Source organism: Shewanella sp. GJ50-10 (assembly GCF_055808815.1).
In genome coordinates this window covers 980,416-1,211,101 of sequence record NZ_JBVVSS010000001.1, presented here as the reverse complement: position 1 = coordinate 1,211,101, position 230,686 = coordinate 980,416, and the positions used below count along the sequence as shown (strand labels likewise).

The window sequence follows — 230,686 nt, the reverse complement described above, 5'->3', positions numbered from 1 at the left end:
AGCTTCAAATCGAGTCATACACGACTCAACTAACACTTCAGCTAAAATGAGTGTTTTAGTCACACCATCTTTAACAAACTCAACCAAACTATAATCAAGTTCAGGGCTTAGGCATAACGCGCGGTTAGCTGGAATAGTCCAAGGCGTCGTTGTCCAAATTACCGCTGAAATTGTTGAGGTATAACCTTCAACACCAAACTTTGCTGCAACAGCTGCTGAATCAACCGCATTAAACGCAACATCAATAGCTGGTGAGGTTTTATCTTCATATTCGACTTCTGCTTCAGCAAGAGCTGAACCACAGTCAGTACACCAATGAACAGGCTTAACACCTTTGTGTAAGTGGCCGCTATCAATCACTTTTGACAGTGAACGAACAATGTTCGCTTCAGTGCTGTAATCCATCGTTAAATATGGGTTATGCCAGTCGCCTAATACGCCTAAACGAATAAAGTCATCACGCTGACCGTCAACTTGCTTCGCGGCATACTTACGGCATTCAGCGCGGAACTCAGCAGCTGAAATCTTCTGGCCTGGCTTGCCAACTTTTTTTCTACCATCAATTCGATAGGTAAACCGTGACAATCCCAACCTGGAACGTATGGCGCATCAAAGCCTGCCATCGTTTTAGATTTGATGATGATGTCTTTTAAAATTTTGTTTACTGAGTGACCGATATGGATATTGCCATTCGCGTACGGAGGGCCATCATGTAAAATGAATGGTTTGCGTCCAATTCGACTATCACGAATCTTTTGGTAAAGTTCGTTTTGAGTCCAACGGTTTAACATTTCTGGCTCACGATTAGCCAGATTACCGCGCATCGGAAAATCTGTTTCCGGCAAATTCAACGTAGATTTATAGTCGGTCATTGATCCTATACCATTAATTGGGCTGATTTATTTCAACCTGCATCATTGCCAAATAAAGCTTTTGCTTCATTTGCATCATTCAAAATTTGTTTTTTCAGTGCATCCAATGATTCAAACGGATGTTCATCACGGATTTTTGCCACTAATTCTACTTCAACACGTTTACTGTATAAGTCACCGTCGAAATCAAATAAGTGCACTTCTAGCTGGCAGACTTGCCCATCAACTGTTGGTCTAAAACCAACATTGGCAACGCCTTCATATATATCACTGTCATCCCAATACATTTTAACTGCAAACACACCGCGAACAGGTGATACCTTACGTTTTAAGGCGATATTTGCAGTAGGAAACCCTATGGTTCTTCCTAGCTTTTGACCGTGAGCAACACGGCCGGTTAACACAAAGGGATGACCTAATAATCTTCTTGCTTGCTCTAAATTACCTAAAGCAAGTTGTTCTCTTACCGCTGTTGAGCTCACTCTTATAGAGCCTAAAATAAAGCTCTGCGTGCTAACAACCGTAAATCCAAACTTTTTACCTGCTGCCACCAACATTTCAAAAGTGCCGGTTCTGTTTTTGCCAAAGCAAAAATCATCACCAACAACTAAATACTTAACGCCGAGTTTTTTAACGAGTAAGTCTTCAATAAACTGCTCAGCAGGTTGATTGGCAAAACGACTGTTAAAATTAACACAGAGCAGACGGTCAATATTAAGTTCATCAAGTAAACTAATTTTATCCCGTAGCAAACTAATTCTTGCTGGCGCATCTTGCTGACGGAAAAGCTCTTGTGGTTGAGGTTCAAACGTCATTACTACAGCAGGTAGCTGAAAATGCTTTGCCTTATTAACTAAGTTATTAAGCACTTGCGCATGACCACGATGCACACCATCAAAGTTACCAATAGTGAGCACGCACCCATGATGCGAAGGTAAAATATTGTGTATACCGCGGATTAGTTCCATTACGCCAATTAACTGCTACTGTAAATCGGCTGATTATATACTAGATAGATTCGATAATCAGCATTCATGATTGACGTTTCATCTTCCAAGGTCTCAGCCCCATTAATACCAAGCTCAATAAATAAACACCAGCGCCTGAGCCGATGAGTTTAAGCAGGGTTAGCACTTTGACCATCATCGACATTTCTAGCCACAATAATTGCGCAGGTAAAGTATAAATAAGCATTACTGCCATTATCGCGGTAGCAAGCACTACCTTTAAGAAAAATACTAATGTTGCACGGCTAAATCGGTACACTCCTGCAATATGAAGCCCTCGATATAATAAAACAGCATTAAGTAAAGCCGACATAGAAGTCGCAATAGCAAGGCCAACATAGCCAAAAGGAATAGCGAAAATAATGTTAAACACCATATTGCTTATCATAGCGATAATGCCGTATTTAACTGGTGTTTTAGTATCCTGACGAGAAAAGTACCCCGGAGCTAAAACTTTGATCATCATAAAGCTAAGTAAACCACAACCGTATGCGACCAAGCTGTATGAAGCCATTTCAACATCTGTAACCGAAAAGGCGCCGCGCATAAAAAGCACCATAAGCATCGGCTGAGCTAGAATAATTAACCCTAACATCGCTGGCGCGCCAAGTAGTAAAATAGCTCTAACGCCCCAATCCATGGTATCGCTAAAACCTGTTCCCTTTGCATCAACATGCTTTTTAGATAATGCCGGTAATATAACCGTCGCAATAGCAATACCAAACAACCCTAATGGGAACTCGAGCAACCTATCTGAGTAATATAGCCAACTTATTGAGCCTGTCATCAAGAATGAGGCAATAAAGGTATCGAATAGTAAGTTAATTTGAGAAACCGACACCCCGAATAATGCAGGTATCATTAGAGTTCTAATTTTTACAACACCAGGATGATTCCAACCCCAAGAAGGTTTAACTAATGCATTTTCACGTAATAAAAATGGCAGCTGAAATAAAAACTGTACTAAACCACCTGTAAATACGCCCCACGCTAATGCCAGTTCAGGTTGTTGCATTGTTGGCGCGAAATAAAGTGCAGCCACGATAATCGTAATGTTTAGAAAAACAGGTGTAAAAGCAGATACAGCAAATTTGCCGCGAGTATTAAGAATCGAACCCGCTAATGCCGTTAAAGTAATAAACCATAGGTAAGGAAAAGTAATTTTGAGCATTAATGATGCAAGCTCAAACTTGCCAGCATCAGGACCATCATTTAGCCAGTCATAAAACCAACCGCCAGCAAATAAAGCAGCAAGAATGGGCGAAGCTATTACGCCTATTAAAGTAACCACACTGACAATACCGCCCAGCGTACCTGCAACTTTAGCGAGTAACTCTCGGGTTTCTTCAGGAGTGTTTTTCTGTTGATATTCAGTGAGCACAGGGACAAACGCCTGTGCGAATGCACCTTCTGCAAATAGCCGACGTAAAAAGTTGGGAATTTTATTGGCAAAAATAAACACATCGGCGCTACTACCCGCGCCCATCAAGTTTGCTATTACCACATCTCTTATCAGGCCTAGTACTCTTGATACCAATGTCATCACACTGACAATTGCACCTGATTTTAATAGCTTTTTACTCAAACACCCCTCCATAGCAGTTTGCTAATGAATTATTAAACGCGGATATATCTCAATTTTTCAATTCTAATGCTGTTTATGCAATACAAGAACTGGTAGAATGCGCCACATCTTACACGAGTTGGGTTGAAGATAACCGAGCAAGGTAGTTTTATTTGTCTTTTTGAGGATATTTCTGCCATATTCATTGACAAAATGAATAAAAGCAGGCATATTCCTCGCCCTCAAAGTATTAATCCCAGTTTTAGGAGTTGCACCTTGGCTAATAGCAAGTCTGCAAAGAAGCGCGCGCTTCAATCTGAAAAACGTCGTCAGCATAATGCTAGTCGTCGTTCAATGTTACGTACATACGTTAAACGTGTTATCGCTGCTATCCAGAGCGGTGACCACAAAGCGGCTACAGAAGCATTCGCAGAAGCACAACCAATTGTTGACCGTATGGCGACTAAAGGCCTTATTCACAAGAATAAAGCTGCTCGTCAAAAGGCACGTCTAAACACAAGAATCAAAGCAATCGCTGCTTAATTTTGTGATTTAGTCTTTAAAAAACCGACCTAGGTCGGTTTTTTTATATCTAAAATTTGCCTCCCCTAGCAAACTCTAACTATCTTCAAACAGCTCACCTAAATTCAGTTTCACGCTCAAACGATTTCATAAAATTTAGCCATAAAAAAACGCCTTAATCATAACTTACATAGTGTAAGCATAATTAAGACGCTTTTAGTATGTCCAACTTTGCCACTAGTGGCAGTATAAGTTGTCCAATACTTTGATTAACTCACGTACTTCTTCACTTTTCAGTGAATAGAAAACAGTTTGGGCTTCTTTACGTGTACAAACGAGATTGTCTTTTCTTAGCCAAGCTAAATGCTGCGATAATGCAGATTGGCTTAGACCTAGTTTTTTGTTCATCTCACCAACGCACATTTCACCTTCATTAAGCAAATGACACAAAATAAACAGACGACGTTCATTTGCTAGTGCTTTCAGCATTACTACAGCATGATCTGCACGCTGTTGCATTAATTCAATATTCATCACGCGCTTGGTTCTCCTCAATCATCTCCTTGGCTAATATAGCCTTCCCTAACAAATAGGGCAGCGACATGAAGCACACTTTTTGGTAGATTGTTTTTAAAAATGAGACTTAGCTAATAAAAATGAAGGAAACTCATGAAAAACTACAATAAGACTCTCTGCGCCGCGATGATTTTTACAGCAATATCAGGTTGTCAACACAATACAAATGATACACAAGTAACAAATACTACTAATTTAGAAAACACTAACAACAATCGAATTAGTCAAACCCTAGCTCAAAAAGCTTTAGCCTCTTCATTAGGTTATGACATTGTGGAGTCATTAACAGTAGAAGTCGGTCCAAGGTTGGCGGGTTCAGAGAAAGATATCATTGCGGTTAACTGGGCAATGAACAAACTAGAATCTTTAGGCTTTGATAAAGTTTATAAAGAATCGGTTCAAGTGCCTGCTTGGTCTCGTGGCAGCGCCAAAGCATCAATTATCGCCCCTTTTGAGCAACCTCTTGTTATCAGTGCCTTAGGTGGTAGTGTCGCGACGCCAACAGATGGCTTACAAGCCCAAGTTGTTCGATTTGATACCCTCGCAGATTTACAAGCTGCAGATCCTGACGCTGTAAAAGGTAAAATTGCTTTTATTGACCATAAAACAGAAAGACACATTAGTGGTAAAGGTTATGGTCAATCTGTAGGTGGACGTTCAAGAGGCGCCGTAGCCGCTGCTGAAAAAGGGGCTGTAGCCGTAGTTATTCGCTCAATTGGAACAGATCATGACCGAATGGCCCATACCGGCATGATGCGTTACAAAGAAGGGGTTGCTAAAATTCCCGCTGCTGCGCTTTCAGCACCAGATGCTGACATGATCAATTCAATGCTAAAGCGTGATGACAACATCACATTATCCTTAAACTTAAGCTCTAAGAATTTAGGTGTTGCCACTTCATATAATGTGATAGCTGAAGTCACCGGAAGCAGCAAACCAGATGAAGTGGTGTTAATTGGTGCTCACCTTGATTCTTGGGATGAAGGAACTGGCGCGATTGATGATGGTGCGGGCGTTGCGATTGTCACAGCTGCCGCCAAACTAATTCAAGACTTGCCACAAAAACCAGCTAGAACAATCAGAGTGGTGTTATATGCAGCAGAAGAAGTCGGACTCGTAGGCGGCAAAGCTTACGTAAAGCAGCATGCGGATGAATTAACCAAGCACTATATCGCTGCAGAATCAGATTTTGGCGCAGGATTAATTTATCAAATAGACTTTAATGTTAACCCTGCAGTGTTCGAACAAGTGAAAGTCGAGCACAGTGCGATGACAATCAATGGGGTTAAGCTTGGTAATAATAAAGCGACTGGCGGCCCTGACGTGTCTATGATGCCTTCATTAGGTGTCCCTGTTGCATCTCTAAGACAAGATGGTACAGATTACTTCGACTATCATCACACCCCAAATGACACGCTAGATAAAATTGATCCAGAAGCGTTAGCGCAAAATGTAGCAGCCTATGCACAATTTGCGTATATCATGGCGCAGTCAGAATTAGACTTACGTCCGCTGGCTAAAAAAGAAGATAAGAAGTAGCATACTCACTTTACTTCGAGCATAAAAAAAGCAGCTAATAAGCTGCTTTTTTATTTGGTTTTTCAAATCCATTCTTTTGAGTAAACAGATTATTCCGCTAGCTTCTTTCTTCACGCAAAAAAACTGGCGCTGCAGGTGTCGATAGTTCTTCACTAAAGTAATAACCATCGGCGTCAAATTGCTGAATGCCCGCTAACGTATTAATATCATTTTCAATTAAGTATCTCGCCATTAGGCCACGGGCTTTTTTAGCATAAAAACTAATGACCTTATATTGGCCATTTTTACAGTCTTTAAAAGCTGGTGTAATTAATGTCGCTTTTAATTGCTTTGGTTTTACTGCTTTGAAGTATTCATTTGAGGCTAAATTCACAATGATGTCGTCAGCTTGCTCGGTAACAGCAGCATTGATTTCATTAGTGATAACCTCGCCCCAAAATGCATAAAGGTTTTTACCTTTAGGATTAGCTAAGCTGGTGCCCATTTCTAAGCGGTATGCTTGCATTAAATCAAGCGGCTTTAACAGCCCATATAGACCAGAAAGAATGCGAAGATGTTGCTGGGCTTTATTAATCTGCAGCTCTGTCATTGAGTCAGCATCAAGTCCAGTGTATACATCCCCTCTAAATGCAAACATGGCTTGCTTGGCATTATCAAGGTTGAAGTTAGGTTGCCATTCGCTAAACCTTGCTGCATTTAAACCTGCAATCTTATCACTGACTTTCATTAATGAAGCAATATCTACTGGTGTAAGTTCGCGACAAACTTCAATCAATTGCTGACTATGATCTAATAAAGTGGGTTGAGTAAATGACGAGGTCTTAGCTGTGGTATCGAAATCTAAGGTTTTTGCTGGAGAAACTAATACTAACATCGTTAACTATCCTATTAAGCCATACAGTATTCAACTTTAATGCTTCCTATGATACTGGGCTGAATAAAAAAACCATGCAATAAATGCATGGTTTTTTAGATTGTACTAATAGAGTTTAGCTTTCACTCATTAAAAGTGGACTCTAGTAATCCTTTTAATCTACTTGTCAGATTCAACTGGCTTATTTTTCCAGATGCCATCTTCAAGCTGTTCAGCAAGCTCAGGGAACTTATCTGTATCAAAAACTGGTTCTTCTCCAGCTTTAACTTGTTGGCGATAATCGTTAATCACTCGAACTGCTAGACCAGATAATAATAGCAACGCAATTACATTAACCAGTGCCATTAAGCCCATAGATACATCAGCTAGATTCCACACGATATTAATTTTCGCAATAGCACCAAACATCACCATACCTAGAACCGCTAGGCGGAATACTGGTAATGCACCTTTCTTATTTCCTGAAAGATACATAACGTTGGTTTCTGCGTAAGAATAGTTAGCAATAATAGAAGTGAAACAGAACAGTAAAATAGCAAAAGCAATGAACGCACCGCCCCAATCACCAACATGAGAAGATAACGCATTAATTGTCATCTCAATACCATCACCACTACCTGCCGCATCGCCAGACAATAAGATAATCGCAGCAGTTGCTGTACAAATTACGATAGTGTCAAAGAAAACACCCATCATTTGCATATAACCTTGTGATGCTGGGTGATTTGGGTTTGGTGAAGCACTCGCTGCAATATTGGCCGCACTACCCATACCCGCTTCGTTTGAGAACAGGCCTCGTGCAATACCTGCTTGCATAGCTTGAGCGATACTGTAAGCAACCGCGCCACCAGCGGCTTCTTGCCAGCCAAATGCACTTTTGATAACTAAGGTAAAGACTGCAGGTAATTGCTCAACATTCATCAAGACAACGACAAATGCAATCGCAATGTAGGCCAGCGCCATGATAGGTACGATAACCTCAGACACTTTAGCAACCTTCTTAAGGCCACCCATAATCACTACGCCACTCAACACAGCGATAGCAATACCCACATAGACTGGATCAAAGCCAAATACTGCCGTCATTGCACCAGTAATAGTGTTAGCTTGAACCGCATTAAATACTAAACCGAAACAGATAATCAGCAAGATTGAGAACAGGATCCCCATCCAACGCTGACCCAAACCTTTTTCCATATAGTAAGAAGGGCCGCCGCGGTATTGACCATCAGAATCTTTCACTTTATAGACTTGCGCTAAAGTGGATTCGATCATTGCAGTTGCCATACCTAATACAGCAATTGCCCACATCCAGAAGACAGCACCTGGGCCTGCCATTCCGATAGCGACAGCAACACCAGCCATGTTACCCGCGCCAACACGCGCAGCCATACTGGTACAGAATACTTGGAAGGAAGATAGACCATGACGGCCAGGACGACGGCTAATTGCTAAAATTTTGATGCCGTGTGTAAAGTGAGCTATTTGAATGAAGCCTAAACGTACAGTAAAAAATAAACCTGCACCAACCAGCCCGTAAACTAACAATTTACCCCAGAGTAAATCGTTCATGAAATTCACAATCGTTTCTAACATTGCCATGCTTTATTTATTCCTTGGAATAACTTTATTTTGCAAAAAGACAGCCTGTATTGAATTATCCCAATGGCTTGTTGCTTCAAACAAAATAAAATTATCGTATTATTTTAATAAAAACACTCAAGCTCTATGCCAACAAACCACTTACGGCTATCTGGTGACATCAAGTTTAGTGAGCGAAAATATTAGTTATTTATTATTTAGGATTTGATCGAGTTAACTTTACTTTTTTTAAGCACGAATGCCTAGCAAACTTTCTCAATTCATTATCTCTGTTTTTTTCGGAGCAAAAAATTAGCATAGATGATCTGAAGCGTCAGGTGATCTTGATCACACTTATCTAATTACCAGCCTTTACCCTCATCTCAAATAACAATCTTATGCCCTTAATCGTAAAAGAATTAACATCAAATCAACCTGCGACCATTTTTTTAATAAAAAGATTTAATAAAAACTTAGACAAAGACCACATTATTGCAACCATTTTAAGAATACAGTGTTCTCATTAAAGGTTAAATAAATTTTACTTTAAACATTGAGGTCAATTATGACGCATGCAAATGAAATCACGTCGCTAAAGAAATTTGTTCGAGCTACAAACTTTCTCGCCACTTCTCAAATCTACCTAAAACAAAATGTATTATTCAAAAGAGATTTGAAACATGAAGATATTAAGCCAAGATTACTTGGTCATTGGGGAACCTGTCCTGGGATAAACTTTGTCTACGCTAACGTCAATCGCCTCATCGTCAAGCATCAAAGAGACTTCATATATCTTGTCGGCCCAGGACATGGCTTTCCAGCTGTGCAAGCAAACCTTTTTGTCGAAGGTTCTTTAAGCCACTTCTATCCAGAAACCATCCCATATAATGAAGCTGGCATTGAGGATATTTGTAAAAAGTTCTCTGCAGCTTACGGTTACCCTTCTCACGCAAACCCAGAAGCGCCTGGTCAAATTCTTGAAGGAGGTGAATTAGGTTATTCACTTTCTGTTGCTTGGGGCGCTGTACTTGATAACCCAAATTTAATTGCGGCTTGTCTTGTTGGTGATGGCGAGTCAGAAACTGGGCCATTAGCAGCTTCATGGTATGCAAACCGTTTAGTGGATCCAGCTACTAATGGTGCAGTACTGCCAATCGTTCACATTAATGGTTACAAAATTTCCGGCCCGACTCGAATGGGACGAATGGATCATGAAGAACTCGATTTAGAGTTCCGTGGGCTTGGCTATCATCCAATTATCGTTGATGATGAACTTGAAGAAGATGTGTTCATTCAAATGTCGAATGCGATGGATTTATCTTACGAGATGATCAACGACATCCAAACTCGAGCTCGCAATGGCGAAGATGTTTGTAAACCTCGCTGGCCTGTCATTTTAATGCGCACAGCAAAAGGTTGGACTGGTACTGCTGAACACGGTGGTAAAAAGCTTGAAGGTAACTGCGAATCACATCAAGTTATCGTTAATAAGTGTGCAACTGATGCAAGTCATCTCACTGCATTAAATACTTGGTTAGCCAGTTATAAATTTGATGAGTTGTGTGAAATCAATGCTGAAGGTCAAATTACCTTTGATAAAGATATCCAATCACTTATTCCGCCTAAGCATTTATGTTGCGGTCGACAACATTTAAGCTATGGCGGTGAAGTGGTTCGCGCTCTTGCTCAGCCTGATCTTAAAAAACTAAGTTATGGCCCTGAAACGCCTCGCGGTACTCGCGGTGTTTCAATGTATAAGATGGGCGAATGGATGCGCGATGCATTTAAATTAAACCGCGATCAACGTAACCTTCGTATTTTCAGTCCAGACGAAACATACTCTAACCAGTTGCAAGCGGTCTTCGAAGAAACTGACCGTGCTTGGCAATGGCCAATAAAGAGTTGGGATCAAGACATGGCTCGTGACGGCCGTGTGATTGAGCTACTCTCAGAAAACTTACTCTTTGGTATGATGCACGGTTACACTGTCACAGGTCGCCATGCAATGTTCCCGACCTACGAAGCTTTCTCTCAAGTCGTTTCATCAATGGCAGACCAATACTGTAAATATGTATACGCAAGCCAAGGGGTTCATTTCCGTAAACCTGTACCTTCTTGTAATGTGGTGCTGTCTTCATTATTAGAGCGTCAAGATCACAATGGCTACTCTCATCAAAACCCTTCTTTCTTAGGGGCAATGCTCGAGAAACACCCTGACATTATCTCTGCGTATTTACCTGCAGACGGCAACACCACTCTTACTTACACTGAACGTGCTTATGAAGACCGTGACAAGTTAAATATTCTCGTTGCAGGTAAAAAAGATTTACCTCAATGGCTATCACTTGATGAGTCTCGTAAGCAAACAGAAGATGGTGTTATGGTTTGGGATTTCGCCTCAGACGAAAACCCAGATGTCGTACTTGCTGGTTGTGGTGATTATGTCACACAAGAGTGTATGGCTTCACTCGTACTGATCCGCGAATTACTACCAAGGGTACGCATTCGATTTGTCAGTGTCACCGAGTTAAACAGTAATGGTCTAGGTAGCCGAGACTTCCAAGCAAAACCATGGATGATGGATGAAATCTTTACTGAAGATAAAGGCGTGGTATTTAACTACCATGGCTACCCTAATACGATTAAGAAACTTGTATTTGACTATAAAGGTAGTCGTCGTTTCAGAATTAAAGGTTATGAAGAAGAAGGTTCAACAACGACACCATTCGATATGGGCGTTCGTAATGGCACTTCACGTTATCATTTAGTGATTGATATGGCATACAAGTTGTTCCAACAAGGTGTCATTGATGAAACTCAACATGTGGCTATCACCACTGATATGCTGCAGCGACTAGTTGAGCATCGTAACTACATCAAAGCAAATGGTGTTGACCCACAAGAAATTGAAAACTGGGTTTGGACTCGATAACTGAAACCATCAATACATTCGATTAAGTAAAAAGCGCCTTAGGGCGCTTTTTTAATGCTTTAAATGCCCCACCAAAAAACAAACAAGCAACCTCAGAATAACCAAAACAACAAAAACTTTTCAATTAATAGCAACATTAATCTTTCTTACTATGGAAAACCATTGAATTTACGACGATAATTATGCTGCTGACAAAAGCATAATAGGAACACCACATAAGCGTCAGCGACACGTGTAACAAACAAATCCTTTACATGTGTTTTGGTGGAGTAAAATAACAATGGACTTATACATGATGAAGAACACATTAAAAGTAGTATTACTCACCTCAATGTTACCTTTTGCAGCTTCGGCTGAACAAGAGCTAACACCGTGGTACGTCGGTGGTGGTTTAGGTGTCAATAACTATGAACCTAACTGCGATCAAAAAACAATGAAAGTGTGCGGTGAAGATGACCCATATGCATGGGATGTTTTCGGTGGTTACTTATTTAATGATTACTTTGGTGTTGAGCTAGGCTACCGAGATTTAGGCCGAGCTGAATGGACTGACTATAGCAACAAACGTAACGATGTCGGCGCTAGAGGCATGACGTTAGGTTTAGCAGCATTTTTACCTATTAGTGAAAAATGGAGTTTCTCAGCTGAAGCTGGTGCAATGAACTACCTTATTTCTAATAAGAAAAACTATAATACTGAATATTATAGTGACAGCGGAATCGCTCCTTACGTTGGTGTTGGCTTTGGTTACAACTTTACCCAAAACCTAAAGCTTCAAGCAAAATATCGTCGTTACGAAAACCTAGATGATGATAAATACAACACACTCGATATGGAAAGTAACTATTGGGGACTTGAACTTAGCTACCGCTTCGGCGTAGATAAGCCAGCACCTGTCGTTGCTCCCGTTGTTGCAGCAGCACCAATCGATTCGGATAATGATGGCGTAACAGATGATTTAGATAAATGCCCTGATACACCTTCGACCCATAAAGTTGATGCACAAGGCTGTACTATATATGAAGACGCACCAATCTCTTCACGCCTAGAAGGCCTATTATTCGATAATGATTCTGCAGTATTAAGACCTGAATCAAAACCACGTATGGACAAAGCTGCGAAGTATTTAAAAGATAACCCACATACATCAGTCGTTATTGAAGGCCATGCTTCTCATGTTGGTAACGCTGATTACAATATGCAATTATCAGAGAAACGTGCTCAAGCCGTTGTAGATGCACTGGTAAATGACTACGGCATTGATGCTACTCGTTTAAAAGCTGTTGGATTTGGTGAAGACCGTCCTATTATTGAAGGTACTTCAGCTGAAGCTAACAAGCAAAACCGTCGTATTGAAGCGGTAGTGAGTGGTGCAGAAAAGCGTCCTGTACTAAAATAAAACACAATAAGCATTAAGCTTATTGGAAATAATAAAAGTCGCTGCTTGCAGCGACTTTTTATTTTAAAACTTTCATTTGAAATTTAACAAACAAAATAAAATAAACCTTACAACCACAGGGTTGTTATCGGTAACATTTTTTTAACAAGTTGAAAAACTTGTTAAATAGCTAATAAATCAGATATTAAATAACAAGTTTTTCCGTTAAAACGCTCTAAAAGACAATTTTTATGTAATTTTTTTACAAAATTTGTTGGAAAATACAGTAAAATCGCTTCTAATAACCGCACTGAACAAAATAACTTTGTTACTTGAGAGGGAAATTTCCATGGCGAACACGTTAGCTCAACTTAAAGCACTAACAACCATTGTTGCAGACACTGGCGACATCGAAGCAATTAAACGTTACCAACCTGAAGATGCAACCACCAACCCTTCTCTGATCCTAAAAGCTGCACAAATTCCAGAGTACGCTCCTCTAATTGATGACGCTATTGCATGGGCAAAAGGCCAATCAAGTGATGTTGCGCAACAAGTTGAAGATGCTGGCGATAAATTAGCGGTCAATATTGGCGTAGAAATCTTAAAAATTGTTCCTGGTCGTATATCAACAGAAGTTGACGCACGTCTTTCGTTTGATAAAGCGGGTTCAATTGAAAAAGCGCACAAGCTTATCAAGCTATATAAAGAAGCTGGCATCGATAAATCGCGCATCCTGATAAAACTCGCTTCTACTTGGGAAGGTATTTGCGCTGCAAAACAACTGGAACAAGAAGGCATTAACTGTAACTTAACCTTGTTATTCAGTTTTGCCCAAGCACGCGCATGTGCTGAAGCTGGTGTTTACCTAATTTCACCGTTCGTTGGTCGTATTTTAGATTGGTATAAAAAAGACACTGGCCAAGATTATACTGCTGAAACTGACCCTGGTGTTGTATCTGTCACTGACATTTATGATTACTACAAGCGTCATGGATATAACACTGTTGTCATGGGTGCAAGCTTCCGTAATATTGGCGAAATCATCGAACTTGCGGGTTGTGACCGTCTTACCATTGGCCCTGCACTACTTGAAGAATTGGCTAACACTGATATTGCTATTACTCAGAAACTTAAGCCTGCTACTTCTGTTGAAGCTGCGCCAACACCGCTAACCGAAGCTCAATTCCGCTGGGAATATAACCAAGACCCTATGGCTGTTGATAAACTTGCTGAAGGTATTCGAAACTTTGCCGTTGACCAAGGAAAATTAGAGGTCATGTTAAACGAGAAACTTGGCTAAACCCAAATTCAATGGAGTGATTTGCATGACACATTTAACTCAGAGTAACACCTGGCAGCAGTTATCTCAAAATGCAGCAGCGTTACCACATATGCGTGAATTATTTGCTCAAAACCCTTCAAGATTTGAGCAGTTAAGTGTTAAAGACTGCGGTTTGTTATTAGATTATTCTAAAAACCGAGTCGATGATGAAACCCTAAGCTTGCTATTTAAGTTAGCAAAAGAAGCTGACTTAACAAACAAGATTGCCGCTATGTTTAACGGCGATATTATTAATAACACTGAAGGGCGTGCAGTGCTGCATACAGCCCTTCGTAGTAAGCCTGAACAAGTCATCATGGCTGAAGGCAATAATATTGTTCCTGAAGTTCAACAAACCCTAACCAAGATGGCTCAGTTTGTAGAATCAGTACAACAAGGCGGTTGGAAAGGCTATACCGGTAAAACCATTACAGACATCGTCAGTATTGGTATTGGCGGTTCTTTCTTAGGTCCTAAGATTGTTTCACAAGCACTTCGCCCATACTGGGTTAAAGGTCTAAATTGTCATTTCGTTGCCAATGTTGATGCTAGCTCTATTTGTGAAAAGTTGAAAAATTTAGACGCAGAAACAACCTTATTTGTGATGTCCTCTAAATCGTTTGGCACACAAGAAACATTAACCAATACCTTAAGTGCAAAAGATTGGTTTTTAGCAAATGGTGGTTCACAAACTGACGTTGCTAAGCATTTCGTTGCAGTGACTTCAAACGTTGCTAAAGCCACTGAATTTGGTATTGATGCTTCTAACATCTTCCCTATGTGGGATTGGGTTGGCGGCCGTTATTCATTATGGTCAGCAATTGGTTTACCTATCGCGCTACTTGTTGGTATGGATAACTTCAAGCAATTGCTTGATGGTGCTCATCAAATGGATAACCATTTTGCCAATACACCGCTAGAGCAAAACATGCCTGTCATTATGGGCATGTTGTCAGTGTTATATGGCAACTTCCATAATGCTCAATCACATGTTGTATTGACTTACGATCATTACCTGCGTGGTTTACCAGCTTACTTCCAACAACTTGATATGGAAAGTAACGGTAAATCAGTCATGTTAGATGGTACTGAGGTCGATTTCAGCACAGGGCCTGTCATTTGGGGCGGTGAAGGCACCAATGGCCAGCATGCTTACCATCAGTTATTGCATCAAGGCACTGCATTAATTCCTGCTGATTTCATTATGCCACTGCAAAGTCACAATCCATTAGGCGAGCATCATAATCAACTTGCATCAAACTGCTTTGGTCAAACTCAAGCATTAATGCAAGGTCGAACGTTTGATGAAGCATTAGCGGAGTTAGCAGATAAAGACTTACCTGATGCTGAAAAAACGCTTATTTCGCAACATAAAGTAATGACAGGTAATAAGCCAAGCAACACGTTATTAATGGATAAACTGACTCCAACCACCTTAGGTTCACTCATTGCTCTTTATGAGCATAGAACCTTCGTTCAGGGCGCTATATGGCAAATAAACTCATTTGACCAATGGGGTGTTGAGTTAGGCAAGGTACTTGGAAACGATGTACTTGATCGGATTGGTGCTGAAAATGCGGCAACTGAGCTAGATTCTTCCAGTAATGCATTAATTAATTTGTATCGACAAGGTCAGATATAAATACTAAAAAAGCCAGCTTAAGCTGGCTTTTTTATTGGTAGTTCAATCCACTCGGTAGCACAAGTCTCTAAATAGTCCAGTTAACCTTCATTAAATTGTCAGCCCGCATTAACAAAAATGAAACATAGCTATTGCACAATAGCGAAGAAATATGATACTTATTTGCATAGAGACATCATAATAACAAGGGAGGTTTACCATGGATCGTTTAGACTATGGTGGTGCGCTAGACCAAGTTGTTGAAAGACCAACTCGCTCAAAAAGCTCAAATAAAAAACGTAAATGGCGGGAGATAGAAGCGTTAAAGGATAAACAGCGTCTGCTCAAAGAACTTCAAGACATCGATACTAGTTTTGATTTTGATTTTGAAACAATGCCTCTTTAGGTATTAATGACTAATTGAATAGTTATTCAAAATTCAAAATAAAAAAAGAGCGCCGCTGGCGCTCTTTTTGTATCTAAAATGTTAAATCACCTTTTATCCACATGTGATATGTGTTCTTTTAACTCTTCAAATATAGTTTCATCATTATCACTAAACAATGGGTCTTCAACTAATTGCTTTTCACATTGAGACTTAATGGTCTGCCAATCTTCAGCTTGAAGCTGTTTAGCAAATAAAGGAAACAACTCGGTCTCTTCATACTCCATATGTTTTTGCTGAATCTCTACATAAGCTTGTAAATCTGTGACTAACTTCTCTCGAGAAATCACCACATCAGATAAAATCAAATTCAAGCTATACATTAAGGCGCCAGAATATTCAGCAAGTCGGCTATGTTCTTCATGTAGCTGGGTATTACAAGGACTTGAAAACTTTTTCACAAAGTAATCGTATGTAATGTCTTCTAAAGGGTGATGGCTATGTTCTGCATAGACTTGCATATACTCTACAACGTCTCTTATCAAGGCAAAATTTACCGCTTCGCCTTCTGACAGCTTAATGTTTTTCTTAGCTAATACATCAAGCAAAATAGCAATGTGCTTATGATCATTCATAAGCCTTTTCAGTATCATCTTATCCATTATCACCATTCCTTCACGTATAAAGATTAAGCAAACATTGAATATATCCAATCTACACTAGTGGTAATAATGATGTTATGACGAAGATCATAAAATTATAAATTGTTAAAAAAGTGATTAAAAACAATAAAAAACAAAATAACAGCAATAAAAAAGCACCCTAAGGTGCTTTCTATACTTACAAACAGAACGACAAATGATTAGGCGAGGATTTTAAATAAATGCGCTTTAAGTTGCTCGAAATCCGCATCAAGTTCTGCCGATAAAACAGGTTTATTCACTACCGCTTCAAGTTCTGCCGGTAGTGGTAAACTGATATTTAATTGAGCATCGACCACATCTTTGAATTTAGCTGGGTGAGCTGTCCCTAAGAATATCCCAGTCTCCCCTTCTTTAAGCTCATCAGATAATGCTTGAGCGGCAATAGCTGCATGAGGCTCAGATTGGTAGCCCAGCTTAAACAACTCGCTCAGCGCCGCTGAAGTTTGTTTTTCAGTTAACGCTAAACCGGTAATTGAAGATAAAGGCCAACTCATTGCTTCGCAAATAGCTTCTACACGTGGCCAATTTGAAGGCTCAGAGACATCCATTGCATTAGACATTGTCGCAACGGTAGCATTGGGAGCCCAATCGCCTGCTGATAAGTAACGCGGTACAGTGTCATTTGAATTAGTCGCTGCAATAAAACGCTTAATCGGTAAACCCATCGCCTTAGCAAATAAGCCCGCAGTTAAATTACCAAAATTACCACTTGGCACTGATACAACAATCTCTTCATCACTATTTTGTTTAGCCTGAGCAACGGCTTCAAAGTAATAACAAATTTGAGCTAACAAACGGCTTATATTAATTGAGTTAGCCGAATTTAAATGCAAACCGTCACGTACGTCACTATCATCAAAAGCTTGTTTTACCAGTGTTTGGCAATCATCAAAATCAGATGTTACGGCAACAGTGTGAATGTTCTTACCTAAAGTAGTGAACATTTTTTCTTGTAATTCGCTGATTTTCCCCTTCGGGTACATCACAACCACTTGAACAGCGTCTAGTCCATAAAAGGCATCTGCAACGGCAGCACCAGTGTCACCAGAGGTCGCGGTTAAAATAGTCAGTTTTTTATCGCCAGCAAGTAAATTAACGCACTGCGCCATAAATCGTGCACCAAAGTCTTTAAAGGCTAATGTCGGGCCATGGAATAACTCTAAACAAGCACGTTTGTCATCAGCTTTAACTAATGGTGCGTCAAAGGTAAACGCATTATCAACGAGCTTATCAACATTTTCTTGGCCTATTTCACTTGCTAGCCAAGCACCTAAAATACGTTTACTACGTTCAGCAAAAGGAAGAGCAAGCAGCTCATCCATATTATCTAACACCGGGATAGACTTAGGAAAAAATAAACCGCGATCTTTACCTAACCCTAACTGCACTGCTTCGCTGAAACTCACCACTTGTGATGGATGCTTTAAATTATATAATTCCATTTTTAACGCCTTAATAAAGTAATTCAGTATTAAACCCGACGAGTACCAGACTCATCCAGCTTACAGACATGGGCAAAACCACCAGCCTGAGATAAATAGTGTTGCTCTAACCATGATTGAGCAGCTTGAGCTGTTTCAAGAGAATCTGTGACCGAAAATAATGTCGGACCGCTACCTGAAATCCCCGTGGTTAACATGCCAAGCTTTTCAAGTTCGCTGCGGGCTTCTGTGTAACCAGGAATTGCGTCAGCGCGATATGGCTCGGCCATCACATCTTTTAGTACCGATATCGCAAGCTCAGCATCTTGTTGATAACTAGCATGCACAAATGCACTTAAATGGCGGGCGAAATCAATCGCCACCGACTTGTCATATTGACTCGGTAACAGCTCACGCATTTTCGCAGTCGACAATGAAATGCCCGGGTAAGCCACAACCCAATACCATTGCTTGAAACTTGGAATGGTTGCGCACACTTGCTTAGGGGTATTTAGCATTAACTGCATACCGCCTAAGTAACATGGCGCGACATTATCAAAATGCACACTACCAGAAATCATTCCCTCGAACTCGCCCATTAGAAGTAATAAAGCTTGTTCATCAAATGGTTGTTCAAAATGTTCGTTGAGCGCGTAAAGCGCGGCGACTACCGAGCTTGCACTCGAACCTAAGCCGCTACCAACAGGTAAGTTTTTCTCTAAACCAATAGCTACACCTTGAGTGCTATTAAGCTTTTCTAGGAAAAATTCAGCACATTGGTACACAATATTTTGCTTACCATCTTCAGGTAATTTATGAGCCCATGGACCTGTTTGAGAATAATGAACGCCGCTATCGGCTGCTTCAATCATCACTCTATCACCTAATAAGCTACCATCAATTGGCGCTAACGCTGCGCCAAGTAAATCGTAACCTACACCGACATTTCCCATTGAGGCTGGTGCATATACCGTTATGCTCATAGCCCTACCTCACGAGTCCAATTAAGTGTTCTTAATACATCAGCAAATGCGCCAGCTGCAGTTACATCAGTACCCGCGCCGTAGCCTCTTAATACAAATGGAATTGGTTGATAGTAACGACTGTAAAACGCTAATGCATTTTCGCCACCTTTAACACTGTATAAAGGGTCACTTGCATCAACTTCAGCAATCCGCACATAACACTTACCAGACTCAATTTGTCCTACATAACGAAGTACTTTACCCTCAGCTTTGGCGGCTTCGACTCGAGCGCTCACTTCAGCATCAAGTTTTGATAAATTAGCCATAAAGGTGTCAATGTCACCAGAGTCATCAAATGAGCTAGGTAAAACTGACTCAACGTTAATGTCTTCAAGCTCTAACTCCATGCCAACTTCACGCGCTAAAATCAGCACTTTACGCGCAACGTCCATTCCACTTAAATCTTCTCGAGGATCCGGTTCTGTAAAGCATTTCTCGCGAGCTATTGATGTTGCAGCAGATAAGCTCATGCCTTCATCTAACATCCCAAAGATATAAGACAGTGAACCCGATAAAATACCATTGAAACGTTGCAGCTTATCACCTGCATAAAGTAACTTTTTTAAGTTATCAATAACCGGAAGACCTGCACCTACGGTTGTTTCATATAAAAACTGACGACGTTGTAAAAGCGCAGTGGTGCGAAGCTGTTGATAATATTGATAATCACGGGTATTAGCTTTCTTATTAGGCGTAACAACGTGAAAGCCTGAGTTCATCGCATCAACATATCGGTCAGAAACCAGTTCACTTGAAGTACAGTCAACCAATACAGGGTTCAACAACTGTTGCTCTTTACCCCACGCGAATAACTCAGCTAAATCATATTGCGTATCACAATCAGCAAGCAATGACTGCCAATTAGACAAATCAACTCCATCACTATTCAGTAGCATTTTGCGTGAATTGGCAACGCCGCATACTCTCATGGTGATATGTTGCTCTTTTAACATTGCTGATTGTTGTTTAATTTGCTCTAACAGCCCTGCACCAACATTACCTGCACCCACTAGAAACACATCTAGATATTGCTGAACATCGAAGAACGCTTGATGGCAGGCACTAATAGCGTGTTTGGTTTTACGCTGCTGAATAACTGTTGAAATAGAACGCTCCGATGAACCTTGTGCAATCGCAACAATATTGACACTCGCTTTAGCTAAAGCGCTGAAGAACTTCGCAGCTGCGCCTTTATGAGTTTTCATGCCATCGCCAATTAACGACACAATAGCTAAGTCTTGTCTTAACTCAATTGGTTCTAGTAGTTCGGATTGGATCTCTAATTCAAATTCAAGTTCAAGTGCTTGCTTAGCTTTTTCTGCTTCGTCAGTATTAACGCAGAAGCTAATACTGTATTCAGATGAACTTTGAGTAATTAACGAGACCGAAATTCCGCTTCTTGAAATAGCTTCCAGCGTGCGACTTGCCATGCCAACCATGCCTTTCATGCCAGGGCCTGAAATATTAAACATGGTTTGATTATCAAGGTTAGAAATTGCTTTGACTTGCAGGCCTGTTTTATCGACTTCATTGGATACTAAAGTACCTGGCGCTGAAGGGTTAAAGCTGTTTTTGATATAACAAGGAATATGGTACTGCGCGATAGGTGCAATTGTTTTAGGGTGCAGCACTTTAGCGCCAAAGTAAGACAGCTCCATCGCTTCTTGATAGCTGAGTTGTTCTAACAGTTTTGCATCTGTCACAACTCGAGGGTCGGTATTATAAACACCATCTACATCTGTCCAAATTTCACAGCTCGATGCATCTAAACAAGCCGCCAATACAGCCGCTGAATAATCAGAACCATTACGTCCTAACGTCACCGTTTTACCTTGCTCATTAGCCGCAGTAAAACCTGGCATGATCCACACTCGCGCTTCATCTAATGCAAGCGCTGTAAATCTAGGCTTACTGACACTGATATCAACGATAGACTCTAACGCTTTACCATGGGCTAGAAATAACTGAGTTGGATCAAACTGGGCAGCAGTTAATGATTTAGCTAACATCACTTGCTCCATTAACGCAGCAGATAAGCGCTCACCAGACACGACAACTTGTGCCTGTACATGATCAGGACATTCATTAAGTAACTTAATACCAGTAAGTTTATCATTCCAATCAACAAGCTGTGCGGCAAGCTTTGCCTCTAATAAACTTTTCTGTTGAGCAGATATTAATTGCTCAGCCGCTTGTTCAAACAAGCCATTAAATACCGTTTCAATATGGTTTATTACTGCAGAATAGTCCTCACCACGCTGGGCCAAATCAACAAGTTCAAGTAAGCCGTTGGTCACTGTTGCTGGGGCAGATAATACTGTGGCAATCGATTCAGATTTTGCTGATTGCTCGATAATGTCCGCAGCCATTAAGAAACGTTGCCAGTTGGCTAACGAGGTCCCACCAAATTTCATTACTTTCATTTTCTACTCCCTTGACTCGCTAGCGCTAAGTTAAAATATAAATCTAAATCTAAAAACATTAATTTAAAGCCTGAAAACAAAAAGCCCGCTTCTTTGTGGGAAGCGGGCTTGTTGTAAAAATTCTTTAGGGTGTACTCAGCCCGCCCCCACAATATTAATTGTGGTGGTTGTAATAATGGTAGCTACAACGTGGAACTGGATTTTCATCATGACACTCGACTAATTTTTATGTGTTTGTTTTGAATTAATAATAGAATTGCTTTTTTACGTGTCTGTTGTCAACCCTTAACTATAGCTTTATTTAAAAGCACATATTCCACATCAATATAAAATAGCCATCAGAGCAAGTAAACATCATATTTTATACAATATATATCCAACAAAAAGGCTATTATGGATGTTTACGTTAACGTAATGCTAAAAAGCCGAGTTAATTAAATCCCATATAAAACATAAACCTAAATAACCACAAGCTTAAATATAAACCACTAACTATAAAATGTCGGGCTTAGGTCTTATAAATACATCTAACCTTAATAAACAAGCTGTTTTATCAATATAAGCTATATTATCCAAGATGAAATTGATTCATCTAACTGAATTTACAAAACATGTGATTGAATAAGCAAAAGCTGATACTGATCATTCCCCCTACTATAAAAAGTATTATCATGCGGCCACATTATGAATTGGAGTCGTTATGAAAATCACAAAACATTCAGCAGTGACTATTCACTACCGTTTAACAGACCAAGATGGCCAACTTATTGAAAGCTCATTTGAAGCAGAGCCAATGGCATACCTTCATGGTACTGAGGGCCTAATTCCAGGCTTAGAAAGTGAACTTGAAGGCAAAGTCATTGGTGATAAGTTTGATGCCAACATACCTACTGAGCAAGCATACGGTGAATACCATGAAGGACTTAAGCAAGAAGTACCTTTAGAAGCATTTGGTGATGTTGAAGATATCGTTCCGGGTATGCGCTTTATCGCTGAAACCGAGATGGGCCAACGTCCAGTTCAAGTAACTGAAGTGAAAGATACTGTTGTCGTCGTTGATGGCAACCATCCATTAGCTGGTCAAGCATTAAACTTCAGTGTTGAAGTAATGGATGTGCGCGAAGCGACAGCTGAAGAAATCGCTCACGGCCATATTCACGCTGCTGGAGGTTGTGGACACGATCATGCTCACGAACATGAGCAATGTGATACTGAAAAACCAGGTTGTGATGGCAATGGCGGCTGTGGCTGTCATTAATTGGCCTGAATAACTAAGCTCATTATGCTTAATTCAATGACTTAGCTATACAGTACTAAACCTAAAGTTTGAATTCAAAAATACGTTAGCCAATATATTGGGTAACGTATTTTTTTTGCGTTATTATTCATATTAGTTGAATAGCATTTACCAAGCTAAATGTGAATAAACTGGCTATAATTAAATTTAGAAACATACTGAACGAGTAAAGCGTTTAGTAACGATAGGGAATTGCTGAGGTTATAGACTTAACCTTAAAATACCTACTCATGATTAATCACAAGCGACGGAGTGCTTATGTTAATTAAACCAATTTATGAAATTTTGCCCCTCACATACATGATTGTGGGAGCAGGAAGTGTTGCACTGCTGAAAGAGCCATACGCCATATTAGCTTCATTATTGGTGTTTTTTTATGGGGCCCATATCTGGAACCAACGCTCTAAAAATCGCAGAACTGACCGTAAACGAAAACGTATTGATGGGATTCTTCCAGACTCAATATATGGGTACCTGCCTTTTATCTACATTATGGCAGCAGGATTGATTTTACGCTTTTTACCAGAAGATTCTGGTGTCGTCATATCAATTTGTCTATTTACCTATGGTTCGTACATTTTATTGCGTAGGATAAGCTATCGTCACCATAAGATCCCGACAGTACAAATAAAAGCCAAGTTTAACTAACAAATTTAAACTCATCGTCTAATTTAACGGGGCTAATAATTAATCCAGTAGTAATTGCTGGATTTTTTGTTTTTGCTCAGGTTGCATGTTCTTTAAGTAATTTGAGCAACGAGTAATCGTCGCTATGCTAACTTGATAATCAGCAGAAATTTGGCGCTGACTCAAATCACCTTCTAATAGCAATTGAAAAACCTTCAACCGACCAGCCACAGCACTGCGTTCTTCTTCTGTCAGTAATAGTTGAAATAAAATGCCTAACTCATCAGAGTTCGGGTAACTCAATACTTTCTCGACAACAGAATCCCAATCAGCTCGCATAACACTCTCTTTTAGTAATGCCTCAACAGTACAAAGTGTACCAATAATTCTTATCTAGCAAAAAGTAAATTTGTAATTTATTTCGACATTAGCTGTTTTCGTCATTTTACTTACAAATAGACACAAACAAGTCTCGCACTCAGTTCAAATTTATGTGTAAAATGTGACTTAAACCACCTGCCATATAATTAGAAAATAAGAGAAAACTTATGAAAAACAAAATTTTTGCAATTGCTGTAAGCGCATTACTTATCCCTACTGTTAATGCACATAACTTTGAAGATGCAAATGATGCCATTGACTATCGTAAATCTGGTTTCAGTCTGATCCGCTACCAGTTTGCTGATATGGGTGCGATGCTAAAAGGCAAAAAGGATTTTGATTTAAACGTATTCCAAACACGTGCTGCAAACCTTGCTGCTCTTTCTAAGATCCCACATGAAGGCTTTATTGACGGTTCTGACAAAGGTGACACTGAAGCTCTTGCAAAAATATGGAGCAATAAAGCTGACTTTGACGAAAAAATGACTACGTTCCAAGAAAATGCAGCTAAATTAAATATTGCGGCGCAAACTGGTGATAAAAAGCAAATTAAACAAGCTTTTGGAAATACAGGCAAGAGTTGTAAAGGTTGCCATGATATGTACAAAAAAGACTAATCATTGTCCCAAGCTTTTGGTGATTCGATAGATGATGTATCACCCAATAAAAAGCCCACTTTAAAGTGGGCTTTTTTACACCTTGATAACGCTGTTCTAGTTAATTGACTAACCGCTAAGCAAAAACAGGACTGTTAATAACTGAAGGTACGGTATTTATCATTAAAGGTACGCTACGATAGGCGCTATTAACCAATAACCAATAACCAAACCAATTAAAGCAACGATCATCATTGCTATCAGTGACGAAGTCATTTTTGGCTCTTTAGCTAGCATTTTGTATTCTTCATCAGTTAACTTTTTATTTCCTGAAATCATCGCCGTCACCAAGTTATTCCCCTTTATTGCATAAAGCAAAATGACCGAAACATGCAAAATAATGCAGCCTAGGATGACATTAAAGTTAACTTTATGAAGCCAAGTAAACCAAGCTCCAAGCTCTGATGAAACCATTGAATACAATGGTCCTTCAGTAAAAATATCATCACTAGAGAATAAGCCACTAAGCAATTGTAAGCTCAACACGGTCAGCATAAATAGCACCATGTAACCGCCTAATGGATTATGACCGACTACAGTTGATGGGTGCTTTCCTGTTAGATAATTCAGTACTTTTTTGGGACCAGCTATGAAATCAGTAAAGCGAGAAGTCTCACTACCAACAATTCCCCATAAAAGTCTCGAAATCACTAACACCATCAGACTATAAGCGCATATTTGATGCCACTCCATTTCTCCACTATCAGCTGTCCACCAAAGTGATACCAACAAGCCAACAGTGAGCCAATGAAATAAACGAGTGGGTATATCCCATACCTTAATTTTTTTTGTTCTATACTCATATTATTCACCGTAAATACTATTAATGTGTAAAAAATCGATAGTGTTTACTCTGATCGATTATAAAGGCACTAAACTTCCTCTGATAGGCTAGAAACGTAAAGAAAGGTAAGTTATGTGCGGTAATTTCGCAGTTTTTAACAAGCTATGTCTTTTACAGCAAAGTTTCGTAAAAAAGTTATTTCACGGCGATATAATCGAAAAGTTTTAGATCAAGATCAAGCAAATTATGAGTTTAAATCTATGTGAGATGTGTAAGCGGGTTTGCATCAAGCCACGAGCGTTAAATTTTTCGATATAAGATTATTCAGACACTAGTAAAGAGGGGCATACAGGAAGGTTAAAATGTATTGGGAGCTTAATCCGGTGTGCAAATTTCAAGCATGATTAACAGAAGTTTATAAACCACATGCCTTGTTATCCATTCCAATATGAGCCTAAAAAAAGAGATTACAAGGATTTTTGGAGACTTTTTTGTCCATTTTGTCTAAGCGATCAAATATGAATCAAACAGACTAAAACACCCATAAAAATGTGATTTAGATCACGATTTTTGTCTGCAAGCTTGGTAATCTGAATTTAAGCAAACAACAGAAGGTTCGAAATATGCTGAAAATCACTAGCAAGCAACTTGAAGTCACTGCACTAATTCTTGAACGCATCGAAGGACAATTTGAAAAACTAGCACGACACGATATTCAACTAATAAACCCGCACGTTATCATTACTCAGGAAAAGCAGAACTTTAAGATCGAGTCTTCTGTAGGCTTGCCAAGTGGAGAACTATTTGCCCAGGCGAAAAACGAGAACCTTTACGCAGCAATTACTGCAATGGGTAAAAAGCTGGAGAAACAGCTAAATCGCCTGACACATAAGCCCCAAGCTCAACGTCACGTTTCGCCAACAGCTGAAACGGATAATGATTTTGAGTATGACTATAAGGAGGAAACCGCAGCTTGACGATTTATTTAACGTTTAACCAAGAGCGCATCCTCGGGTGCGCTTTTTAATGCCTCCAATTTGCCTACTAAGTCTTTATCGTTCTTATAACCTACGCCATACAACAGATTATGAGCAATCTTCAGCATAATTTGATTGACACTTTCCCTTCATCCCTTTAGTTTTAATGTGATGAAAACATTTACCTATAACGATTTTATTTTCTTTTTTATGCAGCCCCCATATTGAGGCGGATTTTTTGTGTAAAAACGAAAATGAAATATAAAGCCTCCCACTTGGGGGGCTTTTTATTATTAATTTTTAAATGCTATCTGTTAAACAGGTATGTCAGCTAAGCAGTCGTCATTGAGGCAAATATGAACAAAGCGCCAGAGTTAAATCAAACCCGCAAACAAATCACCGCCTTAGATAAAGAACTGCTTTCTTTATTGTCTAAACGTCGTAACTTAAGCTTGGATGTTGCTCGCAGCAAAGAAGTTGACGTAAGGCCTATTCGCGATACACAAAGAGAAAAAGAATTACTCGCTAGATTGGTTGAGCAAGGACGTGAGCACGGATTAGATGCGCACTTTGTTATTTCTTTATATCAAAGCATTATTGAAGACTCAGTGTTAAATCAGCAAGCGTATTTACATGGCAGAGCCAACCCAGAAATACAGCAACAACAATCGACTATTGCTTATCTCGGTGCTCGCGGTTCTTATTCCTATTTAGCTGCCAGTCGTTTTTGTCAGCGTCGCCAAGTAGAGATGCTTGACCTAGGTTGCCAAAGCTTCGATGAAATCATTAAATCTGTTGAGCTTGGCCATGCTGACTTAGGCTTTCTGCCAATAGAAAATACCTCTTCAGGTTCAATCAATGAAGTTTACGATGTACTGCAACACACATCATTGTCTATTGTTGGCGAAACCACTATCGAGGTTGGGCATTGCCTATTAACCAAAGATGGCGCGAGTTTGGATAACATTAAAACCGTATTTGCTCATCCGCAGCCTATTAGCCAGTGCAGCCATTGGTTATCACAACACCCTAACCTGACACTGGCATATTGCTCTAGCAGTGCTGAAGCAATGCAAAAAGTTATCGATGCTAATGATAATACTGTTGCGGCTATCGGTAGTGCTGAAGGCGGCGCGCTATACCAGTTAAGCGCTGCTGAAAATGGCTTAGCTAATCAAAAGATTAACCAGAGCCGCTTTATTGTTGTAGCGAGAAAAGCTGTCGCTGTTCCTTCACAATTGCCAGCGAAAACCACCTTAATTATGGCCACAGGGCAAAAACCTGGTGCACTAGTAGAAACCCTTCTCGTACTCAAAGCGCATAACATTAATATGAGTAAACTTGAGTCTCGCCCTATTCCTGGAACCCCTTGGGAAGAGATGTTTTATCTAGATGTTGATGCGAATTTAGCAACAAACGAGCTTCAACAGGCACTGAAAGAATTAGAACGCCTGACACGCTTTATTAAAGTATTAGGTTGTTATCCTTGTGAAACCGTCAAACCTACTCAATTGAACAATAGCCAATTACTCATTGAGCCAATCAGCTCAAAAGAAACGGTAGCGACTCCATCACAAGATGACGATGCGCCAAAGTATTCAAAACTATACCGCCAACAAAAGACTTTAATTGAGATTAACCAATTTAACGTAGGCGGCGATGATTTTGCAGCAATGCAACAACTAACACTGCCGATAGGTACTGAGGTATTTGCCACCAAAATAAAACAGATCAAAGAGTCAGGCTTTCAAGCTGTTTTGTTGCTTAGCCCTGCATCTGCAAACTTAAGTGCATTGGAAATAAAAGACTATTGCCATTTGATTGCTCAAGCCGGACTAACAAGTGCGGTGCAAATTGATTCGGTTAATCATTTTAATGAAACCGTGAAAGTTGCTGACATGGTCTATATCGCGGGCAAAGAGATGTACAACGATGAATTGCTCAATTTAGCTGGCTCAGTAAGTACCCCTGTATTGTTAGAGCGTAATACCATGGCAAGCACTGCCGATTGGTTATCATCAGCGAACAAAATACTGACCCAAGGTAACCAACAGCTTATTTTAGTGGAAGCAGGAATTAGAAGCTTCAGTAACCCTGAGCAGCTTGCTTTAGATCTTGCAGGACTCATTGAAGTAATATCTGAAAGTCATTTACCAGTGCTCGGTAATACAAGTTACGCCGTCGAAGATAAGCTCATTAACCAACAAGCTAATGCAATCAAGCAACTTGGTTCGAGTGGCTTGATTATTAATGAAAAGCAACTGACATGTTCAGAGCAACAAGCTGAGTTATTGCATCAACTTCATCAGTAATTTTTAATATCTCACTAAAACAAAAAACCGAACTGTTAAGTTCGGTTTTTTATGTTTATTGCAGTTCTATTTGCCTATAAAGAAGCACTAGTACGCACTTAATACATACTGACACTGTCGTTTAAACCTAACCAGCCTTTGAAAACCCGATAACTAAACCAGACTAATGCAAATATGAATACCGGTATGCTTAACCACAGCTGTGGTAAAAAGTAGCCAATCATTAATAACGGCACTAATCCAGTGATACTGTTACGTTGCCAGCGCAAATGAGATGACAGCAAAGAGTTAGAAGCAATATTGGTCTGTGAAATATTAATAATTAAACTGAAAAACACAGGTAAGAAAAATAGCGGAAATGCACTCAATAACGCATATAAAAAATGCCCGAGTGATAAATCTTCTGCGGTATACACCTCAGTCTCTGTCATCAGATTTCACTCCTATTACGTTAAAATTAAGGGAGTTACTCAACGTAACTCCCTTATAACAATAATCCTAGATTTGTGATTTCGCAATCTTTTGCGGCGTTAACCTACAAAATTGGCCTAATTGGTCTTCATATCATTCACAGACTGCAACATAGCACGGCTCTCGTGTTGGAATTGTGGTGCAAAGTCACCAAACCACTTAGCCACATCTCTAAACTGCGCCACAAATGCTTCTCTATTACCACTTTTCAGTAAATCCAATGCATCGCGGTAGTTATCGAGATAATCACTAATAGCCACTTGGCTACCTTCTTGCGCAAAGATAATATCGGCATATAACTCAGGATCTTGAGCAAACAATCGACCAACCATGGCAAGCTCTAGTCGATAAATAGGTGAGCTAAATTGTAATAAGCTCTCTATATCAGCTTCTTCTTTGCATAGGTTTACCCCATAAACAAAGCTCGAGAAATGTCGCATGGCTTGTACTAGTTGCATTGCTTTATCATGACGTTCAGCATCTTCATTAACAATGCGGGCGCCCCAAATAGTGATTTGCTCTAAAAACCATTGGTACTTATCTGAATCACGGCCATCACACACAACTACAACTTGTTTAGCTAAACTGCCTACATCAGGGCCAAACATTGGGTGTAAACCCACTACAGGTCCATTATGCGCTTCTAGCATCGCCTTCAGTGGCTCTGATTTGATTGAAGTAAGGTCGGCTAAGATACATTGCTCAGGTAATTGGTTTAACTTGCTACGAATCACCTCACAAGTGACATTAATAGGTACAGTGACGATTACCATACCAGCACCGTCAAATAACTCGTCAGCTCGATGCCAATCGTCTTTATCTAAGCTTTTAACCTGGTATCCTGAAAGCGTCAGCATTTGACTGAATAAACCACCTAGCTGACCTTCACCACCCACAATAACGATGTGGCCAAGGTCAGTTTTAACCTGTTTAAAGCCTACATCTTTTTCATTCAGGTAAGATTCACGCATCAATCGTCTAAGGATGTCCTCAATTAATTGAGGAGAAATATCCATATCACTGGCTTCTTTACGGCGCTTTGCAAGCATCGAGGCTTCACGTTGCGGTGCATAAATTGGCACACCAGCAGCATGTTTTACCGTCCCCACTTGAGCAACGAGGTCGAGACGCTTACGGAGTAAGTTTAGTAGTTGTTGGTCAACGCCATCTATCAAGTCGCGCAAGTTTTCTAAATCTAACGTGGTTTTTTCATTCATAGCTTATATCCATCTATCGCACGACTTACTCATTAGTTAATCAGCAAAGCGATTCGGTAATACGTTTTTTAATAAATCGGCATTTCGTCGTAATAATGACTCTGTTGTTGCCCAATTAATACATGAGTCAGTTACAGATACGCCGTATGCAAGTTCTGGTAAAGGCTTATCAGATGACTGATTACCTTCATTCAAGTGACTTTCTAACATGACACCAATCACTGAACGATTACCGTTATTTATTTGCTGGAATACATCCTCGCAAACTATGGTCTGTCTTGTATAGTCTTTCGATGAATTACCATGACTACAATCAATGATTAATCGAGCATTGAGCTTAGCATTATGTAACTGCTCTTCACATGTTGCGACACTTTCCGCATCATAATTCGGCGTTTTACCACCACGAAGAATCACGTGACCATCTGGATTACCCGCGGTTTGCAGTAATGATACTTGCCCCTGCTGATTTATACCCATGAACCTATGGCTACTCGCTGCAGATTTTAATGCATTAATGGCCACATCAAGTTTGCCGTCTGTGCCATTCTTGAATCCGACAGGCATAGATAAACCCGATGCCATTTCACGATGAGTTTGCGATTCAGTTGTACGTGCACCAATGGCTGACCAAGTCACTAATTCAGACATGTATTGTGGGCTAATTGGATCGAGAGCTTCTGTGGCAACAGGCAACTCTAATTCAGCAAGCCAAATCATCAACTCACGTGCCATTCTTAAGCCTTTTTCTACATCAAATGATTCATTCATATCTGGATCATTGATAAGCCCTTTCCAGCCTACTGTGGTACGTGGTTTTTCGAAGTAGACGCGCATTAAGATATAAAACTCGCCGCTTAACTCATCATGGAGCTTTTTAAGTTTTAAAGCGTACTCTTTAGCGGCATCGATATCATGAATAGAACAAGGACCTGTAACGATTAACACGCGATTGTCGCGCTTATGAACAATATCCGCCACAGTTTGGCGTGCATCTAGAATATACTGATAAGCATGATCAGATAACGGTAACTCTTTTTTTAACTCAGCTGGGGTCACCAGCACTTTTTCAGAACTAATATGGACGTTATTAATCGTATCTTGTTGCATGCTCATTACTCACTTCTTATCGGTTTACCGCTAAATATCACTTTCAAAACATTACGCCCAAATACTAGCGTAACGCTACACCATTACAAACTTGAGCTAACTATGCCTTTTTCAATGAGTCTTAGCAACCCATAAATACAATTTTCTCCAAATAAACAAAAACCCGCCATATAGGCGGGTTGTTGTGCGAACACTGCATCTAATTTTTCAAGCGGGTAACTATTACTTAGTTGCCAACTTTTCACGGATACGTGCAGATTTACCTGAACGCTCACGTAGGTAGTAAAGCTTAGCACGACGAACACGGCCGCGACGCTTAACTTCGATGCTAGCTACTAGTGGGCTGTGAGTTTGGAAACCACGCTCAACACCTTCGCCATTAGAGATTTTACGTACAGTGAATGCAGAGTGAAGACCACGGTTACGCTTAGCGATTACCACACCTTCAAACGCCTGTAGACGCTCTTTTTCACCTTCTTTAACACGTACTTGAACTACTACTGTATCACCAGCACCAAATTCAGGTACGTCAGTTTTCATTTGCTCATCGTTGAGCATTTTAATGATATTGTTCATAACTTACTCCGTTCTAGGATTAACTGAGCTTCGACTAAACAGGCTTGTCCATGTTTGTAACAAACTCTGCTAAAAGAGTCTTTTGTTCGCCAGTCAGAGCTAGATTTTCAAATAATTCTGGTCGTCTCAAAAAGTCCTACCAAGACTTTGTTGCAACCGCCAGAGTCTAATTTTTTCGTGGTCACCGCTTAACAACACTGCTGGTACACCGACACCATCTAAGTTTTCAGGGCGAGTATAGTGTGGACAATCCAATAAGCCATCAGAGAAAGAATCTTGCTCTGCTGACGCTTGCTTACCTAGTACACCAGGTACTAACCTTGCAACTGAATCGATAAGAGTCATTGCTGGTAGTTCTCCGCCCGAAAGCACATAATCACCAATCGACCACTCTTCATCTACTTCAGATTGGATGATACGTTCGTCAACACCTTCGTATCGACCACATACCAATACCAAACTAGATGATTTACTTAACTCACTAACGCCTTGCTGATCCAGCTTGCGTCCTTGAGGTGATAAATAAATCACTTTCGCACCGTCACCTGCCGCAGCTTTCGCTGCATGAATAGCATCGCGTAACGGTTGCACCATCATCAACATACCTGGACCACCACCGTAAGGACGGTCATCAACAGTATTATGTCGATCATTCGTAAAATCACGAGGATTCCACGTTTGCAACTCTAACAGGCCGTTTTTAACGGCTCGACCCGTAACTCCAAAGTCTGTAACAGCACGAAACATCTCAGGAAACAGGGTTACTACCCCTAACCACATATGTTGTACCTCGACTTAAAAGTCTGGATCCCAATCCACTAATATCTGTTTACTTTGCACGTTCACCTCTAGGACGAACTGCTCAGGGACAAAGGGGATCATACGTTCCGCTTTGCCGAATGCATCTTTTACGTTAGCTTTTACAAGAAGTACGTCGTTAGATCCTGTTTCCACGATCTGTTCAACTTCACCCATGTTGTAGCCTTTAGTATTGGTCACAGTACAACCAATCAAGTCTCGCCAGTAGAATTCATCTTCTGATAAGTCTTTAATTTGGTCAGCCTGAATTGCAATCTCACAATTTGTAAGTTGTTGCGCATCCTCACGTGTATCTATACCTTCAAGACAAGCAACAAGTGCTTTACCTTGAAAACGCCACTGAGCGACTTTTACTTCACGCCATTCGCCTTGTTCTTTAATGAACCAAGGTGAATAATCAAAAATACCTTCAACAGAATCGGTATAAGAAGTGATTTTCATCCAACCTTTAATACCATGACTAGAGCCAATTTTGCCTAGTACGATTGGTTGTTGGTTACTACTCATCTATTTATACCTTAACGCTATTAAGCAACAGCTTTACGAGCGTCTTTGATCAATTTCGCTACGCGTTCTGAAGTTGCTGCACCAGTACCAACCCAGTGATCAACACGATCAAGATCTAAACGTAGAGTTTCTTCTTGGCCTTTAGCTAAAGGATTGAAAAAACCAACACGTTCGATGAAACGACCGTCACGAGCATTGCGGCTATCAGCAACAACGATATTGTAAAATGGACGCTTTTTTGCGCCGCCACGAGCTAAACGAATGGTAACCATGCGTTTTATTCCTCTAATGATTTGCTAGTAAGCAAAAATAAAAACTGGGACTCCGTGTTCGCGAAGGGCCCCAGAGAAAGCCGCAAGATTTTACCTGATTTTTCAACTATTGCAACCAAATCCGTTGTTTTAAAAACCAAAGGGACATTAGCCGCATAGTTGAGAATCAGTCTTACGGACTGAAGTTGATAAATTTTTTGAAGTTTTAAAGCGAATTAACGTCCTGGAAATTTCATTCCAGGAGGCATCATTCCACCCATGCTACGCATCATTTTCTTCATGCCACCTTTACCTGACATCTTTTTCATCATTTTTTGCATTTGGGTAAACTGCTTCAATAGACGGTTAACGTCTTGAATTTGAGTCCCCGAACCTAATGCAATACGGCGCTTACGCGAGCCTTTAATAATGTCAGGACGTTGGCGTTCGCCAGGCGTCATTGAGTTGATGATAGCTTCCATTTGATTGGTCATCTTGCCATCTTGAACTTGAGCTAAAGCTTCTGGAGGAAGTTGCCCTACTCCTGGTAGCTTTTCAATCATGCCCATCATGCCGCCCATGTTTTTCATTTGCTGCAGTTGTTCACGAAAATCTTCAAGATCGAATCCACCACCAGATTTCACCTTTGAAGCAAGCTTCATGGCTTTATCTTTATCAACGCCACGTTCAACTTCTTCAATCAGTGACAATACGTCACCCATTCCAAGAATACGTGAAGCGATACGTTCAGGATGGAAAGGCTCTAGCGCGTCAGTTTTTTCACCAACGCCTAAGAACTTAATTGGTTTACCAGTAATGTTGCGTATTGATAACGCAGCACCACCACGAGCATCACCATCAACCTTGGTTAAAATAACCCCGGTTAAAGGTAAGGCTTCGTTAAATGATTTTGCTGTATTAGCCGCATCTTGACCTGTCATTGCATCAACGACAAATAAAGTTTCTACAGGGGTCACTGCCGCATGGAGATCTTTAATCTCATCCATCATGGCTTCGTCAACGTGCAAACGACCAGCGGTATCGACAATAACAACATCAATGAACTTTAATTTCGCGTGTGCAATTGCTGCCGTTGCGATATCAATTGGCTTTTGACTAACATCCGATGGGAAAAACTCGACTTCGACTTCTTCAGCCAAGGTTTCCAATTGCTTAATAGCAGCAGGACGATAAACATCGGCACTCACGACTAAGACAGATTTTTTCTCACGCTCACGTAAGAATTTTGCAAGTTTTGCAACACTGGTGGTTTTACCCGCACCTTGCAAACCTGCCATCATTAATACTGCTGGAGGCTGACTGGCTAAATCTAATGCTTCATTAGCTTCGCCCATCGCTTTTTCAAGTTCATTTTGGACAATCTTAATGAATGCTTGTCCTGGACTTAAACTTTTAGAGACTTCTTGACCGACTGCACGTTCTTTTACGCTGTTTACAAATTGGCGTACAACGGGCAAAGCAACATCTGCCTCAAGTAGTGCCATGCGCACTTCACGTAAGGTTTCTTTAATGTTGTCTTCGGTTAAGCGACCACGACCACTAATATTCTTGAGGGTTCGTGACAGTCTGTCGGTTAGATTCTCAAACATGCTCTGCTGTTTACCTTAAACGATTCGATAATTGGCGCCTATTATACCCAAACTACTTCAAGATGCGAGATTAGCCTGAAGCCTGACTATTGATGTAGGTCATTATTCGTAAATTATTTGGAGTTAAATGGTGGAAACTGTTAAATTTTGAGTCTTGGGTCACTGCCCTAATGGGTAGGGTTCATGTTAATCTAAGATAAATATAGATGTGCTGATTTTATTTTTAAAAACAACCTGCACTCATAACTTGATAGGTTTATTCCAGATGGTCATTTTTTCAGCTTCGGCTATGTTGTTTTATTGCATTGCACTTGTGTTAGTCACAAGTAGATTATTTCATGTAGAAGGTCCAAACCGTAGATTGGTAGCAATTTTTGCATCTATTGCAGTTGTGCTACACGGTATCGCACTTTCGCAAACTATTTTTACAGTAGATGGACAGAATTTTAGTTTAACCAATGTCATATCACTGGTTAACTGGATTATTGCATTCAGCTTTACCATTATCATGCATCGCTTAAAAGTGATTGTCGTGGTCCCTGTGGTTTATGCCTGCTCCGTGATCTCTGTTGCTGTCTTGTGGTTAATTCCACCTCAGTACATTATCCATTTTGATATACACCCAGAGATTCTAGCCCACATTGTACTTTCTCTGATGGCTTACAGTGCATTAATGATTGCCGCACTTTATGCGATTCAATTACTCTTAATTCAAAATAAGCTTAAAAACAAAAAGACCATGATGAGCCCTGGCATGCCACCTTTAATGACAGTTGAAAAACAACTTTATCATTTAGTGACTATCGGCATGATTTTACTGACCCTATCCCTAGCCACTGGTTTCATATTTTTAGAAGATATGTTTGAAGACGGAAAAGGTCATAAAGCTATTTTATCTATCTTAGCTTGGTTAGTTTATGGCGCGATGCTTTGGCAAAACTATGCCATTGGTTGTAGAGTTCGCACTGCTGTTATTTACACATTATCAGGTGCAACATTATTGTCTTTAGCTTATTTTGGCGCTCGAATAGTGACTGAAATCATTTTAAGATAAACGACAAATCTGGCAGGTACCCCCTCCCAGACTTGACACTCATGACGAATGATTGATACTCATCATTCGTCTTTTTTTACTGTAAATTTTACTAAGTCAACTGGAGCCCTTTTTGGACGCCATTTCTACCAGCACACTTCTTCTCTCTCTACTGGTGTTAATCCTGATCTCAGCCTACTTTTCGGGTTCTGAGACAGCAATGATGACGTTAAATCGCTATCGTCTTCGTCACCTTGCTGCTAGCGGCCACAAAGGTGCGCAACGCGCATTAAAAATGCTTGAAAGACCAGACAGATTGATTGGCTTAATCTTGATTGGCAATAACTTAGTCAACATTTTAGCCTCTGCTATTGCCACTATCATTGGTATGCGCTTGTTTGGTGATGTTGGCGTGGCGATAGCTACCGGCGTGCTGACATTAGTGGTGTTAATTTTTGCAGAAGTCACTCCTAAAACCGTTGCAGCCCTCCACCCTGAACGTATTGCTTTCCCATCGAGTTTTTTATTACGTGGATTACTTTCAGTATTATGGCCATTAGTTAAGGTCATTAACCTCATCACATCAGGTTTCTTGCGTCTATTGGGTATTAAAAATATCAGCGTCAATGATGCATTAAGTCAGGAAGAGTTGCGTACTGTAGTCCATGAGGCTGGCGCCCTTATCCCACAACGACATCAGGAAATGCTTCTCTCGATCCTCGACTTAGAAAAGGTCACTGTTGAAGATATCATGATCCCACGTTCAGATATCTATGCAATAAACGTTAATGACGAATTCAAACTGATTAATAAACAAGTTACTCAAAGCCCTCATACCCGCGTATTAGTCTATCGCGATAATATCGATGATGCGGTTGGCTTTATTCATTTACGTGATGCTCTTCGGTTACAGTCAAAGGAAGAGTTTAGTAAATCGTCTCTTCTTCGAGCTGTAAAAGAGTTGTATTTTATTCCCGAAGGCACACCTCTAACGGTTCAACTATCGAACTTTCAACAAAACAAAGAACGCTTTGGCCTAGTAGTTGATGAGTATGGTGATATTCAAGGCTTAGTCACCCTAGAAGATATTCTTGAAGAGATTGTCGGTGACTTTACTACCTCAATGATTACCACAGCCAGTGAAGATATTGATATCCAGCAAGACGGCAGCTTTGTCATTGATGCAACAATTAACATCCGTGATTTGAATAAAGAGATGAAGTGGAACTTTTCAATAGATGGCCCTAAGACGCTAAATGGCTTAATTATTGAATACCTTGAAGATATCCCTGATGCTGGCACAAAGCTAAAAATAGATCATTATGATATTGAAGTGATTGAAGTATCCGACAACATGATCAAGGCCGTTAAAGTTATTCCGGGACTTATCGAAGAACCAGAAGAAGAGACGGATTAACACGAACTGGTCTCTATCTAGTATTAATTATTAACATCAAAAAAGGCGCATCATGCGCCTTTTAATTTGCTAGTAATTTTAAGTTTTACGCTATGCTGCTTGTTTTCTTTTTGCTTCAAGAGCTCTACGTTTATCACGGGCAATCGGGGTTATCTCTGCCTCTAAAGGTTTATTCATACCAAGCATAAAATACAATTCTGCCATCAAGAAAAAAGGGCCAATTAGTAGTTGGTTTAAGTCATCAATAAAAGCGGGTTTAGCTTTCTCATATTTATGACCAATAAACTGAATCACCCAACCAACAAAAAATACCCCTACACCAATAGCCCAAGCACCATTAAGCGTTGCTACCATAGATGATGTAATGAGCACAGGAATAATAAAAATGGTTAACCCCAGCGCTAAACCTTTATGCAAAATGAAGTAATAAATGAGCGTGCCTATGGCAAAAATAGTGGCGATATTAATTTTTACGCCGTCTTCAGCCAATAAGACAAAGTTTACTGGTATCAAATTCAGTAACAAAAATACTGACCAAATGATGAGTGGTACGCCTACAAAGTGTGTTCTGATATTTTTAGGGTTTAAATGCACACTTTTGTAAGTGGCGAGTTGTTCCACGGCGGTTTTCATTGGCTGTCCTTGTTATTTTTATAATGTAACACCCTATTAACTTACCCTATTTCAGTAATCGAGCTCAAGCTCTAGATAAACAACTGTTTGAACAAACTGTTTTAACATAGAATAATAAAATACTGTTTAACTGCTGCATAAATAGGCAAACAAAGCGCAATAAAAAAGGCGCATAAGCGCCTTTTTTATATTCAAGGAGATAAAGAGCAATAGAACTAGGATTCTATAATAACCGTCGACACTGCATAATGCTGTTCGTCTGCGATAGTAAGGTGAGCACAGATTGCACCCAACTCATTCATTCTCGCTAATGCACCATCGGTAAACCTAATCTGCGGGGCACCATAATCATTATTGCTGATATGAATGTGCTGAAACGATACACCACGTCCAATCCCCGTTCCCAGTGCTTTAGCAGCGGCTTCTTTCGCAGAAAAGCGTTTAGCAAGGTAACGATGGGGAACTTTAGAGACTTGATAAATCTCAAGCTCCACAGGCGTTAAAACACGTTTAGCTAACTTATCGCCAAGACGCTCATACTGAGACTCTATACGCGCTATTTCAACAATATCAGTCCCTAAACCAATAATGGCCATTACTCGCCTCTACGACCTTCTAGCATTAGCTGTTTCATATCTTTTACCGCAACAGCTAAACCATCAATGGCGGCTCGTGCAATAACAGCATGACCAATATTAAGTTCATACAACTCAGGAATTGCCGCAATTGGTTTAACGTTATGGTAATGCAAACCGTGACCAGCGTTAACGACTAGCCCTTTACTATGGGCATACTTGGCCATTTCAGTAATGCGCTGTAGTTCTTCAGCTTGCTCTGCATCTGTTTTGGCATCAGCATAACAACCTGTATGAATTTCAATATACGGAGCACCTGAAGCAACTGCGGCATCTATTTGAGTTTTATCAGCATCAATGAATAAAGAAACTTTAATCCCTGCTGCCGCTAATCGGTCGACAGCTTGAGTGATTTTATCGAGCTGACCAGCAACATCTAAACCGCCTTCTGTTGTCAGTTCTTCACGCTTTTCAGGAACAAGACATGCGTAAGCTGGCTTTACATCACAAGCGATTGAAATCATTTCTTCGGTAACTGCAAACTCAAAGTTCATTCTGGTTTTTAATGTTTTAGCGAGTAAATAAACATCGCGATCAACAATGTGTCTGCGGTCTTCACGTAAATGGATAGTAATGCCATCAGCGCCTGCGTGCTCTGCCACTGCAGCTGCATGGACAGGATCTGGATACTCTGTACCACGAGCCTGACGTAAAGTAGCAATATGGTCGATGTTAATTCCTAATAAAATTCCACTCACTGTGGGCTCCTTTATATTTTTTATCGTCTGATGTCAGTTTTGACATCAATACTCAATTGGTTTTTATGAACGCTTTATAAAGAAATCTACTGAGAAACTACTTTATAAAATGTTCATTTGGCATGAAATCTAGGTCAAACTAATGCCATAAGCCTTTACTTGCTATTCACTGTTTTTGTGGGTGAATTTTTAATAAATAACTTTCTACTCAATAATGGCTTCCCACCTAGCAAAGGAGACAATAATAACCTCATTAAGCCTTTAGCTTGCACTAAATTATTTTCAGCAAGCTGTTTCGATTTTAAGTTAATCAGCATCTCACCTGATAATAAATGTCGGCTATTTGTCACGTTTGCCGATGCCTGCTGAGCCACAGGTAAAAAACCTTCATCTGCAATTATCCGATAGCTCATTTCAGCAGTTATATTTTCACCTTGTGTGTCATATTCAAGGGATGGTAAAGCGCCTAATTCATTGAGTAATTCCATTTCAAAGTAACGTAAATGTTGAGAGTCAAACTCACTCGCAAGTGCCATTAAACTGCGATGGTAATGTAAAAACAAACCCTCTGCATGTTGGCCGGCATTAAGCACTCTAACCAGAAGTTCATTGAGGTACATCGCAGAATATAAACTATTAGACTTTAACGGTAATGCAGGCGCGGCAGGCTCAATTTGAGTAATAAATTTAAGTGAGGTATCTGCAGAGTCTGACTTGCTATTGAATTGAAATATCAGCGGCTGGAAAGGCTGAATGATACTTTTGATGTTTTTTTTACCGCTACCCACCCTGACTAAGGCATCAAGGCGACCTACACCATCGACTAACAGATTAACAATCACACTGGATTCTCTGTAAGGACGATGGTGGAGTATATAGCCGCGTAGCATCAGGGCGACGCCTAACGGCTAATGGATAAACACAAGACTGACATATCGTTAGTCTTCGCCATAACCTAAGCTGCGCAGTGCACGTTCATCGTCTGCCCAACCCGATTTAACTTTTACCCACACCTCTAAGAAAACTTTATTATCAAATAAGGTTTCCATATCAAGGCGAGCTTGGGTAGCTATGGTTCTGATACGTTCGCCTTTATTACCAATTACCATGCGCTTTTGGCCTGTACGTTCAACCAAAATCAAGGCATTGATTTGATAAACACCATTATCCATCATTTTAAATTGTTCGATTTCAACGGTAGCATCATAAGGTAGTTCATCACCTAAGAAACGCATGAGCTTTTCGCGCACAATTTCTGAAGCCATAAAACGCTGAGAACGATCAGTCACATAGTCTTCTGGGAAATAAAATTGCCCTTCAGGTAATGACTCTTGGGCTAAATCTAAAATTCGCTGAACGTTAGTGCCTTTAGTTGCTGAAATCGGCAAAATCTCATCGAAGGTAAACTTTTCAGACAACTCAGCGAGATAAGGAAACAGCGCTTCTTTATCTTTAATATTATCGACTTTATTAATGGCTAAAACCGTTTTACGCTTTCCACTGCCTTGCTGCAGTTTGTTAAGCACCATTTCGTCATCTTCAGTCCATGTCATACCGTCAACAACAAACACAACCATAGAAACATCAGCTAATGAACTGGCAGCAGCACGGTTCATTAAACGGTTAATAGCGCGTTTCTCATCAATATGAAGACCTGGTGTATCAATAAAGATGATTTGTTTCGCTTCATCTGTATGAATACCCATTATACGGTGACGTGTGGTCTGCGGCTTTTTAGAAGTAATACTGACTTTTTGCCCAAGTAACTTATTCAATAAAGTCGACTTGCCAACATTAGGGCGGCCGACAATCGCGACCATGCCACAAAAAGTGACTTCGTATTTAGCTTCAGCAGCGGGTGCAGCGCCATTCATCCTTGCCAATAATTCATCCAAGCTTGGCTCTACTGGCGAGCTTTCTGGCAAGTCTGTTTTTTTGGTCATTTATTAATTAGCTCCAATACCTGAGCAGCTGCTAGCTGTTCAGCTTTTCTTCTTGAAGTACTGACACCTGTCACTACTTTATCAATTTCTGAAATTCGACATTCAACCGTGAATGTCTGATTGTGTGCATCACCTTTAACATCAACAACTTGATATTCAGGTAATGGCTTTTTATAACCTTGTAAGTATTCTTGAAGAATCGTCTTCGGATCCTTTTGATTAATACCCGGTTTAATTTCTGCTAAACGTTGCTTATACCAAGTCAGTAGTAAGCCACGGCAAGTCTCAATATCAGCGTCTAGATAAATTGCGCCAATAATCGCTTCAACGGCATCAGCGAGGATCGACTCACGTCTAAACCCGCCACTTTTTAGTTCGCCAGGGCCTAAATAAAGGTAATCACCCAACTTGAACTCTTTCGCTATTACGGTAAGGGTTTCCCCCTTCACTAACGTAGAGCGCATACGACTTAAATCACCTTCCGTTACTTTAGGAAACTGGTGATATAGCGCGTCTGAAATAATGATTGATAGAATCGAATCACCTAAAAACTCAAGACGTTCATTATGCTTTGAGGCTGCGCTTCGGTGCGTTAATGCCTGAGTTAACAAATCAACGTTAGTAAACTCATAACCCAGCGTTCTGCATAAACGAGGTAAATTCTTAATTGGTTCCATTACTTAATTGCACCTACTCTGTCGAAACGAACACCTGTTGGTACCCAAGTTGGTAACCAGCTGCTAGCTGGGCGTTCAAATTCAAAACTAATCCAAATGGCAACGGCTTTACCGACTAAGTTAGCTTCAGGGACAAATCCCCAAAAACGGCTGTCGGTACTATTATCGCGGTTGTCACCAATTGCAAAGTATTCCCCTTCAGGGACAATAAACTCACCGACAGCTGTGCCAGCTTGCTCGTAAAAATGGTTACTAAAATCTGGGCGTGACGGATTTATTAGAATGTCATGTGCTACGTCACCAAGCTGCTCAGTGTAACGAGACAAAGGAATACCTTCCTGTGAAAACTCACCACGATTAACATTACTGAGCTTAATGGCTTTAGCAGGTGGACAATTGGTTCCATCATCACACTTAGGTTCAATTAAAAATTGCTTATTTTGATAAACAATTCGGTCGCCAGGCAAACCAATAACCCTTTTAATATAGTCTATTTGTGGATTTTCTGGGTATTTGAACACGAACACATCACCACGCTCTGGCTCACCCGTTTCAACTAATTTGCTGCGCCAAACCGGGTCACGTAAACCATAACTAAACTTCTCCACTAGGATAAAGTCACCAACAAGCAGTGTTGGTTTCATAGAGCCCGAAGGAATTTGAAAAGGTTCATAAATGAAAGAACGTAAAATCAATACGAAGGCAATCACTGGGAATATTGAATGAGCAAATTCAACCACCACAGGTTCACGAGTGATGACTTCTTTTGCTTCGTCACTCAAATCAGACTGCTTTGCTTCTGCAATTGCAAGCTTTTCACGGCGCTTTGGCGCAAACGCGATAACATCGACTAGCCAAATCAAACCACTCACGAGAGTGACGATAACTAAAATAAGAGAAAAATGGGCTGCCATTGGGTATTAAGCTCCTGCCTTACACTTTAAAATGGATTCAGTGATTTAAACTGCTTAATAATAAGTATCCTGTGTAGGTCATTCAGAATCACTGTCTGTAATGTTACAAAGTATACAAAATCACTTCGTTTGCAAAATTAACTTTTGCTCATAAATTTTTCAAAAAACGTATAAAAATGACTTTTAGGAATAACAACGCCGCAAACAGCGGCGTTATCTTCACTCTTAATAAAAGCCTTAGTAAGGCTTATTGATTAAGAGCTTAGTCATTCAGCTTCAATACGGCTAAGAACGCTTCTTGAGGTACTTCAACATTACCTACCTGCTTCATACGTTTTTTACCGTCTTTTTGTTTCTGTAGTAATTTCTTCTTACGAGAAACATCGCCACCATAACATTTTGCTGTTACGTCTTTACGCATCGCTTTAATATTTGAACGCGCAATAATCTGGCTACCAACTGCTGCTTGTATAGCAATATCAAACATTTGTCTTGGGATAAGCTCTTTCATCTTATCAACAAGTGCTAAACCGCGATGACGGATGTTTGAACGGTGAATAACCATGGCTAAAGCATCGACGCGATCGCCATTAATCAAGATATCTAAGCGAACCATGTCAGCGGCTTCAAAACGAACAAAGTTATACTCTAATGATGCATAACCACGACTGGTAGATTTAAGACGGTCAAAGAAATCCATCACAACTTCTGCCATTGGCAGTTCGTAAGTTACAGAAACTTGATTGCCGTGATAAACCATATTGGTCTGAACGCCACGTTTTTCAACACATAAGGTAATGACGTTGCCTAAGTATTCTTTCGGCACCAACATGTTTGCTTCAACGATAGGCTCACGAATCTCTTCGATATTGTTTATCGCAGGTAGACCTGATGGATTATCGACATACAGAACTTCTCCGCTAGTCATTTCAACTTCGTAAACTACTGTAGGCGCAGTGGTAATCAAATCAAGATTGTATTCACGCTCTAAACGCTCTTGAATGATTTCCATGTGCAGTAAGCCAAGGTAACCAATACGGAAACCAAAACCTAGCGCAGACGATGATTCTGGCTCGAAGAATAATGAAGCATCATTCAAACTCAGTTTGTTCAAAGCATCACGGAAGTTTTCAAATTCATCGGTAGAGATTGGGAAAACACCCGCGTAAACCTGCGGAGTCACCTTTTTAAAACCAGGCAGTGGCTCTTCTGCACCATTCTTAGCGTGTGTGAGCGTATCACCTACAGGCGCACCGTGGATCTCTTTAATACCAGAGATAACAAAGCCAACTTCACCTGCTTTTAAGTCAGGAGTGTCTGTTTGCTTAGGCGTAAAAATACCAACTCGGTCAGCATTGTAGTTCTGACCTGTCGACATCACTTTAAATTTGTCGCCTTTCTTTAGTACGCCATGTTTAATACGAACTAATGACACAACGCCTAAATAACTGTCGAACCAAGAATCAATAATCAATGCTTGCAGTGGAGCGTCAACATCACCTTCTGGCGGCGGTATGTCTGAAACGATGGTTTCTAATACATCCTTAATACCAATACCTGTTTTAGCCGAACAGCGAACGGCATCCATGGCATCAATACCAACAATGTCTTCAATTTCAGCTGCGACGCGATCAGGATCAGCTTGAGGTAAGTCAATCTTGTTTAAGATTGGTACCACGTCAAGGTCCATTTCAAGAGCGGTATAACAGTTAGCAAGTGTTTGTGCTTCCACGCCTTGCCCAGCATCAACAACCAACAATGCACCTTCACAAGCGGCAAGGGAACGAGATACCTCATAAGAGAAATCAACGTGACCAGGTGTGTCAATGAAGTTTAACTGATAAGTTTCGCCATCTTCAGCTTTATAATCGAGTGTAACACTCTGTGCTTTAATGGTAATACCACGCTCACGCTCGATATCCATAGAATCAAGTACTTGAGCGGCCATTTCACGGTCTGATAAACCACCACAAAATTGGATAAGGCGATCTGACAAGGTTGATTTGCCGTGATCGATATGAGCAATAACTGAGAAGTTTCTAATGTGTTTCATTTGGATGAAATGACTACTACTAAAATGATGGAAATAATGGTGCCAAATTGTACCTGAATAAGGGGTTAATACCAATCAGAATCAATAGACCAATGGAAATCAATGTAAAAATAGGCAGTTTTTATGGAAGATTTTAACTTTTTAGCTGCGATGCAAACTCACAGCCTGACCTAAATAAGCTGTTATTACCGGTGTTGAAGACTTTTCTAATTTAGCAGCTTGTCGTTTTCCGGCAAACCAAGCACTAATCCCACCAACACCAGCAAATATCATTGAACTGTAATCAGCATTAACGCTTAATAAATCACCCAGCCATAAGCCAATAGCTGCACCAGCAAATAGCCCAATTAAAGGCACAATATAAACGAGTATCGCAGCTTTAATGATGACACTTTCAGGTAAAGCGAGTTTGAGCAAATCGCCAACTTCACATGGCTTTTCACTCATTAATGAAAACCGCTGATGTTTTACTGAAAAAGCTTTTGCCACAGTGGATGTCCCACAATTATCACTGCTTGAGCAATGATTACAGGCACTTTTAAGCTCAATTTCGACCGTAACCCAACCATCAGGGTTGTAAGCAGTAACAGTAGCAACTTCCTCCAGCATTGATTTACTCAATGCTGGCTGTTGTTCAGGCTGGTGTGAGGAAGATTCCGACATGGTTGAGATTTACTTTAAGATAAGGCTTTTAGCAATTCGATTTAGCGTTTCAGCGGGCACTTTACCCACAGCAACAACTTCTACATTGCCAACTTGTTCAACTATCATAGATAAGCCATTACGAGTAATAAGCTCATCAGGCATTGGGCTATCGCCCATCCGAGCCACATAAACAGAAATATTAACTAGACCATCACTCAGTGCAATGTATTCAACAGATTCATCGCTACCAATTAAACGGTGGTGGTCTTTAACCACCATATGAAAACCTGCAGGCAACCAGCTAAATTCCCAATTCTGACCTTTAATTCGTTCAGCTGGGTTCATGACCGGTGGTAAACCTTGCTTTTCAGCTTCGATTAAAATCTTCGCAGGTTCATTCAGCTCTAATAACTCAATCACCATCATTTGTTCAATGAGTTGTTTGTCTTGATTAATCATGTCATAGCGCAGTGGTAGACGCGTATCCATATCAATCCAAACTTGAGACATAAAGCGATTATCATCAACTGGCATTATACGGATCATTTGTCCTGGACGACCAGCAATACGGCTACGACCACCTAATATAAACTGATATCCCTCTTCTAATGAACTCAAGTCAGTTGCAAAAATGGTAGGCCATACACCTTGAATACGTGGTGCAGTAATACTATATGCGGGTTGGTCATGCTCAATAAAAGTTACTGTGTCTGCAACTCTTACAGCATTTTTAGGCGGGCCATTAAGATACTCTAAAAAAGCGACTTCTTTGTTGTTCACAGTACCATGCAGGTAAACAAGAGGTCGAATATGGTCCGCTTGAAGTTGGATAATAGAGGATTTGTACTGTTTGGTTTGTAGCGCTTGGCTCATACTTTCAAGCCAAGCTTTTGCAGACATTTCTTCTTCGGCAATACTTTCAGTATTACTATTGGCAAAAGTAGGAAATGCCAATACAACAAGGGCTAACAGGATTAGACGCAAGCTAACTCCGAATTAATTATTAACGTTGTTATCAATACCGTCATTGTGCTGCACAACTACACCTGAATTCAACCTTTGTTGTAGCATATGGTCTTGAATATAAGAATTAATTCTACGGCGTTGCTCAACAACATTGTCATTGTTAACGTTAGATTGGTTTTGAACTGCACCGGTTTGCAAGCTAACAGGTGAAGCCGTACCCACTAATGGACGAGTATTTAGCACAGGCAAAGGCGATTCGGCATCTTGCTCTTGACCATAGTTTTGCACACCAACGATAGCAACCATAGCCACAGTAGCAGCAATGGCGTATTGGCCAAATTGCTTAAAGAAAGGCACAACATTATCTTTCTTGGTTTCTGTGGTAGCAGTATTGGCTGCTGCAGTTGCAGTATTGGCTGCTGCAGTTGCAGTATCATGAGTTGATACCGTTTCTGTTTGAGGTGCCATTATCGCTGGCTCTAACTCAATGGCCGCTGCAATATTTGCAGTTAGATCTAAATCAATTGTCTGCGGTAACTCACCACGCATAGCATCACCAATCATATGATAGTTTTGCCACTGCTTATGTGAGCCTTCGTCTGCTGATAGTTCCGCTAACGTTTTAGCATCAACTTCGCCATCAACTGCTGATGAAACCCATTCTTGACCTGATTTAAGCATTTTTCACCTGTGTCAATTAAGACTATTACTGTTCCAGCAAAGGCTGGAGTTTCTTATCGATTGATTCCCTAGCACGGAAGATTCTCGATCTTACCGTTCCAACAGGACAATCCATGATATTGGCAATATCTTCGTAACTCATACCATCAAGTTCACGCAGTGATATTGCTATCTTCAATTCTTCTGGCAGCGTTTCTAAGGTTTCAAAAATCACCTTGTTAATTTCATCTGACAAAACTAAACGTTCTGGAGATGCAAATTCTTTTAACGCATCGCTACCTTCGTAGTATTCAGCTTCTTCTGCATCAACACTGTTTGCCGGTGTTTTTCTGCTTTGAGAAACCAAATGGTTTTTTGCAGTGTTTACTGCAATTCGGTACAACCATGTGTAAAACGCACTTTCACCACGAAAATTAGGTAATGCACGATAAGCTTTAATAAACGCTTCTTGTGCCACATCGGCGATGTCAGCTTGATTTCGAATATAACGTGAGATCAAGCTCATTACTTTATTTTGGTACTTCTGAACTAACAGATTAAATGCGTTTTTATCGCCACGTTGTACACGTTCAACTAACTGTTGATCACTTATTTGTCCACTCATCCGAGCCGACTACTCCTAAATCTATAATACTGATTTCTCAGTCGCTCGAATCATATTCACAATAAAGTAGACTCGCATGCTTTGAAAAAGTTCGATATTGAATGAAAAAAATTTAATTTTTTATAATTAATGGCTAAATATCGCTTAATAGCAATGTCTCAGTACCCAATAAAGCGGTTTTGTTTTACCATTGAGAAACCATATTAAGTCACCCATGATACCTTATGAAACAAGCAGTTGAACACCAATCTGATATTTTGGTTATTGGTAGTGGTGCAGCAGGGTTAACCCTAGCACTCCATCTAGCTGAAAAATCTAAAGTTATTCTTTTATCTAAAGGTCCTTTAGCAGAAGGCTCAACCTATTATGCCCAGGGCGGAATAGCCTCTGTTTTCGATGAATCAGACACTATTGAGTCTCATGTCAGTGATACTCTTATTGCTGGTGCGGGACTTTGTGACAAAGAAGTGGTGACTTATACAGCTGAAAACGCCAAAGCATCAATGAAATGGTTAATTCAATGTGGTGTGGCCTTCGATAAAGAAGAAACTGCAGATGGTGACCAAAGTAGCGCACCTTATCATCTCACTCGTGAAGGTGGCCATAGTCATCGCCGCATTTTGCATTCTGCTGATGCCACAGGCAAAGCTGTGCAAACTACTTTACAAGACCAAGCTCAAGCTCACCCGAACATTCAAGTACTAGAGCGCTATAACGCTATTGATCTCATCACCACTCGTAAACTCAATAGGCCGGGTAACCGAGTCGTTGGCGCTTATGTTTGGAATAGAGATGCCGAGCACGTAGAAACAGTCACCGCAAAGTTTGTTGCAATCGCAACCGGTGGTAGCTCAAAAGTTTATCAATATACTTCTAACCCTGATATTGCCAGCGGTGATGGTATTGCTATGGCTTGGCGTGCGGGGTGCCGTGTCGCTAATATGGAATTTAATCAATTCCACCCAACCTGTTTATACCATGCAGATGCGCGAAATTATCTATTAACAGAAGCATTACGTGGCGAAGGTGCCTACCTTAAGCGCCCTGACGGCACTCGCTTTATGCCAGAGTTTGATGAACGTGCAGAGCTTGCTCCACGTGACATTGTGGCTCGAGCTATCGATTATGAAATGAAACGTTTAGGTGCTGATTGTTTATATCTTGATATCAGCCATAAACCTGCAGAATTCGTGATAAAACATTTTCCAACCATTCATCAACGCTGTCTAGAATTTGGTATTGATATCACTACCGACCCAATCCCAGTTGTTCCTGCAGCTCACTATACTTGTGGTGGCGTGATGACGGACTTACATGGGCAAACTGATATTAATGGCTTATATGCTATTGGTGAAGTGGCTTACACAGGCCTCCACGGGGCAAACCGCCTTGCCAGTAACTCATTATTAGAGTGCCTTGTTTTTGCCCGCGCTGCTGCGCAAGATATCGAAAGTTTACTACCAAAAATCCCAGCCCCTGGGCAAGTTCCTCATTGGGATGAAAGTCAGGTAAGTAATTCCGATGAAGAAGTTGTCATTGCCCATAACTGGCATGAATTAAGGTTATTTATGTGGGATTACGTTGGCATTGTAAGAACCGATAAGCGCTTAGAGCGTGCGCTGCGCCGCTGCGCTATGCTCCAACAAGAAATTCAAGAGTATTACAGTAATTTCCGTGTCAGTAACAACTTATTAGAATTAAGAAACTTAGTTCAAGTTGCTGAGCTTATCATTCGCTGCGCGATGGAGCGTAAAGAAAGTCGAGGCCTACACTATAACGCTGACTATCCAGAACAATTAGACAATCCACAGCCAACGATTTTACAACCAGAAAGATGATACGTTAAAAGGTTAAAGCTAGAAAAGTTAAAATCAAATTAGCTAAATTAAGCGTAGTCAAATCAAGCAACTGATACTGTTTAAACCTGATAATTAGACGGTATCAGTTTTTTAAAGATAAAATTTAGACATTAAGCGATTATTAATTTTTAAGCTTAATCAGCAATCGACAAAGTTGACGATAATCCTTATCGGATAACATATCACTCCATACTATCAGTAACGCCTTTTTCTTCTTATCAGAAGTTAAATCTAACTCAATAAACATCACACACGCAAAAACAGTCACAATGGGCTCACGCCAAAGACAAAACAACTGTTGATTAAGCTTCCCCTCATCAGTATCACTCAAGTAGAAATCATATTGCCAACGTTTAAGCTTAAGTAAATGCCAGCTAAAGAAGGTAACCGTCGTAATTAATATCAGCCAATAAAATATTGTTAACGCGAGGATGTTAACTTGAGGCCACAACAAAAAACTTGTTAAGCACACACAGATAAGTGCGATATGGGAAAGAAATTGATTAAAAGAGGCACTTAAACTGACATGCATAAGTTAAGCGCCTCTTTGAGCTCGATATGACATCAAGCAGATTGAGTATTGAGAAACCCTATTTAGAGTATATAAATTAAGGCTGAGGTCGACCACGAACCGTATTTACCATTTCACGCATCGCGTTATTTGGACACACTTCGTGCCCCATGAACCATGCAAATAGTTCTGGGTCTTCACACGCTAGTAAGTCGATAAAAGTTTGCTTATCAGTATCAGAAAGCGCTTCGTAATGTGCATCTACAAATGGCTGAAAAAGGACATCTAACTCTAGCATTCCTCTACGACAAGCCCAGCGAACTCTGGCAATATTCATTAATTCCAACGCTATTCTCCTAACATCTTCTAAGGATATTTTATCTTTGATGTGAACTACGGTGCTCTACATCTTGTATCTCAGGATCCACACCAGCAAACAAGTCAGTAAAGTCAGTTTCAAGTAACCGTTGCACTGCCGGATGTTGAATCATTCTTTCAGCGAACATGACATGATACTCTTCTTTAATATCGTCAGTTTCACCAATTAAAACCATACCTTGAGAAAGTATATCATGTCGATAAATTGATGGAGCAACAAAAATACCGCGCTTGAATAACCCAAACGCTTTCATCATCGCTGCGTCGTCAAACTCACCTAAAATGCTGACTTCAAGGTTTTTCTCTGCAAACCAACGGTGTAATTGCTGCCCAAGAGAGGTTCGCTTACCCGGTATCAGAAGTTTCTCTTGCTCTAAGCAAGCAGGGAAATCTAATGAAGGTTTAGAGGCCGCAAAAAAGCTAATACCACATTCACCGAGTTTTTTAGATAAAATTTCGGGATATTTAAGCGACTCACCGGCAGAATCAGACAAAATCATGTCTAACTTATGCTCACGCAAGCGTTCAATTAAGTTCTCATGGGTTGATTCATAACAGCTCAAGTGCATAGAGCCATCGTTAGGAATGACTGTTAACAGTACACGACTAGCTAATGCTTTTGATAGCGCCGCAGCAAAACCAACTTCGAATAAAATGGATTCATCTTTTTGATAGGCTAATAAATCTAGCATCTCATAGCTAAGGCTAAACATTTTATCAGTATAACGAAAAACTAATTCGCCAAGTTCGGTTGGTTCAAGTGTTCGGCCGACACGTTTAAATAAACTACCATGAAGGCGTTCTTCTAGCGCACGAATTTGACCGGTAATGGTTTGTGGAGCGAGGCATAAAGCTTCGGCGGCCTTAGCCACCGAACCTTTTTTTCTAACCATCCAAAAATAATATAGATGGTTATAATTTAAATGTTGCATTCATATAAACCAGCTAAGAAAGATGGTTTATTTTAATCGCTGACAGTCCAACAAGCTATCAATTAATATTGATAGTTCATCCAAGTTATTAACGTTTTTCGCTGCAGTTTGCTCTTGAATAGCTAAAACGATTTCATCTTTGTGTGGAGTTCTGTCAGCACAAAAACTGCGGTTAGCCTCTTGATAGCGCTTACCTGCGCGATACTTAAGTGCGCGAGACTCATATCCATCGGCCTCTTCTAGACGATTACCAGATGCATCAGTGTGATACATCAAAGCGCCATCGACTATGCCATCTAAGTAACTCTTACACTCGTTTGACTCAACGTTTGATTGACAAACAGCAAACGAGGTAGCTTGGGCTGGCAACGTCACCGCACCCATTGCTAAGGCTAACATCAACAGTTTTGTTTTCATTTTACGCTCCAGCTTTATTTTGCTTCAGCTTTAGGAAGTACTTTGTTAAGCCATACATAACCAATTACGGCAGCAAGCATCGATCCGACTAGGATACCTAAGCGGGCAAAGTCACCTAATTGTTCTGGAGCAGTTTCAAATGCAAGTGAAGAAATAAACACTGACATAGTGAAACCAATACCACACATAATCGATACTGGAATAATCTGGCTCCAGCTAATACCTGGTGGTAATTCAGCAAGCTTCAGTTTTACAGCAGCAAAGCTGAACAGTAGTACACCTAAAGGCTTACCAAGAAGTAGACCTAAGATAATACCGATAGTTACCGGCTCAGCTAGAGAAGTAATGCTCATTCCTGATAGCGATAAACCAGCATTGGCAAAAGCGAACACAGGTAAGATGAAGAAAGTACTCCACGGGTGCAAGCTATGCTCTAAATGCTCAGATGGTGAAGAACCATCTTTGGCACGTAAAGGAATACAGAAAGCAATGATCACGCCTGCTAATGTGGCATGTACGCCTGATTTCAGTACTGCTACCCAAAGGATTACACCTAATAAACCATAAGGGATCAGTGAACTAACTCCTTTGCGGTTTAGTGCAACCATCAATGAAATTGAAATTGCGGCAACAATTAAGCTCGTCATTGATAAATCAGCACTGTAGAACAGCGCGATAATCACAATTACACCTAAGTCATCCATAATAGCCAGTGCTAATAAGAACACTTTAAGAGCTACCGGCACGCGACTACCAAGTAAAGCCATTACACCCAGCGCAAATGCAATATCAGTCGCAGCAGGAATAGCCCAGCCGACCTGAGTCACAGGATCTGAATAGTTAAATGCTAGATAAAATAGTGCTGGGAATACCATGCCGCCAACTGCAGCAAAAGTTGGCAATGATGCCTTAGCAACACTTGATAGTGCGCCTTCTAATAATTCACGTTTTACTTCTAGACCAATAAGCAAGAAGAAAAGAGCCATCAGTCCATCGTTAATCCATAGTAATAATGGCTTATCGATATCTAATGTGCCTACACGTACTTGGACTTCTGTATCAAGAAAGCCACTGTATAAACCTGCTAATGGCGAATTTGCCATTAACATAGCCAGTGCTACAGAGATCATTAAAATGATACCCCCTGCAGATTCTTGACTTAAGAAATTCTTAATTGCACGTTCCATATTTTACTCCAAAAAAAACAATTAGATTAATACTATCTGAATTTTTCAAACAATCATAATCGTTAGTTTCGCTCTAAAACCTCGGTTTTTCCGATGTATCAATCAAACTCAAGTGAGGCCGATCACGCAAAACAATTAGATTGAGACGTGGATCTATATTTTTGCAGAAGTTTGCACATAAAAGACAAATAAACGCATATTTATTTAATAGAGTAAAAAATAAGCTTCTATGAAATACAATACGATTAACTAATTTATTTAGCGATAAACTAACAATACGCTAGTTTGTTTTTAGTACAAGATTATTTATCTCATTTATAACTAATCTAAATTTCAATCATCAGCTACTGCTATTAAGTATTAAGTGCATAAAAATTAAAGACACTGAATAAGTAATTAAGACATTTTCATCATTCAATTACAAAGTAAAAGATGAGAAACCCACTTGAAATTATCAAGGTAAATCATTTTATAGTTACACTTGAAATAAAAATGTAGTGTGGGCTATTTATGGGAGCTGCTGGAAGGAATTTAGCATTATTTAAAGAGGGATTGGCTTGGTTAGTGTTGTTATAAGCAAAGTAACTAATGAGCTATTTATACATAACTCATTAGTTAATGTTAACTTGTTTCTTTAGTATCGAATTTACAGGTTTATCATTTCAAACTGCAGGATCAAGTTATCTCAATCAGTTAAACTGAGAAAGGATATTTGATAGCTTCATGGTGCTGATAACCCACGACTTCAAAGTCATCCATAGTGACCCAAGTTTCCAAATCTTTAAGACTTTTAATATCTGGATTGATTTTTAATTGCGGAGAAGGAAATGGCTCGCGAGTTAACTGTTCATTCTTCATCAAATCTAATTGATCTTCATAAATATGAGCATTGATAATCTTATGATAAGCCACACCAGGTTTATTACCCGTGATCTGAGCCATCAAAGCAAGGAAGGTATACACTTGAATTTGGTTGAAATTTAGTCCTAGAGGAACATCACAAGAACGCTGATAACTGGTCAAATACAGTGTGTCACCTAATAAAGAAAAATTGTGAGTGTGCATACAAGGGCGTAAGCAACCCATGTCAAATTCACCAGGGTTATAAAAAGTGATGATTTCACCACGGTCATCAACGCCTTTTGATAAGTTATCCACTATTTTTGCAAGTTGATCGACAGTTCCACCCGAAGTTTTCTGCCAACGACGACCTTGAACACCATAAACACGCCCCATATCATCCTCACCTTTGCGGTGCGGGTTAGCTAACCAGCTTTGATTATCATTTGAGTTCATGTCCCAAGTTTTTGTGCCTAACGCACGAAAATCAGCGGCATTATCATATCCTCTGATATAGCCGATTAGCTCTGCAATAGCAGATTTCCAGTAACTTTTACGGGTAGTAATAATAGGGAATTGGTTATTTTCTACGTCATACTGTAAATCAGCATTAATCACGGTTAAACAACGTTTTCCAGTTCGTTCATTTTCAATCCAATGACCGTTATCGACGATGTTCTGACAAAGATCTAAATACTGACGCATTATTCATTCCTATTATTATAAGTTTCAACTCACTAAGACTGCTTTAAAAGAGCTGTTTTAGTCATTGCAAGTCAACATGGTGGCTTCAAGCGCTGGCTAAAGCAGCCATGATACCAAAAAAATATTATACCGATAGAGCCATTTTCAAACCGACAATCATCAGCAGTGCAGCGAATGCCCGTTTTAAAACAGGTGTTGGCCAAGTGCTAGCAGCTTTTACGCCCAATGGCGCCATTAGCATGGAGCTAACAACAATGCCTGCAAGCGCTGGCAGATAAATAAAACCAATTGTGCCATCAGGTAGATCAGTTGCGTTTAATCCTGCAATGATGTAACCAATAGTTCCTGAAATAGCAATCAAGCAGCCTGTCACAGATGAGAAGCCAACAGCTTGTTTCATCTGTAAACCACAATAAGTTAAAAATGGTACCAGTAAAACTCCACCACCAATCCCCATAAGCCCTGCAATAATCGCAATTAGCGTAGAAACTCCCAGTAAAACCACAAAGCTTGGTATTTGCTCATTAACTTTGGGCTTAAAAGGAAATGCCATTTGAATTGCCATTAACACCACAAAGACCGCGAAGGCTTGTTGTAAATCATCTGATGCTATTCTTTCAGAAATGAAACCCGATGCTAACGCACCAATGAGGATCCCTGGCAACATGGGCTTAAATAACTCCCAAGGCACATTCCCTCTTTTGTGATGCGCAGATGCTGACGAAAGTGAAGTAAGAATGATTGAAGCAAGAGAAGTCGCGATAGCAACATGGGTTAATTGCGTAGATTCCACACCAACCCACGGCAATAAATAGATTAATGCAGGAACAATGATTAATCCGCCGCCAATTCCTAAAAGCCCTGCCATAAAGCCAACAAAAGCACCAAGCATTAAGCAAATAGAAAAAACCAGTAAAATATTGTCCACAGTACAACCTTATCCGTGCGTAGATTTACGACCTTAATGCAAGATTGACATTAAATCATGCTCATTGAGGTATTCATTTAATAGGTGGCGAACTTGTTCACCATTTGACAGTGTCAGTGCTTTATCTAACAGGATCTCAAGAGATTGCTTGTCTATCCGCCTCAGCAAATAGTTGATTCGAGCGATGCTACCTTGGTTCATACTCAGTTTTTGGTAACCCATGGCAACTAGCAATAATGCTCCCATCGGCTCTCCTGCCAATTCGCCACAAATACTGGCATCTAACTGGTAGCGATTACAATCAGTAATGGTCCATTTTAACGCTCTCAATACCCCTGGATGAAAACTATCAAACAAAGGACTAACACTAGGATTGTTTCTATCGACAGCCAGTAAATACTGAGTTAAATCGTTACTTCCCACTGACACAAAGTCAACCCGTTTTGCGACATCTTCTAACTGAAATAACAGCGAAGGCACTTCTAACATCACACCAATTTTTGGCTTTGGAATGTTTCGATTTAATTCTTCAATGAGTTCTTTATAAGCTTGGTCTAAATACAAAAGAGTGCGATCAATCTCATCAAGGTTACTCACCATAGGCAGTAAGATTTGTAGCTGAGCAGAGTCCGCATTCGCAGTGAGCATCGCCCTTAGCTGCATTAAGAATAATTCAGGATGATCTAATGATAACCGTATTCCACGCCAGCCTAGAAACGGATTATCTTCATTAATTGGGAAATAAGGTAATGGTTTATCGCCGCCCACATCTAATGTGCGCATAACAACAGGTCTGTCTCGCGCTGCTGATAACACTTGCTTGTAAACATGAACTTGTTCTATTTCACTGGGGAAACGTTGATGCAGCATAAAAGGGATTTCAGTACGATAAAGCCCAATACCATCAGCACCTTCTGCCATATCTGTACTCAAACCACTTAATAATCCAGCGTTAAGATACAACTGAATACGGTGACCATCAATGGTTTGGGCTGGTAACGACAGTTCAGCAGAAAACTGACGTTGCTGTGCCTGACTCTCTGATATTAGCGTGTAATACTCGTGAAGCACAGCGTCTGAAGGATCAACCAACAACTGGCCATTGTTGGCATTTAGCACTAATTTTTTATCATCGATATTCGCAGCTAATACTTGATCAACGCCTACAATTGCAGGAACGCCCAAAGCTCTAGCAAGAATAGCAGCATGGGCATTAACACCGCCTAATTCAGTCACAATACCGGCCAATTTTCCTCTAGAGAATTCAGCTAGTAAAGTTGCATCAACTTCTTTAGCAACTAAAATCACCGGCTTTGCTGGGGCTAAATCTAATTTATCTGGTTCAATAAGTTGCCTAAGAACCTTTTGGCCTAATTCACGTATGTCACTTGCACGCTCTTTAAGGTATGGGTCTTCCATCGCCATGAATTGCTCGATGTAGCGCATCGATACACGACTAACAGCAGATTCGGACAGCCAACCTTGTTCAACTTCTCGTAAGTATTCACCACCTAAACTGGCTTCGTTTAATAGTAATTGTAATGCAGAAAAAATAGACGCAATGTCATCGACTTTTTCACGGTCAAACCGTTGCGATAAAGTGCTAATAACATCACTACACCTTTGCATAGCCGTTCTTAATCGAGCAACCTCTTTATCAATATCTGCACATTGCCGCTCTTCTTGAACTAACGCTATCTCGCCGCCTAAAACAAACCCGTCAGCAATAGCAATGCCTTTAGATGCGCTTGTACCTTTAAAAACCACTTGCTGCTGAACATTACTAATTGCAGCTTTATTTTTTAAGCTACGAACAACGACAGCAAGTTGCGCTGCGAGCGTCATTAAAAATGCTTCTTCGTTTTCACTAAATTGTCTTGGCTGTGGCTGCTGAACCACAATAACGCCCACAACTTGTTTTTGGAAAATGATCGGAACCGCGAGAAAAGCGCGATACTCTTCTTCTTCAACTTCGGGGAAAAACTTAAAACGGGGATGAGATTTAGCATCAGCAAGATTAACTGCTTCTTCCTTTTCAGCAGCTAATCCAACTAAGCCTTCAGACAAAGGCATCTTAACGTTATTTATTGCAGCACTCGCTAGGCCATTTGACGCAGAAAGAACAAGGTGCTGTTGCTCAAGAATATAGATGGAACAGCATTGAGTTTGCATCGCTAACTTTGTTTGCGACACTAACACATTTAATGCTGAGTCAAGGCTGCTTGCTCCTGCAACAGCTTGTGTAATATCCCTGAGCGTGTTTAACACTTTCCATGCCCTCTATATAAGCAAGTTAATTACGGTGGCGACCTCTTTTTCGGCTAGGCTCACGCCCTTGAAATGCCAATGTTGTAAAGGCGAATTCTTTCATTACTTTACGATAAACATCTCGTTTAAATGAAACAACCTGCCTAACAGGATACCAATAACTCACCCAGCGCCAGTCATCAAACTCTGGATGACCGCAAGAGTTTAAATTAATACTGTCATCGCTATCTTTTAGTTGTAATAAGTACCACTTTTGTTTTTGCCCGATACATAAAGGTTTACTTTCCTGTCTGATCAGCCTTTTTGGTAAACGATATCTTAACCATGAACGTGTTGACGTTAAAATTTGCACATTTTCAGGTTTCAGACCCACTTCTTCATACAATTCTCGATACATAGCTTGTTCAGGACTTTCACCATCATCTACGCCACCTTGAGGAAATTGCCATGAATGTTGTCCAAACCGTCTGGCCCACATTACTTGACCATATTTGTTACAGATAATAATGCCCACATTTGCGCGAAAGCCGTCGCTATCAATCACATGGACTCCAATTACACTACAAATTAATGACTAGATTGTTTCACAAAGCTTGCTTACGGGCAAACAAGGATTTACGGTGCTTCCTTGGATAAAACATTGAGATTCACTCTTTTATCAACAGAAGAAAACTCAAGTCATCCACATTATCCACAAAATCTGTGGATATCTCTGTTCGAAACTCTAAAATAACTATTGTCAGCTTAGATAAAACAGCTGAAACCTAATTAAACCTCACTAGCAATAATCATAATTAAAACAATAAAATCATACGATTAACCAATTGAAGCTAAATAAAACAAAACAAAAACCGTTAGCGCGGTCACTTTTTAAACAGTGGTCAATTTAGTGATTTATGGTTTGGTTTAGGTTTTAAGTTATACACAAAAAACAAGAAGATTATTTTAAAAATAATAAAATAAAGCGATTTTTAGCCATTGACGTACTATTTTATATCCGCTAAGCATTACTTTTATAAAGTTATTCATCAAATCTGTGGATAACTATGTGCGAAAGACGAGAGCAAAACGAGAGTAACTTTCCCTAAAGGTAAATATTCTTAACCAATTAAATAAAAAACTGTTAATTTTCATAAAATTAATAAAACTAATTTCGGTGAATAACTCTAACAAAATGTTCTGTATATTTTTCAGCCAACAACAAAAGCTGCGAATAAATAAATAAACAAGTACACTTTCCTCTCCATTATTTATAGATCACAAGACTTTTTATGATGAACAGCCAACCCAACTCCATTGAAGAATTAATGCAAAGAGCCAATGATATGGCTGGAGTCACCTTGGGGGATATTGCAATGGAACATCAAGTTCCGGTTCCGGCTAATCTTAAAAGAGATAAAGGATGGATTGGCCAACTAATAGAAATGGAGTTAGGAGCAACTGCGGGTTCAAAACCTCAACAAGATTTTTTACACTTAGGTGTTGAGCTAAAAACTATTCCTATCGATGCTCACGGACGACCTATTGAAACCACTTACGTAACAGTTGCTCCTTTGACCAATATTCAAGGGTTAACATGGGCTCAAAGTGTGGTATGCCATAAACTAAGCCAGGTTCTTTGGATTCCTATCGAAGGAGACAGAAAAATCCCTGTTAGAGAAAGAAGAATTGGGTCTCCTGTTTTATGGCAACCCAATGCTGCAGAATCGCATGCATTACAACAGGACTGGGAAGAGATAATGGAGTTCATTGCTATAGGTAAAGTTGACAAGGTAACAGCTAGACATGGAGAAGTTTTGCAATTAAGGCCCAAAGCAGCTAATAGTAAAGCCCTAACTGAATCTATTGCTGAAGATGGTTCGATAAAACTGTCTAATCCACGCGGTTTCTATTTAAAGATCAACTTTACCCACCAAATACTAACAAACGCCTTTAACTAGATATACATTTTCGCAACATTCAAATGCGAAATCAAAACTAATTAAAATACCACTATGACAAGTATGGGAATTTTCTATAAACTAGCCTGTCTTCAAATATCAACGGATTAGATATAAACCAGTGAAAGCACGTCGCCAGACGAGAAAATTACTTTTTGCTATCATCGCATGGTGTGCAGCCATGGGAGCATTTGTATTTTTCCGATATTCACAAGCTCCAGAACTGCCTCAATGGGCCATTGGAAAATCAGATCTAGCAACGCTAGCGATTTTTATGGGCTTTGTTTTTGGTTGTTTGCACTGGATGTCTAACCTTATTGCTGATTTTAGTGCTATCAGCCGGCTTCCCTATATATTCTCCGTCATATTCAAAGGTCTATTTTTATTGCTTGGTGCTATGACACTTGCCTATGTCACACAGTTTTTAAATATGTGGGCTATTGAGAATCATCTAGTCACTTTAAGGCAAATGCTTACAGCACACATATTATATAGCCCGTCTTTCCAAGCATTAGTCATTTACTTAGTTGCCGTTAGAGTCGGCCTCGCATTTGTTGAACAAATGGCATTACTCGTTGGCCCTCGTGTTCTACTCAACATTGGTCTAGGTAAATATCATCAACCTCGCTACGAACATAGACTGTTTTTGTTTGTCGATATGGTGTCTTCAACGTCCCATGCTGAAACATTAGGCGATTATCGATTCAGTCGCTTGATCCAAGATAGCTTTAGTATGCTCGCTGACACAGTAACCAATAATGATGCTGAGATTTATCGTTATATGGGAGATGCAGTCTTAATCCATTGGCCTTTGGAAGAAGGAATTAAGGAAGATCGTTGCATGAATATTTATTATGAATTCAGTCAGCAGCTAAATTGGCATCGCCCATATTTTGAAGAACACTATGGCTTTGTTCCTAAATTCAAAGCCGCGGCTCATTGCGGTCAAGTCGTTGCAGCTGTAGTTGGAGTACAAAAGCAAGAAATCAGCTTCTTTAGTGATGTAATTAACACCCTTGCACGGCTACAAGATCAGTGTAACCCCCTTGGCCAACGTATGCTGATATCAGGTGAAGTGGCGCATCGACTTGAAAGACATGATAGTCAATTTGATTTAGCTGACCTTGGCGCTATGAAGTTAAAAGGAAAACAGCACGAAATTGAAGTTTACGGTGTTACGCCTAAAACAGTACCACCACGAGGTTAATTATAAGTTATAGCGCCATGCTAATAGCTATCGCCCTTTTACATAATTACATCTGGGGTAGTGACCTCCCTTCTCAATTATTAGCAACTGTTAGCATCTGATGTTTCCACACTAGCGAAGCTCATCGCCAAGAACTTACAATAAAAAAGCCTCGAAACAATGCTTCAAGGCTTTAAAAGTAATCTAAGTTTTTATAACTCCAACGTTATTCTCACTAACTTAACACTCAGGTGCTGCTTAGTAGTTTGGCTACCTTTTATCGCTCAGAAGTGACTCAAGCATTAAACCTAAGGTTCTAAAAGTACTGATTCTGCTGGTCGTTTGACGCCACACTAAGCCAATATCTCGATAAGGTGCTTCACCCGGTGGGTTCATAATATTGAGTTCAGTATCATTGAGTATACCCGCATCAATCGCCATTTGAGGTAAGAAAGTTGTACCTAACTTACTATCCACCATTTGCACTAACGTATGTAGACTCGTAGCGGCAAAAGGGTTGATTTTAGCACTGTTGCCTAACTGGCAAGCCGTTATTGCATGGCCAGTAATACAATGCTCGCTTTGCAACAAAAAAATACTTTCATCTGGCATTTGTTGATAATCAATCGGGTTTACAATTCCACCAGAAAGCTCTTCATGAACCACCATTTTGAATGGATCAATCCCCACTTTCATACTATGGAAACCGGTCGTATCAACAGGTAAAGCCAGTATAAGTAAGTCTAATTCACCTTTTCCAAGCGAATCCAATAAGCTTTCAGTGGTATCTTCTTTTAACAGCAGGCTCAATTGCGGATAATCAAGTTGGCATTGCTTAACTACTCTACTTAATAGAAATGGCGCAATGGTTGGGATACAGCCAAGACGAATTTCCCCCGTCATAGGTTCACCTTGGTTTTTCACTAACTCCACCAGATCATCTACGTCAGTAAGCAGCTTTCTTGCTCTTTCAACAACTTCCTCACCAATAGCGGTGAACATAAACGATTTATGATCTCGTTCAATAAGCTGATAGCCTAATTGTTCTTCAAGATTCTGTATTCCACTGGATAAGGTGGATTGACTAACAAAACAAGACTTCGCAGCGCGATTAAAGTTTTGTTCTTGGTGCAAGTTGACCAAATAAAACAGGTTTTTAAGACTCGGCAGGTTTTTCATTTAATCGATTACCGTTTTAAGATTTCATTTGAATAATGAATTAAGTAAGCTGAAATAACAATCTCTAGTACATGATCGAAGACTCAAATTAAGCATTAATTAAAAAAAGGCCAAAAAAAGTCCCGTAAGGGACTTTTGATTCAGTTAAAGCGTTTACGCTTTAGCTTCAAGAAATTCTTTCAACTGTTGTAAGTCTGTGCTGGCATGCTTAACAATCTCAGCTAACCAAGAGTTATGCTCAGCTTCCCAACTTGCTTCTTCACCATGTTGTAATAGTTGAGCAAATTGTTGAATACGCTTTAAACCAACAGAACCCGCAGCACCTTTAAACTTGTGTGCTTCTGCGCATAAAGTATCTTTATCATTTACTTCGTTAGCTTTTACTAAGCTACCCACATATTCAGGCATTAACTGCTCGAATAATACGACGCTTTTTAATAACGTACCTGCACCAATAGCACTACAATATTGCTCTAAAGTATTGAGATCTAAGATAGACTCTAGCTGAACTGTGGCCATTGCGGCACCTCTTTCTAATTCATTACTGTAAAATTGGAATTAATAATACTCGCAATAATTGCCTATGCAACAACTCAGGGCTTTTCAAGTCTAAATTTAGAGAAATAACCACAAATAATTAACAAAAAATTAAAATACACCCATATAAAACACTAAGAAACATGCGATATGGCTACTTTTTAAACTGTTATTGCAGGAACATAATGGCCTTGGCCACCATTTTCCGCTAAATTTTTGACAATTGATACTAGTCCGTCCCATCGAAATGCGCACCAGTCAGGTGCCAGTAACATTGGTTTTTTAGCATAAGCAGTTACACGGTGGAACACTATCTCTTTAGGTGTATTCCTAATCAATTCACTAGCATAATGGGCATAATCTTCTTGCGACAACAGATCCATCCCTTTATGTCGCCAAGTTTTTGCCATCACACTGCCTTCTACAATATGTAATGGGTGTAATTTAATCCCATCGACACCAGTTGCAATAACTTGCTTCAGACTATGTAAATAATCATTATAGTTTTCACCTGGTAAGCCTAAAATCAAATGAGCACAGATCTTAATACCTTTATCTCTGGCTCTTTTGACCGTGTCTTGATAAGCAAGGAATTCATGTCCGCGATTGATTCTTTTTAATGTGTCGTTATTCGATGTTTGCAATCCAAGCTCTAGCCATACTTCAATTCCTTTGTCTTGATAACTAACAAGTAGATCGAGTATGTCATCAGGCACGCAATCGGGGCGTGTGCCAATATGGAGTCCAACGATATCAGCATCTTTAATTGCTTCATCGTATTTTTGCTTTAAAACCTGGTATTCATCATAAGTACTTGTGTAAGCCTGAAAGTAAGCTATATATTTAGAGGTAGACGCAGGTGCATTAGCTAATACAGAACGTTGCTTACCTTGCACTAATTGATCTGAAATGCTGGCTTCAGTGCCTTGTTCATAACTAAAAGAAGAAACATTACAAAAAGTACAGCCACCTTTACCTAACGTGCCATCTCTGTTTGGACAAGTAAATTTAGCATCTATTGTGAGCTTTCTGATCCTGCCACCATATTGCTTCTTGCAAACAGCGCCGAATGTATTTACGTAATCATCTAAGCCCACAATGGATCCTCAAATTCAAAAAAGTGGCAGATAATAATCGTCTTGAGCAAATAAAACTTGGTGCTATATCAATAAATCGATAGATAAATTGGTTAATTTATCCACTGCTAATGTTTTAGGTCACAAATATGAACATCCTTGTTTTAAATTGGTTAGCCATGAGTGAATTTATATTCAAATTAACCAAATAGTTAATTAGCACTGTGCTTGAAAATAAATTCACTATTTATAAATCTAAATCAATTAGACTTAAGTGTTAAAGAAAAGTAACAAATCTTTTTGCGAGTTTTTAAAATTCTTTTTATTCATAAGGTTATACGAGACAAAACACAGTTTACGTTAACGTAAAGGCTGTTTTTTTTAACGAATGTAATGACAATAACAATTCATTTTGTTGAGTAATTTAAGTTTGACCTTTATTCATTATCGGGCTAATTTGAGTGGTTCGGGTGCATATCTATGAGAACTTCTCCGCATTATCCGAGTCGTATTAAGTTAGGTTTAGGGAGTTTTTGTATGAGCTTATATCATCCCAGCTTTGAGCGGGACAATTGTGGTTTCGGCTTAATAGCCCAAATGGATGGCGATGCAAGCCATCGCATTGTCCGTACAGCTATTCACGGGTTAGACAGAATGAAACACCGTGGTGGTATTGCATCGGATGGTCGCACAGGTGATGGCTGTGGACTATTAATGTCGATGCCTAAAGATTTTTTTGCAGCCGTTGCAACCGAAAATGATTGGCACTTAAGCCGTAAGTTTGCAGTGGGTATGTTGTTTCTAAGCCAAGATCCAGTCAAAGCAGAAACATCAAAAGCGATTCTAGAAAAAGAACTACAACGTGAAACCTTAAGTGTTGCTGGCTGGAGAAAAGTCCCAGTTAATCCAGACGTACTAGGTGAAATCGGTCGTAAAAGTTTACCGCAAATTTACCAGGTACTTATTAATGCACCTGTAGGTTGGCGCGAGAAAGACTTGGAACGTCGTCTCTATATGGCAAGACGTCGTTTAGAGCAACAAATCGTCGATGACAAAGATTTTTATGTGGCCAGTCTATCGGGTCAGGTCATTGTCTATAAAGGCTTGATGATGCCTGCAGACTTACCTTCTTTTTATACCGATCTCGCAGATATCCGTCTAAAGAGTACAATTTGTCTGTTCCATCAACGTTTTTCTACTAATACATCACCAAAGTGGCCGTTGGCACAACCGTTTAGATTTTTAGCTCATAATGGTGAAATCAATACCATTACGGGTAACCGTCAGTGGGCTCGTGCTCGTGCCTACAAATTTAATTCGCCACTACTACCTGATTTACAACAAGCAGCACCTTTTGTGAATGAAACAGGTTCAGACTCATCATCTTTAGATAACATGCTAGAAATGCTGTTATCAGGTGGTATGGATCTTTACCGTGCTATGCGCTTACTTATTCCACCAGCTTGGCAAAGTAATCCAGAAATGGATGACGAATTAAAAGCATTTTATGATTTTAACTCAATGCACATGGAGCCGTGGGACGGTCCTGCTGGCATTGTAATGAGTAATGGCCGCCACGCTGCCTGTGCTGTCGACCGTAACGGTCTGCGCCCTTCTCGTTACGTTATCACTAAAGATAGAATCTTGACCTTGGCTTCTGAAGTCGGCATTTGGGATTATTCTGCTGATGAAGTCGTTGAAAAAGGCCGTGTCGGTCCTGGTGAACTGCTTGTTTTAGATACCATGAATGGTCGTCTTTATTCATCTTTCGAAATTGATAATGATTTAAAACGTCGTCACCCATATAAAGAGTGGATGTCTAAAAACAGTCGAACTTTGGTTCCTGCCAATAAAATGGAAGCGGCTCAGCAAGGTGCTAGCAACTTTTCTGCTGATGTATTACTTCAGTATCAGAAGCATTTTGGTTACAGCCGAGAAGAACTTGAACAAGTCATCTGGGCTCTTGCAAGTAAAGGCGAAGAAGCGACTGGCTCTATGGGCGACGATACGCCAATGGCTGTATTGTCTAAAAAATCTCGCTCGCTATACGACTATTTCCGTCAAAAGTTTGCTCAAGTCACTAACCCACCAATCGATCCGTTACGTGAAAAACACGTAATGTCATTAACGACTTGTGTAGGACGTGAACAGAATCTATTTTGTGAAACAACCGGTGTTGCTTACCGTGTCATGTTTGAATCTCCAGTTCTGTTATTCAGTGACTTTAATCAATTGCTTGGACTAGATAGCACTTACTATCGTGCCAATACTGTTGATCTAAATTACGACGCACACGAAACCTTACAACAAGCAATTGAACGTATCACTGATGATGCTGAGCGTTTAGCGAGAAGTGGCACAACGTTATTGATTTTATCGGATCGTGCAACTGCAAAAAATGTTCAGGTTATTCCAGCAGCTATGGCTGTAGGAGCGGTACAGCAGCGTCTTGTTGATAAGAGTTTACGTTGTGACACTAACATTATTGTTGAAACAGCATCTGCAAGAGATCCACATCATTTTGCTGTATTGCTTGGATTTGGTGCTACGGCTATTTACCCTTACTTAGCCTACGAATCAATTTCAGCAATGGCGAAGAAAAATCAAATCGAAGATGACAGCATCTTGATGCTTAACTTCCGCCAAGGTATTGAAAAGGGTCTACGTAAGATCATGTCTAAGATGGGCATCAGTACCGTAGGTTCATACCGTTGTAGCCAACAGTTTGAAGCCGTCGGCTTGTCTTCTGATGTAATTGAACTGTGTTTTAAAGGCGTCATTAGTCGTATTGAAGGTGCAGATTTCGATCATCTGGCAGCAGACCAAAAGCGACTACACACAGCGGCTTATCGTGCACATGTGCCTTTACCACAAGGTGGTTTATTAAAGTATGTTGAAGGCGGTGAATATCACAGCTTTAATCCAGATGTCGTCAATACCTTACAGGAAAGTCTTGTTGAGCAAGATTATCCAAAATACAAAAAGTTTGCCGCTTTAGTCGATGACCGTCCGATTGCAACATTGCGTGATTTGATTGGTGTTAAAGGCACGAATCCTGCCATTGATGAGTCAAAGGTAGAAGCAGCAGAAAATCTATTCTCTCGTTTCGATAGTGCAGCTATGAGTATCGGTGCATTAAGCCCAGAAGCTCACGAAGCCTTAGCTGTAGCGATGAACCGTATTGGTGGTCGTTCTAACTCTGGTGAAGGTGGAGAAGACGCAAGCCGCTTTAACAGCGAGCGTAACTCGGCGATTAAGCAGATTGCTTCAGGTCGTTTTGGCGTTACTGCGCATTACCTTGTTAATGCAGATGTATTACAGATTAAAATTGCTCAAGGTGCGAAACCAGGTGAAGGTGGTCAATTACCAGGTCATAAAGTCAGTGTCGAAATTGCAGGTCTTCGTCATGCACGTCCTGGCGTCACACTGATTTCACCACCGCCGCATCACGATATTTACTCTATTGAGGATTTATCGCAGCTGATTTTCGATTTAAAACAGGTTAACCCTAAAGCCTTAGTCTCGGTCAAACTGGTTTCAGAACCAGGTGTCGGCACCATTGCTACCGGTGTAGCAAAAGCCTACGCAGACATGATCACGATTTCTGGTTATGACGGTGGTACTGCTGCAAGTCCTATTACCTCTGTTAAATACGCAGGTTCTCCTTGGGAGCTTGGCCTTGCTGAAGTTCATCAATCATTAGTTGAAAACGGTTTACGTCATAAAATCCGTTTACAAGTGGATGGTGGGTTAAAAACAGGCTTAGATATTGTTAAAGCCGCATTGTTAGGTGCTGAAAGCTTCGGTTTCGGTACTGTGCCTATGATTGCACTTGGTTGTAAATACTTACGTATTTGTCACTTAAACAATTGTGCAACTGGTGTCGCCACTCAAGATAAAAACTTACGTGATAACCATTACCATGGTCTGCCAGAGCGCGTTATTACCTACTTCGAGTTTGTCGCTCAAGAAGTACGTGAATCAATGGCAGCGCTGGGTGTCACTAAGTTTGAAGATTTAGTAGGTCGAACTGATTGGTTATATGCCCTTGAAGGTCAAACGGCTAAACAACTTGGTTTAGATTTTGCGCCAATTCTGTACCAACCAAAAGTAGCAGAAGGCAGTGCAATCACTTGGAAAGAGTTAAACCCACCTTCAGATAAAGGCGAGCTTAACTTACAGATTGTTACCGACACAGCTCAAGCTGTACTAGAAGGTAAACCTTTCAGTAAGCAATACGCTATTAATAACACTAATCGTTCAATTGGTGCTTCGCTATCAGGCTACATTGCCACTAATGTAGGTGTGACTGGTGCTAAAGAACCTATTTCATTGCAATTTAATGGTAGTGCGGGTCAAAGTTTCGGAGTGTGGAATAGCCCCGGCCTTGAAATGAAATTAGTCGGCGATGCAAACGATTACGTCGGCAAAGGGATGTCGGGCGGTCGAATTGTCATTAACCCACCTGTTGGCAGCCCTTTCCAAAGTGAACAAAGTGCCATTATGGGTAATACCTGTTTATATGGTGCAACGGGCGGTCGCGTTTACGCAGCTGGTCAAGCTGGTGAGCGTTTCGCTGTTCGTAACTCTGGCGCGATTGCCGTTGTTGAAGGCGTCGGTGATAACGGTTGTGAATACATGACTGGCGGCATTGTCGTGGTACTGGGTCAAACTGGTGTTAACTTTGGCGCAGGTATGACGGGTGGCTTTGCTTACATCTTCGATAGATTTAATCACTTTAGTCGCCGCGTAAATACAGAGCTTGTTGATACACAAAAGTTAGAATCAAAAATTCAGCAGCAACACCTTAAGGAGCTGATTGAGGCGCATGTTGAAGCCACAGGTAGTGAGCACGCCAAAATGATCTTAAGTGATTTTGAAAACTGGTTAGACTGTTTTGTATTAGTTAAGCCTAAAAATATTGCCGTTGCCGACTTGCTCAAGATAGAGCAAAAAAGCCCGGAATTAGCTGTGAAGGCGGGGTAATTTAGATGAGTAATGATTTTCAATTTATCGAAGTGGATCGTAAGGATCCAACCAAGCATTCCGCAGCTGAGCGCTCAACCCAGTTTATCGAGATCTATCAGCCATTTTCTCAGCCTCAAGTGGCTGAGCAAGCTGACCGTTGCTTAGATTGTGGTAACCCATACTGTGAGTGGAAATGTCCACTGCATAACTATATTCCAAACTGGTTAAAGCTGGCAGAACAGGGGCGTATTCTTGAAGCCGCTGATTTAGTTCACGAAACAAACACCCTACCTGAAATCTGTGGCCGCGTTTGCCCACAAGACAGATTGTGTGAGGGTGCTTGTACCCTTAATGATGACTTTGGAGCTGTCACTATTGGTAATGTTGAAAAATACATTACTGACACCGCAATTAGCCAAGGATGGCGACCAGACATGAGTACCGTTACTCCTCGTAAAGAACGAGTAGCGATTATTGGTGCTGGTCCCGCAGGTTTAGGTTGTGCAGACATTCTCAGCCGTAATGGCGTAAAAGCGGTTGTTTATGACAAGTATCCGCAAATTGGTGGTCTGCTAACTTATGGCATCCCATCTTTTAAACTTGATAAAGATGTCATGCAAACCCGTCGCAATGTACTTGAAGGCATGGGTATTGAATTTAAAATGGGCGTAACTGTCGGTAAAGACATTGCGTTTCAGTCTTTACTTGATGAATACGATGCCGTGTTCTTAGGTATGGGAACATATACAGCAATGAAAGCCCGTCTTCCAGGTGAAGATAGCCAAGGTGTTATTCAAGCATTGCCGTACCTTATTGGTAACACCCATGAGTTAATGGGTAGTCAGTGCCAAGACAATCCGTATTTAAGCCTTGAAGGTAAAGATGTGGTTGTTTTAGGTGGTGGTGATACTGCTATGGATTGTGTTCGCACAGCAGTTAGACAAGGCGCAAAAAGCGTGACTTGTGCTTACCGTCGTGATGAAGCCAATATGCCAGGTTCACGTCGTGAAGTTCAAAATGCGCGTGAAGAAGGCGTTAACTTCTTATTTAACCGTCAACCTGTAGCGATTAAAGAACAAGATGGCGTTGTAACCGGCATTGAATGTGTTGAAACCCAAATGGGTGAAGCAGATGAATCAGGTCGTAAAAAAGCGGAAGTCATTCCTGGTAGCGAACAAGTGCTAGAAGCTGATGCCATTATCATTGCCTTTGGTTTCCAAGCAAGCCCTGCTCCATGGTTTGATGACTTTGGCATTGAAACTAACGAATGGGGTTTAGTCAAAGCCAGTAAGTTTGACGATAATCCATTCCAAACCACTAACCCTAAAGTGTTTGCTGGCGGTGATATGGTGCGCGGTTCTGACTTAGTGGTAACCGCCATTGCTGAAGGTCGTGATGCTGCCCAAGGAATTTTGAATTCATTTGAAGATGCTTAGCATCAAACAAAAATATCCTTAACTAAAAAGCGCATTGAAAAATGCGCTTTTTTTATTGAAAATTTATATCGCTCCCAGTTCTGAATTATCCATCTGTGCTATATTAGCCGCCATCTAAAAGCTAAGTGATCGTTTGCTATCAATCTAGCAATTACTAGATAATTACTTAGCTATCTTATTAATGCCAATATTCAGACTTGGCTAACTAATCAATGAGAATCAGTTTATGAAAATCGCTATTATCGGTGCAATGGAACCAGAAGTTGCTCACCTAATTGAAACCATGAGCAATCCAGTTCATTCAAAAGTTGCCGGCATCGAATTTATTGAAGGCCAGTTATCGGGTCAAGATGTTGTGGTCACTCGCTCAGGCATTGGTAAAGTCGCGGCAAGTATCGCAACCACATTAGTGATCAACAACTTCAAAGTAGATGCGGTTGTTAACACTGGTTCAGCTGGTGGTTTTGTCGATAGTTTGAATATTGGTGATATCGTTATCTCATCTGAAGTACGTCATCACGACGTTGATGTGACTGCTTTTGGTTACGAAATTGGCCAAATGGCCTCACAACCTGCAGCGTTCATTCCTGACACTAAATTAGTTGAAGCAGCCAAAGCGGCAATCTCATCGTTAGGCGAAGCGCAAGTCATTGAAGGGTTAATTGCAACGGGCGACAGCTTCATTTGCGACCCTGAACGTACTAAAGTGATGCTCAACAACTTCCCGACAATGGCGGCTTGTGAAATGGAAGCGGCTGCAATTGCCCAAGTATGCCATCAGTTTGAAGTCCCATTCGTGGTTATTCGTTCGCTTTCAGATAATGCTAACGATGATTCTGCAGTAGACTTTGACTCATATATTGTTAAAGCTGGTCATTACTCAGCATTAATGGTTATAGCATTATTAAAGCAGCTATAATCAAGCTTAAAGCTATAAGTAGCTGCGGAAACTATTAATAATGGGATGGTTTTTTAAAATTGATTGATAGCACCTTTTACGAACAACTGATTCGCATTGATGGCAGCTTATTACAAAGTTGCTTAGTGTTATTTATGGCGTTACTAATTTCACGTGTGGCGCCTATTTCAAGAAAGTATCATCCCATTGTTTGGTTCCATCAGTTAGCTATTCTGCTCAGCCAGAAAGTTAGTCACCCACAACGGGACCCAAAACAACAGCTTACTGCAGGTTTACTGGCAAGTATTTTACTCGTTGTGCCTATCTGGTTTACAACTTATTTTATTCTCTCGCTCGCAGCCTACCCTTGGTTTTTCGATTTTGTTTTACTGTACTTTTGTATCAGCGATGCGGGGTTCAAACCTGTAGCAAAAGATGTAGTTAGCTCGCTTGAACATGGGCAGAAAGAATTAGCAAAATCCTACTTATCACCTTGGCTTACACAACAAACGAGCAGTTTGTCTGAGATAGGCATTTGCAAAGCAACAATCGAGCGTCTGTTAATTTCACCAAGTTATGGCACTGTGGCGACCATTTTATTTTATGGGCTTGGCGGCACGCCACTAGTATTATTGCTTCACTTACTAAAACAACTAGAACATTGCTGGCCAAACTATGTCCCGCAGTATCGCTTTTTTAGTGCGCCGATATATTTTCTCAATCGTTTTATCTATGCGATCCCTATCTGGTTATGGAACTTTACCTTAGTACTTCAAGGTGGGCTTAAAAACATCAACATCCTATTCAAACAACCTTCTCACACGGATGGGATATACGGTTATTCGAGTTTGTTTATTGGTAGTAAGATCTTACAAGTTGAGCTTGGCGGTCCGCAAAAATTTGTCATCAACCATAAAGAACAAAGAGTTGCTATAAATAAGATTAATCCGTCTCGAATGCCTGAAATACTTGATATCAAAAATGCCATCAGCCTAACCTCTTGGGCTGTGACTTTTTGGATATCCTTTACCATCGCTATTCCTATTTTATGGACTGCATTAAGATGGTTACAAGCAATGTAACTTTATTTGCAAAAGAGTTATTATTACCAGCTAAGTGATTTATCCCGTTCCATTTGAGGCAAAGTGTCTTGTTAGATAACATTCAAATATCATTAACTACACCCGGTTTATTATTTCCTGCAATCTCATTATTGTTATTGGCTTACACCAACCGTTTTTTCTCTTTGGCTGCGCTAATAAGAAACTTAAGTGCTTCTGGTAAACCTGTAGATAACGAGCAAATCAAAAACCTAAGGCAGCGCATTAGCATCATCAGACGCATGCAAGAAGCAGGTGTTGTTAGCTTTGCTATTTGCGTTATTAGCATGATATTTATCTACTTAGGCTTCTTTCATACTGGTTCTGTGATATTCGGTGTCAGTTTATTATTTTTACTTTATTCACTCATTTTGTCTGTCATCGAAATTAGAATTTCTGTAGATGCGCTGAATATTCATATTAAAGAGTTAAGCTCACAGCAGCATTGCAAGAAAGTCTTAACGGAGCGAAGTTTGAACAGCGATGAGCGAACCAATGATTAACTTTGAATGGATTTATTTTTTTGATCTCTGTGGTACTGCTGTATTTGCCCTTTCAGGTGCCTTAGCTGCAGGTAAACATCGCATGGATCCATTTGGAGTGATAGTACTTGCATCAGTTACCGCCGTTGGTGGTGGAAGCATACGTGATGCGCTAACGGGCGCGACCCCGGTATTTTGGATTAGCGATGCTAATTACATTATCGTCATCTTAGCCACTGTGTTTGCTTGTTTTATTCTCGTCAGAAAACCACATAAACTACCAAAGCTGACCTTACCCATTGCCGATGCTCTTGGGCTTGCATTATTTACGGTTATTGGCGCAGAAAAAGCACTGATGTTAGGACTATCCGGTATGTCAGCTGTTATTATGGGGCTCATAACTGGTGTGGGTGGTGGTATTATCCGAGATTTACTTTGCCGCCAAGTTCCAATGGTTTTGCGTACCGAGATTTATGCTACAGCATCAATTGTCGGTGGTATCTGCTACACCTTGAGTATTGAAGTTGGAATGGATAGCATTAATGCATTATTCTTTGCTATGTTCAGTACCTTGATTATTCGCCTGAGCGCAATACGCTGGCATCTATCTTTACCCGCGTTTGATTTAAAAAGTAAGAGGCCCTAAGTGCGAATTATTGGTTTGTTATGTGGTATTTTTTGCAGTTTATTGAGTTTAAACAGCAATGCCGCTGTTGGTGATATGCCAAAAGAGCAACAGATGGCAGTGCAATACATGCAAGCATTGACCGATCATGACTATCGCTCTCTCAGACGTTTTTATAACCGTGATAGTGTGTTTTACGATAAAACGGCCAATGTCACCTATAAAGGCGGCAGGCATATTATTGATTTTTTCGAACGCGCTCATGAAGGCGTTTTAGAATATAAGTTTAATATTGAGCATATGTTTAACACTGGCTCATTAGTGGTGATGATTGGTAATTATCACCTTCGCGGCCCAGGTGAACAGTTTGGGAAACCAGGCAAAATTATTGAGATTGCAATCCCTGGTGTTACAACACTTAAGTTTGATATGAATACTGAAAGGATGACTGAGCAAGTCGACTTAATGGACTATCAAACCATGTCTGACCAACTGCAGACTCAATAGGCTGATGACTTGAGCCAGAAACGGAAATAAAAAAACGACTCAATTGAGTCGTTTTTTGTCTGTATATTTTAGCTTTTAGCTAGCATGTAAAGCAAAAAATCTAAGCTTAAATTAAACTAAAGTGATTTTAGCAAACTTACGTTTACCCACTTGAAAAATAGCATTAGTGCCTGCTTCAAACACTTGGCGAGTATCACTAAGCTTTTCGCCATCCATCTTAACTGCGCCTTGCTTAATCATGCGCATGCCGTCAGAAGTTGAACCTACCAAACCCGCAGTTTTAAGTAAGTTAGCAATCGCTAGCCCTTCACCGGCTTCAAACTCCATCTCTTCAATATCATCTGGCATCGCACCTTTTTGGAAACGATTAATGAATTCTTGATGAGCTGCATCAGCTTGCTCTTGGTCGTGGAACCTTGCAATGATTTCTTTTGCTAAAGCAATTTTCACATCACGTGGGTTTTGACCATTGGCAATATCTTCTTTAAATTGGGCAATTTCAGCTAATGGACGGAATGACAGTAGCTCGAAGTAACTCCACATCAAGTCATCTGAAATTGACATGATTTTACCGAACATTTCGTTAGCAGGTTCACTGACACCAATATAGTTATGAGCAGACTTAGACATTTTCTTTACGCCATCTAAACCCACTAATAAAGGCATCATGATAACCGTTTGTGGTTTCTGACCTTCCGCTTTTTGTAGCTCTCGACCCATTAACAAGTTGAACTTTTGGTCGGTTCCGCCTAACTCTACATCCGCTTTCAGTGCAACTGAGTCATAGCCTTGTAGTAAAGGATACATGAACTCATGAATCGCAATCGCTTGCCCTGACGCATAACGCTTTTTAAAGTCATCACGCTCCATCATACGTGCAACGGTTTGCTTAGAACCTAAACGGATCATACCTGCAGCGCCTAATGGCTCTAACCAGCTAGAGTTAAATTCGATACGAGTCTTAGCTGGATCTAAAATTTTGAACACTTGCTCTTTATACGTTTCAGCATTGGCAAGTACGTCTTCACGAGTCAATGGAGGACGAGTACTGTTTTTACCACTTGGATCACCAACCATGCCAGTGAAATCGCCAATCAAGAAAATTACTTCATGGCCTAGCTCTTGAAACGCACGCAGTTTATTTAAAATGACCGTATGGCCTAAATGAATATCTGGAGCGGTTGGATCTGCACCTAGTTTAATTCTTAAAGGACGCCCCTCTTTAAGTTTTTCTAGCAGATCTGACTCGACTAAAATCTCGTCGGTACCACGTTTAATTTCTGCTAACACTTGGTCTAAATCAGCCATTTCGGCACCTACTCCTGAAGCATTGATAAAAAAATAAGAGGCCTATATTACTTGTTAGCCACGGTAATTGAAAGTGTGTACACTAAGGGGATTACAACGAAAAAGAGAAACTGGTACATAGGTCGATGGCAAAGCTAATCACTTTATTTAAATTACTGCCAAAAGTGCATCAAATTGCATTAAGTTTATTAGTTATTTTCACGATGATTATCGTGTTATTCCCCTCTGATGACGCTAAAGCATCCAAACAAACACAAACTGGCACTGTAGATCTTTCTGACCGCATTCAATCGTTGCAAAACAATAATGATGAAGACAGCAACACTCGCTCGGCTAATACACAATCCGAATACTCTGTGCCATTAGCATTTCGCACACCAACACCGCCAAGCCAATCTAGCCAACATGCCAATAAGTCAGTACAACAATCATTAACGCCTTCAAAAGACAGCAGCCCTATTGCGAATTTGGACCCATTAACAACTTCTGACAATACAGTATTGAGCCCAGCTAAAGATGTAGAAAATGCAGTACCTTATCGCGAAGCCGATTTGTTGTCCCATAAAACATATAAAGTGGCCAAGGGAGATACCTTTGGTGGACTGGCGAACAGAGCAGGATTAAGTCCTAGAGATGTTTACCAAATTACCCTGCTGCCAAAATCAAAAAAGAATCTGCTTAAAATTATGCCCGGCGAAGAAATCATCGTCACCAAAGATGGGCAGAATGAAATAACCCAGATCAGTTATCAGATGGACAAGATTTCTACGTTATTGATCAGTAAACATGACGATAAGTTTCAAGAAAAGGTTAACGTTAAAACCATTACCTTAGAAAATAAATTCATAACTGCCAATATCAGTAGCAACTTCTGGAATGCAGCAGCAACAGCTGGTTTATCTGCTAACCATATTATGCAACTGGCTAATATTTTTGGCTGGGACATTGATTTTGCATTAGACATTCGCAAGGATGACAGTTTCTCGCTCATGTTTGAGGAAGAGTTTGTCGACGGACAGTTTATTGGCACAGGTAACATCTTAGCGGCTGAATTTTATAACCAAGGCGAACGTTATACTGCAGTACGTTATACCGATGGCGAATACTACTCGGAATCAGGCAACAGTATGCGAAAAGCTTTTTTACGCTCACCTGTTGATTTCAAATACGTTAGTTCAAGCTTTAACCCCCGCCGCTTACACCCTGTTACAGGGCAAGTAAGAGCCCATAGAGGCGTAGATTATGTTGCTGCTATTGGCACTCCAATTAAAGCTGCTGGCCGAGGGAAAGTCGTTGAAGCGAGCTACAACAAATACAACGGTAATTATGTTTTCATTAAACACAATGACACCTACACCACCAAATACCTGCACTTAAACAAGCGTAAAGTAAAACGAGGCGACACGGTTAAACAAGGTGAAATTATCGGAACTCTTGGTAAAACTGGGCGCGTGACTGGCGCGCATTTACATTATGAGTTCATCGTAAATGGCGTACATCGGAACCCAAGAACCATCAAGCTGCCACAATCGAATCCGATTGATAAAAAAGAAAAGAGCCAATTTACCGCATTGAGTAAACAGCTGATGGCTAAAATTGAGAAAAATAAACAACTACAATACGCCAGTAATTAAGCAATCCCTATTAAGTAACTAGCTATTGAGAAACTGGTATTGATCAGCTGTTATTATGCAGCAGCCCAAGTAGGTATGAGCGTTTCATCAACTCACTCGTACCTTTTCTATTTTGTGTTCAATTTGTTTCTACATTTCGTTAATTTGAGCAACCAACTATGACAGCACTTACAAACAAACATCACTATTTCATCGGTTTAATGTCTGGCACCAGTATGGATGGTATTGACGCTGTTTTGGTAGATTTTGCAGACAATAAAAGTCAGTTAGTTGCCAACCATACCGTTGACATTCCTCAACATATATTGAGCCAATTGCACCGTTTATGTTCCCCTAATACCGATGAAATAAATATCATGGGGCGAATGGATCGCGCTATGGGTTTGTTGTTTGCTCAAGCAGTTAATGAGTTACTAGCTAAAGCGAAGATTGATAAAACTGATATCATCGCCATTGGTAGCCACGGACAAACAATTAGGCATATGCCAAATTTAGAACATGGTTTTACATTACAAATTGGCGATCCTGAAACAATAGCCGTTGAAACAGGGATTAATGTCATTGCTGATTTTCGCAGAAAAGATGTCGCGTTAGGCGGACAAGGGGCGCCATTAGTACCCGCGTTTCACCACGCCATGTTTGCTGAAAACAAAACGCCAAGAGTTATCCTTAATATTGGCGGCATTGCCAATATCACTTACCTGCCTAATAGTTCAGGTTCGCAATCTGACAATGCAGTCCAAAACGGCGATGAGCGAGTCATTGGTTTTGATACTGGCCCAGGTAACACCTTAATGGATGCATTTATTCTGCAAGAGCAACAACTCCCATTTGATGAATCAGGTCAATGGGCGGCTTCTGGCACCACAGACGATGAGTTTTTACAGCATTTATTGTCTCACCCATACTTTGCCATGACATACCCAAAAAGCACGGGGCGTGAACTGTTTAACCAAGCTTGGTTAGAACAGCAAAAGGCCAACTTTTCACATTTAAACCTTGCTGATATTCAATCAACTTTACTTGATCTAACCTGTCATAGCATCGCAAATGACATAAACAGATTATCTGACAAAGGCGATATATTTGTTTGTGGTGGTGGCGCATTTAATAAAACCCTAATGGGGCGCTTAAGCCTATTGCTGCCTAATTGGACTCTCTCGACCACTAGTAATATTGGCATGGATCCCAAATGGGTCGAAGGTATCGCCTTTGCTTGGTTAGCCATGCGTAATCATCATGGTTTAAGCGGTAACTTGCCAGTAGTGACTGGGGCAAGTCGGTTTGCGGTGCTAGGAAGCTTGTACCACGCTTAATGCTTGCACCACGCTTATGGTTTTTACACGATAAACCTTCATCGCTAATCGATGACTACAGTGCTTTAAGGCGGCACTGAGCTAAGGCCCTGTAGTCTATAAACTTCCAAGCTATCCTTTTTTGACGATCCTTACTGCATCGTATTTCCCTATACTCCTTTGCCCTTAACACATCTAAAAGTCATATTAGCATCATTGAATTAATTCATTTTTACTGCTTAACTCTTTTGAGCGGTATTTTTAAACCGTTTCTAAGTAATTTATTTATAAGTGATAGTTGGGAAGACTAATTAGCAGTTAACTTAGACAGTATTCAATTTTAATAAGGACAGTTAAATGAGTATTCAGCAAAAAATGTTAGCAGAGTTTATTGGCACTTTATGGTTGGTGCTCGGAGGTTGTGGTAGTGCCGTCATCGCAGCAGCCTTCCCTGAAGTCGGGATAGGATTACTCGGCGTCGCTTTAGCATTTGGCTTGACCGTACTGACAATGGCTTTCGCAATTGGCCATATTTCAGGTTGCCATTTAAACCCTGCGGTATCTTTTGGTCTTTGGGCTGGTGGACGCTTTCCAACTCGCGAGTTAGCCCCATATATCGTTGCTCAAGTGGCTGGCGGGATTGCTGGTGCAGGCATTTTATTCTTAATTGCCAGTGGTCAAGATGGCTTCAGTCTAGCAGGTGGATTTGCATCAAACGGCTATGCACAGCACTCGCCTGGTGGTTATAGCATGATGTCAGTACTGATATGCGAGGTCGTAATGACCTTATTCTTTTTACTCATTATCCTTGGCGCGACAGATCAACGAGCGCCAGCAGGCTTTGCACCTATTGCAATTGGTTTAGGGCTCACCTTGATTCATCTAATCAGTATTCCGGTATCTAACACCTCGGTAAACCCCGCAAGAAGCACAGGCCCCGCTCTATTCGTCGGGGATTGGGCTATTTCACAATTATGGCTGTTTTGGGTAGCTCCCATTGCAGGTGCGATTCTTGCTGGCATGATTTATCGCTTCTTTGACACCCCATCCGAAGGATAGGTACATTTAAGCACCTTATCATTAGCAAAGAGCACGCAAAGTGCTCTTTTCTTTTTTAAAACTAACAGTCAATGTTATCATGCGGTATTCGCGTGAATAAGCGCCAAATCAGTTCCACTTTGCAATGAGAGTTCACCATGAGCAGCAAACCAAAATCAATTGAAGACCAATTAAACATGACACCTGAAGCGCGTTACGATTACCTTGTTGATCAAGTTAAACAAGAACAAGCAATTTGGAGCCTGCAAGACCAAGATGGTTGTGTGATGCTGACCACTGAAGATGAGGATTGCATCCCGATGTGGCCTTCTGAAGAAGCAGCCAAACTATGGGCTGTCGATGAGTGGAAAGACTGCGAACCTCTTTCAATCCCTTTAAATGAGTTCCAAGAACGTTGGGTGAGTGGCATGTCAGAAGATGACTTATTTGTCGCCGTGTTCCCAGTTCAAGAAGACTTAGGTGTGGTTATCCCACCGTATGAGCTTGATTCTCGCTTAACGCCAAAAAAACAAGCTAAGCATTAAAAGCACTCTACACTGTTTAAATCCCAGACACCTGCAATCAAGATAAAAGTTAAGGCGTTATGACTGATAAAAATTTACCGCAGCAAGATGCTGAAAAGATAAATATTGTCGAAACAGAAAATGAAACAGTTGCTAAACCTAACACCGAAAAAGCAGTATTCCCTAAACGATTAATCGCATTAATGACGGTTTACGTCATTACTTCTGTTAGTGGGTTAATGGCACAACAAGGCGTGTTATTGTGCGCTTTAACTTTAATGATGGTATTAGGTGTAGCCGGTAGACAAAAAGCAGCGCTTTACATGTTACGGGCTTATGGCATCTTACAATTAGGCCTATACAGCATGCTGCCTATTATCATGTATGACCCTGATAATATTGTTGCAGGACCTACCACTGTAGATATTGGCTTTATGCAAATGGTGCTGCCTGATTGGGTTATTTTCAGTGTGTTAATTGCTTTGGCTTTAGTGCAGGTATGGATTAGCTTTAATAAAGCAGTGTTTAAGTGGTTTAAACCTAGAATGAACTTTAATATCATTAGTTGATTAAGTTTAACCCACAAAAAAGCCGTCATAAGACGGCTTTTTTATTGTTAATAATTGCCATTTAGCAAAATATCAACTTAATGTCGCAACTCAATCAATGTATTAGACTGAGAAGCTAGCTCCACAACCACAGGTCGTGGTCGCATTCGGATTCTTAACAAAGAAGCGAGACCCTTCCAGTCCTGAAGTGTAATCCACTTCACCGCCCACAAGATATTGAAGACTCATTGGATCAACAACCAATTGAACACCTTGCTTTTCAATAGTGAAATCACCTTCATTAACTTTTTCGTCGAAAGTAAAACCATATTGGAAACCTGAACAACCACCACCTGTGACGTACACACGAAGTTTTAATTCTGGGTTCTGCTCTTCTTCTAGCAGTCCCTTCACTTTAGTTGCCGCAGCATCGGTAAATTGAATTGGCATTGCTGCATCTGTTTGTTCAGTCATTACTACCTCTAACTTCAGTTTCAGGTCGGAATTATCTATTACCTGACTAATTTGTTCAAGTATTACTCTTAGTTCTTTTTTAGCTTTCTAGTAACTCTGAGATCTCGAACGTTTGCTCAATGCGTCCACCTTTAACACCACGACTGGCACTAACTTGCACTACGGCTTTAATTCTCTGTAAATCAAATCCTTGTGGCAAACTTATTTCAGCATCGAACATTTGAAAGTATCTGAAGCCAAAATTAAACTGCTCAATCTCTAAGTCGCTTAATGAAATTTCCACTTGTTTCTCATTTTGTACTCCTACTAAAACAATGTCGGCGACCCCTTTAACAATGCTTTTTCGTTTTTGCAGTTGGGTTAAAATTAATCGCATTTGGTAACTATCAGGCAATAAACCTTTCGATAGCTCAAGACCATGAATAGCAACACCATCAATCTCTTTCTCTGGTGACACTAGGCTGCGGTAAAATGCTAATTCTTGTTCAAGTGTTTTTTGCTGTTGAATTTGTTTACCAAACATTTGCTTCATGTTGGCATTGGCTTCTTTTTCAATTGAAAGTGCCATATCAAGACGAGAAACTACATGAGATTGTTGCTTAAGTTCAGTCTTAAGTGCGGTTACTTCAGCAGCTTGATGTTCTGGTTCAACGACTTCAGATATGAAAACAGTATGACTTAAAACCCCAACAACAAAACTGATAATAATTAACGCTGATAAATATAACCCCGATGAACGAAGTTTACGTTCTTGAACTTGCAAGCGGTCAAGCATGCGATGATAATTTAGCATTAGGTAACAAGCCCTTAATAAAATACAATGACAACAAATCGCCCAAATATGGATCTTAGGCAATACAGTGCAAATTAAGATAAATAAAGCCGCTATTATTCACACCAAAGCAGCTACACGCAAATATCTTCGTAATGAATTGAGAGATAAACTTTCTCAGTCGAAGATTAGTGTGCAACTTTGTGGTTTAGCGCTGTTATTTGCCATTATTGCCTCAAGCGTCATCATCTTATTCCGGCTATTACTCAGTTGGGCGCAAGTTCACACCATTCCTGAAGCGACCAATTTTGCCAGTGCCGTCAGCGACTGGCGTACTTACTTACCGATTGTCGGCGCTATCTTAATATGGCTGGTGGCAGGCATCGGCTCTAAGCGTTATCGCCGCATGGGAATTGCCTATGTCATGCATCGATTTAAGCTGCATTACGGTAAAGTGCCGTTGCAATCCGCACCCGGTCAGTTCTTTCAAGCATTAATTGCCTTAATCGCAAACTTTTCTGTTGGTAAAGAAGGACCCGCTATTCATCTTGGTGCCGTTAGCGCCAGTTATTTAGCCGAAAAGTTTAAATTACCAGACAATAGCGTGCGAATTATGTGCGCCAGCGGCATCGCAGCAGGTATTGCAGCGATTTTTAACGCGCCGCTTGCAGCAGTCCTTTTTGTGTTTGAAGTTATCGTCCGCGAATACAAAATTCACTACTTTTTCCCGATAATGTTATCGGCCATATGTGGAGCGTTATCGAGCCAATTAGTGTTTGGCAATATTCACGAATATGACTTAATCACAGTAACGCGGATCCCCTTGGATCATTACCCTATTCTTGCCATTGGCGGCATTGTGCTAGGCTGCGCTGCGGCAGGCTTTAATCATTCACTGTTAAAAATGACAGCAATAGGCCAACACTGGCCGCTGATTTATCGACTCATGATAGCTGCGAGCGTCACCACTTTGGTGGGGTTATTTTTACCCCAAGCATTGGGCTCTGGTGATTTAGCGATTCAAGCAACCATTATCGACAGCCCTAGCTTAATGTTCTTGTTAGCATTATTGATCGGTAAAATTATAGCGACCATTGCCGCGATTGGCTTTGGGATTCCTGGTGGCTTAATTGGTCCGCTTTATGGTATTGGCGCATTGATCGGCGCAATATTAGCTTTAGTTAGCGCCATGTTTTTCCCATCAATTGCCCCTTATGTAGGTTTGTATACTGTTATTGGAATGACTGCCATGATGGGCGTCTGTTTAAGTGCGCCGTTGGCTGCACTGGTGGCTCTACTCGAGTTAACCAATGATGCGTCAATAATACTACCTGCGATGTTCGTTACTATTCCGGCTTTCTTGATTGCCTATCAAGGTTTTAATACCAGCTCAGTTTTTTTAAAGCAGCTCGATATTATGGGGCTTGGATACAAGGTGCCTCCCGTCAATCAAGGTCTACAAAAGAAAGGCGTGCGAGCCATCATGGATAAGCGCTTTGTTATCGTCAACGATAATGACGACCTACTGCTGGAGGTAATGAAACGCGCCGAAGGACGACCGGTAATGGTACGCAACTCTGAGTCACAAATCGAAATGCTCAGTATCGAAATGCAATCATTTGAAGACTCAACAACACTATCACGTCAACCAATGGAAGGGTTTCCTGATACAGCCACATTAAATGAGGTTTACGAGTTATTGGCGATTAAGCGACGCGGTGAAGTATATATTTATCGTGGCAATACCAATAATATCGTCGGCGTGATCAGCTGGGCGACATTATGGCAAGAAATACGCTCTGGCCAAGTGTAATTTTCAATGTTTTTCGTACGATAAAAGTTCACTTTTTAGGAATTTAGCATTGTTCTTATTTCGCTAATCAGTGTTATGTCTAAAAAGCGATAAATAATCATTAGCGAGATTTAATATTCATCCACTCTCTGTTAAAATCTCGCCTCAGCCACCCTACATAACCACAGGGTAAATAGCCCTTATTTACTCTCCTAATAATTGGAAATCAGGCTGATGACACAGTTTAGCGGTTCTCACATCCTTTCAGTTAATCAACTGGATCTTGATGCTATTAACACCATTTTTAATGTCGCCGAAGATATGACGCCTTATGCGCTGCGTGAAAAACGTACCAAGGTGCTCGACGGAGCGATTTTAGGTAACCTCTTTTTTGAACCAAGTACACGAACTCGAGTGAGCTTTGGCTGTGCCTTTAATTTACTAGGCGGTAATGTCAGAGAAACTGTCGGTATGGGGTCATCGTCATTATCTAAAGGCGAATCTCTTTATGATACCGCTCGTGTGTTATCGACATATTCAGACGTTATCGCAATGCGTCACCCAGACCCTTTTTCAGTCAAAGAGTTTGCTGAAGGTAGCCGCGTTCCTGTGATCAATGGCGGTGACGGCTCAAACGAGCACCCTACCCAAGCATTGCTGGACTTATTTACTATTCAAAAAGAATTAAGTCATCGCGGACAAGATATTAGCGGCATGCATATCGCAATGGTTGGCGACCTTAAACATGGTCGCACAGTGCATTCGCTATCTCGTTTGTTGTGTATGTATAAAAACATTCAATTCACATTAATCTCACCATCTGACTTAGCAATGCCTGACTATGTGATCAATGACATTGAAAATGCTGGTCATAAGATCACAATAACAGATCAGTTAGAAGGTAATTTACATCAAGCTGATATACTCTATCTGACTCGAATTCAGGAAGAACGGTTCGCTTCACAAGATGAAGCGAATAAGTATCGTGGCAAGTTTAGATTAAATCACAGTATTTATACGCAACATTGCAAATCAAATACGGTGATTATGCATCCGTTGCCGCGTGATTCACGTGCGCAAGCAAATGAATTGGATAATGATTTAAATAGCCACCCAAGTCTTGCCATTTTCAGGCAGGCCGATAATGGCTTACTTATTCGAATGGCACTTTTTGCGTTAACGCTTGGTGTTGAAAACGAGCTACAACAGCATGAGTGCCCTGTTAACTGGTATTCACGAAAAGCTGATAGATAGTCAGCTAACGATTTTTTAGAAGGATTTCACATGACCCGCTCAGAAGCGCTTTTTGAACAAGCAAAACAAACCATTCCTGGTGGCGTAAACTCACCAGTTCGTGCCTTTAACGGTGTAGGTGGTTCACCACTTTTCATCGAAAAAGCAGATGGTGCTTATATTTACGATGCTGATGGCAAAAAATATATCGATTATGTTGGTTCTTGGGGCCCGATGATTTTAGGTCACAATAATCCTCAAATCCGCCAAGCGGTATTAGAAGCGGTTGAAAACGGTTTATCATTTGGTGCGCCAACTGAACTTGAAGTTAAAATGGCTGAGAAAGTCATCGAAATGGTGCCATCAATCGAACAAGTTCGTATGGTAAGTTCAGGTACTGAAGCAACAATGAGTGCAATTCGTTTAGCACGTGGCTTCACTAACCGTGACAAAATCTTGAAGTTTGAAGGTTGTTACCACGGCCATGCTGACTGCTTATTAGTTAAGGCAGGTTCAGGTGCATTAACACTTGGACAACCAAGTTCTCCTGGTATCCCTGAAGACTTTGCTAAGCACACACTGACAGCGGTTTATAACGACCTTGATTCAGTTCGTGCTATGTTCGAGCAACACCCAGAAGCTATCTCTTGTATTATTCTTGAGCCTGTTGCTGGCAACATGAACTGTATCCCACCAGTTGAAGGATTCCTTGAAGGTCTTCGTACAATCTGTGATGAGTTCGGTGCATTGATGATCATCGATGAAGTGATGACTGGTTTCCGCGTTTCTAAGAGCGGTGCACAAGGTCATTACAACGTTAAGCCAGATCTAACGACGTTAGGTAAAGTTATCGGTGGCGGCATGCCAGTGGGCGCTTTCGGTGGTCGTAAAGATGTGATGCAGTTTATTGCTCCTACAGGTCCTGTATACCAAGCGGGTACTTTATCGGGTAACCCAATTGCTATGACTGCCGGTTTAGCGCAAATGGACGCTTTATGTCAGCCAGGCCTTTATGAAGAGCTAAGTGCTAAAACTAAGCGTATCGCTGAAGGCTTCAAAGCTGCTGCTGATAAGCACGGTATCCCATTAAGCATTAACCAAGTTGGCGGCATGTTCGGTTTCTTCTTTACTGAAGACACAAACCCAATCACTAGCTTCGATCAAGTGACTCAGTGCAATATGGATCACTTCCGTAATTTCTATCACTTAATGCTAGATGAAGGTGTTTACTTAGCGCCAAGCGCTTATGAAGCAGGCTTCTTATCAATGGCTCATGGTGAAGAAGAGCTTGAGCTAACGCTTGCTGCTGCTGATAAAGCATTTGCAGCTTTAAAAGCTCTTTAAATTGTTAATGAGTTAACTTTTAAAAGTAACTCTGTGGCAAATTAGAATACGAAAGTTTAAAAGGACTGGTTAACACCAGTCCTTTTTTATTGCTTATTTATAAGCAGACAGCAAAAAGGCGCTCAAAGCGCCTTTTTATATGAAGTTTAATGAATAAATTCAATGTTATTATCTACTCCATATATCTACTAAACCTATTAGCCAAGCCTGTTCACCAAATCAGGACTCTAAACAAGTTCACAAATAATTAGGACTTAAAAGTATTTGATTCGGCGTATTTATATTGCAGGTACTTTAAACTTTGAACCATCGATTTCCAGCACCACATCTCTTGGTCTAATTTCAATAATCTCAAGTTTACCTTTAATCGTATCTCCCTCTTGAAGCTCTTTACCATCAACATTTAACCAACGGTTTTCAGCTGCAGAAGAGTACACATGGGCTTGGATATTAAATTCAGGTACTTGCAACTGCACACTTGCAGGTAGTTGACCGTATGGTGGGATCTCATCTTGCTTCGGTGTCGTCGGGATAGGGTCGAGCTTTTCAGCTGTTACTGGGGCATTGGCTGAATTTTCATATTCAACCTCTTTCAAAGCCGCTTCAAATGCCGCCATTAAATTATTAGAGTTATCAACTACAGGTTTATTTGTAGGCTCTGTTGCCGCTCTCTGGCTTTGTTGCTCGTAATTAACATCGCTGGCTGCCGCGCTGACTTTCATCCTAAGCGCATCAAGATCGGATGGTTTTCTGTAATTGGAATTCGCCCCCAAAATTATCGCTTCATCTCCATATAAAGCTTGTAGTTCTGCAGCAGTTAACTGTCGCTCGCTCGATGATTTGGGCACGGTATTATTTGAACTAGAATTATTTGTTCCAGAAATACCTGAGCCTGTATTACTTGAATCAAAGTCAGAATAGTCATTTACTGAAGCGCTACTTGAACGTGTTTGTTGATTGCCCTCGTTTCCTGACAAGTATCTTGGTTGAGAATAGCTTTGCTCTTTAGGGTGATTATTAGCTGTCACTTCACCACGATTATTATTTAAACGATAATCGTATACGACATCATTGTTTTCTTGCTGCTCAGCTCTTGATACAAACTGAGTTGAACCGTTCACCTGTGATAAAGGTTTCGCAATAGGTAAAGCCACTTTGCTTGCTATGCGAACTTCACTTGAAGGCTCAGTTTTTAGATCTTCAGTGGTGGAGTTTTGATTTGAATTATCAGTCCTTGAATTAGTATTAGCAACTTGAGGTTCAATGGTATTTTTCATTAAAGAGCTTGGAGCAATTAACTTTGATAATCCCCAAGCTGATGCCACGCCCGCAATAATCACCCCAGCTAACACCAGATACTTAAGCCAAGCATGGCTAACCACTTGCTGGTAATTAGCTCTAGGAGTGAGTACAGCATCGGGGAGTTCACCCATTTGCTGCTGCTTTTCTTTGGTCACAGCATCTAACAAAATCGACATTAACTACGACCTGCTTGTTGGCTCAATCTCGGGCCTTGTTGATTGAGGTATAAGTTAATTTGTACCAGCGTTTGATTACCCGCGATACCGTCAGACTTAAGCCCATGTTGACGTTGAAATGCCATTAGTTCTTGCTCTAATTGGTTATCAAATGAATTCAATAATCTTGATGAGCGCTGCTCTATTATCGCTAAACTATTTTCCAACCATTGTATTTGCGACAAGTTAGATGTGCGGCTAATTTCCCTTGGAATATCACCAGCGGTTTTCCAAAGTAATTCAAAGGTGCCGCTAAAGTGGCGATTAAACCAATCTTTATTCACCCACAATTGCTGCTCACTTAACTGCAGTAAAATCTGCTCACCTTCTCTTGCAACCACTACGCCATAAAATTGATTAGCTTGCTGATCTTCAAGATAAACGACCGCTGGATAATTTAGACGCGCAATACTATTCCAATTACCTTGTTGCTGGTGACATAACAAACCTTGCTGTTTCGCCGCCTGACATGCCGTTAAGCCAATAATTGGCTGTTTATCCCATAAAGCAAAAAGTCCGGCGAAAGCATTATCGATACTGCGACTTTGTGCCATCGCCGAGCGAACAACCCCCTGACTTCCATTTGATTGGCTCAGATTGGATTTTTGCTCTGCTTGAACCGGCAATTGACTTTGTTTTGCTTGCTCAGATAGAGAATCTGGAAAGAAAAGGTAAAACGACACACCAAAAGCGACAATTAACGACGCCGCTATAGTTATAGGCCATTTATTATTAGACTCAACGGGGATATCACCTAACACTTCGGCAGCTGCTTGCTTGATCATATGATGATCAATTGGCACTTTTGATTGGCCATAACCAGCCATTAATGCGCGTTCACATAAAAGATTGGTTAATCTTGGAATACCGCCACTGAATTTATGCAGCGCCTTGCAGGCCCTCTTGGTAAACAAAGGTTCAAAACGGCCTGCAACCTGTAGTCTATGTTGAACATACAACTGTATTTCTTCAACCGTAAGCGGCAACAAATGGTAACGAGCAGTGATCCGCTGAGCCAATTGTCTTAATTCTTGGCGCTTGAGTAACTGCTGCAGTTCTGGCTGACCGATTAAAATCACCTGAAGTAATTTCTTAGTATCGGTTTCTAAATTAGTTAATAGTCTTAATTGCTCAAGCACTTCTGGGCGAAGGTGCTGGGCTTCATCAATAATCAGTACCGTATTTCGGTCATTTTGATGGTTGTTCAACAAATACTGACTAATAAGATCGGTAAGCTGCTTAATAGATGGGTCTTCACCGTAAGAAATTTTAAGCTCATCACAAAGCGTGGCAAGTAACTCTTGTTCAGTTAAAGAAGGGTTGAGAATAAAAGCTGTATCGGTATTATCTGGCAATTGTTTTAATAAACAGCGTGATACAGTTGTCTTTCCTGTACCAACCTCACCGGTTAATAATACAAAGCCACCCGTCTCACCTAAACCATAGGTTAAATGAGCTAGTGCTTCTCTGTGACGGTCACTGAGAAATAAATAATGTGGGTTGGGCGCGATTGAAAATGGATTATCATTCAATCCATAAAATGCTTTATACATCTGGCCAAAAATCCTTATTTAAAACTGACGGCTCAAGTTATAGCTTGCTGTGTTGCTTGTCAAAATTTAGCAGCAGAAATGTTACTCGTGCTAAGATTTACATCATTAATTTGTACTGCAGTTAAACAGCTACAATATTGATTGATACTAAAATATAAACTTTATGAGTTAATTTAATCAGGGTAAAGACGTTTATGAAAATCTATTTAGTGGGCGGTGCAGTTCGAGACGCTCTTATATCTTTACCCATAAAAGATAAAGATTATATGGTCGTGGGTGGCTCGGTAGAAGAAATGTTTGATTTGGGTTATAGCCAAGTTGGTAGAGACTTTCCTGTATTTTTACACCCCAAAACACAACAAGAATACGCCCTCGCCCGTACAGAAAGAAAAAGTGGTCAAGGATATGGCGGCTTTAGCTGTGAAGCCAACAAAGAAGTCACCCTAGAACAAGACTTACTCAGACGCGACCTTACCATTAACGCCATGGCCCAAGATGATGAGGGCACTATTTACGATCCTTACAACGGCCAAAAAGATCTTCAACTGCGTTTACTTCGTCATGTGTCAGATGCGTTTGTTGAAGACCCATTAAGAGTATTAAGAGTTGCCCGCTTTGCTGCACGTTTTGCCCATCTTGGCTTTGATATAGCCGATGAAACTATTGAACTAATGAGACAAATAAGTGATTCAGGTGAACTTGATTACTTAACACCTGAACGCGTTTGGCAAGAGCTAGATAAAGCCCTTAACACTGAAAATCCCGAAGTGTTTTTTCAACAATTAAGAAAGTGCGGCGCATTAAAAGTGCTTTTCCCTGAAATTGATGCCCTATTTGGCGTACCACAGCCAGAGAAATGGCACCCTGAAATCGATTCAGGGATCCACACTATGATGGTGCTGCAGTCAGCAAGCCAGCTAACAGATAAAAAAACGATTCGTTTTGCAGCATTAGTTCATGACTTAGGGAAAGCAATCACCCCAAAAGAGTTGTGGCCAAAGCACCATGGTCATGGGCAAAAAGGTTTACCTGTGATTAAAAAACTATGCCAGCGAATTAAAGTCCCTAACGAATACAAAGAGCTTTCTTTACTGTGTAGCGATCAGCATCAAAACATTCATAATGCCCAAGAATTAAGACCTGAAACCATCATAAAAATATTCGATAAAGGCGACTTTTGGCGAAAACCACAACGTTTAGATGATTTACTTATTTGTTGTCATGCCGACATTCGTGGCAGAACAGGGTTTGAAACAGTTGAATACCCACAAAGTGATTATTTAAAACAGTGTTACCAACTCGCCAAAGATATAGATGTGCAGCAAATTATTTCTGAAGGATTTAGAGGTGCTGAAATAAAACAGCAATTATTAAACCGTAGAGTGGAAGCTATCGGCTTATATAAACAATCTATTACTAAAGTTTGAGTATTCAATAATCAATGATCGGATAAGAGTTTGGCATTATTGGGTAGAAATAATACTAATGGATGTTAGAACAGATAAAAGCTCAGACTAAAAAATAAACACCTCTTTGAGGGTTAATTGATAAATTTATGAAGAAATATGCTTCAATCTATTAGATTTACGAAGTTTTTTGTCATATTTATTAGTTTTTGGTATAGCAAAATCTAAAAGCTGTGACATAATTAAAGCGCTGCTGGGCAATATGCTTCAGCAATTTATTACAACCTATAATGAAGGGATTTTCCATGAACAAGAAAGTACTAATGATTGCTGGTGTTGCTATGACTGCTCTTTTAGGTGGCTGTGCAAACACTACTGCTTTAGAAGAAAGTGTTGCAAATCTAGGTAACAAAGTAGATCAACTATCTGCTGAAGTTAGCTCTTTAAAGTCTGATCAAAGCAAACTTGCTGCTGATGTTAAAGATACTAAAGCTGCAGCTATGGACGCTCAAGCTGAAGCGTCACGTGCTAACGACCGTATCGACAACATGGCTTCTTCTTACAAAAAGTAAGAATACATGAAAATTAGCTTATTTAAATAGGTTGATTATTAGGGCTTGATAATAGTAATAACACAAAGTGTTTATTACCATTTCAAGCCTTAATTGTTTCTAGGCTTTATTAAACTCATCTCTATTAAACCTAAATCCTTTAAAGCCAGTCTAAAAGACCAATAGTCTCGCCATTACCTTCGATTCAGAATACTTCGGTTAACACATTTAAACGCAACAGTTTCCAATTCAGCTAACAACACTATTTCACTTTTGCCGTAAGTAACAAATAATCAAATTCCAAACCTGTCACGGGCTTTTGTTTAATGTCATGTTTGAGTTCGTCGTTAATTCGCCAGCCCAGGCTATTCATGTCTAATAATGTCATTGCTTGCTCACCTGTGATATCTGCCGTAAATTTAATCGATGTTGATTCTATTAATTCAATATCTTTCGGTAAATTTAATTGCTGAGGCTTTTCAGATAAGTTGTCATATATTTTTTGTTTTAATTGCCACAAATGTCTTGGTGCAGGAACCAGCATTAATAAAACACCCTCTTCTTTAAGGATCCTTAAACACTCTTTTCCTTTTAATTGCGCATCAAATAGGGTAACCACATCTAGTGATTGATCAGCGAAAGGTAGTTTCTTAAACGGACTCAATAATAAATTTGCAGGTGTATTATCTTTACTCGCGGCAAAAAGCGCATTATTCGCTTCTGAAACGCCCCAATGAGTGATTTCATCATTATCAGAGCTTTGTGCTATTGAACGTAAATAGAAACCATCAGCACAGTGATAGTTAAGGTGGTTCACGTCCTTTTTACCTTTCACAGCCTTATTAAAAACTGCAGACAACTGCTGAATTAAAGGCGCAAAAATACCTGAAGCCATTAAAAAACGTTTTGAACGTAATTGCTCACGGCTCTCACTTGACCCTTTAAACTTTGGTGACGTTACAAACGACCAGTAACCTTGAACGTTTTTATCAAAATGATGTTTATTATCACAGTAATAACCCTTTGATGACTCATGAAAGTGCAGTTTTGCTGCGCAGGTAGGACAAATCAGGATTGAGTTCATAGCGAGCAGAATTCCTTTGGAGTTATTACAGACTTCAGAAATGATAGATTAAACAAAATAAAAAACGGGTGAAATACCCGTTTTTTATTGGTCAGATTAAGCAGATTATTTTACAGGAAAATAAAACCACATAATACAGCACCTAGCATTAAGCGATACAGCACAAATGGCGTCATACCAATTTTACTAATGATTTTCAGGAAGAAGAAAATACAGGTATAAGCGGCGACAAATGATACTGCGATACCAAGTAGAATCTCAGTGTAGTTGAAAGCAACATCGCCCGCTAAAGCATCCTTACTCATCAATATTGCCGCGCCTAAAATCACCGGAATCGACATTAAAAATGAAAAACGAGCTGCAGCATCACGATTCAGCCCTAGCATTAATGCTGCAGTAATGGTGATCCCAGAACGTGACGTTCCTGGGATGATTGCCATTGCTTGGGCAAAACCAATAAGCAAAGCTTTACGCCACCCCGTTTGGTATTCCGTTAATTCATTACGTGCCATTTTATCACCTACCCACAACATTAAGCCGAAGATAACAGTGGTGATTGCAATTACACCAGGCCCACGTAAATATGTTTCGATTAAGTCTTTCGCCATAAAACCAAAAAATACCGCTGGCAATGTCGCTAAAATAATCCACCAAGCTAATTTACTGTCTTGGGTATGCACCCCTTTAAAAATACTGGCGATCCAGGCTGTTAACATCGCCCATATTTCTTTTCTAAAATATATAACTACGGCTAACAACGAACCTATATGTACTGCAACATCAAACGCTAGGCCTTGGTCTTCCCAGCCTAAAATTTGTGAAGGTAAAATTAAATGCGCTGAACTTGAAATGGGTAAAAATTCAGTAAGCCCTTGAATAAGAGCCAGTATAATAACCTGAAGCGTGTCCATGATGTTCCTTTAAAAATGTACTTATGATTTAACTGATGTAGTGAGAGTGAGCTAATTTTTGCTCGCTATCGCGAAACAGGCGTAGTTGACTAAATAATTTACACACTATTTAGAAACTGATTGCGGAAAAGCAAACTCAATCGGCCAGATATTCTGACTCGATTTATCATAGCAATCCCATAGGTTTTGATACGGCTGTTGAGTGATAGGGTGTGCCAGCATAGGGGCAATCTCGGCTAAGGGCCATAATACAAATGCATTATAAAGAATCTCACCACGAGGAAGCTCAATAGGCTGATGACAAACCTCATCATCGTAAAGCAGTAAATCTATATCTAAACTCCGAGGGCTAAACTTCTTCTCGCCTCGGATACGTCCATTTTGTTTTTCAATTCGCTTAAATGTGGCAACAACGTCGGTAATACTCATATCAGTATCCGCCGCAGCAACCATATTTAAGAAATTTGTACCTTGAAAACCAACTGCTTCACTTTCGAACATTCTTGATAGCGTGAGCTTGCCAAAATATTGATGTAAATCCACTAGCCCTGATTGCATATGCTCTACAGGATCAATGTTGGTTCCCAAACTGATATAAATACGTGCCATTAACTAATCCGGTAATATACAGAGTAAATATGAAAAGTTGATTAATTGAAGCATGGAAACTGTCAATTAAATGTGATGATGGACTTTCTGCCCTCATCACGATAGAAAACTGTTCTAAATGTGACCACGTTCAATGACAACGCCAACTGATTTTGCAGTCGGTACCGCTCCTGGCTTCATAACAGCGACCTTAACCCATAAAACATTAAATTCAGACATTAAACATTCAGCAGTCATTTCTGCCACTGTTTCTATGAGTTCTATTGGTTTTTCAGTGATCAGTGCCGTCAGCCTATTTGAAACAGTTTCGTAGCAAAGTGCATGTTGATAATCGTCTGACGCAGCCGCAAGCTTATTATCCCATGCCATATCAAGATCGATAAGTAATGTTTGATGAATTTGCTTTTCCCATTCATAAATACCAATTACTGTTTCTACTTTTAGCTCGCGAATTAGAACTTTGTCCATGTGAACTCCACGCTTTACACGTCTTATCATAAAAATTTCAGCTTAAAGGGCTGAAAATCACATCAAATAGCAGTTATTATAGTTTTAGCCTTTTTCCTGAGCAATTAAAGCAGTAGGATAGCGGCTGCACTTAGCAATATCAGATAGTTTAAAAGTGCTTATTAACCCTGTAATTACAATTAATCTCTTATGAAATTAATGAATGGGCGATAATACCCTAAGACGAGTAAGGAAACCAATTTGAGCGCCGTTACAATCACGATTCTGATGATTATAACCGCCTACTTAGCCGGTTCAATTTCAAGTGCTATTCTTGTATGTAAATTACGAGGATTGCCGGACCCGCGTACTGAAGGCTCAGGAAACCCAGGGGCAACTAATGTGCTTAGGATTGGTGGTGCCAGTTCTGCAGGCTTAGTGTTATTTTTTGACATGCTAAAAGGTGCAGCACCTAGCTACTTCGGTTACCTTTTGGGCCAAGATGCAGTCTCACTAGGCTTAATTGCCATCGCAGCTTGTCTTGGGCATATTTACCCTATTTTCTTTAATTTCCAAGGTGGTAAAGGCGTTGCCACAGCCTTTGGTGCCATGGCGCCTATTGGTGGAGATTTAGCCCTATCATTAATAGCCACTTGGATTGTGTTCGTCTTGCTGACACGTTACTCATCCCTTGCAGCGATTCTGACCGCAATGCTCGCCCCTATTTATACATGGTGGTTAGATGATCGTTTTATCATTCCTGTCGCAATGCTATCCCTGTTAATTGTCATAAGACACAAAGATAATATTAAGCGTTTAAGAATTGGCGAAGAAAGTAAGCTGTCGCGTAAAAAGAAGGCGACTAACGAACAAAGCAGATGAGTTATTGATTGAACTTAGTATCGATACAGTTAACTTTAAGCGTAAACGAAAAAACCTAAGCCATGGCTTAGGTTTTTGTCTTTATATCTATTGTTATACCGCTGCTAATGTGTCTAATGGCCAGCGAGGTTGTCCCTTCACTTCAAGATCTTCTGTTTGACCCGCCTTTAAACGCTGTAAACCAGCGTAAGCAATCATTGCACCATTATCAGTGCAGAACTCACCGCGAGGATAAAACACTTCGCCATTAAGCTGCTGCATCATTTCAGCAAGATTTTCTCTTAACCGACTATTTGCACTCACTCCGCCAGCAACCACTAAACGGTTATAGCCGGTTTGTTTTAATGCTCGTTTGCATTTAATCGCTAGAGTATCCACAACGGCTTCTTCAAACGCACGGGCAATATTAGCGCGAGTTTGTTCATCATCAGGCTCTGCGGCAATGGTGTTTGCGGTAAATGTTTTTAAACCGGAAAAACTAAAATTAAGCCCTGGTTTGTCAGTCATAGGTCGTGGGAACTTATAACCTGCTTCAACACCTTTGGCTGCTAACTTGGCAAGCCTTGGGCCACCAGGGTAATCTAAACCCATTAACTTAGCGGTTTTATCAAAAGCTTCACCAGCCGCATCATCCACCGACTCGCCTAAAACTTCGTATTGGCCAATACCATCAACTTTAACCAACATTGAATGGCCGCCTGATACTAATAATGCTAAGAAAGGGAACTCTGGCGCATCATCTTCAAGCATTGGCGCTAATAAATGTCCTTCCATGTGATGCACCCCAATTGCAGGTTTATCCCATGAGTATGCTAAAGAGCGACCGACACATGCTCCCACTAATAAAGCACCAATTAAGCCAGGGCCTTTGGTAAAAGCAATACCATCAATATCATCAACTGTTGAGTTCGATTCTTTTAATGCTTGCTTAATCAAAGGTACAATTTTTCGAACATGGTCACGAGACGCTAGTTCTGGTACCACGCCGCCATAATCAGCATGTAACTTTACTTGGCTATATAAGGCATGCGACAACAGCCCTTGCTCATCATCAAAAACGGCAATTCCTGTTTCATCACAAGACGTTTCAATACCTAAAACCCGCATAGCTGCAAATATTCCTAAAATTGTAAGGGCGGCAATTCTACCTGTTGAAGCAGTGTTATTCCAGTAAAGCTCACCTATCAACAAAAATATGACAAGCGAATTACACAAACTCAGTTACAAAGGGGGTTTACAAATGCACATATCTCGGTGTAGAATTCCGCACCATTTTATTAAATAGCCTTGGTTAATCTACCTTTAATGGTAGTGCCAAATTAACTACACCTAAGGGGTGATGGCGTATGCCAATTATTAAAGTACGTGAAAACGAACCATTCGACGTAGCTCTTCGTCGTTTCAAGCGCTCTTGTGAAAAAGCAGGTATCTTAGCTGATGTTCGCGCTCGTGAATTCTACGAGAAGCCAACTTCTGCACGTAAGCGCGCAAAAGCTGCCGCTGTTAAGCGTCTAGCTAAGAAGCTTTCTCGCGAAAACGCACGTCGCGTACGTTTATACTAATCTCATTATGAGCCTAGTTGAACAGCTAAAAGACCAGATGAAAGAAGCCATGCGTGCCAAAGATAAGGCACGTTTGGGGACTATTCGTATGGCATTGTCTGCCGTTAAACAGATTGAAGTGGATACCCGCGAAACTCTGACCGATGAACAGACAATAGCCGTTTTAACCAAAATGGTGAAACAACGTCGCGATTCTATTACTCAGTATGAGTCAGCAGGTCGCCCGGAGTTAGCAGCAACTGAAGCAGCAGAGATTCAAGTTATTGAAACTTTCTTGCCTTCTCCTTTAACAGAAGAAGAAGTTGCCGCAATCATTGATGAAGCTATCTCTAAGGTAGGGGCATCAACCATGGCGGATATGGGCAAAGTAATGGGAGCATTAAAATCTAAAGTTCAAGGACGTGCAGATATGGGTGCCATTGGCGGCCAAATTCGTGCTAAATTAAACTAATAGAATTTTAGTGTTGAATAAGCCGTGCATCTTGCGCGGCTTGTTTGTTTTATCTACTTGGTAATGCGAGACCTATAGCATATATGGCGATACCTCGTGACTTTATCAATGAGCTTATAGCTCGCACAGACATTGTTGATCTAATTGATCATCGTGTACCTTTGAAAAAAGCAGGGAAAAATCACTCTGCATGTTGTCCTTTTCATAGCGAAAAATCACCTTCTTTTACTGTCAGTCGAGACAAACAATTTTATCACTGCTTTGGTTGTGGTGCTCATGGCAACGCCATCGATTTCATTATGGAATACGATAGGCTTGAATTCGTTGATGCCATCGAAGAACTCGCAGGTAAATTAGGATTAGATGTACCAAGAGAACAAGGTACAGGTCCTAAAAAAGATCAAGGTTTGAGTCGCGACTTATACCAATTGATGGAAGAAGCTAACCTCTTTTATCAGAGCCAGTTACGTCAACACTCAGACAAACAAAAAGTATTAGATTATCTAGATTTCAGAGGACTTTCGGCCAATGTGGTTGAGCACTTTGGAATAGGTTTTGCGCCTGACGGCTGGGACGGACTGCTCAGTCGTTACCGCCAGAATCAATCAGCACAAGACAAGTTACTCACGGCAGGCATGTTAATTGCCAACGATAACGGCAAACGTTACGACCGCTTTCGCGATCGATTAATGTTCCCTATCCGTGACCGTCGTGGTCGTGTAGTTGGCTTTGGTGGTCGAGTTTTAGGCGATGGAACACCGAAGTACTTGAATTCGCCAGAAACGCCCATATTTCATAAGGGTAATGAGCTTTACGGCCTTTATGAATTGAAGCAAAGACATAGAGACCCTCAACAAGTATTGATTGTTGAAGGCTATATGGATGTAGTTGCACTAGCGCAATTCGACGTTGATTACGCAGTTGCATCGTTAGGTACAGCCACTACAGCTGAACAATTCCAGCTATTAGTACGTAGTGCAAAAGAAGTCATTTGTTGTTATGACGGTGATAAAGCAGGCAAAAAGGCGGCATGGCGTGCATTAGAAACAGCCCTGCCTTTATTAAAGCCTGGTGATGTAGTTAGATTTATGTTTTTACCACAAGGTGAAGATCCAGATACTATGGTTCGCCAAGTTGGTAAAGAAGGTTTTGAAAAGTTAATGCTCGATGCGCTTGATTTACCCGCATTCTTATTTGAGACATTAACCAATCAATACGGTACCGACAAGAGTGCTCTGGCTAAAGAAGCCATGTCGCTTATTGAACGAGTACAAGATACTGTTTTACAGAATTTATTGTTAGAAAATCTTGCGCACAAGATTGGTATGAACAGCGCAGATGATTTAAAAGAAAAAATTAGGTTTTGCCGTAAAACAGCAACAACCTATGAATAAAAAGGGCTTACAAGGCCGCGGAACTCCATTGCGATTAGCTATTGCTTTGTTAGTACAGCGACCCGATTTAGGTTATGGCTTAGGCGCCCAACCTGCATTAGCTCACTTACAAATTGCTGGCATTGATTTGCTAATTGATTTGTTGAATTTAACTCGCGAACAACAGTTTAACAGCGCACAACTACTTGAGATATACCGAGAGCACGAGCAAAAAGGTGCCTTGATTAAATTGGCCCAATGGGACCACCAAGTGGCGGATGAAAACTTAGTTCAAGAGTTTAAACAAACCCTGATCTGGTTGAACAATCAATATATTGAGCAGCGTTATCAGGAATTGAGTCTTAAACAAACTCTAACGAAAGCTGAAAAAATTCAGCTAACGAAGCTGATTTCAATAATGAAAGGCATCGCATAACTGCATTTTTTATTTTAAAAATGTTCAGTTAAGCAATGTCATGGACTAGCGTACTTTAGTTCATACAGCTATAATTGACGATTTGCTTGACACTTATGCTTCGGCAGGTGTCCAGTCGTTATTTCAGTTTCCCCAACTTGGATGATATCTATGGAGCATACTCCGCAGTCGCAACTTAAATTGTTGCTTGCTAAAGGTAAAGAGCAAGGTTACTTAACCTATGCTGAAGTCAATGACCACTTGCCAGCTGACATGGTCGATTCAGATCAGATTGAAGATATTGTCCAGATGATCAATGACATGGGCATCCGCGTTTACGAACAAGCGCCAGATGCCGATGATATCATGATGTCTGAGGACAACACCGATGAAGATGCTGCAGAAGAAGCTGCAGCAGCACTTGCAACGGTAGAGAGTGAATTAGGTCGTACAACTGACCCAGTACGTATGTACATGCGTGAAATGGGTACAGTTGAACTATTGACCCGCGAAGGCGAAATCGTCATCGCAAAACGTATTGAAGAAGGTATTAATACGGTTCAAAGTTCTGTTTCTGAATACCCGCAAGCCATTGCGATGATTCTAGAACAGTTTGATAAGTATGAAGCGGATGAGCTTCGTTTAACTGACATCATTGCAGGTTTCGTTAACCCAGATGACGACGATGTAGCCCCTACAGCTACTCACGTTGGTTCTGAGTTATCTGAAGAAGAACTTGAAGATGAAGATGATGACGGCGACGAGGACGATGAAGAAGAGGAAGGCCCAAAAGGTCCATGTCCTGAAGAAGCTAAAGAGAAATTTACTCAATTACGTGAGACTTATGAAAAAGGTCTGTTAGTTATTGAGAAGAAAGGTCGCGACCATCCTGAAGCTATTGGTGCTTTATTTGTTATCGGCGAACTCTTTAAAGAATTCCGTTTAATTCCAAAACAGTTTGATCGCTTAGTTAAAAGCATGCGCACCATGATGGATCGCGTACGTGTTCAAGAGCGTTTGATTCTTAAATTATGTGTTGAACAAGCTAAAATGCCGAAGAAAAACTTTGTTAAGTTCTTCACTGGTAACGAAACCGATTTAGCTTGGTTCCATGCAGAAAAAGATAGCAACAAGCCTTATGCTGAAGGCTTAAGAATGGTTGAAGAAGACGTGATTCGTTGTAGCACCAAACTTGCTGCAATCGAAGAAGAAACCGGCTTAATCATCCGTGCGATTAAAGACATCAACCGTCGTATGTCAATCGGTGAAGCAAGAGCTCGTCGTGCGAAGAAAGAAATGGTTGAAGCAAACTTACGTCTAGTAATTTCTATTGCTAAAAAATACACCAACCGTGGTTTACAGTTCTTGGATTTGATTCAAGAAGGTAACATCGGTCTGATGAAAGCAGTAGATAAGTTTGAATACCGTCGTGGTTATAAGTTCTCGACTTATGCAACATGGTGGATCCGTCAAGCAATTACTCGTTCTATTGCTGACCAAGCGCGTACTATCCGTATTCCAGTACATATGATTGAAACGATTAACAAACTAAATCGTATTTCACGTCAAATGCTACAGGAAATGGGTCGCGAACCAACACCTGAAGAGTTATCTGAGCGCATGTTAATGCCTGAAGATAAGATCCTTAAAGTGTTGAAAATCGCTAAAGAACCGATTTCAATGGAAACACCAATCGGTGACGATGAAGATTCGCACTTAGGTGACTTTATTGAGGATAATACCTTAGAGCTACCTTTAGACTCAGCTACAAGCGAAAGTTTAAAGAATGCCACTCACGAAGTATTAGCTGGTTTAACAGCTCGTGAAGCTAAAGTATTACGTATGCGTTTCGGTATCGACATGAACACCGACCATACACTTGAAGAAGTTGGTAAGCAGTTTGACGTAACACGTGAACGTATTCGTCAGATTGAAGCAAAAGCGTTACGTAAGTTACGCCACCCTTCTCGCTCTGAAATCTTGAAGTCTTTCTTAGACGAGTAATAGATACTCATGTAAGACTCAGTTTGAAATATCAAACAAAAGCCCGCTAATAGCGGGCTTTTTTATTGTTATAAATCAGCGATATCAACCAAAGATAGTTTATTGATTGCTTAACAGATAACCAAACGATACCAAGAAGTGAATTTCTAGCAAATTCAGTGGTGACAAGTATCAATAAACTTCGTATACTTCCCTCCGCTTTCGATAGTGACGACTATCTTAAGTCGGCCCCTTAGCTCAGTTGGTTAGAGCATACGACTCATAATCGTCAGGTCCCCAGTTCGAGTCTGGGAGGGGCCACCAATTTTGATAAGCCGCTTAAAGAAATTTAAGCGGCTTTTTCATATCTATAAATTGGTTTAATGCTTCAATGTTCAGTTCGACTAAATTAGCTTTGGCGAGTAAAACGATATGACTGGATTTGAACCTCTTCGCCTTTTGATTGAATAAAACTGTCTACTAGAAAAACATCTTTTCCAACAAATCTTAGCTCAAGTCTCATTGTAGAACGCTCATTACCAGAATAGGTAGAGCCGTTTACCCCAACAGGGTAATAGCTATAACGGCCTTGATCATCGACTTCACCGACAAACCTCATATTTTCGTTACCATTAAACTCTGTCATCATCTGATAACCGTCTTCTGGACTAAACGCTAAATCGACTTTGCCACTTAAGGACTGTACTTCTCCATTCATTTGGACATTATCTACACTCAATTGTGTTTTTGTTGTTTTTAATAGTGCACCATTTGCACTCGCTGAGGCTTCGACTCTGTTCCCTTCATCATTTAGCGCCCAAATATTGACTTGCCACTCCCCGCTAAAATGATCAAGTTTGTCCCAAGATTGCGGTGTAGATTTTACAGCCGTTTGAGCATCACTCACTTTACTTTGAGGGAGTCCATTAATATTGATATTTTTATTACCATTTTCATTGCGGTAATCTTCTCTATCATTAGCATAATCAGCACTTGCCCCAGCCAAACCACCTGCAGCACCTCCAATAGCGGCACCTTTTAACGCTAAGCTCGCATCACCTGCAGCAGCGCCCATAGCAAGTCCTAAAATAGCGCCACCCGCAGCTCCTGTTTTTAAGCCGCGATTATTGCCGCTACCATCTTCATTTACTGCGCCACTGTTTGCGCAAGCACTCAGGAATGACACACTTGCCACTAACACTAAAACTTTTGCTGATTTGTTCATGGTTTTACCTCAAAAATGTTGCTGCTTGTTTAATGTTTTTCATTAGAACAAATGCAATATGATTAAATGAGGGCATGATGCGGAAAAAAATTTATCCAATGCCTAGATAAAGAACTCTAGTCGATGATAATTTAATGAGTAGCATTCAAAGGACTAATTCCAAGGGCTATTTCAAAGCGCTTTCTCAAAGAGCTATTTCATTGGGTGATTTTACAAGGCTATTAGCTAATTTAAGGAATACGATGACTGTTCAGAGTTTTAGCGATATTGCAGAATATATTTTGCAGCGACGCAACGAGGCCGGAGATTCACAGGAATCCCTTGCTTTAAAGCTCGCAGAATACGACTCTTTGTTTGAGAATGTCGATGCGCTGACAATCAGTCGGTGGGAACGTGCAAAGATAAGCCCTAATCTTAGAAGACAAGTGGCACTAATAGAGTATTTTAACGATCAACCTCAGCAATTATTGTGCGACGCAGCTTTTGAATTAAAGCAACTTCCTTCTTTAGATAGCTTTAATAAAATGATCGAACAGCAATTCCATTACAACCATGTAATGGGTGCTCACCCTTATATCTCACAAGATACTGTCAGTTTCGATAAGCTCTGCAAGCAAGCTGATGAGGCTGAACAAATGTATGGCTGGATAGCCAATTACCACTCTAACTTGTCCAAAGGTCGCGAGTACTGGACTCAAGATTTTATCAAAGCTTTGGCTGAAATTGATTCAACCGAAGTGTCTTTTTATTTAGTTAATGGAATACTGGCTGGGCATACCTTTATAGTAAAAGTCAGTGAAGATACCTTTGCAAAACTGTCAGATAACTCTCTTAAAGATAGTCAGCTAACACCTGATCACTTAATCGATAAAGATCTACCAGGTTGCCTTTATATGCTTAGTACTTACTTGGGAGGCAAGCACGTAACCGAAGACTTTCTTTCACAATTACTTGTTACATTGGCAAAGACAGAAACCAACATTGCTTTTGGCTACAAGGCTCGCTCAGATATCGGCGTTAAGTTAATGGACTTTTTAAGCGGTGAAGTTGTTTCTTTAGGTGAAATCCTGACTGAAAAAATGCAAGGCGCAAAGTATCAAGGAAAACGCCGTAGCTTTGTTTCCTATAAACTTAATAGACAAGAATTAATTTCAAGTAGCCTATTTCTCAATTTAACTCGTAATTGCGTTTAGGTACAAAGCGTCACAAAGCAATGATTATAAAGAATATTAAGCGTTATTAAGATTAGCAGCAGTTAGTTTAATTTTGATGCTGTTTTTCTTTCAGTGATTGAGCAATCTCTAAATGTGTTTGAGCCGCTGTAATGGCTTTTACAGCACGAGATTTAAACTCACGACGATACAAGGTATATACCACCAGCAAGCTGGCAAAAATCAGTAACAATGGATTCCAAAACCAACACAAAGCTGCCATAGAGAAGTAATAGGATCTAAGGCCGTAATTGTATGAGTGAGCGGCTTGATCGCCCACAGTGGCCATTTGGCGCGAATAAGCAGCTAAATTTTTATCCATCCCAGTTGGATCAATTGGCGCAGCACCTATCATCACATTTAGAAAACCGTACTGGCGCATCGACCAAGTAAACTGGAAAAATGCCAAAACAAAAATACCAGCCAGCAATGCCAGTTTAACCTGAACTAACGCATGGTTTGGCTCTGCGGCAAATGGGATTGAGCTGATCACATCTTCAAGGCGTTCAACTTGCGCGAATAGGGTTAACACACCCGCTAAAACCAGTAAGGTTGTCGAAGCAAAAAAGGCAATGTTGCGTTCTAAGTTTGCTAGCAGCGATGCTTCACCAACTCGAACTTCTTTTTTCATTACTTCAGACATCCAATGGATGCGATGTTGGTGTAAGCAGCGGGCAATACAGTCAGTATTTTTAGCTTTCTTACGGGCAAATATGGTGTAACCCATCCAGCAAGAAAAAAAGCAAGTTAACGCCAAAATATCGAGTAAGGAAAAAAGCATAGTTCTCAATGTATTATTTCAAGTATGGTTAATTATGCATCACATCGCATAAGGCATAAATAGTGATTAAGAAATTAGACGTATTTTCCCACAAATACACATTTCTCAGTCTCTAAATCAAGGGCCTAGATTGATTACTTAAATTGATTATCTAAATCAAGTGTCTAGATTAAGAGACTAAATTAAGGAACTGAATCAAAAGTTTAAACCAAGCACCTAAATCGATAAACAAACGTACTTCATCTCTAAATACTCCTCTAATCCGTGTCTTGAACCTTCACGGCCAATACCAGAGGACTTAATTCCGCCAAATGGTGCAACTTCCGTTGAAATTAAACCTGTGTTCACTCCTACCATGCCAAACTCTAATGCTTCAGACACCCGATAAACCAAGCCGATATCTCTGCCATAAAAATAAGCCGCTAAACCAAAGACAGTATCATTGGCCATTGCTATCACTTGTGCTTCATTATCAAACTCAAAAATAGGCGCTACCGGCCCAAAGGTTTCTTCAGCTGCTAATTTCATTTGCTGATTAGCATTACCAATGATTGTGGGTTCAAAGAAATGATCACCAAGCTCGTGCCTGTTACCGCCTAACAGCACTTCACCACCTAAAGCCACTGCATCTTGAATATGCGAAAGCACTTTATCAACAGCAGCTTGGTTAATTAATGGGCCTATAACGCTATCAGCATCGACACCATTAGCTACTTTTAACTTAGTAACCGCATCAACAAACTTCTCGGTAAATTCCTTAATCACACCTGACTGAACATAAATTCGGTTGGCACACACACAAGTTTGCCCTGCATTTCGATATTTAGCTTGAATAGCACCAATTACGGCCGCATCAATATCGGCATCATTAAAAACAATAAATGGCGCATTGCCACCTAACTCTAAAGACAGCTTTTTGATTGTAGGGGCACATTGCTGCATCAACTTAACTCCAACCGCTGTTGAGCCAGTAAAAGACAGCTTTCTAACCACTTTACTACTGCACAACACCTCACCAATTGACTTAGCCTCACCCGTAATAACATTAAACACACCTGCAGGAATCCCAGCTCTTTGAGCAAGTTCTGCTAATGCTAAAGCAGTAAAAGGTGTATCAGGAGCAGGTTTGACTATCATGGTGCAACCTGCGGCTAAAGCCGGAGCAGCCTTACGAGTTATCATAGCAAATGGGAAATTCCATGGCGTAATTGCAGCAGTAACCCCGATAGCTTGTTTAATTACCGAAATCCGTTTATCAGGCTGGTGCCCTGGAATGGTTTCACCGTAAACGCGTTTTGCCTCTTCAGCAAACCATTCAATAAACGAGGCGCCATATGCCACCTCGCCTTTAGCTTCAGCAAGAGGTTTGCCTTGCTCTAGCGTCATAATCAGCGCTAACTCTTCAGCGTGAGCTTGAATAAGTGAATGCCATTTCATTAATACAGTTTGACGCTCTTTAGCCGTTAGGGCTTGCCAAGGGGCTAATGCAGCTTGGGCTGCTATCACTGCTTGATTCGTTTCTTTAACGCCCATTTGTGGAACCGAGCCAATGATCTCGTTAGTCGCGGGATTAATCACTTGTTCGGTCTTCGCAGAATTGGCATCACACCACTCACCATTGATAAAGGCTTGTTGTCGAAAAATCGATATATCATGTAGTGATGTCATCGCATCTGTCCCTAGTGTTAAATCTACTAACGAATCTATATTGGCTAATAATAAGCTCAGCATTAGCTTAAGTTAAGCCTTTTATATTTGGAGACTATAGATGTTGAACTTTGCTGCCTAGATTTCATTCGAAATAAAAACACGTTACTCAAGGAAGGTGGATTACTGCATTATCATCTAAATAAAAAGTCATCTAATTAAAAGCCATCTAAATAAAAAGTCATCTAAATAAAAAGTCATCTAAATAAAACAGCTATCTGAATAAAAAGTCATCTGCGCAAAATTAGCTGTTAATAACAACCACGAAAAATCTACAACCTCTAACCAACATTGCAGTATTTATCGATAATAAGTCCACCAAGCTCGATTTCAGTTTCGAGATAGAAATAACAAGTGTGAACTGGGTTTGAAAGCTACAAATAAAATTGCATTCTTGAGACAGCAGAGTATCTTAAATATTGAAGAAGTTGTTTTACAGAAGGAATTAAGCATGGTTGAAATGGGTTTTAAAGTATTCTTTGTACTGGTTTTTTTCGTTATCGCCTACAAACTTATTTTTTCAGGGTCTCGAGGGTTAAAAATATTTGAGATGCATTTTAAGGATGGAAAACTTAATAGACATTCAGGAAAAATACCTGAACGTTTCTCTCGTGAGTGTAAAGCTATCGCCAAAGCGGAAAAGCTAACATGTACCATCAGAGCTGAGAAACTAGGTGATGTCAGGTTACATGTTTCAGCTAACGTGGGAGATAAACTGACCCAGCGTATTAGAAACGTATTTCCGTTTGAGTATTATGATAAAAAACAACCTGATAACTCTAAGTTAAAAGGCTGAACTAAAGACTGGCAACCTGATATTACTCAGATAAATTACTCAGATAATCTAGCGTTCGTTACCTTAAGGTTGTTTTTGAATCACTAAGGTAACTTGCGCCACTGTCACACCAAACTTAATGATGTCACTTTTATTAATGATGGTATTGTCATCGACTAAAAACATCCAATCATCGAAATAGACTTCGTATTCTGAATCATCCACGACTAAATTCATCTCGTAAGCCCAGCGAAGTGCACTTCCCTTGGCTTCACCTGTGGCTATGCCAGTAATATCATTGGCCGTACCTTCATACTTACCGTTACCTAAGTCTGTAATGTGCCAAATACGTGTTTGCTTCTCGCCATCATCGTAAATAAAGCGCTCATCGATGATACCTTTATTGCCTTGCCAACTCGCTTCCATAGTTACCGTAAACTTGCGTGTTACCGTGCCAGAGAAATCCTGCACGATACCTGCAGCGGTTAGATTACCGTCAAAGAATGTCTGTAGGTTTAGTATTGGCGTGGTTTTGTCATAATCTTCTATAGATGCTGATGAACAAGACATTAGTGTCAATGCAGCTAACACCACTAAGCAATAGGATTTAATTTGGCTGATTTTTTTCATTATTTAGAGGCTCCAATCAACTCTTGACGAAGTTCCGGTCTGCTTGTTTGCTCAGACAACCAAATATCTAAAAATGCTGCGGCAAAACCTGGCTCTTGAATAATAGGGAGAGCTTGGTCATTGAAATAAAATTGCCCTAGATTTTGATTGTGCATCATAAAACTCAACTTATCGCCTTCTTTTACATCAGGCCATGCTTGCTCAATTTGCTGCTGTAATCTTGCTATATCTTGATTATCGATGCCTATGTGTTGCCATTGGTCTACGGTGGCTTCAATTAAATCTTCGGCTTGGATATCGCGGTGATATTCAATCTCAAGTTTTAACGGAAATTGATTCTGCTTATATTCTCCGTCTACAGACATCAACTTGGCGCTGTAGATTGAAAACCAAAGTAAATCCATATCGGCCTCACCTACCATTTGCATGGTATCGAATGAGGCTTCACTTTGAGCAGAGCCTAGGAGTTGTGTTTGGCTGAGTGTGTCACTTTTTATTAGTGGATTTGCAGGTGAAGTGCTTGTTGATGACTCTGTAACCTGCGGTTCAGCTAATGAAGAAATGTCTGCTATATTTTCAGCAAAAGTAATTGGTGTAATAAAAACCAATGAACTAGCCACTACGAGTAGTCTTGTTAACCTTAGTGAACATAGCAACCCGCTAAAAGGCAATTTAACCTTGCTCAGCGACACATGACTATTCAGCATAACGTTTTCCTCAATTTGAGTAATATCTTCACTAAAACTCATACTAAATACTCTTTTCAAATACGGTTCTAGAATGCTTCAAACCAATAATCTTGGCTAACTGCAGTAACATCGGAAACAATAAGCTCCAAATGAAAAATAATCCTAGCGCCGAAAACAGTAACCCATGTGGTAATTCAACGGCGCCGAGGTTAGCTCCACCGATGTAACTCAAACTGCCAAATATTCCGCCCAACAAAGATTGTGCAGCGATGGGTAAATGATTAAATAACCCCAAGCTGTAGTTCAATGAAATAGCAAAATAGCCCCAAAGTAATCCGAGCCATAGCGGGAATACAGCAAACTCAAAAAAACCTGATATGGTCAGTAAAGAGTCAACAAGTACACCTAACAAACCGCAAGTAAACATCACTTTTACGTCATGTCTTTTTTGCTTACTGACGATAAAATGCCAAACAATCAATAAGGCAGGAATAACAACTAACTGATTTCCTGCAAGCACTCCGGCCCACCAAATCACTTGAAAAGCACAAGCGTTAATGATGTTAGTATGGCCAGATAAAGTCATGATTTAAGCGCCACTTGCTAAAGTGGTGCGATATTGAGGACGCACCGCAACAAGGTGCACTGTACTGGTGGTACGTTCTAAAAATCCACCCTCACAATAGCTCAGGTAAAATTTCCACATGCGGATGAAATCATCACCATAGCCTAACTGCTTAATCTGTTGTTGCGCCTTATCAAAACGTTCATGCCACTGATTAAGGGTTTGTGCATAATCTTTGCCCATATCATCTATGGACCAAACCACCATATCTGTCTGCTTGGCGATGTGCTTATTCATCTCACTCACCGACGGTAAACAACCACCAGGGAATATGTAGCGCTGAATGAAATCAACGCCTTTACGGTAACTGTCGTAGCGCTGATCAGCTATGGTAATAGCTTGGATTAACATGCGTCCTTCTGGTTTTAACAAGGTTTCTAGCTTCTTAAAAAATCCAGGTAGGTATTCATGCCCAACCGCTTCGATCATTTCAATTGAAACCACTCTGTCGTATTCGCCCGTTAGCAAACGGTAATCTTCTTTTAACAGGGTGACTTTATCGCCAAGGCCTTCTTGTGCCACTCTCGCAACAGCATAGTCATACTGAGCATCAGATATAGTTGTGGTTGTTACATCGACATCAAAATGCTTGGCGGCGTATATAGCTAAAGCTCCCCAACCTGTACCAACTTCTAATAAAGTCTGACCTGGTTTTAAATCTAAGCGCTCACAAATGGTATGTAGTTTATGCAGCTGCGCTTCTTCTAGGCTTGCTCCGCTGTGAGGATATAGTGCACTTGAATAAAGCATTTCTTTATCTAAGAACTGCTCATACATTGCATTACCCAAATCATAGTGTGCCAAAATATTACGTTTAGAACCCTCTGCGGAGTTACGATTGAACACATGAGTGAGTCGGTTCATGCCAACACTAAACCATGAAAAGTAACGCTCAATGTTATCTAACAATGCAAGGTTGCGCGCAAACAGCTGAACCACCTTTGTTAAATCAGGACTAGACCAGTGACCTTGAATATAAGCTTCACCTGCTCCAATAGAGCCGCCCCAGATAATCTGTTTATAAAAACTCGGGTGAGAGACTTGAATAGTTGCATGTAAATCGGAGTCAAAATCACCAAAAGAAAGGCTTTGCTCAGCAGCGGCTTTGCCGTCAGAGCTAACTATTGTTAAATAGCCACCAGAGAGATGTTGTAATGCACGTAATAAAATCTTCTTTGCAAAACCGTCTGAGATAGTCGCTTGTACTAAGCTTGCATTCGTTGCTGTATTTTCCATGTATCTCTCCGCTTCCTACTTAATGCTTTTATATCGATTGGGTTTCAATACGTAACAATATGGCTTTTGGTTTAATTTAACTTTGAGGGTGTGCCACAAAAGGGATTTTTTTGACAAATAACTTGAGCGCTTGCCAATAAATACCCCACATGATTTTCATTGTCATCACAGGAAAAGCAGTCAGCATCTGCCTGACATTGGCCGAACTAAACGGCTTACGCTGTAAATGTAAGCTGGCATCAAACAGCTTTTTATTATCATCATCGCGATTTTTAATAGTGACATTAAGACGTTTACTAGGGGGGACAATTTTCCATTGATAATGCATGTCGAGGTTTAAAAAAGGTGAAACATGAAATACTTTGTCTGTGGTTTGAGTATCTTGAATATCAACTAAATAACAATGGCGTTGATCCCACGGGGTATTACTGACTTCCGCGAGCATATATATCGGCTGGCCAGCTTGATAACAAAAATAGAAGTTAACAGGACTAAAATAAAAGCCAAAATGCCTAATTTGACCAGCAAATATAACTTCATCACAATCAAACTTGGCCCCAAGCTGCTTAATGGTCCACATCACACGTTGTTTAAGTGCTGCAGCTGGCGACAAAATGCTGTTTTCAGTTTCTAATTGTTCAACCGCTTGCTCCTCAAACTGACTCGCTAAGCTATTGAGGTAATCTTGCGGTTTAAATTTAAGTAACGACCATTTTGACATGCCAAATAACCGGCTCACTTTTTCAAGTTGACTGATTTCATCAAGATTTATCGCCATCAGTGCCATGTCATAACTAAAGCTATGAGATTTAGGGGTGAAGCGTCTGTGGCTCACTTCCCCTTGGTAAATGCCACTGCTAAATTGGCTAGGGCAGTCACTTAAATCTGCAATCATAAGCTAATGCCAAAGTTATTACAGACATCTAAGCCACTGCGTACACCGTCCTCATGGAAGCCGTTATACCAATATGCTCCAGCAAAATGCGTGTGCCGCACACCACAAATACGCGAGCGTTCTTTTTGGGCATTCATACTGGCTTCATTGAATACCGGATGGGCATAATTAAATTTACGTAATATCTTGCTGCTATCAATCAGATCAGTCTGATTAAGGGTGACACAAAATGTAGGCGCATCTTTTGGTAAGCGCTGTAAAATATTCATGTTATAGGTCACGCTCGCAGGCTTGTTGGCTATATCTGCAGCATCAACCCCTTCAAGACGATAATTCCAACTGGCCCAAGCTGCTTTTCGCTTAGGCAATAAACCAATATCGGTATGCAACACCACTTCGTTATTTTGATAGGCCATTGCGCCTAACACTTGCTGCTCATCTTCAGAGGCATCAGTTAACATAGCCAGTGCTTGATCACTGTGGCAAGCCAGCACTACTTCGTCAAAATATTGCACTTCACCATTATTAATACGGATATTAACCCCATCAGCTTTGCGCTCAATGGAAGTCACCCCAGAGTTCAAAAATAGACGTTCTTTAAATGGTTTGATAAGGGCAGGAATATAGCTGCGTGAGCCCCCTTCAAGGACATACCATTGTGGACGGTCGCTAATATTGAGTAATCCATGATGGTGGAAGAAGCGGATAAAGAACCGCAATGAAAACGCGCGCATGTCGTTGATGCTGGCAGACCATATCGCCGCGCCCATCGGCAGAATATAATGCTCACTGAAAAAATCAGAAAACCCTTCTTTATCTAAAAACTCGCCCAAGGATTCAATTTGATAATCTTCGGCTTCATAAATTCCTTTGCATTGATTATTAAATTTAACGATCTCTGCTAAAAAACGATAAAAATCGGGTTTTAATAAATTACGGCGTTGAGCGAACATACTCCAAAGCGTGTGACCATTGTACTCAAGCCCCGTTTTAGTGTTTTGTACACTAAAGCTCATTTCGGTCGGTAATGACTTAATGTCTAGGCGCGCCATTAGCTTCTGAAATCTAGGATAAGTTCTGTCATTGAACACAATAAATCCACTATCAATCGCGTAAGGTTTTCCTGCAACTTCAACATCAATTGTTGCAGTATGACCACCAATGTAATCATTAGCTTCAAATACAGTGACCTCATGCAGCTCGCTTAGTAAATGGGCGCATGTTAACCCTGATATCCCTGATCCGACTACGGCAATTTTTTTCATATTAATCCTTCAGGCTGTTATCTTTATAATTATTATCGATTTATTAGATTCGTTTACGGCTTTCACTCAGTTCAATTATTAGGCTTTGGGCTAAGTAAGCTGTTAATTATCGCGTTAGGCAAACAAGATAAAAGCTTTAGTATTAAGGTAAAACGCTTTGGAAAATGAATTTCATTTCGGCCTTTGTTCATGCCATTAACGATTTCGTCAGCGGCGATATCTGCACTAATCTGCATTGGCATAGCAAAGTCATTTTTGTCCGTTAATGGCGTTTTCACAAAACCTGGACAGATGACACTCACGCCAATATTGTGAGCTTTCAAATCTAATCGTAGACTGCAGGCAAGGTAGTTAACTGCAGCCTTTGATGCTCCGTAGGCTTCAGCTCTTGGAAAGGGTAAATAAGTTGCGCTTGAACTCATTAATCCAAGTCTACCGTTAGTCGCAATTAAAGGTAAAAAGTGCTGTAAGCAATAACCCATTGACACGACATTGGTTTGAATTACCCGCTCAAATAGAGCTCCGTCGAACTGAACAGGATCATCTATATACTCACAACTGCCAGCATTCAATATCACCATATTAAGTTTACAGTGAGTCATCACTAACGCTTCTTTAAGTCGCTGAGCAGCGTTTTCAATTTGATTTTTATCATTAATATCAAAAACAAGCGGATATGCTCCTTTGATATTTTGCAGTGATTGCTCATTACGCCCACAAGCGAACACCTGATATCCTTGGTCAACGTACTTCATTGCTAGTGCGAGACCGATACCAGAACTTGCTCCAGTTATTAGTACCGCAGCTTTAGAGTTCGATACCTGGCTAGCTTCATTGGTTTTTGCTTGGATATCAGCTGTCATGAGGATGCCTTAGACTTAACCATTTGGATAAGCTTGCCTAATAAAGGAAATGGTTCATAAAGCATCTGACCAAGGTCAAAGTAATCACGATGAGAAATAATTTTGTCAGTGAAAATAAGATGACTCATCCCTTCCACATGAATCTCACGACCGCTATTAAGCTTGCTATGGCTGTAAGTCATTTCCCAAAATACTGAGGCTTGTGACTGTTGCTCTGCTTCTAGTTGCGACTGTGGTTTTGCTTGTAATTGGGATTGAGGCAGTGACAGGGAAACATTCACTTGCTGTATATCAAATGATATCGAATCTACGTTTTCATAGAGGTTGGCAAAATAATTGCTCAGATTAACCAGCCCTTCTACTTTGTGCAGAGGGTCTTGGAACACAATATTGTTACTATATACCTGACTTAAAAGGTGCAAAGTATCTTTGTTAAGCTGCTGATACATGCTAATGAAGTCATCAATGATTTGCGGCTGCGCACGCTCATCGAAGCTCATCGGCTCAGGCATTTCACTAACAAGATTAGTGCTACTGTGCATTTAACTCTCCTTGAACCATCTCTTTAAACATCTTGTTTATTTTTTATTATTATTCAACAAGCTTGTCACTTCAGCTTTTTAACAATAAAAACGAGTAGTTATCTATTAATATTAATCTTAGTTGAGGGATTTGTCTTAAAAATAATCAAACAAGAATTAAATAATTTATTTAACGGTCAATACGCCTATTCGCCAACAACAGATCAAAAAAAAGCGTATAGATTTCTCTATACGCTTTTTCAAAACTAAACCGTTATTTAATGTTCAATAACAGCATTATCATCTAACAATATCTTAGCTAAGAGTTACTTATAACCTCTTACGGCAATTGGATTCCAGTGTTTTTCAACTTCATCCTTAATAAACATTTGCTTAGCTTCAGACAATTTTGCTTCATTAATCCCCACAGCTGCATGTGCAGACTCTTTAGAGCTAATATCAGGGTATTCAACCTTAGTCACTTTTAAGCCTTCTAACACTTGAGCTAACACTGCTCGTGCCATTTTAGCTTGTGAAGTGGCTCGAGTAAGCAACATGCGACCTTCATCTGGGTTATGTGCATATAATCCGTGAGATGCCATTGCAAAGTCCCAATGCCATTGACCATGACGAATAGCCATAATTGCACTGTTCATTTGTTCCCAGTTAGCACCTGCATCCCATGCAGCCTTAGCTTCATAGTGAGCTTTAACCAATAAGCCTTCAACTTCACGCGCCATGGTTTCAATTTCATGCTTATCAGCATCTAGCTTGGCTGTAATCTCTTCTTTACTTTCGTGACACCCGATACAGGTTTTATCAAAATGCGGCAGTGCTTTATCAACTTTATGGTTGGTAAATTCTTCGCCTTTGGCATTTTCTTCAACTGGCATATGACAGGTAATACAGGTCACATTCGCTTCAGCATGCTTACTGCGGCTCCAGTGCTCAAACTCAGGATGACGCGCTTTTAATATTGGTGTTTTCGAAATTGGGTGGATCCACTCGTAAAAACGGCGAGTATCGTAGTACTTCAGGATATTGTCAGTGTCACTACCGAAAATCCATGGCATGTTTACCACATTACTTTTTTCTGGCTGGAAGTAATAGGTCACATGACATTGACCACACACTTGCGCGCCTTGCATCGACACATCTTGTTTATCAAAAGGTATCCCAGTTTTCTTCATCGCATCTTGTGCATGAGGACGTGGTAAAGCTAAGTCAGCACTGCCGTCTACATGACAGTCTGTACAATAAACCACACTGTTAATTTCAGTGCCTAAATCAGTAAAGTTAGACGCAGAGTATCCTTCAAAGCCCATTTCTTTAATTAGACGAGGTGCATCAGGTGTTTTACAAGTCCAACAACTGGCTGAAGTGCCCTTTTCACCCTCTTTTGGTGGCACGCCAGTTCGTAATGTTTGGGTGACATCAGCCACTGCAAATTGGTGACCACGAGGGCTGTGATATTCTTTAGCAAAAGAAGAGCCCGCCCATAAAATAATATTGGCAGGGTAACTAGCAAGCATATCTTCACGTTCTGTTTGCTCTTCAGTCTCAGCCCAAGTTTTAAATTGGTCAGGAAACTTAGCTTCGTTAACGTCAGCTTTGGCAATGGCTGTTGCACAGGTTGTAGCACCTAAAATAGACATTAAGATAGTGCTAACACGCTTGCTTAATCGGCTAACTGCTATGTATTTTTTAGCAAACAATGCTAATTGCATATTCACAACTCTTCCTTTAAAAATCATCAAAAATGGTTCGATAACATAATGTTGTTATCAACCTGGACGTCCATCAATTCGAGGACGGGATAAAATTGGACTGTAATGCCAAACAAAAAGTCCAAAAGCTAAAAACCAAAATCCACCCGCTAACCATAACCAAGTTTGGGTTTGCGCAGGGAATATCAACGGCATTACCGCACGCAATAAAGCGGCAATGGGTAAACTGGCAAAGGCCAATACCATATTCGGGCCTTGATATATATTTCTGCTGGTATGCCCAAGAGATACTCTAGAAATCATTGATAAACACAATGAAGCTAAGCAACCTATGGCAAATAAGTGTAATAAACTTCGGTAGGCAAATTCATTATTAATAAACCAACCTAAGCCCAACAAAGCGATGGGTAAAGATAAATATGATAAGTGCAGCGACCACAGCATTGGCTCTTTCAATGTTTTATGAGGCAACCAGCGGCTTATTCGAATCAAATGCAACATACCAGCGCTGAACAATAACACTTGTTCAACTGCCATAGGGAAAACTTTAAAAATGGCTTGCACAACCAGTGTAATCATTAATACCAATAGGCTTTTTTCTAAAGCAAAAATCGGTTCAGCTTTGGTTTGCTTAACTCGCATTGCAGTGAAGAAAGGAATAACTCTTCCTCCCACAATGGTAATCAACAGTGCCAGCCAAAATAACATTCCTTGCCATATTTGATTAGCTAAAATGAAATTACGTTCTTGTAATGCGTAATAACTCACAAGATTAACAATCAAGGCTACTGTAAGCATGATCGAAAAACCGATATTTTGCCATTGCTTAACGCGATAAACACAGCGCCACATAGTAAAAGCAGCAATGCCTAGAAATATACTGTCGAATAATGCAGGAAAATATAATGGGATATCAAAAGGCAGTAGCAGTAACAGCCTTGCTAGCAACCAACTACCGAATGTGATGGCAAGAGTGGGGCCTTTTAGGCTGGGTTGATTAGTCCAGGTTTGTACTGCTGTGAGCAAGAAGCCGCACACAATCGCCATAGCAAAACCAAATAGTAGCTCATGAGGATGCCACCATAACGGCAATACATTCGACCAAAAGTTACTGTTAAATAAACTGTACTCAGGTGTATACCAGCCCATTAACCATAGTGGGATGTACAACATCGCCAAAGCTGCACCACCTAAGAAAAAAGGTCTGAATGCTAATCGCCATATTGCTGCGGTTTTTTCAGTTTCAGCTGGGTCATCAATATTTAGCATAGTTATCAAACCTTTTTAATAAAAATTAAAGATGCATTTAAAATATATGTTTATTGTATGTTGTTATCTCTCATCCAGCAATCATAAAAAATGAATAGTCTTATTAACCTAGCTGAATCTGTGATCTCTCGCAAAGTATGTGACCAAAAATAGCTCAATAAAAAACCACCCTAAGGTGGTTTGTGTAAGCAGGTTTGAGAAAGATGCTACATGTCTATACGGTTGCGGCTTATTGTCCTTTCACAACGCTAACGCTTTAGCGAACTTAACACCTCAATGGCGCGTTTTCGTGCAGAACTATGCTCCACAATCGGTAATGGATACGCAGCATTTGAAGCCTCAGCTGAACTGTTGCTTACAGCGCTAGCCGCTTCAAAGCGGACTTCTACAGAGTCTGCAGAAAATAAGTCCATTGTATCAAGCGCAGAATCACTAGATCCTTCAACAAATAGCGGCTGATGAATAGCTTTTAGCGGTTGATTCGATAATTCGGGCACAAATCGTTTAATAAAGCTGGCATCAGGATCAAATTTACTGCTCTGATTCATCGGGTTAAACACTCTAAAATAAGGTTGAGCGTCGCAACCTGTACCTGCAGACCATTGCCAACCGCCATTGTTTGCAGCTAAGTCACCATCAATAAGTTGTTGTCTAAAATATTTCTCCCCCAACGCCAATCAATCAGTAAGTGTTTGGTCAGGAAACTCGCTACGACCATTCTTAAACGATTGTGCATCCAACCCGTTTGATTAAGTTGCCTCATCGCGGCATCAACGATTGGATAACCCGTGCGCCCTTCACACCATGCCGCAAATTCAGTTTTATCGTTTCGCCATAGTACATAGTCGCCTTTTTCATTGAAGCTTTTACCTTTTGAAAGGCGTGGAAAAGCGACTAACAAATGACGATAAAACTCTCGCCACGCTAGTTCATTGACCCAAGTTTTAGCAGGACTGGTGTCGTCCACCAGCGCTTCAGGGTAATGATTTAACGCAGCAACTAAACATTGCTTGGCACTAATCACTCCAATCGCTAAGTAAGGTGATAATTTACTGGTGTTGTCTAGCGCAGGGAAATCCCGTTCGAGTTGATAGTCTTGAATATGATTCTGGCAAAATTGAGTAAGTATTCGTTTCGCTTCGCCTTCACCGGCTCGCCACAATTTACTTGAACGTTTATCTGCATCAAAATTGATAGTAGCAGGTGGGGGAAGCGCTGCACCGATAGGGCTAGGAACGGATAAAGGCATGATCATTTTACTTGCCGCTATCTCACGCCATTTTTTAGAAAAAGGCGTGAAAACTTTATACATCTGCCCTGCTAGATTGTTCACCTCGCCTGCATTAATAATGCAATCTTGAGCAACAAAAGTGATGGGCAAACCAATATCCAGCAATTGCTGATCTCGTTTACGCTCATTAAATTCAGGCTCTTGGCTCGCAAAGACTTGCTCAATCTGATTATCGGCCAAAAAACTTGGCATCCAATCCATTACATCATCAAACCAAGGTAATGTAACCACATTGAGTTTGACCCCTAGTGCGGCTAACCCTTGCGCCAAAATATTCAAATGACGTTCAATAAAATCTATTTGAATTGCCGCAACATCATGGCTTTGCCATTGCTCAGGGCTGACTATGTATAACGCCTCGACTTGAGCTGAAGCTTTCTCTTGTGACGCTGATTGTCGCATTGCAAATTCAATAGCTTCACAAACAGCTAGATTGTCAGCAAGACGTAAATCTTGCCTAAACCAAATCAGAGTTTTCATCATTGCGACCTCAATAACAGCAATATTTTTCAACAAATAACTATCAACAAATACGTATCAACAAATACGTATCAACAAATACGTATCAACAAAAAAATTATATCAGCAGGGTTACAGATAGACGTCGCTGTTTATCAACGTCAATCTGCATTACCAAGTTTTAGGTTGAGTAAAAAGCTTAACTAGTAAGCGTAACGAAGTCTTAGCGCTTCAGGATGTGGATTAAGATAAACCTGCCCTTCAATATACGGAGTAGGATATTCTCGTAAATAATGGTTAATCAGTGTGATAGGTACAAGTAAAGGCAGTAGCCCTTCACGGTACTTCATGATTGATTCAGTCAGCTCTTGCTTCTGCTCTTTTGACAGGTGCTTTTTAAAGTACCCTTGAATATGTTGCAGAGTGCTGGTGTGGTTTTTACGGGTCGCTTTAATTTTTAACGCCGTCATAAAACCAACAAAATAGGTTTGGGCTGTGGCATCAAGATCATCAATGTTCGCTAAAATCGGCCCTAAATCACGATACCATTGAGGGCTATGAGCCATTAAAAGGTACTTATAACGCGCATGAAACTGCATGAGTTTATGCTTGGTCCAGCCTGCAGCTTGCAAGGTATGCCACTCATGATAGGCATATACTCGAGTGATAAAGTTTTCTTTAATCACTGGATCATGCAAGCGCCCCTCTTCTTCCACTGGTAACTCTGGGTAAGTATCCATCAATTTTTTTGCAAATACACCCACGCCACTTTTAGTACCATTATTGGTGCCATACTTGTATTCAATCACCCGCTCCATTCCGCAAGTTGGGGACTTAGCACAAAGAATATAACCACCAATAAAGTTGAGTTCACCAACTCGTTTTTTACTGTACTCTTCAAGTTTATCGGTGACATCAATACTGCCATCGGCACTTTTTAAATAAATTTTATCGCCGTCGAGCTCTTGACGAATAGTCTTACGAGGAGCGCCCATACCTATAGCCATTTCAGGACAGACACTGATGTAGTCAAAAAATGGGGCGAGGTCGATATTGCAGTAATTTGAGTTTTTATGGCCGCCGTCAAAACGTACTTTTTGACCTAATAGGCAGCTGCTGATACCGATTTGTATTTTTTCAGGATTAAAGACTTCTTTATTCACGATAGGACTCCTTGTGGCTTAAACAACATTACGTGCTGTAATGGTTTTCAGATCACTTGTGCCTATTGATATTAGCCTTTAACTCATTAAATTTTAATAAAAAGAATTATTTTTATTTTGTTATCTTGAAATGATTGAGTTTGAAGAATGGTAGAGAGGGTGTGCAGCATTAATCACAAAAGAATTTACTGGCTGGTCAAAGCCAGTAAATTAAGAGTTTAGGATAGGTTAAGGTAAATTAAGACGCTTTTTGAGCTGAACGCTCGCCAAATTTCTCTAACCCCCAAACTAAGCCTATTCCCAACAATAAACAAGCGATGGCAGCCGCTAATTGCGATGAATGACCTGTTAATTGCTCAAACTGCATCGGAGAAATATTTTGCTCCAATAAAGGCACTTGCTCGCCTTTGGAGTTTTCACGCCAAGTCAGTACTTCTTTCCAAGGCCAAATTTTACCCAGCGTGCCTAGCATTAATCCCGTTAGAAATAGCAAAGTTTCATCATGGTATTTACGTAACATGGCCGATAACACATGGCTAAAGCTTAATAGCCCGACGACACAGCCAAGAGCAAAACAAGCAAGTAGCACAATATCAAAGCTTCTTGCAGCAGCGAGCACCGCAGGGTATAGCCCTAATAGTAATAAAATGAAGCTGCCGGAAATGCCCGGTAAAATCATCGCACAAATCGCGATACAACCAGCAAAGAAGAAATTAAGGTAACCAGCATCCAACTCTATTGGATTTAATACCGTAATAAACCACGCAAAGGCAACACCTAAAACGAATAAGACACAACGTAATAGGTTGATACTTTTGACTTGTTTAAGCATGTGAATAACAGAAAACAAGATTAAGCCAAAAAAGAACGACCAAACTGGTACAGGGTGATTAGTTAACAACCATGAAATAAGCTTAGCAAGGCTAAATATACTAGTGAGGATCCCGCCGAAGACGGCCACCAAAAATGGGCCATTAATGTGCATAAACGCAGCTTTAACACCTTGTTGTTTCACAATGCCGAATAGCGACGGATTAATCTTTTTAATCCCATCTAACAAAGGCTCTAAAATCCCAGTAATAAAAGCAATGGTGCCGCCCGATACACCAGGCACAACATCAGCTGCGCCCATCGCCATTCCCTTGAAATAATTTAATAGTTGCTGCAAAGCCAATCCTTAATCAAACATCTGAAACTAAATTTTAATTATCTGGTGCTGTGACAAACAAAACTGTCAGAAGTGCCAAAAAGTGTTTAGCCGAATTATACCTGCAACTTTGCCTGAAACTAATTAATCTTTTTTCAATTTCATTCGCTTATGTGCAATCGGTTACAAGAATGTTAAGCTAAAGCCCAAACAACTCATCAGACCAGATGTAAAAATAATTCTAATAAGAGAAGGATTGATATGAGCAGCACAAAACCCAACCACGTATTAGCTTTATATAATAAAGTCACTAAGTACCCTTTTGGGCATAAGATTTTTTCAATCATGGTCTCGAGAATGGCGCCCTACTTTGCCACCGTAAAGCCACTTGTGACCGAGCTTAAGGAAAATCGCTGTGCTTGTTTAATTAAAAAGCGCAAAGCAGTTCATAACCATATTCAAACCGTACATGTGATTGCGATTTGTAATGGCCTAGAAATGGCGATGGGGGTTATGGCTGAAGCTTCAGTGCCAAAACATTTGCGTTGGATACCTAAAGGGATGTCGGTGGATTACACAGCTAAAGCAGGCAGTGATATTTTATGTGTAGCAGAAGTTACTCCTGAGCAATGGCAAGTCGGTGACTTATTGGTTCCAGTCAATGCATACGATACTGATGGCAATGTCGTGGTAAAAGGCACCATCAAATTATGGATTTCTGAAAAACCACAAAAGTAGCTCAGACAACCTAAGCCCTCACTCTGTTTCGAAAGCTTAACCCTGTATCTTTTTTAATCGCAGGCTGTTAGGCTTTCAGTTTACTACCACTCAAAAACATAATAAAAATAAAGATATGAATAGCGAAAAGGATTCTGCAGCTCATATTAGTAAGCCCTCTATTGCTGCTAAAACGAATACAACCTCCAATACAATCTCTAGTACGATCTCTAATGCAAGCCCCAATACAGCAGCAAATACAACTGCTGACTCATTTAGTCAACGAACTAATACGATTAATGAAAGTCATGGCAATCGTAATACCAATATAGATGCACTTAGAGGTATTGCCATATTGGGCATTTTATTCATGAATATCTTTTTCATGAACGACAGTTTTTACGGCTACGCACCTCATTTACCACAAATTCAATCTGACAAAATACTAGAGGTATTCAGTAATTTCTTCCTTGAAGGACGTTTTTTAAGCTTACTATCAATATTGTTTGGAGCAGGGTTAATAATTCAATACCGCCGCTTTGAAGCAAATGGTTTACCCGCTTATCCATTGATTAAAAAACGCTTAAAATGGCTAATAGTGTTTGGGGTACTCCATGGAGTTTTCATCTGGGGCGGCGATATCCTACTGACATATGGTATCAGCGCATTTTTAGCACTTAATTATATCAATTCAGATATAAACACGATTAAAAAACGCGCCAGCCAATTCATCTTTGCTGCATTAGCTTTGGTGGCTTTATTTAGTTTAGCGATAGAAGATGAGCAATATTTTAGAGGCTCTGAATTACACCTGCAGCAACTCAACGACTGGTCAGCGAGTTATTTAGATATTGTGTTGCTGCAATTGATGCAAGTAGGTTTTATGTTGCTGATTATTCCGCTTACTCTAATGTGGTTTGCTGCTGGATTAATGATGTGGGGAATGGCACTGTATCAGCAAGGTGTGTTTGAATATGGCTTAGATAAAAATAGCGTAATAAAGTGTGTTGTAGTGACGGTCGTTTTATCAAGCATGGACTCAATACTGAGCTTTTCAGCAAGTCCTGTTCTAGTCGAGTTTTCGTCTGTATTAATGATGCTGAGTGCATTTGCTATGGCACTCATTTATATTCATTTGGTGGTAAAAGTCTGTCAAAACAGTCATCACATCCTCTCTTCGTTTCAGGCTGTAGGTAAGCTCGCCTTTAGCTGTTATATCCTACAATCTTTAATTGGTGTGGCGATATTTCGATATGGCATCAATCATTATTCAGCCGATTTATATATGACATTGAATAGAGTCGACTATTTCCTTATCGCAATGGTCATAACACTGTTACAGTTAGTGTTAGCGCCAATGTACCTTCGCTACTTTAAACAAGGCCCGTTAGAAGCGTTATGGCGCAAGCTGGTGATGAGAAACATTGTCAGCCAATAATCTATTTAGTTGATATGCATAGCGAATAAATCAGGAAGGCTCATGAACTTATTAACAAAATTATTAATATCCAGTATTGCACTAGTATCTTTAACTAGCTGTGTGAGCTGGGTTGCGCCTAGCGTTGAGTCTGAGTTAGTTGAACTGCAATCAGGTGAATATCAATTAGATGAAAACCACGCGGCGTTAATATTTAAAATCCAGCATCTTGGTTTATCCACCTACGTAGGCCGCTTTAATCAATTTGACGCTGGGCTTAACTTTGACCCAAACAATATGGCTGCCGCCACCCTCAACGCAGTGGTTGAAATCAACTCTATTGATATCAATAATCCAGACTTAGCCGAGACATTACAAGAAGACACTTGGTTTTACAGTACCAAGTTCCCTCAAGCTGTATTTACAAGCCACACAGTCACGCCAATATCTGATAGCAGTTTTAACTTCAGCGGCGATTTAACCTTGCGTGGAGTGACTAAGCCGGTGACGTTTAAAGCAACATTTCATGGCGGCGCGGATAATTGGATGACAGGAAAATACACCGTTGGCTTTAGTGCTGTTGGACAAATAAAACGATCTGATTTCGGTATGAGCAGTTATATTCCTATTGTCGGTGATGAAATCGATTTAGAGATTTATGCTGAGTTTTTAAAGTAGCTTTAATCAACTGACTATTGTGTAGTTTTAAAAGTTCAGACTAACTTTTTAGAGGCTAATTTTAGAAACTATTCTTTAGAGAATCAGTTTAGAAAATAACATAAAGAACCCAATATGAAAATTTTCGGTCTTATTAGTTTAACCATCATGTTAGTGGTTGGTTTTATGGTTTCGGTTAATTTAGGTTACTACTTAGTGGCAGTTAACGTTATTAGTGCCTTCATCACTTGGCGTGATAAACGTGCCGCCAGTAAGCAAAAATGGCGTATTCAGGAGCAAACACTCCATGGATTTGCACTTATTGGTGGATGGCCTGCAGGGATTGTGGCTCAGGAAGTGTTTCGTCATAAAACCCAAAAAACACCTTTTAAGTGGATTTACCGCTTGATGATTTTACTGAATTTTTCTTTCGCATCCTTGATGGCTTACATCACCTTTTTCACTCAATAATGTCACATTCCGCTGATAAATTCGCGGTCTGATAAAACCTAAGCACAACATTTCAAGCTTTCGCTTTACCCTGCTAAATTCAATCAGTAACATGCATAACTAGATTATCTACAAGCGTTTATATCGAAAGCTAATAATACAAGCAAGCTCACTGGTAGCTCTGCTACAACCTTTGGCTTTTCAGCGATATAAACATAAAAATATACATAGGAATAAATACTATGAAAGTCGTTTTGGCTGTATGCGTTATCGCAGGACTCATCTTTTACTTTTTCACTCAATCAAATAATAAAAAAGCGGCGCAAGAGAATATCGTTAAAGGTGATGCTTTCTTACTAGACAACCAACAAAAAGAAGGTGTGGTCACAACACTTTCTGGTCTGCAATATTTAGTGATGCACAAAGGTGAAGGCACTGAGCATCCTAAAGCGACCGAAACAGTTACAGTGCATTACCATGGCACCTTAATTGACGGCACGATTTTCGATAGCTCAGTTGACCGAGGTCAAAGTATTGATTTCCCACTTAATCGCGTAATTCCTGGCTGGACTGAAGGCGTGCAATTAATGAATGTTGGCGACAAATTTAAGTTTTTTGTACCAAGTACATTAGCTTATGGAAATCGTGCTGCAGGTAAAATTGAAGGCGGCTCAGTGCTGATTTTTGAAGTTGAGCTTTTAGCGATTAACTAATCTCTGATTGCTGATAGTTAATTATTAATAGCTTCTTCAATCCAATAAAATGCCCGATTGGTTAAACCAGTCGGGCATTTTTGTCTCTTATTAAAGCTAGTCTGTTATATAAACCTAGTCTCTTTATTAAAGCGACTTTAGGCCTTTTCAGTAAAATCAGCCTAGATAAAATGGGTCATCAATAGATTTTGCCGGCAGCGTGAACCAAACAGGGCCAGATTCTGTCATGTAAAAATGATCTTCATGACGCACACCAAACTCACCAGGAACACATAACATAGGCTCGTTACTAAAGCACATACCAGCTTCTAAAGGTGTGTGATCATTTAACACTAAATAAGGCCACTCATGAATATCAAGTCCTACACCATGACCTGTTCGGTGCGGTAAACCAGGGACATCATATCTAGGTCCAAAACCAGCATCGACAATCACAGCTCTAGCAGCTTTATCGACATTAGCGCAGGTTTCTCCAATTTGTGCTGCTGCAAAAGCGGCTAATTGCGCCTCTTGCTCAAGCGCCCACAAACTACGTTGACGATCATTTGCCTCACCATAAACATAAGTTCGAGTAATATCAGAGTTATAGCCGCCTAACTGACAACCTGTATCAATCAAAACAGTATCATTTTTTTCGAGTGTTTTAGGAGATTTAACGCCATGCGGATAAGCGGTATCTTCACCAAATAGCACAATACAAAAATACGAACCAGCAGCTGCGCCAACACGTTTATGTGCTTCATGGATAAAGGCTTCAACCTCTGATGTGCTAATCCCTTCATGTAGCATGCTGGCTGTAGCAACATGCACAGCTAAAGTCATATCTTTAGCGCGTTGAAGTAAAGCAAGCTCAGCTGCAGACTTGATCATTCTGCAACCTGCAGTAATGCTTTTAGCATTAATGTAGTTATAGCTGTCATCAGCAAGTCGCATACCATCAAAAATGAAAAAGGCAGTCGACTCATCAATGCCTACCTTTCCGCCTTTAATCCCCATATTCGCCAAGGTCTGAGCGAATAAAGCATATGGACTTTCATCTTCTTGCCAAGTATTTACCTTGCCTTTAATTGCCATATACCCTTCCAAGGTATCTAACTCAAATGCTGGGGCAATATACTCAACCTCACCAACAGCTGGAATAATGGCACCGACAACTCGCTCACTGGCGTACCATTTTGTTCCCGTAAAATAGTACAGATTGGTACCTGCATTAACATAAATGGCTTCAATACCTTGCTGTTGCATTAAGCGTTGAGCTTTAGCAATACGCTGTTCAAATTCATGTAAACCTATGCTGGCAACATCCATTGTCATATCCGACAAACTGGCTAATGCCTGCTCTTGGGTTTGAGTACCGACACCTATGGTCATAAGTGACTCCAAAATTAAGGGTGATGAGATATTTGCCATAGTGTAAACTGCAAATTAAAAATGTATACAATATAAAGTTACAAAATATGTTTAATGGCTTATCACAAATGCAACAGCAAAGCATGCAAGCTCTTTACTTGCAAAGCACCTAACGCAATTGCGATAATCGCCTTTCCTTAATAAGACTGAGCCAATCAGCAACCTCCAATGGAGCTACCATGTCAGAGATCATTAATCAGCGCCTTGATGCCATTCGTCAGGAACTTACCAAGCATAATCTAGATGCATTCATTATTCCTAGAGCTGATGAATACCTCGGGGAATATGTCCCAGAGCGAAATGAGCGCCTACTTTGGGCAACGGATTTTACCGGTTCAGCTGGCATGGCCATCGTATTAAAAGATAGCGCAGCAATTTTCATTGATGGTCGTTATACCGTTCAAGTTAAGCAACAGGTGAGTGCAGAGTTATTTAGTTACCAAAGCTTATATGACACACCACAAGTAGAATGGTTAATTGAGCAACTTGGCGCAGGTAAAAGAGTGGGTATCGATAGTCGCTTACACACGCTAGCTTGGTTTGAACAAGCCGAGCAGAAACTGATTAAAGCTGATTTGAGTTTAGTTTGTGTTGATGAAAACCCAATTGATATCCATTGGCATGACCGCCCTGCGCTTTCAAGTGAGTTAATTACCTTATTTAGCCATGAAGGTGCGGGCCGTAACAGTCTAGACAAACGCCAACAAATAGGTGAGTTAGTTGCCAAAGAAGGCGCTGATATGGCTTTGATTTCTGCACTTGATTCATTTTGCTGGTTATTGAACATTCGTGGCAGCGATGTGCCACGACTCCCTGTGACGCTTGGTTGCGCCCTGTTATCAGCTAATGGTGATATGACCTTATTTGCTGATAGTAATAAACTGCCAGCAGGCTTCAATGAGCATGTAGGCAGCGGCGTTGAATTTAAAGATGAGTCATTACTTGCTGATGCTCTGGCTCAATTAGACGGTGTTAAATTACTTGCTGACCCGAATACTGCGAATGCTTGGAGTCAATTAACAGCTAAAAATGCTGGGGCGATTCTAATCGCAGGTAGCGATCCTGTCGCACTACCTAAAGCACAAAAGAATGCAGCAGAACTTAATGGCATGCGCGAAAGCCATGTCAGAGATGGCGTTGCTGTCAGCCGTTTTCTTGCATGGCTTGACCGTGAAGTGGCTGCGAATATCATGCACGATGAAGCTGAACTCGCTGATAAACTTGAATCGTTCCGCTTAACCGACCCGCTATATCGCGAGCCGAGTTTTGATACCATTTCTGCCACTGGCGGCAATGGCGCTATGTGTCATTACAATCACCTCGATGGCACTCCAAGTAAAATGACCATGAACAGCATTTATCTTGTTGATTCTGGTGCACAGTATATTGATGGCACCACTGATGTTACCCGTACGGTAGCAATTGGCGATGTGACTGCTGAGCAGCAAAAAATGTTCACATTAGTCTTAAAGGGACATATCGCGTTAGACCAAGCTAAGTTTCCTAAAGGAACGTCAGGTCAGCAACTTGATGGCTTTGCTCGTCAATACTTATGGCAGCATGGTTTTGATTACGATCATGGTACAGGTCATGGTGTTGGACACTTCTTAAGTGTTCATGAAGGCCCTCAACGCATTGGTAAGAATGTCAATAACGTGGCACTAGTACCAGGTATGGTGCTATCTAATGAGCCAGGTTACTACCGCGCAGATGAGTTTGGGATCCGTATTGAAAACTTAGTTGCCATCGTGCCGTCTAAGCTGGTAAATCCTGAAAGAGAAATGATGGAATTTGATGCACTTACACTTATCCCTATGGATAAGCGTTTAGTTGATAAGTCACTATTGTCTGATGCTGAAGTGAACTGGTTTAACGCATATCACGCGCTAGTATTTAAGACGATTTCACCATTGATGCAAGGTGAAGACTTAGCGTGGTTAACTGAAGTGACTAAAGCTATTTAAGCAATTTAAGCCGCTCCAGTTAAGTCATAAAACACTCGTCATAAAAGCCAAGCTGATTTATAGCTTGGCTTTTTCATTTGTAGCAATAGCAATCCGTTCAGTGGCATTAACACTAGAAACCACTATCGACTCGAGAGAACAATTCAATAGAGTGACTCAGTTAACGATTAACACAGGAATTAAGTTAAGAATTAATCGATTTTTTTGTTATACTCCGCCGCCGCTTGTTATGGCCGCTATACTTTTAGCTTTATGTGAGTGTTAGCACTAACCTGGACTTAGCATCTGAACTTAGCTTAAGTGAACAAGCCAATTTACTGTTGAATAATGTGATTACCATAGGAATATAAACCGATGAAATTTGAATCTTTTAGCTTCGCCCCTGAAATATTAAGTGCGATCGCTGATTGCGGCTATAAAACTATGACACCTGTTCAGCAGCAAGCTATTCCAGCGATTCGCCGCGGTGAAGATGTACTCGCAAGCGCACAAACAGGTACTGGTAAAACCGCAGCGTTTGCCTTACCTATGCTGCAAAAAATGGTAGAAAACCCACGCGAATTACAACACTCAAACACTCGCGCATTAATTCTTACACCAACACGTGAATTAGCTGCCCAAGTTGCCGAAAACATTAACGACTACAGCAAGAACATCAACATTGAAGTGTTGACTATTTATGGTGGCGTTAAAGTCGCAACGCAAGCGCAAAAGCTTAAACGTGGTGCTGACATCATTGTCGCTACACCAGGTCGTTTATTGGAGCACCTTCTAGCGTGTAACTTGAGCTTATCAAACGTTGAGTTTCTAGTGCTTGATGAAGCTGACCGTATGTTAGATATGGGTTTTAGTACTGACATTCAAAAGATCCTTCAAGCAGTCAATAAGCAACGTCAGAACTTACTATTTTCGGCGACTTTCTCAACGGAAGTTAAAAAGCTGGCAAACGAAATGCTCGATAAGCCAAAAGTGATTACTGCCGATAAACAAAACACCACAGCAGCAACGGTAAGCCAAGTGGTTTACCCTGTTGAGCAGCGTCGCAAACGTGAGTTGTTATCTGAATTAATTGGTACTAAAAACTGGCAGCAAGTTCTCGTCTTCACAGCAACTCGTGATGCAGCTGATGTATTGGTCAAAGAATTAAACTTAGATGGTATTCCATCAGCTGTAGTACATGGCGAAAAGGCACAAGGTAGCCGCCGCCGTGCATTACGTGAGTTTGTTGAAGGTAAAGTTCGCGTGTTAGTCGCAACAGAAGTGGCTGCACGTGGCTTAGATATTCAAAACCTTGGCTATGTAGTTAACTACGATTTGCCTTTCTTAGCAGAAGATTATGTTCACCGTATTGGTCGTACTGGCCGCGCGGGTAAATCAGGTACTGCTATTTCATTTGTAAGTCGTGAAGAAGAGCGCACATTAGCCGATATCGAAAAGTTAATTGGTCAGCCAATTCGTCGTATCACAGTGGCTGGTTATGAAGTTGGTAGCCGTGAGCTATTACTTAAGCAAATTCAAAAACGTCGTAGTTTTGCTAAAAAACAACAACGTTCAGACAGTGCTGGCGCTCAGGTTGCTGCAGAGCGCAACATGCAAGGCCGCCGAGTCACCGTCGGTAAATCAACCAGTACCGTTAAGTACAAAAAATTGAAATAATTCCCATAGTAAGTTTTACATTAAAGGCGCTGATAGCGCCTTTTTTATTGCTTGCTGCTTATCTTTAATAATAAAAAGTAAATCCATATTCACTTTTATTTTAATTTGATGAAATAAAAACTGCTATGCTCGGGTCTAGTATTAGCCGCTGTTAAAGCGAATTTGAACGAATCTTCCCTTTTAATTGAATATGGATTTCAGCATGTTAAAAAAAATTATCTTAGCCGCCGCAGTGACTCTATTTAGCTTACCTTCATTGGCTAAACCTATTGCTAGTGATGAATACCACGTCATGCCACTAATGAATGGACAGCAAATCCCTAGTGTCGATCTTCATGATGTAGAAGGGAATAAAGTTAATCTTGAAGAACTCACAGCAAAAAAACCAACTATCTTCTTTTTCTATCGTGGTGGTTGGTGTCCTTTTTGTAATGTGCAAATGGGCCAATTAAAGGCAATTGAGCCAAAACTGATTGAAATGGGCTTTCAATTAGTAGGGATTTCACCAGATTCACCAGAAAAATTAAAAGCGTCAATCAACGACAACGAATTAGATTATTTACTCTTGTCTGATGAGAAAATGGAAGCATCACAAGCATTTGGTATTGCGTTCTACACCAGCGAAAAAGTGACTTCTATGTATCAAGCAAAGCTCAAAGTAAACAACACACTTTGGACTACGCCTGAAGGTGACAAGCGTTTAGTGTTACCTGTTCCTGCCGTTTATGTAGCTGATAAATCAGGTCTGGTACATTTTCAGTACATCAACCCAAACTATAAAGTTCGCCCTGCTCCAGAGCTAATTTTAACTGCAGCGAAATTACTTCAGCAGCAGTAATTTTAAGTTCATCGTTATATTGAGCGGCATATACGGCAGCATTGAGTTAAGTTTGTAGCAGCAATTAAACCTCCTCTGCTACAATACATTCAACGTAAATAGATTAGTCGCAATACTCCATCATAGATGATTCTGTGATGGAGTAATTTAATGAAACGGTGCCCAAAATAGTGCAAACCCAAACATACAATCAAGCCATTTTAGATGTTGCAGAAGCTGGCATTAAAGCACTGCAAGATTCTGCTGAAAATCAAAAAGCCACCCGCACCCCAGCTCAAGAAAGCCATTTTTTATGCGCATGGTTAGTTGAGTCATTTCGGATAAAACGTTTTTCTAAAATTGTCGCCGATGATATTTCAGCATGGATAAGAATGGCTCGCAGTCAAGGTGCTGGCGCTATGTTGCCGCAACTGTTTGAACGTATCGCAAAGCAATATCGTCAAGTTGAGCAAGCTGAGTTAACCCAACTACAAAGCGTGACTCAATTACTAACTGAACTTGAAAATGAAGATTGGTTTGTCATCTCAGACAGTGCCTTTTCAGATAACAGTAATACTAAACTCAAGCTAGCAGGTAATGGACAGTCGAGTTTAGTGGTGTGTGAGTTACAACTTGAAGGCCATTTTGATGGTGAAAAGCTAATTAAACCTTTGCCTATTTATGTGCGTGGCGATGAAAACCATTTTGCAGCTAAAGCTCTAGAAAAAGGTTTATTAGTCAGCCCTGGTAATAAAAAGACCAGCCTAATCAAACACCATAAAACCTATACAATTGCTCCCAACAACCAACTTAAAGCATTATGCTTTCTAGTTCAGTAATTTAACTATTAGTTGAGTAACTTTAGCTAAGTACTATTAGCTAAGTACTATTAGCTAAGTACTATTAGCTAAGTACTATTAGCTAATAAGCAGCTTTAATTAAGTATTGATATTTAAATTATAAAAGTTACTTTTTGACCTATAAGGTCGTGGCTACTTATCCGCGACCTTTCTACTTCTTAGTCTCACCGATTTCACCTAGTAAACTTTTACCACTTGCTTTTCATGCCTTTAAACTTCAGCTTCAAGATTGATTTTCATGTTTTAGTCTGGATTTGTAGATTCACTTGCTTATACTGATTTCATTAATATCGAAACAAAATCATCTTCAATCCACTTATTATCGTAATAAAAGAGACTAAACATGCCATGAACCCTTAAATATGTAATTGCTTTACACTGTTATGTCATGGGGCTCACCCGTCGGCTTAGGTTTATTCTTTTTCTTATCTTGTTCTGGTACCGGTATTTTATTCTGGGGAATATCTCACTTTAAAAGCCAAGCTAAATAATCATTAGCGTCAAGAAAAATAGGTTTCATATCAAGTGGCAGTGCTCATCACAGCGCTGTTCTGCTACACTTCATTTGAGTTCTTTTTCATAAGATAAATTCGTTATGCAGCGCCAACCCCTTCGCCAAGCTAAGACCATTGATAATGTCTTTAATAGTGCCTATTGGCATTTAAGCCAACAGGATTTCACCATTAGTGAAATCCGCAGCAAACTTGAGCGTAAAACCGATAACCAACAGTGGATTGACACTGTACTGGCTAAGCTTATCGAAAGTGGTTATTTAAAAAGCAATCAAGATTTTGCCATTCGCTACTGTGAGCTCGCTTTTCATAATGAAATCGGTACAGGCGCGATTAAAAGAAAGTTACAGCAACGTGGTGTATCGGCCTCTGAAATTGAACAGGCGATTGAGCAAGTTATCGAAGCTCAAAACGTCGATACATTTGAGATGGCAACTTCAAGACTACTCAATAAGTTTGAAACCTTTTACAGCACCAACAAAGAAAAAGTTTACGCTCAAATGAGTACCAAAGGCTTCTCTCGCGCTGAAACCGATCACGCTCTAGCTCAACACCCACAACGAGACACTCTCCGTAGTAAGTTAGCTATCAAGGCTGATAAGTCAGACTTAAAAACTGAAATTATTAAGCTTTATAACAAAGGCAAAGGCGAGAAGGTTATTTTACAAGAGCTAAAACAGCGCTTAATAGATGTCAGTGACTTTGAGGACGCGATATATCAGTTAAGTCTTACTGAGGAAGCAGACTTTTATCAGAGCTGTAAATCCCAACTAGACAAAAAACGTTACGACTTATCAGACTACAAAGAAAAATCCAAAGCTTACGCCTATTTATCCCGAAAAGGCTTTGGTAGCGACGAGATTAAAGAGGCGATGCGTCTCGAAGATGAATAACAAAAAGTTATATTCCTAACGAATTAACTTACTAGACTTAGCTTACTAAACTTAGCTTACTAAACTTAGCTTACTAAACTTAGCTTACTAAACTTAGCTTATTAGACTTAACCTATACTTTTCAGCCACCTCTTTTATCAAGGTTAAAACTAAAAAGGATTTAGGCTATATCCTTGTTGCGCTAATATTGCATGGGCAGTCATCGCCGATAACGCCATATCCACACCAGGTAATAGCGATGCATTATCTAATTCATAATAAGCCGCACTCTGACCACAAATATAGATTCTCACTCCGTGACTGACTAGCTGACTCACTAAGGCTTTATTGGCATTTGCAACTTTTGCTTCATTAACAGTTGAAGCACTTGTAGCCGCGATCTTTGTAGATTTGTTTGTTTGCTGCCCCTGTTTAGTTTGTTGAGCATGGTAAAATTCATCATTAGCTAAGTCAGCAACCGATGCGCCGTGAACCACCATGGCTAATTGAATATTTTCAGGCTTTACTCCCGCTGCTACATGCATATTAATAAAACGCGCCAAGGTATTTAAATTGCGATTAACTTCTCCTGCTTTAGCAGGTTTACTCATATCAAACGCCACTTTAAACACCATATCTTGCGGTATTGAGAGCTGAGAATCGACAGTAGCTATTTTGCCGTAACCTTTAATTGCAGTGCCATCCTTGAATGCATCCATACCTGCATTAACTGGCAGCATAAAGGCAGTTAATACCATTCCAATAACACTAATAACAACGAGCTTAATACTTGCAGACATGGACATTCCTTATTTATGTCATCACACAATTGTTTTTACACTATGAACAGCAAACCAAGAGTAAAGCATCTTTTATTTACCTAAGTTATCAGATAAATTTAATCCAAATTCAAGTTTGCTTTAAAGCTAAATTGAACTAGTGATAACTGACACTAAAAGCTTAACCATCAGTGCTATCTTGCGCCAACAGCTTTGGTTATAATAGCCAACTTATTACAGCCGTGTCAGCATGAGAAATGCAGCATGCTTATTTAGCCGTATGAATCTATTTTACTCATACCTCAGAATCCGATTTTAGGAGTTTCCATGGCTCGCCAAGTCATTTATACCTTTAAAGGTAAAACCAAAGTTATCCCATTTAGCTATGATATTCATCACGACTTATACGAAGCCGCAGCAGAAGCTGAAGGCATCGATTTAACAAGCTTCTTAGCAATGGAACAACAAGTGGCAATGACCTCTAAAAAAGGCGCTAAAGCTGAAAAAGAATTCCGTAAAACTGAGTTTGCTCGCTTTGGGTTTACCAGTATCAAATTTGTCAGAGAAGATGACGAAGAAACACCAGCTAGCTAATTCAATAGGGCTATCATGATTAATACAGAACACGCTAACTTTCCTAGAGCCAGCTTTATTAAACGCTGTGGCGCTATGATTTATGATGCTTTACTTGCCGTCGCCGTTTACATGGTTGCTGGAGTCATTGGGTTCGGACTCTTTTTTGGCCTAACGAGTACTGGTGTAGTCAGTATGAACGGCCATGAACACGTTTCAGATCTATTGAATCAAACACCACTTTATCAGGGCTTTTATCAGCTTTGGTTAGTGGTATGTGTAGCTGGCTTTTATGCCATTTTTTGGAGCCGCGGCGGTCAAACCTTAGGTATGCGAGCTTGGCGCTTAAAAGTGCAACATCCAAATGGACAAAACTTAAGTTTCATTACTGCTGTGGCTCGTGTTGTTTGGTCTTTTGCTGGGATCGGTAATTTATTTATTCTAATTAATCCTGATAAGTTGGCCTTACAAGATAAAATGACTCGTTCTGAAGTCGTTGTATTATCAGTAGAAGCCAACCAAATGAGAAATTGGCACGGCGCATAACGTCAACTGCAACTTCTTGTTTCCCAAATCAGAATGCCACTAAAGCCAATTGCACTGTCAATTGGCTTTTTTATTGCTAAAACACCGCTCTCATTTAAGAGAGTGTCGATAATAAACCTATAGAAATTAATGCAATACGCTAGCATACGAATGTTACTTGGCGAGATAAGCATACTGGAGTATCTTAATAAGAAGGTATGGTGAAAATATCGGCTCCGAGGCGTCGCTTCTCGTAGTAGTTTTCAGCTTATTCAGGGAATATATTGCGTAAAGGGATGAACGAAAGTTTTGAATACACTGATTGCGATTAAAAAATTGCTTTTAAACTATCTGAACCGTGGTACAGAGCTTTATGACGATCCCGAAAAACGTCATAAAATTCTGATTATCAATTGGTTTGGCATGGTTGGTTTTTCCATTACCTTTATTTTGGGCATCAATGCCTATTTTGAAAATAATAGCAGTTTATCAATCATACTATTATTGTCCTGCGTGTTGTTTTTCCTTTCCCTACAAAATCATTGGCTATTTCTAAAGCAATACCGTTTTGAAACATCAGGCACCTTAATTCAGCTCAGTTTGCTGACCCTAATGCTCTACCTTGTCTATAGTGGCGGCGCCAATAATACCGGCCCTTTGTGGATATTCTTAGTACCTCCCGTAATGATGTTTTTTGGTGGTTTAAAAGGTGGCTTACGAAATACTCTCGGTTTTATAACCTGCTATTGCATCATTATGTTTTATCCCAATGACGAACTATTACTAGCCACCTATACCTATGAATTTAAAACACGGGTGCTCTATTCGTTGCTGACCTTAACGTTTTTAGCTGGTTATTATGAGTACTCACGTCACCAGTCTTTTTTGCACGTGAAGCAACTCAGTGAAAAATTTGAACAACAAGCGCTTCGCGATCACCTCACTGATATTCCTAATCGCCGCGCCATGATGGAACAACTCAATTATGAATATGCCCGAGTACTGCGCAATCAGCATGCTATGAGCATTTTACTTATTGATGTGGATTTTTTTAAGCAGGTGAATGATCAATATGGTCATTCCTACGGAGATGAAGTACTGGTTAAATTGGCTAAACTTTTTACAGGCACTCTGCGTAAACAAGACATGATCTCTCGCTGGGGCGGAGAAGAGTTTTTAATATTGCTGCCCCATACACCTTTTAATGATGCTTATGAAGTGGCTGAAAAAATCAGACAAACCATTCGTAATAATCCCATTCTTTATGAAAATATCACTATCCCAATTACTGTCAGCATAGGTATTGGTAAAGCGGACATCACTCACTCTGTCGATTCTGCGATATCTCAAGCCGACGAGTACCTTTACTACGCAAAAGAGCACGGTAGAGACAGTGTACATCCTAAAATAGCCAGCTAGCTGCCATTTATTTCACACTGCCATAAAAAAACCAACCACTCTGAATAACAAAGAGGCTGGTTTTAATCATCACTGTCACGTGCAGCTATATTATTGTCGCGCTAGTGCTTATTCCAGGTTAGGTTACTTTTTACTTCAGGTTACTTCCTAATAAAGTAAAGCGCCCCTGCACTAAACAGCAAGGCAGGCATACTGGCACTGATATAAGCAGGTAAGCCATAAACGATACTCAGTGGCCCAAATATTTCACTACAAATATAAAAACTGAAGCCTGCAACCACACCCAACAATACCCGCGCGCCCATGGTCACCGTTCTTAATGGACCAAATACAAATGACAATGCCACTAATATCATAACCGCCACAGTCACTGGCTGCATAATCTTGCGCCATAATGCCAATTCGTAACGGCTAGGATCTTGTTGATTCACTTTAAGATAATCTAAATATCCTATTAAGCCTTGGATACTCAAGGCTTCAGGTTTAACAGACACCACACTGAGTTTGTCAGGGGTTAATGTCGAATTCCAAACCCGCTCTTCTTGATACTCTAAGGTGATTTTATCTTCTGTGATGTGGGTGTTTTTAACATCCAATAATCGCCACACACCATTAGCAAAGTTAGCTCGCATCGCTTGGGTCATGGTTTTTAACTTTAAATCATCATCAAATTCATAAAAAGTGATGTTATTTAAAGTGTTAATGGTTTCAACTTCGCCAATATTCACAAACAAATCGCCATCACGCGCCCAAACCCCTCGGTGAGATTTAATTAAACTCCCACCTGACACTTTGGTTGCTTGTAATTCTTTAGCACTGCGCTCTGCGACTGGTGCGCCCCACTCGCCTAATGCCATTACAATTATCATAAGCGGAATGGCTGTCTTCATCGCTGATATTGTGATTTGCAAGCGAGACATACCAGATGCTTGCATGACTACAAGCTCCGAGTTCGACGCGAGCATTCCCATACCAATCAATGCGCCCAGTAACACAGCAATAGGAAAGAACATTTCGATATCACGTGGGATAAGGAAAATCACATAGATCATCGCATCTAACATAGTGTAAGCGCCGCGGCCTACAACTCGTAACTGATCAACCCATTTAATAATCCCAGACAAACCTGTCAAGATAAGTAAACATAAGGCCGATGTGCTGATGATAACGCGAGCGATATAGAGATCTAATATCTTCATGATACCACCTGCTTGCGCTTAAATACTTGCAGTAGCTTGGCACCACTTGGGCGCTCTTTACCTAACAAGAACAAGCCCATTAACAGCGCGGAGCCATGGATCCACCACATACCTAACGCTAATGGGATCACTTCATCTTCTAACGCTTTACGTCCTGCAACCATCAAACCGAAATAGCCTAAATACAGTAAAATAGCAGGGAACATCTTGGCAAACTTACCTTGCCTCACATTCACCCTTGCTAACGGCACAGCAATTAAGGTCATTAATGGAATGGCTAGAGGTAATGCTAAACGCCACTGGAACTCAGCCACCGCTTCAGGACCTGGCGTTGTCAGTAGTTCATTAACAGGAAGTGCTGATAACTTTCTGCGCCTCTCATCAACTTCTTGTTCTTTGATTTCCATTCGATAACCACCGAATTCAATCATTTGGTAATCAAGATTTTGAGCACTACCTTGGTATCTAATACCGTTATCTAATTGTAATTGCTGACTGCCGAAGCGATCTTCCACCACTCGACCTTGTTCAGAAACCACCACATTGGTTAAGCCTTCTTCATCTTCTGGATCGGGAAGTTGCGCTACGAATACATTTTGTAACTCATTAGATTTCGATATTTTTTCAACAAACAAAACCGCGCGACCATTAGGGCTTGCTTGAAAGCGCCCTTGAACAATCGCCGCTAAGCCTGCCTCAGACTGCGCTTGCTCTAATACTTGGTTTTGCTTCTCTTCCGCCCAAGGGCCGACATAAAGCGATAAAACAGCAGTAAAAACTAAGTTTGCGACCGCAAGCAGTAAGGTCACCCTAGTGACATACCACTCACTTATCCCAACGCCATGGAGTACCACCATTTCGTTTTCGGCATACATTCGCCCATGGGCCAGTAATATCGCCAAGAAAAAGCTCAACGGCAATACCAGCACGGTGAGTTGCGGCAAATTAAGCCCTAATAATGTGAGCACTAAAGATGCAGGGAATTCGCCATTTGAGGCATCCCCTAATACGCGCACAAATTGTTGGCTAATAAAAATAGTTAACAGCACCAAAAGTATCGCAAATTGGGCTTTTAAAACTTCAACGATCAAGTATCTAAATACAATCACAGGTAGGATCCACTGTCTAAACTTGTCTTTTTGCTAGTATCAGAGTAAGTTCACTATAAAATGTCTGCTTTCAGCAGTTATTGATAGTTTTCTGACCAGCTCGTGAGCTTCCTTAAGTGTAATTCATTTAGCTGCATAGCAGAAAATTACCAAGGATTTATTTCCTTAAAGGTTTGTAAATATGGCCTAACAGGCCTAATTAAAACATTATCTAATAAATATAAAAATTTGTCTTTAATAATCTAGGAGTGCTCATGGAGTTTAGCGTAAAGAGCGGCAGCCCCGAGAAACAACGTTCAGCTTGTATCGTTGTCGGTGTATACGAACCTCGTCGTTTATCTGGTATCGCGGAGCAATTGGATAAAATCAGTGAAGGTTACATCAGTAATCTACTTCGACGCGGTGATTTAGAAGGCAAACCAGGACAGATGCTTTTATTGCATCATGTACCAAACGTACTCAGTGAGCGCGTTTTGTTAGTCGGTTGTGGCAAAGAGCGTGAACTCGATGAGCGCCAATACAAACAAATCATTACCAAAACCATTAACACCTTAAACGAAACCGGTTCTATGGAAGCAGTTTGCTTCTTAACCGAACTGCACGTTAAAGGACGCGACACTTATTGGAAAGTACGCCAAGCTGTTGAAACAACTTATAACAGTTTATATAGCTTTGATACTTTAAAAACCCGTAAAGGTGAGACTCGTCGTCCATTACGTAAAATGGTATTTAATGTACCAACGCGTCGTGAGCTAACAATTGGCGAACGCGCAATCGATCACGGAATGGCTGTTGCTGCAGGTATGGATTTATGTCGTGACGTGGCAAACATGCCGCCAAACATCTGTAACCCAGCTTATCTTGCTTCACAAGCCCGCCAAATTGGCGAAGTTCATGACAACTTAACCGTGACTACCATTGGCGAAGAGCAAATGGCTAAACTAGGTATGAACTCATACTTAGCGGTTGGCCGTGCAAGTGCTAATGAATCAATCATGACTGTGATGGAGTACAAAGGCGCAGTTGATGAAACTGAAAAGCCAATCGTACTTGTCGGTAAAGGCTTAACATTCGACTCAGGCGGAATTTCATTAAAACCAGGCGATGGCATGGATGAGATGAAGTATGACATGGGCGGCGCTGCAGGTGTTATCGGCGCAATGAAAGCGCTATGTGAAATGAACTTGCCAATCAATGTTATTGGTATTCTTGCAGGTTGTGAAAACATGCCAGCAGGCGATGCTTACCGTCCAGGTGACATTCTAACCACAATGTCAGGTCAAACTGTTGAAGTACTTAATACTGATGCAGAAGGCCGTCTAGTATTGTGTGATGTGTTGACCTATGTTGAGCGTTTCGATCCAGAACTCGTTATTGATACAGCCACCTTAACTGGCGCTTGTGTTATTGCTCTGGGTAAACATGCATCAGGTTTATTCTCATCTCACAACCCATTAGCTCACGAGCTATTAAATGCGGGCGAACAATCTGGTGACCGCGCATGGCGCATGCCGATTTGGGATGAATACCAAGAAATGCTAGAAAGCCCATTTGCTGACATGACTAACTTAGGTGGTCGTCCAGCTGGCTCTATTACTGCTGCATGTTTCTTATCTCGTTTTACTAAGAAATATAACTGGGCACATCTTGATGTTGCTGGTACTGCATGGAACAGTGGCGCAAATAAAGGTTCTACAGGTCGACCTGTACCTATCTTAAGCCAATTCCTAATTAATCGTGCAGGTGTAGATCAAGGCGAATAAGCCTGATTTCCACAAGCCGATAAATTGAGCTTGTTATTAAAAGGTGAAGAAGTGATTCTTCACCTTTTTTGTTTTTCTAAATGAATTAAATAACAAACACATCTAAATGTTAATTTAACCCCTGTACGCCCTAGCCCCATGAGTTGCTTTTAGTGTAAAATCCGTCTTTACTTCGTCAAATATAGTAAAAGCATGCCAAAGACTCTGTTTTACTTAATGCCCGCCATCAATACACAGCCAAGTGCTATCGAAAGTGTATTGTTAAGTGCCTGCCAATTAGCAGAAAAGCATTACCGTCAGCAGCAACTAATTTATATTCATTGCCAAGACAAACAGCAGGCATACGCTATTGACGAATTACTTTGGCAATTTGAGCCAACGGCATTTGTTCCCCACAATTTAAAAGGGGAAGGACCGGTAACTGGTTCACCTGTTGAGATTGGTTTTGATAAATTAGGCGCGAATAAAAGTCGTCAATTACTCATCAATCTTGCAGAGCAAGTGCCATCATTTGCGGTTAACTTTCCGCATATTATCGATTTTGTTGCTAATGATGATGCGCTTAAACACATTGCCCGTGCTCGCTATCGTGAGTACAAGCAACTAGGCATTGAGCTCACAACAACTGAGTTCACTGGCGTTTAAGTCAGTTGATTCGTTAACAATACCAACTATTAATTTAGATTGAGAAAACAAAAATCCCATGGAAAAAACATATAATCCGCAGTCAATAGAGCAATCTCTTTACCAAAACTGGGAAGAGCAAGGCTACTTCAAACCACATGGCGATGAGTCGAAAGGTAATTATTGCATCATGATCCCGCCACCAAATGTGACGGGCAGTTTGCACATGGGTCATGCATTCCAAGACACCATTATGGATACGTTGACTCGTTACCAGCGCATGAAGGGTAAAAACACCCTTTGGCAAGTGGGTACCGATCACGCAGGCATCGCAACCCAAATGTTGGTTGAACGTAAAGTTTTTGCAGAAGAAGGCTTAGGCCGTCACGATTTAGGTCGTGAAAACTTCATCGACCGTATCTGGGACTGGAAAAAAGAGTCTGGCGGAACCATCACTAAACAATTACGTCGCCTTGGTGCTTCTGTAGATTGGGAACGTGAACGTTTTACTATGGATGAAGGCATGTCTGAAGCAGTACAAGAAGTATTTGTACGCTTATATGATGATGAATTGATTTACCGTGGTAAGCGCTTAGTAAACTGGGATCCAAAACTGCACACCGCAATTTCTGATCTCGAAGTCGAAAACAAAGAAAAGCAAGGCAGCATGTGGCATTTCCGCTACCCGCTAGCTGACGGCGCATTAACTGCTGACGGTAAAGACTACTTAGAAGTGGCTACTACGCGTCCAGAAACCATGTTAGGTGACAGCGCCGTTGCTGTTCATCCAGATGATGAGCGTTATCAATCATTAATTGGCAAATTCATTTTACTGCCAATTGTAAACCGTCGCATTCCTGTTGTTGCTGATGACTATGTTGACATGGAATTTGGTACAGGTTGTGTGAAAATCACCCCAGCCCATGACTTTAACGATTATGAAGTCGGTAAACGTCATGCCCTACCAATGTTCAATATCTTAACGATTAACGCTGATATTCGTAGTCAAGCAGAAGTCGTTAACACTGATGGCACGGCAAACAACGAACTAGATAACAGCTTACCTGAGCGTTATGCAGGTCTTGAGCGCTTTGCTGCTCGTAAAGCCATTGTCGAAGAATTTGAGACTCTTGGTCTACTTGGTAAAATTGACCCACATGGGCTAAAAGTGCCATATGGCGATCGCTCTGGTGTGGTTATCGAACCATTACTGACTGACCAATGGTATGTATCAGTTGCACCTATGGCTAAAACAGCGATGGAAGCCGTTGATAACGGTGATATAAAATTTGTGCCTCAGCAATACGAGAACATGTACAACTCTTGGATGCGCGATATTCAAGACTGGTGTATTTCACGTCAGCTTTGGTGGGGACACCGTATCCCAGCATGGTATGACGAGTCAGGTAAGGTGTATGTTGGCCGTGACGAAGCAGAAGTTCGTACTAAGCATAAATTAGATGACTCTGTGGTATTACGCCAAGACAACGATGTATTAGATACTTGGTTTAGCTCAGCGTTATGGACATTCTCAACTTTAGGCTGGCCGAAAAATACTGAAGAGCTAAAAGCATTCCACCCAACAGATGTGTTGGTCACTGGTTTTGATATTATCTTCTTCTGGGTTGCCCGCATGATCATGATGACCATGCATTTCATCAAAGATGAAAATGGTAAACCTCAAGTGCCTTTCAAAACGGTTTATGTCACCGGACTTATCCGTGATGAAGCCGGTAATAAGATGTCTAAATCTAAAGGTAATGTCCTTGATCCACTAGACATGATTGACGGCATCGACCTTGAGTCATTAGTTGAAAAGCGTACTGGTAATATGATGCAGCCTAAAATGGCCGCTAAAATTGAAAAAAGTACCCGTAAAGAATTTAGCGAAGGCATTGAAGCTCATGGTACCGATGCATTACGCTTTACCTTAGCGTCAATGGCATCAACGGGCCGCGACATTAACTGGGACATGAAACGTCTAGATGGTTACCGCAGCTTCTGTAACAAAATTTGGAATGCTTCACGCTACGTATTAATGAACACCGAAGTGCAAACTGAAGGTGCTGATGAAGATGCTATTGGTGAAGCGTTAGATTGTGGTCAACTGTTAGTTGATGGCAAACCAGGTGAAATGGAGCTATCACTTGCTGATCGCTGGATTATCGGCTTGTTTAATCAAACCGTTAAAGCTTATGACGATCATATGGCTAACTATCGTTTTGACCTAGCCGCTAACACTATTTACGAGTTCACTTGGAACCAATTCTGTGACTGGTACTTAGAACTAACGAAACCTGTAATGCAAAGTGGCACTGAAGCTCAGCTTCGTGGTACTCGTCATACTTTGGTTACTGTTCTTGAGCAAATGCAGCGCTTAATGCATCCAATGATGCCTTACCTTACTGAAACCATTTGGCAGCGTGTTAAACCGCTTGCAGGTGTTGCAGGTGATACATTAATGTTAGCTGCATTCCCTGAATATGACGCCACTAAAGTTGATGCTCAGGCGATGGAAGATCTTGAATGGGTTAAGCAAGTGATTACTGCTGTACGTAATATCCGTGCAGAGCTTAACATTGCCCCTTCTAAGCCATTAAATGCACTTTTACGTGGTGTCAGTGAGCAAGATAAAGCCCGCCTTGAAGCAAACCAGACTTTCTTCAAAACGCTAGCCAAACTTGAGTCAATGACTGTTCTAGCTGATGGTGAAACGGCGCCAATGTCGACGACACAGCTTGTGGGTGACATGGAGCTATTAATCCCAATGGCTGGACTAATTGATGTGGCTAAAGAAGTTGCCCGCATTGATAAGTTACTTGAAAAAGCCGCTGGTGAATTTAAGCGCATCGAAGGCAAGTTATCTAATCAAGGTTTTGTTGCAAAAGCACCAGCTGCCGTGATTGAAAAAGAACGCGCTAAGCAAGCTGAATATCAACGGGATATTGAAAAGCTTACGGAACAGAAGACTGAGCTTGCTAAGCTCGAAGGATAGAATGCACAGCTAATAACTGTACATAGGTTCAGTGAGAGTGAATCAATCCTGTTACTAAAAAAAGGCCATCAACAATTGTTGATGGCCTTTTTAATAGATATTGATAACAAACTCTAACGAATACAAAAGTAATTTATAGTAGATGTTTATATAAGTATTGATGTGAAGATTAAAAGCAGCTATTGCTCGTCAACAATTAACATATATTGTGGATATTTTAAGCCTTGTCCCGACTTCTTATTCGCAACTACCTTAGCGCCAATATCAATATACTCTCCACCAGCACCGGGATTTTCTAATCCCAAAACAGGGAATGTTTTATAGGTTGTATTTTTATATCTTACTTTAAAGTTCTTAAGTTGAATAAGTGGTTCATTATTCAAACTCAAAAAATTGATATCAATGGGAGCTGTGCCATCAGAGGTAATAAAGTACCTTCCCTGATAGTAGTCATTATCAAGTAAAGTAGAATTAGTGGCGTTACCAATTGCACCTTTCCAGTTCACAACAACTGTGGTGCTTGAGCCACTATTTTGTAGCACTGTGGGAAATTTTATTGGTTGAATTTCAGTGATGGCTATTTGGGCTGAGGCAGCCAAGCTTATTAAGCTCATACACAAAGCTAGCAAACTTAATTTCAAAGCTTCAAATGGAGCAACAACGCAATTGACAACCCGCATAATATATCGCCTTATGTAAATTTATTTTGTTTATTATCAATACATTAGAAGCGCAAAAATAAATAATAATGATTTCATAGAAAAAAAAGAGCTAACAACAGATTATTACACGATTTCAACATGTATCACTTTGTACAACCCTCAGCATCTTCTCAATCAAATCATAAAAAATCAACCATCATAATATTTTGGTATTGTTCTTTTCTCAATTCAGTCGATACGAATAAATTCACTATAAAATACAAAAACAGTTAAAAAACGCTCAAAAAAAGATTAAAAAACAACCAAACAATCACTGTCATAAAACTTTAACATTACATGTAAACCTCACAGAAACTGTGTGTTTATGGGGAAACTCGCAGTTAACGCAGTATTATGGAGTCGCAAAATCTATGGTTTATAGTTTTGATTTTCAGCGAGTTAAACACCAGTTTGAATCCTAATACTTTTTAACTACACAACTCATATTCATCTAGGTTATAAATTAGAACTTTTAGTTACACCAAAAGTACAAGCCCACCTTGTACCCAAAGTGTTGCAAAATATTTCAATAATGTTACTTTGATTTCGCCCTACAAATAAGTCGTTGTTTAAATACGATAATTATCCGCACAAAAAGTATGGGCTATTAAAACTATAATATTTTACCTTGGAACATAAAAATGACTAAAAAAATACTATTATCTACAGTTATAGCTTCAACATTACTTCTTTCTACTCAAGCCGGTGCAGAAGATGCGACAGGCACAGCAAACTTCAACTTGGTTTACCCGATCACAGTTGCTGAAACTGAGCAAATGGAATTCGGCGATGTATCTATTGCAGCTGATGGGCAATGTGCTTTAGATTATTCAGATGCCACTTCTGGTGTCGCATGTGTTGCTGGCGGTAATACTGCAAATACCGGTTTATTCACAGTAACAGCTGCTGATGGCACGGTTAACTTATCACTTTCAGCTGCTGATACTTCTGTATCTGGTGTCACTTTTACCCCAACACTTGCTAGTGCAACTGGCACTGTGGCAAGTAACACACTTGCTGTTGACGTTGGTGGTACATTGGATATTGTTGCAGCAAGTGCAGCTCCAGGTACTCACGCACTAACTTATACACTTTCAGTAACTTACTAATATTATTAACTCTAAAAATTAGTAACTTACAAATAGATTATTCATCTATTTGAGAAAACGTAAGCTAAATCCCGTAGTGGTTTTACGGGATTTAATTCCTACATTTCAACACATTTACAAAACAAGCTCGAAGTAAGCTAACAATAAAAAATTATAATAATTGCAATACGTTGCATATAAATTTAGCTGGGCATTGCCATGAAAAAATTATTTCTTTTTGCCACTTTGGTTCTCACTACAGTTCCGAATGTGTACGCAAACCTTTTAGTTACCCCCACACGCGTTGAACTCGACAATAAACGCGATAAGAGTGCCGTGTTTTCATTGGTTAACAAGAGCAGTGAAACTTCACGCTATGAAATCTACCTTGAAGATAAACGGTTATTGGATTCTGGTGAGTTTGAACTGCTTGAATCTAAGGCTACCCCTACATCCTTGACCCCTTTTACTCGCTATTCTCCAAGAAGAGTAAGTTTGTCACCCGAGCAAGGGGCTAGAGTCCGTCTTGCTGTAAGACCGCCAAAAGATATTCAATCTGGCGAGTATCGAAGCTACATTGTGTTTCATCAAATTCCACTTGCCCCTACTAATGAGTCTGAAGCAAGAACCCCATCAGACACAATGAAACTGTCGGTAACAGCTTACTTACGTATTGCCATTCCTGTGATCATGCGTGTTGGGCAATTGACTGCTGAACTCGCTATTAAGTCAAACGGACTCAATACCCAAGGCGGTAAACAGCAGCTAATTGTTGAAATAGCCCGTGAGGGACAAAGGAGCAGTTATGGCGATATAGAAGTATTTGATGCTGAAACCAACGAACTAGTGGGTAGTTTGAAAAATGCGTCTATTTATACTGAAAATGAACGCCGCTCTTTTGCAATTACACTGAATGAACCTCTAAAACCCAATACCAAGCTATTGGTAAAATACATCGAAAATGATGGTTTATTTGAAGCAAAAACGGTTGAGCAAACCATTAATTTTTAATGTTTAAAAGGACATTCACTGATAATTACTCATAACTGATTAATCCTACCGTGATCAAACGGAAGATAAATCGATTAGCAAAATATGCTTTAGCCATTAGCTTACTTTTGCTTTATATCGAATTAGTCAATCCAGGGCTTGAATCATCAAAGCCCTGGAAGTCAGATCAACACGCTTTTTTATCATCACTTGAGCTCCCTCCTCCATCGCAACAAATAAAAAACTCTAGAAAAGTTCATCAGCCTGAAACTATGAGGAAAGTCATTCCAGCCCCGTCTATAGCAGGAAGTGAACACGCAATAAGTGATGGTGCAATGAATGATATTGCCATTAATAATAGTGCAGTTAGAAATAGTGCTAACAATACAGATAATGTTGAGCAAATAACCTCTGAACAAGTGGACATTAAGTCTCCTTTTCTTACTGGAATGTCGCAAAAAACAACCAACAAATTAGACAATAGAAAATTGATTGAAACTGAACATAACAATGTTCAAACCAAAAGCGGCGAGGCACCTCAAGCATCCAGTTTTACTCAACAAAATATGGCCGGTAATAAAGTAACTGCCCCTATTCATCTTCCGATGCCACAACCTAGTTCATTGCATATTAATCCAGAGAAAAGCACTAATAAACACACTACTTCTCAAGACGTTATTGCTAAACGACCTATGTCTAAGTTTTCTATCCCTAAAGAAAGCAGTTCTGAGGAAGATGAATTAACTTGCTCTACATTAATCAATCGTACCTACGCTTCATCTGCTGCAAATGAAGAGCAATTTCTTGTTAGTCAATTTAACTATGGCACTGAGCGTTTAAGTGATGAAATGTTCATTTATCAAAACGATGGAGTTGTATATCTGCCCATGCAATTTCTAGCTGATAACTTGATGCTGCCGTTGCAAACAGAAATGTACCCACTCAGTTTGACAGGTTGGTATTTATCAACAGACAACCCTGTGGAAATTAACCAAGGGCTCATGCGCTTTACAGCCCAAAATAGCGATTGCGAACACAGCGCAACTCAAGTGTATTTTGATGATTGGGATTTATATCTAGATGTTTCTGTGGTCAAACAGATAACTGGATTAGAGATTAAATTTGATCACGCAAGACAAATGCTCGAAATAAGTGAAAACACACTAGTCCCATTAAGCCAATTACTCGCTCGACAAAAACGCTATCAACAGTTCAACGACCAGAAAAAAGCGAACTCACCAACAAATCAACGCCATATTAAAACCCAGTACGCTAATTTGGGTGATTTAGCGCTGCATGCTGATTTAGGTGTATCCCAACGTAAACAAACAGACACACAAGATCCCAGCTTTGATGGTTTCATCCAAGCTCGTACTCACCTTTTAGGTCACAGCGCCTACGCAGGGTATTCATGGTCAGACTATGGGGAAAGCCTGAATGCCTACATCGAAAAAGAAATGTCTGATACTTGGGTTAACTATTATCGACTTGGCAGTATCGACTCCCATAACTTAGCACTTGTTTCTAGTTCCAGTACTGGTGAAGGTGTCGTTATTAATGCTGGCGATGCCTTTACTGATGATATTCGCTATCTCGTCGTTGATGGTGAGTTAGAACCTGGTTGGGATGTAGAGCTTTATCGAAATGGTGGTTTAATTGGCGTCCAACGAATCACGGATAACGGCCAATACCGATTTGAACAAGTGCCCTACTATATTGGCTTGAATCAATATCAACTTCGTTTTTTCGGCCCCAATGGTGAAACCCGCACAGAGTCTTTCAGTAAGTTACTAGACCCTTCGCAAATGAAAGCCAATAGCTTTGGAATGAATTTCGGGGCAATGCAACGTGAACAAGATAATTTAAAGCAAGTTTATGCTAGCGCAAATTGGGCGGTTACAGATAATTTTTCAGCTGGAGTTGCCATCATTGAGCAACAGATATCAAAGGATAAGTGGCTTTTTAATCCGACTGTCACCCTAAACCTATTGACAGATAATAGTGTATGGCAGCTTAACCTCACGGGTAATGAAACCGGTACAGCGGCCAACCTCATAGCCCAAGGCAGTAACGAGTTAATTGATTGGCAAACGGAATGGGCAAAATATAATGATTTTGAATCTTGGGATAATCAAGACAATCAACTAAAACAACTCGCCAGTATTAATCTAAGTGGTAACTTAGAGCACACAAACATGAGTTGGGCGCTCAGTGGCCGCTGGCAGGACCAAAACCTAGGTAGCGATAGTTTGTTTGTAGCAGCTACGGTTGCAGGCCAATTGCAGCACTTATCATTAAGCAATGAATTAAGTTGGCAAAATATCGCTAACAATGAAGTGTGGGCAAATAGACTTGCACTTTCAGGTCGAATTGATGATTGGTATTTAAGAAGTTACGCAGATATCGCCCTCATACCAGATACAGAATTAACTCAGCTAGTATCCAATGTCAGTACTTCATTTACCGACAACAGTAACTATCAATTTGAAGTGCGCTATCAACCTATGGCTAGTGCAGAAGTCACAGTTAAGAATTCTTTATCTTACTTTTTAGATACAAGTACCCTCAGGTTTTCCGTTGAAAATGACTCTGAAGGTGACTGGTTTGCTCAGTTTAAATGGAGTAGCTCCGCACTGTTAATCGCACCCGATAATACTTGGCTGCTTGATCGCGTCAGCCATTTAAATACGGGAAGTGTTAAAATAATTGCCTTTCAAGACGATAATAACAATGGCTTATTTGATGACAATGAACTGGCCATGAGTGGGCTGCAGTTTTCCGGTCACACCAATGCTGACAGTGAGACTGATGAAAACGGCCAACTGCTCATAACCCATATTCAAACATCAAGACCCCATAAACTTGTGCTAAATGAACGTTCACTGCCCGACCCTTTTTTATTGCCCCTTAACAGCACTTTGTTAATTCAAGCCCATGCAGGCAATGTTGCTGAGGTGCTATTCCCTGTTCTGTTTACGGCGGAGTTAGATGGCGAAGTGTTTTATGATAATGGCGAACCAGCTAAAGGGGTACCTATCACCCTTATTGACAAACAAGAGGCTAAATATCATGCGCGAGTTGAATATGACGGAGTCTTTATCTTTGAGCAACTGGTGCCGGGTGAGTATCAAATAGAGATAAACAAACAACGACAATCGCAATCCATTACGCTAGCACCTGGCGAATATGTGACCTTTCCCACACAAACACTTAAACAAGAATATAAATAACAACATTATACTGCGCGTAAATCCACCAAGGACTACAATTAAACCACCGTACCGATTGGGAATCGCTTGTGTCCTTATTTATCTTAACAACGGCTATAGCCCAAGCCCACTTTACCCTAGTTTCCCCAATTGCAATTGAGCAGACTCAAGCAATAAATCTAGGGATAATTAGCAATCAAATCAGCGTTCACTGCCAGCTTGATCAATTTTCCCGTCAAGGTTCTGGATGCATTAGCTCTGACAATCAATTAGGCCAGTTTGCTATTAATGGCAACGAACAAGCAATGATTAATGTTGTGGTTTACCCAAGTGATAATGCCAATATCGCCTTCACTCCAATTTTACCCAATGGCACCCAACAACAGTCATTTTCTTTATCAGATTCCACAACCGTTATTGAGGTTGGTGGCAAAGTTGATGTCATTGATGACAAACTGACTGGACTTCAACAAGTCAATTACACAATTGAAGTTAATTACCAATAAGCGGCTTTACTTACACTAAGTTGAATTTCTGCATTCATGTAGCAATATCAACATAAAAAGGTAATTTTAGGCTGTTTTATTAGTCAACTGCACCGATTTGCTGTATAAGCATCGCCTCTAGAATATTTTTCAATCTTTGTGGAATTAGGCTAACGACTTAGTCCGTATAATTCTGCGTTAATTGATAGCCAACTTTTACTTTTATACCGATAGGCAAACACGAATATGTCAGACAAATTTTTCTTTAAAGGCCGTCAAACGCCAAAACCTGCCTACGGCGAAAGTGGCTACAACACCAAACGCCAAGCTAAAATTGGCACAGCAACCAACCCGTTAAAATTGACCGTGCAAAATGAAGCACGTCAGCAAGAAGTCATGTTACTTGTTGAACAACACAAATTATTAGCCGATATTACTATTAACCCTGACATTGCTGAAGATATTCTCCAATTAGAAGGGATATTAAATAAGCCAACAGCAGTTAAAGCAGAAGCTAAAGTTAACCGCAACGATCCATGTACATGTGGCAGTGGCAAAAAATACAAAAAGTGCTGTGGTTAACTCTTCATCACTGAAGCGTTTCCTCGCTCAATAACCCCCTCCTATGTATCGGTATCACTAAGCACCATCCCCATAGAAGCAGAAATTAAACATCGGAGCTAAATGTAATTTTGGCTTCGATTTATATTTGTTATGTAAATATCTTTATTTTGTGAAATATTATAAGCTTAACTCCGTTCTTATTTTGCTAAGTCATAGTGTGCTTAGTAAAGGGCAACACTTTTATCAACAGGTTAGATAAACAACCAATGTGATACTAGGGGTCAAAGTGAACAAAGTCATAGCAGTAAAGCCACTCATAACAATGGGCATAAAATTTAGCACATTTATCAGTGCAACAATCTGCGCTCTAGTCAGCTTACCAGCTATGAGCCAACAACTTACCGTAGTTGATGCCAATACTGCACCCATGGCAAATATGGTGGTCTATCTTACCCCCATAACACCAATACCCGCTGATGCTCAATTACCTGCTAAGCCCCCTGTGGAAGTACATCAAGAAAATAAGCAATTTAGTCCTTATATCACCGTTATCCAAAAAGGTTATCAGCTCAAATTTGTTAATGACGATGATATTACCCACCATATTTATTCTGCATCCGGCCCTAAACGTTTTTCATTCAAATTACGCAAAGACAGCACTCAACAAGATATGGTATTTGATCAAGCAGGCCACATTTCTATGGGCTGTAATATTCATGACTGGATGAGTGGCCATGTTTTAGTTGTCGATACGCCATTTTATGGTGTGACTGATGCGAAAGGTAATATTCACTTCAATGCTTTACCTGACAATCAATATCAATTGATGGTCTGGCATCCGCAAATGCAAACCGAAGATAATCAATATAGCCAAATCATTACCACGCCCCTAAATCAACCTTTAACAATTCAAATAATGGCGTCAATGGATGACATTCCAAACCAGCAGAGCTTGGATGATTTTGATTTTCTGGACGGATATTAATGCTTAAAACCTTCAATAGCATTCAAACGCGGATATTCACTTTTTTATGGTGCTGCTGATAGCTGTGCAAGCTATTTCTTTTGCGATTAATTATTATTCGAACAAACGTCTGGAAAAACAGCAACTAGAAAATCAACTCTCCGTGGCTGAGTTAGTATTTAAATCTGAATACGACAATCGAAACTATTATTTGTCAGCCTTTGCCGAAACTGCAGCTAAGGATTTTGGCCTTAAAGATATCTTTATTGATGGCGATAGCCGTAGCTTTTTAGTTGCATTAAATAATCACCGAAAGCGAATTAATGCCGACTTAGCCATCGCAGTGGATAAGCAAGGAAAAGTAATTGGGCAATTAGTCACTACTGTTGAAGGCCCCAATAAAGGCAAAGTAAATGTAGGCCCAGAACAAGGACAAGCATTTCAGTTACCACTCGCAACTGAGTTTGAAGCAACCAGCCCTTTGTATCCGCTTAACGAACACGTTTACCAGTTACGGTTTTCCCCATTGACCAGTGGCGCTTCAAACATTATTGGTTGGGTGGGTTTTGGTTTTATTATTGGCGATGAGTTGACCCAATCATTGTCCAATCAAACAGGCTTAAACACAGGTTTTTTATTAACAACGGAAGGTAAAAATCAATTAATCAGCCTTTCTAATACCCGTTTCACTCATACCGACCACCAAGTGATCAGTGATTTTATAGAACACAAACGTGCTAATGATGAATACATATTGTGGCAATCGGGTTTAGGTGAGGTTCAGCAAGACTCTAATACTAATGCAGAGTTACATGCCTTTATGTATTTGAGCCGCAATGCTGCGCTTGAATCAGCACAAGCCCATTGGTTTCAGCAATTACTGCTAATTCTATTAATGCTGCCTTTATCATTGTTTGTGGCTTATATTATTGCCCGAGGAGTCACCAAACCGCTTACCATATTGATTAAACAAGCTCGGTTTATCGCTAAAGGGAATTACAACTCTAAAGTAGAGGTCGGTAATAGCGCCGAGATGCAAGAGCTCGCTGAAGAAATTACCGCGATGCAACAGGCTATTTTAAGCCGTGAAAACAAAATTGCGTTTCAGGCATATCATGATCCGCTTACCAATCTTGGCAACAAAAATGAGTTGGTGCGCGTTACTAAAACTTGGTTCGACAATAAGTCATCACTCGCAATCTGTTTGCTCAATATTCGCCGCATGACAGAAATTAACGGCACTTTAGGGCATATCGTCGGCGATATGGTGATCACTGAAGTTGGACGTCGATTAGCAAGCTTTGATGAAATCGATTTAGTCTGTCGTATTAACGGCGACGAGTTTGTACTCGCCATAGAGCACTCTGAGCAAAAATCACTGACAGATTTAATCAATAAAGTGCAACGAACCGTAGAAGAGGATTATTGCTACCAAGATATCTCTCTGCATCTACAAACCACTATCGGCATTAGTTTCGTTTATTACCCAAGCGATATCGAAACCCTACTTCGCCAAGCTGATACGGCGCTGCAGCATGCTAAGAAAAATCGTCAACATATTCAGATTTATCATCAGCAAATTGATGTAAACACCTTAGATAGGTTGCAGCTAGTTAACGATTTAAAACCAGCCATTGAACATGATGAATTAGTCCTGTTTTACCAACCCAAACTTAACCTCAAACTTAATAAAGTTACCCATGTTGAGGCGCTAGTTCGTTGGCAACATCCAATTAGAGGGATGATCCCACCTGATAGCTTTATTCCTATTGCTGAAAAAATGGGACAGATGAATGCACTGACTCATTGGGTCATCAACCAAGCTTTAGAACAATACCTAAAGTGGCAGCAGCAAGGAATTAAACTGGCTATTGCGATTAATATCTCGGCAGAGAATTTAAAAGACAATCAATTCTGCCCACTGGTATTGGAGATGATTAAAGCCAAGCAAGTGCCTATTGAAGCGCTCACTTTAGAAATAACCGAAGATGCAGTAGTGGCCGACCCTGAGCAGGCCATAAAACAATTAACCGAATTGAAGCTACACGGTCTTAAGTTATCAATTGACGATTACGGTACAGGCTACTCCTCTTTAGCCCAGCTAAAACAACTCCCTGTAGATGAGCTAAAAATTGACAAGTCATTTGTGCAAAACCTAATGACCAGCGAAGACGATAAAATTATTGTCAGCTCAACGCTGCAGCTTGCTCATAACCTAGGGTTAAAAGTGGTGGCTGAAGGCATTGAAGATGAAGGTTCCCTCAAGTGGCTAACACAACGAGGCTGTGAAATGGGCCAAGGCTTTTACTTGTCAAAACCCGTTGATGCTGAGAAGTTAACCCAATGGTTATCGCAGTCAAATTACCGTTAAAACATCACTAATCCGTTAATAAAATCAAAAAGGTACACGGATGAAGCACTGGAATAGGCAAAGAAAATGGATTTGGATTTTATGGTTAGCAAGTCACTCTGCATTTGCTGCAGAGCATCATTTTTCTGGCATCATTGATGTAAGAGCCAGCTACACTGATGGCACTCAATCTTATGTCGACGGTGGCTTAGGAAAGTTTCGCTTTGATGACGGTAGCAAATTGTCGCTTTCGCAGGTTGGCCTTACCTATAAAGTGGATTGGGAAAATGCATTGTCAGCCCATGTCACCGCTAACGGCTACCTTGATAACACACGTAATGGCCTTGGCATCACTGAAGCCTTTGTCAATTACCGCGGCTTACCTTGGCAAAATGGCCTCAGACTAAAAGGTAGACTGGGGCTAATGTACCCTGATATTTCATTAGAGAATGTCGCTACAGCTTGGTCATCGCCTTATACCTTAAGTTATTCAGCCATCAACAGCTGGTTAGGAGAGGAGTTTCGTCACCTTGGCGCCGAAGTCACCCTTGAGCGTTTAGGTAAATTCCATTCATCTAAACATGATTTAGCCTTATCTGCATCAGTGTTTAAAAACAATGATACTGCCGGAGCAATGCTTGCTTGGCATGGCTGGACTGTCAGTTCCCGTCAAAGCTTACTGCATGAATCATTGCCATTAAGCAATATGCCAAGTCTTGAAGGGGGCAGCTTAGATGAACAAGCCAAAGAGTCAGATCCCTTTATTGAGCTAGATAACCGCTTTGGCTATCACATACACGGCCAATGGAAAATTAAAGGAAATGGTGAGGTATCACTAGGTTACTATGATAATAATGCCAATACACGTGTTGTAATAGAGGGTCAATACGCTTGGTTAACTCAGTTCTCACATGCGGGTCTTAAATGGCGCTTACCTTATAACATTGAGTTAATCAGTCAATTAATGCTCGGCAGTACACTAATGCAGTCGCCTGACGGACTTGATGTCGTCAACAATGATTATCAAGCCGCATTTATTCTATTAAGCAAACGCTGGGATAAACACCGTCTAAGTGTTCGAGCTGAAGATTTTGAAGTATCAGACAATGACACCACCCTCGATGATAACAACAATGAGCAAGGCAATGCCCTTACTTTGTCTTATCAATATCGCTTGCAAAAAAGCTGGTTTATCCAAGCTGAATACAATCGCATTGACTCTACTCGTGATGCAAGAGCTGAACAAGGCTTACCACAAGACTTACTTGAGCAACAGTGGCAACTAGCTACTCGGTGGTATTTTTGATTAGGCGCTTGTTTGCCTAATAAGAGTCGACCTATTTTACTCAAGTCATGACTGATACTTTGGCACTGCGCTTAATGTTAAATTCATCTACTGCAGAGGTTTAACTGGTTAAATAAAAATCTGAAGAACGGATATCCAAAATCAAAAAAGCAGCAAACTGGCTGATAATCCATCTACATTTCAGTATCTAAGTACTTCATCGCAGCGAATACCCATCCATTTATTTAACATTCACCATAAAGTGCAATTTTTATCACAGTTCTTTTGTATTTTGTTTCAAATTAGGTAAAGTGTCTGCCAGCTTATTGTTAATAATAATTATAATAAAGGGTGAAATATGAGTGATAATTCACACTCAGGCAACGACCTAAGTGAAGTAAAACAGCTGGGGATGTGGGCATCAATTGCCAGTCTCAGTTATATATTTTGGATCGTCGGCGGCATGGAGCTGGTTGAACGTATTGCTTATTACGGCGTAAAAGCCAGTGCAGGCCTTTACGCAAAAGCGCCAACTTCTGAAGGTGGTCTAGGTATTAGCCTTAGCGATTATGGTGTCATCATCGCTATTTGGGCATTTATGCAAACTTTTATTCCCGTATTTACTGGCGGTATTTCAGATCGTGTAGGCTACAAAGAAACGATTTTTGCCTCGACGATTATCAAAATCGCGGGTTATTTAGTAATGGCCCTATTCCCAAGCTTTTATGGCTTCTTATTCGGTGCCATCTTGCTAGCTGCGGGTACGGGGATTTTTAAACCCGGCATACAAGGTACATTAGTCCTCTCAACCGGAAGACAAAATACTTCAATGGCTTGGGGGATATTCTACCAAGTGGTTAATATTGGTGGTTTCCTTGGTCCATTAGTCGCTGTTCATATGCGTCAGCTTTCGTGGGACAACGTTTTTTACGCTTGTGCGGCAATCATTTCATTTAACTTCCTATTTTTACTGGCCTATAAAGAGCCAGGTAAAGAGGAACGCTTAGAACGTAATCGTAAAATTAAATCTGGCGAAATCAAGCAAGAAGCTTTGTGGCGTGATGCATTAAACGAGCTTAAAAAGCCTGTGGTTATTTACTACATGTTGGTATTTGCAGGCTTCTGGTTCTTATTTAATGCCCTTTTCGATGTCTTGCCGATTCACATTGCAGAATGGGTTGATACCAGCGTGATTGTGACCTCGCTATTTGGCCCTGAAGGCACATCTAATGGCTTTTTCCAGTTCTGGTTAGGGCTTGATAATACGGGGACTAAGGTGATGCCTGAAGGCATGCTTAACCTTAATGCCGGTATGATCATGACGACCTGTTTCTTGGTTGCTGCACTTACTGCTAAATACCGTATTACTACTGCAATGCTCGGTGGCTGCCTATTGAGTATCCTTGCTTTCGTGTTCATTGGTGCTACCAATGCTGCATGGATGATAGTGCTGGCGATTGCAATGTTCTCGTTCGGCGAAATGATGATTAGCCCTAAGAAAAACGAGTTTATGGGTAATATCGCCCCTGAAGGTAAAAAAGCCATGTATCTAGGTTTTGTGATGTTACCTCAAGGGATAGGCTGGACACTAGAGGGTTACTTTGGCCCTAAGCTATATGAAATGTACGCGTCGAAAGAAGTGTTCTCGCTACAATTACTTGCTGAACGTGGCATGGATGCAGCTAAGATTGATGCAATCCCACAAGGTGAAGCATTTACTACTCTAGTCAGCTTTACTGGAGAGCCAGCACAAGAGCTAACGACCTTACTTTATAACAGCCATAACATCGGTATGGCGTGGTATATCATTGCAGCTATTGGTACGATTTCTGCGGTTGGTATTTTCCTTTATGGAAAATGGCTGTATCGATTACAGCAGAGTTAATACAAGCCAATTTAATACTAGTTAATAAAAAAGCTGACAGTGATGTCAGCTTTTTTATGCCTTAAATAGCATGATAAGAACCAAAGATGTTTATTTGAACTGCTACGCCACTTTTAAGACTGCACTTGAGTCAACGTCTGCATCAACTTCAGTATTAACTTGCTTTAGCTCACCAATTGGTAAGATCACTCGGCCATATTCAGCGTTCAGTACCTGCGCCATAGCGAAGTAAACTGCACTGGCACCACAGAAAATGCCTTCAAAGCCCGCAATAGTTCCTATCAGTTCAGAACCAGTGAAATCACGCGCAGCCAATAAGAAGAACAATACTGTTAGCGAGCCAAATACGACTTGTTTAGCACGAGGGTAGCGTAATGAACCGACGAACATAAACGCAGTGAATACGCCCCATAAACCTAAGTACCAGCCCATAAAGCTTGCAGGACTTGCTTGTGAAATGCCCATTTCAGGCATAACTAACAATCCCACTAAGGTTAACCAAAATAAACCATATGACGTAAATGCAGTGGTACCAAAGGTGTCACCACGCTTGAAACACATCATGCCAACAATCACTTGGCCGATGCCGCCATAAAAAATACCCATGGCAAGGATCATCGCATCGATAGGGAAAAAACCTGCATTATGAATATTAAGTAAAATCGTTGTCATACCAAATCCCATTAAACCTAATGGTGCTGGGTTCGCTAATGTTGCAGGGATTGCTGCTGGCGTCGACATGGCTTGCTCCTAAAAAATACTGCTATAAGTATATTTAAATGACTGACCTGTAAGGGTTATAAATCCATATTGGGTCAAACATTAAGATAAGTTAATTTAACTGCGGCGCATTTTAAGGAAGGAGTTGCTCACTGACAAATTTGCTAGAGGCTGTGATGATTAACAATATAAACGGCACAATTGATGACGGAAACATTAACCGCTTTGTTTTCTTTGTTTATTAAGTTGTTTATATACAATGGATTAAAATTAGCTTTACGAGGTCTCATTAGTTTAAAAGCAAAAACAATATCATCACATGCTTCTATTGCAGCATGACAGTCGCTAGGTAAATTGCCGTTATTGCGATTAACCACTTCACTTCACACTTTTTAAACCTATCCACATCACGTCACAATTTATTGAGTTTTCAAGAAACCAGCAAAGTATAAAACGCGACTTTAAACGATGAATAATTGCTCAAGCTCACAATCTCAAACATTAGATAAGCAATTGCGAAATTAATTAGTTTTAGCTCCCAATTAACCATAAAAAAGGAGCCCTAAGGCTCCTTTTACATTTATCTGCAACTTGCAGGTTTTACAGAAAAATGTTCAGTTTAATACAGCAATTAAAACTAGTGACTTGTACCACTATGCATAGTATCAACACCATAAGTTTTACCTTCAGCGTGACAAGTTGAACAAGATTCTACTGGTACTTCAGCTGCAGATTTAACGCCATCTTCATACACAGTCGCGCCATTACTCTTAAAGTGAGCTAATGCTGCTTCACCTGAGTGAGCATGACAAGTACGACAAGCTTCTGTTACTGGAGAAATGTAATTAACAGTTGCTCCGTAATCATTACTTTCAGAGATTGCTGTGCGACCAGATGTTAGTTCACCGTCACCAGCAAAGAAGGTCATATCATCGCCATTTGAATCAACATCTTTATGACAAGCCTGACAGTCTGTTTTTGATGCTGGGTAATTAACCCAAGTTTCACCATCTTCAGCTAAGTAGATCCCGCCGCCTGTGCTACCAGCAAACATACCACTATGGAAACGGTGAGCAACAGTTGCTAAATCACGGTTGTAGTACTCTAACCCTTCAATAAGCTCAAATGTTGGTTCGCCGTCTTCGTCAGTACCTGCTTGTTTATAAACATCAGCATGGTAAGAGCCTGGGTAGTTATTGTTATGACAATCTGCGCACTGGGTAAAGTCAGTCACACCATGACGAGGTGCTTTAATGTGCGATAGGTTCTCATGACATGCATTACACTTAGCTTCATCCGCACTGGTGCGGTCATTCATTGCTTGTGTTGGCGCTGTAAAGTTTTCAAGTGAAGAGGCTACAAAACGTAGGTTATCTTCAGTTTCAACACCTACGGCAGCAACATCATCAAACATAAAGAACTTAGTGACGATATTAGCTGGAATTGCAATATCACACTCTTCATCGGCACCTAAAGTCGTTCTATCAATCACCATGCCAGAGTCAATATCACCACACATGTTGAACTCAGAACTTACTGATAACGTTTTTCCATCTAGTGAATTAGCATCAATAGCTTGGGTCAACGTTACTTTGCCGTCTGCTGTAACAAACATGCCAGAACTAGTATCAAGGCTTAAGCCACGAACATAATCACCATTTTCATCCAATGTCCCCATCATAATTGCATGAGCATAGCCATCAACAGCTAAAAAGTCAGCTAAAACGGTACCATCTGCAGGTGTTTCTCCATTGATGGTTACATCGACAACAACAGTTAATTGATCCGCTGCGACTTCTGCAGACATCACATCAAACACCACGCCATCTTTTAAGGTTCCACGGGCACCCACTGCGTGAGCTTCCATTGGGCTTAAGCTTCCCGCGCCATGACAGCCAGAACATGATGCATCACTTTCAGGCACGATACCGCGGTGATTATCCCCAGTTTCGAAATCAACATCGGTATGACAAGACACACAAGCTTCTGCATAAACATTGTCATTCCACTGTGTGCCATTATCATGACAAACAGTACATTCATTTAATTCAGCAGGGAAACCAACACCACTGAACATTTCTTTTGCTTCACCGACTAAATCTAAGTGATGGCCGGCATGAATTGTATGGATCATTGCGTTCCAGTTAGGGTTATAACCTTTTTCTGGATCGTTTTGGTCTGCAGCATAAGCGGGGTTATGACAAGCAACACAGTTTTCAACTTTCTGGTAATTATGGTGAGCGTCAATATTGCCGATACGCATATCGTTTTCAGCAAAGCCATCTAATGAACTATGACATTGAATACACGCCGCATTTGATACTGAATCTTTATTCGAAACCGCAAGCTCGCCAGTAGCAGGAATATAATCTAATGGCATAGTAAGCAATTTATCTGAAATAGCTTCACCAGCATCATCGGTAATATCGTAAGTACGCACCATCACTCTATGTAAACGGTTTGCATCACCATCGGCCAGTACGATTGGCGCATTACCATCGTGCTCCCAAGTACCGGTATATGTTCCAGGGCTATCTACGTCCTCAACTAAAGTACAGGCATCCACTTCATTGCCCCAAGAAACGGTTTTACCCGTTAAGCTACAATACATACTGTAACTAAAATCATTTTCAAGACCATGGCTTTGCCAATAATAAGGACCGCCTGTATCTGTAGTGTTTTCCGCTTCATTCATCACGTAAAGCGCAATTTTTTCAAGGCCAGTAAACGGTACATCTTTACCTGCAGAAGTTTTCCCCGTCACAGTAAATTTAACCGAGAAATCTTCTGTACCAACCACGACGATATCTTCAGGAACCAGCGTCAATGTAAAGTCAGCAGCTGAATTAACTGTTTCGACTACACTACCAGCTGGAGTACCAGGTTCTCCCGGAGCACCAGGTTCGCCCGGTGCGCCATCTTTGCCATCATCACCATCACTACACCCCGTTAACCCAATAGCAGCCATTAAGGCTACCGCGAGTATCGACTTTTTATATGTTCTCATTATCGTATCCCTTTATTTTAGGTATTTGATTCTGCATTAGCAGTAATTCGAATATAGAAGATACCTCTTTAGATGTATTAAACTTGTGCGTTATTTGTGATTGAAATTTAAAGATTCCTGATGCGAAATTTTACAATTCGAGGTTGGGAATTCTCAAATGTGAAATTCGCATAAGTATCTGTTTTTATTTAATTGATTGAGATCAATTAATCTTCTTCAAATCAAAAATAGAAATAAAAAAACGAAGGCAATATGCCTTCGCTCTAATTTTTAACTCGTAAATACGACTAGTGTTTATCTATGAGAAATGTGCTTTTTTAGAGAAATTTAAAAAGCCTTGATATCAATAAACGTGATAGAAAATTATAAACTAATTATCTGCTTTATTGAGTCCACAATAATCGCTCTGCTTTTCTCACAATATCGACGATATGGCGTTGAACGTTCTATAAGGTTATATTCAGGCACTAGACAGTTTCCTACCAGCTTTTGTCTTTCATAAGCTGGAAGCTTTTCCACTCTAATTTCTTCAATATTTGCCAACAATTGAGATTCTGCTGTAGCCATAAAACTGAAGCTTCTCATCGTAAGTAAGTGACAAAACCACTCTGAAATAGAGGCCACTCGAGTTATACTTGGGGGTTCAACTCCTGATTGACGACAATAGATCTGAAAAGGATCTAATTTATCATTAAAACCTTTGCCTTCAAGTATCAAGAAAGGATGATTGGCTATATCTTCCAAGCATATATGCCCACTTTCCCAAATTGGGTGGTTGTGACGGGCTGCTATCGAAGTTGACTCTGATACACCAATGACTTCTGATTCTAACTCTGCGGCACAAGCTGCACCGAAATTAATACCAAGATCAATATCGCCTTGGTGAATTTTTTCTTCTGAGTTTTCATTCCACAGATGCACCCTAACCTTACCTAATACATCCATAACCTCCTCACGACCTAATGACATGGCAAGCGACGTCATGATAATTGGCGTTACTGCAATATTAAGCACATTAGATGAATTAGTTTTATTACCTGCACAAGCTATTCTTTCTATATTTGAGGCAGATTCACAAAAATCACAAATAGGAAGGTATAAGTGCTCAGCGAGTGCGGTCGGCTTTAAACCTTGTTGGCGACGATAAAACAATTCATCGTCAAAGGTCAGTCTCAAAGACGTTAAGCAGCGACTTATTTTGGGCGCCGACACACTTAATTCTTTGGCGGCAAGATTAGCAAAGCCAGTTTCATAGATAATTTTAAATACTAACAAACTGAATACATCCAATTCACTGATCTTTTTTAAGGCTTTTATATCCATGCCAATACCTAAAATTGATTAACTCAATAGAAGTTAGCATGAAAATTTACACAGTAAGTTGATCCAACTCCCCATTCTTCAGTTTCAATTAAGCTTAAGTTAACAGTTTTATTTCATTTAAATCTCTTTCTCATTTAAATGACGGTATTCACCAGGTTTTAATAAAGAGTCTAAATTAATATCACCAATAGACTCTCGATGAAGCGCTACAACAGGGTTACGAAAGCGACCAAACATGCGTTTTATTTGATGATATTTTCCTTCCTGTAAAGTCACTCTTGCCTGAAAATGATTAACCAGCTCTAACCTTGCAGACTTAGTCATTATATCTTCATAACCAAAATACATACCTTCAGCAAAAGCACTGACATAACTCTCATCAATAGGATTGGCTAACGTCACTAAGTATTGTTTGTCCACTTTGGTCTCTGGGGCCATTAAAGCTTGCGACCATTGACTGTCATTGGTAATTAATAACAAGCCAGTTGAATTTAAATCCAATCGCCCTGCAATATGCATCAAATCAAGTTCAATATCAGAAAGTAAAGATAACGCCGTAGGGTGAATATCATCTTTGGTAGCACTAACCACGCCTATGGGTTTATTTAACATATAATACTGACGTGTATGACGTTGCAACCAATCGCCATCTAAGCAAATTTGGCTGAACTCATTAATCTGTTGATCCACTGACTTACAAATTTGCCCATCAAGCTCAACTCTATTTTCAAGCAATAGTTGCCGAACCGCTTTTTTAGAGATCTGCAGTTTCTGGGCAATGAACTGGTCTAATCGACTTCTTTTACTGCGCATTAATAATTTATTCTCATTTAACTAGTTAAAAGAATTAACTTATTCATATTCATTTTAAGGCATCGTTTGAGTTACCAAACTAGATCGAATACTCTGTTTGTGGGCAAAACAATAAGGAGTAACATGTCTTTGCAACCAGCTTATCCGATTTTACAGCCAGAAATGACCATTGTAGAGCTTAAACAGGCCATTGCTGAGTTTGATACCTGGTTAGAACAGCAAATCAGCAGTTGTTCTATCGCTGAAATTCTGCAGCATCGAGCGCAGTTTTTCGACATATTACTTAACCATCTTTGGCAAGCATTTAAGTTTGAAACTGACACCATTTCTCTTAATGCCGTTGGCGGCTATGGCCGTAAAACCCTTCACCCCTTTTCCGATATTGATATCTGTATTATTCACGATGAAGATTTGTCCGCAACCGATGCCAGCACCTTAAGTGACTTCTTGACCCAATTATGGGACTTAGGCTTAGATTTAGGTCACGCAGTTAGGCGCTTAGATGATACTTATCTTGCATGTACCGAAGACGTCACCATTGCCACAACATTATTAGAAATAAGACATATCTGTGGCCACGAAAACCATCAACATCAAGTTATCAGTAAACTTTATGGTGAAACGGTTTGGTCCAGTGAAGACTTTTTCATCGCTAAATATGACGAACAAAAGGGTCGACATAATAAAGCCCAAGGTACCGCTTTTAATATTGAGCCTAATTTAAAAAACAGCCCTGGCGGAATGCGAGATATTCAAACTATCACTTGGATAGCGAGAAAACACTTCTCAATTGATGATCTTAAAGATTTACGCCGCCTTAAATTTCTAACTGACGATGAATATGCCGAATTAATGGAGTGTCAGAATTTTATCTGGCGAGTACGCTTTGCACTTCATCAAGCTTCTAATCGTTCTGAAAACCGTTTATTGCTTCAACATCAAGCCGAAGTCGCGCGCCTGCAAGGCTTTGGGGATAGCGGAAATATCGCGATTGAAAAGATGATGCGTCAATTGTTTAGAGCAATGAAACGTATCCGTGAATTAAACCTAATGCTAATGGCTTATTTTGAGCGTGAAATCATACCGCAGAAAAAACCTGACATTATTGAAATCAATGAAAATTTTCAAATATATAACGGCCAAATTCACGCCGAAAATCAAGATGTTTTCATTGACCGATCACAAATTATGTCGATGTTTAATTACATTGCCATTCACCACGAAAAAGTCACTGGAATCACCCCTGAAACACTGCGTTTATTGAGACAAGTCCGTCGCCGATTAATGGGCGACTTACAGGATTACCAAGTCTGCAGAGAACTATTTGTTAAGCTATTTAAACATCCTCACGGCATGGGGTTAGCCATCACCTTGATGCATCAACATGGTATCTTAGCGTCGTATTTACCTCAGTGGCGTGAAGTCGTCGGTCAAATGCAATTTGATTTATTTCATGCCTATACCGTCGATGAGCATACCCATAAATTGCTTAAAAACCTTTATAAACTCACTCAAGATAATGTCTCAGCAGATCAAAAATTAGCTGCCGATATTTTTGAGCGTTTTCAAGCTAAAGAATCAATTTTGTTTGCCGCATTATTTCATGATCTTGCTAAAGGTCGTGGAGGCGATCACAGCGAGCTAGGTGCTGTCGACGCCAAGTTGTTTGCCAAATTCCATGGCCTTAAAACATCGCAACGACAACTCATCAGCTGGTTAGTTGAGCAACACTTATTAATGTCGATTACTTCTCAAAGGATGGATATTCACGACCCAGAAGTGGTTAAAACCTTCGCTAAATCCGTTGGCAGTATTACCAAGCTAGATGCACTCTACTGTTTAACGGTGGCAGATATCCAAGCCACCAATGATGATTTATGGAATGATTGGAAAGCAAGCTTACTGACTGACTTATACTTTGCGACGCGTAAAGCGCTACGTAATGGTCTTGAAAATGTCCTACAACTCAGAACCGTAGTCAGAGAGCACAAACAAGAAGCTCTAGGTTTAATAGATCCCAATGACACTGAGCTCATCGCCATTAATAGATTATGGAAGCGCTTGCCATTGTCGTTTTTCAGTAATGCTATTCCCACAGAAATTGCCAAGTATACCCTTGGGATTTTAGAGCACGAGTCAGAGCATGAGCATCAATTAACAACACAAGATGTGGCTAGCGAACCGCCTTCACTCATTATTCTCGACGACAGTAGCGTTAAAGGTTGTAGCGATGTATTTGTGTACACTAAGGATAGACCTGGGTTATTTATCTCTTTGTTTAATACTTTATCCACACTAAAAATATCTGTTAACCAAGCGCAGATATCGAAAACCAAAGATGGCTATGTGGTTGAAGCCTTCAAAGTGCTCGATTTTGATGGCAAGCCCATTTTTAGTGCCCAAAGACGTAAGCAGGTCACTAAAAAGCTACGTCAAATTTTAGATGACAATATGTCACCGCCAAAGAACCGCCCTTCAAGACACACTAAAAACTTTGATAACAAACCGACTATTGAGTTTATCCATTCTAAAAAAGCAGACCGTACTCTGGTGCATATATTAGCACTGGAAACCCATGAATTTATGGGGCAAATAGCCAGCGCATTTAGAACTCTTGACCTTAATATCCATTCTGCAGCCATTAGTACCGTAGGTGAACGTGCCGATAATGTTTTTGCTTTATCAAACCAGCACGGCTCACAATTAACCGAATCTGAACAAATTGAGTTACAGGAAAAATTAGTCAAATCGATCACTTCGACATTATAATTGCCTCATTAAAATCGAGCATGAGAGCAATATGTCTACTAGCAATACAAGTTCTACATCTGAAACCGATAACTTAACTGATATCGGTTTTAGTTTTTCTAAAGAATATATTCTAGATAAATCCCATTTTGCCGAAACATTTGACCAGTCAGTTATTGTTAATCACAGCCCAAAGCGATACCTAAAGGCTGTCGCCTTTATAGTGGCAGGTTTTTTAATGACTCAAACAGATGTCACACCTTACCTTGCATACTTCTTTATCGGTTTGGGTGCTGTTGAAGGGCTTCAAGTAAGGTTTAATCGCGCATGGTGGTTAATGAGGCAACTGATTAGTAAGTCTGCTAATAACTCAGTGACGATCACAATTAATGAGCAAGGCATTCACTCGAAGTCGGCTTATATTGATCATTTGCTTAAATGGACTGAAATATATCGCGCACAAGAAACTGAGCAAGGTTTCTTATTAACTACTGAAAAACTTAAACATTATGTTTCTAAGCGATGTTTAAATTCAGCTGCTATCGATTTCATCAAATTAAAAGTGAACTAATTTTAATCACATCAGACTAATAAACTGCTCGGTTTATGAGCAGTTTAAAATTCATGACCATATAAAATCTATCCGTAAATATTAATAATAAGTTCTCTTAAAGGACGCGCTATGAAACATTCATTATTGTTAAGCACTTTATACGCTGTAGTAATCTCAACTGTTTTATTCAACACCTTCGCACATGCAAATGGAATTGAAGCACCGAAAGATACCCTAGTCTCTTTGACAGACTCATGCAGTAAAATCGCTGCAGAAGAACAGATTGATCCCATTGAGAAGCAACAGTTTGTATCTGATTGCGTCAACGCTCAATTAATCGAAATGGGATATCAACGACAGCATTCGCTAGCAAAAACAAAAATAACAAAGACTAAACTATAACCTTTAAATACATTAATTTAGCTCAAAACAACATGTAAAATAACACTAGCAACAATCAAGAATCACAAGTATCAGTTTGTATCAATTTAATTAAAGCAATTTTTCCGACCTCAATTTAGTGATAAAGTCGCAAATATTAGCTGTATTAATCTTGATATAAATAGGTTGTTGGTCTTTGATGTATCGAATTTTTGTCGTCTTTTTAGTGTTATTTTTAACCATTACACCGGTAATGGCAGACGAACCTTGCCAAGAGGATGGTGATTGCGTGGTCGTCGGAGAATGGGATATTAGTATCGCTTTCGGCTACGGGAATAAAACTAACCCCATTACTGACTATGACGACATCCCTCTTTATGTAATCCCATCAATAGCTTACTACGGTGAGAGTTGGTTTTTTGATAATTTTAATTTTGGATACACCTTAACCGAACAAGAAAGTTTTACGATAAATCTAGCGACAAGTTACAGCACCGAACGCGCTTTTTTCTATCGCTGGGATCCATCAAATATTTTCTTGCCACAATCGGCAAATGTTGACGCTCAAACTGACCTACCCCCTATTGGGGGGTTCGGAATACAAGAAGTTAGCCAACCTCTTGTTTTAAATGAACTTGAAAGTAGAAACTTCACCGTATATGGTGGAGCAGAGCTTTTCTGGTATGGCAAGTTTGGCGTGCTAAAACTCGCTGCTGCCCATGACTTATTAAACGTCCACAATGGACAAGAAGTGAATATTAGTTGGAACTATTCACTCGCCGTCAGTGATTGGCACTTTGATTTAACCTTGAAATCAGAGTGGAAAAGTTCAGAAGTTATTGATTATTACTATGGTGTTCGAGCCAGTGAGAATGCATACTGGAGCGAAGAATATCAACCAGATTCAGGTTGGAGTAGTGCTGTAGAACTCACAACGCGTTACAGTCTTTCGACACGTTGGGACTTATTAGTTGCTGCACGTTACACCCAATTAGCTGATGAAATTATCGACAGCCCAATTATTAATGAAGATTATTCTAGCTCCTATTTCGTTGGAGCTGCATATAGGTTCTAAAGTTGTTCCTTAAAGAACATAGGGTCTATCACCTTTTCGGTATATTAATACTGATTTTTAGTGCTTTCTTTGCCAAAGCTGATACGCTTATCGGGCAAGCACAGCTTTCGGCTACTCCTCGTTTATGTCTTATTGATGCAGATGGCAACATATGTGAAATTGACATTGAGTTAAATTGGCAGGTCGAAACTGAGGAGTTGGTTTGTATTACATCAAATTACCAACCACTGGCTCGCTGGTGTAGTGATTCAACTGAAGATCACTCTTTGCAGGTATCAGTAAAAACAAATAAAGACATTCATTTTGTCTTAATAAATAAAAATAATAATAATGAATTGGCGGACGTAATCCTAAAAATCACCACAACGTCTGAACGTAAAGTTCGCAGACGTTACCGTAACCCTTGGAGTTTATTTTAATGGCTACCCCCCATCAACTCATAGAGTTTTGTTGGTCGAAGATGACATTCGTCTTGCCAACTTAATTGTGGACTATCTTAAGTCACACGATATGCACGTTGAAGTAGAACGACGTGGCGATACCGTTTTAACACGATTAATTAGTTACAAGCCTGACATCATCTTACTTGATATCATGCTACCTGGACTTGATGGATTAAGCCTGTGTGAAAAATTACCTGACTACTTTGCAGGTCCAATTTTATTAATGAGTGCTTTAGGCTCGCCTGAAGACCAAATCAAAGGCCTAGAATTAGGTGCTGATGATTACGTAGTTAAGCCAGTGGATCCTAGCTTATTAGTTGCACGTATTAATAATTTACTACGCCGTCAGGCTCAACCTTCAAAACCTGAGTCTCACTGTTTAAGCTTTGGTAAATTAAGCATCGATCCACATACTCAAGCTATTCGCTTAGGTAATACTGAGGTCGACCTTACTAGCCACGAATTTGAATTATTGTGGTTATTAGCATCGCAAGCTGGACAAGTATTAAGCCGCCAGTATATTTATCAATACCTGCTTAATATCGATTTTGACGGTAAAGACAGAAAAATTGATGTGCGTATTTCTCGCTTACGTAAAAAACTAGGCGATAGCATCGAAACACCATTCAGAATTAAAACTGTTTGGGGACAAGGTTACTTATTCGCGCCGGAAGCGTGGAATAATTAATCGGGTTATAGAAGACTTTGAAAAGACTCTTCATCAGCCTATACCTATTACTAAGCTTAAGCTTTTTAGGTATAGGCTGGACATTAGATAGCCTCTGGCAACAACAGGTCGAAGATAACGACAATATTGACTCACCTTTAATTGCTTTTGCATTACTCCTTGCACAGCAGCCTAAAGCAGACCGCCAAGATCAACTAAAGCTCATCAATAAACAATACCCCTACCCATTGCAATTATTCGAACAGAATGAAATTGCCTTAAGCGGTGATGTGGTATTTTCAAACAATCAAATCATTACTACCACTGCAGATAAAAGCCACGAACTACAATTTATTGCTGTAGGGGATCAAGTATTAATGGCAGGCCCTGTTGATATCGATCCTCGTGGTCAGCTACGCAGCATATTCACCATAGGCTTTTATTTATCATTAGCCTTTGTTGCATTGATTTGGGTTTGGCCGCTATCAAAAGATTTAAAAACCTTAAAGAAAGCCACCCAAAATTTTGGCGAAGCAAAATGGAACACTCGAATCGAGCTTAATGCCAGCTCTCAGGTCGCCCCATTGGCAAATACCTTTAATGATATGGCCCAGCATATTAGTGATTTAATCGAGAACCAAAAGCATTTATCTAATGCTGTCTCCCATGAAATTAGAACCCCATTGGCCAGATTGAAGTTTGCTCTTGCCTTGTTGCCTCAGTATTGCCAACCTAAAAATGACGAGCAACGAACGCAAGAATTTCTTGATGAAATGCAGCTTGATATCAAAGAAATGGAAACCTTACTGCAAGAGCTGCTTACGTATGCAAGCCTTGAAGTTCAGCAGGAACCGACCCTAGAAAAATGTGAACTGATTAGCATGACAGAAGAGCTCACTTCACGTTTAATGCCACTAAGTGATAAACCTATTAACTTCCATTACTCGATGAACGAAATGATCATCATGGCTGAACCGTCTCTAGTCGAGCGTGCGATTCAGAATCTCATTACGAATGCCCAGCGTTATACTCAGACCAGTATTGAATTATATTTAAGTTTTGATGAACGATTAGTTTTTTTATCAGTAGTCAACGACGGTGAAGAAATTCCACAAGAAGATCAACAGAAACTATTTGAGCCTTTTTATCGCAGTAAATCCCAACATAAAGGCAATAAAGGCCATGGTTTAGGTCTAGCCATTATCAAGCGGATTATGCATCGTCATAAAGGCAGAGTGAATCTAGTTAGTGATGAAAACAATACTTCATTCACCTTGATTTGGCCTCGAGAACATTTATTTGTCAAAGCAAAAGCAGACTTAGATCCGAGTTAAATATTGTGGAAAAGTGAAAGTAACAAATAGCTAATATGGTCCTTGATATTTAATCTAAAGAAAAATCCCCTAAATCGAGTTTCTCTTCTTTTTCTGATTCAGGTTCAAAATCCAATTGCGGATTAACTTCTGCTTGTTGTTCTTTTATAGCTATTTGATGGGCTTTATATTTTGCATATTGTCTGCGACGTTTACGCTGTAGGCAAAGACGAATAATATTATGCTTTTGTGCATCACTAAAATGCAGCCAATTAAATCGCTCATCTCTATTTCGAAGACAACCCGCACAATAACCACGCGCATCAGTTTGACACACGCCTATACAGGGACTTGGTACTTCGAGAAAACTGAGCTGTTCCATAGCCTCACTATTTATTGGTTAATTATTATTCTAACTTAGCACTAAATTATCGAAAAGGCATATTCATCTTTGCTGATTTATCAAATAAATCAGCATGTAAGATCTGCTAAAATTGGTTTAGACGACAAAATTACATTAAGCTATTTAAACAACACTGCAGCTATACCCTTAAATTTATAATCAATTTGCTGCTTTAAACGTTGCTGACCATCAGCCATTTATTACCATACTGAATATGATTGATGGACTGCGCGACTTATGGAGATTGCCATGCTATTAAGATCACTCATGCTGTTTTTGGTCATACTTTGCTTAAGCGCTTGTAAGAGCACCAACAGTAACTCTGACTACGATACCAAATATGATTTCAGCCAACTTGAAAACTTTCATTTTATTGATACTCCAGATCAAGGCGATCAACTCAGTGCAGAACGTATTCGCGCTAACATTAGAACCACCCTCACCGCTAAAGGATTTATTGAACAGGAAGAGCAAAGTGATTTCTTGGTAAGCTATGCATTTTTAACTAAAGATAAACCAAAGAGTTCAGGGCTTTCTATTGGCCTCGGCACAGGCACTAGCGGTAGCCATGGTGGTGTCGGAGTTGGCACCAGTATGGGAATTCCAATCGGTAGCGATAGTGCTAAAATTCAAGTGATTCAAATTGATGTTATTGATGCTAAAGAGAACCGATTAATTTGGCGTGGCACTGACGAGTTTGATTTCGAATCTGGAGGCGACGAAAAGGTTGCTGAAACAAGTAAAACTATCAGTAATATATTGGCCCAATTCCCTCCTGTGCCTAAAGCCAATTAGCTTAAACGGCTAGACTAACGGTCGTTAAATTATATGATGCAAAAAGAAAAGTCCGCATAGAGCGGACTTTTTTGTATCTCAAACTTATGGTTTAAGACTTATAATTTAAAGGTTTACTAATGACCTTCTGCAAATAAGTAATTTAACCAACCTTGCATACGCAACAAGACTTTTCGAATAATCGACACATGAGAGAAATGTTCAGTATAAATTGCAGATTGCCCTGCAACGCCAGCCGGCAGTGTAGACAGTAATTCGTTTTCATCTTCCAGTTCGATAAGCACTAATGCTCTACCACGCTTGAACAAGTCATCAGAAGAACGAAGTGAGCCGCCAAATTGCAGTTCACCTTCTGCCATTGCTGGTAATACTTTCACAACGCGGCCTTTATGAACCACTCCAGGCATCGCATCTAAAATCAACTCAGCTTCATCGCCCTCTTTTAAACGCAGTAAAGAGTTTTGCCAGAATGCGCCGGCAAAATAGCGGTCCTCATCTGGTATAAACGTCATCGCTGGGCGCAGTGGAATAGGCACAGCCATCACACCAGGACGCAAAGCCATTTGAGTAACAACGCCATCAACAGGCGCTTTTACTTCTGTACGATCAAGATTAAATTGAGCTTCATCGAGTTCAGCCTGAATAACAGCAACATCAGTATTCACCCCATCGATATTTGACTCATAAGCAAGGCGGTATCGAATCTCATCAGCTTCTGCAGCCTTAAATTGTGCTTCAGCAGAAAGGTAGGTTTGACGCTTGTTATCTAACTCAAGTTCAGAAAACGGTGAGTTTTTACCGCCCTTACGTTTACCTTCATCGTAACGTTCATAGGCAGACTTTGCTCTATCACGATTAGCCTCAGCTTGAGTGACTTTTGCAATAGCACTATCCCATACAGCCTTTAATTGCGGTACAGCTTGTTTGGCGTCTTCTAAAGCAGCTTGCTTTTGCTTCACAGCAGCAATAAATGGTGTTGGGTCAATTCTAAATAATACATCACCTTTTTTAACCGGAATGTTCGGCTTAACATTGACTTCAACAACTAACCCACGCACAGCTGGGTTAATAGGAATAGAGACAAAGTATTCACGCGCGAAACGGGTGTATGGATGGTTATAGTTCATCAGTACCAATAACGTACCAATCAATACTATCCCACCTAAAACGGCTGTCGGTACCGTCCATTTATTTAATGGGATTTTGAATATTTTGAATACCGCCACACAAATAGCGGTGTAAGTTAAAATCAGTAGCAGATCCATAATTACGCCTCTTGTTGTGGTGAGTTTTTATCAGACGGAGCAGTGGTTGATGAAGCACTTGTCGCTTCAGCACTTTTGGTATTATCAGTCTCAGCAGAAGGTGACTCTAATTGGCTCAACCTTTGGTTAAGGTTATCTACTTTTTCCATCAGCTCTTTTACTTCGCCTTCAAGAACGAGCTCGCGTTTTTTGCCATTACTAAATCCCCAACCTCTGTCTTCTCGATATAAGGTTGCCCAAATCCATAAAAATGGCCAAATTGCGTGCAAGGTGAATAAACTGACCCAGCCAGCAATATGCAATGCATCTTGTTGAGGGTGATTACGCTTTTTAGCAATTTCGTAGGGAATATCATGAATTGCAATCACACCGTAAAAAATCACTAGTGCTACAAAAAACAATAGCCCTAATGCAAAATAATCCAAAAACATATAACTCTCCTATTAAAGGTAAAGCATTTGAAACTAAAAACGCCTTAAACCAAAGCGTCTCTTTAGCAAATAAAACAACACAAACCCAACCTCAAGATAACATACAGGCATCAATAAAATAACTGTAAAACACTGTTTATTCGCTAAAAAAATAACTCTTTTCACGTGATCTTTTACACACTTATAGGCTTTGCTAATCAATCAACTGCGAATAGAAGATAAAATATTGTAGTGACTCCCTACAAGCTTCCTAACAAGGTAAAACAATGAACGCTCATACTCCTTTCAACTTTGGTACCGCAGGTACTGAAGGCTCTATTAAAGCTATGCTGCTAGGTTGCGGCGAACTCGGAAAAGAAGTTGCCATTGAACTACAACGCTTCGGCATTGAAGTCATTGGAGTTGACCGTTACCCCAATGCACCCGCAATGCAAGTTGCCCATCGATTCCATGTGGTTAACATGCTAGATGAAGTCGCGTTAAAGGCTGTAATTGAACTTGAAAAACCGCATATGGTTATCCCAGAAATTGAAGCTATTGCGACCCAAGCTCTTGTCGAGCTAGAAGCCACTGGCATTAATATTATTCCAACAGCCAAAGCGACTCAGCTGACAATGGACCGAGAAGGTATTAGACGCCTTGCAGCAGAAACCTTAGGGATCCCAACGTCACCATATTTCTTCTGCGATACATTAGCTGAATTTAAAGCCGCAATTACAGAGATTGGCTTACCTTGCGTTGTTAAACCTGTCATGAGTTCATCAGGCAAAGGTCAGAGCGTGATTAAGACCGAGCAACAAATCGACCAAGCTTGGCAATATGCCCAAGAAGGTGGGCGCGCAGGTGGTGGACGAGTGATTGTTGAAGGATTTATCGACTTCGATTATGAAATCACCTTATTGACGATCAGTGCAATTAACGGCATTCACTATTGCGATCCTATTGGTCACCGTCAAGAAGATGGGGATTACCGCGAATCTTGGCAACCACAAGCAATGTCCGACAAAGCTATAGCCAAAGCACAACAAATTGGTGAGCAAGTCGTTAAAGCTCTAGGTGGATTTGGCCTATTCGGTGTTGAACTATTTATTAAAGGCGATGATGTTTACTTCTCAGAAGTATCACCACGGCCACATGACACCGGGCTAGTCACGTTAATTAGTCAGGATATCTCTGAGTTTGCCCTGCATGTTCGAGCTATTTTAGGTTTGCCTATTACCGATATTAGACAGCACGGCGCCAGTGCTTCAGCAGTGATTCTAGCGGAAGGTCAATCGAACAATATTCGCTATCAAGGCGTTGAAAATGCGTTAGTAGAATCAGACACTCAAATAAAACTATTTGGTAAACCTGACATCGATGGACGCAGACGATTAGGTGTTGCCCTTGCAAGAGATAAAGATATCGACTCATCAATTGCCAAAGCCAAACGTTCAGCGGCAGAAGTTAAGGTTATTTTCTAAGTTAACTTTACGTCTTAAAAGAAACTGGTATTTATAAAGCTACGGCTGCTTATAAAGTAAAAAGCCTAACGGTAAACGTTAGGCTTTTTTGTGCTTGTTTTAATTACAGTGACTAACTTCAAAGAGCTAAAGCCAAATGCAATGAAACTAGCAATTAAACTAGCAATTACATCACTAGTTAACTTGATTCACTGGTGAGTGGTTTAAAAATTGCTGCACATTATTGACAGCTATATTCAAGAGGTTTTGTCTCGCCTCAATAGTTGCCCAAGCGATATGTGGGGTAATCACGATATTATCAGCAGATAATAATGGATTATCATCACGAGGTGGCTCAGTAGACAGCACATCAACTGCGGCGAATAACCGCTGTTGATTTAACGCTTGTGCTAATGCCTTTTCATCAATCAAACCACCGCGTGCTGTATTAACCAGCAAAGCGCCCATTTTTAACAAAGATAGACTTTCACGATTAATCATTTTATCGCTAGCCTCATTTAACGGGCAATGTAATGAGACGATATCTGATTGTGCCAGCAAACTCGTAAGTGGCTGCCAAGTGATGTTATCTGGTAACCCTGTCTTTTCTCGACCGCTAGTGATAATCACCTTCATATTGAACGCGAGTGCTAATTTAGCCACTTGTTGTCCAATATCACCGTAGCCCACAATGCCTATGGTTTTTCCTTTGAGCGACATTAATGGTGATAAGGTGAAACAAAAATCCCGAGAGCTGGTCCATTGACCTTGTTTAACTGCGCTGTCATGCAAAGACACTTGTTGCGCATGCTGGAGGATTAAAGCAAATACCATCTGTGCAACTGCATCAGGGCCATAAGCAGGTACATTGGTCACCACAATATTCCGCGCTGTAGCCGCTTTCATATCAACCACATTGGTGCCTGTAGCTGTTACACCAATATACTTAAGGTTTGGACATTGCTGCATAACCGTATCAGTAATTAATGCTTTATTAGTGAGAATAATATCCGCTTGTTCACAGCGAGGAATGATTTGTTCATGATGACTATGCTCAAAAACCTCAACATCACCTAGCTTTGATAATGCAGCCCAATCAAGATCTCCAGGGTTTAAGGTATAGCCATCAAGTACAACTATTTTCATGTTCGGTCACCTATTTAAAATTTAACCTCTAAACCGACATTGGCTTGTCCTTGCCACATGACATCAGCTGAAATATTCCAGACACATTCGTTAGGGCCACAAAAGAATGTGTTATCTGAGTTCACAAATGTCGCATAGCCTCTCACATCGGCAAATAAGGCCACTTGCGGAGTAATTTCATATGCCGCACCACCGCCAAAAGCCATAGAAAAACGCGTTTCTGAAGAATAATTGCCACTAGGACGCATATGAGTCGCCCCCACACTGACAGTTACATATGGTTTAAAGTTGCCATTGGGGAAATATAAACTACCGCCGACATGAAAATAATCAACATCGAGTTCATTGAAAATCTCATCACTAAAAGCACCATTTCTCAAGTCTGTGGCTTGCGTACTGTAGAGAAAATAGATATTGCCAGGATCTTTTGTCGTGGTACCAATCATCACGCCATAGTGTTCTGACTCTGAAACTTTTAATTTACCGCTTTCATCGGTATTGGGATTTGAAATATCAAATTCACTGCTGCCAAAACTATAGCCGCCGAATGGTGCGACATAAATTTCAGCTTGGGAAGAAAAGGAAACAGCGGCGGTAGTGACAATAGTAACGAAACTAGCAATAGCGGTTAATTTCATGTGTAACTCCATATACAACAAACAATCATCATTAGAATAGCTCGAGTCATTTTTTCGAGCTATTTGTTATTTTTAAGATTGAAAACCTTTAACGCATCCCTCTAGATGTTTTTACCGTTTCATAAGCAGACTGAATGTCTTGTGCTTTCGCTTTTGCAAGCTCCATCATCTCTTCAGGGAGACCTTTAGCAACTAACTTATCTGGATGATGCTCATTCATCAGCTTACGATAAGCCCGTTTAATTTCCTGATCGCTTGAAGACTCTTGTTTACCCAACATCGAATAAGCATCATCAATTTGCATGGTATTCCCACGACCAGATTGATGATGATGAAACTCTGCTTGCCAACGATTGAGAAGCGCTTCTAAATGAGCTTGCCCTAACCCTAACTCTTTGGCAACTGTAGATAATATTTGTTTTTCTTTACTGTGTAACTCACCATCAGACAAGGCGGTTTGAATTTGAATTTCCAAGAACATCTGCAGAATTTCATTTCGACCTTGGGTCATCGTACGAAATTCTCGAAGGGTTTGTACTAAATCAAAATCAGCATCACGACCTTTTCTGAAAGCGGCTTGCGCATCTCTTCTAGCATCACCGGTTAACTTCATTTGATCCATCAGCATGGACGCAATACGAATATCCACATCGGTAACATGACCAGAAGCTTTAGCTACATGGCCCATCACAGTAAATGTGGTATTGAAAAACTGAGCTTGTCTTTCTTGGCCTTTACGCAGCATGTCGGCAAAGCCGGCGCGCTTATCAAATAAATGTCCTAGCCATAGTCCAATGAGGGCGCCAAAAAACCTGCCAAACATAAAACCAATGATAGAACCGAAGAACTTACCCCAAATACGCATCAAACTTCCCGCTAAATAACACCAAGACGCTCAAATGATAATGGCATCTTGGTTAAATGAATTCATTAATGACTTTTAAAAACCGCTTAAGGCTTTTAATAACCCGCTAAAGGCTCTTAATAATCGTTAAAGGCTTTCAATAACCCGCTAAAGGCTTTCAATATAATCTGTTAATTTCTCTAAACGCTCAACCGTGCCAACATCACACCAGTAGGAAGCACTATAGCCTCCAGCAATTTTATGTTGCGATATTTTTTGCCTTAAAATCGGCCCTAAGGCGCTTTTACCTGGCGCAATATCAACAAACATTTTTGGATGGTATATCCCCATACCTGAATAAGTGAGCTTATTGACAGTAGATTCTGTTAACTGATTATCAATAATAGCAAAATCTCCGTCAGGATTATGCTGTGGATTATCAACTAACCATAAAAAAGCATCTAATTCTGAATTACGCTTCATTACTGTTTTAGCATGCTCTAAATCTGGCAGTTCATCGATATAAATGTCGCCATTAATCACCAGAAAAGGCTCAGTACCCAGTAGTGGGATGGCTTGTTTTATTCCGCCAGCTGTTTCTAAGGCTGTTTCTTCAACGCTATATTGAATACTTAATCCCCAGCGACTGCCATCACCTAAGGTTTCAGATAGCTTATGGCCTAACCAAGCACTATTGATAATAACGTCCTTAAAACCTGCTACTGCCAACTTTTCTAAATGGTAGACAATTAACGCTTTACCCGCCGCTTTAACCAGAGGTTTAGGTACCAAGTCTGTTAATGGCCTTAAACGTTCACCACGCCCTGCAGCCAAGATCATAGCCTTCATTGATTACCTCTTTTTAAAACAATTAATTTATTGATATATAAAGATAAAGCTTTTTGGTTTATCCATGCAAGAATAAGCAAGCTTTCTATTAAACCTCAGATATTTTGCTTAGCACATTTTGCTCTACCCATTTCCCAAAAGCTTCTAGCTGTGGGTACAAAGCAGCAACTTCAATGATATAAGTCAGGGTTAACGGAATATCTTTTAAATATCCAGCTTTGCCATCACGATGGTTTAACCGAGCAAATATACCTGCAGCTTTAACGTGTCTCTGTAAGCCCATTAAATCAAACCAAGTCTGATATTGATTAAAAGTTATACCCTCAGAAATTAATGCGTGTTGCCGACATAGGGTAAAGTGTTCGCGTTTTAATACATCAATGATCTCAGTAGGCCATTTTATATAACAGTCTCTGAGTAGCGACACCGCATCATAAGTAACAGGCCCTATAACCGCATCCTGAAAATCAATCAGCCCTAAACCATTTTCTACCACTAGAATATTGCGACTATGAAAATCACGGTGCATGCCTATGCTTGGTTGTTCAATTGCACTTGAAGTCAGTACATTAAATGCATTCTGGATAAGCGCTTTATCAGCTGGTGATAAGGTCAAATTTAAATGCCTTATTAATAACCACTCAATAAATATCTCAAGCTCCCGCTCAACAAACTCTCGATCATATACTGGTAATGAGCCCTCTTCAGTAGCTGTAATCTTGGCCACTTGAGGCAATAAAGACAGCGCTTGTCGATATAATCCCGTTACAGTTTGTTCATTTAATTGATTTAAAAGCTGCTCATCACCTAAATCTGACTGCAGAACAAAACCATTTATATCATCTTGGGCAATGATTTGCGGCGCAATCAAACCAGCCTTGTTATAGGCTTGCGCCATATAGATGAAAGGTAAGATAGGCACCAGCTTAATGGGTGAATCTGAGACTATATAAGAGTTTGCTAAATGTTTTACCCGAAAATAACGGCGAAAACTGGCATCCCCACAAATAAGTTCGATAGACACATCTGTCTTGAAATATTGACTTAACCAGTTCCTTAGTAAAATAAATCTTGTATCAGATAAACTCATCTCAATGGCTCTTATGGGAAAATTGCTTTATTATAGCCAACATAACATTTGGAAACAGCTAAAGATAAGTTGTTAGCTGCGGCTTTTTTTCGATTCATTTTGTCTAGACTAAGAATTCATAATCATTAATTAAAATGCAGATCCGCTACTTTCTGGCATTGAGCCTGTTACCTAACCTAGTCTCGGCACAAGAACCCTCTGACACAGAAGCGGTTGAGCTTCATTGTGTGATTAACCCTCCGGTTTCTAGTTCTATTGACGAGCGTCAACAAGTCCCTAATTTAACAGCAGAAGATATTGTGATTATTTCTGATCGCTCTGAAGCTGCTGTGGGTGATAAAGCACATTTCTCTGGTAACGTTAGTTTCAGTCAAGGCACTCGACACATTAGTGCTGACGAAGCTATCTTGGACCAAAAGAATGAACAACTAGATGCTAATGGTAACCTCATATTTTCAGATGAGATGTTCACCGTTACCGCTGACTCACTTAATGCTCAGATGATTTCTAATAGCGCCACCTTAAATGGTGCCCAGTATTGGCTACATGGCCAACAAATACATGGCGATGCTGAGCAACTCAAAATCACTGAGCAAAATAATCTCGAATTACGAAATACCAACTTCACCACATGCCCTGTAGGCGATAATTCTTGGCTATTAGAAGCGGAAGAAATCCGTATTGATAGTACAGAAGAGTGGGGGGAAATTTGGGAAGCTAAAATACGCATAGCTGGTGTACCTGTAATGTACGTCCCTTATATGACAATTCCTGTGTCAGATAAGCGTAAATCTGGATTTTTATTCCCAGACTTTAGTACTAGCACCACCAATGGTGTTGAAGTCAGTACACCATATTATTGGAACATTGCACCAGAGTACGACTTAACGTTTACTCCGACATATATGTCGTCACGGGGTTTTTACGCTAAAACAGAGTTTAGATATTTAGCGGGTGAAGACCAAGACGGTCAGCTTAACCTAGAATACTTAGCTAATGATGACAAACTCGACAATAGTCCAGACCGTTATCTTTATCACTGGCGCCATCAAGGCTCAATTAATGAGAATTGGCGAGTACTGGCAAACTTTACTGATGTTTCAGATAATAACTATTTCAATGATTTAAGCTCTGATGTCAATCGCTCTACCGATAATCAGTTATCCCGTGTGGGTGAAATTAATTACTTTGAGAAAGATTGGGACTTCGGCATGAAAGTCCAAGATATTAAAGTACTGGGTGAAGATGAAGTCCCTTATCAAGTAATGCCTCAGCTTAACTTTAATTATCAAACTAATAATTTCTGGGAAGGGTTAGATTTTAAATTTAATTCTGAATTGACTAATTTTGAGCATAAAGAAAACGAATATAATACAGCTACTCGTCTGCATATGGAGCCTAGCATCACTTTGCCAATTCAGGGCCCTGCAGGCTCGTTAACCAGTGAAGTGAAATTACTGCAAACCCAATACTGGCAAACTAATTTCGATGATGACAGTGAACTTGAAGACTCTGTCAGTCGTACTATTCCTCAAGTGCGCTTACACGGACAAATTAACTTTGAGCGTGATACACACTTATTTGATGCTGATTTTAGACAAACTTTAGAGCCTCAATTCCAATACCTTTATGTTGGTTATGAAGACCAAGATGGCATTGGCATATATGACTCTGCTCAACTTCAAGAAGATTACTTTGGTCTATTCAGAGACAGACGTTACTCAGGTCTTGATAGAATTGCTGATGCAAACCAAATGACATTAGGTGTAACAACCCGTTTATTTGACGATGCTAACATCGAAAAGCTTAAAGTCAGTATTGGTCAAATCATTTACTTCCAAGACAGTAAAATTAATTTTACTGACGAAAATGTTGAGGCCGCGCCTTCAACCTCTGTGCTAGCCGCAGAAATTGATGCCAATGTATACGAAGATTGGTTTATAAGCGGTGCAGTGCAATTTGACACTGAACATGGCGATACTAAGAAAAGTGAAGTGACATTAGATTTTCGTCCGAGTAATGATAAATTACTTCAGTTCAGTTATCGCTATGTACCTGATTTATTGAATACCAATACCAACGACCGAGTTGATATTTCACAAGTCGGTATGCGCACATCATGGCCAATAAGTGATGACTTATATTTTGTGGGTAATTTCTATTACGACCTTAACGAGTCTCGCAGCATTGAAACCTATACCGGCGTTCAATACGAGTCATGTTGTTGGGCGATGCGTTTAAGTTATCATTACCGCATTAAAACCAACTATGATGATGATTTAAACCCTAGTCTTGATACTAGAGAACAATTTGAGAGTGGCGTATACCTCAACTTTATTATTAAAGGTTTAGGTGGTTCTGGTCCTCTCGGTGTTGAAGATATGCTAAACGAAGGATTATTTAACTATCGCAAACCACTTTACTTAAGCAATTAGCCATCATTTATACATCATTTGTGATAGATTGCTGAACCTAGTGGAAAACAAATAGTCCTATTAAACGTTAACAACACTATTTTGGCGACAGTGCCAACAATAATTAGAAAATTTAAGTGCCAAGGATTCTGTGGATGAAACACTGTAAGAAAATGATTTTTGCTTTATTTACTCTGGCTGCAAGCCAAGTATCGATAGCCGCTCCCGTGCCATTAGATAGCGTTGCCGTTCAAATAAATGAAGGCATCATACTCGAAAGCGAAATCAGCCATATGGTCACTTCGGTTAAAGCCAATGCAGAAAAAGCCGGCCAAGGTTTGCCTTCTGATAACGCCTTGCGTACTCAGGTTATTGAACGTTTAATTTTAACTCATTTACAATTACAAATGGCTGAGCGGATCGGCTTATCAATTGGTGATTTACAATTAGATCAAACCATCGAAAATATTGCTAAAGAGCAGCAACTGACCGTGAGTCAAATGCAGCAGCAAATCGAAAGCGAAGGCATGAGCTTTGGTCAATACCGTGAACAGTTACGTGAAGAAATCACCATTGGTGAAATTCAACGTATTCAAGTTCAACGTCGAATTCAAGTATCACCTCAAGAGATTAATAATTTAGTTAAGATGATCCAAGAACAAGGCTTAAAAGATGTCGAGTTCCAAATTGGTCATATCTTAATTGAGGTGCCTAGTAACCCTACAAGCGAACAACTTGAAGCTTCAAGCAAGCGTGCCAATATCGTATTAGATCGTTTAAAAGACGGTGAAGACTTTAGACGTACCGCCATTGCCTCTTCTTCAGGACCAAAAGCGCTTGAAGGTGGTATTTGGGATTACATGAGCATTAATGAAATGCCGACTCTATTCGCTGAAGTAGTAACAGATGCAAAAAACGGTGATGTTATTGGCCCAATTAAAAGTGGTTCAGGTTTTCATATCATCAAAATTATGGATGCCCGCGGCTTACAAACTCAAGAAATCAGTGAAGTACGCTCACGCCACATTCTGTTGAAGCCCTCTCCGATCCTTTCAGAAGACCGCGCAAAGGCGATGTTAGAAAATTTCTTATCTCAAATTCGTTCAGGTGAAGCCGACTTCGCCGACCTTGCTCGTCAATATTCAGAAGATCCAGGTTCAGGAGCAAAAGGTGGTGAATTAGGTTGGGCTGAGCCATCGGTTTATGTTCCAGAATTCGCGCAAACACTTAACAGTTTAGAACTATATGAAATCAGTGAACCATTCCGTACCACTCACGGATGGCACATTGCTCAGCTTGAAGAAAAACGTACAACTGATGCAACCGATCAGTTTAATAGTAACCGAGCTCACCAGTTGATCTATCGTCGTAAATTTAACGAAGAACTACAAAACTGGTTAGATGAAATGCGTACAGAAGCTTACATTGAAGTTTTTGAACCAGAGAGTACTCGAGGTTAAGCTAACTTAATGACACAAAGAATTGCGATTACGCCGGGTGAACCGGCGAGTATCGGCCCAGATATTGTTATTAAACTTGCTCAGCAGGCTTGGCCTGCTGAGTTAGTTGTTTGTGCAGATCCAGAATTATTAACCAGCCGAGCAAAGATGCTTGGCTTACCACTGAGCTTACGTCCTTACCAGCCAACACTTGAAGCTAAGCCTCAAGAAGCCGGTACCTTGACGATAGCGCCGTTTACACTTGCAGCAGAAGTTGAATGTGGCAAGTTAAACGAATTAAACAGTGCTTATGTAGTAGACACCTTGCGATATGCAGGTGAAAAAAACATGAGTAATGAGTTTGCCGCTGTCGTTACTGGCCCTGTGCATAAGGGAATTATTAACCAAGCGGGTATTCCATTCAGTGGCCACACCGAGTTTTTTGCACTTCAAGCTAATTGCCAAGATGTGGTCATGATGCTTGCAGCACCAGGATTGCAAGTGGCATTAATGACCACTCATATCCCATTAGCTTATGTTGCAAAGGCGATTACGCGAGAGCGTTTACACCATATTATCCAGATTTTGCACAGCGAATTAGTGCAAAAGTTTGGCATCACTTCACCTAAAATATATGTATGTGGCTTAAACCCTCATGCTGGTGAAGATGGACACTTAGGACGAGAAGAGATTGATATCATGATCCCAGCGCTCAATGAGCTACGTGATCAGGGAATTGATATTGTTGGGCCATTGCCTGCCGATACACTCTTCCAGCCTAAATACTTACAAGAAGCAGATGTGGTTCTTGCTATGTATCACGACCAAGGACTTCCAGTACTTAAATCATTAGGTTTTGGAAAATCGGTTAACATCACCTTAGGTCTTCCGTATATTAGAACCTCTGTCGATCACGGCACTGCATTAGAACTTGCAGGCACTGGTGAAGCAGATTGCGGTAGTTTTACCTGTGCATTAAATAAAGCCATTGAATTGGCCTCAAAAGTAAGTAAATAAATTTCCAATGAGCAGCAATAAAGTACATTTAGGCCACACGGCCAGAAAACGTTTCGGACAGAACTTTTTAACTGATGAAAGTGTCATCAGTAGAATTGTGGGCGCTATCTCTCCTGACAATGATCACGTCATGGTTGAAATCGGCCCAGGTCTTGGTGCATTAACCGAACCCGTTGCAGAAGCAGTGGATAACTTAACGGTTGTTGAGCTAGATAAAGATCTCGTTGAGCGTTTACAAAACCATCCGGAATTAAAAGATAAATTGACCATCAACCAAGGTGATGCGCTTAATTTTGATTTTAGCCAACTTCAACAAGACGGTAAAAAGATGAAAGTATTTGGCAACTTGCCATACAACATCTCTACTCCGTTAATGTTTCATCTTTTCGAATTTGCCGAAATTATTGAAACGATGCATTTTATGCTACAAAAAGAAGTGGTTTTACGTCTTTCTGCAAGCCCTGGTACAAAAGCCTATGGCCGCTTAACTGTCATGGCTCAGTATTTCTGTAAAGTCGTACCAGTATTAGAAGTACCACCAGAAAGCTTCAAGCCGGCGCCAAAAGTAGATTCTGCTGTTGTACGTCTATTACCTTACGATGTGAAGCCTTTCCCATGTAAAGATGTGAATGTTTTACGACATTTATGTACTACCGCATTTAACATGCGCCGTAAAACATTAAGAAATAACTTAAAGCAAATGATCACTGATGAAGAGTTTACTCAACTAAACATTGACTCGACTCTAAGACCTGAGCAAATAAGCGTTGAGCAATATGTCGCGCTAGCCAATTTGGTTTGTGATAAGAGTTAGTATTTTCAAGGGCATTTTATTTAAAGTGCCCTTTCTTTTTTAGGAAGTTTAATGACCTCAGTAGCTGCTAACGTCAAAATAAAAGTTGAAACCAAATATCTTGAAGAACAATCATCAACTGAAGATGAAAAGTATTTGTTCAGTTATACCATCACCATTATCAATCTCAGTGAAATCCCTATTACGCTAAAAGACCGACATTGGATTATTACGAATGCTAATGGCGATACTAGTGAAGTTAAAGGGCCTGGTGTGGTAGGTGAAACCCCTACAATTGATCCTGATACCGCTTATCAATACTCGAGTGGTACCGTGATGGAAACACCTGTTGGTTTCATGGAAGGCAGCTACGGTATGGTGACTGAACAAGGCGAACCTTTTAAAGCTGAAATCCCAACATTTAGATTAGCCGTTCCAGGTATATTGCAGTAAATCTATGGCACATTATTTCGTTGGCGATATACAAGGCTGTTTCGACGAGCTGCAATTATTATTAGCTAAGGTTGATTTCAACCCTGCAAAAGATGAACTTTGGGCTGTTGGTGACTTAGTTGCACGCGGTCATGGTTCGCTGCAAACCTTGCGTTACCTTAAATCTTTAGAAGGCAGTGCTAAAATTACGCTTGGCAACCACGATCTTCATATACTTGCACTTCACGGCAAAATCAAAAAAGCCAACCCCAAAGATAACCTCGCGGAATTACTTGCAGCAGAAGATGTATCCCATCTAATTGACTGGTTAAGACAACAACCTTTAGTGCAAACGTTACCCTCACACAATATCATCATGACTCATGCTGGTGTGCCACCACAATGGGATTTAGCAACGCTTGAATCTGAAGCGTTAGCTGTTAGTGAGGCACTGAAGAAAGATAACTATCTTTCTGCGCTAATTGCAAAAATGTACACAGAAGCCCCTGATTCATGGGATAGTAACTCAACAGGCTTACCTCGGTTAAGATACTGCATCAATGCCCTAACACGGATGCGGTACCTACTTGCTGATGGCAGTTTAGATTTTGCCTGTAAAAAACCACTTAAAGATAAATCTTCAGGACTTACCCCATGGTTTGAGTTCGATTCTGAGCTTAAGAAAACTCACACTTTGGTATTTGGTCACTGGGCAGCCCTAATGGGAGTCACCAATCAAGCGAATGTGTTAGCGCTAGATACTGGCTGCTGCTGGGGGGAACATATGACACTTTGGCATGCTGAAACCAACGAAAAGATAATTCAGTTAAAACTAAAATAATTAATAAATTGTTAAACTTATAAAAACCTTAGCCGATAAAGCTAATAGATCTCACGTGATCACACTACCCTGAGCGATCAAGAGATAAATTCGGGATAAAATAATAACAGCCGGAGTATGCTATGAAAATTAATGTTGCCACCAGAGTCATTGGCGGTTTTACTGTTGTAACACTACTTTTAATTGTGTTGGGAGGCGTATCACTGCTCACCAATAGCACAATTAAAGATAGCACCACAACGTTGCAAAAAGTTAGCCTCCCAGCGCTCACTGCAACAGGTGAGTTAACACAAAATTTAAGCGCGCAGCAAATTCAAATACTATTTGGTTATTACACCGACGAGTCTGCCCAAATTCCTGCTGTTGAGAAAAAAATCAAAACTGAGTCTGCAGAGTTCACTAAGACACTTAATAAACTATCGAGCCTCATTTCAGACCGACAAGAATTCTCTTCTAACTTGTCGCAATTAAAAACTAGCTATGCAAGTTTTAATAAAAACAGTCAGCTCATGTTAGAAGAACATGAAAGTGCATTAGTTAAGTACGAGAAACTCATCCAGCTACGTGGTGATTTAGAAGATAGTGCAGATGAAGCATCGTCCATCTTATTAGATCTAATTGATTTAGAAATGAGTGACGACCCTACAGAACAAAGTATTGCTGCAACGGCTGGCGTTGTAGATAGTACTTTTATTAATATTATCACCACCGTTTATGACTTAGTTGCAGCTAAAGATAATAGCAAATACAACGTCATCGTTAATGAACTTGACTACATGGTCAGTGATACACGGGTCAAGATTGAGCATATTAACCGTCAAGGTAGAGGTATCATCAGCGACAACACGCTAAATAACCTTAATACAGAAAGTGAGGCAGTATTTAAGCTAATCAATGACAGTAGTGCGATTGTTGCATTAAAAGGCCAGCAATTAAGTCATGCTCAACAAGCTGAAAAAATGCTAGCTGCAACAGATAAAGATCGATTGGATGTTAATGCCAAGATGATTAATTTGGCGACTAATATCGAAGGTTTCACCGGTCAAATCAGTGATAGTGCAATTGAGAATATCGACTCAGCCAGTTTAAAAACTATGTTTGTGGTTGTACTGGCTATTTTGGTTTCAATTGTTGTCAGTATTGCCGTAGTTAAACCACTGACACGCTCATTAGCAAAAGTTAACCAAGCATTGAATATCCTAGCTTCAGGTGATTTAACCCATAAACTTGACGACTCTGGCCACGATGAATTTGCTGAACTAGCGAAAAACTGTAATAGCTTAGTTGATAGTTTGCGTAATCTTATCGTCGGCATTCTTGATAGATCAAACCAACTTGCTGCTGCAGCTGAAGAAACTTCAGCAATTACAACTCAAACAACAAGCGGTATTCAGGAGCAAAAGAGCCAAGTGGATCAAGTTGCAACCGCAACTACCCAATTAAGTTCAAGCGCTCAGCAAGTCTCTATGAGTGCAGACCAAGCACTAGAGCAGATAAAGCAAGCTGATGAAGAAACTCAGCACATGCGTACACTTGCTGAAGAAAACAAAGTCACTATCCTAGCTCTTGCTGATGAAGTTGCAAAAGCAGGCCAAGTCATTAATAAAGTCCACTCTGACAGTGCTTCTATCGGTTCAATCCTTGATGTTATTCGTGGTATTGCCGAGCAAACAAACTTACTTGCATTAAACGCTGCTATTGAGGCTGCCCGCGCTGGTGAGCAAGGCCGAGGCTTCGCTGTTGTAGCTGATGAAGTTCGAAGTCTAGCGTCAAGAACACAAGAATCGACCAGCGAAATTCAGCAAATGATTGAAATGCTACAACAAGGTGCACAGCAAGCAGTATCCGTAATGGAACTGGGACGCTCTCAAGCAACCAGTTGTGTTGATAAAACTGAGCAAGCTAACTTAGCCCTTGAAACCATTAGCCAATCGGTTCATAAAGCTTATGACTCAGGTAATCACATTGCTCAAGCAGCACAAGAACAAAACCTTGTCAGCCAGCAAGTCTCTGAGATGTTAGAGCATATTGCTGCAATTTCTGAAGAAACAGCAACTGGCGCTGACCAAACAGCACAGTCTAGCCACCAAGTTGCTATGCTATCTGAAGAGCTACAAAGCTCTGTAGGCGAGTTTAAAGTCTAAACAGATAAAGATCACTTAATAACAAAAAGGCTCCTAGGAGCCTTTTTTAATGCCCTAAAATTAGCAAACGAAGTTAACGTCGCGTAATCATGACCGAAAATGCATTTTATTGGGATAAGTTGAGTTGAATTGACTAATTACACTCCAATCATTTTGTTTAGTCATTTTGTATTGAGTATTACTTTTCGCCAAGTAGTAAGCACTTCAAATTAATTTTATTTGCGGCTTTTAGCGTTTATAAGGTTTATGACTTTAAATTTACCCATAAAAAAACCGCCTTTTAGGCGGTTTTTAGATTCATTGTTATTCGTACTATCAAAAGGCTCAAACTAACAATCAATCTAGTTTGTTTTGGTATAGCTAACAAAAGAGTCAGTTACTCCAAAACATAACAGTGAACTAATGTTAAGCGTAACGCTTATTCACCACCGTTAATTCTATTTTGTACAGCTGCAGTAATAGCACTTCCGCTATGACCGTTAGCGTTTGCCCAATCAAGAATGCTTTTTCCATCTGCTTCAGGTGAATTTAAATCACCAGCAGGAAGACGTTTGGCAATGTACTCACCAACTTCTAATGAATTAGAGTTATAAGCAGTTCTTAATAAGCTGTTACCTTCACAAGAAATACCAGTGTAAATATTACGTAATTTTACGCGGCTTTCTTTCAACTTTTTACGTAAACGATTTTTGTCATTAGATTTTACATAATCACAAATGTTTGCGACAAGCTGGTCAGTATTTGCTTCGGCAGGGGTTGACACAAAAGATGCTGCTATTAGGGCTGCTATGGCCACTGGCAGTAAACGCATCTGACACTCCTTTTTAGGTATTTTTATTTTGTACCTACCATCAAGGGTAAGTATCTATTCAGGGTAACACAGGACACAATTTAACATTATTTCACCAAAGTGTTAAAGCTATATTGCAATTGTGATTCATTTATCTCAACAACCTTCTCTGTTAACTTCCAGCTACCATCATCCCACTCAGGAAAAAAGGTATCTCCATCAACAGTTAAATCTATGAAGGTTAGATATAAGGTATCGGCTACGGGTAGAATTTCTTTATAGAGTTGCCCGCCTCCAATTACAACTAATTCGTCACAATCACTAACAAGCTCTTTCGCTGCCTCAAACGAGTTCACGCAACTAACACCGTCAGGTTGGTAATCACTCTGACGAGTAATCACAATATTATGTCGCCCTGGGAGTGGTCTTCCTATAGATTCAAACGTCTTACGTCCCATCACTACAGGTTTTCCTAACGTCATGGCTTTAAAGTGTTTTAGGTCTTCTGGTAAATGCCATGGCATTTTATTGTCTTTACCGATTACACGATTGTTTGCCATAGCGGCGATCATTGCGATGCGCATGTAAAATCCTTATAGATGCTTAAGAAATTAAATAATGGGTCTAGTGCGATAATATACTAGTGAAGGCATTGCTAAACCTACAGCTAAAGCTCCTAGAATAAATACAGTTTTTAAACCATTAAAAATAACTAATGATGTTAAGTCACTGCTAATTTGATCTTGCACGCTTAATTGCACAATTGAAATCAAGGTATTGTACGCATATGTACCTGGCACCATAGGAATGATGGCAGCTACTGAGTACATTAATGGTGGTGCTAAATGTTTTTTAGCAAATCGAATTGTAATCACCCCAACTAGTGCAGCAGCGGTAAAAGTCGCCCACTCGATTGGCATGTCAAAATGCATCAATAACGTTCGAAAACTATGGCCTATTGCCCCTGCTATTCCGCAATACGGCAAAAATCGCCTTGGAACATTAAACACCATTGCAAAACCTATTGCAGGAATGGCTGAGAAAAAAGCATCATGCAATAATTCTAAAATGAGGTTCATAGAAATAAACTCCCCCCGAGTGCCATCGCAAGGGTTATCCCAATTACTGTGGCCAAAGTGAGCAGAGTTGCATGCCCCCAGCGAGAAATACCAACATTCATGTGGCCTTTCACCATATCTGAAATAGCATTAATCAGCGGAAAACCTGGTACCAGCATTAACACGCTAGCCGCCATAGCAGTTTTAGGTGTCTGGGTGACGTCAATGATATAACCCAATTGAGCGATCAAAGTGGTAATAAAAGCGGTGATCGAAAAAATGATCAATAAATTAAAATGCTTTTTAACTAGAGAAAGCCTAACCGACATCCCGATTGCTGATGCAATGAAGGTAATAATACAAGATGCAATATCACCACCGAATAAATGACAAAAACTTGCGCAAGACAAGCCAATCATACCGATAACATATTTAGCAGGATAGCTCTTAGGTTCTATTCTTTCTAAGCGCCTTTTAACTTGCTTGGCATTATAAATGCCCTTTTCTGCTAATAAACAAATTCGCTGAACTTCACACACTATCATCATATTGATACCGTGCTCTCGAATGCGTCTTGTAGTGGTAATACAGCGCCCATGAACTAGGCTAGTTAACACGAGGGAGTTTGACGATATAGAAAGTTCGACACTGGCTAGGCCAAGTGCTTTGCCTAGACGCTGACTGATCTCTTCAACAAGATCAGATTCAGCGCCATAAGCTAAGAGTAATTGTGCACTGCGTACCACAAGACGAGTGATGTCATTTTGAGTTTCTGCGTACACTTGACTCTCTTCATTACTCTAAAAGTGACTCAATGATAATCGAGTAAAATTTATCTCACAATATTAGCGTTGATAAATGATTTCTACATCGTAATCATCTTCGTCAAAGTCATCATCAAAATCATCGTCGTAATCTTCATTTACAGATTCAACATTTGCTTGATGATAATTATCCCACTTGAATTCAACTTCATCTTCAGGACTGGTTGATTCATCTACAGCAGGAAGTGCTGAGATAAAGTCTAATAATTTCAGGCTCAAATCTTCAGTATTAGTCCGGTTGAATGCCGACATAGTGTAAATGTCGCCTTTCCAATCGATTTCCTTAACAATGTGCTCCATTTTTTCAGCAAGCTCATCTTCTTGAAGCAAATCGATTTTGTTGAAGACTAACCAGCGAGGCTTAGATGCCAGCTTTGGTGAATACTTCTCTAACTCAGCCACAATTGAACGTGCAGATTCAACAGGATCACTGCCATCAATTGGATCAATATCAATGATGTGTAGTAATACACGACAGCGTTCTAAATGTTTCAAGAAACGAATACCCAGACCCGCACCGTCTGAAGCACCTTCAATCAAACCAGGAATATCTGCTATGACAAAACTTTGACCAGGGCGAGGGCTAACCACACCTAAATTCGGTACTAAGGTTGTAAACGGATAATCAGCAACTTTTGGCGTTGCACGCGATACTGAGCGAATGAAGGTTGATTTACCTGCATTTGGTAAGCCCAATAAGCCCACATCAGCAAGTAACAATAGTTCAAGCTTAAGCATGCGAACTTCGCCTGCCGTTCCAAGCGTTTTCTGTCTCGGTGCACGGTTAGTACTACTCTTAAATCGAGTGTTACCTAAACCATGGAAACCACCTTTAGCCACAAGTAACTTTTGGCCGTGGGTAGTTAAATCACCTAATAATTCTTCGGTTTCAAAATCCATTGCACGCGTTCCAACTGGAACTTTTAATAACGTGTCTTCGCCACCATGACCAGTACAGTCACGACCACGGCCATTCTTACCGCGCTCTGCGATATAAGAACGTACAAATCGAAAATCAATAAGCGTGTTCATGTTTTCGTCTGCGACTAAAAATACGCTACCGCCATCACCGCCGTCACCACCATCTGGGCCGCCGTCTGGCACATATTTCTCACGTCTGAAGCTAACGCAGCCACTGCCACCGTTACCCGCTTCAACTTTGATTTTAGCCTCATCTATAAACTTCATACATACTCCTGACACCACTTAATGTGCCAATTATAACCTCAAAAGACTGAGATGTGCAGGGAAGCGTAGAAGATACAATCACCATAAATCGCTTACTGCAAAAAAATAACTATCGATGTGATACATCGAAATACTTCATTGAAGTTTAGTTAACTAAATTCAACAATGAAGTAATAAACACAAAAGCCCCGCCAGAAGGCGGGGCTTTCAAAGACTGATTAGAGTCTAGAATTAAGCTTCGATGCTAATAAACTTACGGTTATTAGGACCTTTTACTTGAAACTTAACTTTACCGTCTGTTAATGCAAACAAAGTATGGTCACGACCGATACCTACGTTTACACCAGCGTGGAACTTAGTACCACGTTGACGTACGATGATGTTACCAGCAACAACTGATTCGCCACCGAAACGCTTAACACCAAGACGTTTACTTTCTGAATCGCGGCCGTTACGAGTAGAACCGCCAGCTTTTTTATGTGCCATGAGTTAGACTCCTAAATTATGCGCTGATCGCAGTGATTTTAACTTCAGTGAACCATTGACGATGGCCCATTTTCTTTTCGTGATGCTTACGACGATTGAACTTTTGAATAGTTACTTTCTCACCGCGACCGTGGCTAACCACTTCAGCAACAACTTTACCACTAGCAACTAGAGGAGTACCAACGTGAACGTTCTCACCATCAGCAACCAATAATACTTGATCAAACTCAACAGTTTCACCAGTAGCAACTTCAATTTTTTCTAAACGAACTGTATGACCTTCAGCAACACGGTGTTGCTTTCCGCCACTTTGAAAAACAGCGTACATAGCTATTTCACTCCAAATGGACTAACACTCCGATTCATAATTGTAGATATCGGGTGCTAAAAACTTTTAATGACAATGGGCGCGGAGTCTACGCGAAGATTTGTGGTCTGGCAAGCGTTAAATTTGAATCAATAAAAAAAGCTCGGTTCAACTCTCACAATCTAAGAACAAAAGCTGTCTAAGGCATGAAAATTAGTTAAAATTTGTTAATATACAATTTGAACCTTATATAGTGGGCAATATAATTTGCCTGACAGCCTAATAACTAGAGACCATTATGGATTTGAACGCCATTCGTCAACTAGCTGATAATGACATGCAAGCCGTCAATCAGTTAATTTACAAACAACTTGAGTCTGATGTTGCATTAATAAACCAACTAGGTTTTTACATTATCAATGGTGGTGGTAAAAGACTTCGCCCACTACTATCTGTATTAGCAGCACGTGCTATTGACTATAAAGGTGAAGAGCATCTTAAGTTAGCTGCCATTATCGAATTCATCCATACCGCTTCTCTATTACATGATGATGTAGTAGACGAATCAACACTAAGACGCGGCCGTAAAACAGCCAATGCGTTATTTGGGAACAGTGCTAGCGTGCTAGTGGGTGACTTCTTATATACCCGTTCATTCCAGATGATGACAGAGCTCGACAGCATGAAAGTGCTAAGAGTTTTAGCCGACACCACTAATATTCTTGCTGAAGGTGAAGTTTTACAATTAATGAATTGTAATGACCCAGAAACCACCGAAGAGAATTATATGCGAGTGATTTACTGTAAAACAGCTAAATTATTCGAAGCCGCGACCTTACTCACAGGTGTGATTGCAGGTGTGAGTAAAGAGCAGCAAACCGCATTAGGTGAATACGGAAAATTCCTTGGCACCGCATTCCAGTTGACTGATGATTTATTAGATTACACCGCTGATGTTGATGAATTAGGCAAAAACATCGGTGATGATTTAGCTGAAGGTAAGCCAACCTTACCATTGATTTATGCTATGGCACACGGTAATGACACCGCAAAAGCATTAATTAAAGAAGCCATTGAAAAAGGTGACGGTACTAAAGCAATTGATGAAATTGTTGCGGCATTAAAAGAATCTGGTGCACTTGAATACACGAAGCAAAAAGCTGATCAAGAAGCAGATAAAGCGATTGCTGCTTTAGCGCCAATTCCTGATAGTGAGTATAAAGAGGCATTAATCTCTTTAGCTAAGATATCAGTTCAGCGTAATAACTAACGTTTTCTAAATCTATACCTAAAGCACTAATGGCATTAGCTTTTACTGCTTTCAATAAAAATGCACTTGGCTTTAATTAGCCAAGTGCATTTTTTATTCATAAAGAAGCCAGTCTTTCAGGTCATATTTAGCACTACACTTGCCATTTAATTTCTTTATTACCTTGCTGCTTCAAAAGTTGATTTACTTTTGAAAAATGCTGACAACCAAAAAAACCACGATAAGCCGATAAAGGCGAAGGATGAGGCCCTGTTAAAACATGATGTTTAGCGGTATCAATAAGTTTGCCCTTTTTTATAGCGTGAGCTCCCCACAGCACAAATATCAGCGGTTCTTCTCGTTCATTGAGGCATTGCATTACGTTATCAGTAAAAGTTTCCCAGCCCGCTTTTGAGTGCGAATGAGCCTTGCTTTGTTCAACAGTAAGAACGGTATTTAATAACAGCACGCCCTGCTCTGCCCATTGAGTCAAATTTCCATGTGTTGGAATTTCAAACCCATCAATGTCTTGATGCAGTTCTTTATACATATTAACCAAGGAAGGTGGCGTTTTAACTCCCATTTTTACAGAAAAACATAAGCCATGAGCTTGACCAGCGCCGTGATAAGGATCTTGACCAAGAATAACCACATTTACTTTATCTAACGGCGTTAAATCAAATGCGCTATAGATTTCATCCACAGGCGGAAATATCACTTTATCAAGCAGGTTTTGGTTTTCTAAAAAAAGCGTTAATGCTTTAAAATACGGCTTCGCTTTTTCTAATGTTATGAACTCTTTCCAACTATTCATCTGGGTATTTACCTCATTCAAAATACAACAACTCGCACAAACACATCATTTACATTAAAATTTAATTACAACAAAAATATAAAAAGGATGTTCATATACCATGCAGAGATTGAACACCAATATAAATTCAGGCTTTACCCTAATCGAATTAGTCGTGGTTATTATTATACTCGGCATACTGGCTGTTGTGGCTTTACCTAAGTTTATCAACCTTAGTCAAGATGCAGAAGTATCTACGGTAAAAGCAACTGGTGGAGCATTTTCAGAAGGCATAACACTGGCAAATGTAAAATGGGCAGCTTTAGGTAACTCAGGTCCTGCAGACAATTTACAAATTTTCCCAAATGCTGGCACTGATGGTCAACTCGACATCAATCAGTGGGGATTCCCGGCACAAAACTGGCCACCTTTTGAGACTTCACCTCGATTAAATAATGAGAATGATTGCATGTCAGTGTGGGAAACTGTTTTACAAGATGCCCCTTCGATATCTGACACCGCAGCTCCTGAAGACACACTCTATCTGGCCACTTACATTAATCCAGATCAATGCCGTTACTTTTATAATCCTTTATCCGCGCTATCGATTTATTATGACTCCCGTAACGGCCAAGTGATCACAGATTCTGATCCTAATTCGTAATTGGCTCTTTATTCTGCTGGTAAAGTAGGTAGACTCTTGGCTAATTTTTAAATCATTACGAGAAGATGTTCATGTCTGAAGAAAAAACAGAAACAACCATGTATCAGCTAGCTGATCAATTTATTGCATTAGCAAACCAGCTTGGCCAAACTGAAAATGACATTGGTAAAGTGGGCACAGCTTTACGCTTTGCAGCTGCTCGTTATAACGCATTCGAAGCTGCAATCAAGTCAGCTGATTTAGAAGCTGAAAAAGAAAATGCTTTAAACTGGTTCTCTGATGAATACAAAGGCATGTTGAACGAGAATTTGAACGACCACATCAAGAACCCTCCAGGCGGACAAAAAGCCACTGAAGAAAAAGCTGATGACTCTGTGCAAGTATTTAAAAACTAACGATTGCATTAGTCTCATATACAAAAAGCCATCTCTCGATGGCTTTTTGCTTTTCATAACCTGATTTTTCATATTCAGGTTAACAAGGTCAAAAATAGTTAAAACAAATTAACTATCACTCTGATAGCCAGCAAAATTAATACAATCCCAGAAAGCTTATCTATTAAGGCAGCCTTATCCCTTAAACGAGATAGTATCGGCCCATGGGATAATACAACGGCGATAATCGTATACCATAATCCATCAACCACCAGCGGCGTCAGTACAATCAATGTTTGACCCGTTGATGTTTCTGCGGCCATAACAAACTGACTAAATAAGGCCAAAAAGAATAACAGTATTTTAGGGTTAAATAGCGAAATCGCTAATCCATCGCGAGCAGCTTGTAATAAGCTGGTCGACTCTCCAGATTGAAGTTTTTGCTCCATCCCACCTTTTGACTGAAGTGCTTGTAACCCCATCCAAGCAAGATATAGTGCTCCCACAATTGCAATTCCATTGAAAACAATTGGCGACTTTTCTAACACAACAGCCAAACCTAACAGGGTCACCAATGCGTATACGCCGATACCTATTGAATGAGCCCACGCACAGACCACACCATGTAATCGGCCGCCCGATAATGTGTGCCTTAACACCATTGCTAAGCTCGGCCCTGGCGACATTGCGCCCAAACAACAAATGGCTAATAAACCTAACCACGTACTCAATGCCATTGATTAACCCCTTTACTCATTAATGCAGGTTTCACCTAAGCATCGAAGGAAATTTTAAAGGCGTACGTTATCATGATTTTAGGATAACAACATTCATTTAACCTCAGCTTAAGCAAAGCTTGATATAGTGAGCGAAATTACACATTTCAATTTGCAAGAGATAATAAACAATGACATTGATGCTTCCGTTACTTCTCGGGCTTTTACTTGCCGGAATCGCTTTGCTTATTTTTTTGAAAATTAAAGGCAAGAACATTCCCACTGCTATTATATTTCTACTGGGGTTTATGACCTTATGTTTCACCGGTGTGTATTCGTTTCTCAATAAAACTGAAGATTATAATGCCTATCAGCGCTTACAATGGAAGCCACTTAACCCCGCCCAAATAGCCCCTTTAGTTGAACAAGGTTATACCGTATTTGTTGATGTAGACGCTGACTGGTGTCTACCGTGCCGTGCTAATAAAGCCAATGTGACTCATCGCGAGAAAGTGGTTATCGCATTAGAAGCTGACAATATAGTGCTGATGAAAGGTAATTGGAGTGAACCTAATGCCATGATAGAAAACTATGTTGGCATGGAAGGCGGTATGGGAACACCATTTAATAAAGTTTACGGCCCAAGTCATCCTCAAGGTATTGTTCTTCCCGTTGAGTTAACTATTAACGCTGTATTTCAAGCACTCGCAGCTGCGAAATAATTCAATTCGATTTCATAAAAAAACCTTGCCAATTGGCAAGGTTTTTTATGCTCTAGCCTAACTTAAAAGTTGTATGAACCTTTCAAGTAGTAGTAACCACCATTAAATCCAAACGGTGAGGTTTCGTAGTATTGTCCGCCCCAGTTATTATTTGGGATACCCGTAGCATCCTCAAACGCTAACTTTTCAGCTTCTTGGTCAAATAAGTTTTGTGCTCCCACTGCAACAGTGAATGAGTCATTAATGTAATAACTAAATTCCATATCGACTGTTACGGCAGCACTTCCTGTAATCGCCGTTGCATCATAATCTACGTGAACGCCTTGGAATTCACCAAAGTAGTTAAGTCGCGTAAACAGTCCGAAACTATCCCAGTTTTGCCCCCAAGTGAAGGTTGCACGGTGATTAGGTAAATCATTTTCTAAACGAGAAACTTTAAAGTCACCAGTGATATCTGAAAAGCTGTCAACTTCTGTTTCGTTCCAGTTATAAGCTAAAGAAAAAGACGAATCACCAGCGAATAGCTCAGCTGAATAGTTGGCAACAATATCGATACCTTGAGTGGTTGTATCAAAGTCATTAGTAAAGAAACTAACTTGCGATAAGCCATCTACGTTTGGAACACCAGCCGCTTTTAACGCTTCTTTATCTGCATCTGTTAACGTGATTTTGTCAGATTGACTGATACGATCTTCAACTTCAATGTTGTAATAATCTACGGTTAAGAAGAAATCACCTTGGGTATAAATACCACCAAAGGTAAAGCTTTGTGATTCTTCTGGAGACAGTGCTTCACCACCTAACTGTGCAGAAATAGGGTTAGTAGGTGGAAGTAACGCCGAATCAACTAACACACCATCAGATAAGTTTGTTTGAACATTACTAACGTTTGCTTGCCCTACTGTCGGCGCACGGAAACCTGTATTGAATGAACCACGAATGGCAAATTCATCAACAAGATTCCAGTTTGCTGCCACTTTATAATTTGTCGTTGAGCCAAACGAATCATAATCTTCAAAACGCACTGCAAATTCAGCTAAGAAATCATCAGTAAATGGAACACTAGAATCTAAATAAATTGCTTTGTTTTTACTGTTATATTCACCGGCTGCTGATGGTTGAAAACCAGGGAAACCATTAGAGCCAATACCGAAGCCTTGATCCGTTAATGGGCCGACTTTGAATGAAGCCTCATCACCAGCAATCACTTCAAATGTTTCATCATGCCATTCTAAACCTGCAGCAAAACTCACATCACCCGATAATCCGAAATCAACATATTTAACGAAATCAGCGTTAAAGTTCCACTCAGTTTGAATATATTTACCAGGACTAAAATCACGTGGAGTATCAGGACCTAAAGAAGCATTTACCGTATTAACGATCTCATATCGAGAAGCGTTGCTACCGTACGAACCACTAAAGTCATAGGTAATGCCTTTAAGGAAGTCCATTTGAAACTCACCATTGGTACCAGCAACAATTGAAGTATCAACAATGTTGCCACCAAAGTTCGGCGTAAAACCACCTGGGATCATTTTATTAAAAGCAAAACAGTTTGGGTTATCTTGAATCCCATTAATGTAATTAGCTTGAGAGGTCACATCTGCAGAGGTAATGTCGATAACTGGACAGTCTATGCCATCACCTATACCTAGGCCATCATTCACTTGACCCACTGGGCCAGGAGTTAAATCACCAACAAGAAGCGTCGCTCCATCATCATTTGAATAGACACCTGGACGATTGTGAGGGTTACGGTAATAGAATCCACCTTTCACATCACGCTCAGAATAATTACCAAATAAATACGCTTCTGAGTGTTCATCTAGCTCTATGCCAAAGTTACCAAAAATCGAAATATCGTCGTTAATCTCAGGAGAGCCCCAAATTTGAGCAGGGTTTTCAACATCTAAACCTGCAGCCGCAAATGCTGCTGCATCGGGACGTTGAGTACTTCGACTTGTCGCATCTGAATTTTTATACTGGAAACTTAAATTTGCGAAACCATTTTTAGTTAGTGGCATGCCAACATAACCAGAAACTTCTGTTGTTGCGCCATCGCCTTCGTAATATTCACCTGTTTTAACTTCAATTGAGCCGCCTTCGGCATCATCACGAAGCTCAAAATTCATCACACCCGCAATCGCATCTGAACCATATTGTGCAGCTGCACCATCACGAAGAACTTCCACTTGCTTTAGCGCAATACTTGGAATGACTGAGATATCAGGTCCATGAGCACCATCGTTAATTCCGCCACCTAAAAATGCAATAACTGAAGAACGGTGACGACGCTTGCCGTTAACGAGTACAAGAGTATGGTCAGCAGAAAGTCCACGAAGGTTTGCAGGTCTTACCAAACTCGCAGCATCACTGATTGGATTTGAATGTACATTTAACGAAGGAACTGACCCTTTCAAAATTTCTAACATGTCTGAATTACCCGACTTGCGGATCTCTTCAGCACTAATAATATCAATCGGCACAGGGGAATCACCTACTGAACGTGGTGCAGAACGGCTACCAACAACTGCAATTTTTTCTACGTTTTCTGCGACTTCCTCATCTTCAGCCATTGCTTGTGTCGACATAACAGAGCCGGCCAAAGCAACTGTTACCGCAAGACTTAACGAGTTTAAGCCAAACTTCCTTTTCTTTAGATTAGTCATCATTTGTGTCTCATTATTTATTATATTTATTTGTTTGTGACAGATGTTTTAATCGCTTTAAATGATTAAAAATCGTCTCTCCCAAAATGAAGTAACTTCATTTGCAATTACATTTCTATAACAAATGAAACACAATTGCTAACAATTTCTATTATTAGTCAAAATAATCAACGGCTTTAACACTAGGATTTAGATAGTTAAACTAACAAAGCAACTTTTATGGACAAAAATCAGTTAGATCCTCTACCCATTAGTAATTACTTAATTAAATAAACTTGAAAAATGAACCTAGTGCAGTTCAAAAAACCACCATTAGCACTTAAGTTGTATAGAAATACTCAGTCACAAATTGGAGTAAAAACTCTATGTTAATTAAGATGATAATTAATAATTGTGTTGACCTTTTATACAAAACAGCACTAATCTAAACGCTCGTTTGATTACCTGTAAAATAAAAAATAACAAAGGTGGTAGGCATGGCTTACGATGCAGATACACAGCTTGATCTCAACCAGTATCAATCTCTGGTGGACTTAATTGAACAAACTTGCCAACGTTATGGGGATAATGTGGCTTATGCGTGTTTAGGCAAACAAACCACTTTTAGTGAAATTGAAATCGCTTCGCGTCATTTTGCAGCCTACATCCAAAACCACAGTGATTTAAGCGCTGGGGACCGCATCGCGATTCAACTGCCCAATATTACTCAGTTTGTCATCGCAGCTTATGGGGCAATTCGAGCAGGACTTATCATCGTTAATACCAATCCCTTGTATACCGAGCGAGAGCTTATCCATCAATTTAATGATTCAGGCGCAAAAGCCTTAGTGGTGCTGTCTGATTTATTGCCGACTCTAAACAACGTCATAGATAAAACCGATGTTTCTTTGGTTATTAGTACCCACGCATTAGATTTGATTAACCCACAACCGCAAGCTGAAACGCCATTTGATAAAGTGGAATTTAATCAGATGCTATCACTTGGTGCACAGACCAATTATACCCCTGTTAAGCCTCAACAAACTGATTTAGCAGCGCTGCAATATACTGGTGGCACAACGGGTTTATCTAAAGGCGCCATGCTGTCACATCGCAATATGTTAGCCAATTCAGCTCAAGTGAAATCTCGTATTGCCAGCACCATGACACCGGGTAAAGATATTTTTGTTGCACCACTGCCGATTTACCACATCTATGCCTTTATGGTGAATCTAGTACTTTACTTCGAGTCTGGCAGTTGCTCAGTATTAATCCCAAACCCAAGAGATATCGGTGGGTTAATTAAGACTATGGCAAGTTACCCTTTTACTGGTTTTGCTGGCCTTAACACCCTATTTGTTGGCTTGTGTCATCAACCTGAATTTCAAGCATTAGATTTCAGTAAGTTAACCATCACTATCTCTGGCGGAACTGCTTTAACAAGTGCAGCAGCTGATGTTTGGCAAAAAACCACTGGCTGCATGATCTCGGAAGGTTATGGTTTATCCGAAACATCACCTGTAGTGAGCTTAAATGCCCCGAGTTTCCAGCAACTTGGCACCATAGGTAAACCAGTACTGGATACTGACGTAAAAATTTTAGATATTAACGATGAAGAAGTGCCACTAGGCGACGCTGGAGAACTTGCGGTTAAAGGACCACAAGTCATGCAAGGTTATTGGCAAAAACCTGAAGAAACAGCAAAAGTGATGACTGCAGATGGCTATTTTAAAACCGGCGATATTGCGGTTGCGACCGAAGAAGGTTTCCATAAAATTGTCGACCGTAAGAAAGATATGATTATTGTATCGGGTTTTAATGTCTACCCTAATGAAGTCGAAGACGTACTATCTCAAAATGAGTTAGTACTAGAGTGCGCCGTAGTGGGTGTCGCTGATGATAAGTCTGGAGAAGCTGTCAAAGCAGTTATAGTGCTGAAAGAAGAAACGACTAATGAAGCAGAGACTAAACAGCAAATCTCCGATTATTGTCGCAGCCAATTAACTGCTTATAAAATTCCTCGCATTATCGAATTCACTGCACAATTACCTAAAAGCACTGTAGGTAAAATTTTACGACGAGAGCTTAGGAAATAAGCAGCCACTTAATAAATTCACTTAAATTGAACGCCGTTATCACTTATCTGATAACGGCGTTTTATTACAAGCGCTGAATCACACTCTCAAGGCAATTAACTCTGCTCAGTCAGTAACTGTAAGCTGGCAAATTCTTTATAAACCTCACTTGATAACATCAATTCTTGATGTGTACCTTGGGCAACGACTTGACCCTTTTCAAGTACAATAATTCGATCTGCATTAATCACGGTAGCCAGCCTATGAGCAATAATTAACGTAGTACGCCCGTACATCAAGTTATCTAACCCTTGCTTAACTTTAACTTCGCTAACCGCATCTAACGCACTGGTGGCTTCATCTAGTAATAGGATAGGTCTATCGGCAAGAATTGCCCTCGCAATGGCAATACGCTGTTTTTGACCACCGGAGAGTTTTACTCCTCTTTCGCCAAGGTAAGTATCATAACCGTCTGACAACTCTTGAATAAATTCATCGGCTTTAGCAGTAACACAAGCCTGTATCACTTCCTCTTTGCTTGCATCGACGCGACCATATCGCACATTTTCAAATACATTGGTGGCAAAAATAACCGACTCTTGAGGCACTAAAGCATATTGCTCCCTCAATTGTTGTAAGCTCAGTTTGGACACATCAATATCATCTAACTTTACTAGCCCAGCTTTGGGTTGATAAAAACGCAGTAGCAATTCAAACAAGGTGCTCTTACCCGCGCCACTTTCACCTACTAATGCCACTCTTTCGCCAGCATTGATATTAAGCGTAATGCCTTTTATGACATCCTCTTTATTACTCGGGTAGGCAAAACGCAGTGCTTCAAGGCTCAGATTGCCGTTTATTTTTGCAGGTAATACTATAGGTGTTGAATCTTGTGGAATATCAATTGGCGTATGCACTAATTCAATCAGCCTTTCTGCCGCACCAGAAGCACGCTGAATTTCACTGAAAACTTCACTGATAGTAGCGACAGATCCAGCAGCCATTACGGCATAAAACATGAATGCAGATAATTCACCTGCACTGATATTATTTTGCATCACATCCTGGGCACCAACCCAAAGCACTACTGCTATAGCTGCAATACTTAAAAACATCACTGAAGAGATTAAAATCGAGCGGTATAAAATACGTGCTTTTGCCGCCGTCATAACAGATTCAACTTGAAGATTGAATACTGTTCTATCTTTACTCTCGTGGCCGTAAGCTTGCACCGTGTGGATTTCATGCAAGGTCTCATCGATATAGGCCCCTAAGTCACCGACTTTATCTTGGCTTTTACGAGAGTATTGACGAACTTTTTTACCTAAAAATATGACAGGGATAAATACCATTGGCACAGCAAGAAGCACTAAACCCGTCAGTTTAAGACTGGTAATGGCCATCATCACCATCGCGCCAAAAACTGTCACAGTCGAGCGAAATGCCATCGATAAACTGCTACCCACAACACTCTGCAATAAAGTACTGTCAGCGGTGAATCGCGATATCACCTCCCCCGTTCTTTGTTCGGCAAAAAAAGCAGGAGAGAGATTTAAGAGGTGGTTATAAACTGTTAAGCGAATATCAGCTATCACTCGCTCACCCAGCCAAGTCATTAAATAAAAACGACAAAAAACCGCGGTACCACTAATAGCTGTAATACCTAAAATGAATAAAACAATTTCATTTAAACGCTCGGCATTATCAGCAACAAAACCTTCATCAACCATCATCTTTACGCCTTGGCCGAGGGATAACCAAGCAAACGAACCAATAAACAAAAAGATAATCGCTGCCACGACTTTCATACGATAAGGTTTTAAAAAGGACATGATCCAAGATAAAACAGAATATTGAGGTGAAGCAGTCACTTGAGTCTCTGCATCTAGCTGGGAAGTTTGTGTTGTCAAAATGAATTCTCATGAACGCGTTATGCCAGCCATGATATCAATAAACTGGCAATTGAAGTTAAAGCGATTTGGTTTCGATTCGCTATATCAGTCAATTAGCTGAAACTTCGTGGTTTTGTGGGTGATATGTACCTAGATATTGATGCGGTAAGGTGAATCAGCTTAGGTTTGATGAGCTTAAGTTTGATGCACTTAGTTTTAATGCAGTTAGTTTTAGTGCAGTTTCACTAGCAAGTGGCTAAAACTAAAAACGCTAACATTTACAATGTTAGCGTTTAAAATCGGGTCATTTATTACGTGGGCTATTACTCTTTAACGCTCGAATCAATCGTTTTTAATGAACGTAAAAATATCCCTAAACCACCGACACTGAGCACCAGAATAACAATCAAATCAAATGCACTCATATGGCTGAAACGGAAATTAATCGAACTAATCACGCCGAATATCAACCCCACTAAAGAACCAAATGTCAGGATCCAGCCTAAGATGTTCTTAGCGTTATAAAACATAAGCCCGATACCGAACATGAATGGGATCATAATCATGCCGCTGGTTAAGCTAACTCCACCAACATTATAAAGACTATGGCTAAAACCAAATGAACTGGTTACTTTTATCGCCTTCAGTAGCATATAAAAGCCGCCACACATCATGATTAAACCGATAAAAAATGATCCAATACCGCCAGAGGTACCACCTGCACCGTTCATACAAATCCTTTGTAAAAAATGAAGTTATCAATTACTTGATGGTACTGATTGGTCACAGCAATAGCAAACCTAAGCTTAGTGCTCCCATTAAACGACAAATCAGGCTAGCCCAAACAACTTCCCTCGCACAACGTTAGCTAATCTGCGATAATTACTGGCTATTCGTCGTGATGGTTTTAGGTAAAAAATAATGATTGTTAGTCAGTTTTCATGTGCAGGTATCGAATTAGATTTATACCGCTATCCCAAACAACAAGAATCGAATCTTCAAGCATGGGATGCGGCTGATGAACACCTTATTAAGCACATAGTTGAAAACGACATTACCGTAAAAAAAACTGCCATCATTAATGACAGTTTTGGAGCCTTGCAATGCGCGTTAATCAAACGAGAACCAACTTGGCCATTATTTGTTGAAACTGATGCTAAAACCAGTTTATTAGGGGCAAAACAAAACCTTGAAGACAATCATTTAGCACAAACCAATATTAGCCACTTTAATAGTCGTGACCTGTTGCCTACAGACACTCAACTTGTACTTATAAAACTGCCTAAAAACCTGACCTACTTTGCCCACCAATTACAACGTTTATCTCAGGTTTTACCTGCAGGTACCCAAGTACTTATTGGCGCTAAAGCAAAAAGTATCAATAAGTCGCTACTTGCAATTATTGAGCAAAACCTCGGTCCAGCTTCTGCGAGTTTAACTTGGAAGAAAACGCGCGTTATAAGCTGTGTCACTGACGGCAAGCTGCGTAAAAGCCTTGTTCAAGTGACTTGGCCAGTTGAACATTTAAACCTAACGATCAGTAATTTGAGTAATGTATTTGCTGCCAATAAACTGGATATTGGCGCGCGGATAATGCTTGATAACATGCCTAAAGGTGAATTTAATACAGTCATAGATTTAGGCTGCGGTAATGGGATTCTAGGATTACGTGCTGCGCAGCTTTATAACAATGCCAATATTCATTTTGTAGATGATTCAGAAATGGCTGTTGCCTCTAGCCAACATAATTGGGAAGTAAACCAATTACCAACCGAACTCGGCCACTTTCATTGGGATGATTGTTTGACACATTTGGATGAAGAAATTAGTGCTGACTTAGTATTGTGCAACCCGCCATTTCATCAAGGTGAAGCTATAACTGATCATATCGCATGGCAAATGTTTCTTGATGCTCGTAGAAGGCTTGCACCAGGCGGTTTATTGCAGGTTGTCGGTAACCGTCATCTGTCTTATCACATTAAGCTTCAACGGATATTTAAAAACTGTAAAACAGTGGCTTCCAATGGTAAATTCGTTATTTTACAGGCGCGTAAATAACCGCTTAGAGCTAATGATTGTTTTAAACATGCCGTACTAAGTTAAGTCTACCGTCAATGGATTTTACTTAACTGCGTCCAGCACTAGTGCGTAAAACTAAGATGGCGATACTGACCATAGATTTAAGTATTGATATAAATAATAGATATTGGCGATGAGTTAGTGGTTACTAGCGCATCGTTAATCATCTAGCCCCAAAATTACACTTAAAAACTTCCGCATACAAAAATAACTAATAAAACTTTACACCTAAAGCCTTACTGATAGAAGCATACTGATAGTAACCTTACCGATAGAAGCTTACAGATAAAACCTTAGCGTAAGCTTATTCCCAAGACTTACGACACGATGCCATTTACTTGTAATTGTTTACTATGGGCTCATTGTCGTAACGATGGTCTATTAGCTTTACCAAGCTAATAGACCATATAAAAATCTCACTACCAAGCCATACAATTGGTAATACAACAAACTCGAACAGGTTGACAAAATAGCGTTATTACCACTATCGTTTCATTATTGTTGTGTAAAAATCAGAAATAAAACCAGCAAAACAGGATTACAAATAGTTAACAGTTAAATTGATTTTGAATATTTTTACTGCAAAAAAAGGCTAAAGAGCTGACCAAATTTTAATAAAAATCACTTACCCAAGCTCGATTTGTATTAATTTTGTTTCAAAATAAAGATTGATTTCACTATTAAGACTCTGTTTAAAACTCAGGTGAACCTGATAAAACGGTTTAGGTGGCTTGTTTAGCTGTTAGAAATCTTGATCTGAATAATCAATACCTTAGCAATAAGGTAGTCAAGTTTAGTGAAACCTATGATTAAAATTATTCAGTTTTGCTGTTTAAATCGAGTAATTTCGTTCCAAATCATTCCCCCCTCGTTTGGAACGAAGTAAAAAGGCCTCTCATTATGAGAGGCCTTTTTTACTTTTACTAATCAAAAAAAGACTATTACTATCAATAAGATACTATTCTCGCTTAAGTTTACGTAAGCATGAATCAATAAAAATAAACACAAAAAAAGCCTCTCGTATTGAAAGGCTTTAATTAAAACGGTTACTTATTTACCTGAGTTAACATTCACTAAAGGAAGTGAAAATACGTTAGCTTAAGCGGTTAACTAAGTTATCAATAGAGTATAAGTCACGTTTTTCACTGTTCTTACGACGCACTTCTTCTAATGATTGCGCCTCAACAGTATCAAATAAAACATTAATCAAACGATTAAAATGTCTATGCATTGCAAGCCTTGCTTCTGAAGCATCATTTGCTAATAGTGCTTCATAAATTGAGGTATGTTCATCAAGGGTTTTCTTATTATCCTTGCTACAAACACTGGCATAGTCAGTAATAATCTTTTGACTCGATGCCCTTAATGCCCACAAATTTTGAAACGATTTAATTAAGGCACCGTTTCGAGTGGAATTAGCGATTATCTGATGGAACATCTCATCCGCTTCTTCAACGTATGATTTATTTTCCATCATAATCAATGTTTTGTTTAGTTCGACCAACTCTTCTTTAGTAATGGTATTTGCAGCAAGAGCGGCAATTTCTCCTTCAACTAAAGCACGAGCTTGCGTCAGTTCAAACGCATTAATCTTATTAGTTTGATCAGCTTTATTGGCAGACTGTAAGACATAAACACCAGAGCCAGTTTTAACTTCGATTTTCTCACGCACTTCCAGTGCAATAATTGCTTCACGAACTGTTGGTCGACTAACATCAAACTTTTCAGCCAACTCCCTTTCTGGAGGTAAACGACTTCCAGGAGTATATTCGCCGCTAGCAATAGACGCTTCGATCTCTTCTACGATACGCCAAAACATACGCCTACTTTTCATCTCTGGTCCTTCAATTGTTAAAACCAATTTTCTTGTATTACTAACATGATATCTATTTACCTAGTCAACGCAAATCCTATTTTACAAATTTGTTTAACTAGAGCAGATTTCATATAAGCCTCGATTTAGTTAAAAGAATGTTATTGGTAATAACAATAGCACATAATTTAGAACCTGTTGGTAACATAAATTGGTTGACAACATAGTTGACCATTGGTTAGTTTCTATTAGACGCAAAGTTGTATTTAAAGATCGTGTTTAAAGGATTGTGTTCACATTTAATTAAATAATTAATCTGGGGAGATTAACGTGAAACTTAATAAAATTAGTCGCGCTTTAAGATTAAGCACGATCAATTTACAACCTAAAAGCGCTATTTACAGCTCTGCACTTTTAGCATTATTAACGTCACCCGTTTTCGCACAAGATGAGAACGAAGCAATTGAAGTCGCCACACCAACATCTCAAGTCACTACACAAGTATCAGATTTAATTGAAAACATTTCAGGCGCTTCAGGTCACCATCAAAGTGACAGATTACTTATCGCTTTCACTTAAAGCGCTGAACTTGTTAGACGAACCGCAAATTATGACGCGTGGTAACGACACTACTGTTTCGGACTACTCTAGTTCTGGTTCTAAATATTTCCTTGGTGCAAAAGTTAAGTTTTAGCCTTAAGTAAAACTTAGTCGTGCAGCTCCTACCTTAATTATTGAGGTAGGAGTTATTTAGTTTAATAAGAAGCAGTTTCGCGCCTGTGAAAACAGGTTTTATAAACAAATTTGACAATAATAACGATAAAGAGAGTCATGATGAGTTTTTCATTCAAAGCAATACCTAGCTCAACACACAATGACAAGATGTTCTCTGCTTCTTTAAAATCAGTATTCGTATTTGGAATACTATTAGTCTCATGCCAGCTCAATGCTGCAAGTTATACGGTAAGTAACCAAGCAGAGTTTAATCAGGCCGTAAACAAGTTAACCGCCGGTGATGACATCATACTCACAGACGGAATTTGGCAAGACTTTGAAATGAAGTTTACTGGCCAAGGCACAAAAGATGCTCCTATTAGCCTTTCAGCACAAACCAAAGGCAAAGTGATATTAACAGGCCAATCAAATTTACAAATGTCTGGTGCCTACCTACAGGTATCAGGCTTAGTCTTTAAAGATGGTTATACTCCAAGTAATTCAGTCATCTCCTTTCGTACAGCTAATGATGAGTTTGCCAACCACTCCCGTGTAACAGAAGTCGTTATTGATAATTTTAATAACCCAGATCGTCACGAGTCAGACTTTTGGGTTGCGCTATACGGCAAACATAACCGTTTTGACCATAATCATCTGATTGGAAAACGCAATAAAGGTGTGACCTTAACCGTCAGACTTCGCAGCGAAGAAAGCCAACAAAATCATCATCAAATCGATCATAACTATTTTGGCCCTCGCCCAACATTAGGCTCTAACGGCGGTGAAACTATCCGTATTGGTACCAGCCATCACTCAATGACAAATTCTTATACCGTTATCGAAAACAACTATTTTGATCGTTGCGATGGCGAAGTAGAAATCATTTCAATCAAAGCGGGCAAAAATATAGTCCGCAACAATACCTTTTTTGAATCTCGTGGCACGTTAACCATGCGACACGGTAACGGCAATCACATCGATAGCAACGTGTTTTTAGGTAACGGTGTTGACCACACAGGTGGTATTCGAATTATTAACCGTGACCAAACCATTACCAACAACTACTTAGAAGGGTTAAAAGGTTATCGTTTCGGTAGTGGCTTTACCATCATGAACGGTGTGCCAAATTCGCCACTCAATCGCTATCATCAAGTGGTTAATGCCAATGTTAATCACAACAGCTTTATTGACGTTGACCATATTCATTTAGCTGCTGGCAGCGATAAAGAGCGCTCCGCAGTTCCAAAAAAATCAGTCATAAATGACAACTTATTTGTGAATAATAACCAACAAGCTCCCTTTTCAATCTTTGATGATATTTCCGGGATCCAATTTACCAATAACTTATCGAATGTTCTGAATAACAACCAAATATCTCAAGGCATTAAACCAACTAAGATTGCGCTAGAACGAACTGAGAATGGTCTGCTTTACCCAGTCAATGAAGATAATGCCAACTTTGGCGCCCCAAAAACCATCAGCCCAACCTTAAAAGCTCAAACTGGCGTTACTTGGTACCCTAAAAATGAACCTGAAATCGCCTTTGACTCAGGTAAAACCCATCAAGTATCTAGTGCCGATGAGCTAATCGATGCGATAGATAATACCAATGATGGCGATATCATTTCACTGCAAGCTGGTGAATACTTGATTGAAAAAATCATTGAGATTAATAAAACCATTTCGGTTATTGGTCAGTCTCCCAAAAAGCCTGTGATCAATTTTAACCGTGCCAGTTTATTTGAAATTCAAAATGGCGGTAATTTAAAGCTCGATAGCCTTGCCATAACGGGGGCTAGCAGCCCTGATTCATCTGGTAATACTGTCGTCAGAACCCGCAAATGGGGCATGCTCACCAACTATCGATTTAGCATGTATAACAGCGATATTAGTCAACTAAACATCAACCACTCATTTCATTTTTTCGATTCTGGCGCGCGGGCATTTGCCAACAAAATCGAAATTATCAATAACCGCTTTAGCTTAATATCTGGTGATTTATTTAGACTCAATAAAGAAACCGATGATCGCGGCATTTATAATGCTGAATACCTCACTATCAATAACAACCAGTTTAATGACATTGATGGTGCATTGGTGAAGCTTTATCGTGGTGGCACCGATGAAAGCACCTTTGGCCCACATATTAGCTTTAACAATAACGACCTGAGCAATGTCGGTAATGGTAAGCGCAATAAGAGTAAAGCCAGCTTATATATTCATGGTGTTCAAGTGGCTGATATCAATAAAAACCGCTTCAGCAACAGTGCTTATATCAATATTGAACACACCACAGGGGAACCTATCACCCAAGTAACACACAACCAATTTATCGACACTAACGAACCTAAAGTCACTGAGCTATACGCTGTTGGCGAATCAACCGCCAAGCTGACAGATAACCTTGTTACCCAGTCAGATAAGAAAGTGCTGTAATGATGAAAAATACTGACTCTCGACGCATCAATAAAATTATTGCCTTTGTTATAGGGATAGAGATCCTTGTCATCTCACTACTAATGCATGCAACTGCGGCGACATCCACAGCAGCTATAAGCCACCCTAGGTTGGTGATTAACCAGCAAGATGTGAAAAGTATGCGACTAGTAATTCAGTCACAAGGTGTATTTAAGCAGACTTTTGAGACAAAAAAAGCTGAAGTTGATCGCTTTATAAAGCAAGAGATTATTGTACCTGTTCCCGCTGATGGTGGCGGTGGTTACACCCATGAGCGCCATAAGAAAAACTATCAGCACATGTATGATGCAGGCATCATGTATCAGCTAACCCAAGAGCTTAAATATTCGCATTTCGTTCGTGATATGTTACTGGAATATGCCGAGCTTTACCCTACCTTACCCCGTCACCCAAAACGGAAAAGTAAAAATGAAGGCAAGTTGTTTTGGCAAGGGCTTAACGAAGCAATGTGGCTTGTGCATACCATTCAGGCTTACGATTTTATTATTGAATCTTTATCCGATAAAGACAGGCAAACAATAGAAACTGGCATTATTTTACCAGTGGCAGACTTTATTTCAGTCCAATCACCGCACACCTTTAATAAAGTTCATAACCATGGCACATGGGCAACTGCCGCAGTGGGAATGACAGGCTTTGTATTAGATAAGCCTGAGCTGGTTGAAATAGCACTATTAGATTTAGACAAATCTGGTAAAGGCGGCTTTCTAAAACAGTTGGACGAGTTATTTTCACCAGACGGATATTATAACGAAGGTCCCTATTATCAACGTTTTGCTCTACTCCCATTTGTGACATTTGCAAAAGCCATTGAGCAGAATCAGCCTGAAAGAAAAATATTTCACTACCGCGATGATATCTTGCTTAAAGCAATCTATAGCACGATTGATTTAAGTTATAACGGCTTATTCTTCCCGTTAAATGATGCCATTAAAAGCAAAGGCATCGATACTATGGAGTTAGTCATTGCTGTGAGCATTGCGTATGGTCTGAATGCTAATAGCCCAAATGCTGATGCCTTTAATACTAATTCACTTAATACGAGCAGTGACCTAGTCGATATAGCTCGACAACAAAATCGTATTTTACTCACAGGTGATGGCCTCAAACTCGCTCAGGCAATAGATACAGAAAAAAATTCAACTAAGCTGCCAAGCCGTTACCCATTTTCATCTATGGTTATGCGTGACGGTAAAAACGGTGATGAAGGCGCACTGGTCCTTATGCGCCGTCAAACTACCATCAATAATCATAAACCTAAGCAAGGTGTTCGCAGCCAAGCTTTAGTATTCAAGGCGACTGCGCAGGGGTTAGGCCATGGGCATTTCGATAAACTAAATTGGCAATTTTACGATGATGGCGAAGAGATTGTTGCTGATTATGGCGCAGCAAGATTTCTGAATATCGAAGCTAAGTCCGGTGGTGGCTATTTACCTGAAAATAAAACTTGGGCTAAACAAACCATCGCTCACAATACCCTTGTCGTTGATGAAACCAGTCACTTTAATGGCAATACCCGAACAGGGAATAAGTACCATCCAGATTTGCTATTCTTCCATAACGATAAACAAGCGACATTAGCTTCTGCAAGCATCAATACGGCGTATGAAGACGTCAGTTTTACTCGTACTATGGCATTGATTTCCGTTAATGCTAATAGTATTGAGTATCCACTGGTGTTTGATGTACTTGATGTTGATAGCGAAAATCCACATCAATATGATCTCCCTGTCCATTATCAAGGGCAGTTCATTGATACCAATTTCCAGCGTCAGTCATTTATCAATCAACTTAAGCCATTAGGTAAACATTCTGGTTATCAGCACTTATGGCTTAAGGCGATATCTCACCCTCAAAGCACTGAAGTATCTTCTGATACCACCTTACAAAAAGTCACTTGGTTAAATAAAAACGGCCATTTTTATACTCACAGCAGTATTAATAATGGTGCGACTCAAATGTTATTTACTCAACTTGGCGCTAATGACCCTAACGATAATCTTCGTAATGAAAGCAGCTTTATTCAACGTGTGACAAACAGTAAGCAACATCGATTTGTTAGCGTGTTAGAGCCCCATGGCGAATATAACCCATCAGCTGAATACACCTTAAATGCCACCAGCAGATTGCAATCAATGACATATGAACGTCAAGGTGACATCGGTGTTATCGGTTTTAGCTTAAAAACTGACACCGATGCAGCCCAGCAATTCGTATTAGCCGTGTCCCATAAACAGGCTGACGATAGTTTGAAAAACAACACCAAAAATCCAAAAAAACAAACCACAACCAATAACTTTTCTTACCTTAAAAAGCCTTACAGCTTCAGCGGAAGATACCAGTTATTAACCATTACGCAGTAGGAGTTAACCATGAAACAGAGTGCACATTTCTCATTTGGCAATGAAACGGAAATTGAAGATATCGGCGGCGGCCTAAAGCGACAAATGCTTGGGTTTAATGAAGAGTTAATGGCGGTAAAAATTTGGTTTGAGAAAGGCGCAATTGGTTATAACCATGCCCACAGACATTCACAAGTTACCTACGTTGTAGAAGGCGAATTTCATTTTAATATTGATGGTGTTACTAAGATTTTAAGAGCTGGTGACAGCTGCATGATCCCTCCTCATGCAGATCACGGTGCAACCTGCCCAACGGGTGGCATTTTGATTGATACCTTTAGCCCTGCAAGGGAAGATTTCATTGAGGGATTAAAATGAAAATAAACAATCTTCGATGGTGGGTCATTCTACTCATCGCATTAGCGACCGTGATTAATTATATCGATCGCTCTGCGCTTAGTGTGCTTTGGCCTGACATTGTTGAAGATATATTCCCAGATGAGTCAGCGTTAGAGCGCAAACAGATATATGCAAATATCTCTATTGTTTTCATATTATCTTATGCATTTGGTCAGGCAATATTTGGCAAAATATTTGATTGGATTGGCACCCGATTAGGCTTTGTACTTTCTATCGGTGTCTGGTCACTTGCTACTGCTGCCCATGCTTTTGCCCAAGGAATGCTAAGTTTCAGTATCTTTAGAGCCATTTTAGGTGTCGCAGAAGCTGGAAACTGGCCAGGTGCTGCTAAAAGTAATGCCGACTGGTTCCCCACAAAAGAACGCGCGCTAGCTCAAGGGATCTTCAACTCTGGCGCTGCTATTGGCGGCATTATCTCAATTCCACTTATCGCTTATATGACCGTTTACTTTAGTTGGCAAATGGTCTTTGTGGTCATTGGTTTAGTGGGCTTACTCTGGTTAATCCCTTGGATTATCTTAGTTAAAGCACCGCCTAAGTCTCACCCTTGGATCACCGAAGAAGAACGTGAATACATTCTAACAGGCCAAAAAACCGCTAAGCCAGACGATGAAGTTGACGCTAAAGAGTACAACCCTACAACTGGTGAGTTGCTTTCTCATAAGCAAAGTTGGGGCGTGATTATTGCCTCCGCTGCGATAGATCCTATTTGGTGGTTATTTGTTTTCTGGATCCCAATTTACCTGAATGAAGTGTACGCCATGGATGTTAAATCTATTGGTATATACGGCTGGGTTCCTTATGTAGGCGCTATGTTAGGTGCATGGTTTGGTGGCCTTTTGGCACAAAACCGCTTAAAAGCAGGTTGGGATACCAATAAAACACGCAAACTGACGATAACCTTAGGTTGTTTGATTATGCTGCCGGCACTGTTATCCATGGCGAACCCTGGTGGACCAACAACTGCCGTTATGATCATGGCGGTCATCTTATTTGGTTTCCAAACAGCCATCGGAAATGTGCAAACATTGCCAAGCGATTTATTTGGCAAAAAAGCGGTTGGAACATTAGCGGGTTTATCAGGAATGGCAGCAAAGTTAGGTGCATTAGGCTTAACAGCATTAGTGCCATATTTAACAGCTAACGGTAACTACACTCCAGCATTCGTTATTGGTGCATCACTTGCGGTTATTGCCATAGCATCAGTCTGGATTTTGATACCTAAAATAGAGCCTGTTAGCCCGAAAAATAAGTAAGCATAAATAAACAGATAAGAAGTATTTTTAAACGATTTAGCAAGACATTATCTTTAACGAAAAAGTCATTCGCTATATTGATGGATTAACTGAAAACTACTCATTGCTCAGTTAATTTTATTGAATGAGGTGATTGGCTTTATATTGATAATTTAAGCTGGGGCTGTACCCAAAGAGCCCTTTTTTATTTGGTGAAACCTACTTAGCATATACTCAACCCCTTCCGAGTATCTGTTAAGTAGGTTAAACCTTTCTTTATTTCATCTTCAGCAAGTGTCTAAAGTTTACCTATGGTTTAGCGTTTTGATTCAGTACTCGTTGGCTTGTCAACTTTTGCAGGCGGTGAGAACAACACTGTAAACCTTTGCTTAAAGCTTAAGCCTGACTGGGTCACATCACTCAACATATCCCACCACTCTGCAAAGCTAACAGTTAAAGGATTAAAGCTATTTACTGGTTTGGTTATGCCGTAAATCACAGTCTCATTTTCTGGCTCAAATGTACCAAATAACTTATCCCAAATAATCAGTACGCCAGCATAGTTTTTATCAATATATTGAGGATTCTGACCATGATGAACTCGATGGTGTGATGGTGTATTGAAAATAAGCTCAAATGGACCTAACGACTTTATCGCTTGGGTATGCACAAAGAACTGTAACCCTAAGTTAAGTAGCACCACAAATACCACCCAGTTAGGGTCAAAACCTATGATCACTAACGGTACCCAAAACAGCCACATTCCTGCCAATGGATACATTAAGCTTTGCCTAAAAGCGGTACTAAAATTCATATTCTCTGAACTGTGGTGCACGACATGGGCAGCCCACATCCAGCGTATACGATGACTTGCCCGATGAAACCAATAATAGAAAAAATCTTGCAGCACCATTAAGATGATAAAACTTAACACGCCCATTTGAATATCAAAAAGCTTCCAACCAAATAGCGCTAAATAAACTTTAGCAATTAACAACCCTGCTAAAATATCAGTTAACTGATGCATACCCGCTAAGCACATATTACAAAACACTTCAGCCTTATAATAACGAGCAGACTGTGGGAGTTTTTGGCGTTTATCCCCTAAGTACCATTCAAGGAATATACAAACGAAAAACACTGGCGCTAAAGCTAATAACAGCATTTCAGGGTGATTGATGATTGAGTTCAAATCCATTGAAAACCTAATATTATTATTTTATTAAAAAACTTATGCAGGTTATTTAACTGCTACCATTTAGCAAAATGATCTTCAGTTAATCCAAGCTGATTATGTAGTAGATGTTTATGACCATTATTATCAATAATATGACCGCTAAAATATCCAATATATTGCCTAAAGTTACTCTTTAAGAAACCCAAGTTAAGCTTCTCGCTGCGACAATTTAGCCTTCTAAAAGTTAAATCAATTTCAGCTGTAGCTGTGCCTTTACCAGCACTAATGTACCAATAGTCATTACTCAAGTGGCGGTTAAAGTCGAACTTTACGCTAGGCAGTAAATGGCGCTCACCATTAATCCATAATACATTTTCTGTAGCGCCCGTTTCATTAACACCTGCAGCAAGGTTTAAGCCTAAAACCCCCGCTTCAACGTGTGTGTTAATCGACGCCCAGCGCCAACTGGTTTCACGGCGCATATAACCTGCAGAAAAGTCATAGCCACCAAGGGCTGTATTAAGCGGTTGAGGCTCATCTTTTATGGTTAAACTGCCGTTAACTTTAAGACCATTGTGTTTTTGAGTATAGGTCCAACCCTTGTAACCTGTTGGTGTACACAAACTCATTGGCAAACTTAATGGCGGCGGTGACAGCTCCAGCTCGGCGTTAATGTCATCAGTCTGTATATTTAGATGCCAAAGTGAGTCTTTAATCGAAAATTCGATGCTACCTTGGCGATGCTTTATTCGTGCTTTACCCTGCTGCGGTGAGTCAGAAACTGACATTCCCCATGATAATGGCTTTAACGCCTGAGTTTCGGTCAGTTTATTCTTTTCAATATCATACAAATAACAAAAGCTACTGCCCACATAACGAATATCAGCAATAGCAACACCGATAATGTATCTCGGCGTGGTGATATTGATAAATTGAAACTGCTTATAGTCGAAATACTTAGCAAACCAAGAACAAGGCTTATCCATCTCGTTGAAGTAGTTAAACTGTTTTATTGCTAAGTCACCTACCACACCATCAAAGTGTCCATAAATCGGCTGACCTTCAGAGTTCATTAGCTTGTCTGGCGCAAGTTGTAAATGATTCAATGACATACTGCTTCCGTGTTTGTGTAGTTAATCGTCTTACTCATTAAAACGAACAATATAAATAGCGAACAATAAAATTAAACAGAAGAACCCTAGTTGATTTTCTCAAGCTGAATCGGTTCACTTTAAAGTTCTTACTCTAACGTGGATAAATTATCAGCATAAGTCAACGTATAGTGTTCAACTAAAATTAAAAACTAGGTCGAATCTCAGCATATTTTGCAGGCTAAACTCTATATTTCGACAAACTAATTAACTCACTTATTGGGACTGGAATGGCGCTAAAAATCTGTTATTCTGAGCGCACCATTTTTTATTGTCTTTAGCTATGAAATCATTGCCATTATTCTTATGTTCTGCGTTATTTTTATCAGCTTGTGCTAGCCATACTCCGACTCATATTGCACTGAACCCCAATGTGCCTAACGTCGTTAATAAAATAGATCGTTATGATACTGTCGCTGTCAGTACTATTGATGTGCGTAAAGCGAATTTTATCGTCCGCTTTAACAAAGGTGATGAAGCAGCGCAGCTTGTTAGCCCAAGTGAACCTATCAGACAACAACTTGATAGCGTATTTAAAAAGTCGATGAGTAATGCAGGATACCAAGTAGATCCAGCTGCCAGTAACACCGTACAGTTCCAATTAGATTATCTTTTAACGGATGTCACTGAGTCGACTTTTGGTTTCGAAGCAAAAACAGATTTAACCATCAATGTCATTGCTAAAAACCAAACTCAAGAATTCACTAAAATTTATAACGGTAAAGGCTTATTAAAAGGACCTTTTAGTCCTGACTTTGCTACCTTAGAGCTTGATATGAATAAGTTGATTGATGAACTGACCACTAAAATCATTAATGACTCTGAGTTACATCAATTTTTGCAAGGCTAATTCATTTCGTTGAGTTTAAGCAGCCTGAGAACTAAAAGTAATAGTCATCAACCACATACAACAGATTAGGAAGACCTTATGTTTAAACGGATTGTAGCCAGTGTATTGTTGTTTTCGTCAATGATGGCCAACGCTGCCGTCGATATTCAACCCAACACCCTTTACCCAAAAGTCGAGTTTGATACGACTATGGGCAAAATCATCGTTGAATTGGACCGAACACGTGCCCCTCTGACCGTCGATAACTTTCTGACTTATGTAGTGAAAGGTGAATATGACAACACGATTTTCCATCGCGTTATTGCGGATTTTGTAGTTCAAGGTGGTGGATTAAATCCAGAGCTAGAAGAACGTGAATCAATGGACCCAGTGTTTAATGAATCAGGTAACGGCTTATCTAATAGCATGGGCACCATAGCAATGGCGCGTGATAATGACCCTCATTCTGCAACACGTCAATTTTACTTTAATGTCGGTGACAACAAAAACCTCAACCCATCAAAGCGTCGTTGGGGTTATGCGGTATTTGGTGAAGTGGTTGAAGGCATGGCGGTGTTAGAAGCGATGTCATATGTGCCAACCCAGCACAATGATCACCTTAATTGGCCTGATTTTCCGGTTAAAGAAATCCTGTTAAACAAAGCAACGCTTCTTGCTAAGTAATCGGCTAGTCGTTTAACTATCAGTTGTACTGACAAGCTGAACAAACAAAACCATACAACAAGCCTAGAAAACAGATAAATGTAAATTAATTAAAATTATTTTTTATCTATTTACTGAGTAAATAAAATTGAAAGTGGAGTGAAATATTGATTTCATTCCACTTTTTTTAGCTATTTGTGGTGCAGCTTAATTCAAAACTAGTTAAAGCCTCTAAATTTGCACTTACTCTGTAAACTTGAGTAATTATTCCACAATCCTGACTATACTTAATTTACCTTTAAGTTGCGGCTTTTCGTGTTTAGAGCATTATTTATCGAATGATGAACCACCCGCAGCTTATTCACCTTGTCTTATTCGATAAATAATTTCGGTTAAATTTAGTTCCATCTTAGTCAATGGAAAGCAATAAAAAAGGACGTCATCAATGACCCCAAATGACTTCATAGAAACCAAAGCGCCACAATTGGCCTATTATGGTAAAGCATTTTTAGATAACCAATTGGAGCATCAAGAAATCAAACTATACATGTGGGATGTACTAGAGGAATGGCAAAGTATCAGCGTAGATACTAGCGATAACTCCCCTTCTCCCACAGACACAGAAAAGGTATTTTGGCACTTACTCCACTGTTTTGATGAATGGCCAGATATGGTCATTAGAGGTAATCAGTACCTCAGACAACAAATACATGACTGTTGTGATTACATCAATATTGGCGGTGATATCCCCCACGGATGTATCGGGATCAGACCCACAGTTTGACCCGTATGTTCAATTACACTGCTTTTGTTTAACACTCGATTAAATTTCCAATCAGAATGGCTTGAACCAATCAGCTACGCGACATAAGCTAGAGCCATTCTCCTTCAATCAGTTGTCTCAATGTCAGAACTGCTAATTCGTACCCGTGAAGCCTTATCTGTTTATTATCACAAACGTGTACTCATCATGTTATTACTGGGCTTTTCTGCTGGCCTGCCACTTATGTTGGTGTTCTCAACTTTAAGCTTTTGGCTTCGTGAAGCGGGAGTCGACCGTGCTGCTATCGGTTATTTCAGTTGGATTGCATTAACCTACGCCTTTAAATGGGCATGGTCTCCTCTTGTCGATCGCATGTCTTTACCCATATTTACCCGCCTGTTCGGCCGTCGAAGAGGCTGGATGATATTCGCCCAGCTTGGACTGGTAGCGGCTATTTTAGGTATGGCCCAAAGTGACCCGTTAGTCGATTTAGAACAATTGGCAATATTTGCACTTATTCTGGCTTTTGCATCAGCTACCCAAGATATTGTTATCGATGCTTTTCGAATAGAGTCGGCCCCTCAAGACATGCAAGCGGCGCTTGCTGCCGCATACCAAGTGGGTTACCGCGGGGCAATGATTGTTGCAACAGCTGGGGCACTAACCATTGCAGCTTGGGTTGACCCAGGTAATACCGAGTACAATTTAGAAGCATGGCAAACCGCCTACTTAGCTATGGCTATGCTAATGTCTATTGGACTCATCACCACCTTTTTTAGTAAAGAGCCTCAAGTTGACACCAAAGATGCAGATGAAAAAGAACGTCAACTTAAAGCAAAATTTGCACAAAAGTACCCCACTAAAGTTGCCAGCGCCATGGCGTGGTTATTCAGTGCCAGCGTATTGCCTTTCGTCGACTTTTTTAAGCGTTACGGCAAGTCAGCTATCCTGATTTTACTACTGATTTCTTGCTACCGTATTTCCGATATTGTCATGGGGATCATGGCTAATGTGTTTTACGTTGATATGGGCTTTAGTAAAGAAGAAATCGCTTTTTTAAGTAAGGTCTATGGCTTAATCATGACCTTATTAGGAGCTGGAGCTGGCGGGATTTTAATCATGCGCTACGGCACCATGAAAATTCTGTTTGTTGGCGCTCTCTTGGTTGCTGTAACTAATTTATTGTTTGCTTGGCAAGCCTATATTGGCTACAACGTGCCGTTCTTAACCTTCGCTATTTCGGTGGATAACTTTAGCGCGGGTATCGCCACTGCGGCCTTTATCGCTTATTTATCCAGTCTTACCAGCAGTGGTTATAGCGCCAGTCAATATGCATTGTTATCTTCCATCATGCTGCTATTCCCTAAATTTATCGCCGGTTTTTCTGGGGTCTATGTTAATGCCTATGGCTACGTTAACTTCTTCATTGCGGCCAGTTTAATCGGCTTTCCAGTATTGCTTCTCATTAGTTTGTTACAGCGTTATCCGCCGCCGTCTCAGGAGAGTGAAAAAGTTAATCAAGGTGATGCGATTACAGAAGCTGCAGACAGTAAAAACTAGCTCACTGAATGCGTGTTAAACAGCAACAAAAAAGCCCAACATTAAGTTGGGCTTTTTATTGAGAACGATAAACTACTTACTGGTATCGATTGGGTCAAACGATTTAACTAAATCGTCAACCGCTTTCATTTGGGATAGGTAGTTTTCTAACTGATTAAGCGGTAATGCACATGGGCCATCACACTTAGCGTTATCAGGATCTGGATGCGCTTCAATGAACAAACCAGCTAAACCTAACGCCATGCCACTACGAGCAAGTTCTGTCGCTTGTGCACGACGTCCACCTGCGCTGTCAGTACGTCCACCAGGGCGTTGAAGTGCATGCGTTGCATCAAAGATTACTGGGTAACCGGACTGCTTCATTTCATCCATACCAAGCATATCTACAACAAGGTTGTTATAACCAAAGCTTGAACCACGCTCACAAAGAATGATGTTGTCGTTACCCGCTTCATTGAACTTTTTAATGATGTGACGCATTTCGTGCGGTGCTAAAAACTGTGGTTTTTTCACGTTAATGATTGAACCTGTCGCAGCCATGGCAACAACCAAGTCTGTTTGACGCGCTAAAAATGCAGGTAATTGGATAATATCAACCACATCAGCCACTGGCTGACATTGGTGGATTTCGTGAACATCAGTGATGATTGGCACATTGAAGGTTGATTTAATTTCTTCAAAAATCTTCAAGCCTTCTTCCATGCCTGGGCCACGGTATGAGTTAACCGATGAGCGGTTAGCTTTATCAAAAGAGGCTTTAAATACATACGGAATGCCTAGCTTTTGTGTCACTTCAACATAATGCTCAGCAATCGACATGGCCAAATCACGAGACTCAAGCACGTTCATGCCGCCAAATAAAACAAACGGTTTGTCATTTGCAATTTCAAGTTCGTTCAAACCAATGATTTTTTGTTCCATAGTCATTTCTCTTTTATCAATATCGTCGCGTTAACCACTTAACGCGACATAAAAACAGGGCTAAACAGCAATAATTTGTAGCAACTGGCCACATAACCACGCCATATATGTACCTACAGCATAACCTAATACGGCCAATAACACGCCTACTGGCGCTAACGCAGGGTGGAATGCTGCCGCAACCACTGGCGCAGAAGCTGCGCCGCCAACGTTGGCTTGGCTACCAACAGCCATATAAAATAACGGTGCCTTAATCAGCTTAGCGACAATCAGCATAAAGCTCGCATGAACAATCATCCAAATGATACCAATAGCAAAGTACCAAAGGTTTTGCTCGTCAGCGAGCTTTGAGACATCCATATGAAGACCAATGGTTGCCACTAAGATATATAAAAATGCCGAAGCCACTTTCGATGCGCCAGCAGCTTCTAATTGTTTTACCGGACTAAATGATAATGCCAGACCAATTGAGGTCACCAGAACCACTAGCCAGAAGAATTTAGAGGTTAAGCTATAATCTCGTGTCCAAGGGTAGTTGGTTTCAAAAAATGGTCCTAAAAAGTCTGCTGCAAAATGGGCAAGGCCAGTAACACCAAAACCGATAGCCACAATCAGCATTAAATCACGTAATGAAGGAATGCGCGCATGCTCAGCATGATACTTTTCGACTTTCGCTTTTAATGCTTCTAAAGCAGTGGTATCCGCACCTGTTTTAGCATCTATTTGTTTTGCCCTTGATGCCATTAATAACAGCACTGCCATCCAAATGTTAGCAACGATGACATCTACCGTCACCATCACCGAGAAGATGCTACCACCTGCTTCATAAATCTCTTTCATCGAAGCTTGGTTAGCACCGCCGCCAATCCAACTTCCCGCAAGGGTGGTCATGCCACGCCACACAGCATCTGGGCCGTTTCCGCCTAATACATCAGGATTGATAGCTGAAATAATTAACAGCGCAATGGGGCCACCAATCACTATGCCTACGGTGCCAGTTAAAAACATCACAATCGCTTTGGGGCCTAAACTTAAAATCGCTTTTAAATCGACACTTAAAATCAGTAACACTAAACATGCAGGCAATAGATAACGCGATGCCACGTAATAAAGCTTAGACGTATCCCCATCGACAATCCCAAATGTATTGAGCAATGACGGTAAAAAGTAACACAGCAGTAATGCCGGTATAAATTTATAGAATTTTTGCCAAAATGGATGTGGTGAAGAACTGGTGTAAAACACGAAACCGAGAATTACGGCTAGTAGGCCTAATGCAGTAGCATCATTAGTGACCATAGGACTGGATGTCATTAAAATCTTCCTTGTGAATGCATGTCAAAGTGAATTATTTTTATTGTTGTTTTGTACTTTTAGCAGTACTTATTGTTATGACTTTTTAGTCATTTTTAAATTTAGCGTCTTAATGTAATCGAATTTTTCACTATAGGCAGCAGTTATCTTTTATTTGCTTGAACAGCCTCACTGATAAAATTCAAACAAACCATAATAAAAAAATTCAGGCCCATAAAATGAGCCTGAATTATTTAATGTACTATAGAAAACTAGTGATAAGTCTGCGGTTGCTCGCTAAGTTCCTTTAACTGCATTTTGACAATTTCAGTCACAGGATCGTGAGGGCTGCTATCAATAAAATGCTGCAAATCAGAAATCGCCACTTTTATACAACCCAATTGTTGAGCAATAAAAGCACGTTCACGATTTAAATTAACGTCGTCAGGATGCCATTGCAGTAGCAGGTTACAACACTCCATTGCCTGCTCAAATTGATGAGTGACAATACAGCCAGCTTTTAGCTCATGGATCATGCGAGTAATTAAGCGTTTTAATGACGCCGTTTTTAGGTACTTAGGCTTTAACAATGCCGAGTTACCCAATTCGCCGCGTACTAAAAGGTGCAACTGGCGACGACTTAACTCTTGCCCCGTTAACGGATCGATATAAACCATGTTGTCGTTAATGCGCGAACGCACAACTGTTTGCCCCGGTAGTAATACCGCATCAAGGGTAATATCAAGCTGCTTAGCCAGTAAGATCATCACTGTCGCCAATGTGGTGCTATTGCCTTGACGACTCATAATGCAACTGCCTAAATCGGCTGCTTCAACACTGAAGTAATCTTCACGTGCACAAAAGCCTAAGTCGGTATAAAACCAACGAAGTAAACCGTCAAAGCGTTGCTGTGGATCTTCAACATGCAAGCTCATTACCGACCCAGCAATTTCATACCAAGCCCATAACGCTTTTTTCTCTTGAGAAAAACCTAAATGCTGCGTAATTTCGAATGCAGTGTCGGGGATCTTCACTGCATCATTCATTTGATGTTTAGCCATGAAACTCTATTAACCCATTAATACAACTTGTTTAAAATGAGCCAGCCTGGCAGCCAATACGAGCCATCCAATAGCGCCTAAAAAGGCAAAGATTTTGAAGAATTTATTGCGGTCACCTTTCAGTGCCATTACACCTAAACCGATGTAAGCAAGTACTGCAAGTAACTTCTCTGTCATCCACGCATCCACAAAAGGATACTGCTTGATCATGAAGCACAATGTCAGTCCTGACAATAATAAGAAGGTATCAATTACATGCGGTGCAATCTTAATAAACTTCTTGTCCATCACTGGAGATTGGCGCATATGCAGTACAAAGCGAGTAATAAAGAATACCACACTTAAAAAAATGAAAGTTAAGTGTGTGTGCTTAACAGCAGGATATAAACTGTAAAAGGTTTCCATTATTGTTTTTCTCTTTGAGCTACAGATAAAATGGCCGCTAGTTTACTCGATCAAGCGGCTCTATAGCAATTTTAAGAAAAACCCTGATTTTACAAAGATGAATCTTGTGGAACTAGTCTTTTGATGCGCCTTGCCATTGGCCTAGTGTGCAGCGGTCATTGCTGCCAAAGTCTCGCACTGTAGCCACATTGTCATATCCAAGCTCAATCAATTTTTGTCTAACCACTAATGCTTGCTCAAAACCATGCTCTAACAACAAGTATCCACCTTGAGATAAATGTTTAGTCGCATGTTGGGCAATATGAAATAAATCAGCAAAGCCTTGTTCTGCGGCTGTTAAGGCACTTGATGGCTCAAAACGCACATCACCTAAATTAAGGTGCACATCGGTTTCATCAATATACGGTGGATTAGACACAATCAAATTAAAGTCTTGATGCTCAACTGCGCTAAACCAGTCAGATTGGAGAATTTCAACATGAGGCAAATTTAAATTTGCACGGTTAGCTTTAGCAAGTTCAACCGCATCATCCACTTTATCAATTGCTGTCATTTGCCATTGTGGACGTTCAGAGGCTAACGATAATGCTATCGCTCCTGTTCCTGTTCCTAAATCTAAAACTTTGGCATCATTTTCCAGCGGTAAATTTAGCGCTGTTTCAACTAAAATTTCAGTATCTGGTCGAGGAATAAGCGTGGTGGCATTAACAATAAATGGCAAAGACCAAAACTCACGCTCACCAATGATATGAGCTACAGGCATTCCCTGTTTACGCTTTTCTATCATGGTTTGAAATGATTTGAATTGATCTGCGGTCAGTACCTTTTCAGGCCAAGTGTAGAGATAACTGCGCTGCTTATTAAGACAATGCAGAAGCAAAGCTTCTGCATCGATATTAGCCGACTCAGACAAGTCGACTAATTGGCCATAAGCCCATTGCAAAGATTCCGCAATGGTAGAAAAAGATGACTGTGACAACGTCACTCCTTAGTCATTGAATTAGCCATTTAATTAGCCATAGAAATGAGCTATTTGAATTTAGTCGTCAGCCAGTGCAGCAAGTAAATCAGCTTGCTCTTCTTGCATTAACGGCTCAATGATGGCATTCAAATCGCCTTCCATGATTTCATTTAAGCGGTATAGCGTTAGGTTGATACGATGTTCGCTCATACGACCTTGCGGGAAGTTATAAGTACGAATACGTTCACTGCGATCACCACTTGCAACCAAGTTACGACGAGTAGACTCTTCTTCACTGCGGCGCTTTTCATCTTCAACCGCTTGTAAGCGAGCCGACAGTACGCTCATGGCTTGGGCACGGTTTTTATGTTGCGAGCGCTGATCCTGACATTCCACTACAATCCCTGAAGGAACGTGGGTAATACGAATAGCAGAGTCAGTTTTGTTGACGTGCTGACCACCCGCACCTGATGCGCGGAAGGTATCGACTTTCAAGTCAGCTGGATTAATCGAAATTTGTTCAGCTTCTGGCACTTCAGGTAATACAACAACTGTCACAGCTGAAGTATGAACACGGCCTTGAGATTCTGTTTCTGGTACACGTTGAACACGGTGTCCGCCAGATTCGAATTTAAGTTTACCGTAAACCCCTTCGCCGCTAACTTGAACAATCAGTTCTTTAAAGCCACCATGCTCACCTTCGTTGGCGTTCATGATTTCCATTTGCCACTTGTTTGATTCACAGTAACGTGAATACATACGGAATAAATCACCAGCAAAAATAGCCGCTTCATCACCACCCGCACCTGCACGGATTTCAATAAAGGCGTTACGATCGTCGTTAGGATCTTTTGGTAGCAGCAAAATTTGCAATTCGTCTTCAAGACGGGCAATTTCTGATTTTGCTTCTTTGATTTCTTCTTGCGCCATTTCGCGCATTTCAGCGTCATCTTCGGCTAGCATTTCGTTAGCAGACTCAAGGTTCTCTTGTGCCTCTTGGAACGAAGTGAAGCTTTTTACGATGTCTTCAAGCTGAGAAAATTCTTTTGATAAGGTGCGAAAGCGGTCTTGATCCGCAATAACTTGTGCATCACTCAGTAATGCTAACACTTCTTCATTACGTTCAAGCAAGCCTTCCAGCTTGCGAATAACCGACTCTTTCATTTAACGTTGTTACCTTAAGTTTTATCTAAACCAAGCGTGACGCGTAATTGGCCTAAGGTATTCAAGTCTCCTTGACGACTAGCAGAGGTTAACGCTTGTGTTGGCGCATGAATAAGGCGATTGGTTAGACGGTTCGCTAGCTCTAAAATCACTTGTTCATTGTCACCACCTTGAGTCAATTTATTCAAGGCGCGTTCTACTAATTCATCTTTAATTGCCAAACTTTGGCTACGGTATTCTCGAATACTATCTACAGACTCTAACGATCTCACCCATTCCATAAATACATGGGCTTGCTCATCGGCAATTAACTCTGCCTGCTCGGCGGCTTCTTTACGTGAAGCCATGTTCTGTTCAATGATGCTGTGCAAATCGTCCACAGTATAAAGGAAAGCATCGTCTAATTCGCCAACTTCTGCTTCAATATCTCGTGGAACGGCAATATCAACTAATAACATTGGTTGATGACGACGTTGTTTCAGCGCCTTTTCAACCATGCCTTTACCTAATATAGGCAATGGACTGGCGGTAGAGGATATCACGATATCGGCTTTAGGTAGATAGTCAGGTATCTCTTGCAGTGTAATTGCTGTGGCATCAAACTCTTCACACATGGCTTGAGCACGTTCAACCGTACGGTTAGCAACCACAATGCCAGCAACTTCATTGTCTTTTAAATGCTTAGCAACTAATTCGATAGTTTCACCAGCGCCAATCAACAACACGTTGGTTGTGCTTAGTGACGAGAAAATATGTTTAGCCATGCTAACAGCGGCAAATGCAACTGATACAGCAGCAGCACCGATTTCAGTTTCGGTGCGCACTTTTTTCGCAACAGAGAAAGTATTTTGAAACAAACGGTCGATAGTGACCGCTGTAGTGCCCGCTTCTTTGGCTTTAACGAAGGCTTGCTTCACTTGCCCTAAAATTTGCGGCTCACCTAATACTAGCGAATCAAGTCCAGAAGACACGCGCATTAAATGTTTTACACACTCTTGATTCTCATAGCTGTAAATACATGGCATTAGCTCTTCATGGGTCAAGCTATGGTAATCCTCAAGCCATTCAATAATGTCTGCTTTAGATCCATTATTACAATAAAGTTCGGTGCGATTACATGTCGACACGATCACGGCTTCACCAGAACTGGTGCGGCTGGCCAGACTCTTCATGGCGTCATGAATTTTGTCAGGCGAAAAGGCGACTTTCTCACGAAGGTCGACCGTGGCGGTTTTATGATTTATTCCGATTGCTACTAGGCTCATGTGACTCGTTTTAAGTTCTTCGCGGGATCATTAATTAGGCTATTCTACTTAATTGCCAAAACTAAAAACACAATTGGCTTAACAAAACCGAATAATTGTCTATATTTTTTCTAAAAATTCTATCTTGTTAACAAAAAGATAGGAAAGTAGACCCATTCATTTAAACTTTATGATGCCTTTAAATGTCTAACATTCAAAGCATTCTTACTATATTTACCTCTGTAGGTTAGGGTCTGTTGTTCTTTTAAGGTTATTTTTGCAGCGAATTGTTGCCCATTTATACAAGGCAGAGACTTTGTGGTGTAGTTACTCTACATAAAAAGTCGATAACGCAGTAAAAATGGCCAACAAATGCTGCCCGAAGGGTTCGACTAAAAGCGCTTTACTCATTGTTAGGTGCATTTTTAGTCAATAATAGAGTTGCATAGATTGCTTGGTGACAACCCACTCACCTCGTTAAATTGCTTTTATGTCGAACAAAACTTAACAGGGGAAGAGCAACAGACCCTGATAAAACACAAAAATCAAAATGCATTTTTACAATCATGGTCTAGGTCAGTATCATAAAGTACCACTATATATAGGTAGCGAAATCTTTTGCGATATTTAACATTTTCCCTACAGCGCGTGATGCTACTTTGTTGTCTTTTTTTGGCAGCGTGCTCAGTTAAACCTCCCCATAAACTCACCGATATTGACGTCAGTCAGGCTAGTGAAGCAAACGCTTGGGAGATTCAAGGTAAACTGGCTTTTCGCTCTGATGTCGATAAATTCAGTACCAATTTATTTTGGTTTCACGACAATAACTTTAGCCAACCTCATGATGACTTAAAGCTCACCACTGTTATTGGCACAACAGTCTTATCATTGAGCTCTCAATACGGTCTCGCCAGTATTGATGTTCAGGGTAAAACCTATACCGATAGAGACCCGCAACAACTTATCTCCCGAGTCAGTGGCATGCAAATTCCACTTAATAAACTACCGTTATGGATTACCGGCCAAGTGACTCCAGACGATGAGGTTTTAGAATATAACTCAGACGGGACAATCAAAGCGTTTACCAGTAAAGATATGGGTGAAGACTGGCAAGTGAAGTTCATCAGCTATCAGCAACAAAGCGGTGCAAATGTCCCTAGACTATTACAGATAAACCGCGCAGATGTGCAAATTAAAATTCAGATCAATCAATGGCAGGCTTTGGCGCCTGTAACTGAAAATCTATAGTTTCACCGACAATTAAACCAATAAAGTCGATAGCTAATGATTGTCCACTTATTACTAATTAACTTATTACTATTAAATGAAGAAGCACTTCTATGACCACCGCGACCTTGAACACTGATGATACTCAAGCTGCAATTTCAGCAAACTGGCCTGCACCTGCAAAGTTAAACCTTTTTCTGCACATTACTGGTCAAAGAGCTGATGGTTACCATGAATTACAGACATTATTTCAGTTTATTGATCAATGTGACTTTTTGGATTTTTTACCGACCGAAAATAAAACACTTAAGTTACATTCAGAATTATCTAAAGTTGTCGCAGAAAAAGATAACTTAATTCTAAAAGCCGCAAAATCTTTACAAGAATATTGCAATTATCAAGGCGGCGCAGAAATTTGGTTACGTAAAAACTTGCCAATGGGGGGTGGTTTAGGTGGCGGTTCTTCCGATGCAGCAACCACATTAATCGCCTTAAACAAGCTGTGGAATTTAAATTTATCGCAACAAACTTTAGCCGAAATCGGCCTTAAACTTGGCGCGGATGTCCCTGTTTTTATTAATGGTTTTGCAGCTTTCGCCGAAGGCGTCGGTGAGCGATTAATTAACGTTGAAACACAAGAGCTATACTATTTAGTGATTGTGCCTGATGTGCATGTATCTACTCAGGCTATATTCCAAGATCCGTTGTTACCTCGTGACACACCTAAATTAGCAATAGATACATTAATGAAGAAAAATTGGTCAAATGATTGTCAGAAGTTGGTCGCAGAAAAGCACCCTCAAGTTGCCAATGCATTGAGCTGGCTGGTAGAATATGCGCCGTCAAGAATGACCGGAACTGGCGCATGCGTCTTCGGTGAGTTCGAACAGCAGCAAACAGCGCTAGATGCCTTGGCTGAACTGCCAAAATCTATGCAAGGTTTTGTTGCTAAAGGCTTGAATCAGTCACCTTTAGTGACCCGATTAAGCCAAAGCTAAAATATTTCTAAAAGTGTTTTACGATAAAATTACTTGTTCAGTTCACAATATTTTATCTACATTTTTAGCCACTAACATTAAAGCCAACACCTGAGGTTCATAAAGTGCCCGATATCAAGCTCTTTGCTGGTAACGCTACCCCTAAACTAGCCAAAAAAATAGCCGACCGTTTATTTTGCAAACTTGGCGATGCAGTAGTAGGCCGTTTCAGCGACGGTGAAATCAGTGTTCAAATCAATGAAAACGTACGTGGTGCTGATGTATTCATCATTCAGTCTACTTGTGCACCGACTAACGACAACCTAATGGAACTTATCGTTATGGTTGACGCGTTACGTCGTGCATCAGCTGGCCGTATCACAGCCGTTATTCCTTACTTCGGTTACGCTCGTCAAGACCGTCGTGTACGTAGTGCTCGTGTACCAATTACTGCGA

At 40.2% G+C, this 230,686-nt stretch carries 204 protein-coding genes, 1 tRNA gene, 5 pseudogenes and 1 other annotated feature (2 of these 211 running past the window's edge); of the genes and pseudogenes, 101 read left to right on the top strand and 109 right to left on the bottom strand.

The annotated features are described in order from the left end of the window. From ileS to murJ, 3 genes and pseudogenes are all read right to left on the bottom strand, one after another. Positions 1-872 (bottom strand): annotated as a pseudogene (ileS, locus tag AC0L4E_RS05085) (isoleucine--tRNA ligase); it reaches 1,950 nt to the left of the window's first position. Between the two features lie 32 nt (positions 873-904). Further along, on the bottom strand, positions 905-1,840 hold the full coding sequence (ribF, locus tag AC0L4E_RS05080; RefSeq protein ID WP_299568224.1) for a bifunctional riboflavin kinase/FAD synthetase: 936 nt from the start codon (positions 1,838-1,840) through the stop codon (positions 905-907). Positions 1,841-1,904: 64 nt separating this feature from the next. Further along, entirely contained in the window at positions 1,905-3,464 is a 1,560-nt protein-coding gene (murJ, locus tag AC0L4E_RS05075) for a murein biosynthesis integral membrane protein MurJ (RefSeq protein ID WP_473678270.1), read from the bottom strand. 255 nt (positions 3,465-3,719) lie between these two features. Here murJ and rpsT point away from each other — a divergent pair, with 255 nt between their 5' ends. Next, on the top strand, positions 3,720-3,986 hold the full coding sequence (rpsT, locus tag AC0L4E_RS05070; protein WP_102529664.1) for a 30S ribosomal protein S20: 267 nt from the start codon (positions 3,720-3,722) through the stop codon (positions 3,984-3,986). Positions 3,987-4,202: 216 nt separating this feature from the next. Here rpsT and AC0L4E_RS05065 read toward each other — a convergent pair whose 3' ends face one another. Then, the gene (locus AC0L4E_RS05065) at positions 4,203-4,499 is read right to left on the bottom strand and encodes an ArsR/SmtB family transcription factor (protein WP_102529665.1); all 297 of its coding nucleotides are present in this window, start codon (positions 4,497-4,499) and stop codon (positions 4,203-4,205) included. A 135-nt stretch (positions 4,500-4,634) separates the two neighbouring features. On the opposite strand from AC0L4E_RS05065, the gene AC0L4E_RS05060 reads away from it, so the two are divergent. Then, the gene (locus AC0L4E_RS05060; protein WP_473678269.1) at positions 4,635-6,080 is read left to right on the top strand and encodes a M28 family metallopeptidase; all 1,446 of its coding nucleotides are present in this window, start codon (positions 4,635-4,637) and stop codon (positions 6,078-6,080) included. A 97-nt stretch (positions 6,081-6,177) separates the two neighbouring features. Here AC0L4E_RS05060 and yaaA read toward each other — a convergent pair whose 3' ends face one another. After that, entirely contained in the window at positions 6,178-6,954 is a 777-nt protein-coding gene (gene yaaA / locus AC0L4E_RS05055; RefSeq protein WP_473678268.1) for a peroxide stress protein YaaA, read from the bottom strand. A gap of 159 nt (positions 6,955-7,113) precedes the next feature. Continuing rightward, positions 7,114-8,550, bottom strand: coding sequence for an alanine/glycine:cation symporter family protein (locus AC0L4E_RS05050; protein WP_473681532.1), 1,437 nt, complete (start codon positions 8,548-8,550; stop codon positions 7,114-7,116). Positions 8,551-9,100: 550 nt separating this feature from the next. Here AC0L4E_RS05050 and AC0L4E_RS05045 point away from each other — a divergent pair. The 5 genes from AC0L4E_RS05045 (at position 9,101) to AC0L4E_RS05025 (ending at position 16,196) form a co-directional block, all read left to right on the top strand. After that, the gene (locus tag AC0L4E_RS05045) at positions 9,101-11,467 is read left to right on the top strand and encodes a phosphoketolase family protein (RefSeq protein WP_473678267.1); all 2,367 of its coding nucleotides are present in this window, start codon (positions 9,101-9,103) and stop codon (positions 11,465-11,467) included. Positions 11,468-11,759: 292 nt separating this feature from the next. Beyond that, positions 11,760-12,866 carry an OmpA family protein gene (locus AC0L4E_RS05040; RefSeq protein ID WP_473678266.1) on the top strand — a complete coding sequence of 369 codons (1,107 nt, stop codon included), beginning with the start codon at positions 11,760-11,762 and terminating at the stop codon, positions 12,864-12,866. 328 nt (positions 12,867-13,194) lie between these two features. Next, positions 13,195-14,148 carry a transaldolase gene (gene tal / locus AC0L4E_RS05035; protein ID WP_473678265.1) on the top strand — a complete coding sequence of 318 codons (954 nt, stop codon included), beginning with the start codon at positions 13,195-13,197 and terminating at the stop codon, positions 14,146-14,148. Positions 14,149-14,173: 25 nt separating this feature from the next. Continuing rightward, the gene (gene pgi / locus AC0L4E_RS05030) at positions 14,174-15,811 is read left to right on the top strand and encodes a glucose-6-phosphate isomerase (RefSeq protein WP_473678264.1); all 1,638 of its coding nucleotides are present in this window, start codon (positions 14,174-14,176) and stop codon (positions 15,809-15,811) included. 199 nt (positions 15,812-16,010) lie between these two features. After that, entirely contained in the window at positions 16,011-16,196 is a 186-nt protein-coding gene (locus tag AC0L4E_RS05025; RefSeq protein ID WP_055025622.1) for a DUF3545 family protein, read from the top strand. Positions 16,197-16,282: 86 nt separating this feature from the next. Here the strand turns inward: AC0L4E_RS05025 and AC0L4E_RS05020 are convergent, their stop codons facing one another. The 4 genes from AC0L4E_RS05020 to thrA form a co-directional block, all read right to left on the bottom strand. Next, positions 16,283-16,837 (bottom strand): hemerythrin domain-containing protein, encoded by a 555-nt coding sequence (locus AC0L4E_RS05020; RefSeq protein ID WP_473678263.1) that lies wholly within the window; start codon positions 16,835-16,837, stop codon positions 16,283-16,285. A gap of 200 nt (positions 16,838-17,037) precedes the next feature. Then, a complete protein-coding gene (gene thrC, locus AC0L4E_RS05015) occupies positions 17,038-18,321 on the bottom strand; it encodes a threonine synthase (RefSeq protein WP_473678262.1) in 1,284 nt (427 codons plus the stop codon). A 29-nt stretch (positions 18,322-18,350) separates the two neighbouring features. Next, complete coding sequence (thrB, locus tag AC0L4E_RS05010; protein ID WP_473678261.1) at positions 18,351-19,283, bottom strand: homoserine kinase; 933 nt, start codon at positions 19,281-19,283, stop codon at positions 18,351-18,353. Further along, complete coding sequence (thrA, locus tag AC0L4E_RS05005; RefSeq protein ID WP_473678260.1) at positions 19,280-21,748, bottom strand: bifunctional aspartate kinase/homoserine dehydrogenase I; 2,469 nt, start codon at positions 21,746-21,748, stop codon at positions 19,280-19,282. Before thrA ends, thrB begins: the two co-directional genes overlap by 4 nt. Positions 21,749-22,448: 700 nt before the next feature. Between thrA and slyD the strand changes: the two genes are divergently transcribed. Next, positions 22,449-23,006 carry a peptidylprolyl isomerase gene (slyD, locus tag AC0L4E_RS05000; RefSeq protein ID WP_299568214.1) on the top strand — a complete coding sequence of 186 codons (558 nt, stop codon included), beginning with the start codon at positions 22,449-22,451 and terminating at the stop codon, positions 23,004-23,006. 297 nt (positions 23,007-23,303) lie between these two features. Next, positions 23,304-23,693 (top strand): hypothetical protein, encoded by a 390-nt coding sequence (locus tag AC0L4E_RS04995; RefSeq protein ID WP_473678259.1) that lies wholly within the window; start codon positions 23,304-23,306, stop codon positions 23,691-23,693. Positions 23,694-23,732: 39 nt separating this feature from the next. Here the strand turns inward: AC0L4E_RS04995 and trpR are convergent, their stop codons facing one another. After that, positions 23,733-24,011 (bottom strand): trp operon repressor, encoded by a 279-nt coding sequence (gene trpR, locus AC0L4E_RS04990; RefSeq protein ID WP_153914092.1) that lies wholly within the window; start codon positions 24,009-24,011, stop codon positions 23,733-23,735. A gap of 209 nt (positions 24,012-24,220) precedes the next feature. Between trpR and AC0L4E_RS04985 the strand changes: the two genes are divergently transcribed. Further along, positions 24,221-24,670: a c-type cytochrome gene (locus AC0L4E_RS04985; RefSeq protein ID WP_473678258.1), complete on the top strand. Its 450-nt coding sequence runs from the start codon at positions 24,221-24,223 to the stop codon at positions 24,668-24,670. Between the two features lie 162 nt (positions 24,671-24,832). Here AC0L4E_RS04985 and AC0L4E_RS04980 read toward each other — a convergent pair whose 3' ends face one another. Continuing rightward, positions 24,833-25,477 (bottom strand): cytochrome b/b6 domain-containing protein, encoded by a 645-nt coding sequence (locus AC0L4E_RS04980; protein ID WP_473681530.1) that lies wholly within the window; start codon positions 25,475-25,477, stop codon positions 24,833-24,835. A gap of 639 nt (positions 25,478-26,116) precedes the next feature. Here AC0L4E_RS04980 and hpf point away from each other — a divergent pair. After that, a complete protein-coding gene (gene hpf / locus AC0L4E_RS04975) occupies positions 26,117-26,470 on the top strand; it encodes a ribosome hibernation-promoting factor, HPF/YfiA family (protein ID WP_220753586.1) in 354 nt (117 codons plus the stop codon). Positions 26,471-26,648: 178 nt separating this feature from the next. After that, positions 26,649-26,763, top strand: a sequence feature (Phe leader region). 63 nt (positions 26,764-26,826) lie between these two features. Then, positions 26,827-28,782, top strand: a complete 1,956-nt coding sequence (locus tag AC0L4E_RS04970) for a chorismate mutase (protein WP_473678257.1) — start codon at positions 26,827-26,829, stop codon at positions 28,780-28,782. 98 nt (positions 28,783-28,880) lie between these two features. On the opposite strand, the gene AC0L4E_RS04965 is transcribed toward AC0L4E_RS04970, so the two are convergent. The 8 genes and pseudogenes from AC0L4E_RS04965 to ffh form a co-directional block, all read right to left on the bottom strand. Next, positions 28,881-29,213, bottom strand: a complete 333-nt coding sequence (locus AC0L4E_RS04965) for a hypothetical protein (protein WP_473678256.1) — start codon at positions 29,211-29,213, stop codon at positions 28,881-28,883. Between the two features lie 117 nt (positions 29,214-29,330). Next, positions 29,331-30,470 (bottom strand): bifunctional chorismate mutase/prephenate dehydrogenase, encoded by a 1,140-nt coding sequence (tyrA, locus tag AC0L4E_RS04960; protein ID WP_473678255.1) that lies wholly within the window; start codon positions 30,468-30,470, stop codon positions 29,331-29,333. Positions 30,471-30,506: 36 nt separating this feature from the next. Next, entirely contained in the window at positions 30,507-31,580 is a 1,074-nt protein-coding gene (locus AC0L4E_RS04955; RefSeq protein WP_473681528.1) for a 3-deoxy-7-phosphoheptulonate synthase, read from the bottom strand. A 222-nt stretch (positions 31,581-31,802) separates the two neighbouring features. Then, complete coding sequence (gene rplS / locus AC0L4E_RS04950) at positions 31,803-32,156, bottom strand: 50S ribosomal protein L19 (RefSeq protein WP_055025610.1); 354 nt, start codon at positions 32,154-32,156, stop codon at positions 31,803-31,805. Between the two features lie 34 nt (positions 32,157-32,190). Then, positions 32,191-32,936 (bottom strand): annotated as a pseudogene (gene trmD, locus AC0L4E_RS04945) (tRNA (guanosine(37)-N1)-methyltransferase TrmD). A 15-nt stretch (positions 32,937-32,951) separates the two neighbouring features. Next, positions 32,952-33,482, bottom strand: coding sequence for a ribosome maturation factor RimM (gene rimM, locus AC0L4E_RS04940; protein ID WP_220753592.1), 531 nt, complete (start codon positions 33,480-33,482; stop codon positions 32,952-32,954). A gap of 20 nt (positions 33,483-33,502) precedes the next feature. After that, positions 33,503-33,754, bottom strand: coding sequence for a 30S ribosomal protein S16 (gene rpsP / locus AC0L4E_RS04935; RefSeq protein WP_153914083.1), 252 nt, complete (start codon positions 33,752-33,754; stop codon positions 33,503-33,505). 215 nt (positions 33,755-33,969) lie between these two features. Then, positions 33,970-35,343: a signal recognition particle protein gene (gene ffh / locus AC0L4E_RS04930; RefSeq protein ID WP_153914082.1), complete on the bottom strand. Its 1,374-nt coding sequence runs from the start codon at positions 35,341-35,343 to the stop codon at positions 33,970-33,972. Between the two features lie 265 nt (positions 35,344-35,608). On the opposite strand from ffh, the gene AC0L4E_RS04925 reads away from it, so the two are divergent. Both AC0L4E_RS04925 and AC0L4E_RS04920 read left to right on the top strand, forming a co-directional pair. Continuing rightward, entirely contained in the window at positions 35,609-36,397 is a 789-nt protein-coding gene (locus AC0L4E_RS04925) for a cytochrome C assembly family protein (RefSeq protein ID WP_473678254.1), read from the top strand. Positions 36,398-36,509: 112 nt separating this feature from the next. Further along, positions 36,510-37,793 carry an HlyC/CorC family transporter gene (locus AC0L4E_RS04920; RefSeq protein ID WP_473678253.1) on the top strand — a complete coding sequence of 428 codons (1,284 nt, stop codon included), beginning with the start codon at positions 36,510-36,512 and terminating at the stop codon, positions 37,791-37,793. 90 nt (positions 37,794-37,883) lie between these two features. Here the strand turns inward: AC0L4E_RS04920 and AC0L4E_RS04915 are convergent, their stop codons facing one another. From AC0L4E_RS04915 to rpoE, 12 genes are all read right to left on the bottom strand, one after another. Further along, a complete protein-coding gene (locus AC0L4E_RS04915; protein ID WP_473678252.1) occupies positions 37,884-38,426 on the bottom strand; it encodes an Mpo1 family 2-hydroxy fatty acid dioxygenase in 543 nt (180 codons plus the stop codon). A gap of 215 nt (positions 38,427-38,641) precedes the next feature. Further along, on the bottom strand, positions 38,642-39,022 hold the full coding sequence (gene acpS / locus AC0L4E_RS04910) for a holo-ACP synthase (protein WP_473678251.1): 381 nt from the start codon (positions 39,020-39,022) through the stop codon (positions 38,642-38,644). Continuing rightward, a complete protein-coding gene (gene pdxJ, locus AC0L4E_RS04905) occupies positions 39,022-39,759 on the bottom strand; it encodes a pyridoxine 5'-phosphate synthase (RefSeq protein WP_473678250.1) in 738 nt (245 codons plus the stop codon). The genes acpS and pdxJ overlap by 1 nt, the downstream gene beginning before the upstream one ends. Positions 39,760-39,914: 155 nt before the next feature. Then, positions 39,915-40,649, bottom strand: a complete 735-nt coding sequence (gene recO, locus AC0L4E_RS04900; protein ID WP_473678249.1) for a DNA repair protein RecO — start codon at positions 40,647-40,649, stop codon at positions 39,915-39,917. 48 nt (positions 40,650-40,697) lie between these two features. Further along, entirely contained in the window at positions 40,698-41,702 is a 1,005-nt protein-coding gene (era, locus tag AC0L4E_RS04895; protein ID WP_285164669.1) for a GTPase Era, read from the bottom strand. After that, on the bottom strand, positions 41,699-42,379 hold the full coding sequence (gene rnc / locus AC0L4E_RS04890) for a ribonuclease III (protein ID WP_220753600.1): 681 nt from the start codon (positions 42,377-42,379) through the stop codon (positions 41,699-41,701). Before rnc ends, era begins: the two co-directional genes overlap by 4 nt. After that, on the bottom strand, positions 42,379-43,293 hold the full coding sequence (gene lepB / locus AC0L4E_RS04885) for a signal peptidase I (protein ID WP_473678248.1): 915 nt from the start codon (positions 43,291-43,293) through the stop codon (positions 42,379-42,381). Before lepB ends, rnc begins: the two co-directional genes overlap by 1 nt. Positions 43,294-43,555: 262 nt before the next feature. After that, positions 43,556-45,346 carry a translation elongation factor 4 gene (lepA, locus tag AC0L4E_RS04880; RefSeq protein ID WP_473678247.1) on the bottom strand — a complete coding sequence of 597 codons (1,791 nt, stop codon included), beginning with the start codon at positions 45,344-45,346 and terminating at the stop codon, positions 43,556-43,558. 141 nt (positions 45,347-45,487) lie between these two features. Further along, positions 45,488-45,955 (bottom strand): SoxR reducing system RseC family protein, encoded by a 468-nt coding sequence (locus AC0L4E_RS04875; protein ID WP_473681526.1) that lies wholly within the window; start codon positions 45,953-45,955, stop codon positions 45,488-45,490. Positions 45,956-46,018: 63 nt separating this feature from the next. Beyond that, positions 46,019-46,975: a MucB/RseB C-terminal domain-containing protein gene (locus tag AC0L4E_RS04870; RefSeq protein WP_473678246.1), complete on the bottom strand. Its 957-nt coding sequence runs from the start codon at positions 46,973-46,975 to the stop codon at positions 46,019-46,021. 12 nt (positions 46,976-46,987) lie between these two features. Then, positions 46,988-47,638 carry a sigma-E factor negative regulatory protein gene (locus AC0L4E_RS04865; protein WP_473678245.1) on the bottom strand — a complete coding sequence of 217 codons (651 nt, stop codon included), beginning with the start codon at positions 47,636-47,638 and terminating at the stop codon, positions 46,988-46,990. A gap of 25 nt (positions 47,639-47,663) precedes the next feature. Then, positions 47,664-48,242, bottom strand: coding sequence for an RNA polymerase sigma factor RpoE (gene rpoE / locus AC0L4E_RS04860; RefSeq protein ID WP_102529698.1), 579 nt, complete (start codon positions 48,240-48,242; stop codon positions 47,664-47,666). A 224-nt stretch (positions 48,243-48,466) separates the two neighbouring features. Here rpoE and nadB point away from each other — a divergent pair, with 224 nt between their 5' ends. Beyond that, the gene (nadB, locus tag AC0L4E_RS04855) at positions 48,467-50,080 is read left to right on the top strand and encodes an L-aspartate oxidase (RefSeq protein WP_473678244.1); all 1,614 of its coding nucleotides are present in this window, start codon (positions 48,467-48,469) and stop codon (positions 50,078-50,080) included. Between the two features lie 142 nt (positions 50,081-50,222). Here nadB and AC0L4E_RS04850 read toward each other — a convergent pair whose 3' ends face one another. From AC0L4E_RS04850 to rppH, 9 genes are all read right to left on the bottom strand, one after another. Next, the gene (locus AC0L4E_RS04850) at positions 50,223-50,633 is read right to left on the bottom strand and encodes a protein YgfX (protein ID WP_473678243.1); all 411 of its coding nucleotides are present in this window, start codon (positions 50,631-50,633) and stop codon (positions 50,223-50,225) included. Between the two features lie 76 nt (positions 50,634-50,709). Beyond that, positions 50,710-50,958, bottom strand: coding sequence for an FAD assembly factor SdhE (locus AC0L4E_RS04845; protein WP_220753606.1), 249 nt, complete (start codon positions 50,956-50,958; stop codon positions 50,710-50,712). Between the two features lie 31 nt (positions 50,959-50,989). After that, on the bottom strand, positions 50,990-51,922 hold the full coding sequence (nhaR, locus tag AC0L4E_RS04840) for a transcriptional activator NhaR (protein ID WP_473678242.1): 933 nt from the start codon (positions 51,920-51,922) through the stop codon (positions 50,990-50,992). 27 nt (positions 51,923-51,949) lie between these two features. Continuing rightward, positions 51,950-52,339: a hypothetical protein gene (locus tag AC0L4E_RS04835; protein ID WP_473678241.1), complete on the bottom strand. Its 390-nt coding sequence runs from the start codon at positions 52,337-52,339 to the stop codon at positions 51,950-51,952. Positions 52,340-52,353: 14 nt separating this feature from the next. Beyond that, positions 52,354-53,526 (bottom strand): Na+/H+ antiporter NhaA, encoded by a 1,173-nt coding sequence (gene nhaA / locus AC0L4E_RS04830; protein WP_473678240.1) that lies wholly within the window; start codon positions 53,524-53,526, stop codon positions 52,354-52,356. A gap of 693 nt (positions 53,527-54,219) precedes the next feature. Continuing rightward, positions 54,220-55,071, bottom strand: coding sequence for a thymidylate synthase (locus AC0L4E_RS04825; protein ID WP_473678239.1), 852 nt, complete (start codon positions 55,069-55,071; stop codon positions 54,220-54,222). 124 nt (positions 55,072-55,195) lie between these two features. Then, the gene (locus AC0L4E_RS04820) at positions 55,196-55,999 is read right to left on the bottom strand and encodes a sulfite exporter TauE/SafE family protein (protein ID WP_473678238.1); all 804 of its coding nucleotides are present in this window, start codon (positions 55,997-55,999) and stop codon (positions 55,196-55,198) included. A 33-nt stretch (positions 56,000-56,032) separates the two neighbouring features. Continuing rightward, a complete protein-coding gene (gene ptsP, locus AC0L4E_RS04815) occupies positions 56,033-58,267 on the bottom strand; it encodes a phosphoenolpyruvate--protein phosphotransferase (protein ID WP_473678237.1) in 2,235 nt (744 codons plus the stop codon). A 25-nt stretch (positions 58,268-58,292) separates the two neighbouring features. Beyond that, positions 58,293-58,811 (bottom strand): RNA pyrophosphohydrolase, encoded by a 519-nt coding sequence (rppH, locus tag AC0L4E_RS04810; RefSeq protein ID WP_473678236.1) that lies wholly within the window; start codon positions 58,809-58,811, stop codon positions 58,293-58,295. A gap of 727 nt (positions 58,812-59,538) precedes the next feature. On the opposite strand from rppH, the gene mutH reads away from it, so the two are divergent. Next, positions 59,539-60,207 carry a DNA mismatch repair endonuclease MutH gene (gene mutH / locus AC0L4E_RS04805; protein WP_473678235.1) on the top strand — a complete coding sequence of 223 codons (669 nt, stop codon included), beginning with the start codon at positions 59,539-59,541 and terminating at the stop codon, positions 60,205-60,207. A gap of 121 nt (positions 60,208-60,328) precedes the next feature. Continuing rightward, the gene (locus AC0L4E_RS04800) at positions 60,329-61,414 is read left to right on the top strand and encodes an adenylate/guanylate cyclase domain-containing protein (protein WP_473678234.1); all 1,086 of its coding nucleotides are present in this window, start codon (positions 60,329-60,331) and stop codon (positions 61,412-61,414) included. Positions 61,415-61,663: 249 nt separating this feature from the next. Here AC0L4E_RS04800 and oxyR read toward each other — a convergent pair whose 3' ends face one another. The 3 genes from oxyR to mnmL form a co-directional block, all read right to left on the bottom strand. Beyond that, entirely contained in the window at positions 61,664-62,572 is a 909-nt protein-coding gene (gene oxyR, locus AC0L4E_RS04795) for a hydrogen peroxide-inducible genes transcriptional activator OxyR (RefSeq protein WP_473678233.1), read from the bottom strand. Positions 62,573-62,725: 153 nt separating this feature from the next. After that, complete coding sequence (locus AC0L4E_RS04790; RefSeq protein WP_473678232.1) at positions 62,726-63,091, bottom strand: Hpt domain-containing protein; 366 nt, start codon at positions 63,089-63,091, stop codon at positions 62,726-62,728. Between the two features lie 179 nt (positions 63,092-63,270). Continuing rightward, entirely contained in the window at positions 63,271-64,206 is a 936-nt protein-coding gene (gene mnmL / locus AC0L4E_RS04785; RefSeq protein ID WP_473678231.1) for a tRNA modification radical SAM protein MnmL/YtqA, read from the bottom strand. Between the two features lie 516 nt (positions 64,207-64,722). On the opposite strand from mnmL, the gene gltB reads away from it, so the two are divergent. The 7 genes and pseudogenes from gltB to AC0L4E_RS04750 all read left to right on the top strand — a co-directional run bounded on the left by gltB (position 64,723) and on the right by AC0L4E_RS04750 (position 74,201). Beyond that, a complete protein-coding gene (gene gltB, locus AC0L4E_RS04780; RefSeq protein WP_473678230.1) occupies positions 64,723-69,171 on the top strand; it encodes a glutamate synthase large subunit in 4,449 nt (1,482 codons plus the stop codon). A 5-nt stretch (positions 69,172-69,176) separates the two neighbouring features. Next, positions 69,177-70,589 (top strand): FAD-dependent oxidoreductase, encoded by a 1,413-nt coding sequence (locus tag AC0L4E_RS04775; RefSeq protein ID WP_473678229.1) that lies wholly within the window; start codon positions 69,177-69,179, stop codon positions 70,587-70,589. 226 nt (positions 70,590-70,815) lie between these two features. After that, complete coding sequence (locus AC0L4E_RS04770) at positions 70,816-71,508, top strand: 5'-methylthioadenosine/adenosylhomocysteine nucleosidase (RefSeq protein WP_473678228.1); 693 nt, start codon at positions 70,816-70,818, stop codon at positions 71,506-71,508. A gap of 59 nt (positions 71,509-71,567) precedes the next feature. Then, entirely contained in the window at positions 71,568-72,569 is a 1,002-nt protein-coding gene (locus tag AC0L4E_RS04765) for a cobalamin biosynthesis protein CobD/CbiB (RefSeq protein WP_473678227.1), read from the top strand. An 80-nt stretch (positions 72,570-72,649) separates the two neighbouring features. After that, positions 72,650-73,021, top strand: a pseudogene (locus AC0L4E_RS04760) (DUF2721 domain-containing protein); the annotation flags it as partial. 49 nt (positions 73,022-73,070) lie between these two features. Beyond that, a complete protein-coding gene (locus AC0L4E_RS04755; protein ID WP_473678226.1) occupies positions 73,071-73,715 on the top strand; it encodes a trimeric intracellular cation channel family protein in 645 nt (214 codons plus the stop codon). Between the two features lie 75 nt (positions 73,716-73,790). Next, positions 73,791-74,201, top strand: coding sequence for a nuclear transport factor 2 family protein (locus AC0L4E_RS04750; RefSeq protein WP_473681524.1), 411 nt, complete (start codon positions 73,791-73,793; stop codon positions 74,199-74,201). 111 nt (positions 74,202-74,312) lie between these two features. On the opposite strand, the gene tyrS is transcribed toward AC0L4E_RS04750, so the two are convergent. After that, positions 74,313-75,509 carry a tyrosine--tRNA ligase gene (tyrS, locus tag AC0L4E_RS04745; protein ID WP_473678225.1) on the bottom strand — a complete coding sequence of 399 codons (1,197 nt, stop codon included), beginning with the start codon at positions 75,507-75,509 and terminating at the stop codon, positions 74,313-74,315. Between the two features lie 125 nt (positions 75,510-75,634). Here tyrS and AC0L4E_RS04740 point away from each other — a divergent pair, with 125 nt between their 5' ends. From AC0L4E_RS04740 to AC0L4E_RS04720, 5 genes are all read left to right on the top strand, one after another. Next, positions 75,635-77,143 (top strand): peptidoglycan DD-metalloendopeptidase family protein, encoded by a 1,509-nt coding sequence (locus AC0L4E_RS04740; protein WP_473678224.1) that lies wholly within the window; start codon positions 75,635-75,637, stop codon positions 77,141-77,143. Between the two features lie 158 nt (positions 77,144-77,301). Beyond that, the gene (locus tag AC0L4E_RS04735; RefSeq protein WP_473678223.1) at positions 77,302-78,459 is read left to right on the top strand and encodes an anhydro-N-acetylmuramic acid kinase; all 1,158 of its coding nucleotides are present in this window, start codon (positions 77,302-77,304) and stop codon (positions 78,457-78,459) included. A gap of 336 nt (positions 78,460-78,795) precedes the next feature. Further along, positions 78,796-79,497, top strand: a complete 702-nt coding sequence (gene aqpZ / locus AC0L4E_RS04730) for an aquaporin Z (protein WP_473678222.1) — start codon at positions 78,796-78,798, stop codon at positions 79,495-79,497. 137 nt (positions 79,498-79,634) lie between these two features. Then, positions 79,635-80,021, top strand: coding sequence for a DUF2750 domain-containing protein (locus AC0L4E_RS04725; RefSeq protein WP_473678221.1), 387 nt, complete (start codon positions 79,635-79,637; stop codon positions 80,019-80,021). Between the two features lie 59 nt (positions 80,022-80,080). After that, positions 80,081-80,569 carry a hypothetical protein gene (locus AC0L4E_RS04720; protein ID WP_473678220.1) on the top strand — a complete coding sequence of 163 codons (489 nt, stop codon included), beginning with the start codon at positions 80,081-80,083 and terminating at the stop codon, positions 80,567-80,569. 102 nt (positions 80,570-80,671) lie between these two features. Here AC0L4E_RS04720 and erpA read toward each other — a convergent pair whose 3' ends face one another. Together erpA and AC0L4E_RS04710 are read right to left on the bottom strand one after the other, a co-directional pair. Beyond that, positions 80,672-81,022, bottom strand: coding sequence for an iron-sulfur cluster insertion protein ErpA (gene erpA / locus AC0L4E_RS04715; protein ID WP_055024237.1), 351 nt, complete (start codon positions 81,020-81,022; stop codon positions 80,672-80,674). A 79-nt stretch (positions 81,023-81,101) separates the two neighbouring features. Then, positions 81,102-81,815 carry a DUF6776 family protein gene (locus AC0L4E_RS04710; protein WP_473678219.1) on the bottom strand — a complete coding sequence of 238 codons (714 nt, stop codon included), beginning with the start codon at positions 81,813-81,815 and terminating at the stop codon, positions 81,102-81,104. Positions 81,816-81,882: 67 nt separating this feature from the next. Between AC0L4E_RS04710 and AC0L4E_RS04705 the strand changes: the two genes are divergently transcribed. The 3 genes from AC0L4E_RS04705 to hemL all read left to right on the top strand — a co-directional run bounded on the left by AC0L4E_RS04705 (position 81,883) and on the right by hemL (position 86,163). Then, on the top strand, positions 81,883-83,607 hold the full coding sequence (locus tag AC0L4E_RS04705) for a chloride channel protein (protein WP_473678218.1): 1,725 nt from the start codon (positions 81,883-81,885) through the stop codon (positions 83,605-83,607). Positions 83,608-83,820: 213 nt separating this feature from the next. After that, the gene (locus AC0L4E_RS04700; RefSeq protein ID WP_473678217.1) at positions 83,821-84,840 is read left to right on the top strand and encodes an aspartate carbamoyltransferase; all 1,020 of its coding nucleotides are present in this window, start codon (positions 83,821-83,823) and stop codon (positions 84,838-84,840) included. Positions 84,841-84,870: 30 nt separating this feature from the next. Next, entirely contained in the window at positions 84,871-86,163 is a 1,293-nt protein-coding gene (gene hemL / locus AC0L4E_RS04695; RefSeq protein WP_473678216.1) for a glutamate-1-semialdehyde 2,1-aminomutase, read from the top strand. A gap of 278 nt (positions 86,164-86,441) precedes the next feature. Here the strand turns inward: hemL and AC0L4E_RS04690 are convergent, their stop codons facing one another. Continuing rightward, a complete protein-coding gene (locus AC0L4E_RS04690) occupies positions 86,442-87,641 on the bottom strand; it encodes a general secretion pathway protein GspB (RefSeq protein ID WP_473678215.1) in 1,200 nt (399 codons plus the stop codon). Then, on the bottom strand, positions 87,641-89,233 hold the full coding sequence (locus AC0L4E_RS04685; RefSeq protein WP_473678214.1) for an ExeA family protein: 1,593 nt from the start codon (positions 89,231-89,233) through the stop codon (positions 87,641-87,643). The genes AC0L4E_RS04690 and AC0L4E_RS04685 overlap by 1 nt, the downstream gene beginning before the upstream one ends. Before the next feature lie 194 nt (positions 89,234-89,427). Between AC0L4E_RS04685 and AC0L4E_RS04680 the strand changes: the two genes are divergently transcribed. After that, complete coding sequence (locus tag AC0L4E_RS04680) at positions 89,428-90,660, top strand: multifunctional CCA addition/repair protein (RefSeq protein ID WP_473678213.1); 1,233 nt, start codon at positions 89,428-89,430, stop codon at positions 90,658-90,660. 284 nt (positions 90,661-90,944) lie between these two features. Next, positions 90,945-91,211, top strand: a complete 267-nt coding sequence (locus tag AC0L4E_RS04675) for an Lpp/OprI family alanine-zipper lipoprotein (protein ID WP_102529730.1) — start codon at positions 90,945-90,947, stop codon at positions 91,209-91,211. A 241-nt stretch (positions 91,212-91,452) separates the two neighbouring features. On the opposite strand, the gene AC0L4E_RS04670 is transcribed toward AC0L4E_RS04675, so the two are convergent. The 4 genes from AC0L4E_RS04670 to folB all read right to left on the bottom strand — a co-directional run bounded on the left by AC0L4E_RS04670 (position 91,453) and on the right by folB (position 94,262). Further along, a complete protein-coding gene (locus AC0L4E_RS04670) occupies positions 91,453-92,274 on the bottom strand; it encodes a class I SAM-dependent methyltransferase (protein ID WP_473678212.1) in 822 nt (273 codons plus the stop codon). Between the two features lie 110 nt (positions 92,275-92,384). Beyond that, positions 92,385-93,185 (bottom strand): undecaprenyl-diphosphate phosphatase, encoded by an 801-nt coding sequence (locus AC0L4E_RS04665; RefSeq protein WP_473678211.1) that lies wholly within the window; start codon positions 93,183-93,185, stop codon positions 92,385-92,387. Positions 93,186-93,290: 105 nt separating this feature from the next. Continuing rightward, the gene (gene folK / locus AC0L4E_RS04660; protein WP_473678210.1) at positions 93,291-93,794 is read right to left on the bottom strand and encodes a 2-amino-4-hydroxy-6-hydroxymethyldihydropteridine diphosphokinase; all 504 of its coding nucleotides are present in this window, start codon (positions 93,792-93,794) and stop codon (positions 93,291-93,293) included. Positions 93,795-93,908: 114 nt separating this feature from the next. After that, a complete protein-coding gene (folB, locus tag AC0L4E_RS04655; RefSeq protein WP_220751641.1) occupies positions 93,909-94,262 on the bottom strand; it encodes a dihydroneopterin aldolase in 354 nt (117 codons plus the stop codon). A 240-nt stretch (positions 94,263-94,502) separates the two neighbouring features. On the opposite strand from folB, the gene plsY reads away from it, so the two are divergent. Next, the gene (gene plsY / locus AC0L4E_RS04650; protein ID WP_473678209.1) at positions 94,503-95,123 is read left to right on the top strand and encodes a glycerol-3-phosphate 1-O-acyltransferase PlsY; all 621 of its coding nucleotides are present in this window, start codon (positions 94,503-94,505) and stop codon (positions 95,121-95,123) included. Between the two features lie 93 nt (positions 95,124-95,216). Here the strand turns inward: plsY and tsaD are convergent, their stop codons facing one another. Beyond that, entirely contained in the window at positions 95,217-96,230 is a 1,014-nt protein-coding gene (gene tsaD, locus AC0L4E_RS04645; protein ID WP_473678208.1) for a tRNA (adenosine(37)-N6)-threonylcarbamoyltransferase complex transferase subunit TsaD, read from the bottom strand. Positions 96,231-96,469: 239 nt separating this feature from the next. On the opposite strand from tsaD, the gene rpsU reads away from it, so the two are divergent. The 5 genes and pseudogenes from rpsU to AC0L4E_RS04620 all read left to right on the top strand — a co-directional run bounded on the left by rpsU (position 96,470) and on the right by AC0L4E_RS04620 (position 101,231). Further along, positions 96,470-96,685 carry a 30S ribosomal protein S21 gene (rpsU, locus tag AC0L4E_RS04640; RefSeq protein ID WP_055024252.1) on the top strand — a complete coding sequence of 72 codons (216 nt, stop codon included), beginning with the start codon at positions 96,470-96,472 and terminating at the stop codon, positions 96,683-96,685. Positions 96,686-96,692: 7 nt separating this feature from the next. After that, positions 96,693-97,136 (top strand): GatB/YqeY domain-containing protein, encoded by a 444-nt coding sequence (locus tag AC0L4E_RS04635; RefSeq protein ID WP_220751636.1) that lies wholly within the window; start codon positions 96,693-96,695, stop codon positions 97,134-97,136. Positions 97,137-97,219: 83 nt separating this feature from the next. Continuing rightward, a pseudogene (dnaG, locus tag AC0L4E_RS04630) lies at positions 97,220-98,945 on the top strand (DNA primase). Positions 98,946-99,095: 150 nt separating this feature from the next. Continuing rightward, entirely contained in the window at positions 99,096-100,928 is a 1,833-nt protein-coding gene (gene rpoD, locus AC0L4E_RS04625) for an RNA polymerase sigma factor RpoD (RefSeq protein ID WP_473678207.1), read from the top strand. 226 nt (positions 100,929-101,154) lie between these two features. After that, positions 101,155-101,231: transfer RNA gene (locus AC0L4E_RS04620), tRNA-Ile, on the top strand. Between the two features lie 85 nt (positions 101,232-101,316). Here the strand turns inward: AC0L4E_RS04620 and AC0L4E_RS04615 are convergent. After that, positions 101,317-102,132 (bottom strand): hypothetical protein, encoded by an 816-nt coding sequence (locus tag AC0L4E_RS04615; protein WP_473678206.1) that lies wholly within the window; start codon positions 102,130-102,132, stop codon positions 101,317-101,319. 242 nt (positions 102,133-102,374) lie between these two features. On the opposite strand from AC0L4E_RS04615, the gene AC0L4E_RS04610 reads away from it, so the two are divergent. After that, positions 102,375-103,325 carry a helix-turn-helix domain-containing protein gene (locus AC0L4E_RS04610; protein WP_473678205.1) on the top strand — a complete coding sequence of 317 codons (951 nt, stop codon included), beginning with the start codon at positions 102,375-102,377 and terminating at the stop codon, positions 103,323-103,325. Positions 103,326-103,392: 67 nt separating this feature from the next. Here AC0L4E_RS04610 and AC0L4E_RS04605 read toward each other — a convergent pair whose 3' ends face one another. Both AC0L4E_RS04605 and AC0L4E_RS04600 read right to left on the bottom strand, forming a co-directional pair. Then, positions 103,393-104,124 (bottom strand): DUF599 domain-containing protein, encoded by a 732-nt coding sequence (locus AC0L4E_RS04605; RefSeq protein ID WP_473678204.1) that lies wholly within the window; start codon positions 104,122-104,124, stop codon positions 103,393-103,395. A 216-nt stretch (positions 104,125-104,340) separates the two neighbouring features. Then, the gene (locus AC0L4E_RS04600; protein WP_473681522.1) at positions 104,341-105,792 is read right to left on the bottom strand and encodes an NAD-dependent succinate-semialdehyde dehydrogenase; all 1,452 of its coding nucleotides are present in this window, start codon (positions 105,790-105,792) and stop codon (positions 104,341-104,343) included. 490 nt (positions 105,793-106,282) lie between these two features. On the opposite strand from AC0L4E_RS04600, the gene AC0L4E_RS04595 reads away from it, so the two are divergent. Further along, positions 106,283-106,627 carry a DUF3634 family protein gene (locus AC0L4E_RS04595; protein ID WP_220751628.1) on the top strand — a complete coding sequence of 115 codons (345 nt, stop codon included), beginning with the start codon at positions 106,283-106,285 and terminating at the stop codon, positions 106,625-106,627. Between the two features lie 63 nt (positions 106,628-106,690). Here the strand turns inward: AC0L4E_RS04595 and AC0L4E_RS04590 are convergent, their stop codons facing one another. The 13 genes and pseudogenes from AC0L4E_RS04590 to AC0L4E_RS04530 all read right to left on the bottom strand — a co-directional run bounded on the left by AC0L4E_RS04590 (position 106,691) and on the right by AC0L4E_RS04530 (position 120,407). Further along, a complete protein-coding gene (locus tag AC0L4E_RS04590; protein WP_473678203.1) occupies positions 106,691-107,236 on the bottom strand; it encodes a DUF3833 domain-containing protein in 546 nt (181 codons plus the stop codon). Beyond that, positions 107,236-107,985 carry a chalcone isomerase family protein gene (locus tag AC0L4E_RS04585; RefSeq protein ID WP_473678202.1) on the bottom strand — a complete coding sequence of 250 codons (750 nt, stop codon included), beginning with the start codon at positions 107,983-107,985 and terminating at the stop codon, positions 107,236-107,238. Before AC0L4E_RS04585 ends, AC0L4E_RS04590 begins: the two co-directional genes overlap by 1 nt. Before the next feature lies 1 nt (position 107,986). Next, positions 107,987-108,511 carry a DUF2878 domain-containing protein gene (locus AC0L4E_RS04580; protein ID WP_473678201.1) on the bottom strand — a complete coding sequence of 175 codons (525 nt, stop codon included), beginning with the start codon at positions 108,509-108,511 and terminating at the stop codon, positions 107,987-107,989. A 3-nt stretch (positions 108,512-108,514) separates the two neighbouring features. Continuing rightward, positions 108,515-109,786: a class I SAM-dependent methyltransferase gene (locus AC0L4E_RS04575; RefSeq protein ID WP_473678200.1), complete on the bottom strand. Its 1,272-nt coding sequence runs from the start codon at positions 109,784-109,786 to the stop codon at positions 108,515-108,517. Positions 109,787-109,862: 76 nt separating this feature from the next. Then, the gene (locus AC0L4E_RS04570) at positions 109,863-110,681 is read right to left on the bottom strand and encodes a DUF1365 domain-containing protein (protein ID WP_473678199.1); all 819 of its coding nucleotides are present in this window, start codon (positions 110,679-110,681) and stop codon (positions 109,863-109,865) included. Further along, positions 110,678-111,946: an NAD(P)/FAD-dependent oxidoreductase gene (locus AC0L4E_RS04565; protein WP_473678198.1), complete on the bottom strand. Its 1,269-nt coding sequence runs from the start codon at positions 111,944-111,946 to the stop codon at positions 110,678-110,680. Before AC0L4E_RS04565 ends, AC0L4E_RS04570 begins: the two co-directional genes overlap by 4 nt. A gap of 71 nt (positions 111,947-112,017) precedes the next feature. Further along, positions 112,018-112,809 carry an SDR family NAD(P)-dependent oxidoreductase gene (locus tag AC0L4E_RS04560; protein ID WP_473678197.1) on the bottom strand — a complete coding sequence of 264 codons (792 nt, stop codon included), beginning with the start codon at positions 112,807-112,809 and terminating at the stop codon, positions 112,018-112,020. Next, complete coding sequence (locus AC0L4E_RS04555) at positions 112,806-113,351, bottom strand: nuclear transport factor 2 family protein (RefSeq protein WP_473678196.1); 546 nt, start codon at positions 113,349-113,351, stop codon at positions 112,806-112,808. Before AC0L4E_RS04555 ends, AC0L4E_RS04560 begins: the two co-directional genes overlap by 4 nt. Before the next feature lie 305 nt (positions 113,352-113,656). Beyond that, the gene (locus AC0L4E_RS04550) at positions 113,657-115,057 is read right to left on the bottom strand and encodes an ammonia-forming cytochrome c nitrite reductase subunit c552 (protein ID WP_473681520.1); all 1,401 of its coding nucleotides are present in this window, start codon (positions 115,055-115,057) and stop codon (positions 113,657-113,659) included. 57 nt (positions 115,058-115,114) lie between these two features. After that, on the bottom strand, positions 115,115-116,326 hold the full coding sequence (locus AC0L4E_RS04545; protein ID WP_473678195.1) for an NnrS family protein: 1,212 nt from the start codon (positions 116,324-116,326) through the stop codon (positions 115,115-115,117). Between the two features lie 248 nt (positions 116,327-116,574). After that, positions 116,575-118,100: pseudogene (locus tag AC0L4E_RS04540) on the bottom strand (cryptochrome/photolyase family protein). A gap of 179 nt (positions 118,101-118,279) precedes the next feature. Further along, the gene (locus AC0L4E_RS04535) at positions 118,280-119,239 is read right to left on the bottom strand and encodes a YbgA family protein (RefSeq protein ID WP_473678194.1); all 960 of its coding nucleotides are present in this window, start codon (positions 119,237-119,239) and stop codon (positions 118,280-118,282) included. Between the two features lie 238 nt (positions 119,240-119,477). Continuing rightward, complete coding sequence (locus AC0L4E_RS04530; RefSeq protein WP_473678193.1) at positions 119,478-120,407, bottom strand: polyprenyl-phosphate transporter; 930 nt, start codon at positions 120,405-120,407, stop codon at positions 119,478-119,480. A gap of 240 nt (positions 120,408-120,647) precedes the next feature. On the opposite strand from AC0L4E_RS04530, the gene AC0L4E_RS04525 reads away from it, so the two are divergent. The 5 genes from AC0L4E_RS04525 to AC0L4E_RS04505 all read left to right on the top strand — a co-directional run bounded on the left by AC0L4E_RS04525 (position 120,648) and on the right by AC0L4E_RS04505 (position 124,340). Further along, entirely contained in the window at positions 120,648-121,124 is a 477-nt protein-coding gene (locus AC0L4E_RS04525) for a hotdog fold domain-containing protein (protein ID WP_285164644.1), read from the top strand. Between the two features lie 115 nt (positions 121,125-121,239). Next, the gene (locus AC0L4E_RS04520) at positions 121,240-122,541 is read left to right on the top strand and encodes a DUF418 domain-containing protein (RefSeq protein WP_473678192.1); all 1,302 of its coding nucleotides are present in this window, start codon (positions 121,240-121,242) and stop codon (positions 122,539-122,541) included. Between the two features lie 42 nt (positions 122,542-122,583). Further along, complete coding sequence (locus tag AC0L4E_RS04515; protein ID WP_473678191.1) at positions 122,584-123,198, top strand: YceI family protein; 615 nt, start codon at positions 122,584-122,586, stop codon at positions 123,196-123,198. Positions 123,199-123,312: 114 nt separating this feature from the next. Further along, positions 123,313-123,648, top strand: coding sequence for a DUF1294 domain-containing protein (locus AC0L4E_RS04510; RefSeq protein ID WP_473678190.1), 336 nt, complete (start codon positions 123,313-123,315; stop codon positions 123,646-123,648). 221 nt (positions 123,649-123,869) lie between these two features. Continuing rightward, positions 123,870-124,340 carry an FKBP-type peptidyl-prolyl cis-trans isomerase gene (locus tag AC0L4E_RS04505; protein WP_473678189.1) on the top strand — a complete coding sequence of 157 codons (471 nt, stop codon included), beginning with the start codon at positions 123,870-123,872 and terminating at the stop codon, positions 124,338-124,340. Between the two features lie 156 nt (positions 124,341-124,496). Here AC0L4E_RS04505 and AC0L4E_RS04500 read toward each other — a convergent pair whose 3' ends face one another. Further along, positions 124,497-125,711: a M24 family metallopeptidase gene (locus tag AC0L4E_RS04500; protein ID WP_473678188.1), complete on the bottom strand. Its 1,215-nt coding sequence runs from the start codon at positions 125,709-125,711 to the stop codon at positions 124,497-124,499. 218 nt (positions 125,712-125,929) lie between these two features. Between AC0L4E_RS04500 and AC0L4E_RS04495 the strand changes: the two genes are divergently transcribed. The 5 genes from AC0L4E_RS04495 (at position 125,930) to AC0L4E_RS04475 (ending at position 132,452) form a co-directional block, all read left to right on the top strand. Continuing rightward, positions 125,930-127,714 (top strand): aminopeptidase P family protein, encoded by a 1,785-nt coding sequence (locus AC0L4E_RS04495; RefSeq protein ID WP_473678187.1) that lies wholly within the window; start codon positions 125,930-125,932, stop codon positions 127,712-127,714. A 354-nt stretch (positions 127,715-128,068) separates the two neighbouring features. Next, complete coding sequence (locus AC0L4E_RS04490) at positions 128,069-129,370, top strand: DEAD/DEAH box helicase (protein ID WP_473678186.1); 1,302 nt, start codon at positions 128,069-128,071, stop codon at positions 129,368-129,370. Positions 129,371-129,572: 202 nt separating this feature from the next. Then, on the top strand, positions 129,573-130,208 hold the full coding sequence (locus tag AC0L4E_RS04485; RefSeq protein WP_473678185.1) for a peroxiredoxin-like family protein: 636 nt from the start codon (positions 129,573-129,575) through the stop codon (positions 130,206-130,208). Positions 130,209-130,378: 170 nt separating this feature from the next. Beyond that, positions 130,379-131,026: a DUF2913 family protein gene (locus AC0L4E_RS04480; RefSeq protein WP_473678184.1), complete on the top strand. Its 648-nt coding sequence runs from the start codon at positions 130,379-130,381 to the stop codon at positions 131,024-131,026. 616 nt (positions 131,027-131,642) lie between these two features. Next, positions 131,643-132,452, top strand: a complete 810-nt coding sequence (locus AC0L4E_RS04475) for a RecX family transcriptional regulator (RefSeq protein ID WP_473678183.1) — start codon at positions 131,643-131,645, stop codon at positions 132,450-132,452. Positions 132,453-132,601: 149 nt separating this feature from the next. Here the strand turns inward: AC0L4E_RS04475 and AC0L4E_RS04470 are convergent, their stop codons facing one another. Continuing rightward, the gene (locus tag AC0L4E_RS04470; RefSeq protein WP_473681518.1) at positions 132,602-133,189 is read right to left on the bottom strand and encodes a DsrE family protein; all 588 of its coding nucleotides are present in this window, start codon (positions 133,187-133,189) and stop codon (positions 132,602-132,604) included. 348 nt (positions 133,190-133,537) lie between these two features. On the opposite strand from AC0L4E_RS04470, the gene AC0L4E_RS04465 reads away from it, so the two are divergent. The 3 genes from AC0L4E_RS04465 to AC0L4E_RS04455 all read left to right on the top strand — a co-directional run bounded on the left by AC0L4E_RS04465 (position 133,538) and on the right by AC0L4E_RS04455 (position 135,727). Continuing rightward, entirely contained in the window at positions 133,538-133,804 is a 267-nt protein-coding gene (locus tag AC0L4E_RS04465; RefSeq protein WP_473678182.1) for a DUF2960 domain-containing protein, read from the top strand. 15 nt (positions 133,805-133,819) lie between these two features. After that, complete coding sequence (locus AC0L4E_RS04460) at positions 133,820-134,329, top strand: RDD family protein (RefSeq protein WP_473678181.1); 510 nt, start codon at positions 133,820-133,822, stop codon at positions 134,327-134,329. A gap of 288 nt (positions 134,330-134,617) precedes the next feature. Beyond that, a complete protein-coding gene (locus AC0L4E_RS04455; protein ID WP_473678180.1) occupies positions 134,618-135,727 on the top strand; it encodes a GGDEF domain-containing protein in 1,110 nt (369 codons plus the stop codon). 140 nt (positions 135,728-135,867) lie between these two features. On the opposite strand, the gene lptG is transcribed toward AC0L4E_RS04455, so the two are convergent. Further along, on the bottom strand, positions 135,868-136,926 hold the full coding sequence (gene lptG / locus AC0L4E_RS04450; RefSeq protein WP_220751578.1) for an LPS export ABC transporter permease LptG: 1,059 nt from the start codon (positions 136,924-136,926) through the stop codon (positions 135,868-135,870). Continuing rightward, positions 136,923-138,035 carry an LPS export ABC transporter permease LptF gene (lptF, locus tag AC0L4E_RS04445; protein WP_473678179.1) on the bottom strand — a complete coding sequence of 371 codons (1,113 nt, stop codon included), beginning with the start codon at positions 138,033-138,035 and terminating at the stop codon, positions 136,923-136,925. Before lptF ends, lptG begins: the two co-directional genes overlap by 4 nt. A gap of 254 nt (positions 138,036-138,289) precedes the next feature. Here lptF and pepA point away from each other — a divergent pair, with 254 nt between their 5' ends. The 3 genes from pepA (at position 138,290) to AC0L4E_RS04430 (ending at position 143,417) form a co-directional block, all read left to right on the top strand. Beyond that, positions 138,290-139,798, top strand: a complete 1,509-nt coding sequence (gene pepA, locus AC0L4E_RS04440; RefSeq protein ID WP_220751574.1) for a leucyl aminopeptidase — start codon at positions 138,290-138,292, stop codon at positions 139,796-139,798. A gap of 192 nt (positions 139,799-139,990) precedes the next feature. Next, positions 139,991-140,443 carry a DNA polymerase III subunit chi gene (locus tag AC0L4E_RS04435; protein WP_220751572.1) on the top strand — a complete coding sequence of 151 codons (453 nt, stop codon included), beginning with the start codon at positions 139,991-139,993 and terminating at the stop codon, positions 140,441-140,443. A gap of 58 nt (positions 140,444-140,501) precedes the next feature. After that, positions 140,502-143,417, top strand: coding sequence for a valine--tRNA ligase (locus tag AC0L4E_RS04430; RefSeq protein ID WP_473678178.1), 2,916 nt, complete (start codon positions 140,502-140,504; stop codon positions 143,415-143,417). A gap of 179 nt (positions 143,418-143,596) precedes the next feature. On the opposite strand, the gene AC0L4E_RS04425 is transcribed toward AC0L4E_RS04430, so the two are convergent. Next, the gene (locus tag AC0L4E_RS04425) at positions 143,597-144,097 is read right to left on the bottom strand and encodes a hypothetical protein (protein WP_473678177.1); all 501 of its coding nucleotides are present in this window, start codon (positions 144,095-144,097) and stop codon (positions 143,597-143,599) included. 662 nt (positions 144,098-144,759) lie between these two features. Between AC0L4E_RS04425 and AC0L4E_RS04420 the strand changes: the two genes are divergently transcribed. The 9 genes from AC0L4E_RS04420 to AC0L4E_RS04380 all read left to right on the top strand — a co-directional run bounded on the left by AC0L4E_RS04420 (position 144,760) and on the right by AC0L4E_RS04380 (position 156,938). Continuing rightward, positions 144,760-145,227, top strand: a complete 468-nt coding sequence (locus tag AC0L4E_RS04420; RefSeq protein WP_473678176.1) for a VCBS domain-containing protein — start codon at positions 144,760-144,762, stop codon at positions 145,225-145,227. 198 nt (positions 145,228-145,425) lie between these two features. After that, positions 145,426-146,217 (top strand): fimbrial biogenesis chaperone, encoded by a 792-nt coding sequence (locus AC0L4E_RS04415; RefSeq protein WP_473678175.1) that lies wholly within the window; start codon positions 145,426-145,428, stop codon positions 146,215-146,217. A gap of 251 nt (positions 146,218-146,468) precedes the next feature. Continuing rightward, the gene (locus AC0L4E_RS04410) at positions 146,469-149,426 is read left to right on the top strand and encodes a carboxypeptidase regulatory-like domain-containing protein (RefSeq protein WP_473678174.1); all 2,958 of its coding nucleotides are present in this window, start codon (positions 146,469-146,471) and stop codon (positions 149,424-149,426) included. A gap of 68 nt (positions 149,427-149,494) precedes the next feature. Then, entirely contained in the window at positions 149,495-149,911 is a 417-nt protein-coding gene (locus AC0L4E_RS04405; RefSeq protein WP_473678173.1) for a hypothetical protein, read from the top strand. A gap of 225 nt (positions 149,912-150,136) precedes the next feature. Next, entirely contained in the window at positions 150,137-150,472 is a 336-nt protein-coding gene (locus AC0L4E_RS04400) for a PBPRA1643 family SWIM/SEC-C metal-binding motif protein (protein WP_473678172.1), read from the top strand. 268 nt (positions 150,473-150,740) lie between these two features. Beyond that, positions 150,741-151,439: a cupredoxin domain-containing protein gene (locus AC0L4E_RS04395; protein WP_473678171.1), complete on the top strand. Its 699-nt coding sequence runs from the start codon at positions 150,741-150,743 to the stop codon at positions 151,437-151,439. 46 nt (positions 151,440-151,485) lie between these two features. Next, positions 151,486-153,789, top strand: a complete 2,304-nt coding sequence (locus AC0L4E_RS04390; protein WP_473678170.1) for a putative bifunctional diguanylate cyclase/phosphodiesterase — start codon at positions 151,486-151,488, stop codon at positions 153,787-153,789. 40 nt (positions 153,790-153,829) lie between these two features. Next, positions 153,830-155,074, top strand: a complete 1,245-nt coding sequence (locus AC0L4E_RS04385; RefSeq protein WP_473678169.1) for a hypothetical protein — start codon at positions 153,830-153,832, stop codon at positions 155,072-155,074. A gap of 337 nt (positions 155,075-155,411) precedes the next feature. Continuing rightward, complete coding sequence (locus tag AC0L4E_RS04380) at positions 155,412-156,938, top strand: MFS transporter (RefSeq protein ID WP_473678168.1); 1,527 nt, start codon at positions 155,412-155,414, stop codon at positions 156,936-156,938. Positions 156,939-157,040: 102 nt separating this feature from the next. Here AC0L4E_RS04380 and AC0L4E_RS04375 read toward each other — a convergent pair whose 3' ends face one another. The 4 genes from AC0L4E_RS04375 to AC0L4E_RS04360 all read right to left on the bottom strand — a co-directional run bounded on the left by AC0L4E_RS04375 (position 157,041) and on the right by AC0L4E_RS04360 (position 162,801). Beyond that, a complete protein-coding gene (locus AC0L4E_RS04375) occupies positions 157,041-157,661 on the bottom strand; it encodes an acetate uptake transporter (protein WP_473681516.1) in 621 nt (206 codons plus the stop codon). Positions 157,662-158,295: 634 nt separating this feature from the next. Further along, a complete protein-coding gene (locus tag AC0L4E_RS04370; RefSeq protein WP_473678167.1) occupies positions 158,296-160,665 on the bottom strand; it encodes an OmcA/MtrC family decaheme c-type cytochrome in 2,370 nt (789 codons plus the stop codon). A 363-nt stretch (positions 160,666-161,028) separates the two neighbouring features. Further along, a complete protein-coding gene (locus AC0L4E_RS04365; protein WP_473678166.1) occupies positions 161,029-161,988 on the bottom strand; it encodes a LysR substrate-binding domain-containing protein in 960 nt (319 codons plus the stop codon). A gap of 117 nt (positions 161,989-162,105) precedes the next feature. Then, positions 162,106-162,801 carry a 16S rRNA pseudouridine(516) synthase gene (locus AC0L4E_RS04360; RefSeq protein ID WP_473678165.1) on the bottom strand — a complete coding sequence of 232 codons (696 nt, stop codon included), beginning with the start codon at positions 162,799-162,801 and terminating at the stop codon, positions 162,106-162,108. Between the two features lie 123 nt (positions 162,802-162,924). On the opposite strand from AC0L4E_RS04360, the gene glnD reads away from it, so the two are divergent. The 7 genes from glnD (at position 162,925) to AC0L4E_RS04325 (ending at position 170,002) form a co-directional block, all read left to right on the top strand. Further along, positions 162,925-165,570: a [protein-PII] uridylyltransferase gene (glnD, locus tag AC0L4E_RS04355; RefSeq protein WP_473678164.1), complete on the top strand. Its 2,646-nt coding sequence runs from the start codon at positions 162,925-162,927 to the stop codon at positions 165,568-165,570. Positions 165,571-165,601: 31 nt separating this feature from the next. Then, positions 165,602-166,120 (top strand): YcxB family protein, encoded by a 519-nt coding sequence (locus AC0L4E_RS04350; protein WP_473678163.1) that lies wholly within the window; start codon positions 165,602-165,604, stop codon positions 166,118-166,120. Between the two features lie 111 nt (positions 166,121-166,231). Further along, positions 166,232-166,504, top strand: a complete 273-nt coding sequence (locus AC0L4E_RS04345; RefSeq protein ID WP_473678162.1) for a hypothetical protein — start codon at positions 166,232-166,234, stop codon at positions 166,502-166,504. Between the two features lie 178 nt (positions 166,505-166,682). Next, positions 166,683-167,558 (top strand): MipA/OmpV family protein, encoded by an 876-nt coding sequence (locus AC0L4E_RS04340; RefSeq protein ID WP_473678161.1) that lies wholly within the window; start codon positions 166,683-166,685, stop codon positions 167,556-167,558. A 2-nt stretch (positions 167,559-167,560) separates the two neighbouring features. Beyond that, a complete protein-coding gene (locus tag AC0L4E_RS04335) occupies positions 167,561-167,977 on the top strand; it encodes a DUF3019 domain-containing protein (protein WP_473678160.1) in 417 nt (138 codons plus the stop codon). A gap of 28 nt (positions 167,978-168,005) precedes the next feature. Beyond that, the gene (locus AC0L4E_RS04330) at positions 168,006-168,689 is read left to right on the top strand and encodes a winged helix-turn-helix domain-containing protein (protein WP_473678159.1); all 684 of its coding nucleotides are present in this window, start codon (positions 168,006-168,008) and stop codon (positions 168,687-168,689) included. A 17-nt stretch (positions 168,690-168,706) separates the two neighbouring features. After that, positions 168,707-170,002, top strand: coding sequence for an ATP-binding protein (locus AC0L4E_RS04325; protein WP_473678158.1), 1,296 nt, complete (start codon positions 168,707-168,709; stop codon positions 170,000-170,002). 49 nt (positions 170,003-170,051) lie between these two features. Here AC0L4E_RS04325 and AC0L4E_RS04320 read toward each other — a convergent pair whose 3' ends face one another. Then, a complete protein-coding gene (locus AC0L4E_RS04320) occupies positions 170,052-170,363 on the bottom strand; it encodes a DUF1289 domain-containing protein (protein ID WP_473678157.1) in 312 nt (103 codons plus the stop codon). A 270-nt stretch (positions 170,364-170,633) separates the two neighbouring features. Here AC0L4E_RS04320 and AC0L4E_RS04315 point away from each other — a divergent pair, with 270 nt between their 5' ends. Next, the gene (locus AC0L4E_RS04315) at positions 170,634-171,179 is read left to right on the top strand and encodes a DUF4136 domain-containing protein (protein WP_473678156.1); all 546 of its coding nucleotides are present in this window, start codon (positions 170,634-170,636) and stop codon (positions 171,177-171,179) included. Between the two features lie 116 nt (positions 171,180-171,295). Here the strand turns inward: AC0L4E_RS04315 and AC0L4E_RS04310 are convergent, their stop codons facing one another. Together AC0L4E_RS04310 and AC0L4E_RS04305 are read right to left on the bottom strand one after the other, a co-directional pair. Beyond that, positions 171,296-172,444, bottom strand: a complete 1,149-nt coding sequence (locus AC0L4E_RS04310; protein WP_473678155.1) for an HlyD family secretion protein — start codon at positions 172,442-172,444, stop codon at positions 171,296-171,298. A 2-nt stretch (positions 172,445-172,446) separates the two neighbouring features. Beyond that, on the bottom strand, positions 172,447-172,875 hold the full coding sequence (locus AC0L4E_RS04305) for a DUF3302 domain-containing protein (RefSeq protein WP_473678154.1): 429 nt from the start codon (positions 172,873-172,875) through the stop codon (positions 172,447-172,449). A 266-nt stretch (positions 172,876-173,141) separates the two neighbouring features. Here AC0L4E_RS04305 and purT point away from each other — a divergent pair, with 266 nt between their 5' ends. Then, positions 173,142-174,338: a formate-dependent phosphoribosylglycinamide formyltransferase gene (gene purT / locus AC0L4E_RS04300; protein ID WP_473678153.1), complete on the top strand. Its 1,197-nt coding sequence runs from the start codon at positions 173,142-173,144 to the stop codon at positions 174,336-174,338. A gap of 174 nt (positions 174,339-174,512) precedes the next feature. On the opposite strand, the gene AC0L4E_RS04295 is transcribed toward purT, so the two are convergent. The 5 genes from AC0L4E_RS04295 to AC0L4E_RS04275 form a co-directional block, all read right to left on the bottom strand. After that, positions 174,513-175,463: a D-2-hydroxyacid dehydrogenase gene (locus tag AC0L4E_RS04295; RefSeq protein ID WP_473678152.1), complete on the bottom strand. Its 951-nt coding sequence runs from the start codon at positions 175,461-175,463 to the stop codon at positions 174,513-174,515. Positions 175,464-175,477: 14 nt separating this feature from the next. After that, positions 175,478-176,101: an outer membrane beta-barrel protein gene (locus AC0L4E_RS04290; protein ID WP_473678151.1), complete on the bottom strand. Its 624-nt coding sequence runs from the start codon at positions 176,099-176,101 to the stop codon at positions 175,478-175,480. An 88-nt stretch (positions 176,102-176,189) separates the two neighbouring features. After that, on the bottom strand, positions 176,190-176,966 hold the full coding sequence (djlA, locus tag AC0L4E_RS04285; RefSeq protein ID WP_473678150.1) for a co-chaperone DjlA: 777 nt from the start codon (positions 176,964-176,966) through the stop codon (positions 176,190-176,192). A 147-nt stretch (positions 176,967-177,113) separates the two neighbouring features. Beyond that, positions 177,114-177,794, bottom strand: coding sequence for an N-acetylmuramate alpha-1-phosphate uridylyltransferase MurU (gene murU, locus AC0L4E_RS04280; protein WP_473678149.1), 681 nt, complete (start codon positions 177,792-177,794; stop codon positions 177,114-177,116). Between the two features lie 88 nt (positions 177,795-177,882). Next, a complete protein-coding gene (locus tag AC0L4E_RS04275) occupies positions 177,883-178,818 on the bottom strand; it encodes an aminoglycoside phosphotransferase family protein (protein WP_473678148.1) in 936 nt (311 codons plus the stop codon). 200 nt (positions 178,819-179,018) lie between these two features. Between AC0L4E_RS04275 and lptD the strand changes: the two genes are divergently transcribed. The 7 genes from lptD to AC0L4E_RS04240 all read left to right on the top strand — a co-directional run bounded on the left by lptD (position 179,019) and on the right by AC0L4E_RS04240 (position 187,964). Continuing rightward, a complete protein-coding gene (gene lptD / locus AC0L4E_RS04270; protein WP_473678147.1) occupies positions 179,019-181,319 on the top strand; it encodes an LPS assembly protein LptD in 2,301 nt (766 codons plus the stop codon). 134 nt (positions 181,320-181,453) lie between these two features. Continuing rightward, positions 181,454-182,758, top strand: a complete 1,305-nt coding sequence (gene surA / locus AC0L4E_RS04265) for a peptidylprolyl isomerase SurA (RefSeq protein WP_473678146.1) — start codon at positions 181,454-181,456, stop codon at positions 182,756-182,758. 9 nt (positions 182,759-182,767) lie between these two features. After that, positions 182,768-183,754: a 4-hydroxythreonine-4-phosphate dehydrogenase PdxA gene (gene pdxA / locus AC0L4E_RS04260; protein WP_473678145.1), complete on the top strand. Its 987-nt coding sequence runs from the start codon at positions 182,768-182,770 to the stop codon at positions 183,752-183,754. A 7-nt stretch (positions 183,755-183,761) separates the two neighbouring features. Next, complete coding sequence (gene rsmA / locus AC0L4E_RS04255) at positions 183,762-184,568, top strand: 16S rRNA (adenine(1518)-N(6)/adenine(1519)-N(6))-dimethyltransferase RsmA (protein ID WP_473678144.1); 807 nt, start codon at positions 183,762-183,764, stop codon at positions 184,566-184,568. A gap of 51 nt (positions 184,569-184,619) precedes the next feature. Further along, complete coding sequence (apaG, locus tag AC0L4E_RS04250; RefSeq protein WP_473678143.1) at positions 184,620-185,000, top strand: Co2+/Mg2+ efflux protein ApaG; 381 nt, start codon at positions 184,620-184,622, stop codon at positions 184,998-185,000. Between the two features lie 4 nt (positions 185,001-185,004). Beyond that, entirely contained in the window at positions 185,005-185,820 is an 816-nt protein-coding gene (locus AC0L4E_RS04245; protein WP_473678142.1) for a symmetrical bis(5'-nucleosyl)-tetraphosphatase, read from the top strand. Positions 185,821-185,942: 122 nt separating this feature from the next. Then, the gene (locus AC0L4E_RS04240; RefSeq protein WP_473678141.1) at positions 185,943-187,964 is read left to right on the top strand and encodes a HAMP domain-containing methyl-accepting chemotaxis protein; all 2,022 of its coding nucleotides are present in this window, start codon (positions 185,943-185,945) and stop codon (positions 187,962-187,964) included. Positions 187,965-188,382: 418 nt separating this feature from the next. Here the strand turns inward: AC0L4E_RS04240 and AC0L4E_RS04235 are convergent, their stop codons facing one another. From AC0L4E_RS04235 to rplU, 7 genes are all read right to left on the bottom strand, one after another. After that, positions 188,383-188,775, bottom strand: coding sequence for a DUF3718 domain-containing protein (locus tag AC0L4E_RS04235; RefSeq protein ID WP_473678140.1), 393 nt, complete (start codon positions 188,773-188,775; stop codon positions 188,383-188,385). 86 nt (positions 188,776-188,861) lie between these two features. Continuing rightward, on the bottom strand, positions 188,862-189,338 hold the full coding sequence (gene folA / locus AC0L4E_RS04230) for a type 3 dihydrofolate reductase (RefSeq protein WP_473678139.1): 477 nt from the start codon (positions 189,336-189,338) through the stop codon (positions 188,862-188,864). A 27-nt stretch (positions 189,339-189,365) separates the two neighbouring features. Further along, positions 189,366-189,833: a threonine/serine exporter family protein gene (locus tag AC0L4E_RS04225; protein ID WP_473678138.1), complete on the bottom strand. Its 468-nt coding sequence runs from the start codon at positions 189,831-189,833 to the stop codon at positions 189,366-189,368. After that, positions 189,830-190,594 (bottom strand): threonine/serine exporter family protein, encoded by a 765-nt coding sequence (locus AC0L4E_RS04220; protein ID WP_473678137.1) that lies wholly within the window; start codon positions 190,592-190,594, stop codon positions 189,830-189,832. Before AC0L4E_RS04220 ends, AC0L4E_RS04225 begins: the two co-directional genes overlap by 4 nt. A gap of 63 nt (positions 190,595-190,657) precedes the next feature. Then, positions 190,658-191,824, bottom strand: coding sequence for an Obg family GTPase CgtA (gene cgtA / locus AC0L4E_RS04215; protein ID WP_220751495.1), 1,167 nt, complete (start codon positions 191,822-191,824; stop codon positions 190,658-190,660). A gap of 231 nt (positions 191,825-192,055) precedes the next feature. Next, positions 192,056-192,310 (bottom strand): 50S ribosomal protein L27, encoded by a 255-nt coding sequence (gene rpmA, locus AC0L4E_RS04210; RefSeq protein ID WP_055024328.1) that lies wholly within the window; start codon positions 192,308-192,310, stop codon positions 192,056-192,058. Between the two features lie 16 nt (positions 192,311-192,326). Then, the gene (rplU, locus tag AC0L4E_RS04205) at positions 192,327-192,638 is read right to left on the bottom strand and encodes a 50S ribosomal protein L21 (RefSeq protein ID WP_102529859.1); all 312 of its coding nucleotides are present in this window, start codon (positions 192,636-192,638) and stop codon (positions 192,327-192,329) included. Positions 192,639-192,915: 277 nt separating this feature from the next. On the opposite strand from rplU, the gene ispB reads away from it, so the two are divergent. Beyond that, positions 192,916-193,887 (top strand): octaprenyl diphosphate synthase, encoded by a 972-nt coding sequence (gene ispB, locus AC0L4E_RS04200; protein WP_473678136.1) that lies wholly within the window; start codon positions 192,916-192,918, stop codon positions 193,885-193,887. A 133-nt stretch (positions 193,888-194,020) separates the two neighbouring features. Here ispB and ung read toward each other — a convergent pair whose 3' ends face one another. After that, a complete protein-coding gene (gene ung / locus AC0L4E_RS04195) occupies positions 194,021-194,680 on the bottom strand; it encodes a uracil-DNA glycosylase (protein ID WP_473678135.1) in 660 nt (219 codons plus the stop codon). Positions 194,681-194,780: 100 nt separating this feature from the next. Between ung and AC0L4E_RS04190 the strand changes: the two genes are divergently transcribed. Beyond that, positions 194,781-195,323, top strand: a complete 543-nt coding sequence (locus AC0L4E_RS04190) for a type II secretion system protein (protein ID WP_473678134.1) — start codon at positions 194,781-194,783, stop codon at positions 195,321-195,323. A 71-nt stretch (positions 195,324-195,394) separates the two neighbouring features. After that, positions 195,395-195,718, top strand: a complete 324-nt coding sequence (locus AC0L4E_RS04185; RefSeq protein ID WP_220751487.1) for a DUF3144 domain-containing protein — start codon at positions 195,395-195,397, stop codon at positions 195,716-195,718. Positions 195,719-195,816: 98 nt separating this feature from the next. On the opposite strand, the gene AC0L4E_RS04180 is transcribed toward AC0L4E_RS04185, so the two are convergent. Then, a complete protein-coding gene (locus AC0L4E_RS04180) occupies positions 195,817-196,434 on the bottom strand; it encodes a LysE family translocator (protein ID WP_473678133.1) in 618 nt (205 codons plus the stop codon). 170 nt (positions 196,435-196,604) lie between these two features. On the opposite strand from AC0L4E_RS04180, the gene AC0L4E_RS04175 reads away from it, so the two are divergent. Further along, the gene (locus tag AC0L4E_RS04175) at positions 196,605-197,135 is read left to right on the top strand and encodes a thioredoxin family protein (protein WP_473678132.1); all 531 of its coding nucleotides are present in this window, start codon (positions 196,605-196,607) and stop codon (positions 197,133-197,135) included. 62 nt (positions 197,136-197,197) lie between these two features. Here AC0L4E_RS04175 and AC0L4E_RS04170 read toward each other — a convergent pair whose 3' ends face one another. Further along, positions 197,198-199,807, bottom strand: a complete 2,610-nt coding sequence (locus AC0L4E_RS04170; protein ID WP_473681514.1) for a TonB-dependent receptor plug domain-containing protein — start codon at positions 199,805-199,807, stop codon at positions 197,198-197,200. Positions 199,808-200,283: 476 nt separating this feature from the next. On the opposite strand from AC0L4E_RS04170, the gene AC0L4E_RS04165 reads away from it, so the two are divergent. Then, the gene (locus AC0L4E_RS04165; protein ID WP_473678131.1) at positions 200,284-201,882 is read left to right on the top strand and encodes an AMP-binding protein; all 1,599 of its coding nucleotides are present in this window, start codon (positions 200,284-200,286) and stop codon (positions 201,880-201,882) included. A gap of 95 nt (positions 201,883-201,977) precedes the next feature. Here AC0L4E_RS04165 and AC0L4E_RS04160 read toward each other — a convergent pair whose 3' ends face one another. After that, positions 201,978-203,771 (bottom strand): ABC transporter transmembrane domain-containing protein, encoded by a 1,794-nt coding sequence (locus tag AC0L4E_RS04160; protein WP_473678130.1) that lies wholly within the window; start codon positions 203,769-203,771, stop codon positions 201,978-201,980. Between the two features lie 305 nt (positions 203,772-204,076). Further along, complete coding sequence (locus AC0L4E_RS04155) at positions 204,077-204,484, bottom strand: hypothetical protein (RefSeq protein ID WP_473678129.1); 408 nt, start codon at positions 204,482-204,484, stop codon at positions 204,077-204,079. Between the two features lie 193 nt (positions 204,485-204,677). On the opposite strand from AC0L4E_RS04155, the gene AC0L4E_RS04150 reads away from it, so the two are divergent. Beyond that, positions 204,678-205,811 (top strand): methyltransferase, encoded by a 1,134-nt coding sequence (locus AC0L4E_RS04150; protein ID WP_473681512.1) that lies wholly within the window; start codon positions 204,678-204,680, stop codon positions 205,809-205,811. Positions 205,812-206,925: 1,114 nt separating this feature from the next. Here AC0L4E_RS04150 and AC0L4E_RS04145 read toward each other — a convergent pair. Continuing rightward, positions 206,926-207,666, bottom strand: a complete 741-nt coding sequence (locus tag AC0L4E_RS04145; protein WP_285164606.1) for a FadR/GntR family transcriptional regulator — start codon at positions 207,664-207,666, stop codon at positions 206,926-206,928. A 309-nt stretch (positions 207,667-207,975) separates the two neighbouring features. On the opposite strand from AC0L4E_RS04145, the gene AC0L4E_RS04140 reads away from it, so the two are divergent. The 5 genes from AC0L4E_RS04140 to AC0L4E_RS04120 all read left to right on the top strand — a co-directional run bounded on the left by AC0L4E_RS04140 (position 207,976) and on the right by AC0L4E_RS04120 (position 214,855). Continuing rightward, positions 207,976-208,224 (top strand): hypothetical protein, encoded by a 249-nt coding sequence (locus tag AC0L4E_RS04140; protein ID WP_473678127.1) that lies wholly within the window; start codon positions 207,976-207,978, stop codon positions 208,222-208,224. A 303-nt stretch (positions 208,225-208,527) separates the two neighbouring features. Then, the gene (locus AC0L4E_RS04135; RefSeq protein ID WP_473681510.1) at positions 208,528-210,795 is read left to right on the top strand and encodes a polysaccharide lyase 6 family protein; all 2,268 of its coding nucleotides are present in this window, start codon (positions 208,528-208,530) and stop codon (positions 210,793-210,795) included. Next, entirely contained in the window at positions 210,795-213,200 is a 2,406-nt protein-coding gene (locus AC0L4E_RS04130; protein ID WP_473678126.1) for a heparinase II/III domain-containing protein, read from the top strand. Before AC0L4E_RS04135 ends, AC0L4E_RS04130 begins: the two co-directional genes overlap by 1 nt. Positions 213,201-213,209: 9 nt before the next feature. Then, entirely contained in the window at positions 213,210-213,557 is a 348-nt protein-coding gene (locus AC0L4E_RS04125) for a cupin domain-containing protein (protein ID WP_220751469.1), read from the top strand. Next, entirely contained in the window at positions 213,554-214,855 is a 1,302-nt protein-coding gene (locus AC0L4E_RS04120) for an MFS transporter (protein WP_473678125.1), read from the top strand. The genes AC0L4E_RS04125 and AC0L4E_RS04120 overlap by 4 nt, the downstream gene beginning before the upstream one ends. Before the next feature lie 295 nt (positions 214,856-215,150). Here the strand turns inward: AC0L4E_RS04120 and AC0L4E_RS04115 are convergent, their stop codons facing one another. Continuing rightward, positions 215,151-216,032: a sterol desaturase family protein gene (locus AC0L4E_RS04115; protein ID WP_473678124.1), complete on the bottom strand. Its 882-nt coding sequence runs from the start codon at positions 216,030-216,032 to the stop codon at positions 215,151-215,153. Positions 216,033-216,085: 53 nt separating this feature from the next. Then, complete coding sequence (locus tag AC0L4E_RS04110) at positions 216,086-217,123, bottom strand: DUF2804 domain-containing protein (protein WP_473678123.1); 1,038 nt, start codon at positions 217,121-217,123, stop codon at positions 216,086-216,088. Between the two features lie 322 nt (positions 217,124-217,445). Here AC0L4E_RS04110 and AC0L4E_RS04105 point away from each other — a divergent pair, with 322 nt between their 5' ends. The 4 genes from AC0L4E_RS04105 to AC0L4E_RS04090 all read left to right on the top strand — a co-directional run bounded on the left by AC0L4E_RS04105 (position 217,446) and on the right by AC0L4E_RS04090 (position 220,977). Further along, complete coding sequence (locus AC0L4E_RS04105; RefSeq protein WP_473678122.1) at positions 217,446-218,012, top strand: YajG family lipoprotein; 567 nt, start codon at positions 217,446-217,448, stop codon at positions 218,010-218,012. Positions 218,013-218,090: 78 nt separating this feature from the next. Further along, positions 218,091-218,675, top strand: a complete 585-nt coding sequence (locus AC0L4E_RS04100) for a peptidylprolyl isomerase (protein ID WP_473678121.1) — start codon at positions 218,091-218,093, stop codon at positions 218,673-218,675. A 424-nt stretch (positions 218,676-219,099) separates the two neighbouring features. Continuing rightward, positions 219,100-219,438, top strand: a complete 339-nt coding sequence (locus AC0L4E_RS04095; protein WP_473678120.1) for a hypothetical protein — start codon at positions 219,100-219,102, stop codon at positions 219,436-219,438. Between the two features lie 120 nt (positions 219,439-219,558). Continuing rightward, positions 219,559-220,977, top strand: coding sequence for an AmpG family muropeptide MFS transporter (locus AC0L4E_RS04090; RefSeq protein WP_473678119.1), 1,419 nt, complete (start codon positions 219,559-219,561; stop codon positions 220,975-220,977). A gap of 72 nt (positions 220,978-221,049) precedes the next feature. On the opposite strand, the gene kdsA is transcribed toward AC0L4E_RS04090, so the two are convergent. The 7 genes from kdsA to hemA form a co-directional block, all read right to left on the bottom strand. Beyond that, positions 221,050-221,898, bottom strand: coding sequence for a 3-deoxy-8-phosphooctulonate synthase (gene kdsA, locus AC0L4E_RS04085; protein ID WP_473678118.1), 849 nt, complete (start codon positions 221,896-221,898; stop codon positions 221,050-221,052). 60 nt (positions 221,899-221,958) lie between these two features. Beyond that, positions 221,959-223,212: a DUF819 family protein gene (locus AC0L4E_RS04080; RefSeq protein WP_220751451.1), complete on the bottom strand. Its 1,254-nt coding sequence runs from the start codon at positions 223,210-223,212 to the stop codon at positions 221,959-221,961. A gap of 251 nt (positions 223,213-223,463) precedes the next feature. After that, complete coding sequence (locus AC0L4E_RS04075; protein ID WP_473678117.1) at positions 223,464-224,252, bottom strand: SirB1 family protein; 789 nt, start codon at positions 224,250-224,252, stop codon at positions 223,464-223,466. A gap of 9 nt (positions 224,253-224,261) precedes the next feature. Continuing rightward, positions 224,262-224,657: a SirB2 family protein gene (locus AC0L4E_RS04070; RefSeq protein WP_220751447.1), complete on the bottom strand. Its 396-nt coding sequence runs from the start codon at positions 224,655-224,657 to the stop codon at positions 224,262-224,264. 112 nt (positions 224,658-224,769) lie between these two features. Next, the gene (gene prmC / locus AC0L4E_RS04065; RefSeq protein ID WP_473678116.1) at positions 224,770-225,636 is read right to left on the bottom strand and encodes a peptide chain release factor N(5)-glutamine methyltransferase; all 867 of its coding nucleotides are present in this window, start codon (positions 225,634-225,636) and stop codon (positions 224,770-224,772) included. Between the two features lie 60 nt (positions 225,637-225,696). Beyond that, positions 225,697-226,782, bottom strand: coding sequence for a peptide chain release factor 1 (prfA, locus tag AC0L4E_RS04060; RefSeq protein WP_473678115.1), 1,086 nt, complete (start codon positions 226,780-226,782; stop codon positions 225,697-225,699). Between the two features lie 14 nt (positions 226,783-226,796). Further along, positions 226,797-228,047, bottom strand: a complete 1,251-nt coding sequence (gene hemA / locus AC0L4E_RS04055) for a glutamyl-tRNA reductase (RefSeq protein WP_473678114.1) — start codon at positions 228,045-228,047, stop codon at positions 226,797-226,799. Between the two features lie 630 nt (positions 228,048-228,677). Between hemA and lolB the strand changes: the two genes are divergently transcribed. The 3 genes from lolB to AC0L4E_RS04040 form a co-directional block, all read left to right on the top strand. Further along, the gene (gene lolB, locus AC0L4E_RS04050) at positions 228,678-229,274 is read left to right on the top strand and encodes a lipoprotein insertase outer membrane protein LolB (protein WP_473681508.1); all 597 of its coding nucleotides are present in this window, start codon (positions 228,678-228,680) and stop codon (positions 229,272-229,274) included. Between the two features lie 92 nt (positions 229,275-229,366). Next, a complete protein-coding gene (gene ispE / locus AC0L4E_RS04045) occupies positions 229,367-230,251 on the top strand; it encodes a 4-(cytidine 5'-diphospho)-2-C-methyl-D-erythritol kinase (RefSeq protein ID WP_473678113.1) in 885 nt (294 codons plus the stop codon). Between the two features lie 104 nt (positions 230,252-230,355). Beyond that, positions 230,356-230,686, top strand: the 5' portion of a protein-coding gene (locus tag AC0L4E_RS04040; protein WP_473678112.1) for a ribose-phosphate pyrophosphokinase. 617 nt of this gene lie beyond the right edge of the window; 331 of the gene's 948 nt are visible here — the first part of the coding sequence; its start codon is at positions 230,356-230,358; its stop codon lies off the right edge, out of view.

Excerpts from the sequence above, each read along its gene's own strand:
- ribF (WP_299568224.1), bottom strand. The coding sequence starts at position 1,840 with ATGGAACTAATCCGCGGTATACACAATATTTTACCTTCGCATCATGGG.
- AC0L4E_RS05065 (WP_102529665.1), bottom strand. The coding sequence starts at position 4,499 with ATGAATATTGAATTAATGCAACAGCGTGCAGATCATGCTGTAGTAATG.
- AC0L4E_RS05060 (WP_473678269.1), top strand. The coding sequence starts at position 4,635 with ATGAAAAACTACAATAAGACTCTCTGCGCCGCGATGATTTTTACAGCA.
- yaaA (WP_473678268.1), bottom strand. The coding sequence starts at position 6,954 with ATGTTAGTATTAGTTTCTCCAGCAAAAACCTTAGATTTCGATACCACA.
- AC0L4E_RS05050 (WP_473681532.1), bottom strand. The coding sequence starts at position 8,550 with ATGTTAGAAACGATTGTGAATTTCATGAACGATTTACTCTGGGGTAAA.
- AC0L4E_RS05045 (WP_473678267.1), top strand. The coding sequence starts at position 9,101 with ATGACGCATGCAAATGAAATCACGTCGCTAAAGAAATTTGTTCGAGCT.
- AC0L4E_RS05040 (WP_473678266.1), top strand. The coding sequence starts at position 11,760 with ATGATGAAGAACACATTAAAAGTAGTATTACTCACCTCAATGTTACCT.
- tal (WP_473678265.1), top strand. The coding sequence starts at position 13,195 with ATGGCGAACACGTTAGCTCAACTTAAAGCACTAACAACCATTGTTGCA.
- pgi (WP_473678264.1), top strand. The coding sequence starts at position 14,174 with ATGACACATTTAACTCAGAGTAACACCTGGCAGCAGTTATCTCAAAAT.
- AC0L4E_RS05025 (WP_055025622.1), top strand. The coding sequence starts at position 16,011 with ATGGATCGTTTAGACTATGGTGGTGCGCTAGACCAAGTTGTTGAAAGA.
- AC0L4E_RS05020 (WP_473678263.1), bottom strand. The coding sequence starts at position 16,837 with ATGGATAAGATGATACTGAAAAGGCTTATGAATGATCATAAGCACATT.
- thrC (WP_473678262.1), bottom strand. The coding sequence starts at position 18,321 with ATGGAATTATATAATTTAAAGCATCCATCACAAGTGGTGAGTTTCAGC.
- thrB (WP_473678261.1), bottom strand. The coding sequence starts at position 19,283 with ATGAGCATAACGGTATATGCACCAGCCTCAATGGGAAATGTCGGTGTA.
- thrA (WP_473678260.1), bottom strand. The coding sequence starts at position 21,748 with ATGAAAGTAATGAAATTTGGTGGGACCTCGTTAGCCAACTGGCAACGT.
- slyD (WP_299568214.1), top strand. The coding sequence starts at position 22,449 with ATGAAAATCACAAAACATTCAGCAGTGACTATTCACTACCGTTTAACA.
- AC0L4E_RS04995 (WP_473678259.1), top strand. The coding sequence starts at position 23,304 with ATGTTAATTAAACCAATTTATGAAATTTTGCCCCTCACATACATGATT.
- trpR (WP_153914092.1), bottom strand. The coding sequence starts at position 24,011 with ATGCGAGCTGATTGGGATTCTGTTGTCGAGAAAGTATTGAGTTACCCG.
- AC0L4E_RS04985 (WP_473678258.1), top strand. The coding sequence starts at position 24,221 with ATGAAAAACAAAATTTTTGCAATTGCTGTAAGCGCATTACTTATCCCT.
- hpf (WP_220753586.1), top strand. The coding sequence starts at position 26,117 with ATGCTGAAAATCACTAGCAAGCAACTTGAAGTCACTGCACTAATTCTT.
- AC0L4E_RS04970 (WP_473678257.1), top strand. The coding sequence starts at position 26,827 with ATGAACAAAGCGCCAGAGTTAAATCAAACCCGCAAACAAATCACCGCC.
- AC0L4E_RS04965 (WP_473678256.1), bottom strand. The coding sequence starts at position 29,213 with ATGACAGAGACTGAGGTGTATACCGCAGAAGATTTATCACTCGGGCAT.
- tyrA (WP_473678255.1), bottom strand. The coding sequence starts at position 30,470 with ATGAATGAAAAAACCACGTTAGATTTAGAAAACTTGCGCGACTTGATA.
- AC0L4E_RS04955 (WP_473681528.1), bottom strand. The coding sequence starts at position 31,580 with ATGCAACAAGATACGATTAATAACGTCCATATTAGTTCTGAAAAAGTG.
- rplS (WP_055025610.1), bottom strand. The coding sequence starts at position 32,156 with ATGAACAATATCATTAAAATGCTCAACGATGAGCAAATGAAAACTGAC.
- rimM (WP_220753592.1), bottom strand. The coding sequence starts at position 33,482 with ATGAGTAGTAACCAACAACCAATCGTACTAGGCAAAATTGGCTCTAGT.
- rpsP (WP_153914083.1), bottom strand. The coding sequence starts at position 33,754 with ATGGTTACCATTCGTTTAGCTCGTGGCGGCGCAAAAAAGCGTCCATTT.
- ffh (WP_153914082.1), bottom strand. The coding sequence starts at position 35,343 with ATGTTTGAGAATCTAACCGACAGACTGTCACGAACCCTCAAGAATATT.
- AC0L4E_RS04925 (WP_473678254.1), top strand. The coding sequence starts at position 35,609 with ATGGTCATTTTTTCAGCTTCGGCTATGTTGTTTTATTGCATTGCACTT.
- AC0L4E_RS04915 (WP_473678252.1), bottom strand. The coding sequence starts at position 38,426 with ATGAAAACCGCCGTGGAACAACTCGCCACTTACAAAAGTGTGCATTTA.
- acpS (WP_473678251.1), bottom strand. The coding sequence starts at position 39,022 with ATGGCCATTATTGGTTTAGGGACTGATATTGTTGAAATAGCGCGTATA.
- recO (WP_473678249.1), bottom strand. The coding sequence starts at position 40,649 with ATGCTACGCGGCTATATACTCCACCATCGTCCTTACAGAGAATCCAGT.
- era (WP_285164669.1), bottom strand. The coding sequence starts at position 41,702 with ATGACCAAAAAAACAGACTTGCCAGAAAGCTCGCCAGTAGAGCCAAGC.
- rnc (WP_220753600.1), bottom strand. The coding sequence starts at position 42,379 with ATGGAACCAATTAAGAATTTACCTCGTTTATGCAGAACGCTGGGTTAT.
- lepB (WP_473678248.1), bottom strand. The coding sequence starts at position 43,293 with ATGGCAGCCCATTTTTCTCTTATTTTAGTTATCGTCACTCTCGTGAGT.
- lepA (WP_473678247.1), bottom strand. The coding sequence starts at position 45,346 with ATGAAACACATTAGAAACTTCTCAGTTATTGCTCATATCGATCACGGC.
- AC0L4E_RS04875 (WP_473681526.1), bottom strand. The coding sequence starts at position 45,955 with ATGCTGGAGGAAGTTGCTACTGTTACTGCTTACAACCCTGATGGTTGG.
- AC0L4E_RS04865 (WP_473678245.1), bottom strand. The coding sequence starts at position 47,638 with ATGCTTAAATCAGGTCAAGAATGGGTTTCATCAGCAGTTGATGGCGAA.
- rpoE (WP_102529698.1), bottom strand. The coding sequence starts at position 48,242 with ATGAGTGGACAAATAAGTGATCAACAGTTAGTTGAACGTGTACAACGT.
- nadB (WP_473678244.1), top strand. The coding sequence starts at position 48,467 with ATGAAACAAGCAGTTGAACACCAATCTGATATTTTGGTTATTGGTAGT.
- AC0L4E_RS04850 (WP_473678243.1), bottom strand. The coding sequence starts at position 50,633 with ATGCATGTCAGTTTAAGTGCCTCTTTTAATCAATTTCTTTCCCATATC.
- nhaR (WP_473678242.1), bottom strand. The coding sequence starts at position 51,922 with ATGCAACATTTAAATTATAACCATCTATATTATTTTTGGATGGTTAGA.
- AC0L4E_RS04835 (WP_473678241.1), bottom strand. The coding sequence starts at position 52,339 with ATGAAAACAAAACTGTTGATGTTAGCCTTAGCAATGGGTGCGGTGACG.
- nhaA (WP_473678240.1), bottom strand. The coding sequence starts at position 53,526 with ATGGAACGTGCAATTAAGAATTTCTTAAGTCAAGAATCTGCAGGGGGT.
- AC0L4E_RS04825 (WP_473678239.1), bottom strand. The coding sequence starts at position 55,071 with ATGCGTCAGTATTTAGATCTTTGTCAGAACATCGTCGATAACGGTCAT.
- mutH (WP_473678235.1), top strand. The coding sequence starts at position 59,539 with ATGATGAACAGCCAACCCAACTCCATTGAAGAATTAATGCAAAGAGCC.
- oxyR (WP_473678233.1), bottom strand. The coding sequence starts at position 62,572 with ATGAAAAACCTGCCGAGTCTTAAAAACCTGTTTTATTTGGTCAACTTG.
- AC0L4E_RS04790 (WP_473678232.1), bottom strand. The coding sequence starts at position 63,091 with ATGGCCACAGTTCAGCTAGAGTCTATCTTAGATCTCAATACTTTAGAG.
- gltB (WP_473678230.1), top strand. The coding sequence starts at position 64,723 with ATGAGCTTATATCATCCCAGCTTTGAGCGGGACAATTGTGGTTTCGGC.
- AC0L4E_RS04775 (WP_473678229.1), top strand. The coding sequence starts at position 69,177 with ATGAGTAATGATTTTCAATTTATCGAAGTGGATCGTAAGGATCCAACC.
- AC0L4E_RS04770 (WP_473678228.1), top strand. The coding sequence starts at position 70,816 with ATGAAAATCGCTATTATCGGTGCAATGGAACCAGAAGTTGCTCACCTA.
- AC0L4E_RS04755 (WP_473678226.1), top strand. The coding sequence starts at position 73,071 with ATGAGCGAACCAATGATTAACTTTGAATGGATTTATTTTTTTGATCTC.
- AC0L4E_RS04750 (WP_473681524.1), top strand. The coding sequence starts at position 73,791 with ATGCCAAAAGAGCAACAGATGGCAGTGCAATACATGCAAGCATTGACC.
- tyrS (WP_473678225.1), bottom strand. The coding sequence starts at position 75,509 with ATGGCTGATTTAGACCAAGTGTTAGCAGAAATTAAACGTGGTACCGAC.
- AC0L4E_RS04740 (WP_473678224.1), top strand. The coding sequence starts at position 75,635 with ATGGCAAAGCTAATCACTTTATTTAAATTACTGCCAAAAGTGCATCAA.
- AC0L4E_RS04735 (WP_473678223.1), top strand. The coding sequence starts at position 77,302 with ATGACAGCACTTACAAACAAACATCACTATTTCATCGGTTTAATGTCT.
- aqpZ (WP_473678222.1), top strand. The coding sequence starts at position 78,796 with ATGAGTATTCAGCAAAAAATGTTAGCAGAGTTTATTGGCACTTTATGG.
- AC0L4E_RS04725 (WP_473678221.1), top strand. The coding sequence starts at position 79,635 with ATGAGCAGCAAACCAAAATCAATTGAAGACCAATTAAACATGACACCT.
- AC0L4E_RS04720 (WP_473678220.1), top strand. The coding sequence starts at position 80,081 with ATGACTGATAAAAATTTACCGCAGCAAGATGCTGAAAAGATAAATATT.
- erpA (WP_055024237.1), bottom strand. The coding sequence starts at position 81,022 with ATGACTGAACAAACAGATGCAGCAATGCCAATTCAATTTACCGATGCT.
- AC0L4E_RS04710 (WP_473678219.1), bottom strand. The coding sequence starts at position 81,815 with ATGCTAAATTATCATCGCATGCTTGACCGCTTGCAAGTTCAAGAACGT.
- AC0L4E_RS04700 (WP_473678217.1), top strand. The coding sequence starts at position 83,821 with ATGACACAGTTTAGCGGTTCTCACATCCTTTCAGTTAATCAACTGGAT.
- hemL (WP_473678216.1), top strand. The coding sequence starts at position 84,871 with ATGACCCGCTCAGAAGCGCTTTTTGAACAAGCAAAACAAACCATTCCT.
- AC0L4E_RS04690 (WP_473678215.1), bottom strand. The coding sequence starts at position 87,641 with ATGTCGATTTTGTTAGATGCTGTGACCAAAGAAAAGCAGCAGCAAATG.
- AC0L4E_RS04685 (WP_473678214.1), bottom strand. The coding sequence starts at position 89,233 with ATGTATAAAGCATTTTATGGATTGAATGATAATCCATTTTCAATCGCG.
- AC0L4E_RS04680 (WP_473678213.1), top strand. The coding sequence starts at position 89,428 with ATGAAAATCTATTTAGTGGGCGGTGCAGTTCGAGACGCTCTTATATCT.
- AC0L4E_RS04675 (WP_102529730.1), top strand. The coding sequence starts at position 90,945 with ATGAACAAGAAAGTACTAATGATTGCTGGTGTTGCTATGACTGCTCTT.
- AC0L4E_RS04670 (WP_473678212.1), bottom strand. The coding sequence starts at position 92,274 with ATGAACTCAATCCTGATTTGTCCTACCTGCGCAGCAAAACTGCACTTT.
- AC0L4E_RS04665 (WP_473678211.1), bottom strand. The coding sequence starts at position 93,185 with ATGGACACGCTTCAGGTTATTATACTGGCTCTTATTCAAGGGCTTACT.
- folK (WP_473678210.1), bottom strand. The coding sequence starts at position 93,794 with ATGGCACGTATTTATATCAGTTTGGGAACCAACATTGATCCTGTAGAG.
- folB (WP_220751641.1), bottom strand. The coding sequence starts at position 94,262 with ATGGACAAAGTTCTAATTCGCGAGCTAAAAGTAGAAACAGTAATTGGT.
- tsaD (WP_473678208.1), bottom strand. The coding sequence starts at position 96,230 with ATGCGGGTTTTAGGTATTGAAACGTCTTGTGATGAAACAGGAATTGCC.
- rpsU (WP_055024252.1), top strand. The coding sequence starts at position 96,470 with ATGCCAATTATTAAAGTACGTGAAAACGAACCATTCGACGTAGCTCTT.
- AC0L4E_RS04635 (WP_220751636.1), top strand. The coding sequence starts at position 96,693 with ATGAGCCTAGTTGAACAGCTAAAAGACCAGATGAAAGAAGCCATGCGT.
- rpoD (WP_473678207.1), top strand. The coding sequence starts at position 99,096 with ATGGAGCATACTCCGCAGTCGCAACTTAAATTGTTGCTTGCTAAAGGT.
- AC0L4E_RS04615 (WP_473678206.1), bottom strand. The coding sequence starts at position 102,132 with ATGAACAAATCAGCAAAAGTTTTAGTGTTAGTGGCAAGTGTGTCATTC.
- AC0L4E_RS04610 (WP_473678205.1), top strand. The coding sequence starts at position 102,375 with ATGACTGTTCAGAGTTTTAGCGATATTGCAGAATATATTTTGCAGCGA.
- AC0L4E_RS04605 (WP_473678204.1), bottom strand. The coding sequence starts at position 104,124 with ATGCTTTTTTCCTTACTCGATATTTTGGCGTTAACTTGCTTTTTTTCT.
- AC0L4E_RS04600 (WP_473681522.1), bottom strand. The coding sequence starts at position 105,792 with ATGACATCACTACATGATATATCGATTTTTCGACAACAAGCCTTTATC.
- AC0L4E_RS04595 (WP_220751628.1), top strand. The coding sequence starts at position 106,283 with ATGGTTGAAATGGGTTTTAAAGTATTCTTTGTACTGGTTTTTTTCGTT.
- AC0L4E_RS04590 (WP_473678203.1), bottom strand. The coding sequence starts at position 107,236 with ATGAAAAAAATCAGCCAAATTAAATCCTATTGCTTAGTGGTGTTAGCT.
- AC0L4E_RS04585 (WP_473678202.1), bottom strand. The coding sequence starts at position 107,985 with ATGAGTTTTAGTGAAGATATTACTCAAATTGAGGAAAACGTTATGCTG.
- AC0L4E_RS04580 (WP_473678201.1), bottom strand. The coding sequence starts at position 108,511 with ATGACTTTATCTGGCCATACTAACATCATTAACGCTTGTGCTTTTCAA.
- AC0L4E_RS04575 (WP_473678200.1), bottom strand. The coding sequence starts at position 109,786 with ATGGAAAATACAGCAACGAATGCAAGCTTAGTACAAGCGACTATCTCA.
- AC0L4E_RS04570 (WP_473678199.1), bottom strand. The coding sequence starts at position 110,681 with ATGATTGCAGATTTAAGTGACTGCCCTAGCCAATTTAGCAGTGGCATT.
- AC0L4E_RS04565 (WP_473678198.1), bottom strand. The coding sequence starts at position 111,946 with ATGAAAAAAATTGCCGTAGTCGGATCAGGGATATCAGGGTTAACATGC.
- AC0L4E_RS04560 (WP_473678197.1), bottom strand. The coding sequence starts at position 112,809 with ATGACAGCTGATATCCAAGCAAAAACCAATGAAGCTAGCCAGGTATCG.
- AC0L4E_RS04555 (WP_473678196.1), bottom strand. The coding sequence starts at position 113,351 with ATGCACAGTAGCACTAATCTTGTTAGTGAAATGCCTGAGCCGATGAGC.
- AC0L4E_RS04550 (WP_473681520.1), bottom strand. The coding sequence starts at position 115,057 with ATGCAATTAGCATTGTTTGCTAAAAAATACATAGCAGTTAGCCGATTA.
- AC0L4E_RS04545 (WP_473678195.1), bottom strand. The coding sequence starts at position 116,326 with ATGCTAAATATTGATGACCCAGCTGAAACTGAAAAAACCGCAGCAATA.
- AC0L4E_RS04525 (WP_285164644.1), top strand. The coding sequence starts at position 120,648 with ATGAGCAGCACAAAACCCAACCACGTATTAGCTTTATATAATAAAGTC.
- AC0L4E_RS04520 (WP_473678192.1), top strand. The coding sequence starts at position 121,240 with ATGAATAGCGAAAAGGATTCTGCAGCTCATATTAGTAAGCCCTCTATT.
- AC0L4E_RS04515 (WP_473678191.1), top strand. The coding sequence starts at position 122,584 with ATGAACTTATTAACAAAATTATTAATATCCAGTATTGCACTAGTATCT.
- AC0L4E_RS04510 (WP_473678190.1), top strand. The coding sequence starts at position 123,313 with ATGAAAATTTTCGGTCTTATTAGTTTAACCATCATGTTAGTGGTTGGT.
- AC0L4E_RS04505 (WP_473678189.1), top strand. The coding sequence starts at position 123,870 with ATGAAAGTCGTTTTGGCTGTATGCGTTATCGCAGGACTCATCTTTTAC.
- AC0L4E_RS04500 (WP_473678188.1), bottom strand. The coding sequence starts at position 125,711 with ATGACCATAGGTGTCGGTACTCAAACCCAAGAGCAGGCATTAGCCAGT.
- AC0L4E_RS04495 (WP_473678187.1), top strand. The coding sequence starts at position 125,930 with ATGTCAGAGATCATTAATCAGCGCCTTGATGCCATTCGTCAGGAACTT.
- AC0L4E_RS04490 (WP_473678186.1), top strand. The coding sequence starts at position 128,069 with ATGAAATTTGAATCTTTTAGCTTCGCCCCTGAAATATTAAGTGCGATC.
- AC0L4E_RS04485 (WP_473678185.1), top strand. The coding sequence starts at position 129,573 with ATGTTAAAAAAAATTATCTTAGCCGCCGCAGTGACTCTATTTAGCTTA.
- AC0L4E_RS04475 (WP_473678183.1), top strand. The coding sequence starts at position 131,643 with ATGCAGCGCCAACCCCTTCGCCAAGCTAAGACCATTGATAATGTCTTT.
- AC0L4E_RS04470 (WP_473681518.1), bottom strand. The coding sequence starts at position 133,189 with ATGGTATTAACTGCCTTTATGCTGCCAGTTAATGCAGGTATGGATGCA.
- AC0L4E_RS04465 (WP_473678182.1), top strand. The coding sequence starts at position 133,538 with ATGGCTCGCCAAGTCATTTATACCTTTAAAGGTAAAACCAAAGTTATC.
- AC0L4E_RS04460 (WP_473678181.1), top strand. The coding sequence starts at position 133,820 with ATGATTAATACAGAACACGCTAACTTTCCTAGAGCCAGCTTTATTAAA.
- lptG (WP_220751578.1), bottom strand. The coding sequence starts at position 136,926 with ATGAAGATATTAGATCTCTATATCGCTCGCGTTATCATCAGCACATCG.
- pepA (WP_220751574.1), top strand. The coding sequence starts at position 138,290 with ATGGAGTTTAGCGTAAAGAGCGGCAGCCCCGAGAAACAACGTTCAGCT.
- AC0L4E_RS04435 (WP_220751572.1), top strand. The coding sequence starts at position 139,991 with ATGCCAAAGACTCTGTTTTACTTAATGCCCGCCATCAATACACAGCCA.
- AC0L4E_RS04430 (WP_473678178.1), top strand. The coding sequence starts at position 140,502 with ATGGAAAAAACATATAATCCGCAGTCAATAGAGCAATCTCTTTACCAA.
- AC0L4E_RS04425 (WP_473678177.1), bottom strand. The coding sequence starts at position 144,097 with ATGCGGGTTGTCAATTGCGTTGTTGCTCCATTTGAAGCTTTGAAATTA.
- AC0L4E_RS04420 (WP_473678176.1), top strand. The coding sequence starts at position 144,760 with ATGACTAAAAAAATACTATTATCTACAGTTATAGCTTCAACATTACTT.
- AC0L4E_RS04415 (WP_473678175.1), top strand. The coding sequence starts at position 145,426 with ATGAAAAAATTATTTCTTTTTGCCACTTTGGTTCTCACTACAGTTCCG.
- AC0L4E_RS04410 (WP_473678174.1), top strand. The coding sequence starts at position 146,469 with ATGAGGAAAGTCATTCCAGCCCCGTCTATAGCAGGAAGTGAACACGCA.
- AC0L4E_RS04400 (WP_473678172.1), top strand. The coding sequence starts at position 150,137 with ATGTCAGACAAATTTTTCTTTAAAGGCCGTCAAACGCCAAAACCTGCC.
- AC0L4E_RS04390 (WP_473678170.1), top strand. The coding sequence starts at position 151,486 with ATGGTGCTGCTGATAGCTGTGCAAGCTATTTCTTTTGCGATTAATTAT.
- AC0L4E_RS04385 (WP_473678169.1), top strand. The coding sequence starts at position 153,830 with ATGAAGCACTGGAATAGGCAAAGAAAATGGATTTGGATTTTATGGTTA.
- AC0L4E_RS04380 (WP_473678168.1), top strand. The coding sequence starts at position 155,412 with ATGAGTGATAATTCACACTCAGGCAACGACCTAAGTGAAGTAAAACAG.
- AC0L4E_RS04370 (WP_473678167.1), bottom strand. The coding sequence starts at position 160,665 with ATGAGAACATATAAAAAGTCGATACTCGCGGTAGCCTTAATGGCTGCT.
- AC0L4E_RS04365 (WP_473678166.1), bottom strand. The coding sequence starts at position 161,988 with ATGGATATAAAAGCCTTAAAAAAGATCAGTGAATTGGATGTATTCAGT.
- AC0L4E_RS04360 (WP_473678165.1), bottom strand. The coding sequence starts at position 162,801 with ATGCGCAGTAAAAGAAGTCGATTAGACCAGTTCATTGCCCAGAAACTG.
- glnD (WP_473678164.1), top strand. The coding sequence starts at position 162,925 with ATGTCTTTGCAACCAGCTTATCCGATTTTACAGCCAGAAATGACCATT.
- AC0L4E_RS04350 (WP_473678163.1), top strand. The coding sequence starts at position 165,602 with ATGTCTACTAGCAATACAAGTTCTACATCTGAAACCGATAACTTAACT.
- AC0L4E_RS04345 (WP_473678162.1), top strand. The coding sequence starts at position 166,232 with ATGAAACATTCATTATTGTTAAGCACTTTATACGCTGTAGTAATCTCA.
- AC0L4E_RS04340 (WP_473678161.1), top strand. The coding sequence starts at position 166,683 with ATGTATCGAATTTTTGTCGTCTTTTTAGTGTTATTTTTAACCATTACA.
- AC0L4E_RS04320 (WP_473678157.1), bottom strand. The coding sequence starts at position 170,363 with ATGGAACAGCTCAGTTTTCTCGAAGTACCAAGTCCCTGTATAGGCGTG.
- AC0L4E_RS04315 (WP_473678156.1), top strand. The coding sequence starts at position 170,634 with ATGCTATTAAGATCACTCATGCTGTTTTTGGTCATACTTTGCTTAAGC.
- AC0L4E_RS04310 (WP_473678155.1), bottom strand. The coding sequence starts at position 172,444 with ATGGATCTGCTACTGATTTTAACTTACACCGCTATTTGTGTGGCGGTA.
- AC0L4E_RS04305 (WP_473678154.1), bottom strand. The coding sequence starts at position 172,875 with ATGTTTTTGGATTATTTTGCATTAGGGCTATTGTTTTTTGTAGCACTA.
- purT (WP_473678153.1), top strand. The coding sequence starts at position 173,142 with ATGAACGCTCATACTCCTTTCAACTTTGGTACCGCAGGTACTGAAGGC.
- AC0L4E_RS04295 (WP_473678152.1), bottom strand. The coding sequence starts at position 175,463 with ATGAAAATAGTTGTACTTGATGGCTATACCTTAAACCCTGGAGATCTT.
- AC0L4E_RS04290 (WP_473678151.1), bottom strand. The coding sequence starts at position 176,101 with ATGAAATTAACCGCTATTGCTAGTTTCGTTACTATTGTCACTACCGCC.
- djlA (WP_473678150.1), bottom strand. The coding sequence starts at position 176,966 with ATGCGTATTTGGGGTAAGTTCTTCGGTTCTATCATTGGTTTTATGTTT.
- murU (WP_473678149.1), bottom strand. The coding sequence starts at position 177,794 with ATGAAGGCTATGATCTTGGCTGCAGGGCGTGGTGAACGTTTAAGGCCA.
- lptD (WP_473678147.1), top strand. The coding sequence starts at position 179,019 with ATGCAGATCCGCTACTTTCTGGCATTGAGCCTGTTACCTAACCTAGTC.
- surA (WP_473678146.1), top strand. The coding sequence starts at position 181,454 with ATGAAACACTGTAAGAAAATGATTTTTGCTTTATTTACTCTGGCTGCA.
- pdxA (WP_473678145.1), top strand. The coding sequence starts at position 182,768 with ATGACACAAAGAATTGCGATTACGCCGGGTGAACCGGCGAGTATCGGC.
- rsmA (WP_473678144.1), top strand. The coding sequence starts at position 183,762 with ATGAGCAGCAATAAAGTACATTTAGGCCACACGGCCAGAAAACGTTTC.
- apaG (WP_473678143.1), top strand. The coding sequence starts at position 184,620 with ATGACCTCAGTAGCTGCTAACGTCAAAATAAAAGTTGAAACCAAATAT.
- AC0L4E_RS04245 (WP_473678142.1), top strand. The coding sequence starts at position 185,005 with ATGGCACATTATTTCGTTGGCGATATACAAGGCTGTTTCGACGAGCTG.
- AC0L4E_RS04240 (WP_473678141.1), top strand. The coding sequence starts at position 185,943 with ATGAAAATTAATGTTGCCACCAGAGTCATTGGCGGTTTTACTGTTGTA.
- AC0L4E_RS04235 (WP_473678140.1), bottom strand. The coding sequence starts at position 188,775 with ATGCGTTTACTGCCAGTGGCCATAGCAGCCCTAATAGCAGCATCTTTT.
- folA (WP_473678139.1), bottom strand. The coding sequence starts at position 189,338 with ATGCGCATCGCAATGATCGCCGCTATGGCAAACAATCGTGTAATCGGT.
- AC0L4E_RS04225 (WP_473678138.1), bottom strand. The coding sequence starts at position 189,833 with ATGAACCTCATTTTAGAATTATTGCATGATGCTTTTTTCTCAGCCATT.
- cgtA (WP_220751495.1), bottom strand. The coding sequence starts at position 191,824 with ATGAAGTTTATAGATGAGGCTAAAATCAAAGTTGAAGCGGGTAACGGT.
- rpmA (WP_055024328.1), bottom strand. The coding sequence starts at position 192,310 with ATGGCACATAAAAAAGCTGGCGGTTCTACTCGTAACGGCCGCGATTCA.
- rplU (WP_102529859.1), bottom strand. The coding sequence starts at position 192,638 with ATGTACGCTGTTTTTCAAAGTGGCGGAAAGCAACACCGTGTTGCTGAA.
- ispB (WP_473678136.1), top strand. The coding sequence starts at position 192,916 with ATGGATTTGAACGCCATTCGTCAACTAGCTGATAATGACATGCAAGCC.
- ung (WP_473678135.1), bottom strand. The coding sequence starts at position 194,680 with ATGAATAGTTGGAAAGAGTTCATAACATTAGAAAAAGCGAAGCCGTAT.
- AC0L4E_RS04190 (WP_473678134.1), top strand. The coding sequence starts at position 194,781 with ATGCAGAGATTGAACACCAATATAAATTCAGGCTTTACCCTAATCGAA.
- AC0L4E_RS04185 (WP_220751487.1), top strand. The coding sequence starts at position 195,395 with ATGTCTGAAGAAAAAACAGAAACAACCATGTATCAGCTAGCTGATCAA.
- AC0L4E_RS04180 (WP_473678133.1), bottom strand. The coding sequence starts at position 196,434 with ATGGCATTGAGTACGTGGTTAGGTTTATTAGCCATTTGTTGTTTGGGC.
- AC0L4E_RS04175 (WP_473678132.1), top strand. The coding sequence starts at position 196,605 with ATGACATTGATGCTTCCGTTACTTCTCGGGCTTTTACTTGCCGGAATC.
- AC0L4E_RS04170 (WP_473681514.1), bottom strand. The coding sequence starts at position 199,807 with ATGACTAATCTAAAGAAAAGGAAGTTTGGCTTAAACTCGTTAAGTCTT.
- AC0L4E_RS04165 (WP_473678131.1), top strand. The coding sequence starts at position 200,284 with ATGGCTTACGATGCAGATACACAGCTTGATCTCAACCAGTATCAATCT.
- AC0L4E_RS04155 (WP_473678129.1), bottom strand. The coding sequence starts at position 204,484 with ATGAACGGTGCAGGTGGTACCTCTGGCGGTATTGGATCATTTTTTATC.
- AC0L4E_RS04145 (WP_285164606.1), bottom strand. The coding sequence starts at position 207,666 with ATGAAAAGTAGGCGTATGTTTTGGCGTATCGTAGAAGAGATCGAAGCG.
- AC0L4E_RS04135 (WP_473681510.1), top strand. The coding sequence starts at position 208,528 with ATGTTCTCTGCTTCTTTAAAATCAGTATTCGTATTTGGAATACTATTA.
- AC0L4E_RS04130 (WP_473678126.1), top strand. The coding sequence starts at position 210,795 with ATGATGAAAAATACTGACTCTCGACGCATCAATAAAATTATTGCCTTT.
- AC0L4E_RS04125 (WP_220751469.1), top strand. The coding sequence starts at position 213,210 with ATGAAACAGAGTGCACATTTCTCATTTGGCAATGAAACGGAAATTGAA.
- AC0L4E_RS04120 (WP_473678125.1), top strand. The coding sequence starts at position 213,554 with ATGAAAATAAACAATCTTCGATGGTGGGTCATTCTACTCATCGCATTA.
- AC0L4E_RS04115 (WP_473678124.1), bottom strand. The coding sequence starts at position 216,032 with ATGGATTTGAACTCAATCATCAATCACCCTGAAATGCTGTTATTAGCT.
- AC0L4E_RS04110 (WP_473678123.1), bottom strand. The coding sequence starts at position 217,123 with ATGTCATTGAATCATTTACAACTTGCGCCAGACAAGCTAATGAACTCT.
- AC0L4E_RS04105 (WP_473678122.1), top strand. The coding sequence starts at position 217,446 with ATGAAATCATTGCCATTATTCTTATGTTCTGCGTTATTTTTATCAGCT.
- AC0L4E_RS04100 (WP_473678121.1), top strand. The coding sequence starts at position 218,091 with ATGTTTAAACGGATTGTAGCCAGTGTATTGTTGTTTTCGTCAATGATG.
- AC0L4E_RS04095 (WP_473678120.1), top strand. The coding sequence starts at position 219,100 with ATGACCCCAAATGACTTCATAGAAACCAAAGCGCCACAATTGGCCTAT.
- AC0L4E_RS04090 (WP_473678119.1), top strand. The coding sequence starts at position 219,559 with ATGTCAGAACTGCTAATTCGTACCCGTGAAGCCTTATCTGTTTATTAT.
- kdsA (WP_473678118.1), bottom strand. The coding sequence starts at position 221,898 with ATGGAACAAAAAATCATTGGTTTGAACGAACTTGAAATTGCAAATGAC.
- AC0L4E_RS04080 (WP_220751451.1), bottom strand. The coding sequence starts at position 223,212 with ATGACATCCAGTCCTATGGTCACTAATGATGCTACTGCATTAGGCCTA.
- AC0L4E_RS04075 (WP_473678117.1), bottom strand. The coding sequence starts at position 224,252 with ATGGCTAAACATCAAATGAATGATGCAGTGAAGATCCCCGACACTGCA.
- AC0L4E_RS04070 (WP_220751447.1), bottom strand. The coding sequence starts at position 224,657 with ATGGAAACCTTTTACAGTTTATATCCTGCTGTTAAGCACACACACTTA.
- prfA (WP_473678115.1), bottom strand. The coding sequence starts at position 226,782 with ATGAAAGAGTCGGTTATTCGCAAGCTGGAAGGCTTGCTTGAACGTAAT.
- hemA (WP_473678114.1), bottom strand. The coding sequence starts at position 228,047 with ATGAGCCTAGTAGCAATCGGAATAAATCATAAAACCGCCACGGTCGAC.
- lolB (WP_473681508.1), top strand. The coding sequence starts at position 228,678 with ATGCTACTTTGTTGTCTTTTTTTGGCAGCGTGCTCAGTTAAACCTCCC.
- ispE (WP_473678113.1), top strand. The coding sequence starts at position 229,367 with ATGACCACCGCGACCTTGAACACTGATGATACTCAAGCTGCAATTTCA.